Here is a 193,049-nt window from a genome sequence, read left to right as displayed (position 1 = left end):
CCCGCAATCCCCGGCGGCCCGCCGGGGATTGCGGGACAGCCCTTAGACTGGCTCCATGCGCGATCTTGCGGGGGGATTCGGCTATCTGCTGGCCGGACAGCGATGGGTACTGCGGCACGGACGGTGGCTGGGCTTCGGTCTGCTGCCCGGCCTGGTGTCCCTGGTCCTGTACGCCGGGGTGCTCATCGGCCTCGGATACGGCGCCGACGACCTGACCGAGTGGGCGACCCCCTTCGCCGAGGGCTGGTCCTCGCCGTGGCTCGGGCTCTTCCGCGGCTTCCTCACCGCCCTGGTCTTCTGCCTCGGGCTCTTCCTCGCGGTGATCACCTTCACGGCCGTGACCCTGCTCGTGGGCCAGCCGTTCTACGAGTCGCTCTCGGAACAGGTCGACCGCAGCGAGGGCGGCGAGGTCCCCGAGTCGGGGCTCACGCTCTGGCAAGAGCTCTGGATCTCCGCCCGGGACAGCCTGCGGATCGTCGGCCGGGTACTGCTCTTCGGGATCCTGCTCTTCGGGCTCGGCTTCGTCCCGGTGCTCGGACAGACCGTGGTGCCGGCCCTCGGATTCTGTGTCTCCGGCTTCTTCCTGACCCAGGAGCTCACCTCCGTCGCCCTGATGCGCCGCCGGCTGGAGCTCCCCGAGCAGCTGGCGCTTCTGCGCTCGCGCCGGGCGCTGGCGATCGGCTTCGGAGTGCCGCTGGTGCTGGCCTTCCTGGTGCCGCTCGTCGCCGTTTTCCTCATGCCGGGCGCGGTGGCCGGGGCCACCCTGATGGCCAGGGACCTCGTGGGGGCGGACGAGGAGCAGGAGCACGAGCAGGAGCACGGGCAGGGCGCCGACCGGGCGCAGGAGTCAGCGCCGCAGTAGGGTGATCACCCCGGTCGTGTCCTCCCGGCCGTGGGCCTGCGGGTCGGCCGTCAGCCGCTCCCGCATCAGGTCCAGGTAGGGACTGATCGGCTCGGTGCTGGGCGTCGCGGGGTCCTTCGCGGCCGCGCCGGGACCTGTTTCGCCGAGGAGTTCCCGGGTCGCGCCGACCGCGGGGGGCGGGCTCACGGGCTCCCGTACCCTCCTGCGCCACCCGATAGTATGAGCGGTGGCAAGAGTCAAAGCTGTCCCACACCGTCCTTGAGTCCGCGTCCTTGTCCGGAGCACCGGTCGTTCGGGGCCCGAGCCGGACAGTGGCTTGCTGAGAAACGACCGTCCGCAGGGCCGAGGACCGCCGACCAGCAGTTCCGTCCGCAGGACCGAGGACCGCCGACCAGCAGTAGGGACATTTTTCAGTGACAGTCAGTACCGAGGGGTCGGCGCCCGTGGGCCCGGGCCGCCTCCTTCGCTCCCGCGGCGCGCTGCTGCTGCTGGAAGCGGTCGTCGCCTCCGTCGGCGCACTCGCCCTCCCGCTGCTAACGCTCGGCTTCGAGCTCGACCCGCTGGACCGCATAGCGCAGGTCAGCGGCCTCGCTGCGATCCAGTTCCGGTTCGCGCTGCTCGGCCTGCTGCTGATCGCCGCCGTGGTGCTGGCGATGCGGCTGCGCGGTGGCCGCCACTTCGACCTGGCCACCCGGGTCTCGGCGGCCGGCCTCGCGGGTCTGGCCAGCGGGTTCGTCGCGGCCGGCGCGGTGCTCGCGCTCCACGGCACGCCGTGGCCGATGTTCGGCCTCAACGGCGACAGCGGCCGGATCGTCGAGTGGGCCCACGCGGTGGCCAACGGCCAGCCGTCGGGCTCCCCGGTCTACCCGCCCGCACCCCTCTACACCCTCGGGTACTACGCCGAGTGGTTCCACGGCGGGAACACCGCATACGCCTTCAAGGACCTCCAGATCCTCGGAGCCGCCGCCTTCGGGCCGCTCGTGTACTTCGCCTGGCGGATGCTGCTCAGCCCGCTCCGGGCGCTCGCCTTCGGCGTCGTCCCGGCCTTCGCGCTGATCGACGCGTACAAGCCGTACGCCCAGACGGTCCTTGCCGTGCTCATTCCGGTCCTGGTGGCCATGGTGGTGGCGCTGCGCCGCAGCGGCACCGAGAACTGGCGGCCGCTCCTGCTCAAGGCCGCCGGCTTCGGCGCGTTGCTGGGCGTGCTCTTCCTCACCTACTCGGGCTGGTTCCTGTGGAGCGCGGCCGGCGTGTTGTTCGCCGCCGTCCTGTACTTCCCGTGGAAGACCGGCCGGCTCAAGGGCGCCGCCTTCATGGGCGCCGCCGTGGCGGCCTTCATGGTGGTGGCCGGGCAGTACCTGGTGGTCATGCTGACCGAGGGGCAGACCACCAAGGACTTCAACTTCCGCTTCGACAACTTCACCGACCCGGCGTACTACCTGATGTGGCGCACGGACATGCCGGGCGCGGTCGGCGACTGGCCGCTGCCCGGGGAGTTCGGCGGGGTCGGACTGTTCGCCATCGTGACCTTCGTCTGTCTGGGCGTCGCGATCTGGCTCGGCCTGCGCAAGCCGCTCGTGGTCACCATCGCCGCGATGTTCATATCCGCGTGGATGATGCGGATGTACATCGCCTCGCACATGTACGAGACGCAGACGGTCCAGCTCTACACCCGCACCAACAACCAGCTGCTCTACTGCGGCCTGATCCTGGCCGCGCTCGTGGCCCACCTCGTCTCGGGGCGGCTGGCCGAACGGCGCACCGCGGACACGGGCACGGGCACGGGCGTGGCCGCGGACACGAGTACGGGCACGAATACGGGCACGGACACGGCTCCCACGGGCCGGGGCTTCCCGGGCCGCGAGGGCGCCGTCATCGGAACCCTGTGCGCCCTGCTGCTCCTGCTCGGTACGGTTTCGTCCTCGATGGCCGACCGGTACATGCCGGCCCAGGACGGCACCTACCGGATCCTGCCCTACGTGTCCCACACCATCCGCCAGCAAAACGGCAAATGTCCGAAGTTCGCCCCCGAGCACAAGTGCTCCACGGACGGCGACCAGACGTGGCTGACCTACATCCGATGATCACGAGGACGACATGATCTCCGCATTGACGCGGCTGGCCGACTGGTCGGCCCGGACCCCCAAGAGGCTCTGGGCCGTCAGCTTCGTCCTCTTCTTCACCATCGCGGCCTCCTGGTCCGCCGCCACACCCCTCGGGGCCTCCCCCGACGAGCACGCGCACTTCATCCGGGCGGCGGCCGTCGCCCGGGGGCAGATCAACGGCACCGAGGTGATGGTTCCGCACGTGGTCGGAGGCATCCCGGGCGAGTTCTCCGAGACCGGCGTGCAGCTCCCGGAGTGGTACAAGGAGCTCCCCAAGCACCACGAGTGCTACGCCTGGCACGCGGGCACGCCCGCTTCCTGCGCGCCCGCTCTCGGCGACTCCGGGAAGATCGTCGAGGTCCCCACCGCGGCCGGCCGCTACCACCCGGCGTACTACATGCTGACCGGCTGGCCGAGCCTGCTGGTCGAGGGTCCGAGCGGGCTGTACCTCATGCGCCTGATGTCGGCGCTGTTGTGCTCGGCGCTGCTGGCCGGCGCCGTGGTCACGGCCGCCGAGTGGCGGCGCGGACGCTCGCTCGCCCTGCTCGGCGTCTTCACCGCGGCCACGCCCATGCTCCTTTTCATGGCCGGCATGGTCAACCCCAGCGGCGGTGAGATCGCCGCCGGAATCCTGGTGTGGACGGCGCTGTTGTCGATCCTCATGTCGCCCGATCCGGCGCTGTTGAACCGCAGGCTCGCCAGAGTGGGCATCGGCGGCCTGGTGCTGATCAACATCCGGCCGCTCGGACTGATCTGGTTCGCGGGAGCGGTCTTCTTCGGGCTGCTGCTGGCCCAGCGCGGCGTGCTGCGCTCGGTGCTCCGCCGCAAGGCGATGTGGGTCTGGACGGGGCTGCTCGGCGTGGCCACGGCCGGTGCGCTGGCCTGGGCGTCGACCCACCCCGACAACTCGGTCATCAAGGTTCCCTGGTGGCTCACCACGACGGAAGCGGCCCGCAAGACGTTCGGCTACACCGAGATGTACGTCCACCAGATGCTCGGCTACTTCGGCTGGCTGGACACCCCGGCGCCGGGCTTCACCTGGTACGTCTGGCTCGCCGTGCTCGCGGTGATCACCGGGCTGGGACTGGTGTACGGCCGCAAGCGGGAAGCGGTGGCGCTGCTCGGCATGCTGGTGGCGATCGTGGCGGTGCCGGTGGCCGCGCAGGCTTCGCAGGCGGAGAAGATCGGCATGGTGTGGCAGGGCCGCTACCTGCTGCCCTTCGCCGTGGGTCTGCCGCTGATGGCGGTGCTGATCTGCGCGAGCCGGATGCCGGAGAAGGGCTTCCCCGTACGCAGGCTGGTCGGGTTCGCCGCGGCCGGCCTCGCCCTGGCGAACGCGGCGGCGTTCTTCTGGGTGCTGCGCCGCTTCGCCGTCGGGGTCAAGGGCTCCTGGCTGCCGACCGGGGCGCACTGGGCCCCGCCCGGTGGCTGGGTGCTGTGGACCGGCGTGTACACGCTGGCGGCGCTCGCCCTGGTGGTGCCGGTGCTGATGAGGGACCGCCTGCCCGACGCGCCCGGCCTGGCCGCCGGCCCGCACGGGACCGGCACGGACAGCGGTACCGGCGTGGACGCGGGCACCGGCACCGACAGCGCGACCGGACCGGGCGCGGGGACCGGCACGGACACGGAATCCGGTCCCCGCGCCCGGGTGACACCGGTCCACTGAACCGCGCGGGCCCGCGCCGCCGGAGAGCGTCCACCGGACGCCTCCCTCAGGCGCGGGCCCGAGCCGGGACACCGGCCGGGACGTCCGCCACGGCCACCGACGGCGTGCGGTCGTCGGCCTCGGCCATCAGCGTGCCGCCCGGCGCCCACACGGCCGCGCCGCCGCAACCCGTCCACGGCCCCGCCGGTCCGACGTGGTTGGCGAGGATCACGTACATCCCGTGGTCCCGGGCGATCCCGGGGTGGACCGCGGCGCGCTCGCCGACGCCGTCGCCCGTTCCGTAGAGCGAGCTCGCCAGGTGCACCCGGCAGCCGGCCGCCGCGCCCGCGCCGGGCACGTCCGCGAAGTGGTTGTCGTAGCAGATGCCCAGCGAGAAGCGGATGCCGCCGAGTTCGAACCGGCCCGGGAGCGAGCCCGCCGCGAAGACCTCCTGCTCCTGGCGGAAGAGGTGCCGCTTGGCGTACGTCGTCACGTGGGCGCCCGTCGCGTCGTGCACCAGGGTCGCGATGAGGGGCCGGGGGCCGTCCCCGCGCAGCGCGACGTTGACGGCGGTGGCGATCCCGGCGGACCGGACGGGGTCGAGCCGCGGATCCTCGGGCCCCGTCACCCAGAGTCCGGGGTCGGCGGCGAGCGCGGGCAGTTCGTACCCGGTCAGGGTGAACTCGGGGAACAGCACCAGCTCGGCGCCCTCCTCCCGGGCCCGTGCGGCGAGCACGGCCGCGCGCTCGGCGTTGGCGGGCACGTCGGCGGGGGCGCAGGTCATCTGCGCGGCAGCGATCTTCACGTGCCCAGCATGCCAGCGTGCCCGCGGTGTTCGCGGTCGTAGGCGGCGGCCGAAGCGGGGCCGGGGTCAGGCCGCCGGGCCCTGCAGCAGGGTGAGGAAGGCCCGGAAGGCGGCGGGCATGTCGAGGGATTCCGGGGCGAGCAGCCACTGGTACTGGAGCCCGTCCATCACGGCGGCCAGCAGGGGGGCGGCCTCCTCGGGGCTGAGGCCCGAGGGGAGGCGTTCGCCGAACTCGGCGCGCAGCATCGCGGCCATCTCCCCGCGCACCTGCGCGTACCGCTCGGTGAAGAACTCCCGCGCGGGGTGGCCGTCGGTGACGCTCTCGCCGAGCAGCGCCGAGAAGGTCTGCACGATGCCCGGGCGCATGGCGTTGTAGTCCACCAGCGAGGCCAGCAGGTCCAGGCGCCACGTGCCGGCCGAGGCGCGGCTGCCGCCGCCGGTGTCCCAGCGGTCGCGTTCCTCCAAGACGGCGACCAGCAGCGCCTCCTTGGTCGGGAAGTAGTGGAGCAGCCCCTGCTGGGTCAGGCCCACGCGCTCGGCGACCGTACCCAGCGAAGCGCCGCGGTAGCCGCGTTCCGCGATGACCTCGACGGCCGCGCGCACGATCTCCCCGCGCCGTTCCTCACTTCTCGCCCTGGCCATCACCGCGACGCCCCTTCCGCTCAGCCTGCCAGCAGGACCGTACGGCATCTTGTATCACGAACAGATTACGAACCCTACCGATCTACAGGTAGACGGTCCACGATGGGGCCTGCCGCACCGCGCGGCCGCCCCGCACGGCGGCTCGCGTACCCGCACCCAACGAGGAGGCATGGCCGTGACCGATGCCGATCAGGTCCGCAACGACGTCGTAGAGGCGGCGCTGGGCAAGCTGGATCTCGACACCAAGACCCGGCTGCTGGCCGGCCAGGACATGTGGTCGCTGCCCGCCGTCCCCGAGATCGGCCTGCGTTCCCTGGTCATGTCCGACGGCCCCATCGGGGTGCGCGGCGTGCGCTGGACCGCCGACGACCCCTCCATCGCGCTGCCCTCGCCGACCGCGCTCGCCGCCGCGTGGGACCCCGCGCTCGCCCGCCGGGCCGGTCGCCTCCTCGCCCAGGAGGCCCGCCGCAAGGGCGTCCACGTCCTCCTCGCACCCACCGTCAACCTGCACCGCTCCCCGCTCGGCGGCCGGCACTTCGAGTGCTACTCCGAGGACCCGTTCCTGACCGGCGCGGTCGGCAGCGGCTACGTGAACGGCGTCCAGGACGGCGGGGTCGCCACCACCGTCAAGCACTTCGTCGGCAACGACGCCGAGACCGAGCGGTTCACCGTCGACAGCGTCATCGCCCCGCGCCCGCTGCGCGAGCTGTACCTCGCGCCCTTCGAGGCCATCGTCGCCAACGCCCGCCCCTGGGGCATCATGACGGCCTACAACCGGGTCAACGGCGTGACGATGACCGAGCACACCCACCTCGTGAACGAGGTCCTGCGCGCCGAGTGGGGCTTCGACGGGTACAACGTCTCCGACTGGATGGCCGCCCGCTCCACCACCGGCGACATCCTCGGCGGCCTCGACGTGGCCATGCCCGGCCCCGTCACCGTCTACGGCGCCCCGCTCGCCGACGCCGTCCGCGCCGGCGGGGTCCCGGAGTCCGCCGTCGACGAAGCCGTGCGCAACGTCCTGCGCCTGGCCGCCCGCGTCGGCATCCTGGACGGCGCGCCCGCCGTCGTCGGCGAGGTCCCGGCCCCGATCGACGGCCAGGCACTGGCCCGTGAGATCGCCGCCCGCGGCTTCGTCCTCGTCCGCAACGAGACCGTGTCCGGCGGGACCGTGTCCGACGAAAGGCGGGCCCTGCCGCTCGATGCCTCCGCCGGCCGCACCGTCGCCCTCATCGGCGCCGCCGCCCGCGACGCCCGCGTCCTCGGCGGCGGCTCCGCCACCGTCTTCCCCGAGCGGATCGTCTCCCCGCTGGACGGCCTGACCGCCGCCCTGCCCGAAGGCTCCCTGACCTTCACCGTCGGTGCCGACCCCAGCGACGAACTCACCCCCGCCGACAAGGGCTTCGAGCTCCGCGCGATCTGCCGCGACGCCTCCGGCGCCGTCCTCGGCACGGGCTCGCTGCCGACCGGCCAGGTCCAGTGGATCGGTGACGACCTGCCCGAGGGCGCCGGCTACGGGACGATGGCGAGCATCGAGGTCGTCGGTACGTACGTCCCGCGCGAGAGCGGCGAGCACGCCTTCGGCACCCGCGGGCTCGGCGCCTTCACCCTCGCCGTCGGCGGGGAGGTCCGCTGGGAGGGCGTCCAGGCGATGGGCAACGAGGCGGACCCCTTCGAGGCCTTCTTCGGCGCCCCCAGCGAACGGGCCCGGGTCACCCTCGCCGAGGGCGAGGCCGTCGAGGTCTCGCTGACCTACCAGGTCCCCGACATGACCGCCCTGCCGCTCAAGGCGATCATGTTCTCCCTCCTGCACCTCGGCCCGCGGCGCTCCGCCGACGAGCTCATCGCCGAGGCCGTCGAGGCGGCGCGCTCCGCGGACACCGCCGTGGTGGTCGTCGCCACCACCGAGCGGGTGGAGTCCGAGGGCTTCGACCGCAGGGACCTCGCCCTCCCGGGCCGCCAGGACGACCTGGTCCGGGCCGTCGCCGCCGTCAACCCGAACACCGTGGTGGTCGTCAACGCCGGTTCCCCGGTGGAACTCCCGTGGCGCGAGGAGGTCGCCGCCGTCCTGCTGACCTGGTTCCCCGGGCAGGAGGGCGGGGCCGCGCTGGCCGACGTGCTCCTCGGTGACGCGGAGCCGGGCGGGCGGCTGCCCACCACCTGGCCCGCGGAGCTCGCGGACGCGCCGGTCACCGAGGTCGTCCCGGCCGAGGGGCGCCTCGAGTACCGGGAGGGGCTCTACATCGGCTACCGGGCGTACGAGAAGCACGGCATCGCCCCCGCCTTCCCCTTCGGCCACGGCCTCGGCTACACGGACTGGGTGTACGAGTCCCTGGAGGCCACCCCGTCGGCCGTGACGGTCCGGGTCACCAACACCGGCACCCGGCCGGGCCGCGAGACCGTCCAGGTCTACCTGGCGCCCGTCGCCACCGCGTCCGGCGGCGCGGCGAACGCGACCGTCGAGCGTCCGGCCAGCTGGCTGGCCGGCTTCGCGAGCGTGAGCGCCGGGGCCGGCGAGAGCGTCGACGTGGAGATCGCCCTGCCCGGGCGCGCCTTCGAGGTCTGGGACGAGGACTCCCGCGCCTGGCAGCGGATCGGCGGCGGCTACGAGGTCCGCGCGAGCCGTTCGCACGGCGACACCCGGCTGACGGCGACCCTCGACCTGTAATGGCCGGAAAACACCTGTGCCGCGGTGAATGGAGAGCCGGACCGGGGGCGGGCCCTGACACCCGCCCCCGGTCCCACAGGTTTCACGGCGTCAACGTGGGGGCTCGACGGAGGTCACCTGTCGGTGCGCCAGTTCCGCGAGCCGCGCCTGCCCGTCCCTGCCCGGGTGGAACCAGTCCCAGCGGCTCAACTGCTCCGTCGAGAAGGGGTACTGGAAGACCGCGCCGCCGTCGTAGCGGCACAGCGGGTCCTTCGCGCAGACCTCGCGCAGCACCTCGTTGTACTCGACCACGCGGGCCCGCACCTGCTCGCGCCGGGCGGTCGCCCCGGCGGCCTCGGAGGTGGGCTCGGCGAGCATCGACTGGCAGATGCCGAGCTTCCAGATCCGCCGCACCATCGGGTCGTCCTTGCCCTGCTCCCACAGCCGCAGGAGGTCCGGGACGCTGGAGACGTACACCTGCGAGGCGGGCGAGGCGGCCCGCAGAGCGGCGAGCGCCTCCTCGAATCCGTCACGGAAGGCGGCCGCCGTGGTCATCGACGAAGCCGACGGCCGGCAGGCGTCGTTCGAGCCCACCATCACCGTGACCAGGCCGGGCTTGTGTACGGCCGCCGAAGCCAGCTGCCCCGGCAGGTCGGCCATCCGGGATCCGGTCACCGCGTAGTTCCAGCTGCGGGCGGGCGCCTCGGCCTCCCCGAGCAGCCGGGCGGCCAGCGAGCGGACCTGGGGGTCCCCGCCGGTCGCCCAGGAGACCTCCGGGCAGTCGGCCAGCACCGAACAGGCGTCGAACCCGCGTGTGATGGAGTCGCCGACGGCGGCGACCGAGGTGGGAGCGGTGTTCCACCGGGGCGCGGCCTGCGCCCCCCGCTCGCCCGCCGGCTCGTTCCCGTCCGCCGAACACCCGCCGAGCGCGCCCGCCGCCACGACGAGGGCGGCCATCGCGCCCGCGCCCGGACGCGTCCTGCGCGCTCGGCGGCGCGGAGCGGGGGTGCGCATGCGGGGGATCCCTCCTTCGTTGCCCCGCGTCCTTCGGGGGCGTCCTGCTGAGTGAATGCTCTGTGATGACGGGTCTGGGAGCGACCGTACGTCACACCACGACCCCCGGCGCACGGTAGCTTTTTCCCGTGGCGTTTCGGCCGCAAGTCCCGCAACGCAATGTCAAATAATTTCCGTTACATTACATCACGTCACATACTGTCCGTTTTCTGGAGTTTATTCCCGACCTCGTCCCACACTGGAGGTCCCGGTGACGACACGTGGAGTCCTGTACGTGCATTCCGCACCGCGTGCGCTCTGCCCGCACGTGGAATGGGCTGTTGCGGGGGTGCTCGGGGTGCGGGTGAACCTCGACTGGATCCGTCAGCCCGCCGCCCCGGGCACCTGGAGAGCCGAGTTCTCCTGGCAGGCCGAGGCGGGCACCGCCTCCAAACTCGCCTCCGCCCTGAGAGGCTGGCACCTGCTCCGCTTCGAAGTGACCGCGGAACCCTGCCCGACGGCCGAGGGCGAGCGCTACAGCTCCACCCCGCAGCTCGGCATCTTCCACGCCGTCACCGGCATGCACGGCGACATCCTGATCCCCGAGGACCGGCTGCGCGCCGCCCTCGCCCGGTCCTCGCGCGGCGAGACCGACCTGGAGGCGGAGATCGCCAAACTGCTCGGCAAACCCTGGGACGACGAACTCGAACCCTTCCGCTACGCGGGCGAGGGCGCGCCGGTCCGCTGGCTCCACCAGGTCGTCTGAGCGCGGCGCATGCGAAAGGCCCACCCGGAATCACCCGGGTGGGCCTTTCGCATGTGCATCCGTCAGACGCTGCGGAACGCCAGCGTGACGTTGTGGCCGCCGAAACCGAAGGAGTTGTTGATCGCGGAGATCGAACCGTCGGCCGGGAGCTTGCGGGGCTCGCCGCGCACGATGTCCGCGTCGATGTCGTCGTCCAGCTCGTCGACGTTGATCGTCGGCGGGGCGAAGCGGTGGTACAGCGCCAGCACCGTCGCCACGGTCTCGATGCCGCCCGCACCACCCAGGAGGTGACCGGTCATCGACTTGGTGGCCGAGATGGCGATGTGGTCGAGGTCGTCGCCCAGCACCTTGCGCAGGGCCTTCAGCTCGGCCGTGTCACCCTGCGGGGTGGACGTGGCGTGCGCGTTCAGGTGGACCAGCTCGGCCGGGTCGAGGCCCGTGTTGTCGAGCAGGTTCTGCACGGCGGCCGCGACACCGCGGCCGGTGGGCTCCGGCTGCGCGATGTGGTGGCTGTCCGCGGACAGGCCCTGGCCGAGCACCTCGCAGTAGACCCGGGCGCCACGCGCGGCGGCGTGCTCCGCCGACTCCAGGATCACGACGCCGGCGCCCTCGCCGAGGACGAAGCCGTCGCGGCCCTTGTCGTAGGGGCGCGAGGCCTGCTCGGGGTGCTCGTTGTTCTTGGACATCGCCATCATGTTGGCGAACGCGGCGATGGGCAGCGGGTGGATCGCCGCCTCGGTGCCGCCCGCGACGACCACGTCGGCACGGCCGCTGCGGATCATCTCGACGGCGTAGCCGATGGCCTCGGCGCCGGAGGCGCAGGCGCTGACCGGAGTGTGCACGCCCGCACGGGCGTTGACCTCCAGGCCTACGTTGGCCGAGGGGCCGTTGGGCATGAGCATGGGGACGGTGTGCGGGGAGACCCGGCGCACGCCCTTCTCCTTCAGTACGTCGTACTGGTCGAGCAGGGTGGTCACGCCGCCGATGCCGGAGGCGATGACGGTGCCCAGGCGCTCGGGCGCGATGGCCGCGTCCTCGCCCGCCGGAGCGGTGTAACCGGCGTCGGCCCACGCCTCGCGGGCCGCGATGATCGCGAACTGGGCCGAGCGGTCCAGCTTGCGGGCCAGCGGACGGGGCAGGACCTCGCTCGGGTCCACGGCGGCCGGGGCGGCGATACGAACCGGGAGTTCGGCGAAGCGCTCACCCTCGAGGGGCTTTACGCCGGAACGGCCGGCAAGCAGACCTTCCCAGGTCGAAGCGCTGTCGCCACCCAGCGGAGTGGTTGCGCCGATACCGGTGACGACCACGGTGCGATTGGTCGGGCTCACAGGAATTCTTTCTCCACGTCTCAGGGGGTGCTGAATTGTCACGGCGCCACCGCCAGGTGGCGACAAACGCTCGTCAGGCTCAGGCCTGGTGCTTGAGGATGTAGCTCGCGGCGTCGCCGACGGTCTTGAGACCCTTGACGTCCTCGTCCGGGATCTTCACCTCGAAGCGCTCTTCGGCGGCGACGACGACCTCGACCATGGACAGCGAGTCGACGTCCAGGTCGTCGGTGAAGGACTTCTCGAGCTGGACGTCCTCGGTCGGGATGCCGGCGATCTCGTTGACGATCTCGGCGAGACCTTCGACGATCTCGTCCTGGGTGTAGGCCATGTGGCGCTCCTTCATTGGGTACTGGGGTACTGGGTGGAACAGGGACGGGAAAGGGATCCCGGACCTAAGGGAGGGTAACGACCGTCGCGGCGTAGACGAGTCCCGCCCCGAAGCCGATGACGAGCGCGGTGTCGCCGCTCTTCGCCGCTCCGGTCGCCAGGAGCCGCTCCATAGCGAGCGGGATCGAGGCGGCCGAGGTGTTGCCGGTGGTTTCGACGTCGCGGGCGACCGTGACGTGCTCCGGCAGCTTCAGAGTCTTCACCATCGAGTCGATGATCCGCATGTTTGCCTGGTGCGGGATGAAGACGTCCAGGTCATCGGCGGTGATCCCGGCTGCGTCGAGCGCCTGCTGGGCCACCTTGGCCATCTCGAAGACGGCCCAGCGGAAGACCGCCTGACCCTCCTGCGTGATGGCCGGAAACTTCTCGGCGCTGTCCGTGCTGCGGTACTCGTCCCACGGCACGGTCTGCTTGATGGTCTCCGACTTGTCGCCCTCCGAACCCCACACCGTGGGGCCGATGGCCGGCTCGTCCGAGGGACCGACGACCACGGCGCCCGCTCCGTCGCCGAACAGGAAGGCCGTCGCGCGGTCCTCCAGGTCGGTGAGGTCCGAGAGCCGCTCCACGCCGATGACGAGGACGTACTCCGCGGAACCCTCCACCACCAGGCCCTTGGCCAGGGTCAGACCGTAGCCGAAACCGGCGCAGCCCGCGGAGATGTCGAACGCGGCGGGCTTGCCCGCGCCGACGCGGTGCGCGATCTCCGTCGCGACCGCCGGGGTCTGCTTGAAGTGCGAGACCGTCGAGACGATCACGGCGTCGATCTTCTCCGGGGCGATCCCGGCCGCGGCCAGCGCCTTGCCGGAGGCCTCCACCGACATCGCGGCGACGGTCTCCTGGGGCGACGCCCAGTGCCGCGTCGCGATGCCGGAACGGGAGCGGATCCACTCGTCGGACGAGTCGATCGTCTCGAGGATGACGTCGTTGGGCACCACGCGGACAGGACGGTATCCGCCCACACCGAGGATGCGGGCGTACGGGGAGCCCTTGCCAGGCTTGATCTTCGACATGCTGTGTGGGCTCCTTCTCTCAGGCCGCGTGCTCGGCGACGAGCGCCGCGGCCTTTTCGAGATCGTCCGGGGTCCGCAGGGCCACGCTCGGTACGCCCTTCAGCGCGCGCTTGGCCAGACCCGTCAGGGTGCCACCGGGGGACAGCTCGATGATCCCCGTGACGCCCAGTGCGGCGAACGTCTCCATGCACAGGTCCCAGCGGACCGGATTGGCCACCTGGCCGACCAGCCGGGCGACGACGTCGGCGCCCGTGGTCACGACCTGACCATCCTTGTTCGATACGTACTTCAGCGCCGGATCGGCCGGAGCGAGGGCCGAGGCGGCCTTCTCCAGGCCGGCGACCGCCGGAGCCATGTGGTGCGTGTGGAAGGCGCCCGCGACCTTGAGGGCGACGACCTTCATGGAACCCTCGGGCTTCTCGGCCTCCAGGGCCGCGATCTGCTCCATGGTCCCCGCGGCGACGATCTGGCCCGCGCCGTTGACGTTCGCCGGGGTCAGACCCAGCTTCTCCAGGTGAGCCACGACGATGTCGGGCTCACCGCCGAGGACCGCCGCCATGCCCGTCGCGGTGATCGCCGCGGCCTCGGCCATGCCGAGCCCCCGGGTGCGTACGAAGGACAGCGCGTCCGTGTCGGACAGCACGCCGGCGTAGGCGGCGGCGGTGATCTCGCCGACGCTGTGGCCCGCGACGGCACCGAAGGAGGTGCGTGCGCCCAGCTCGGACGCGGAAAGCAGACCGGCGGCAACCAGCAGGGGCTGCGCCACGGCCGTGTCGCGGATCTCGTCCGCGTCGGCCTTCGTGCCGTAGTGGGCAAGGTCGAGCCCGATGGCGTCCGACCAGCCGGCGACGCGGTCAGCGGCGCCGGGCAGTTCGAGCCAGGGAGTCAGGAAGCCGGGCGTCTGTGCGCCTTGGCCGGGAGCGACGAGTACGAGCACCCTCACACTCTCTCTTGTGTTCGGTCCGCGCCGCCCGTGGGGACAGGGACGAAGAACCTTCGGGGTAATTGTTGATGTCCGACAAAAGTCTAGGACTGCGGATCGCCGTCGGCCAGACGCCCGAGGATCAGGGCGATTCGCAGAGTGAACGCGGAACGGACATCTGAGGGCGACCAGCCGGTGACGTCGGTCACACGTCGCAGCCGGTAGCGCACGGTGTTCGGGTGCACGAACAGCATCCGAGCTGCGCCTTCGAGGCTGCTCGCCTGCTCCAGGTAGACGCTGAGCGTCTCCAGGAGCGCCGAACCGGCCTCCTCCAGCGGTCTGTAGATCTCCTCCACCAGCTGCTCGCGGGCCGAAGGGTCCGAGGCGATCGCGCGTTCGGGCAGGAGATCGTCCGCCAGCACCGGCCGCGGCGCGTCCTGCCAGGCCGTGCAGGCCTTGAGTCCGGCGGCCGCGGCCTGCGCGGACTTCGTGGCGTTCAACAGGTCCGGGACGACCGGGCCGGCCACCACGGGACCCGCCGCGAACGGTCCGATCAAGGACTTCGCGACCTGCATCGGATTGTCGCTGCCGCCCGCGATGACCACGAGCCGGTCGCCGAGCACACCGGTGAGGACCTGCAGCTTGTGGTGGCGGGCCGCGCGCCGGATCGCCTCGACCGTCAGCTCGCTGTCGCCCTCGGGCGCGGTGCCCAGCACCACGCACACGTGGTCCGGCGAGTTCCAGCCGAGCGCCGCCGCCCGGGACAGGGCGCCCTCGTCGGCCTCGCCGGAGAGCACCGCGTTGACGACCAGCGACTCCAGCCGGGCGTCCCACGCACCGCGCGCCTCCGCGGCCTGCGCGTACACCTGCGCGGTCGCGAAGGCGATCTCCCGGGCGTAGACCAGCAGCGCCTCGCGCAGGATCGACTCGTCACCCGGCGCGGCGACCTCGTCGATCGCGGCCTCCATGACCTCGATCGTGGTCCGCACCATCTCGACGGTCTGGCGCAGCGTGATCGCCCGGGTCAGCTCGCGCGGAGCCGTGCCGAAGACGTCGGTGGAGATCGCCTGCGGGGTCTCCGGGTGCCGGAACCACTCGGTGAACGCGGCGATGCCTGCCTGGGCGACCAGGCCGATCCAGGACCGGTTCTCCGGGGGCATCGCCCGGTACCACGGCAGGGTCTCGTCCATGCGCGCGATCGCGTTGGCGGCGAGCCGACCGGAGGACTTCTCGAGCCGCCGCAGGGTCGCGGTATGCGGGTGGGCGGGAGCCGGATGCGCGGAATGGATCGCGGGGGAATGCTCACGTTCGGGTTGGGGCACGGGACAAGACTGCCTTATCGGGAAGAGCGCGCGGCGTCCGGTACCGCGGGCAGCGCCCGGTTCGGGGGCTACCGTGGCCCTCATGATTGATGTACGCCGAGGCGCCGACCGGTACGAGGGCGGGGACCCGCGGGCCGGGATCGCCACCCGGCACGCCTTCTCCTTCGGGCAGCACTACCACCCGGACAACCTGCGCTTCGGCCCGGTCATGGCGTGCAACGAGGAGATCCTCGCCCCCGGCGCGGGCTTCGACGAGCACCCCCACAGCCACACCGAGATCGTGACCTGGGTCGCCGAGGGCGAGCTCACCCATCGCGACGGCACGGGCGCCGCCTCCGTGGTCCGGCCGGGCGACGTACAGCACCTCGGCGCCGCGTCCGGCACCCTCCACATCGAGCGCAATGACGGGCCCGGGCCGCTGCGCTTCGTCCAGATGTGGCTCGCGCCGCTCGACTCGGCCGGGGAGCCCTCGTACTCCCTGGTCAGGGGCATCGCCGACAGCACGCCGTACGCGGTGCCGGCGGCCGGGGCCGTCCTGCACGTACGGCGTCCGGGCGCGGGCGAGCGGGTCGCCGTGCCGGTGGCCGAGCGCGTGTACGTGCACGTCGTCCGGGGAGACCTGCGCCTGGACGGCGAGGAGGGCGAGGAGGTCGGCCCCGGCGATTCGCTGCGGATCACGGGCGAGCCGGACCTGGAGCTCGTCGCAGGGTCCCCGGGCGAGCTGCTGATCTGGGAGCTTCCCTAGGTCGTCTCTTTCGGATCTTGTCGGCCGAGCCGGACACCGCGGGCCCGGCAAGATCCGAAAGGGACGGCCTAGATCCTGCCGAGGTCGGCGAGCACCGCGTCCGTGAACGCGGGCCAGGCCTCCACGGCCCAGGGGCCGAAGGGGCGGTCGGTCAGGGCCACGCACGCGGCGCGCGCGTCCGGGTCGACCCACAGGAAGGTTCCGGCCTGCCCGAAGTGCCCGAAGGTGCGCGGCGAGGAGTTCGAACCCGTCCAGTGCGGGGCCTTCCCGTCGCGGATCTCCAGCCCCAGGCCCCAGTCGTTGGGGGACTGGTGGCCGTAGCCCGGCAGGACGCCCTTGAGGCCCGGGTGGACCACGGCGGTGGCCTCGGCGACGGTGCGCACGTCCAGCAGCCGGGGCTGTTGGAGTTCGGCCGCGAAGCGCACGAGGTCGCCGACCGTGGAGACGCCGTCCTTGGCGGGGGAGCCGTCCAGGCCGCTCGACGCCATGCCCAGCGGCTCGAAGACGGCCTGGTGCAGGTATTCGGCGAAGGGGATTCCGGTGGCCTTGGCGATGTGGTCGCCGAGCACTTCGAAACCGGCGTTCGAGTACAGGCGGCGCTGCCCGGGCGGGGAGGTCACGCGGTGCTCGTCGAAGGCCAGGCCGCTGGTGTGCGCGAGCAGGTGGCGGACGGTGGAGCCCTCGGGGCCGGCCGGCTCGTCCAGCTCGATCGCGCCCTCCTCGTAGGCGACGAGGGCGGCGTAGGCGGCGAGCGGCTTGGTGACGGAGGCCAGGGCGAAGCGGTGGTCCACCGGGCCGTGGGCGCCCAGTACGGTCCCGTCGGCGCGGACGACGGCGGCCGCGGCGGTCGGAACCGGCCAGTTCTCGATGGTCCGCAGACTCTGCATGCTCTCCATGCGGCCGAGCCTACTTGCTTGGAGTGCACTCCAAGGTTTTAGCGTGGGGGCCATGAGCCTGACGCAGACGCAGACGCAGACGCGCTACACGATCAGCGAGGTCGAAGCCCGGACCGGTCTGACCCAGCACACTTTGCGCTGGTACGAGCGGATCGGCCTCATGCCGCACGTGGACCGCTCGCACTCGGGCCAGCGGCGCTTCAGCGACAAGGACCTCGACTGGCTGGCCTTCGTGGGCAAGCTGCGCGCCACCGGCATGTCGGTGGCGGACATGGTCCGCTACGCCGAGCTGGTCCGCGAGGGCGCGCACACGGTCGAACAGCGGCGCGAACTGCTGGAGCGGACGCGCCGCGAGGTACGGGCGCGGATCACGGAGCTGGGCGACGCGCTCGCCGTACTGGACTACAAGATCGACATGTATGCGATGCGCGCCGTCGCGGAACAGGCGGACCGGACATGACGGAGGACACCGTGAGGATCGAGAAGGCGGAACTGGGCAAGGGCGGCCCGCTGGTGGGCGTCCAGGGCCTCGGCTGCATGGGCATGAGCGAGTTCTACGGGGACACGGACGAGGCGGTCGCCCGCCGGACCCTCGACGCGGCGCTGGCCGCCGGGGTCACCCTCTTCGACACCGCCGACGTCTACGGGCGGGGCGCGAACGAGGAGTTCCTCGCCCCGTTCGTGGCCGCGCACCGCGAGGAGATCACCCTCGCCACGAAGTTCGCCATCGAGCGCACCGACGACCCTGTGTACCGGGGGATCCGCAACGACGCGGCGTACGTCCGGCAGGCGGTGGAGCACAGCCTGCGCAGGCTCGGCACAGAGGTGATCGACCTGTACTACATGCACCGGCACGATCCGGCCGTCCCGTTCGCCGAATCGGTGGGCGCGATGGCGGAGTTGGTCCGGGAGGGGAAGGTGCGCCACCTCGGGCTGAGCGAGGTGACCGGAGCCGAGCTGCGCGAGGCGCACGCCGTGCACCCGATCGCGGCGCTCCAGTCCGAGTGGTCGCTCTTCAGCCGGGACGTGGAGCGCAGCGCGGTGGGCGCGGCGGCGGACCTCGGCGTGGCCCTCGTGCCGTACTCCCCGCTCGGTCGCGGCTTCCTGACCGGCGCGTTCACGGACGCGACGACCGAGCTGACGGCCGGCGACTACCGGCAGTACCAGCCCCGCTTCACGGGCGACAACGCGAGGGCGAACGCCTCGCTGCTGGCGCCGGTACGGGAGATCGCGGCGGCGCGGGAGGCCACGCCGGGACAGATCGCGCTGGCGTGGGTGCAGCAGCGGGCGGCGGTGCACGGGCTGACGGTGGTCCCGATCCCCGGCACGCGCAGGCCGGAGCGGCTCGCGGAGAACACGGCGGCGACCCGGATCGTCCTGACGGACGCCGAGCTGGCGCTGCTGGAACCCATCGCGGCCAAGGTCGCGGGCGACCGCTACCCGGACATGTCCTCCACCTCGGCGGCCCGCGAGACCCGCTGACCCGGAAGGCTCCGGGCGCGGCCGGAGCCCCGCGACCCGGAGGGCTACGCCTCCGCGGCGAAGCGGTCGCACAGGGCGGCGTACTCCGCGTCCGTGAGCAGGCCCGCGCCGTGCAGCTCGCTGAGGTGGCGCAGCCGGCCGCTCGGGCGGGGCGCCGGCACGGAGGCGACCGGGGTGCGGCCGCGCAGCGCGGCCAGCACGGAGGCCGCGAACGGCAAGGACTCGTGCACGGGCCCGTAGCCCACGCCGAACACCGCCGAGGAGAGGTCGTGGTCCGGGCGCGGATCGCCCGGGGCGTCACGGACCGACAGGCGCAGGTGGCCCCCGGGACGGTCCGGGGAGTGCCAGGCGACGCCGGTCAGCGTGGCCAGCGGATAGTGCTGGTCTCCCGCCTTCCACTTGGTGCTCGTGGCCCCCGTACGGGACCACTGGAAGGCGACGGCGCCTCCGTCGAAGGCGAGACGGGCGTCGGACGCCTTCAGGGCGAGCGGCGGCTCGGGCGCTCCGACCAGGAAGCGGTCGGCGGGCCCGGCGGGGCCCAGCCGTTCGCGCAGGGCCTGCGCGAAGGCCGCGGCCCGCGCCCGCTCCCGGCCCGGAAGCACCAGCCGGTACGGATCGCACACCTCTCTCAGCTGCCCCGCCGCGGCCTCCATGAGGGGATCCGCGCCCGGCCGCGGGCAGGCGCGCAGCACGACGGTGTCCCGCCGTCCTACGGTCAGACTCAGCTCTGACAACGCTTCGAGGGGGATCCGGCGTTCGCCCAGGGCGTGCCAGAGCCTGGGCGTCCGCATCCCCCGTGCGAAGCGGATGAGCATCGAGTCCGTGGTGCGGTCGAACTCCCAGACGGCATGGTTTCCGGCCAGTACGTCACCCATGCGGCACATCGTAAAGGGACTCACCCCCGTGCGTCCCCCCGCTGTGAGGTCCGATTTCGGGTCGTCCGGGTAGGTCAGGAACCGTCCGGGCGGGATATTCCGCGTCGGCACGTGTCGTCCCCGGTAGCGCACACAGTGGAACCGAACGCACCGGTTCCGATGTCGGCGAAGTTGTCCAACGAGGCGGTCCCTGGCTCGAAATAGCCGGTGTGGCTCTTGGCCCCGGCCGCCGACAGCACGCGCGCGCCGAACCCCGGAGCGACCGGGTCCGCGCCGTGGCCCAGGCCGCCGAACTCCAGGTGCGGCACGTCGGCGATCCAGTCGCCGGAGTCCCGCATCGACCACACCCGCGCCGAAGTGCCCAGCTCCCGGGCACTGTCGGCCCGCATCCCCGGGCTGCCCGCCACCACGATGTCCGTGACCCGGGCGGGCAGCTCGTCCGCGGCGACCCCGCACACCACGGAGCCGTAGCTGTGGCAGAACAGCGCCACGCTGGAACTCCCGGGCAGCGCGGCGGTCAGCGTGCGCAGCCTGGCCGCGCCGTCCACGGCCAGCCGCCCCGTCGCCGCGTCCATGCCGACTCCCGTCGGGGCGGTGTAGCCGGCCCAGGCGATGACGGCCGTCCGGCTCGCCGGCGAGGCCGCGCGCTCGGCCCCGTACAAGGCCTCCGCCATGCCGACGGGGGCGGTCAGCCGCCGCTCGGTGCGCTCGAAGGTGAGCACGTCCGTGTCGACGCCGGGGACGATCACCGAGACCCGCCGGGCCGCGTCGAGATCGCCGAAGACCTCGGCGACGAGACCCCCGCCGGTGGGGTCGAAGGTCAGGATCTGCCGGCCCGCCTCGGAGAGGGACTCGAAGCGGTGGGCGCGCCGCGCGGCCGTGGCACGGTCGGCGGGGGCCAGCGAGACGTCGCTGCGACGGGCCTCCTCGACGCGCGCGGCCTGCTGCAGGGCGATCCGGTTGGCCCGGTAGCGGGTGGTGACGGGAGCGCCGTCGAGGCTGCCGACCACGAGCGGGTGGGCCTCGGCGAGCCGGGCGCGCTGCGCGCCGTCCAGGCTCGCGAAGAAGTGCGCGACCGTCCCCGCGGGGGCGTCGGCCGCGGGCAGCGCCCGGCCGCCGAAGCGCGCCTGGGCCCAGGAGACGAGCGCCGCCCCGCGCGCGGACACCCCGCCCTCGGGCCGGTACACCGACGTCCAGCCGGTGGTCGCGAGCATGAGGAAGACCACCGCCAGCGCGAGCAGGGTGCGCAGGGCGGCCGGGCGCGCGAGAGCGTCGGACGCGGGGGTAAGGACGGGGCCGGGCAGGTTCACTGCGCTCAGCGTAGGAGACCGCCCCCGGCAGTGGCGCGCAGGGTGACCGGAGTCACCGCCGGCCGTGGAGGAGCCGGGCGCGGTCGCGGGCGCGGATCGCGCACGGGCCGCGTACGGGTCGCGTACGGGCTGTGAGGAGGCCGGCGCGCGACCCGGGCCGCCGCCGGTCAGCCGGGAAGGGCGTACCCGCCTCCGGTCAGCCGGGACGGCGCCAGTCCGCGGCCAGCGCCGGTCCGATCTGGTCCAGGTAGCCGACGGTCATCCGCCGGATCGTGTCGACGCTGATGTCCTCGCCCTGCCCCCAGAGCCGGCCGGTGACCCGCATCACTCCCGTGAACGCGGCGACGGCCACCCGGGGCCGCGGATCGGCGTCCACGTCCAGGCCCTCCCGCTCGGCGACCAGCCGGGCGATCCGCTCCTCCAGCTCGGTGGAGCGGCGCAGGTGCACGGCGAGCAGGGCCGGAGTGGACTCGATGAGCCGGTAGCTGCGCATGTACAGGTCGACCGGGACCAGGTCCGAGATGGCCTCCTCGACCGTGTCCCAGGCGGCCAGCACGGCCGCGCGCATCGCCTCCAGGGGACCCTCGCCCGGGGGCCGGGAGCGCAGCGCCGCGACGAAGTGCGATTCGACCAGGTCCTGGACGGCGAAGGCGGCCTCCTCCTTGTTCGCGAAGTACCGGAAGAAGGTGCGCTGGGAGACGTCCACCGCGTCGGTGATCTCGTCGACGGTGGTCTCCTCGTACCCCTGGGCGGTGAAGAGGAGGAGCGCGGCGCGCAGCAGGGCGTCGCGGGTGCGCCGCTTCTTGCGTTCGCGCAGTCCGGCCGTCGGCGCGGACGGCGCGGGCCGCGGGTCGGTCATCACGGCGACGGGGTCCTTTCTGACGCGGAGTGGGCGGTCAGGGTATCCGTCCTCCCCGCCGGGCCGTCACGGCCGGCGCCCGACGACACGTTCGTGTCAGCGACGGCCGCCGCCTCCACCGGCGGTGGAGCGGGCGCGGCCCGCGTCCATGCCGTCCCCGGCGCCGTCCGGCCTCTCCGCGGCCGATCGGGACCGGGCCGCGGAGGCGTCAACTCCGGGGCCGGCGCAGCCCCGCCGGGGGATCCGGCGGGCCTGTCGCCTATCCGGGTGGACCCGTCCCGTGCCCCTTCCGCGGACCCGTCCCCGCAGGTCAGCGTGGTGTCGGCGGAGCTCCGGAACTAGTCCGGGGCCCGTGAGTCCACCAGGAGTTGACCCGTCATGCGTACGTGGAGCACCACTTCTTCCGGGCGCGCCGTCGCCACGGCAGCCGTCCTCGCCGCCACCCTGCTGATCCCGGGCACCGCGGGATCGGCCCACGCGGCGGGCCACGCCCCCGGCCTCGCCCCGGCCCAGGCCCCGGGTCTCGCCCCGGCCCAGGCCCCGGGTCTCGCCCCGGCCCACACCCCGGCCCACACCCCCGCCCACGCCCCCGGCCTCGTCTCCGGGCCGCCGACGCCCGGGGCCTGCGCCACCGGGCAGCTGTGCCTGTGGGCGAAGCCGGAGTTCAAGGGGGCGCGCAAGACCCACGAGCTCAGCACCCTCGACATCAACAGCTGCACCGCGCTGCCGCCCGGCACCACCGCCCAGTCCCTGGTCAACCGCACCGGCCGCCCGGTGACCACCTACCAGTCGGCCGAGTGCGCCGAGACCGGAGAGTTCCAGACGTACCCGGGCGACGGGGTGTGGCTGCCCCAGTCCCCCTACCAGGTCAGGGCATTCAAGGTGTGGGAGCGCTGACGGCGTCCGCCGCCGGAGCCGCCCCGGGCGCCTGGACCGGTACGTCCGCCTCCGTGCCCGGGGCGGCCCCGGCGCCCCGGGCACCTCGGGTCCCGGAGCCGGCCCCTGCCGCGGCCGCGGCTCCGACTCCGGCCTCGCCCGCGCCGAGGCGGGCGACCTCCGCGCGCAGCGCCCGTACCTCCGCCGTCAGTTCGGCGATCGCCGCCGTCTGGGCCCGTTCCACCATGTCGTCCCGCTCGAAACGGGAGATGAACCAGGCCGCGATGTTGGCGGTCACCACACCCAGCAGCGCGATACCCGACAGCATCAGCCCCACCGCCAGCAGCCGGCCGAGCCCGGTGGTGGGGGAGTGGTCCCCGTACCCCACCGTCGTCATGGTGGTCACCGACCACCACAGGGCGTCCCCCAGGTTCTTGATGTTGCCGCCGGGAGCGTCCCGCTCCACGCTCAGCACGGCGAGCGAGCCGAACATCAGCAGTCCGACCACCGCGCCCGCCACGTAGGTGGTCAGCCGGATCTGCGGGGCCATCCGCGCCCTCCGGCCCACCAGCAGCAGCGTGGAGACCACGCGCAGCAGCCGCAGCGGCTGGATCATCGGCAGCAGCACCGCCGCCAGGTCCATCCAGTGGGTCCGTACGAAGGCCTTCCTCGCGGGCGACAGGCCGAGCCGCACCAGGTAGTCGGCTGCGAAAGCCCCCCACACGACCCACTCGGCGTACTTGCAGGCGCGCTGGACGGCCGGACTCGCGTCGGGCAGGGCGATGGGGACGGCGTAGGCGACGGCGAATCCGAGGGCGAGCACCAGCAGAGGCGTCTGCGTCCGGCGCTCCCACCGCGACTGGCGGGAGGTTTGCTTCATGCGGAGCATCGTAAGGAACGGATAAGGCGGGACGGACCCCGGTGGGGCCTCGACCCGCCGCACCGACGAGGGTGGGCCGGGCCGCTCCAGCGGCCCGGCCCACCCTCGTCACCCGTTCGTTCGCCGGAGCGTCAGGCGTCGCCGCCCGCAGCGCCCGGGTCGGCCGCCCTGACGTCCAGCAGCTGGTACCGGTCGATGGCCTGCTTCAGCGCCGAGCGGTCGATCTTGCCTTCCCTGGCCAGCTCGGTCAGCACCGAGAGGACCACGGACTGCGCGTCGATGTGGAAGAACCGCCGGGCCGCACCGCGCGTGTCCGCGAAGCCGAAGCCGTCCGCGCCCAGCGAGGTGTACGCGCCGGGCACCCAGCGCGAGATCTGGTCCGGGACCGCCCGCATCCAGTCGGAGACCGCCACGAACGGACCCTCCGCGCCGGACAGCTTGCGCGTCACGTACGGGACGCGCTGCTCCTCCTCCGGGTGGAGCAGGTTGTGCTCCTCCACCGCGATGGCGTCGCGGCGCAGCTCGTTCCAGGAGGTCGCCGACCAGACGTCCGCCTTGACGTTCCAGTCGGCGGCCAGGATCCGCTGGGCCTCCAGCGCCCACGGCACCGCCACGCCCGAGGCCATGATCTGCGCCCCGACGCTGCCGGCGGTCCCGGTGGAGATCCGGTGGATGCCCTTGAGGATGCCGTCCACGTCGACGTCCGCCGGCTCGGCCGGGTGCTGGATCGGCTCGTTGTAGACGGTCAGGTAGTAGAAGACGTCCTCGGCGTCCGGCCCGTACATCCGCCGCAGGCCGTCCTTGACGATGTGCGCGATCTCGTAGCCGTACGCCGGGTCGTACGCCACACAGCCCGGGTTGGTGGACGCAAGCAGCTGCGAGTGGCCGTCGGCGTGCTGCAGGCCCTCACCCGTCAGGGTGGTCCGGCCGGCGGTCGCGCCGAGGACGAAGCCGCGGGCCAGCTGGTCGGCCATCTGCCAGAACTGGTCACCCGTGCGCTGGAAACCGAACATCGAGTAGAAGACGTAGACGGGGATCAGCGGCTCGCCGTGCGTCGCGTACGCCGAACCGGCCGCGATCAGCGAGGCCGTGCAGCCCGCCTCCGAGATGCCGTCGTGCAGCATCTGGCCGGTCGGCGACTCCTTGTACGCGAGCAGCAGGTCGCGGTCGACCGCCTCGTACTGCTGGCCCAGCGGGTTGTAGATCTTGGCGCTCGGGAAGAACGCGTCCATGCCGAAGGTGCGGTACTCGTCGGGCGCGATCAGCACGAAGCGCCTGCCGATCTCCTTGTCCCGCATGAGGTCCTTCAGGATGCGGACGAAGGCCATGGTGGTGGCGATCGACTGCTGGCCCGAGCCCTTCTTGGCGGCCGCGTACGTCTTGTCGTCCGGCAGCTGCAGCGGCTTGGCGCGCACCACGCGGGTCGGCACGTAGCCGCCGAGCGCGCTGCGGCGGTCGTGCATGTACTGGATCTCGGGGGAGTTGCGGCCCGGGTGGTAGTACGGCGGCGCGCCGCCCTCCAGCTGGGCGTCCGTGATCGGGATGTGCAGGCGGTCGCGGAAGCGCTTGAGGTCGTCGGCCGTCAGCTTCTTCATCTGGTGGGTCGCGTTGCGGCCCTCGAAGTTCGGGCCCAGGGTCCAGCCCTTGACCGTCTGCGCCAGGATCACGGTCGGCTGGCCCTTGTGGGCCTTGGCCGCCGCGTAGGCCGCGTAGACCTTCTTGTGGTCGTGACCGCCGCGGCCCAGGTGCTGGATCTGCTGGTCGGTCATGTTCTCGACCATCGCGCGCAGCCGCTGGTCGCCGCCGAAGAAGTGGTCGCGGATGTACGCGCCGGATTCCGTGGCGTACGTCTGGAACTGCCCGTCGGGGGTCGAGTTCAGCTTGTTGACCAGGATGCCGTCGCGGTCCTGGGCCAGCAGCGGGTCCCAGGAGCGGTCCCAGATCAGCTTGATGACGTTCCAGCCGGCACCGCGGAACTGCGACTCCAGCTCCTGCATGATCTTTCCGTTGCCGCGGACCGGGCCGTCGAGGCGCTGCAGGTTGCAGTTGACGACGAAGGTCAGGTTGTCCAGGCCCTCGCGGGCCGCGATGGACAGCTGGCCGAGCGACTCCGGCTCGTCCATCTCGCCGTCGCCGAGGTACGCCCAAACGTGGGACTTGGAGGTGTCCGCGATCCCGCGCGCCTCCATGTACCGGTTCATCCGGGCCTGGTAGATCGCGCCGAGCGGACCGAGGCCCATCGAGACGGTCGGGAACTCCCAGAAGTCCGGCATCAGCCGCGGGTGCGGGTAGCTGGACAGGCCGTACGGAGCCTTCGACTTCTCCTGCCGGAACGCGTCGAGCTGCTGCTCGGAGAGCCGGTCCAGGAGGTAGGCGCGGGCGTAGATGCCGGGCGAGGCGTGGCCCTGGAAGAAGATCTGGTCGCCGCCGTCGCCCTCGTCCTTGCCCCGGAAGAAGTGGTTGAAGCCCACGTCGTAGAGGGAGGCGGAGGAGGCGAAGGTGGCGATGTGGCCGCCGACGCCGATACCGGGGCGCTGGGCGCGCGAGACCATGACGGCCGCGTTCCACCGGGTGGCGTTGAGGACCTTGCGCTCGATCTCCTCGTTGCCGGGGAAGAAGGGCTCGTCCTTGGTGGCGATGGTGTTGACGTAGTCCGTGGAGCGCATCTCGGGCACGGCCACGCGCTTCTCGCGGGCCCGCTCGATCAGCCGCAGCATCAGGTAGCGGGCGCGCTCGCGGCCCCGCTCGTCGACGGCGGCGTCCAGCGAGTCGAGCCACTCCTGCGTCTCTTCCGGATCGAAGTCCGGGACCTGACTCGGCAGGCCACCAATGATGATCGGATTGCGATCGGATGCGGAAGCCACGCTGTTCCTTCGCTGTCGGGGGAGTCGTGCCTTGGGGTTCGCCGCCTCCCATGGTCTTACGCTCGGCGGAAATCGTCATCTCTACCGCTCGGTAATCCCTTGAGTCGGCGGGATTGTGGTGGCTGTGGCGACGACACCGACCAAACCGCAACCTTACGCCCGTGTCGATCTACGATTCGCAAGCCCGTTCGTCCCTCAAACAGGTAGGAAAGTCCCGAGGCGGTGCCGAATGGGGTGGAATGGTGTGGGATGAATCACCAGAGGTACATACGGAGGGGCTGAAAGTTGCGGCGAGACGGCCGCAATCGTCACCGTTTCGACGGTCTCGGCGGCCGGGTACTTGCGCGATCCGCCGCGCCCGTGTGGACTACGCCCAATGCTGCGCGTACGCGCGCCGCCGAAGAACATTCACCGAACATGAGCAGGAGGCACCCCGTGAGCGCGACCGCGGACCACGCGGAGAACCTGGCCGCCCGGCTGGGTTTCCAGTCCGAACAGGTGGTCCAGGAGATCGGCTACGACGACGACGTCGATCAGGAATTCCGTGATGCCGTAGAGGGTCACGTCACCGAACTCGTCGATGAGGACTACGACGATGTCGCAGACGCGGTTCTGCTCTGGTTCCGGGAGGACGACGGCGACCTGACGGATGCCCTGGTCGACGCGACCGAGCTGGTCGAGGACGGCGCACTGATCCTGCTGGTGACTCCCAAGACCGGCAAGGACGGCTTCGTCGAGGCCAGCGACATCAGCGAGGCCGCCGAGACCGCCGGCCTCTCCCTGGCCAAGGGGCTCCCCGTCGGCAAGGAGTGGACCGCCACCAAGCTGGCGACTCCGAAGACGGCCAAGTCCAAGCGCTGAACCGCGCCCCGCAGCCAAGCGGACGCACGCACCCCGCCTGCCGGAATCCTCCCGGCCGGCGGGGTGCGTGCGTTCGGCGGCGGCCGCCGCCACCGCCGAACGCGGCATCGACCGCGCCGGCAGCGGCGCGCCGCCGCCCGGCTGGGGCCGCACGATCGGCGGACCAATAAGCTGCAATCACCCGAACAGCCCAACGCGGGGCTGCGGGACCGAAGGGATGCGACAGATGGCGATCGAGGTCGGCAGCAAGGCCCCGGACTTCGAGCTCAAGGACAACCACGGCGCGACCGTGCGGCTGTCCGACTTCCGCGGGGAGAAGGCCGTGGTGCTGCTCTTCTACCCGTTCGCCTTCACCGGCGTCTGCACCGGCGAGCTGTGCGAGCTGCGCGACCAGCTCCCGCGCTTCCAGAACGCCGACGTGCAGCTCCTCGCGGTCTCCAACGACTCCGTGCCCACCCTGCGCGTCTTCGGCGAGCAGGAGGGGCTGGACTACCCGCTCCTGTCGGACTTCTGGCCGCACGGCGAGACCTCCCGCGCCTACGAGGTCTTCGACGAGGACAAGGGCTGCGCCGTCCGCGGCACCTTCGTCATCGACAAGGACGGGATCGTGCGCTGGAGCGTCGTCAACGGACTGCCCGACGCGCGTGACCTGAACGAGTACATCAAGGCCCTCGACAGCCTCTGAGGGCCTCCGGGCCCGTCCGGCAGGCTCGCGGGCCCTTCCTCTCGAATAAGCCCGTACACGCGGGAACCCGTCACTAGGATCGAATCGTTGATCCTGTGAGAAAACGTACGACGGGGGCCCCGCCCCACACCAAACCTTATGGAGGACCCGTGGGAGTCAGCCTCAGCAAGGGCGGCAACGTCTCGCTGACCAAGGCCGCGCCGAACCTGACGGCCGTCATCGTCGGTCTGGGCTGGGACGCTCGTACCACCACCGGTGTCGACTTCGACCTCGACGCCAGCGCGATCCTGACCAACGACCAGGGCAAGGTCGCCAGCGACGCGAACTTCGTGTTCTTCAACAACCTGAAGAGCCCCGACGGTTCGGTCGAGCACACCGGCGACAACACCACCGGTGAGGGCGAAGGCGACGACGAGGCGATCAAGGTCAACCTCGCCGGCGTCCCCGCCGATGTGGCCAAGATCGTCTTCCCGGTCTCGATCTACGAGGCCGAGGGCCGCCAGCAGAGCTTCGGCCAGGTCCGCAACGCGTACATCCGCGTCGTGAACCAGGCCGACAACACCGAGCTCGCCCGCTACGACCTCTCCGAGGACGCCTCGACCGAGACCGCGATGGTCTTCGGCGAGCTGTACCGCAACGGCGCGGAGTGGAAGTTCCGTGCCATCGGCCAGGGCTACGCCTCGGGCCTGCGCGGCATCGCGCAGGACTTCGGCGTCAACGTCTGAGCCTCCGGGTCGGCCTGATCGTCCACAGCAAGCAGCCCCATCACCTGTCCGGCGCCGTGCACCGTGTGTACGGCGCCGGTCCGGCTTTACCGCCGGTCCGGCTTCACGGCCGGCCCCCGGCTCTACGACCGCACCGCCGCACCGCCGCACGTCACGCCGTCACACCGTTGTCCGGGGAGGACCACACCATGGGCGTCACACTCGCCAAGGGGGGCAATGTCTCCCTCTCCAAGGCCGCACCGAACCTCACCCGGGTCCTGATCGGCCTCGGATGGGACGCGCGCTCGACCACCGGGGCCGACTTCGACCTCGACGCCAGCGCGCTGCTGTGCAACAGCGGCCGGGTGCTCGGAGACGCTTACTTCGTCTTCTACAACAACCTGAAGAGCCCCGAGGGCTCCGTCGAACACACGGGGGACAACCTCACCGGTGAGGGTGAGGGCGACGACGAGTCGATCATCATCGACCTCACCAAGGTCCCGGAGTCGGTGGACAAGATCGTCTTCCCGGTCTCCATCCACGAGGCGGACGCCCGCCGGCAGAGCTTCGGCCAGGTGAGCAACGCGTTCATCCGCGTGGTGAACCAGGCGGACGGCCAGGAACTGGCGCGCTACGACCTCTCCGAAGACGCTTCCAGCGAGACCGCGATGATCTTCGGCGAGGTCTACCGGTACGGGGGCGAATGGAAGTTCCGGGCCGTGGGGCAGGGGTACGCGTCGGGGCTGCGGGGCATCGCTCTAGACTTCGGGGTCAACGTTTCGTAAAGCCGTACAACACGATGGGGTGCCAGTGGTTCTCAAAACCTTCGGCTGGTCGTTCGCAGTCACTGCGCTCGGTCTGGTCGCAGCGGTGTTCTACGGGGGGTGGCAGGCTTTCGGGATCGTCGCGATCCTGTCGGTCCTTGAGATCTCGCTGTCCTTCGACAACGCGGTGGTCAATGCCGGGATCCTGAAGAAGATGAACGCCTTCTGGCAGAAGATCTTCCTCACGGTCGGCGTGCTCATCGCGGTCTTCGGCATGCGACTGGTCTTCCCCGTCTTGATCGTCGCGATCAGCGCCAAGATCGGGCCCATCGAGGCCGTCGACCTGGCCATGACCGACAAGGACATGTACGAGCAGCTCGTCACGGACGCTCACCCGTCCATCGCCGCCTTCGGCGGCATGTTCCTCCTCATGATCTTCCTCGACTTCATCTTCGAGGACCGTGACATCAAGTGGCTCGCCTGGCTCGAGCGTCCGCTCGCCAAGCTCGGCAAGATCGACATGCTGTCCGCGTGCGTCGCGCTGATCGTCCTGGTCGTCACCTCGATGACCTTCGCCGCCAACGCCCACCAGCACGGCGGCGTTCACGTGGACAAGGCACAGACCGTCCTGGTCTCCGGTGTCCTCGGCCTGATCACCTACATGATCGTCGGCGGTCTCTCCGGCTACTTCGAGAACAAGCTCGAAGAGGAGGAAGAGGCCGAGCACGAGGCGGAGGAAGCGGCCAAGAAGAGCGGCAAGCCCGTCTCGGCGGTCGCCATGGCCGGCAAGGCCGCCTTCTTCATGTTCCTCTACCTCGAGGTCCTCGACGCCTCCTTCTCCTTCGACGGGGTCATCGGCGCGTTCGCGATCACCAACGACATCGTGCTCATGGCCCTCGGCCTCGGCATCGGTGCCATGTACGTCCGGTCGCTCACCGTCTACCTGGTCCGCCAGGGCACCCTCGACGACTACGTCTACCTGGAGCACGGCGCGCACTACGCCATCGGCGCGCTCGCCGTCCTCCTGCTCGTCACCATCCAGTACGAGATCAACGAGGTCATCACCGGCCTCGTCGGCGTCCTGCTGATCGCCTGGTCGTTCTGGTCGTCGGTGCGCCGCAACAAGCGCCTGGAACTGGAGGGTTCCACCGCCGAGGCATGATCGCGGCGGTAATGCGGAACGCTCAAGTGCGGGGCGGTCCGGGGGGTCCACGGACCTACCGGGCCGCCCCGCTCGCGTACGCCGGCAGGAATCGGGACCAGGGGAGCAGGGGGGTTGAGGGATGGGATTCTTCGACGGGATCAGGGGCAGCCGAGCGGTGCAGTTCCAGTCGGGCAGCGCCTCGTCGAACGCCATCGAGCTGACGAAACGCCAGCCGACGGTGTCGCTCACCAAACAGGGGGCGGTGCACGGCAATCTGCGCGTCAACCTCTCCTGGCGGATGCGCACCTCGGACATAGGCGGCCGGGCCGCCGGGCAGAGCGGGCAGCTCTTCCGGCATCCGTTCAAGCTGTTCAAGCCCGACATGGTGCAGGCGCACACCCACGGCATGGTCAATGTCGACCTCGACATCGGCTGCCTCTACGAGCTGACCGACGGCACCCGGGGCGTCGTCCAGCCGCTGGGCAACCTGCACGGAGACATCAACAGCCCGCCCTACGTGAAGCTGAGCGGTGACGACCGGTTCGGGGCGCCCTCCGGCGAGACGATCTTCGTGAACCTCGACCACGCCGAGGACATCAAGCGGCTCCTGGTCTTCGTCTACATCTACGACCAGACCCCGGCCTTCGACCGGACGCACGCCCTGGTGACCCTCTACCCGATCACCGGGCCGCGCATCGAGATCCCGCTGGAGGAGCGCCACCCGCAGGCCCGCTCCTGCGCGGTCGTCTCCCTGGAGAACGTCAAGGGCGAGCTGATCGTGCGCCGCGAGGTCAAATTCGTCTACGGGTTCCAGGCGGAGCTGGACCGCCTGTACGGGTGGGGCCTCCAGTGGGGCAGGGGCTACAAGACGAAGGCGTGAGCGCGCGCGGGCCGGGCACGCGCCGGCCCGGCACGCACCGGGCGAGTGCTCACCGCGTGAGCGCTCGTGGCGCGGGCACTCAGCGGCGGATGAACTGCGGCCCTTGCGCGGGCATCCGGAAGGCCGGATCCCCGCCCGGAGCCGGTACCGGGACGGGTGACACCGGCTGCGGGTACCCGTATGCGGGCTCGGCGGCCGGCGGAGCCTGCGTGGGGGGTGCGGGGGCCGCCGGAGCGGCCGCCGCGGCTGCGGCGTCGGGGGCGCTCTCGTCCACGGAGATCCCGTGATCCGTGGCCAGCCCGACCAGCCCGTTGGAGTAGCCCTCGCCCAGTGCGCGGAACTTCCACCCCTCGCCCCGCCGGTACAGCTCGCCGCAGATCAGCGCCGTCTCGGCGCCCGTCTCGGGCCGCACGTCGAAGTAGGCGAGCGGTTCGGAGCCGCCCGTCGCGGTGGCGTCGTAGAGCAGGATCCGCAGGTCGCGGACCCGCTGGAAGGGCACGTCCTCGGCCGAGGCGACGACGAGGATCCGCTCCACGACCGGGGTGACGGCCCGCAGGTCGGCCTGGACGGCGTCGGTGACCCCGTCGCCCAGCTGCTTCTTGCCGAGCCGCCAGACGGCCCCCGAGGGGTGCCGGGGCTGGTTGTAGAAGACGAAGTCCTCGTCCGAGCGCACCCGCCCGTCCGGGCCCACGAGCAGCGCGGAGGCGTCCACGTCCGGCACATCGGTCCCACCGGTCCAGCGGAGCACCGCCCGGACCGCCACGGCGGTCACCGGGATGTTCGAGCCCTTCTGCATCGCGTGCGTCATGACGGTCATCCTGCACTCCCGGGCACGACCGGGACAATGCGGCCCCCCGCAGACCTTGTCCCCACAGCGAGTCCTGGGCATGGTGCAAGAGGGTTACCTCGATTTCATGTGCTTGGGGGACTCGCGAATCTCATTCGTACGTACTATTACCGGCCACGCCAGTTGGGCCGCCGAGGCAGTACGGGGGAAGCACATGCGTCACTTCGGGCACATCTCGCCCACCGTCCGCAAGGACCTCTTCCACCAGGAGCCGGCCGAATTCACCGCCGCCTCCCCCGCACGCACGCTCGCGGCCGCTCTGGGGGCCACGCTCTACAGCCCGGCCACCCGGACCCAGCTCGCCCGCGACATCCGCAAGCAGGCCGGCCGCGGGGTGGTCTCCATGGTCCTCTGCCTGGAGGATTCCATCAGTGACGCCGATGTCGTGGGGGGCGAGGAGAACCTCGTCCGGCAGTTCGCCGCCCTCGACGAGGACCCCGCCGAGGCCCCGCTGCTCTTCATCCGCGTCCGCACGCCCGAACAGATTCCCGATCTCGTGGACCGGCTCGGCGGCACGGCGTCACGGTTGGCCGGATTCGTACTCCCGAAGTTCACCGAGAATCGCGGTATCGCCTTCCTGGAGGCCGTCGCGGAGGCGGAGGCGGCGAGCGGCCGGCCCCGGCTGTACGCCATGCCCGTCCTGGAGACCCCCGAGCTGCTCCACCTGGAGACCCGCGTCGAGGCCCTCGCCGGGATCTCCCGCACGGTCAACAAGTACCGCGAACGGGTGCTCGCGCTGCGGCTCGGCGTGACCGATTTCTGCTCCGCGTACGGACTGCGCCGCACCCCGGACATGACCGCCTACGACGTCCAGATCGTCGCCGGCGTGATCGCCGACGTGGTCAACGTGCTCAGCCGCGCCGACGGCACCGGCTTCACGGTCACCGGCCCGGTGTGGGAGTACTTCCGCAGCCAGCAGCGCCTCTTCAAGCCGCAGCTGCGCCGCAGCCCCTTCCTGGAAGAGGGCGTCGAGGAGCTGCGTACCGCACTGATCGAGCACGACCTGGACGGACTGCTGCGCGAGATCGAGCTCGACCGGGCCAACGGGCTGCTGGGCAAGACCTGCATCCACCCCGCCCACGTGACCCCCGTCCACGCGCTCTCGGTGGTCTCGCACGAAGAGTTCAGCGATGCTCAAGACATCCTGCGCCCCGAGCGCGGAGGCGGCGGAGTGATGCGTTCCGCCTACACGAACAAAATGAACGAGGTGAAGCCCCACCGGGCCTGGGCCGAGCGCACCATGCTGCGCGCCGAGGTCTTCGGTGTGGCGAAGGAGGAGGTCGGCTTCGTCGATCTCCTCACGGCCGGGCTCCAGGTGTGAGCGGGCCGTTGACTGCGAGGAAGGACAAGAAGATCGAAGCGGTGTGGTCGGGAACCTGGGTCGCGGACCGGCTGGGCGTCAGCCTGGAGGAGGGAGCGGGTACCGGGGCCGACGGGCCGAGGCTCGAAGAGCTGCTCGGGCTCGCGCTGCGGCGCAACCCCAAGCGGGCGCACCTGCTCGTCTCGCAGGTGCTGGGCAAACACGTCCCGCAGTCCCCGGCCGTCGTCCACGCCGCCGGGTACGGGCTCGGCGTACGCGTCCTCGGGCTGCTGGGCGAGCGGGACGCGGCCTCGGCGGTGGTCCTCGGATACGCCGAGACCGCGACCGGACTCGGCCACTGCGTCGCCGACGGCCTCGGCAGCGCCCCCTACCTGCACTCCACGCGCCGCCCCGTGCCCGGCCTGGAGCCGGCGGGCGGCTTCGAGGAAGCCCACTCGCACGCCACCTCGCACCTGCTTCTCCCCGAGGACCCGAAGCTGCTGGCGGGCTCCGGCCCCCTGGTCCTGGTCGACGACGAGTTCTCCACCGGCAACACCGTCCTGAACACGATCCGCGACCTGCACGCCCGCCACCCGCGCGGCCACTACGTGGTCGTCGCCCTCGTCGACATGCGCTCGCCCGCCGACCGCGACCGGCTCACCGCCTTCGCCGCCGAGCTGGGAGCCCGAATAGACCTGATCGCCCTCGCCTCGGGCACGGTCTCCCTCCCGGAGGACGTCCTGGCCAGGGGCCAGGCCCTGGTCGAGCAGTACGAGGCGCGGGTCGCTCCCGTCGTCGCCCCCGCCTCCGCGGACGAGGTCCCGGGTGGGGAAAACCACCCCCCGCGGCTTTTGAGCAGCGGGGTCCGGGGCGGAGTCCCGGGAGACGGTCCGCAGGTCACCACGGTGGACCTGGACTGGCCCGCAGGGATACCCGACGGCGGACGCCACGGCTTCACCCCCGCGCACCGCGCGGCGCTCGAGGCGGCGCTGCCCGCCATGGCGGACCGTCTCGCGGCCGCGCTCGGCGCGGCCCCCGCGCGGGTCCTCGTACTCGGCAACGAGGAGCTGATGTACGCCCCGCTGCGCCTCGCGAAGGCCCTGGAGGAGTCCGGGGCGGCGGCCGAAGTCCGCTTCTCCACCACCACCCGCTCGCCGGTGCTCGCCGTCGACGACCCCGGCTACGCGATCCGCACCCGCCTCGTCTTCCCGGCCCACGACGTCCCCGCGGACGGCCCCGGAGACAGGTACGCCTACAACGTCTACGGCACGGCGGGAGACGGCTACGACGCCGTCGTCGCCGTCGTGGACTCCGCCGGCGACACCCCCGAGCTCCGCACCGGCCTCCTCGCGGCCCTCGCCCCGCACACCGGCCGTGTCCTGCTGGCCGTCATCCCGTCGTACGTCCCCGACCCGCAGGAGCCCTCCATGACCGAGCCCCGGCGCGAGCCGCTGCGCGGGCCCGCCTTCTCCTCGTACGCCGCCGAGGACGTCGGCTGGCTGCTCCAGGACTTTTCCGACGTCGAGCTGGAGGCCCCGACCGAAGAACGCGAGGAGGCCATCCAGGCGGGCGGCGCGCACTACGCGGAGTCCCTGCCGGTGGAGTACCAGCCCTCCCCGGAGTACCAGGAGCTCTACCAGAGCGCGCTCACCGCCTCCGCCGCCCGGATGGCCCGCGCGGTCGCCGTGGTCACCGAGACGGTCCTCGCCGAGCGTTCGCCGTCGCCCGTGCTCGTCTCCCTGGCCCGCGCCGGCACCCCGGTGGGCGTCCTGATGCGGCGCTGGGCCCGGGCCCGGCACGGCCTGGACCTGCCGCACTACGCCGTCTCCATCGTGCGCGGCCGCGGCATCGACGCCAACGCGCTGCGCTGGCTGGCCGCCCACCACGATCCGGCCGACATAGTCTTCGTCGACGGATGGACCGGCAAGGGCGCGATCACGCGCGAGCTGCGCGAGGCCCTGGGCGCCTTCGAGGGCTTCAACCCGGAGATCGTGGTGCTCGCGGACCCCGGCTCGTGCGTGGAGACCTACGGAACGCGCGAGGACTTCCTGATCCCGTCGGCCTGTCTCAATTCCACCGTCTCCGGACTCGTCTCGCGTACGGTTCTGAGGTCCGACCTGGTCGGGCCCGCCGACTTCCACGGCGCGAAGTTCTACCGGGAGCTCGCCGGAGCCGACGTCTCCGTCGCCTTCGTCGACACCGTCGCCGCGCACTTCGAGGAGGTGGCCGAGGCCGTGGACGCCGAGGTCAAGGAGCTCCTCGCCGCCGACCGCACGCCGACCTGGGAGGGCTGGGCGGCGGTGGAGCGGATCAGCGAGGAGTACGGCATCCACGACGTGAACCTGGTCAAGCCCGGCGTCGGCGAGACCACGCGCGTGCTGCTGCGCCGGGTGCCGTGGAAGATCCTCGCGCAGCGCGGCGCCGGAGCCGACCTGGACCACGTACGACTCCTCGCGCAGCAGCGCGGGGTGCCGGTGGAGGAGGTCGACGGACTCCCGTACACGTGCGTGGGCCTCATCCACCCCCGCTTCACGCGCGGCGCCACGGGCGCCGACGGAAAGGCTGTGTCCGCCAAGTGACCGTCCTCGTAGCCAGTGACCTCGACCGCACGCTCATCTACTCCGCTGCCGCGCTCGGCCTGACCATGCCCGACCCGGTGGCCCCGCGGCTGCTGTGCGTCGAGGTGCACGAGAGCAAGCCGCTGTCGTACATGACGGAGACGGCGGCGGGGCTGCTGGCGGCACTGTCCGCGGACCCGGGCGTCGTCTTCGTCCCGAGCACCACCCGTACGCGCAAGCAGTACCAGCGCATCCGCTTCCCCGGGCGGCCGGCGGCGTACGCGATCTGCGCCAACGGCGGCCAGCTGCTGGTCGACGGGGTCCCGGACCGTGACTGGCGGCGCCAGGTCGCGGCGCGCCTGGAGCGGGAGTGCGCTCCGTTGGAGGAGGTGCACGGGCACCTGGTGGCGACGGCGGACCCGGCGTGGCTGCGCAAGGCGCGGGTGGCGGAGGACCTGTTCGCCTACCTGGTCGTGGAGCGCGCGCTGGTCCCCACGGAGTGGATCAAATCGCTGTCGGAGTGGGCAGAGGCGCGCGGCTGGACGGTCTCCCTCCAGGGCCGCAAGATCTACGCCGTCCCGCGCCCGCTGACCAAGAGCGCGGCGATGCGCGAGGTGGCCCGGCGCACGGGAGCCACGACCACGCTGGCCGCCGGGGACTCGCTGCTGGACGCCGACCTGCTGCTCGCGGCGGACCGGGGATGGCAGCCCGGCCACGGGGAGCTGGCCGACGCCGGCTGGACCGCGCCGCACGTCACGGCACTGGCGGAGACGGGCGTGCTGGCCGGCGAGGAGATCGTGCGCGCGTTCACCCGCGAGACGTCGGGACTCGGCACACTGGACGCATGACCAAGGGCAACAGCACCAAGATCACGGACGAGCTCTACCGGTACATGCTCGCGCACAACCCCCCGCTGGACGAGGTCCAGCGGGGGCTGGTGGCGACGACCTACGAGGTGTTCCCGAACTCCGCCGGCATGCAGTCGGCGGCGGAACAGGGGCCGCTACTGGCCTTCCTGGTCCGGCTGACCGGCGCCCGGCACATCGTGGAGGTCGGCACCTTCACCGGCTTCTCCTCGCTGTCGATGGCGCAGGCCATGCCGGCGGACGGGCGGCTCATCGCCTGCGACGTCTCCGAGGAGTGGACGGCGTACGCCCGCGAGGCCTGGGCGAAGGCCGGCGTCGCGGACCGCATCGAGCTGCGGATCGCACCCGCGCTCCAGACGCTGCGCGCGATGCCCGCCGAGCCGCACATCGACATGGCGTACGTGGACGCGGACAAGGAGAGCCAGATCGCCTACTGGGAGGAGCTCGTGCCGAGGCTCCGTCCGGGCGGGCTGATCGTCACCGACAACACGCTGTACCACGGCACGGTGCTGGACGAGGCGGCGACGGGCGCGGCGGCGGGCGTCCGCGCCTACAACGAGCACGTCGCGGCGGACACCCGCATGGAGTCCGTGATGCTGGCGATCTCGGACGGCCTGACCCTGTCGCGCAAGCGCTGAGCGCTGGACGGCGGCGCTGGACGCCGAGTGCTGACGGCCGGGCGGCCGGGCCCGGCCCGGCGTTGGGCCCGGCCGGGTGCCGAGGGCTCAGCCGCAGCCGCCGCCTCCGCAGCAGCCTCCGCCGCCCATCGGGGCCGCGGGGGCCGCGCTGGTCCCGCCGACGGCGACCGCCGAGAGCAGCTTGACGGTGTCGGCGTGGCCGGCGGGGCAGTCGGCGGGCGCGGAGGACTCGGCCATCGGCCTGCTGACCTCGAAGGTGTCGTCGCAGGTACGGCAGCGGTATTCGTAACGGGGCATGCGGTACAGGCTACGCAGTGGCCGCCGCCGTCGGGAGTCCCCGTACCGGCCGACGCGGTCCCCGGCTGAAGCCGACCGCCGCCATGGCCGGAGGCCGGCGCTGCTCCAGCCGCACGTCCGGCCCGTCAGCCGCGGCCTCCGGCCGGTGTCCGCTGCTCCCGAGCCGCCTGCTCGGGGTGACGGGCACGCCAGTACGGGTTGTCGTGCGGGAGGGCACTGCCCACGCGTCCGTACATCCCGAACCACATGAGCATCACGCCCACCACGAAGCTGAACAGCACGTTGGGGATGTGGAAGGCCAGGAAGTTCATCTGCGTGTCGAGCAGCGCGAGGTTCACGAACCCGCTCGCGATGAACAGCAGACCCAGCACGATGTTGAGCGTCGAGGCGAACGTGCCCCCGATCACCATCCCGGCGAACAGCAACCCGCCGATACAGATCGACAGGACGCTCAGCGCGCCGTTGGTGTTCAGGGCGAGCACCGTGTCGCCGCCGGTGTCGAAGAACCCGATCCGGTCGATGAGTCCCAGGATCCCGAAGGCGACCAGCAGCAGCCCGGTCAGGCCGGCGCCGACCCTGTAGACCTTGCTGAGCTTCTGATCGGTGGGCAGGTGCTCGTCGAGCCGGGCGTTGACGGGATTCAGGAGGCGTCGCACTATCCCGGAGGAGCCCTGCGGTTCGTGGGTCGGATAGGGCTCGTGGGCTACGTAGGGCGCGTAGTTCTCGTGGGGTTCATGGCACCCGTAGAGGGCGTGCGGCGCGTAGGTCTCCTGCGGCACCGGGGGTGCCTGGCGTACGCGGGGCGCGCGAGACCTGTGGAAAGTGTGGGCAGCCATACCGCCCTCCTCTGCTCCGTTCCGGGCACCTCCAGCATCCGCCGATGCCCCTCCCACGACAACTCCGGCCCGGGCCGTCCTTCACGATCGCGCGGGCGCGCCGCAGGCCGGACGCTTCCGGTGGTCGGTCGGCCCGGGCCTGGACAGCCGCCCGGTCTATGCGGTCCCTTTCGGATCTCGTCGGGCACCGCGGGCCCGGCAAGATCCGAAAGAGACGGCCTAGCCGTGGCCGCGCTCGGTCCGGATGTCCGACACCACCCGTTGCGCGGCCGACCGTACGGCCTCCATCTCCTGGAGGAAGGCCCAGTAGTCGGGGTGGCGGTCCTCCAGCGCGGCGAGCGCCCGGTCCACCCGGGCCACCGCCTCGTCCAGCGGGCGGGCGTGCCGCGCCTCGGGCACCGTACGGCCCTCCATGGCCAGGCGCTGCGCGTCCCGGATGGCGAACCGGGTCCGCTGCACCTCCGCCTTCGGATCCCGCGCCACCGCCTCCAGCCGCGTCAGCCGGTCCTGGGCGGCCGACACCGCCTCGTCGGTCGAGTCCAGGGCGGCCCGTACCGCCTCCACCAGCGCCGTCACGTCGGCCCAGCGCTGCTCGTCGCGTGCCCGGCCGGCCTCCGCGAGCCGGTCCTCCGCCTGCGCGACATCCCGTACCGCCTGCGCGGGCACCTGCTGGAGGTCCTGCCAGCAGGCCGCGCTGAAGCGCCGGCGCAGCTCGCTGAGGACCGGATCCACCCGCTCCGCCCGGTTGCGCAGCGCCTGCGCCCGGGTCCGCAGGCTCACCAGCCGCCGGTCGATCTCCGCGGCCCGCTCCGGGAGCCTCGCCACCTCGGCCCGTACGGCCTCGGCGTCGCGCAGGATCCGGTCGGCGCGCTGCACGGTCTCCTGCACACCGTGCTGCGCGGCGCCCTGGTTCAGCTTGGTCAGCTCCGGCCCCAGCGCCGCGAGCCGTGCCGCCAGGTCGTCGGCCCGCATCCCCTTGCCGCGTACCTCGTCCAGCGCGGTGCTCGCCGCGAGCAGCGCGGCCCTGGCCCGCTCCCGGGCCGGCGCCACCCGGGCCAACTGCGTCTCGGCCCTGTCCAGCAGCGGCTGCAGCCCCTGCGCGAACCGGTCGAGCTCCCCCTTGACCCGGACCAGCTCGTCCTTGGCCCGCGTCAGTTCCTCCCGGGCCCGCGTCGCGGCGGACGCCTCCAGCTCCGCGCGGTCGAGGTCGTGCGCGTCGACGGCCTCGATGTACACATGGCTGACCTGGTCGATCCGCTGACCGAGCGCCACGAACCCCTCGCCCGCCCGGCGCGCCTCCGGCGAGCCGTCCGCGGCCGCGATCGTCTCGATCGAGATCCGCAGATCCCGCTGCGCGGTGTCCAGCTCGTAGAACGCGGCGGCGGCGGCGTCCTTGGCCGCCTGCGCGTCGGCTCGCCGACTCTCGTCCCGCCCGCCGCCGAACCACCGCCGGGGTGCCGTCGTCACAGTCGCTTCTCCCGTACCCCGTCCGCAATGCCCCTGCCCCGGCCCATTCTCCCTCACGGGAACGGGTTTGCGTGGGGGGTACGCCCTCCATGTAGGCTGTCGTCCTGCCTTCGGGCGGCGGGCAGGGCTTGCCCGTGCCCTCGGTCAGACCGCGGGCGAAGCCCCACGGCGCGAGCCGACGGGGAGGAGCCGGGACCAAGGTCCAGGGGTGCGTAGCTCAGGGGTAGAGCGCTGCTCTTACAAAGCAGATGTCGGCGGTTCGAAACCGTCCGCGCCCACCAGCGAAGAGACCCCCCGCCGATCATGGCGGGGGGTCTTTTGCATCCAGATCTGACATCAACGGGAGCGGATTGGGAGCGCCGCCCGCCCCGTGAGCAGCCGGTCCATGTACCCGATGGCCTCGCGCTGGGTGTCCTGCACGACGTGTGCGTAGACGTTCATGGTGACGGCGATCTGTGAGTGTCCGAGGATCTGCGACGCATTGGACAGCCTTCTCCGCGCCGAGGAACTCGGCCCCCGAGATGATCCAAACCCACGTGGCCGCCGGGGCAGTCGTCCGCGACCTGATCCTCGTAGCCGGCCGCGCCGCAACCGACGAACTTCGTGGCCTTGCCGAGCGGACCGACGCACTGGGATGACCCCTCGCGGAGCCTGTTGAGCTACGAACCGAGCCAGGCTCCGCGATGCCGGGCCACGGCATACACAGCCTCGACCTGCTCTGGCGTGAGCTTGCCGGTGAGCGGACCCAGGACAGAGACCTCCCGCTCCCGGTAGATCCGAACGCCGAGCTGAGTCGGGACCCGAGGCAAGTCTTGTGCGCCGACGAAGACGAGGACGGGCTCGACCGGAACGGGGAAGGCGCAGTAGCGCTCAAGCACCCCACGCACATACTTCGCTTCGGCTCGACTCTTGGCCGGGTACGGGCGGGCCGGACCGTGGTCCACCTTGACCACGTCGTCACCGATCCATACGGACTTCCCCCGCAGGTTCTTGGTATTGACCGTGAACACCCCGCCCGGACCGATGAGTAAGTGGTCTATGTCCCCTCCGCGGGACAGCCGGATCGAGTGCAGCACCTTCCATCCGTGCCGGGTGAGACGTCCGAGCTCGGCGCCGGTCTTCCGCTCGCCGGCCAGCCCCCTGGACCACGAGTCCCACCGGGTCTTCCTTCGCAGCAAGCGATTGATCACCCGTTGTACGGGCGTCGGTCCCTGTGCGGCCAACAGGTCCCGCACCTCCGCCCCAGGCCGAGTTCGCGCGAGATCGTTCTCCTTGGTCAACGCAGGTAGCTCCGCCACAACACGCGGCCGAGCCCGGACCTTCCGTGGCGGCGATTGCTTCGTCGGTGGCTTCACAGGAGGCTTGGGTTCCGCAGTCTGCGCAGCGAAGTGAAGCCGAAGCGCGGCCACCGCCCGACCTCGGTGCTCCTCCACGAGGATGGTCACCTTGCCGGTGCGGACATCCGCCCACGCGACGGCAGTCCCGTCCACAAGATTCACGTACCACCGGTCATGACCGGGCTTACGCCACCGGGTAACCCTCAGCTCGCCCATGCCGCCCCCTGAGACCTCGCGCCCCGAATCCCATGGGACCAGCCGAACCGCGACACGACAAGATGACCTGCCACTCGCCCCGACGAACAGCCCGACCATCAAGTGCGGTGAGAGTTTCCCTACTTCATCAAGGGCGCTTCCGCCGCCAAGGCGGCGTCACGCGCCCGTCGCCCCGGGCCTGCGCTCCTGTCTGCGCCCCGCTCCAGCCCGGGACGCCGTCCGCACGCCAATGGCTCAGGACTTGATGGGCTGGATGAGCCCGGCCTGATCGGTGAGCCACCCGTCAAGACGATGCCTCCGGCGGTGGCGCTCTGACTCTGGGATGCGGGGGCCAGTCGTGCGCCCGCGGCTCCATCGTGGTTCGTGGTGGGGGCTGTCATCCCGTCTGCCGTCGCCCCAGGGCAAGCCGTAGCAGACCAGCCGCCGGGGGCCCAGGTCGTTCGTCCAGCAGGGCGCTCCACCTGGGCCCCTGACGACTGCCCCGCTACCACTACGTGTGGGACGACGGCAGACGGGATGACAGCCGGGGCGAGCTATGGCTGGTGCTGTCGGCCCCACCGACCTCCGTCAGAGTTCAGCGCGCGAATTCGTCAACGGCCACGGCGCAAGGCCGCCGCAACGGATGGCAGTTCATGGCGGATCGCGGGTGAGATATCCGTTTTGTAGCCAAACGTTGAGACGTAGCCATCGGCCGTCACTCAGACTCGTGCCGTCCGACACGCAAAAGGCCCACCCAGCCGCGCAGGCTTCCCGGCGAGAGCGGCAGGGTGGGCGTGATACCTCTAGGAGGTTCAGCGATGAGTGTGACCCTCGCTCCATGGGACCTGTCAAACTGGGCAACAAAGCCCTGGGTGATCACTGTCATCGTCATTGTTCTGATCACGTGGGGGCGTGGGGAGGTGGCCCACTCGCTTGCTGAGGCGCTGACTCTCGCGACAGCTCTCCTCGCGTACGAGGTACAGCAGCGGGGCACCGCAAGCACAGCAACCGACCCCGCCCGGTAGACACCCTCAGCGGCCTCGAAGTAGCCGGTATGCCCGTCGCTGGCCGGTCTGGCTAGAGCTACGGATCAGAGCGTGGCCGTGCCCTCCCCGTGCCCGTTCAGTGGGGGGACAGCGGGGAACAGCGGTCGCCAGCGGACAGTGCTCATACGAACGGCCCCTGACCGTTCTTGCTAGTCAGGGGCCGTTCATCTGCGGTGGGTGTGAGATTTGAACCCACGGGATTCGCGCCACGACGGCTTTCAAGGATGCCTGTAAGGTCGTGACGGATTTCAGTGATTCCATGGGGCGAATTTCAAGTAAGGGAAGTGAATCCCTTCGGAGAACGGCTTGTGGCCCGCAATGTTGCCCAAACCCCAGAGTAGTGCAGATATTCCTGTCAATGTGTATACCGCTAGCCAAAAGGCGAGTATGGCAACCCACCAGGCGCATGACGCGATGAGTCCAACGAATGCGAAGATGCAATTGTCGGCCAAGCCATCTAGCGCATCGGGCATCCTCCTCACATCCTTCCTGCGGCACGCAATCGCCCCTCAGGCAGGGGAGCCCATGAGGTGTGACCCTCAACTTCCATCAAATCACTCCGAGAGTCTGACGCCAACTCAGGAGTGAATGCTCATTCAACTATTTCTGGAGTCAATTGACTATCTATGCCTGGAGGTGAAGCCTGGGCGTGCGAGTGAGGGGAGCCAGTGATGTCGGACCCACAGGAGATTTTTAACACTCAGAAGCACGCGCAGGAAGAGGCCGCACGGGCTCAGGAAGCTGCGGACAGGCATGCAGAGGAGATGGCTGAGAAGAAGGCCCGCGCGGATGAGCAGGCGAAGCGGGAGCAGCAGGGCAGGGCCTGGGGAGACAAGTAGGCACGATCGAGGGCGGGCCGCCTCGGATGGGGCAGCGAATGCTGAGTCGCGTACGCGCCGCTGACATCCGTGGCTGACATCAACGCTGCTGAACGCTGACAGCTTCGGGCGGTCGCGCAGATAGTTCGCGGCCTTGGGTTGGTGGGCGTCGGGTGGGGGCTGAGCGAGCTTACAAAGTAGATGACGGCGGTTTGAAACCGTCCGCGCCCACCAGCGAAAAGGCCCCCAACCGATCATGGTTGGGGCCTTTGACGGCTCTAAGTGACGGCAGTGGCCTACTCGGTCGGCCGCCGCCGGCGCAGCAGCCGGTCCATGTGGCCCATGGCCTCCCGCATCCCGCCTGCCGCTGTCCGCCACGTGGGTGTAGACGTTCTTCGTGACGGCGATCTGCGAGTGACCCAGGATCTCCATCACCACTCGAGGTGTCACCCCGGCCGCGAACAGCAGGGTGGCGCACCCGTGCCGAGCGTCGTGCAGCCGGATCCGTGGCAGGCCGACGTCCTGGCTGATGCGCTCGAAGGACCGGCTGATGTTGCGCGGCTCGATCGGCCGGCCGGTGCGCGTGGTGAACACGTAGTCGCTCTCCTCCCATTTTTTGGCCGCGGCCTGCGACGCAGCCTGCCGCATTCGCTGCCAGCGCAGGGGCGCGACGCACATCTGGGGGAGGGGGATGACCCTGCTCCGCCGGTTCTCGGTGGAGTCCGCGTACAGCTTCTTCTGCACCCGCTGGATCGGGTTCCGTACGGTCAGGTCCGGCGGTCGAGGTCGATGTCGGACCAGCGCAGCCCGAGGATCTCGCCCCGGCGCAGCCCCAGGGCGACCGCCAGGACGAAGGCCGCGTACAGCAGGTCGCGCCGACTGGCCTCCAGGAACGTGAGCGTCTCGTCGAGGTTTCACGGCTTCAACTCACGCTGGACGATGCGCGTCGCCGGCACGGGCATCACCACGTTGCGGCTGATCAGCTCCTTCCGGCTCGCCGCCGTGAGCGCGCTGCGCAGCACGCGGTGCGACTCCTTCGCCGTCGCGGCGGAGGCCTGCGCGGTCACGGCAGCCACCATCCGCCGCACGTCCGGTAAGCCGAGGGTCTCCAGACGCTTGGAGCCCAGATGCGGTAGGAGGTACAGCCGGACGTGCGTCTCGTGGTCTCGTACTTGGCTTACGTCGCCTTCCTCCGGTCGTGCTTGACGAACGTCTCCAACCAGAACGGCAGCCACTCGGAGAGCATGGCCGAGCGTGTGGGCGTCGGGATGCCCTGCCGGTCGCGGAGGACCAGCTCCTGACGCTTGGTGTCGCACTTTTCCCACGTCTTGCCGTACACGGTCTTCCGGCGGCGGGTGCCGTCGGTTTGGGGGACGTAGGTGCGCGCCTCGTATCGACCGTCGCTGCGCTGCCAGATGCTGCCCGCGCCGTTCGGGTTCCTCATGCGCGCCATCAGGCTGCTTCCTCCAACTTGGCTTCCAGACAGGCGCGAATGCTGTCTGCGGGGATCCTGCGCGAGCGGCCCTCGGTGAAGCTCGGGAGGGCACGGGAGCGGATCAGGTTGTAGACGGTGGAGCGGCTTTGCCGCGGGGCGGCCATGACCTCGGGAACCGTCAGGGCCTGGTGTGTGGTGGGCGGGGGTGAACTCACTGCGGGCTCCGTGGCAGTGGTGGGCCAAATCGCTCTGGATCCGCAACACCGCACATCCCCTGCTGAGCGGGTTGTACTGCTTGAGTAGTCGCCTCTGCGACCTGCGGCCCATACGTGGACGGCTGTGGCAGAACAGCACCGTCGCGGGCCTCTAGATCCCTCAGGCAGTCGTATGATCGTCATTCCTAGCAGATGTTGTTTTCCCGATCCGGTGTTTCGATCTCGTCATCCAGCCCAGGATCTGGGGCCAACAGCTCCGCCTTCTTGATCGCGCCAAGGCCTCGAGACCAATACTGGTTGGTAAAATCCTTGAAGGTTAGAGTGAAATTGGAGCCATCATCGTCGAAGATGATCTCCACGGGTACGTTAATGCTCTCTTTGGTGCAAGAGTCGAGAAGATGGAACCGATAATTCTTCTTGATTTTTGAGCTTTCCGACACGGTTTCGTGGATGCTCAGTGTGACGTCATCTACCGATTCCTTTTCGCGATTCAACACCCTCAGTGTGACCCACGTTTTCCCCTCGGTGTCCGTCCAATTGCCGGATTTCGACCAGTCGACGCCGGCGGGCGTAGATTCCCTGGCGGCAATTTCCTCCTGCCTCTGGGAGATTGCGTTCTGTTTCTCGGCGATCCTGTTCTGCTCCTTCGCAAAATCATTCTGGGTCTTAGTGAGAGCACTCTGTTCTTGCCATGTCGTGATGGATAGGATCAGTGCCCCTACAGCGACAGCGGAAGCCGTCATCTGTGCGGCGATTGACAGCTTGGAGCCGCGCTCACGCCTTTCCTCTGAATTGGACTGCGAGGTATTAGCGTCCTCATTCTCCATTGCTGCCTCCCTGGGCATTGAAGCTCTGGTCCAGGGTGGCTCAGGCCCAACTCGGATGCTCGCCAGCAGCGACCGAACGGGTGCGGGTCGCACTGCAGGTGCGGCCTACTTGTGGACCGAGCGCCCAGCCTGCGCCAATGAGCCGTCGACCACCCTCCGGGGTTGTGTGCTGCATGGCCGATCACGGGCAAATAGGTGGTGCCTGACGGCATCCGCTGACGGCAACGGCTCAGGACGCCTGCCACGAGTCCCCGACAGGCTTGGAAAGCGTGGGGACTACCCTCACGAGTTCGCATCTCGTGTCCTCCGCCGCTGCTGACCAGCCGAAACGAGGGTGCCGACCACTTAGGCAAGGCGCGGCAGGGGGCCGCAATGCGCGTACAGGGCCCGCGCCCGGCGGCGCGCTACGTGCAGTGGGCTGAGAAGCTGCATCCGCGAGATCAGTCAGAGGGGGCAACACATGACGCCGCAGGGATCCATCACCGTAGAGCACATGGACGGTTCAGCCGCAGCACAGGCTGAGGACGCGTTCAGGCTGATCTATGCCGACGTGTTCGCGGAACCGCCGTACAACGAGACCGCGGACGACGTCGCAGCCGCTTTCCGGCGCTTTCGCTCCCAGACCCGTAAGCGCACCTTCCGTGCCGCCCTAGCCCGTACCGAGGACGGGCAGCCGGTCGGCATGGCATACGGGTTCGCAGTCGAGCCTGACACAGGGTGGTGGGACGAACTGACCGAGCCCGTTTCCGACGACATGCGGCGCGAGGACGGGCACCGCACGTTCGGCCTCATGGAACTTGCCGTACGCGGACCCTGGCGTGGGCAGGGGCTCGCGCGGCGTCTGCACGAGACCCTGCTCGATGTCATCGAGGCCGAACGGGTGCTGCTGAACGTCCACCCGGACAGCAAGGCAGCGTTGGCCGCCTACCAGGCGTGGGGCTACCGCAAGATCAGCGAGGCGCGCCCGTGGCAGGGCCCCGACCTCTACGACGTCATGCTGCTCGACCTGCGCACATGACGACTGATGCACACCGCCCCTCATGCTCGACTCGCTCCGTGGTGGCCGACCGAGTGCCCCATGAGCTCCCAGCGCGTTCCTGTACGCCCTTCCTGCTCCTTGGCGGCTCCGGCACCGTGCAAGGAGCGCTCACGTCGGGTGGGCGACAGCCGTGGCCGACAGCGACAGCGACAGCGGGGGCGGGGGCTGCTGCGGGGGACGTGGCGCCGGTGCTCGTTCTGCTTCCGGCCGCGGGACTCGGGGGTTCGCTGATCGGCTGGTGGTCGTAGACCTGTCAAGGGCGCGGACGAGGGGTCCCGAGGGTCGGTCGAGCGGGATAGTGGAGGTATGTGCCGATCCATTAAGACGCTGCGTCCGCCCGCCATTCCGGAGAAGGCGACCGAGGAGGAGATCCGGGCCGCCGCCTTGCAGTACGTGCGGAAGGTGTCCGGCTTCAGGGCGCCCGCCGCGCACAATCAGGAGGTCTTCTCCGCCGCCGTCGACGCGATCGCAGAGGCGACGCGCGACCTGCTGGACGGGCTCCAGGTCAGGGGTGCGGCCGTGGCCGGCCAGTCCGCTGGTTAGGCGGCAGCCGGTCCCGGCGGCAGCCGGTCGGTGTGTTGGCGGGGGCCGTCCGCGGCCCCCCGACGACAGCGCCACCCGCACCGCCGCGCGCGTGACCCGGTAGTACGCGGCGCGGCGACCGGGTCACGTGTTCACGTTCTCAGGGCTGTCCGTGCGGGCTGGTTCGGGGCAGCCGTGTGCGGGGGCGGGTGCCGGGCGGGAGTGGGAAGCCTTGTACGGGGCCCTCGGCCACTCCCGTGGCCCTCTGGGGGCGGGCCTTACGAGGCACGCCCCGTGCGGCGGCGGAGGAACCAGGCGCCGGCACCGAGCGCGCTCGCGACGAGGCCGCCGCCGATGGCGATCTGGCCGGGGCTCATGGAATCGATGCTGCCGCCCAGGCCGCCGCGTGCGGCGCCCGGGGTGATGTTCAGGGCGACGGTGACGCGCTCTCCGCCGGGGCCGCCGCACTCGAAGGTGACCGGGTGCGATCCGGCGCTGATGTTGTTCGAGACGGTGGCCGCGCCGAAGAGGTTGGTGGCCTGCGCGTTGCCCGGCGTCAGCCATACGTCGCCGAAGGCGCGCGAGGTGGCCTTGCCGGTCCGGGTGCCGCAGCCGGAGACGTTGAGGCTCACCCGGCCGCCCGGGGCGACGTTGGTCGGGGAGACGCTGCCGGAGGGCTGGGCCTGGGCGAGGGTCGGTGGAATCGCGGCGGCGATGGCCACGGCCGTGGCGGCGACGGCCAGCAGGCGGGGGATGCGAGGGCGGGGGCGGTGGGAGGTGGCGGGCATGGAGAGGACTCCTCGGGCTCCGGGACTGCGCGGCGCGGATTCGGGTGCGCACCGTGCTCTGGACGCTAGGAGCCCGGCGCTGACGCGGCGATCGCTGCCGGGTGAACGGGTGAGCCACTGCTCCGCCCGGGGGAGGCCAAGAGGGCAAGCCGGTGAGTGGGAGGCCGGTGAGTGGGAGGCCGAGGAAGAGCGAGTCCGGGGCAGGGCGAGTCCGGGGCAGGGCGAGTCCGGGGAGGAGGAGCCGGGAGGAGGAGCGAGGAGGCGAGGCCGGGCAGGGGGAGCTGGGCAGGGGGAGGCTCGGAGGGCGGAGCCCGCGGGAGGAGACCGACGAGGAGGGGCCGGTAGGGGGCCGCCTGGGGGAGGTCGGGCAAGAGGAGCCGGGAGGGCGTCCCGGCAGGGGGAGGCCAGGCGAAAGGAGTCGGGAGGGCATGCCGGCAGGGGGAGGCGAGGCCGGGCAGGGGGAGGCTCGGAGGGCGGAGCCCGCGGGAGGAGACCGACGAGGAGGGGCCGGTAGGGGGCCGCCTGGGGGAGGCCAGGCAGGAGGACCTGGGGAAGGCCAGGCGGGAGGAGCCGGGAGGGCATCCCGGCAGGGGGAGGCCAGGCGAAGGAGTCGGGAGGGTATGTCGGCAGGGGGAGGCGTGGCGGGGAGGAGCCGGGAGGGGGAGGCCAGGCGGGGAGGAGTCGGGAGGGCATGTCGGCAGGGGGAGGCGAGGCGGGAGGAGCCGGGAGGGTGAGGCCAGGTGGAGGGGCCGGGAGGGTGAGGCCAGGTGGGAGGAGCCGGGAGGGGCGGCGGGGTGGGGTGGGTTAGGTCGCCGGGGTGGGGGTCGGGGTGGGGCGGCGGACGACGAAGGCGGCCAGTGAGCCGGCTGCGAAGAGGGCGACCACGGAGACGGCGGTGCCGAGCCAGGTGGCGCCGAGCCACTGGGTGCCGAAGTAGCCGAGGGCAACGCTGTACCCGGCCCATGCCATGGCGGCCACGACCGACCAGGGCAGGAACTCCTTGATCTTGCGGTGGGTCTTTCCTGCGCCCAGGGAGACCACCGAACGGCCCGCCGGGGCGAAGCGGGCGACCACGACCAGCGCGCCGCCGCCACGAACGAGCGCGGTGCCGAGGCGTTCGTGCGCACGGGTGAGCCGGCGGGAGCGGGCGATCGCCCGGTCGAGGCGGGCCCCGCCGCGCCGGGCCAGCCGGTACGCGGCCATGTCGCCGAGCACGGAGGCGGTGACGGCGGTCACCAGCAGCGCCAGGATGTCCGGCACCTCCGCGGGTACGGTCACCGGTCCCGTCGCTCCGGCGGCTGCCGCCGCGGCCGCCGCTGCGGTGACCACCAGGACCCCGCTCGGCAGTACCGGCAGGAAGACGTCGAGCAGGATGGACAGCGCCACCAAGGCGTAGATCCATGGGCTCGAAGTCAGAGAGCCCAGACTCTCAAGCAAAGCGGGACTCCCCGGTCCGGTCGACGTGCTTCGGCGTGAAGCGCCGCAACGTCGCGGGGGAGCGGCAGGGGCGGCTGACAGCGGAACAGCGTACGCCGGGTGTTCATGGACCGGACGCCCGGGGGGCGGTCGGGCGCAATGGCGTGTCCGGGGCGTGTGGCGGTGCCGTCCTCCTTCAGTCCGTGGGTTCCCCGGCGCCCTGTCCCGGGGGTGTCAGGTCTCGGTCCAGGACCGTCACCAGCCGGGGGCCCTTGCGGGCCTGGTCCAGGCGGAGCCGCGCGGAACGGCCCGACAGCGCGAGGGTCATCAGCTGGTTGCCGAACCACGGGCCGCCCGTGCGCCGCCAGCTCAGTGGGGGCCGGCCCGTCCGGCCGTGCCGGGAGAAGCCCCGGCCCAGCCACCGGCCCCACCGCGACCAGCCGAGCCGGAAACCCCACTTCACCGCGGTGTGGATGGAGTTGTGCACCGGCGAGCACGTCAGCTGGAACACCCGTGCCGTGCTGGGTATTCGGGGCTCCGCCACATAGGCGTGGTGCACGTCCCCCGACAGCACGCACACCGTCGCCGGCGCTCGGGGTCCCGTCCCCACCTCTTCGATCAGGTCGCTGAGCGCCGCGAACGAGGCCGGGAAGGCCGCCCAGTGCTCCAGATCGCTGCGCCGCCGCAGGTTCTCCCCGATCCTGGCCCACCGGGGGCCCCGCTCTCCGCGGCACAGCGCGCTGTTCCACACCTCCGCGTCGTGGACGAGCGGCGGCATCAGCCAGGGCAGCGAGGACCCTATGAGCAGGTGGTCGTAACCGCCGTGCCCCGCGAGGGCGTTGTCGCGGAGCCACTGCTGCTCCGCCGGGTCGAGCATGGCCCGCCCGTCCTCCTGGAGGACCCGGGCGGCCCGGGTGTCCACCATCAGTAGCCGGGTCCGGCCGAAGTCACGGCGGTAGCTCCAGCGGACCGTGGCCGGGTCGGCGTCCGCCGAGGCCGCGAAGGCCCGTAGGGCGTCGGTGCCGTCGGGGCTTTCGCGGACCGCCGCATACAGCGCGTCGGCCGCGAGCTCGGCCGGGGAGAGGTTGCCGAGGTGCTGGTACACCCAGTACGACATCAGCCCGCTGAGCACCCGTTCCCTCCACCACGGGGTGGCGCGCATCTCGGCCAGCCACGCCTCGCTGGTGTTCCAGTCGTCGATGACGTCGTGGTCGTCGAATATGTGCAGGCTCGGGACGGTGGACAGGAGCCAGCGGATCTCCGGGTCGAGCCAGGACTCGTAGTAGAGCCGGGTGTACTCCTCGAAGTCCGCTACCTGGGCGCCCGGGGCCTCGCTCAGGTCCCGTCGGGCCGCCAGCCAGGCGCGGGTGGCCCGGGACAGGTGGTCCGCGTACACCTGGTCGCCGAGGAGGAGCAGGACATCGGGGCGCACCGCGTCCGGGTCGACGGCCAGTTGCGCGGCGAGGGTGTCGAGGGCGTCGGGGCCGTGCGGTCCGCGCCGGTCGGCCGGCGGGGCGGCCTGGCGGCAGGAGCCGAAGGTGAGGCGGAGGGTGGGGTGGTGTGCCTTCGCGGTGGGCGTGGTGATGGCGCTCGGGGGAAAAGGGCTGTCGGGCAACGGCCAGACACGCACACCGTCGAGCAGTACCTCATACGCCGTGCTGGAGTTCGGGGTCAGGCCGGTGACGGGGACCAGGGCGTAGTGGTGGCCGGCGACCTGGAAGGTGCGGACGCTGCCCCCGGCGCCGTCGGCGCAGCGCACCTCGGCGGTGCACGGGCGGTCCGCCTCGATCCATATCGTGGCGGAGTCGCCCGTGTCCCAGTCGACGTAACGCAGCAGTGGTCCCAGACGCATTGCGGTCATGCAACTCCCCCTCCTTCGTCCTGTCTTGCCCCTGTGATCACGTTACGACGGGGAGGGCGGGCTCCACCTCCCCCTGGCGGGGGAAAGATCCTTGGCCAGGGGTGGGTGGGAAGAGGAGGGGGAGAAGGGGGCGACGGTCAGCAGGCGTTGAGGATGTTGAGCAGGGCCGTCTTCTCCGTGGAGTCCATGCTCAGGCTCCAGTACTGCTTCACTCCGACCCACATGCGCGCGTACGTGCAGCGGTAGGCCGTGCGCGGCGGCAGCCACTTGCCGGGGTCGAGGTCGCCCTTGGCCTGGTTGACGTTGTCGGTGACCGCGATGAGCTGGGGGCGGGTCAGGTCGTTGGCGAACTGCTGGCGCTTGCTGGTGGTCCAGGAGTTGGCGCCGGAGCGCCAGGCCTCGGCGAGCGGGACGACGTGGTCGATGTCGAGGTCGGAGGCGGCGGTCCAGGTGGCGCCGTCGTACTCCGAGTACCAGCTGCCGCTGACGGCCGCGCAGGCGGAATCCTGGACGACGCCCGAGCCGTCGCGCTTGAGGACGGTCTCTCGCGTGTTGCAGGTGCCGGAGACGGTGCTCCAGTGGGGGAAGAGGTCGCGGCTGTATCCGCTGGTCGAGCCCTCGGTCTTCGGGGTGACCGTAGCCAGGTAGGAGCGGGCGGCCGCGGCGCTGATCGGGGCGGGAGGGGCGGCCGCGGCGGTGGGGGCGGTCAGGAGGGTGGTGAGGGCGGCAGCTGCCAGTGCTGAGGCGAGCATGCCAATTCGACGCGCGTAGATGGAGGACATGGAAAGACTCCTCGGTGGGGGTGGAGTGCTGGGGCGTCGCCATGGTGGCCGCGCCGGGTTACGAGGGGATGGGGCCCAGGTGACAGTGTGGCGACATGAGCATGCCATGGCGAGGCCTGTAACCGTCCCGGGTGGGGCGGTAGTTGGGATTCCGGATGGGATCTGACCGGAGTCGGGCCCAAAGTCCCCTTTCGGCCGGCCGGACGGACGCGTCGCGGGCGCGTGGGGAGCGGGGAGGGGGAGGGGAGTAGCTCCTGGCCGGACCCTGCGCCTCCTGCCGGGTCAGGCCAATCGGCGCCCGGAGGCAGGCCACGCGCAGCGTGCGTGCAGGATCGGCGGGCGAGGCCATCGGCGTCGTCCTCGGAGCCGAGCTCCCGACGAGACGGCCCTGGCCGGCCTGATGCTCGGCGCCCCGCTACGGGGCGTCGTGAGTCTTCGTCGGCGTCGCCACGGAATCGGCCGGGGAGGCCTTCGGCGTCGCCTTCGGATGTGAGAGTCCGACGAGACGGCCCAGACAGGCCCGGTGCTCGGCGCCCGGTACCTCGCCTCGTGAGTCTTCGTCGGTGTCGCCGCCGCCTTCGCCGTGCGCGTGGCACTCGCCGGCGCGGGATGCCGGGAGGCTCACGCTGCTTCCCAACCGGCTGGTGCGAACCGTCGGTGGCGTGCTGATCCTGGCGGGCGCGGCGACGCTGCTCCGAGGTGGGGGCCGGGGGAAAGGGCAAGTCGTCTGTCGGCCGGTCCTTCTGCAAGGCGTTGGGGTCGTGGGTGGCTGATCATCGAGACCGCGGCGGCGGTCTTGGCGGCGCCGGGCGTGTTCTCGCTCCGCGGGGCGGTCAGGGGTGAGTCCGTCCGTGCGGGCGGCCGGCCGTTCGCGCGTCCACCGTCCCCGGCTCCCCGCCCGCCCTTCGCCGGCGCCCCGCCCCTTTGCGCGGTCGCCTGCCGAAGGCGGGCGGGCGCGTGAACGGGGGCGATGTCAGAGGCGTCTGGGAGGCTTCGGGGATGGAGCTGACGCTGCAAGTGACCATCGACTGTGCGGATCCGCGGGTGATGGTGTCGTTCTGGGCTCGGGCGCTGGGGTACGTGCCGGAACCCGCGCCCGGCGGGCATGCCAGCTGGCGGGAGTACTGGGCTGACATGGGGGTGCCCGCGGAGGAGCTGCCCGAGGGGGCGGGAGAGAGCCCGGAGTCGATCGTGGATCCGGCGGGTCGGGGGCCCAGGGTGTGGTTCCAGCAGGTTCCGGAGCCCAAGACCGGCAAGAATCGGTTGCACTTCGACCTGAAGGTCGGCGGCGGGCGCGATGTCGCGGTCGACGTGCGGACCGGGCGGGTCGACGAGAAGGTCGGGCAGCTCACCGGAGCGGGCGCGACCGTGGTGCGCGTCATGGACGAGCCGGAGGGCTTCTACGCCGTCGTGCTGCAGGATCCCGAGGGCAACGAGTTCTGCGTCGTATGAGTCAGGCGTTCCGGAGCGTGAGGATGATGGAGCCGTCGGGGGAGGCGGTCACGCCGACGGCCGTCAGGTCCGGGACGTGGGCCGTGGGTGCGTGGGCGGCGGCGCGGGGGCCGACGCCGATGACGCGCATGCCCGCGGCCCGGCCCGCGGCGATACCGGCCGCCGAATCCTCGAAGACGACGCAGTCGGCCGGGTCCACTCCGAGCGCCGCGGCGCCCAGTAGGAAGCCCTCGGGGTGGGGCTTGCTGTCCTGGACGGACTCGGCGGTCACCCGCACCTCGGGCATGGGCAGGGCCGCGGCGGTCATCCGGGCCGTGGCCAGGCCCGTGTCCGCGGACGTGACCAGGGCGTGCGGGAGGTCGCTGATCGAGGCCATGAACTCCGGGGCGCCGCCGACCGGGACCACGCCGTCGGTGTCGGCGGTCTCACGGGCGAGCATCACCGTGTTCTCGGCGTAGTTCTCCTCCATCGGGCGGTCCGGGAGGAGGATCGCCATCGTGGCGTAGCCCTGGCGGCCGTGCACCACCTTGAGGGCCTCCTGCGGGTCCAGGCCGTGGGAGACGGCCCAGTCGCGCCAGCAGCGTTCGACCACCGCGTCGGAGTTGACGATGGTGCCGTCCATGTCCAGGAGCAGGGCCTTGGCGGTCAGGACGGCGGGGGCGGTGGTGCTGGCCGGCATCGGCGGGCTCCAAACGGGGCGGGAAAAGAGAACAAGTGGTTCCGTCCACCGGTCAGGGAGAGAGGACGGAACCACTTTGTTCCTGAAGGATACAAAGCCGTGTGGGCTCCGCGCCACCATCGGGGATGTGTTCTATCCCTCCAATGCGCGACGGGTCGCCGGACCGTAGACGCCCCAGTCGTCGCCCTCGATGTCGTTCTGCCACTGGAACGTCGACACCGAGTTCTCCGTGCGGGAGCCGTACTTGCCGTCGAACTTGCCCGAGTACAGGCCCCGCGCGGCCAGCAGGCGCTGGAGCTTCTCCACCTCGGGGCCCGAGTTCCCGTACCGGAGGGTCGACCCCGGCGCCTGGGGGGTGGGGGCAGGGCTCGACGGGGGGCTGGGGGGGGGGGAGGGCGCCGGGGCCGACGAGCGGCTCGGGCTGGGGGAAGCCGACGCGGACGGGGAAGGGGACGCGGATCGGGAGGGGCTCGGGGAGCGGGAGGCCGAGGGGCTCGGCTTGGGGGCCGCGGAGGACTGCGAGGGGGCCGCCTGGGTCAGGCTGATGACCGGGGACGAGCTTTTCACGTCGAGGAGGACCGTCTCGGGCTCGCCGGACCCGGCGAAGGCCGTCACGGCCAGGGCTGCCGCGCCGAAGGCGACCACCGAGGAGGCGGCTACCAGCAGGGGGCGTATGCGACGGCGCAGGGCTGCGGGTGCCTGTGCGGGTGCCTCGTAGGCCGGTACGGGACGCAGCTGCATCGTTTCGTCAGCCCAGGAAGCCACGGGCGTGCCGTACGCCGGCGTGTGCGCCCCGGACGGCGGTGGCGGGGCGGAAGCGGAGTCGGATTCGGAGCTGGGGCCGGAGCTCCAGCCGGAGGCCGGGCCGGATTCGGAGGCCGGGCCGGATTCGGAGCTGGGGCCGGAGCTGGAGGCTGAGCTCCAGTCGGGGCCGGGGCCGGGGCCGTGGACGGGGCTCGGTGGGGCGGGAGCCCGGCCGGGGTGGGGCGGCGGTGGGGCGGAAGGTCGGCCGGGGGCGGGGCTCGGTGGGGTGGCGGCCTGGCCGGGGTCGGGCAGGGTCACGTACGGGCGGACGCGCAGGGGCTCGAACCCCGACGCACAGCCGCAGGCGTCACCCACGGCGCCGCATTCTGTACAGCGCTCAGCGCTCACTTGTAACCCCATCCCTGGACACTGCCTGCGATTATGCAGACCCGCGCAAGCGCCCCCAACCGCCCGAGAGGCCATAACGGGACACACCGCTCAGGATGGAGGTGTCGATCAGGCCCGAGGAGGAGCCGATGGTTGAGGACGTGGCCACGGAGACCGACCCGCGGAAATCCGGTACGGGTGCGGAACACACCTCTCGCGAGGTGCTCGTCTCCATCGGGGCTCTGCTGCTGGGTCTGCTCATCGCCGCGCTCGACCAGACGATCGTGTCGACGGCGCTGCCGACGATCGTCAGCGATCTCGGGGGGATGGCGCACCTGTCGTGGGTCGTCACCGCCTACATGCTCGCTTCGACGGCCGCCACGCCGCTGTGGGGCAAGCTCGGGGACCAGTACGGGCGCAAGAAGCTCTTCCAGTACGCCATCGTGCTCTTCCTGATCGGGTCCGCACTGTGCGGGCTCGCGCAGGACATGCCGCAGCTCATCGGCTTCCGCGCGCTGCAGGGCCTCGGCGGCGGCGGCCTGATCGTGCTGTCGATGGCGATCGTCGGAGACATCGTCCCGCCGCGCGAACGCGGCAAGTACCAGGGCCTCTTCGGCGCGGTCTTCGGAGCGACCAGCGTGCTGGGTCCGCTGCTCGGCGGACTGTTCGTGGACCAGCTGTCGTGGCGCTGGGTCTTCTACATCAACCTCCCCATCGGGCTCGTCGCGCTCATCGTCATCGCCGCGAACCTGCACATCCCGGTGCGCTCCGACAGGCACACCATCGACTACCTCGGCACCTTCCTCATCGCCTCCGTCGCGACGTGCCTGGTGCTCGTGGCCTCCCTCGGCGGGACCTGGGGCTGGAACTCCTTCGCGATCATCGGGCTGGCCGTGCTGGGCGCTGTGCTGCTGATCGCCTTCATCGTCATCGAGCGGCGGGCCGTGGAGCCCGTGCTCCCGCTCAGCCTGTTCCGGATCCGCACCTTCACCCTCTGCTCACTGATCAGCTTCGTCGTGGGCTTCGCGATGTTCGGCGCCATGGTCTACCTGCCGACCTTCCTCCAAGTGGTCCAAGGGGTCTCGCCGACCATGTCGGGCGTCCACATGCTGCCGATGGTGCTCGGCATGCTGATCACCTCCACCGGCTCCGGCCAGATCGTCAGCCGCACCGGCCGCTGGAAGGTGTTCCCGATCGCGGGCACGGCCGTGACGGCGGTCGGGCTGCTGCTCCTGCACCAGATGGAGCGCACCAGCTCCACCTGGGAGATGAGCGTCTACTTCTTCGTCTTCGGTGCCGGCCTCGGACTGGTCATGCAGGTGCTCGTGCTGGTGGTGCAGAACGCGGTCAGTTACGCCGACCTCGGAGTCGCCACCTCCGGTGCCACCTTCTTCCGCTCCATCGGCGCCTCCTTCGGCGTCGCCATCTTCGGCACGGTCTTCACCAACAGGCTCGACGGCGAGCTGTCCGCCGCGCTGGTCGGAGTACCGCTGCCGCCCGGGGTGGACGCCGCCCGTCTGGAGGCGGACCCGCGCGCCATCGGGGCCCTTCCCGCCGACCTGCGGCCGACCGTGCTGGACGCCTACGCGACGTCCATCACGGACGTCTTCCTCTACGCCGTACCCGTGGTGCTGGTGGCCTTCGTCGTGTCCTGGTTCCTGAAGGAGGACAAGCTGCGCGGCTCCGTGACCACGCCGGACGTCAGCGAGACCCTCGCCTCCAATCCCGTCCACCGCTCCTCCCACGAGGAGGTCGCCCGCGCCCTGACGGCACTCGGCACCCTCCAGGGCCGCAAGCACGTCTACGAGAAGATCACCGCGAAGGCCGGCTACGACCTGCTCCCCGCCTCCAGCTGGATGCTGCTGCGGATCAACAAATACGGCTCCGCCGAGCCGGCCGTGCTCGCCGATCGGACCATCGTGCCGCTGAAGGTCATCACGGAGGCGGCCCGCCAGATCGAAGGGCGCGGGCTGGCCGTCCGCGACGGGCTGGCGCTCGTCCTGACGGACAAGGGCCGCGCCTGCGCGAGGAAACTGACCGACGCGCGGGCGCAGTCGCTCGCCGAACTCCTCGGCGACTGGTGGAGCCCCGACCGGCCGACGGAGCTGTCCGAGCTGGTCGCGGAGATCAACGCGGAGCTCTGCGGATCCGACTCCGAGGAGCCCTACGATTCCCTGTCGCGCCGGGACCACGCCGCCGTGTGACCTCTCGAGCCAGCCTCAGACCAGCCTCAGACCAGCCTCAGACCGGCCTCAGACCAGCCGCTTCTCGAACCAGTGCTCGGCGTACGGGCCGGCACTGTAGGCGGGTATCTCGGCGTAGCCGTGACGCGCGTACAAGGCGCGGGCCTCCACCAGGTCCGACCGGGTGTCCAGGCGGACGCGCTCCGCGCCCAGCTCGCGGCCGGTCTCCTCCAGGACCCGCAGCAGGGCCGCCCCGCCGCCCGTGCCGCGGGCGCGCGGGTCCACATAGACCCTGGTGAGCTCGGCGGTGGCGGGGTCCAGGAGGCGTATGCCCCCGCACGCCAAGGGCGCGCCGTCGAGCCTGCCGACGACGAAACGGCCCGTCGGCCAGACGAGCTCGTCGTCCGGGAAGTCCAGCAGGCCCTGGTCGATCTCGGCTTCGGAGACGGACCGCTCCCAGTACCGGCCGGCGACCTCCGCGTAGTACGCGCGGCGCAGGAGCGTGGCGTCCGGGGTGGTGAACGCCTCGGCGGTGATCTTCCAGGTGGCGGTGGCGGTGGCCGTGGCGGTGGCCGTGGCCGTGGCGGTGGGTGTAGGCGTGGGTGTGATCGGAGCTGCGGCTGTGGCTGTGGTGGTGTACGTCTCGTCGCTCGTCATGGCGTCATTGTCGAGCGGGAGGCAGCCGCCCCGCGCTGGAATATCCACAGGTACGGGCCGATGATATGAAAAGGACAAACCGTACACATGAAGGGCGAACCGTCATGTCGGAGCATCCTGACTGTGCCCTGGTCCGCCGCGGCTACGCGGCCTTCGGCAAGGGCGACTTGGAGGCCGTGGGCGCGCTGATGACGGCCGACGTCATCCACCACGTGCCGGGCAACCACCCGCTCTCCGGGCACCACAAGGGCCGGGAAGCCGTCCTCGACCACTACCGAAAGCTCGGTGAGGAGACGAAGGGCACCTTCCAGGTCGACCTGGAAAGCGTGCTGGTCGACGGCCGGGGTCACGTCATCAGCGTCCACCTGGCCCGCGGCGACCGGGGCGATCGCGGCATCGAGGTCCGCCAGGGCCTCTTCTTCACCCTCGTCGGCGGCAAGATCAGCGACATCGACGAATGCACCGCCGACATCGACGAGGAAAACGCGTTCTGGGGCGGGGCCGGTCGAACCGAGCCCGGTTGAGCCGAGCGGCAGCAGCCCAGTCGGCAGCACTCCAGCCGACTGCAGCCCAGTCGGCTGCCGACAGCCGGCAGCCGACCGGAAAGGCGAGAACGGGACAGGACCAGAGGTCCGGGGCACACGGCCCCGGACCTCCCGCCGTCCTACGCCTGCTTCGGCGCGGCCTGCTGCACGACCTCGAACGACCACACCGACGAGCCCGTGGCCGCGGGCTTCGGCCGCTCCCCGCCGCCCGCCGGACCGCCCGCGCCGCCCGCCGCCCCGCCACCCTGGTGGGCCGCCTTCATGGGCCCTTCCATCCAGGCCTGGAAGTCCGCCTCGGAACGCCACCGCGTGTACACCAGGTACTGGTCGGTGCCCTCGACGGGCCGCAGCAGCTCGAACCACTCGAACCCGTCCGAGCCCTCCACGGAGCCCGCCCGGGAGGCGAACCGCTGCTCCAGAACCTCGCGCTGTTCGGCCGGTACGGTGAGTGCGTTGATCTTCACGATGCTCATGCCCGACATCCTAGGTATCGCGCGGGGGATATCGTCGTCCGGGTAAATGAAGCGCGCGGTATGAAACGCGGTATGAAACGCGGCAGCCAGGCGAAGTCAGGGTTGCGGTCAACAGGGCGGGAGGCCGGCGAGGCGTGGCTAACGCGGCGGAGCACAGTGGTGCGAACGGACATGCCGGGGTCATAGGCGATAGCGGCGGCAGGCTCGGGGCGGCACGCCTCATGCTGTGGGCGCTGGCAGGGTTGCTCGCCGTGAGGCAGGCCGCGGTCGTGCTGCGCGTGCCACCGGGCGAGTGGCTCAGTGATTTCCATCTCCCCGGCAGCCTGCCGGGCTCGCTCTACGACAACGGGCAGTTCACCGGGACCCCCTTCGCGGGGCTGGTCCTCAAGCCGCTGCTCGGCCTCGCCGCGCCGTCGCTGGAGGTGGCCTGGATCTGCGTGACCCTGCTGTTCGTGGCCGCCGTCGGGCTCGTCGCCGCGCGCGGCCTGCCCGACCCCGTGCCGCGGCGCACCGCGCTGCTCGCCGCGCCCGTGCTGGTGGCGCTGATGATGGTCTCGCTGCCCGTCCGCGAGGCCGCCTCGCCCGGCCAGACCGCCGTGCTGCCGGTGCTGCTGGTGCTGCTGGCCGTGTTCCGGGTCCCCGCGGAGCGGCCTTCCGGGTTCCTGCTCGGCGTCGCCGCCGCGCTCCAGCCGGCCCTGCTGCTCTTCGCCCCGCTGTTGTGGCTGACCGGGCGCAAGCCCGCGGCGCGTGCCGCCGCCGTGACCTTCGCCGGTGCCACCGCCCTCTCGTGGGCGTCCCTGCCGCGCGATTCGTGGACCTTCTGGATCGAGCACCTGGCCGGCACCGGCCTCGGCGGCGCCCCCGACGGACTCGCCAACCAGTCCGTGCACGGTGCGCTGCTGCGCCTGGGCCTCTCCGGCCCCGGCGAGATCGTGCTCTACCTGGCCCTCGCGGCGGGGATCGCCTGGATCGGCCTGCGCCGCGCCGCGCGCTACGCCCGCGACGGACAGCTGCTGCTCGCCGTCGCCATCACCGGCTGCGTGGCCGTCGCCGTGTCCCCGGCCGGCTGGCGCCACCAGCTGCTGTGGGTGCTGCTCGCGGTCGCCGGCAAGGTCGGCAAGCGGGCCGCGGACCGGCCGGTGTGGCCGGTGGCCGTGGTCCTGGCCATGACCCTGCCGAGCTCCGTCCTGCTGCCCAATCTGGCCGCGCTGGCCCCCGTACGGGACAACGTACTGCTGCTCGCGGCCCTCGCGGCGGGCTGCGCGGTACCGTTCCTGCCGCGCTCCTCCCCGCACTGGCGCGAGCCGGTTCCGACGGCCTACGGGCGGCCCGCGCCCGCGCGCTGGGCCCGGGTGCCGCTGCTGCCGTTCTGGCGGCGGGTCCTGTCGCGTCCCAATCTGCTGCTGGAACTGCTGCTGATACGGGTCGGCTACTCGCTCTACTCGCACATCCGGGCCGCCGCGCCCACCAGCCGCACCCTCGCCGAGGGCAACGGCAGCCAGATCCACGGCTTGGAGAAGGCGCTCGGCATCGACATCGAGCACGCCGTGAACCACGCGGTCGTGAAGGCGCCCTGGCTGGAGGCGTTCTTCAACTTCTACTACACCTCCTTCCACTTCGTGGTCCCGCTGACGATCCTGGCGGTCCTGTACTGGCGCCGCCCCAAGGACTACCGCTGGGCCCGCGCCTCCCTGGGCCTGGCCACGGTCCTCGCGCTCATAGGTTTCTGGCTGTACCCGCTCGCGCCGCCGCGCCTGATGCCCGGGATGGGGTACGTCGACACCGTCCACGGGGTGCAGGACCTGGCCAATCCGAGCTACGGGGCCATGACCGCGATCTCCAACCAGTACGCGGCGATGCCCTCGCTGCACTTCGGCTGGTCCCTGTGGTGCGGGATCGTGATCGTCATGCTGGCGCCGAAGGGCTGGCAGAAGCTGCTGGGGGCCCTGCACCCGACGATCACGGTGTGCGCGATCGTCGCGACCGCCAACCACTGGGTGCTCGACGCGGTCGGCGGCGCGGTCGTCGTCAGCGCCGGCTTCGGACTCGTCTACGTGCTCTCGGGTCCCCGGGGCGCCGCCCTGCCGGCCGGGGTACTGCCCAGGCCCCGGCAGCCCGAGCGGGTCGGCGCGGGGTCCGCGGAGCGGACGCGGGCCTGACGGTCCCGAATGCGACGAAGGGGTGACGGGGCGGTGTTGCAACCCGCCCCGGACCCCCGTCGGGCAATGCCGCGGCTGCGGCCCGGCTCGGGGTTATTCGTCCGGGAGGTTGGCCACGACGAGGGCTATCGCCGCCGACGCCGTGTCGGTCTCGCCGAGCACGGTGGTCTGGCGGGGGCCGCGCACGCGGAAGCGGCCGTCGGGCAGCGGCTCGACGGCCGGCGCGGTCACGGCGAAGGGATGCCCGGCGGAGGCGCTGAACCACAGCGTGAAGTGGCTGGTGTACGGGTACAGCCGGCGCAGCCGGGGTTCCGTGCCGGCGGCCTCGATGAGCGCCAGGACGCCCTGGCTCATGGGCTCGGACCCGCTCTGCTCGACCATCCGCCGCCACGTCGTCGGCAGCCGCTGCCAGCGTCTGGCGCTGGGGTCCTCAAGGTTCATCCGGGCAGTCTGGGGTCCGGGCGGCCGCCAAGGCAATGATCTCGAAGGTGGCGACACGGTAACGACTGGCGGCGGGGCCGGGGGCGGGGCCGGGGGCGGGGCAGAGCGGCCGAGGGACGGCAGGGGCCGGGCGTGGGAGGTGGGGGCCCCTGCCGTCCTGGATCACGGGTCAGCCGTGGCTGACCCGCAGTTCCTTGATGCCGTTCAGCCAGGCGGCGCGCAGCCGGCGCGGGGCGTCGCCCGCCAGGCGCAGGTCGGGCAGGGCGTCGGCCAGGGCGTTGAAGATCAGGTCGATCTCCATGATGGCCAGGGACTTGCCGAGGCAGAAGTGCGGGCCGCCGCCGCCGAAGCCCAGGTGCGGGTTCGGGTCGCGGGTGATGTCGAAGGCGTCCGGGTTCTCGAAGACCTCGGGGTCGTGGTTGGCGGAGGAGTAGAACAGCCCCACCCGGTCGCCCGCCTTGATCTTCTGGCCGCCCAGTTCGGTGTCCTGGGTGGCGGTGCGCTGGAAGGACACCACGGGCGTGGCCCAGCGCACGATCTCCTCGGCCGCGGTCGAGGGCCGGGTCGCCTTGTACAGCTCCCACTGCTCGGGGTGGGTGAGGAAGGCGTGCATGCCGTGGCTGATGGCGTTGCGGGTGGTCTCGTTGCCGGCGACCGCCAGCAGCAGGACGAAGAAGCCGAACTCGTCGGAGCCCAGGTTGCCCTGGCCCTCGGCCGCCACCAGCTGCGTGACGATGTCCTTGGCCGGGCACTCCTTGCGTGCCGTGGACAGGTTCATCGCGTAGCCGATGAGTTCCATCGCCGCGTTGCCGCCCACCTCGGCGGTGATCGCGTACTCCGGGTCGTCGTACGCGATCATCTTGTTCGACCAGTCGAAGATCCGGGACCGGTCCTCCTGCGGTACGCCGATCAGCTCGGCGATGGCCTGCAGCGGGAGCTCGCACGCCACTTGCGTGACGAAGTCGAAGCTGCCGTCGCCGGCCGCCGCGACGGCTTCCGCGACGATCTTCCCGGCGCGGTCGCGCAGGGCGTCCTCCAGCCCGCGGATGGCACGCGGGGTGAAGCCCCGCTGCACGATCTGGCGTACGCGGGTGTGTTCCGGCGGGTCCATGTTCAGCATGATCAGTCGCTGGGCATCTATCGCATCACGCTGGATGTGCTCGTTGAACCGGATGATCGCCGTGTTCGTCGTGGAGGAGAACAACTCCGGGTGCGTGGAGACGTACTTGACGTCCGCGTGCCGGGTGACGGCCCAGTAGCCCTCGTCGTCGAAGCCGGTGACACCCCGCTGCTGCGGGCACCACCACACGGGCGCGGTCTGCCGCAACTGCGCGAACTCGGGGTAGGGGACCCGGTCTTGGAGCAGATCCGGGTCGGTGGCGTCGAAGCCTTCGGGCAGCACGGGGCAGGTCATCGGGCGACTCCAAAGTCTGACGGCCCATCAGAAGTTGGCTTGAAGGTAGTAACGAGTTCTAGAAGTGACAAGGGGCTCCGCGTCAACTGTTGCGTGTGGAATCCGTGTAAGCCACGTGCAAGACCCTTGCGTACCGGGTGTTCTGGTCATAAGACTGCTGGGAGAACTAGAACGCGTACTAGTTCGGGTGGGGCGCCGGGACGGCCCGCCCGCCAGCTGAGGCGCGCTGTGCGCTACGCAGGAGCAGGAGAGGACGAGCTCATGGCCGCGGAACCCGTCATCGTCGAAGCCGTACGCACCCCCATCGGCAAGCGCGGGGGCGCGCTCGCCAATCTTCACCCCGCCTACCTTCTCGGCGAGACCTACCGCGAGCTCCTCGCCCGTACGGGCATCCAGCCCGACTGCGTCGAGCAGATCGTCGGAGGCACCGTCACCCACGCCGGCGAGCAGTCGATGAACCCCGCCCGCAACGCCTGGCTGGCCATGGGCCTCCCGTACGAGACCGCCGCGACCACCGTGGACTGTCAGTGCGGCAGCTCCCAGCAGGCCAACCACATGGTCGCCAACATGATCTCCGGCGGTGTCATGGACATCGGCATCGCCTGCGGCGTCGAGGCCATGAGCCGGGTCCCGCTCGGCTCCGGCTCCAAGCACGGCCCGGGCAAGCCCTTCCCGGACGAGTGGAACGTCGACCTCCCGAACCAGTTCGAGGCCGCCGAGCGCATCGCCCGCCACCGGGGGCTGACCCGCGAGGACGTGGACCGCCTGGGCGTGCTGTCCCAGCAGCGGGCCGCCGCGGCGTGGGCCGAGGAGCGGTTCAAGCGCGAGACCTTCGCCGTGCAGGTGCCCACCACCGAGGCGGAACAGGCCGCAGGCCAGGGCATGTGGCGCCTCGTCGACCGGGACGAGGGCCTGCGCGACACCTCCATGGAGGCACTCGCCCGGCTCAAGCCGGTCATGCCGACCGCCGTGCACACCGCCGGGAACTCCTCGCAGATATCCGACGGCGCCGCCGCCGTGATGTGGGCCTCGCGCAAGATGGCCCGAGCCCTCAAGCTGCGGCCGCGCGCCCGGATCGTCGCCCAGACGCTGGTCGGCTCCGACCCGCACTTCCACCTGGACGGACCGATCGACGCGACCCGTGCGGTGCTGGGGAAGGCCGGCATGTCGTTGAAGGACATCGACCTCGTGGAGATCAACGAGGCCTTCGCCTCCGTCGTCCTCAGCTGGGCCCAGGTCTTCGACCAGGACCTGGAGAAGGTCAACGTCAACGGCGGCGGCATCGCGCTCGGCCACCCCGTCGGTGCGACCGGAGCCCGGCTGATCACCACCGCCCTGCACGAACTGGAGCGGCGCGACAAGGAGTTCGCCCTGATCACCATGTGCGCCGGGGGCGCGCTGGCGACGGGCACCATCATCCAGCGGCTGTAGCACTGCTGCGCCGCCCTCGGTCCCTGTGGGATGGGATAGCCGAAGGCCCCGGTGGCCGGACCTGGGGAGGTCGGCCGCCGGGGCCTTCGCATGCGCACGTACCGGGCCCTAACGGGGGTACTCGCTGGTCTGCTGCCCGCTGGTGGCTTAGTACCAGTGGTTGTTCTGCCAGAAGTTCCAGGCGCCCACGGGGCTGCCGTAACGCTCGTTCATGTAGTCCAGGCCCCACTTGATCTGGGTGGCCGGGTTGGTCTTCCAGTCCGAGCCGGCCGAGGACATCTTCGAGGCCGGCAGGGCCTGGACCAGGCCGTACGCGCCGGAGGAGGCGTTCGTGGCGGTGTAGTCCCAGCCGCTCTCGTGCGACACGATGTTGTTGAACGCCGCGAACTGCGCCGGGTCCTTGATCATCTGCTGGGCGATCGCCTTGGCGCTCGTCGGGGCGGCCTGCGCGGGAACCGCGGCCAGCATGGAACCGGCGACACCCAGGGCGACGACGGTGCCCGCGAGGGTCTTCTTGGAAGCGGCGATGCGGCGGATGACTGCGTTGGACACGGATTGACCTTCCGAAGGGGGCAGGGGCGGTCGCGGCATGCCGAAGACATGCGTGAGCCACTCACGCGGTGGAGAGGGGTTCGTCGGCGGAAGCGGGAGACCGGGGGTGAACCCGGGGGATCTCCGTCCGCCCTGCGACTCATCCAGTTCTACGGGGGTTCGGAGCCCCTGGCAAAGGCCCCTGCTACTAGTGGCCCTCGAAGCCGGGGTGCAACGGCCCCCCGTCGGCCGGATCGGCGTCCGCGCAGGTGGGAGGAGCTCCGAGGAGGTCGATAAGGGGCGGTTCAGGGCTACTATCCTGATTCGTATGTGACCTGGGTCCTGTGGGGCGGGTCACCGGCTCAGGGCCCGGATCTCACCCTCCGTGTGTGCTCGCATACCTTTCGGGGGAAGGTTTACGGTCCGATCCGGCCCCCGGATCGAAGGAAACGGGCGCGTCGAAGGCAGCTTTCCGTGTCGCCCGCCGCAGCGCCTTCAGCAGGGTCGTGCCGAGCGTGAGTGTCAGTACGACGGTCAGTGCGGCCCGGCCCAGGTCCCAGCCCAGCGACGTCGCCAGGCAGTACGCGAGGAAGCGGGCCAGATTCGCGGCCACCGGGTCCCCCGGGTGGAACGAGATGCCCTGGCCCATGCCCTGCAGGATCACCCAGCCCTGCAGGTTCATGACCGTGCCGTACGCGAACGAGCCGAGGAACCCGTACAGCGCGAGCATCGCCAGCTCGGCCCGCCCCCGGATCCGCACCGGCCCCGGCAGCAGCCCCGCGCCCAGCGAGAACCAGCCCATCGCCAGCATCTGGAAGGGCATCCACGGCCCGACCCCGCCCGTGAGCAGGGCCGACGCGAACATCGTGACCGCGCCGAGGACGAAACCGAAGCCGGGGCCGAGCACCCGGCCGCTCAGCACCATCAGGAAGAACATGGGCTCCAGGCCGGCCGTACCCGCGCCGAGCGGGCGCAGCGCGGCACCGACCGCGGCCAGTACGCCGAGCATGGCGACGGCCTTGGCGTCCATGCCGTCGTCGGCGATGGTCGCGACGACCACGGCGACGAGCAGGGGCAGCAGGGCGGCGAAGAGCCAGGGGGCGTCCTGGGAGTGGGCGAAGCCGGACTGCCGGTCGGCGAGGAGGGGCCAGCCGAAGGCGGCGATGCCGATGAGGGTGACGAGGAGGAGGGCCGCGGCGGCGCGGGGGCCGATGCGGATGGGGCGGGTCGCCTTGCGGCGGGTGGCCTTGTGGGTGGGGGTCTCGGGGGTGGTGGCCTCGGGGGTGGTGGTTTCGGGGTGAGGGACCTCGGGGTGGCGGGTCTCGGGGTGGCGGGCCGGGGTGCTCATGCGGTCGCCCGCGCTGTCAGGGCCGCGGCGACCTGCGAGACCGTGAGCCAGTGGCCCGGGGCCAGGACCTTGGCGACCTGGGGTGCGAAGGCGGGGGAGGAGACGACGACCTCGGCGGTCGGGCCGTCCGCGACGACCTCGCCGCCGGCCAGGATCACCACGCGGTGGGCGAGCTCGGCGGCGAGCTCCACGTCGTGGGTGGCCAGGACGATGGCGTGGCCGTCCGCGGCGAGTGCGCGCAGGATCTCCACGAGGCGGGCCTTGGCGGCGTAGTCCAGACCGCGGGTCGGCTCGTCGAGGAGGAGCAGGGCCGGACGGCCGGTCAGCACCAGCGCGAGGGCGAGGGCCAGGCGCTGGCCCTCGGACAGGTCGCGCGGGTGGGTGTCGTCCGGGACGTCGGGCAGGAGCTCGCTGACGAGGGCGCGGCAGGTGCCGGGGGCCGCCTGGGCGTCGTGGTCGGCGGCTGCGCACTCGGCGGCGACGGTGTCGGCGTAGAGGAGATCGCGGGGTTCCTGGGGCACGAGGCCGACGCGGGTCACCATCTCGCGGGGCGGTGTGCGGTGGGGGGTGCGGCCGCTGACCGTCACCTGGCCGGTGGTGGGTTCGAGGGTGCCGATGAGGGTGGCGAGGAGGGTGGACTTGCCTGCGCCGTTGCGGCCCATGAGGGCGATGGTCTCGCCGGGCGAGACCGTGAGGGTGATGTCGCGGAGGACTTCTGCGCGGGCGCGGCGGAGGGAGAGGCCGGTGATCTGCGCCACGGGGGCCGTGGCCGCCTCGGGCGGCCTCGCCTTGGCCGCCGCCGTGGCTCCCGTGTCCGGGGTGCGGCGTCGGAGCAGGCGGGCGAGGGGGCCGGTGCCGGTGCGCGGGCCCTGCGGGCGGCTGTCCCCTACCCGCCCTTCCCCCGTTCCCCAGGGCTGCGCCCCGGACCCGCCTCGGGGCTGCGGCCCGGGCCCGGCGTGGGGCTGCGCCCCGGACCCGGCGGGGACTGAGGGCTGCGCCCCGGGCGTCGGGTGCCGCGCCCCGGACGCGGCGGGGGCCCCGGACCCGCCTCGGGGCTGCGCCCCGGGCCCGGCGGGGGCTGCTGACCCGTGGGGCTGCGCCCCGGGCCCGGCGTGGGGCTGCGCCCCGGACCCGGCGGGGACTGAGGGCTGCGCCCCGGGCGTCGGGTGCTGCGCCCCGGACGCGGCGGGGGCCCCGGACCCGCCTCGGGGCTGCGCCCCGGGCCCGCCTCGGGGCTGCGGCCCGGGCCCGGTGGGGGGGTGTTTGGGGAGGTGGGTGCGGAGGGGGGGTGCGTGGCGGCGGGCTTCGCGGACGGACAGGGGGAGGGGGGTCCAGCCGGCCAGGCGGCCCAGGGCTACGACCGGGGGGTGGACGGGGGAGACGGCCATGATCGAGGAGGGGGAGCCGAGGACGGGGGGCTCGCCCGGGGAGGGGATGAGGAGGACCTGGTCGGCGTACTGGACCACCCGCTCCAGGCGGTGCTCGGCCATCAGGACCGTGGTGCCGAGGTCGTGGACCAGGCGTTGCAGGACGGCCAGGACCTCCTCCGCCGCGGCCGGATCCAGCGCGGACGTCGGCTCGTCCAGGACGAGGACCCGGGGGTGGGGGGTCAGCACCGAGCCGATCGCCACTCGCTGCTGCTGGCCGCCAGACAGCGTGGAGAGCGGGCGGTCGCGCAGTTCGTTCAGGCCGAGGAGGTCCAAGGTCTCCTCGACGCGTCGCCGCATGACGGCCGGGGGCAGGCCGAGGGACTCCATGCCGTAGGCGAGCTCGTCCTCGACGACGTCTGTCACGAAGTGGGCGCGCGGATCCTGGCCGACCGTGCCGACGACGTCCGCGAGTTCGCGCGGCCGGTGCGTACGGGTGTCGCGGCCGGCGACCGTGACCCGGCCCCGCAGCCGCCCTCCCGTGAAGTGCGGGACGAGGCCCGACACCGCGCCGAGGAGGGTCGACTTGCCCACGCCCGACGGGCCGACCAGGAGCGTCAGCTCGCCCTCCGCGAGGGTGAAGTCCGCGTGCGCGAGGGACGGCGCGGACGCACCCTCGTACGTCACCGACACCTCTTCGAAACGGATCACTGCGACGCCTCCTTCGGCTGGGGTGGGACGGGTGCCACGAAGGCCGGGAGCAGGCCGATCAGGATCGCCGCGGCGGGCCACAGGGGCAGACCGGGGGAGACGAGGGGGACCACGCCCGGCCGCATCCCCTCCGGGTCCAGGGACGCGGCCCGGATCAGCAGCACCGCGACCGCCGCGCCCGAACCGGCGACGAGCCAGGCCCGTACTCCCCACCGGTCGGGCCGGTACCTGGTGCGCACCGACCGGCGTCCGCCGAGGCGGAGCCCCGCGAGGGCGAGGACGAGTCCGACGAGGAGGACCGGCAGGCCGTACACGGCGCCTTCGGCCGCGAGCAGCCCGTACGTGCCCGCGCACATGCCGAGGAGCCCGCCGAGCGTGAGGACGTTGGTGGTGTGGCGGACGGCGGGTGCGACCAGCGCGGTGCGGCCGTAGCCGCGCGCGTCCATGGAGGCGGCGACCGCGACGGAGCGTTCCAGCGCGCCCTCCAGGACCGGCAGGCCGATCTGCAGGATCGCCTTGACCCCGCCCGTGGGGCGTCCGCGCAGCCGGCGGGCCGTCCGCAGGCGGACGACGTCCGCGACCATGTTCGGCGCGAACGTCATCGCGACGACCACGGCGACCCCGACCTCGTAGAGGGCGGCGGGCAGGGACTTCAGCAGCCGCGCCGGGTTGGCGAGGGCGTTGGCGGCGCCGACGCAGATCAGGAGCGTGGCCAGCTTCGCGCCGTCGTAGAAGGCGAAGACCAGCTGCTCGGCGGTGACCCGGCCGCCGAGCCGGATGCCCTGTGCCCAGGCGGGCAGCGGGAGCTCGGGGAGGGTGAAGAGGGTGTGCGAGCCGGGGATGGGGGAGCCCAGCAGCATGGAGAAGAGGAGGCGCAGGCCGATGACGAAGAGGCCGAGCTTGACGAAGGCGCCGTAGGACCGGGCCCAGGGGGCGTCGGTGCGGCGCGCCGCGACGACGTATCCGGCGACGCCGACGATCAGTCCGAGGAGGAGCGGATTGGTGGTGCGGGAGGCGGCGGTGGCGAGGCCGAGGGCCCATATCCACCAGGCACCGGCGTGCAGGGCGTTGGCGCGCGTGGACTCGGGAGGCTGCCAGGGCATGGCCCTCCTCTTGTACGTCGCCCCGCGCGGGCGGCCGGTTGCCCGGTCGGGGCCGGGGCCGGCCGGGGCCGAGTCGTCGGGTGCGGCGCCGTGCGGGGTGCGCCCGGCCCGCGGCCGGGCCGGGTTCCCACCCGCACCACCCGTGCGAGTGGACGGTCGGGCGCGGGTGGCCCCGGTGGGGCCCCACCCGCCGTCGCCGTCCGACCCGCCGTTTCCGGCGCACGCCGGGCCGTCGACCGGAGACGTGCCCCCGGGCACAGGCCTGCCGTCCTCGGCCCCCGCCGTGCCCTCGCCCGGGGTCATCGGGAGCGGCGGCGGCGGGATTGCCAGAGGGCGGCCGCGGCCAGGGCGGCCACCGCGGCGATGCCCGCGAGGAGGCCCGCCGACGGGGTGCCGTCGGACGCGTGGGGCTCGCCGGACGTGTCCGGGGCGGCGTCCGCGAGCGGCTCGCCGCAGCCCTGCTTCGGGTATCCCGAGACGGCGCACAGCAGTGCGGCGCTGTTGTAGCGCAGCGGCTTCGCGACCTCGGCGAGCGCCTCGGCCGCCGTGGCGTCCGGGCCGACCTGGGCGCACGCCGTGCGCGGAGCGTCCTGCGGCGGGGCGTCGCCCGCCGGGGCGTCCGCGGGGGTGCCGAAGTCGACGACCACGGCGATCCGCTTCCTGCCCTCCACCGGCGAGGTGGCGGAGCAGACCGCGGTGAAGTCGGGGGCGGTGCGCGGCGGGGCGGCCTGGTCGGCCGCGTCCTTGCTCACCACGAAGTGGAAGCCCTGCACGGAGCCGTCCGCCGGGCGCAGCGAGGAGGGACCCTGGGTGGCGTACTTCCACTGGCCGCCCGAGGCGTCCCAGAACGACCAGTAGCGGTACGTCGAGGCGAACGCGGGGGAAGCGGCCGACAGGGTGGAGGCCAGGGCGAGGCCGAGGCCGAGGACCAGCGGCGTCAGACGGCGGCGGCCGCGCATCAGATCTGGTTCTTCTTCCGGCGGCCGCTCAGCACGATGCCGATGCCCGCGCCGGCCGCCACGCCCGCGCCGATCATCCACCAGACGTTCTTGTCGGCCGCGTCGTCGGAGTCCTTCTCCTTCTGGGAGGACCCGGTCTCCCGCGGCGCGGGGCCCGTCGCGTTCAGCGCCGCCACCAGGTCCGTGCCGCCGAAGGACTTCGGGTCGGTGCCGGTCGCGTGCGCGGCCAGGATCAGGGTGCCGAGGCCGGCCGGGCTGTCCTTGGCCCAGTCGGCCGAGTGGGACTTCAGCCACTCCAGCGCGCCCGCCGCCGACTGCTTGTGTCCGGCCGCGGCCAGGGCGATCACCGCGTCGGCGGTGTTGCCGATGTCGGGGGTCGGCTGGTCGGCGCCCGGGGTGAGGGCGGTCAGGTGGCCGCCCTCGCGCAGGGCCTGCGCCAGGTATCCGGCCGCGCCCTGGGCCGCTGCCGCCGGGTCGCCGGCGGTCGCCGGGCAGACCAGTGCGGCCGCGGGGGTGTCCGTGGAGGCGGCGGGCACGAGCGGGCCCGTGGCCAGGCCGGCCAGGACGGCCGCGGCCGTCGCGTCGGCGTTCGCGGGCAGCTTGCCGTCGGCCGTGGGCTGGTAGGCGAAGGCGCCCCGGTCGGCGGCCGGCTCGGCGGAGCAGCCCAGCTGGAAGGCCAGCAGGCCCTCGTACGCGGATTTGCCCGCCTTCGACTTGACCTCGGCAGGCTTCTCGCCGGCCACCGCGAGGGCGCTGATCACCACGGCGGTGGAGCTGGCCTCGCTGGGGGAGCCCGGGACGTAGGCCCAGCCGCCGTCCTCGTTCTGGACGGACTTCAGCCAGTCCGTGCCCTTCTTGACCGCCGCGTCGTGGCCGCCGAGGGTCTTCAGGGCCTGCACGGCCACGGCGGTGGCGTTCGTGTCGAGCATCGTCTTCGCGTCGCACGCGGCGTCCGCGTCCGCTCGGAAGGAGGCGAAGGAGCCGTCGGCGCACTGCTGGCCGACGAGCCAGTCGACGGCCTGGCCGGCGGGCTCGAGACCGGCGGTGTGCTGGGCGAGGAGGGCGAACGACTGTCGCCACACCCCGTCGTAGGTGGGGTCGTTCTTACCGAAGAGGCCGGAGGGGGCGGCGGGCGCCGGCGACGGCGAGGCGACGTCGGCGAAGGCTGCGGGAGCGGCACCCACGCAGAGCACGGCGGAGGCGGCGAGCGCGGCGGCGCTGCGGCGGACGTTCATGGCGGGCGGGTGCCTCTCGTGCTGGGGACCCGGAGGCAGGCAGCACAGCGCGGGCTGGCACCGGGCTCCGGCTCCGTTTACCTCGACGGTGCCGGCCGCCGGAGGGCCCGGCGGCACGAGCCGCGCACCTTCGTACGGGGCATCCCGGCTCCCCGCCCCGGCGGTGCCGAGGAGGGTCACGGTTGCGGGTCAGCGCCGGATTCGCACCGGCTTCCCCCCGTACGGAAGTGTGGACGACGCCCGTACTCTACCGGCCCGTAACCGGCGTGCGGGGTGGCGCTGCCCACCCGAGCCCCTTACAGGGCGCGGTACGAGACGGGGTCGCTGCCCGCTACGGCCTCCGCGCGGCCCTGCTTCACGAGTCGCCGCAGGTGGGCTTCCGCTTCGGAGACGGCGATGTTGCGGGAGCCGTACGGGATCTGCTCCCAGGGCCTGTTCCACTCCATCCGCTCGGCCAGCCCCCACGGGGTCAGCGGTTCGGCGAGCAGCTCCCACAGCCCGGTCAGCCGCTCCTCGTGGTGGTCCAGGAGCTCCCGTACGCGGCCCGGGGCGTCGGTGAAGGCGTGCTGGTGGGCGGGGAGCACCTCGGCGGGCCGGAGGCGGCCGATGCGTTCGAGGGAGTCGAGGTAGTCGCCGAGGGGGTCGGTGACGAGCTCTGAGGACGGGTCCTCGTAGAGGCCGATGTGCGGGGAGATCCCGGGCAGCAGGTGGTCCCCGGAGAAGAGGCGGCCGTTGCCGGGAAGGTCCGCCGGGTGCTTCTCCTCCAGGTGCAGGCAGACGTGGCCCGGGGTGTGGCCGGGGGTCCAGATGGCCCGGAGCTTGCGGCCGGCCAGCGGCAGCAGCTCGCCGGGGACGATCTCCCGGTCGGGGACGGCGGCGTTCAGGCCGGGCAGGGTGCGCATGCGGCCGCTCGCGCGGGCGGCGCGCAGCGGGGCGATGTGGTCCTCCGGGGCTCCGGCGGTGGCCAGCTTCTCGCTCATGTAGTCGAACCAGACGCCGGGTTCGGAGGAGCGGGTCCGGACGACGACCTCGGTGTCGGCGGCGTGCATGGCGATCCAGGCGCCGGAGGCGTCGCGGACCTGGCCGGACAGGCCGTGGTGGTCGGGGTGGTGGTGGGTGATGACCACCCCGTGGACATCGGCGACGGCGACGGAGAGGGCTCCGAGGCCGGCGACGAGGGTGTCCCAGGACGCGGGGTCGTCCCAGCCGGTGTCGATGAGGACCGGGCCGCGGTCGGTGTCGAGGACGTGGACGAGGGTGTGGCCGAGCGGGTTGTCGGGGATGGGCACCTTGACGGCCCACACGCCTCCGCCGTGGTCGGTGACGTCGGGCGCGCCCTGTGCCGTGCCGCCCTGTGACGTGCCCTGTGCCGTGTCCTCTGCCATGAAGGGCTCCACTCTCACGAGAACGTGTTGCAGTAGTCGCCCAAGTCGACCATCTCCGAGGCTTTCTGACTAGTCGTTGGATCTTCGCAGTGTCCGACGAGGCGGTTCGGTCAGGGCCGTGGACTCCTAGAACTAGAACTGGTATCAGTTCTGGAACGCCAAGCCGCAGGAGGCATCAGCCATGACCGAGCTCGTGGAACACGGACAACTGCTCATCGGCGGGGAGTGGACCGATCCGCTGGGCTCCGAGACGATCGAAGTCGTCTCGCCGCACACCGAGCAGGTCATCGGCAGCGTCCCGCACGCCTCGAAGGCGGACGTCGACCGGGCCGTGGCGGTGGCCCGCAAGGCCTTCGACGAAGGCCCGTGGCCGCGCACCTCGCTGGAGGAGCGGATCGCCGTCGTCACCCGCATCAAGGACGCCATAGCCGTCCGCCACGAGGAGATCGCCGCCTCGATCAGCTCCCAGAACGGGTCCCCGTACTCCTGGAGCATCCTCGCCCAGGCGCTCGGCCCGATGATGGTCTACGACGCCGCGATCACCGTCGCACGCTCCTACCCCTACGAGGAGTACCGCCAGGGCGCCCTCGGCAGCATCCTCGTCCGGCGCGAGGCGGTCGGCGTCGTCGCCGCCGTCATCCCCTGGAACGTCCCGCAGTTCGTCGCCGCCGCCAAGCTGGCGCCCGCGCTGCTGACCGGGTGCACCGTCATCCTCAAGCCCTCCCCGGAGGCGGTGCTCGACTCCTACATCCTCGCCGACATCGCCCGCGAGGCCGGACTGCCCGAAGGCGTGCTGTCGATCCTGCCCGCCGACCGCGAGGTCAGCGAGTACCTGGTCGGCCACCCGGGCGTCGACAAGGTCGCCTTCACCGGCTCCGTCGGGGCCGGGCGGCGCGTCATGGAGGTCGCCTCGCGCAACCTCACCCGCGTCACCCTCGAACTCGGTGGCAAGTCGGCCGCCGTCGTCCTCCCGGACGCGGACCTCGACACCGCCATCGCGGGCATCGTTCCGGCGGCCTGGATGAACAACGGCCAGGCGTGCATCGCCCAGACCCGCGTCCTCGCGCCGCGCAGCCGCTACGCGGAGATCGCCGAGGCGCTCGCAGCGGCGGCCGGGGCGCTGGTCGTCGGCGACCCGATGGACCCCGCGACGCAGCTCGGCCCGCTGGTCGCCAGGCGGCAGCAGCAGCGCTCCCTCGACTTCATCCGGATCGGCCAGGAGGAGGGCGCCAAGGTCCTCGCCGGCGGCGGCCGTCCGGCCGGCATGGACCAGGGCTGGTACGTGGAGCCGACCCTCTTCGGAGACGTCGACAACTCGATGCGGATCGCCCGCGAGGAGATCTTCGGCCCGGTCGTCTGCCTGATCCCGTACGGGGACGAGGCGGAGGCGGTGCGGATCGCCAACGACTCGGAGTTCGGGCTGAGCGGCAGCGTCTGGACCGGGGACGTCGAGCGCGGCGTCGACTTCGCGCGGCAGGTGCGCACCGGCACCTTCAACGTGAACACCTTCAGCCTGGACATGCTCGGCCCGTTCGGCGGCTACAAGAACAGCGGTGTCGGGCGGGAGTTCGGCCCGGAGGGGCTGAGCGAGTACCTGGAGCACAAGATGATCCACCTCCCGGCCGGGTACGTACCGCCTGCGGCCGGTGCGTGATGGGTGACCGGTGGCACGTCGAAGTGGACCGGGGGGTCTGCATCGGCTCGGGCATGTGCGTGAACCACGCTCCGGAGGGTTTCGCCCTCGACTCGGCGCGCCAGTCCCACCCGCGCGCGGTGGAGACGGACGCGAACGAGCCGGTGCTCACGGCGGCGGAGGGCTGCCCCGTCGAAGCCATCATGATCACCATGCTGGGCAGCGGCGAGGCGGTGTTCCCGCCGGAGGAGTGAGCGGTGGCCCGGGGCGGGCCGGGGCACGGGCCCGGGTCGGCTCCCGGGCCCGGCCGTCGCGGGCGCGGCGCTCCGTGTGAGACTCCTGCGACGACTGCCCGGCGCACGTGGCCGGGCAGCATCACGAGGGTGGGGAACGGCATGCGCGGGGTCCGCTGGACGAGGGTCGGGGCGGTGCTCGGGGCGCTGCTGGTGACGGGGTGCGAGAAGGAGGCCCCCGCGGGCTCCCCGGCCGCTTCGGCTTCGGCATCGGCGGGGGCGGGTTCGGCGACCGGTTCCGCCGCGCCCGCCGGTGCCTTCGGCAGGGAGCAGGTCGCCGCGGACGTCGCCGCCGCCACGGCCGCGGCCGGGATGGGCCGCCCCGGTACGGCGGTCACCGCGGCCCCGTCCCCGACGGACCCGGGCACGGCGAAGGGCGACCTCCGGGCGGCGATGCTGGCCTGCGCGGTCCCCTGGCAGACGATGGAGCCACTGCCCGACCCGGTGAAGGCGTACGAGGCCACGATCACGACGCTGGAACAGCGCGGCTGGAAGCGCGGCGACCGCCACCAGCAGGACATGCTCACCCATACGTCCCTGACCAAGCAGGGCTGGACCGTGCTCGCCCGCCGCTACGACTTCTCCGCCGGGAAGGGCTCCCCGATGGGCATGCCCGACATGCTGTCCTTCATGGCCACGGACCAGGCGTGCGAGGGCCGCTTCACGGACGCGGAGATGGAAGAGGCCTTCCGGGACGAGGATCCGCAGGGTTAGCGAGAACCCGTGAACGCCCGTGAACGCCGGGCGGGATCGAGAAGGCTCGGCAGCGGAGACGGTGCCGGGCCGCGCGGCGGCGGCGTGGGCGACGGCGGGATCAGGCCTTTTTCGGCGGGGCCGGGGCCGCCGCGTCCGGCGCCGTGAGGTCGATCAGGCGGCAGACCATCTCGATGTCGATCTTCACCTGGGCGATCGACGCCCGGCCCGACAGCCAGGTGATCAGCGCCGAGTGCCAGGTGTGCTCGATGACCCGGACCGCCGAGAGCTGCTCAGCGGTCGGCGGGGCGTCCAGACCCATCGCGTCCAGGATGATCGCCGTCGTCAGCCGCGACACGGTGTCCACCTCGGGGCTCACGCTGCGGTCCGCGAAGGTCAGCGCGCGCACCATCGCGTCCGCCAGGTGCGGCTCCCGCTGCAGGGCGCGGAAGGCGCGCATCAGGGTCTCGGCGACCCGGGCCGCCGGCTCGTCCCCGGCGGGCGGGCGCTTGCGCAGCGTCGTGTGCATGTGCTGGAGCTGGTCCTGCATGGTGGCGACGAGCAGGTGCACCTTGGAGGGGAAGTAGCGGTAGAGGGTCCCCAGCGCGACGCTGGAGGACTCCGCGACCTCCCGCATCTGGACCGCGTCGAAACCGCCCCTGCTGGCCAGCTGGGCGCTGGCGTGCAGGATCCGCCTGCGGCGCGCCTCCTGGCGCTCCGTCAGGGGCGGGGACGCCGGTGTGGTGACGGCTGGGGTCACGGCCTTCGCTTCCGCTGTCATCTGTCCCGTTCCAAGGCGTTCCATGCTGTTGCGGGTGGGGTGGTGCGGGGGCTGGTTCGCGCCCAGCATGGCAGGCGCCCGAGCCGTGGCGTGAATCACCTGCCACCCCTCTTACGGTGTGGTTTCCGGCCGGTAGATTCAATGGTCTTCAACGGATCAAGTCTGAAACTTGTTCTACATTATCCGAGCGGTTACGCTCCGGCGAAAGTGCAGGGAGAAGGGGGCCGAGAGTGACTGCTGAGGCCATGGTGACGAGCCCTTTCACGGGTTCCCCCGCCGACGGCAGCCGCCCGTTGCGGATCGCGCTCCTCACCTATAAGGGGAACCCGTTCTGTGGCGGCCAGGGCGTCTACGTCCGGCACCTCTCGCGCGAGCTCGTGAAGCTGGGCCACTCCGTCGAGGTGATCGGCGCGCAGCCCTACCCCGTCCTCGACACGGGCGCCAGCCTCACCGAGCTCCCGAGCCTGGACCTCTACCGCAGCCCCGACCCGTTCCGCACCCCCAAGCTCCACGAGTACCGGGACTGGATCGACGCCGTCGAGGTCGCCACCATGTGGACCGGCGGCTTTCCCGAGCCGCTGACCTTCTCGCTGCGCGCCCGGCGCCACCTGGCCGCCCGCGCCGGCGAGTTCGACGTGGTCCACGACAACCAGACCCTCGGCTACGGACTGTTGGGCGACGTGGGCGCTCCGCTGGTCACCACCATCCACCACCCCATCACCGTCGACCGCGAGCTGGACCTGGCCGCCGCCAAGGACCGCAAGAAGCGCGCGTCCGTCCGGCGCTGGTACGCCTTCACGCGCATGCAGGGCCGGGTCGCCCGCCGCCTGCCCTCCGTACTCACCGTCTCCGGCTCCTCCAAGCAGGAGATCGCCGACCACCTCGGCGTCCAGGGCGAGCGCATCCACGTCGTCCACATCGGCGCCGACACCGACCTGTGGTCGCCCGACGCCTCCGTCGCCGAGGTACCCGGGCGGATCGTGACGACGTCGAGCGCCGACGTCCCGCTCAAGGGGCTCGTCCATCTCGTCGAGGCGCTCGCGAAGCTCCGTACCGAGCAGCCCGACGCCCACCTCGTCGTCGTCGGCAAGCGCGCCGAGAAGGGACCCGTCGCCCGCGCGATCGAGACGTACGGGCTCCACGACGCCGTCCGCTTCGTCAAGGGAATCACCGACGCCGAACTCGTCGACCTGGTGCGCAGTGCGCAGGTCGCCTGCGTTCCCTCCCTCTACGAGGGCTTCTCGCTCCCCGCCGCCGAGTCCATGGCCACCGGCACCCCGCTCGTGGCCACCACCGGCGGAGCCATCCCCGAGGTCGCCGGCCCCGACGGCGAAACCTGCCTCGCGGTGCCGCCCGGCGACGCGGGCGCGCTGGCCTCGGCCCTCGCCCGGCTGCTGGGCGACGCCGAGCTGCGCGCCAGGCTGGGCGCCGCCGGCCGCGAACGGGTCCTGGCCCGCTTCACCTGGGCCAAGGCCGCCGAGGGCACCGTCGTGCACTACCGCGCCGCCATCGAGCAGGCCGCCAGGAACGCGGCGGGTTCGAAGGCCGCGCCCGCCTCCCGTAGCCGCGGTACCCGGTGACCTTCACCTTCCGTCCGATGCAGTCCCCCTCTCACCCCCGCGACCGCGAAGGCAGGACCCCGTGCTGACCGTCGATTTCTCCCGGTTCCCGCTCGCCGCAGGCGACCGCGTACTCGATCTGGGCTGCGGCGCAGGCCGGCACGCCTTCGAGTGCTACCGGCGAGGCGCCCAGGTGGTCGCCCTCGACCGCAACGGCGAGGAGATCCGCGAAGTCGCCAAGTGGTTCGCCGCGATGAAGGAGGCCGGTGAGGCCCCGGTCGGCGCCACCGCCACCGCGATGGAGGGCGACGCCCTCGCGCTGCCCTTCCCCGACGAGTCCTTCGACGTCGTCATCATCTCCGAGGTGATGGAGCACATCCCCGACGACAAGGGCGTCCTCGCCGAGATGGTCCGCGTCCTGAAGCCCGGCGGGCGCATCGCCATCACCGTGCCGCGCTACGGTCCCGAGAAGATCTGCTGGGCGCTCTCCGATGCCTACCACGAGGTCGAGGGCGGCCACATCCGCATCTACAAGGGTGAAGAGCTGCTCGGCAAGATGGAGGCCGCCGGCCTCAAGCCGTACGGCACGCACCACGCGCACGGCCTGCACTCGCCGTACTGGTGGCTCAAGTGCGCCTTCGGCGTCGACAACGACAAGGCGCTGCCCGTCAAGGCGTACCACAAGCTCCTGGTCTGGGACATCATGAAGAAGCCCGCGCTCACCCGCCTCGCGGAGCAGGCCCTGAACCCGGTCATAGGCAAGAGCTTCGTCGCCTACGCGACCAAGCCGCACCTGCCCGTGGGCGCGGCCGCGGGCGCCGAGAAGTGAGCTCGCCCGGGCGCACCGCACCCGAGCACCTGGTCCTGGACGGCGTACTGACCGCCGATCAGGCAGCCGCCACCGTCGCGGGGATCCTCGCCGCGCAGCGCGCCGACGGGGCGATCCCGTGGTTCCGCGGCCACCACCTCGACCCGTGGGACCACACCGAGGCCGCCATGGCGCTCGACGCGGCGGGCGAACACGAGGCCGCGGAGCGGGCGTACGACTGGCTGGTGCGCCACCAGAACGAGGACGGCTCCTGGTTCGCCGCCTACGCGGACCGCGAGGACGGGGTCGACACCCGTCGGCCGCAGGACGCGAGCCGGGAGACCAACTTCGTCGCGTACCTCGCCGTCGGCGCCTGGCACCACCACCTGTCCACCGGGGACGACGCCTTCCTCGACCGCATGTGGCCGGCCGTGTACGCGGCCGTGGAGTTCGTCCTCGGGCTCCAGCAGCCCGGCGGTGAGATCGGCTGGAAGCGGGAAGCGACCGGCGAGCCGGTGCGCGACGCGCTGCTGACCGGGTCCTCCTCCATCCACCAGGCCCTGCGCTGCGCCCTGGCCATCGCCGACCACCGGGGCGAGCCGCAGCCGGACTGGGAGCTGGCCGCGGGCGCGCTGGGCCACGCGATACGGCGCCACCCGGAGCGGTTCCTCGACAAGTCGCACTACTCCATGGACTGGTACTACCCCGTCCTGGGCGGGGCGCTGACCGGCGCGGAGGCGAAGGCGCGGCTCGAGGAGCGCTGGGAGGAGTTCGTCGTCCCGGACCTCGGCGTGCGGTGCGTGCTGCCGAACCCGTGGGTGACGGGCGGGGAGTCCTGCGAACTGGCGCTGGCGCTCTGGGCGACGGGGGAGTCGGACCGGGCGCTGGAGATCCTGCGCTCGATCGGGCACCTGCGGGCGGACAACGGCATGTACTGGACCGGGTACGTCTTCAAGGACCGGGCCGTGTGGCCCGTCGAGCAGACCACCTGGACGGCGGGCTCGCTGCTCCTCGCGGTGGCCGCGCTGGGCGGGGACGAGGCCACGGGCGTCGTCTTCGGCGGACTCACCCTGCCGGCGGGCCTGGAGCCGGACTGCTGTTCCTGAACGCCGCTCGTCCCCCGGCGCGCCGGGGGACGAGTCGCGGCCGCAGGCAGAACTAGGCCGTCTCTTTCGGATCTTGCCGGGCCCGCGACGCCTGGTACCGCACCTGGCCGCGTTGTCGGGGCGCCCCAGTACGTCCAGTACGCGGCACGCCCCTCCGCCTTGCCGTGCACGGCACCAGGCGCCGCGGGCTCGGCCGACAAGATCCGAAAGAGACGACCTAGCGGCGGTACAGGCGGCCCGCCACGGCGTGGCCGATGACGAGGTAGGCGACGGCCGCGATGCCGTAGCCGACGACCACCTGGACCCATGCGCGGGTGAAGGTGAACAGGTCGTAGGACCAGCCGGCCAGCCAGCTCGCCGCGTCGTGGATGAAGTCCACCAGGGCGTTGCCCTGGTTGGCATCCAGCAGGTACAGCAGGATCCACAGGGCGATCACGAAGGCCATGACGTCCGCCACGACCGCAACGGCGCGGCCTGCCTGACTACTTCCCCGGGTGTGTACTCGCGTGTGTGTGGGCATGGTGCGCGTCTTGCCGCCCCAGGGCCGGGTAAACCCGAACGGGCCCCACCGGTGGCGCGGCCGGGCGACCCGGGTCAGGCTGCGGGGGACCCCTGAGTCCCCGGAGGCAACCCGTGTCCCTACCCACCCGAACCGTTCGATTCCGTCGCTCCCTCACGGCGGTCCTGCTGTCCTGCGCGCTGCTGGCCGGTGCCACCGCCTGCGGCTCGGGCGGCAACGACACCGCGATCAGCCAGAGCGACGAGGTCACGGTGGCGATGGCCGCGTTCGCCGAGGCCGACGCGGCGGCTTCGGCCGAGGACGCGGAGGCGGCCGCCGCCACGCCGTCGGCCAGCAGCACGGCGGAGAAGCAGAAGTTCGCCAAGACGCGCTTCGTCGCCAACGCCGGGCTCGCGGCCGGCGCCACGTACCAGTGGATCATCAAGCCGTACCGTGCGGGCAAGTTCAAGAAGGGCGCCAAGGGCCGCACGTTCGCGCTCATCAAGGCGGGCCTCGCGGGGGCCTTCGCCTACAACCGGCTCAAGGCCGCCTCGGAGAACGCCAAGGGCGACCCGCTGCTGTCGAAGGCCATGGTCCCGCTGACGGCGGGCATCGAATCGCTCAAGGGCCTCGGCTCCAAGCTGCGCAAGGGCGACGCCGGCGACGCCGACATCAGTTCCTTCGAGGACGTCATCAAGGGCGTCAAGGACGCCGGACAGAGCGCGGGCGCCCCGGTCACCGACAAGGTTCCGAGCGCGGGCGAGCTGACCGGCTGAGCGCTCCGCGCAGCGGGCTGACCGGCCCTGCGGGCGCGGCGCCCGCCCACGGAAACGGGCCGGACCGGATCGCTCCGGTCCGGCCTGTTTCAATGGGCGGGTGATCGAGTACGTGTTTCTCGCCGGTGTCGCCGCCGGAACGGGCTGGCTGATGCGCCGCAGGCACCGGCAGCGGCTGGCCGGCGGGCCCGTGCCCGGGATCCCCTGCATGGCGCGCGAGCCCGCCGGAGCCGGGCGATGGCGCAGCGGCCGGGTGTACGCGGAGCAGGGCGCCGCCCGCTGGGTGCCCGGCCGGGGCGAGCCCGTGGTCCTGACCGGCGGACGGGCCACCGGCGTGCGGGTGCCGTCGGTGAAGGAGGGCATCTCCATCAACCCGGGCTCGCGGATCGTGACGTGTGCTTACGGGGGCGGCAGCATCGAGATCGCCGTGATGCCGCTGGACGTCCGCGAACTGCTCGCCGCCCTGCCGCAGGAGGAGCCGGGCCCCGGGTCACCCGCGGACGGGGCTTAGGAGTTCAGTTCCGCCAGTACCCGCAGGGTGTGCGGGTCCGGGGCGGTCACGAGCAGGTCGGTGACCGGGCCCTTGCGCCACAGTTCGAGGCGCTCCGCGATCCGCTCCCGGGGGCCGACCAGCGAGATCTCGTCGGCGAAGGCGTCCGGGACGGCCATGACCGCCTCCTCCTTGCGCCCGGCGAGGAACAGCTCCTGGATCCGGTGCGCTTCCTCCTCGTAGCCCATCCGGCCCATGAGGTCGGCGTGGAAGTTGCGGGCCGCGTGCCCCATGCCGCCGATGTAGAAGCCGAGCATCGCCTTGACCGGGAGCAGTCCTTCGGTGACGTCGTCGCAGACCTTGGCCCGCGCCATCGGGGCGATCATGAACCCCTCGGGGAGGTCGGCCAGCGAGGCCCGGTAGACGTCGGTGCGGGTCGGCGACCAGTACAGGGGGAGCCAGCCGTCCGCGATGCGGGTGGTCTGGGCGATGTTCTTGGGGCCTTCCGCGCCGAGCAGGATCGGCAGGTCCGCGCGCAGCGGGTGGGTGATGGGCTTGAGGGGCTTGCCGATGCCGGTGGCGTCGGAGCCCCGGTACGGGTGGCTGTGGAAGCGGCCGTCCAGGGCGACGGGGGCTTCACGGCGCAGCACTTGGCGGATGACGTCCACGTACTCGCGGGTCGCGGTGAGGGGGCTGGAGGGGAAGGGGCGCCCGTACCAGCCCTCGACGACCTGGGGGCCGGACAGGCCGAGGCCGAGCATCATCCGGCCGCCGGAGAGGTGGTCCAGGGTCAGGGCCTGCATGGCGGTGGCGGTGGGGGTGCGGGCGGCCATCTGTGCGATGGCGGTGCCCAGGCGGATGCGGGAGGTGTGCGCGGCGATCCAGGTGAGCGGGGTGAAGGCGTCGGAGCCCCAGGCCTCGGCCGTCCACACCGAGTCGTAGCCGAGGTTCTCGGCCTCGGCGGCGAGGTCGAGGTGGTCCGGGTTGGGGCCGCGGCCCCAGTAGCCGAGTGCGAGTCCGAGGCGCATGTACGGTCCCCTCCGCGATGCCGGGCGCGATCCCGGGTCAGCCATATCTGACGATGCGTCAGGTGACTGTAGGGCAACGGCCCCCCGCCCGGAAGGGCGGGGGGCCGCTGTGGCGTTGCGCCGGTCGCGCGCGCGGGTCAGCCGCGCTGGATGCCCGAGGTGTCGTTCAGGACGCCGCGACGGCCGTCCTGGGTCTGGGCGACAAGCGTGGCCGCACCGCGCTGCTCCACGGCCAGGTACCAGGTGCCCGGCGCGAGCTCCGCGATCGGGTTGGGGCTGCCGTCCTCCGCGAAGAGGGGGCGGGCCACCGGCACCGCGAACCAGAAGGGGGTGAAGTCCGCGGCCGAGACCGGCGCGGAGTCCTGCGGGCCGGGGGTCGCGGAAGCCTCCGGGGAGCCGCCGTAGGGCGGGACCGGCTGCGCGGAGGCCCCGTACGGCTGGGGCTCCTGGCCGCCCGGGTACCCGTAGCCGGCGCCCGGCTGGGGGGTGCCGCCGTACGGCGGGACGGCCGCGGCCGCGGGCTTCGGGTCCGGCACCAGCCGGCCGGCGAGCGCCGGGATCTTGTCGCCGAAGAGGGTCACGCCGGCCAGCGCCAGGGTCGCGAGGAAGGCGATGACCGCGCCCGCGCCCAGGTCGATGCCGCGCGGGCAGGTGATCAGGGCCCACAGCGCGGACCAGGCGGCCGAGACGGAGAGCACGGTGCCCCAGGCCTGGAACGGCAGGCCCAGGAGCAGGCGGCCCGCGGGCTGGAGCCGGGCGGCGACCAGCAGGCCGACCGCGATGAAGGCGAGCAGGAAGATGCTGGGCAGCGCCAGGTGGTACGAGTCGGTGTCCCACACGCTCGGGGTGGAGACGCCGGTGGCGGAGTAGAAATCGAGGAACGAGGCGATGAACAGCAGCACCGCTGCTCCGATCACCACGCCGTCGCCTCGAGTGAGGGAGCGGATGTTCACGTCTTAGGTGTCCTTCTCGGTCTCGTCGTCTCGTGGTGCCGTGGTCGCACGCCATGACGGAGTGGGCGGGCGGCACCATGGTACGGAGGTCCACCGCGACCGAGAGGGTCGGGGCTGCGGGCCGCCCCGGAAGACGGCCCCCGAGGGACTACCCGCCGAGGAAGCCGACGATACCGTCCGCGATGCCCTGGGCCGCCTTCTGCCGCCACTCCGGACTCGACAGCTGCGCCGCGTCCTTGGCATCACGCATGTTGCCGCATTCGACGAACACCTTGGGACGGGTCGAGAGGTTCAGTCCGCCGAGGTCGTCGCGCACCACCAATCCGGTTCCGCTGCCGAGGTAGTTGGCGGGCGCCGAACCGGTGGTGCGCGCGAAGTTTCCGGCGATCCGCTCGCCGAGCATCCGGGAGGGCTCGACGATCTGCGAGGTGTCCGCCGCCTTGGCCTTGACCTTGGCCGGGAGGATGACGTGGAAGCCGCGGTTGCCGGCCGAGACGCCGTCGGCGTGGACGGAGACGACGGCCTCGGCGCGGGCCTCGTTGCCGATGCGGGCGCGCTCGTCGATGCAGGGGCCGAAGGGCCGCTCGGCGCCGGCCTCGTGGGTGAGGAGCACCTTGAGGCCCTTGGCCTCCAGGACGGTGCGCAGGCGCCGGGAGACGTCCATGGTGAACTCGGCTTCCATGTAGCCGGCGTTGGTGGTGGTGCCGGTGGTGTCGCACTCCTTGCGGTTGGTGCCGATGTCCACCTGGCGGTTGATCTCGGTCGTGTGCTTGAAGTTGCCGGTGTTGTGGCCGGGGTCGATGACCACGACGCGGCCGGCGAGGGACTTGCCCGCGGCCGTGTCCGTGCCGGTGCTCGCTGACGGGCTCGCGGACGGGTTCGCGCCCGGGGACGCGCCGGCGGAGCCGCTCGCGGAAGCGCCGGGGCCCGCGACCGCGCCCGGCGTCTGCGAGACGAGCGGCATCACGATCCGGGGCGGGCGCGAGTCGTCCGTCGCGCCGGCGCCGAGCACTTCGGTGAGCACCCACCCCGCGAGACAGGCCGGTGCGAGCGCGGCGGCCGCGACGACCAGGGTGGACCGGCGGACGTACCAGGGCCGGTCCGGGCTGACCGAGGAGGCGGACTCTGGGGGCGGGGAGCTGTCGTCGTAGCGCACTCGGCGATGCTAGACCGGGTGTCGGGCGGACGTACGGACCCTGGGCCATCCGGGGGCGCGGTGCGCTTATATGCCGAGCTCGACCCGACGCACCGCGTCGCGGCCGGCTCCGGCCGGACCGGACGCCCCGCACCGGGCGTCCGGGTCAGACGCCCTCGGCGACCCGGCGCAGGACGCGCAAGGAGTCCGTCACCGAGACCTCCTCGAAGGCGCCGGAGGCCAGGGCGCGCAGGTAGATGCGGTACGGGGCCTGGCCGCCGTCGGCCGGGTCGGGGAACACGTCGTGGATCACGAGCGTGCCGCCGACGGCGACGTGCGGGGCCCAGCCCTCGTAGTCGCCCGTGGCGTGCTCGTCGGTGTGCCCGCCGTCGATGAAGACGAGGCCGAGCTTCCCGCCCCAGGCGGCGGCTACCTGCGGGGAGCGGCCGACGATCGCGATGACGTGGTCCTCCAAACCGGCCCGGTGCAGGGTGCGGCGGAAGGTGGGCAGGGTGTCCATCAAGCCGATCTCCGGGTCCACGACCGTCGGGTCGTGGTACTCCCAGCCGGGCTGCTGCTCCTCGCTGCCGCGGTGGTGGTCGACGGTCAGCGCGCCGACCCCGGCCTCGCGGGCGGCGTCGGCGAGCAGGATGGTGGAGCGGCCGCAATAGGTGCCGACCTCCAGCAGCGGCAGTCCGAGCCGTCCCGCGTCGGCGGCCGCCGCGTACAGGGCGAGGCCCTCCCCGACGGGCATGAACCCCTTGGCGGCCTCGAAGGCGGCGAGGGTCTCCGGCTTGGGGGTGGCGGCCATGGTTCCTCCGGCGGTGAGCTGGTCTGCGGCGGCCCATGGTGCCCTACCGCCGGGTAGCGGTCCATGCCGGGGGCCCCGGTGATCACCGGGGGTGCCCGCGCCCGTCGGGCGGGCACCCCTCGGGCGTCAGTGGTCGAAGTGGGCGCCGAAGGCGAGCCCTCCCGTCGGGGTCAGGCCGACCTCGGCGGGGCGCCGTCGAATGGTCGTACGTGGGGCGGCCGGACGGACGGGAGGATCCGGGGCTCCGCCCCGCGCCGGCCTCCCGCCTCAGGTGCCGCCGGGACCGGGGGCGTCGCACTCGAACCACACGGTTTTGCCGGTGGAGTTCGGGTCCGCGCCCCAGCGGTCGGCCAGCGCCTCCACCAGGAGCATGCCGCGCCCGCCCTCGGCGGGCTCCCCTCGGTCCCCGCCGCTCCCGCGGGCGACCCGCGAGAGCGCGGGGCAGGGGTCCGACACCTCGACGCGCAGCCCCTGCGGCTGCCGCAGGATGAGCACGACGCAGTCCCGTCCCGGGACGTGCCGCACGACGTTGACGACGAGCTCGGTGAGCGCCAGCTCGGCGCCGTCGGCCAGCACGGCCAGGTCCCAGCGCACCAGGAACATCCGCAGGATGCGGCGCATGTGACGCGCGGAGTGGTCACCGACGGTGAAGCCCATGCGGTAGCTGCCGTCAACGCCGCCGGTCACGGGCTCAGTTGCGAGATTCATGTCACCAGACTGGAGCGGCGTGGTTACGCTCGGCTATGGACCGAAACGAACGCCGCACGGTGTGCACTTGGGGGTGACCGCTCCATGGTCAACATCCGCGATCTCGATCCCAGCGCGTCCCCGCTGGACTACTACGGCTCGGAGCTGCGCCGCCTGAGGGAGGAGGCGCAGCTGAAACAGGGGCAGCTGGGCAGCATCGTCTTCTGTGCGGCCTCACTGATCGGCCAGATCGAGACGGCGAGGAAGGTCCCGACGCGGGACTTCTCGGAACGGGTCGACGCGGCGCTCGGCACCGGCGGGGTGTTCTCGCGGCTGGTGGGCTTGGTGCTGCGGAGCCAACTGCCGACGTGGTTCCAGGCGTACGCGGAGATGGAGGCCCGGGCGGAGTACATCTCCACGTACCAGTGCCAGCTGGTGTACGGCCTCCTTCAGACGGAGGCCTACGCGCGGGCGGTGCTGGGGGTGCGGAACGCGGAGCGCCTCGATGCGAGGGTGGCCGCCCGTATGGAGCGGCAGCGGATCCTTGAGCGCGAACACCCTCCGCTGATGTGGGTGGTGCTGAGCGAGGCCGTCCTGCACCAGGAGGTCGGCGGTCGCGAGGTCATGCGAGACCAACTCGCGCACCTGTTGGAGCTGCGGGGCCGCGAGTGGGTGCGGGTGCAGATCCTGCCCTTCGAGGCGGGGGCGCACGCCGGGCTGATGGGTTCGTTCACCCTCTTGCGCTTCGACGGCGACCCCGACCTCGTCTACACCGAGGACTTCGTCCAGGGGCACATGACGGCCAATCCGCAGGCCCTCAGGGAGGGTTCGCTCCGTTACGATCACTTGCAGGCCGCTGCGCTCTCTGTGGAGAAATCGGCGGGACTGATCGCCCGCGTAATGGAGGAACGCTATGGACAGCATCCAAACCCTGTCGGGCGCGCGGTGGCGTAAGTCCTCGTACAGCGGCGACACCGGCGGCGAGTGCGTCGAGTGCGCCCCGCTCGGCACGGTCGCCTGGCGCAAGGCTTCGTACAGCGGTGACACCGGCGGCGACTGCGTAGAGGTCGCCGCCCAGCCCTGCCGGATCGCCGTCCGGGACTCCAAGGTGCCCGACGGCCCCGCCTTCACCGTTGCCCCCGCCGCCTTCGCGGAGTTCGTCCGCAGCCTCTGACGACGTGCCGTCCGTCCTGTCGCCGCGTGATGGGGGAAGCCGTGGGGGCGAGTGCGAGCGCGGGCGCGAGCGGTGCCGGGCGGTCCGAACGGTCCGCGGCCCCGTGACCGGGTGGCGGAAGGCCTGGACGGCCGTCGTCGCCGTGTTCGCGTTCTGTGCCCTGACCTACGGGCTCGTGGCGCTCGGGTACCGGTCTCCCGATGATCCGTACGTGTCGGCGGTCGGTGTACGGATCACCGACGGCGGGGGATCACCGTCAAGGTGCCCGTGTGCAGGCGGGAGGCGGTCGAGTCCGTTCGGGTGAAGGACCACCCCGCGGCAAGACGCTGTGGAGGGCGAGCGGTCCGCTCACTCCCGAGGCGCTGCGCGGGGAGGTCACCCTCCGGCGCCCGGAGGACTTCCGGGAGGCGGGCGCAGGGGAGCGGCCGGCCGTGCTGCCGCGGCTGCTGGAGGTCTGGGTCACCACCGATACCCGCGACGGTGGCGGGGTGCCTTTCAGGCCCGACGAGGTCGCCGCGGCCGAGCTGCCCGACGGGGCGTACTGGACCAGGGACGGGCCCAGGACGGCCGCCCAGATCGACGACCAGCGCCTCTGCGACCGCTGACCCCGTACGCGTGCCGCAGGTTCTCCCGAAGTGAGAACGCGTTTCAGTTCTGACCTTCCGTCAGAATGGAACGTGTTCTACTCTGCCGCGCATGGGCATCGGAATCACACAGGAACAGCGGGAGTTGGCCGAGGCCGTGCGGGGCTGGGTCGCTCGGGCCGTGCCGCCCGAGGAAGTGCGCAAACTCCTCGACACCCCGCCGCAGACCGGCTCGCGCCCGGCCTACTGGGACGCTCTCGCGGCCTCCGGACTGCTGGAGCCGCACCTGGACGGCGGGACCCTGCTCGACCTCGCCGTCGCCGTGGAGGAGGCCGCCCGGGCCGCGCTGCCCGGGGCGTACCTGCCGAGCGCGCTGGCCTCCGTACTCCTGGACCGGGCCGGCGCCGAGCCGCTCGGCGGGCGGGTCGGGGCCGTCGCGCTCGGGCCCGGGGACCTGACCGCCGTGGCCGTGGAGGGCGGCTACCTGCTCGACGGGAACGCGCCGCCGGTGCTCGGCGCGGGCGAGGCCGACCTCGTGCTGCTCGCCGCCGAGACCGCGCACGGCACCCGCTGGTTCGCCGTCGACGCCGTCGCACTGGACGTCCGCACCCACGACAGCGCCGACCCGACCCGCCCCACCGCCGAGGTCCAGGCCCGCGGCGTCACCGCCGGGCCCGACCGGCTGCTGGAGCTCGACGCCGCGCTCGTACGGGACCTCGCGTGCGTGCTGTTCGCCGCCGACGCCTGCGGCACCGCCGCCTGGGCGCTGCACACCGCAGCCGAGTACGCCAAGGTGCGCGAGCAGTTCGGCCGGCCCATCGGCCGGTTCCAGGGGATCAAGCACCTGTGCGCCGACATGCTGGTGCGCCTGGAACAGGCCCGGGCCCTGGCCTGGGACGCCGCCCAGGCCACGCAGGAGCCGGCCGACGTGCGCTCGCTGGTGGCCGCGCTGGCCGCCGGCACCGCGCTGGACGCCGCGTACTCCTGCGCCAAGGACTGCATCCAGGTGCTCGGCGGCATCGGCTTCACCTGGGAGCACGACGCGCACATCTACCTGCGCAGGGCGCTCGTCGCGCGCCAGCTCCTCGGACCCGGCGACGGACACCGGGTCCGGGCGGTGCGGCTCGCCGCAGCGGGAGCCCGGCGCGAACTGCGCCTCGAACTGCCCGCGCAGGCCGAGGCCCACCGCGCGAAGGCCCGTACAGCCATCGAGGACGCGCGCGGCCTCGACCCCGCCACCGCCCGCCGGGTACTGGCACCCACCGGGTACGCGGCCCCGTACCTGCCCGCCCCCTACGGGCTCGGCGCCGGGCCCGTCGAACAGCTCGTCGTGCAGCAGGAGCTGAGGGCCGCCGGCGTCAAGGTCGCCGACCTCGGCATCGCCACCTGGGTGGTGCCCTCGCTGCTGGCCTACGGGACGCCCGAGCAGCAGGAGCGCTTCCTGCTGCCGACGCTGCGCGGGGACGTCACCTGGTGCCAGCTCTTCTCCGAGCCGGGCGCGGGCTCCGACCTCGCCTCGCTGCGGACCAAGGCGGAGCGGGCCGCGTCCGGGGACGGGACCTGGATCGTCAACGGGCAGAAGGTGTGGACGAGTTCCGCGCACAGCGCCGACTACGGCATCCTCCTCGCGCGGACCGATCCGGACGCCCCCAAGCACAAGGGCCTCGGCTACTTCATCGTGGACATGAAGACCCCCGGGATCGACATCCGGCCGCTGAAGGAGATCACCGGCGAGGCCCTCTTCAACGAGGTCTACTTCGACGACGTCCCGCTTCCGCCGGACGCCCTCGTCGGGGCGGCCGACGGCGGATGGAAGGTCGCCCGCAACACGCTCGGCAACGAACGCGTCCACATGGCCGACCAGATGTCCTTCGACACGGGGCTGGAGGCACTGCTCGCGAACTGCGCCGAACTCGAAGGCGGATACCGCGTCCGGATCGGGGCCCTGGCCGCCGAAGCCCACGCGCTGGCCTGCATCGGGCTGCGCACCACGCTCCAGCAGGTCTCCGGGCTGGAGCCGGGCGCGGGAGCGTCCGTACGCAAGCTCGTACAGACCCCGCACCAGCAGCGGACCGCCGAGCTCGCGCTCGAACTGCTCGGCCCGGCGGGCGCGGTGAGCGAGGGAGCGGGCAAGCGGGCCGTGCACGGGATGCTCATGTCCCGCTGCCTGACCATCGCCGGAGGCACCACGCAGGTCCAGCTCAACGTCGTGGCCGAGCGCATCCTCGGCCTTCCCAGGGACTGACCGAAGCAGACCGAAGCAGATCGAAGCAGACCGGAGCGGACCGGCGCAGACCGAAGCACTCGGTCGGAGCGTCGAGTCGAAGCACTGAAGGGGCTTACTCCTGATGAAGTCGTACATCGTGGGCGTCGGCATGACGAAGTTCGAGAAGCCGGAATCCCGGGACTGGCAGTACTGGGACATGGCGAAGGAAGCCGGAACGGCGGCGCTGGCGGACGCGGGCGTGGCTTACGACCTGGTCGAGCAGGTGCCGGTGGGCTACTGCTTCCAGGCCTCCACGGCAGGCCAGCGGGCGGCGTACGAGATCGGCCTGAGCGGGGTCCCCGTCTACAACGTCAACAACAACTGCGCCACCGGATCGACGGCGCTGATGATGGCGCGCCAGTTCGTCGAGGGCGGGATCAACGACTGCGTGCTCGCGCTCGGCTTCGAGAAGATGAAGAAGGGCGCGCTGGGCGGCGGCGCCGACGGGGGAGACTTCAAGACCTCCCCGGTCGCCCGGCACTACGGGGTCATGGCGGCCGGGCACGGCTTCGAGATGTCGCCGCCGACCGCGCAGATCTTCGGGAACGCGGCGCGGGAGCACATGAAGCTCTACGGGACGACGGCCGCGCAGCTGGCGGCGGTAGGGGCGAAGAACCACCGGCACTCCGCGAACAACCCGAACGCGCAGTTCCAGGACGTGTACACGGTCGAGGAGATCCTGGCCGCGAAGACGATCCACGAACCGCTGACCAAGCTCCAGTGCTCGCCGACGTCGGACGGGGCCGCCGCGGCGGTCGTCGTGTCGGAACGGTTCGTGGAGCGGCACGGGCTCGGGGACCGGGCGGTGGAGATCGTCGCGCAGTCGATGACGACGGACACCGAGGCCTCCTTCTCGTCCGGCTCCTGCATCGACGTGGTCGGCAAGCCGATGACGGCCGCGGCCGGGCGCCAGGTCTTCGAAGCCTCCGGCCTCGGGATCGAGGACGTCGACGTGATCGAGCTGCACGACTGCTTCTCGATCAACGAGCTGCTGACGTACGAGGCGCTGGGCATGTGCGAGGACGGGGCGTCCGGGGAGCTGGTGTCGTCGGGCGCGACGACGTACGGCGGGCGGTGGGTCGTGAACCCGTCCGGTGGGCTGATCTCGAAGGGCCACCCCCTCGGCGCGACCGGCTTGGCCCAAGCGGCGGAACTGGTCTGGCAACTCCGCGGGCAGGCCGGTGCGCGGCAGGTCGCGGGAGCCAGGGTCGCGCTGGCCCACAACATCGGCCTGGGCGGCGCGGCGGTCGTCACCCTGCTCCGCCGCTAGGTCGTCTCTTTCGGATCTTGTCGGCCCGGCAAGGTCGAAAGAGACGGCCTAGTGCTGCGCCCCCGCTCTCGAACGCCGGCGGGGCCGGAGGCTACGACAGCGCCGGGTCGACCACCGTCTCTCCCCGGGAGGCCCGGCGGATGGAGTCCGCCAGGTCTTCGACCGGGCCGTCCCGCAGGACCAGGCCCGCCCCGCCGGCGGCGAGCACCGCATCCGCGAGGCCCGGGTGCGCCGAACCCGTCAGCACCAGGACCCGGCACTCCGGATCCTCCCCGAGGAGGGCGGCGACGGAGTCGACCGACTCCGTCAGGGCCACCGCCGGGCGGGCGATCGCCGAAGCCACCACCTCGATGTCCGGCTGGAGGCCGAGGAGTACGGCCAACGCCGGGTTGGGCGGAGTCAGGAGCACCCGCAGGGACCTGGCATAACGCTGGGAAACGGGCATCTCGTCCACCCGTGAAAGGGTAGGGCCGAGGCCTGTCGCATACGCGCAACACGCACCGGTGAAACCTCATCTGACGTCCAGTCAGGAGTCTTCCCAACTGCTGGGACGTGCGTTATACATTCCTTCACCGGCAACCTAGAACGCGTTCTAGAGCGCCGGTCCCGCATACGACCTCGGTGCGGCCGACGGTGCGGACGGTCGCGCCGAGGTCTTCCAAAGACATAGGAGCAGCATCCTCATGCCGATCGATGCCGCCAAGGCCCTCGCCGCCGAACCCCGCACGGGGGACATCGCCTGGGACCACAAGGACATCCAGCTCTACCACCTCGGACTCGGCGCCGGGACGTCCCCGACCAACGCCGGGGCCGCCACCGACCCCGACGAGCTGCGCTACACCCTGGAGTCCAAGCTCCACGTGCTCCCCAGCTTCGCGACCGTCGCCGGCGCCGGCATGGCGATGATGGGCGGCCTCGCCGCCCCCGGCATCGACGTCAACCTCGCCGCCGTCCTGCACGGCGGCCAGTCCATCGAGCTGCACCGGCCCATCCCCGTCAAGGGCCGGGCCACTTCCTCGGCCAAGGTCGCCGCCGTCTACGACAAGGGCAAGGCGGCGGTGATCGTCCTGCGCACGGAGGTCGCGGACGCGGAGGGGCCGCTGTGGACCTCCGACGCGCAGATCTTCGTCCGCGGAGAGGGCGGCTTCGGCGGCGACCGCGGGCCCTCCGTCAGGACGGAGCAGCCCGAGCGGGCGCCCGACCGCATCGAGGAGCGCAAGATCCGCGAGGAGCAGGCACTGCTGTACCGCCTCTCCGGGGACTGGAACCCGCTGCACGCGGACCCCGAGTTCGCCAAGCTGGCCGGCTTCGACCAGCCGATCCTGCACGGCCTGTGCTCCTACGGGATGACCCTGAAGGCGGTGGTCGACACCGTCCTCGACGGGGACGTGTCCCGCGTCCGCGCCTACCGCACGCGCTTCGCCGGGATCGTCTTCCCCGGCGAGACCCTGCGCATCCGGATGTGGCAGGAGCCCGGCCGCGTCCTCGTCTCGGTGAGCGCCGTCGACCGGGACGACGCCCCGGTCCTCGCCGACACCGTCGTCGAACACGGCTAGGCCGCCCGACAGCACTAGCCGCCGAACGCGCGTAACCCGACAGACCCACACAAGGAGCCGCACCGTGCGCGCAGCACTCCAGAGCGAGATAGGCCAGGACAAGCTCGAGGTCGTCGACGACATGGAGGCCGTCGGTTTCGGCCCCGGCAAGGTCAAGATCCGCGTCAAGGCCACCGGCCTGTGCCACTCCGACCTCTCCGCCATGAGCGGCGTCCTGCCGCAGCCCGCCCCCTTCATCCCGGGCCACGAGGGCTCCGGCGTGATCACGGACGTGGGCGACGGCGTCACCAGCCACAAGATCGGCGACCGGGTGCTGGTCTGCTGGCTGCCGCCGTGCGGCCACTGCCCCTCCTGCCGGCGGGGCCAGGGCCACCTGTGCCTGGAGGCCTTCGGCAACGTCGCCACCCCCAACTTCCAGCGGGGCGACCACAGCATCTTCGGCTTCGCCGGCACCGGCACCTTCGCCGAGGAGATGGTGGTCCCGGCGGGCTGCGCCGTACCGATCCCCGACGACGTGCCCTTCGACATCGCCGCCCTGATCGGCTGCGGCGTGACCACCGGCCTCGGCGCGGCCATCAACACCGCCAAGGTGGAGGCCGGATCCTCGGTCGCCGTCATCGGCTGCGGCGGCGTCGGCATCTCCGTCATCCAGGGCGCCAAGGTGCAGGGTGCGGCCCAGATCATCGCCGTCGACCCGGTCGCCTCCCGGCGCGAGGCCGCCCTGCGCTTCGGCGCCACCGAGGCCGTCTCCCCGGAGGCCTTCGGCGATGCCAGGAGCCGGATCACCGCGGGCGAGGGCTTCGACTACGTCTTCGAGGTCGTCGGCAAGTCCTCGACCACGCAGACCGCGTACGAGATGACCCGCCGCGGCGGCTCCGTCGTCGTGGTCGGCGCGGGCGCGCTCGACGACAACTACTCGATCAACATGTTCTCCCTCTTCTTCGACGAGAAGAAGATCCTGCCGTCCATGTACGGCGGCGGGGACGTGCTCCGCTCCTACGAGCGCACCATCGCGCTGTGGAGGGCCGGCCGCGTGGACCTGGCGAGCCTGATCACGCACCGCGTGCAGCTCGCCGAGATCAACGACGCCCTCGACCAGATGCGCACGGGTGTCGCCCTGCGCACCTGCATCGAGCTCTGAACCGCGCGGGCCGGCCGCGCCGGCCGCTCCGACAGCTCTGACCTGCTCCGATCCGTTCTGAGGGGAACCGCACGGATGTCACTGCCACTTGAGGGACTCTCCGCCATCGTCACCGGGGCCGGCCGCGGCCTCGGCCGGTCCGAGGCGCTCGAACTCGCCCGGCTCGGCGCGAGCGTGGTCGTCAACGACTTCGGCCAACCGGGCCGCGACGGCTCCGGGGAAGCCTCGGCCGCCCCGGCGGAAGAGGTCGCCGCGGAGATCCGCGCGGCGGGCGGACAGGCGGTGGCGCACCTCGGCGACGTGGCCGACTTCGAGCAGGCGCGCGAGCTGGTCGAGCTGGCGGTGAACAGCTTCGGCAAGCTCGACATCCTGGTCAACAACGCGGGCATCCTGCGCGACCGGATGGTCTTCTCGATGTCGGAGGCGGAGTGGGACTCGGTCATCCGGGTCCACCTCAAGGGCCACTTCAACACCACCCACTTCGCCTCCGTGCATTGGCGCGAGCGCTCCAAGGCGGCGGGCGGCCCCGTGTACGGCCGCATCGTCAACACCTCCTCCGAGGCCTTCCTCGGCGGCTCGGCCGGCCAGCCCAACTACGCGGCGGCCAAGGGCGGCATCGTCGGCCTGACCACCTCGACCGCCCTGGCGCTCGCCAAGTACGGGGTCACGGCCAACGCCATCTGCCCGCGCGCCCGTACCCGCATGACGGAGGACGTCTTCGCGGGCTTCCAGGTCCCGGAGGAGGGCAAGCTCGACGCCCTCGCCCCCGAGCACGTCTCCCCGCTGGTCGGCTACCTGGCCTCCCCGGCCTCGGCGAAGGCCAACGGGCAGCTGTTCGTCGTCCACGGCGGCATCGTGGTGGTGATGGAACGCCCGAAGGTGGCGGCGAAGTTCGACACCACCAAGGAATCGTTCTCCTACGAGGAGCTCGACGGACTCCTCACCCCGCACTACGACTCCCGCCCGGCGAACGAGACCTTCGCCGCCACGGAAGTCCTCGGCCTCAAGCACGACGGCTGACCGCCGCCGCGCCCGGACCGTCACGCGCGCCGGGCCCGGGGGTTCCTCACCCCGGGCCCGGCGCCGTTCAAGGGGGACTCACCCCAGCGGGGCCTGCTGCAGGGGGACCGGACGGGCCGCCCGGGGCGGGCACGGGTCCAGGCGGACCGGCGGCGGCGGGGAGACCGGCAGGGTCATGCCGAGGATCCCGCACGGCACGTCGGGGGTCGCGTACGGCAGGCGCAGGCGGCCCTGCGAGCTCCACAGCCCCGTCCCGCCGAGCCAGCCGGCCGGGGCGCCGACGCGGAATACGTGCCGGTCGGCGGGACGCCACAGGGCGAGCCCGGCCACGCTCCCGCCGTAGCCGTCGCCGGCCTCCTCCACCCGCAGGGCGACCCCGCAGGTCTCCGGCATCAGCGCCTGCCCCGGCTGCACCGCGAACGGCGTCGCCGCGGCCCCGACCGCCCGCAGGCACTCCGGGAAGCGCACCGGGCGGGAGCTGCCCAGGACCCCCCAGCCGAGCCGCGGTTCACCCGGCGCGTCGGAGCGGATCAGCAGCAGGCCGCTGTCGGGATCGGCCAGCAGCAGCCGGTCGTCGCTGGCCTCGGCGATCTGGAGCAGCGGGGAGACCTCGCCGTCCCGTTGCAGATCCACGGCCACGGCCTTGGTCACCGGCCCCCGCGGGCCGTCCAGCTCGCGGTCCAACGCCAGCAGCCGGCCCGTCCGGTCCAGCCAGACCCCGCCCGAGCAGCGTCCCGGGATCCGGGCGACCCGCTCCGGCCCGAAGGGGGTCCCGGCCACCTGCCACACCGTGGTCGCGGTGGCACCCACGGCCAGGGCGTAGGCCCCGTGCCCGTCGGGGCTCGGCGGCAGCAGGGTGATCCGTACGCCCTCCCCCGACCCGGGCTCGTCCTGCGGCGAGATCGCGCCGAGCTCCAGTTCCCCGGTCCGCGGCCCGGAGCCCGGGACGCCGCCGCCCGTCGGGTACAGCAGCGCGAAGGCGTGCCGCTCCGCGACCCGCCGGTGGATCAGCACCCGCCCGTCGGCCAGCGGCAGCACCTCGCTGTCGGCCTCCTCGGGCTGGGAGAGCGGTAGCGGCACCGCGTACGGCTCGGGCCCGGTCAGCGTCCAGCGCTCCGGATACCGGGCTTCGCCGTCCCCGGCCAGCCGGGCGGCATAGGACCCGTCCGCGGCGATGGTGAACGGGGCCGTCGTCGTCTCGATCGCACAGATGGTCACCTGTGGTCACCTCCGGGAGGAACGTAGTGATCGAGCTTCCCGCCGGACACCGCGACCACCTCCCCTTCACACATACGGGTGGCGGGGCCGTCATTCGTCTGTGGGACAGGCGGGGCTTGTGCTGTGCGATATCAGGGTGTTTGGGGTGAGGTGTAAATCAGGGGCACCCCGCGCCCGTTACCGACGAACCGTTTCAGCTCCGGGTCCCCGACGGCCTGCGCGGCCCGCCCCCGAGGTGGCCGACCGGGACGTCGCGGCCGGGCGCGCGCTCCCGCCCCGGATCCGCCGGGCTCGAAGCGTTGGGCCGGTCGATACGGACGGTAGCCTTGACCCGTGCCCCGTCTCTCTGAAGTCATCGCCGCGCTGGACGCTCTCTGGCCCCCCTCGCGGGCCGAGCAGTGGGATGCCGTCGGCACCGTCTGCGGAGACCCCGACGCCGAGGTCTCCCGGGTCCTCTTCGCCGTCGACCCCGTCCAGGAGATCGTCGACGAGGCGGTGAAGCTGGGTGCCGACCTGGTCGTCACCCACCACCCCCTCTACCTGCGCGGCACCACCACCGTCGAGGCGGGCACCTTCAAGGGCCGCGTCGTGCACACGCTGATCAAGAACGACATCGCGCTGCACGTCGCCCACACCAACGCCGACACCGCCGACCCGGGCGTCTCCGACGCCCTCGCCGGCGCGCTCGACCTGCGCGTCACGGGCCCGCTCGTGCCCGACCCGACCGATCCCACGGGCCGCCGCGGCCTCGGCCGGATCTGCGAGCTCGACCACCCCGAGACGCTGCGCGAGTTCGCCGCCCGGGCCGCCGCGCGCCTGCCGCGGACCGCGCAGGGCATCCGCGTGGCCGGCGACCCCGATGCGAGGATCCGCACCGTCGCCGTCAGCGGCGGCTCCGGCGACAGCCTCTTCGCGCAGGTCCGCGCCGCCGGCGTCGACGCCTACCTCACCGCCGACCTGCGCCACCACCCGGTCTCCGAGGCCCGCGAGCAGAGCCCGCTCGCCCTCGTCGACGCCGCCCACTGGGCCACCGAGTGGCCCTGGTGCGAGCAGGCCGCGGCCCAGCTCGACGCCGTCTCCGAGCGCCACGGCTGGGGTCTGCGCACCCACGTCTCGCGCACGGTCACCGACCCGTGGACGGCGCACGCGCCGTCCGTCACACCCCCTTCTAGTACCTCTGGAGCCCCCAACTGAACGCCGAGCCCGCCGACCAGATCCGACTTCTCGACGTCCAGGCCCTGGACGTGCGGCTGTCTCAGCTCGCCCACAAGCGCAAGTCGCTGCCCGAGCACGCCGAGGTCGACTCCCTGACCAAGGACCTCACCCAGCAGCGCGACTTCCTCGTCGCCGCCCAGACGCAGGCGAGCGACGCCGCCCGCGAGCAGACCAAGGCCGAGCAGGACGTGGACCAGGTGCGCCAGCGCGCGGCCCGCGACCAGGCGCGCCTGGACTCGGGCGTCGGCATCTCCGCACGCGACCTGGCCAACCTGCAGAGCGAGGTCGTCTCCCTCGCCAAGCGGCAGGGCGACCTGGAGGACGTCGTCCTCGAGGTCATGGAGCGCCTGGAGGGCGCGCAGGAGCGCGTCACCGAGCTGACCGACCGGGTCGCCGCCCTGGAGGCCAAGCTGATCGACGCCACCGCGCGCCGTGACGCCGCCACCGGCGAGATCGACGCCGAGGTCGCCGGCATCGAGAAGGACCGCGAGGTCATCGTCACCGCCATGCCGGCCGCGCTGATCGCCCTGTACGAGAAGATCCGCGTGAAGCAGGGCGGCGTCGGCGCCGCCCGCCTGTCCCAGCGCCGCTGCGAGGGCTGCCGCCTGGAGCTCGACCTCGCCGAGGTCAACGAGATCAAGGCCGCCGCCCGCGACCAGATCGTCCGTCACGAGAGCTGCGGCCGCATCCTGGTCCGTACGGCCGACTCGGGCATCTGATGCCGCGGTTCGTCGTGGAAGCCGACGGCGGCTCCCGGGGCAACCCGGGGCCCGCCGGCTACGGCTCCGTCGTCCTCGACCCGGTGACGGGCGAGACACTGGCCGAGCGCGCCGAGTACATCGGTGTCGCGACGAACAACGTGGCCGAGTACAAGGGCCTCATCGCCGGCCTGCGGGCCGCCCGCGAACTGGACCCGGACGCGGTGGTCCTCGTACGCATGGACTCCAAGCTCGTCGTCGAGCAGATGTCGGGCCGCTGGAAGATCAAGCACCCGGACATGAAGCCGCTCGCGGCGCTGGCGGCGACCATCCTGCCGCGCGCGCAGGTGACGTACGAGTGGATCCCGCGCGAGCGGAACAAGCACGCGGACCGGCTCGCGAACGAGGCGATGGACGCGGGCAAGCGAGGCGCCCAGTGGGAGCCCTCGCACTCCTCGGCCGCCCTGGACGCCTCGGCGGCGCGCACCACGGCGACCCCGCCGGGCCCTCCGGGGGACGCGGTGAAGGGGGCTGCGGCGGTACGCGCCGCCCTCGCCTCCGGCAGTGGTACGCGGGCCCGCGCGGCCGTGGCCGCCGCCGCCCCCGCCGCACCGGCCGGGGCCGACACCCTCTTCGCGGACCCGGCGGACCCGGCGGACCCGGCTGGGCCGGACACGGCTGGTACGGCCGTGCCCGCCGCCCTTGCACCGGCCGGCCCCGCGGCCGTCCCGGCCCCGGCCGCACCCACCGTCGGCTGGGGCCCCGACATGGGCACCCCGGCGACCTTCGTGCTGCTGCGCCACGGAGAGACCGCGCTCACGCCGCAGAAGCGCTTCTCCGGCAGCGGCGGCAGCGACCCGGAACTGTCCCCGGCCGGCCGCCGCCAGGCCGCCGCCGTCGCGGAGTCGCTGGCCGCGCGCGGCACCGTCCAGACGGTGATCAGCTCCCCGCTGCTGCGCTGCCGGGAGACCGCGCAAGCCGTCGCCGACCGGCTCGGGCTCACCGTCACCGTCGAGGAGGGGCTGCGCGAGGTCGACTTCGGCGCGTGGGAGGGGATGACCTTCGGCGAGGTGCGCGAGCGCTACCCCGACGACCTGCAGGCGTGGCTGGACTCCCCGAAGGCCGCCCCCACGGGCGGCGGCGAGAGCTTCGCATCGGCCACCCGCCGCGTCGCCGCGACCCGAGACCGGCTGCTGGCCGCGCACGCGGGCCGCACGGTGCTCCTGGTCTCGCACGTGACGCCGGTCAAGATCCTGGTCCGGCTCGCGCTGGGCGCACCGCCGGAGGCGCTGTTCCGCATGGAGCTCTCGGCGGCCTCCCTGTCGGCGGTGGCCTACTACGCGGACGGCAACGCCTCGGTCCGCCTCCTGAACGACACGTCCCACCTGCGCTAGCCAGGAGGCTACGGTCGGCCGCCCTGCGGGCACGGACATGAAAGAACCGCCCGGCCCCGGGGAAGCCCCGGGGCCGGGCGGTCGTGGCGCAGACCGACGCGAGCTGTACGCCGGGTTCTGTCGCCCGACGACCTCGCGGTCGCCGGGGAGACGGCCATCCATCTAGGACCGGCGTTGCCACCGGCCTCGTGCGGTCTACCCGCGAACTCGGGCGAGCAGCCCTCGGACGTTCGCGCAGGGCCGTCCGGAGACGACCCCTCTTGACCTTGCTCCGGGTGGGGTTTACCTAGCCGCCTGAGTCACCTCAGGCGCTGGTGGTCTCTTACACCACCGTTTCACCCTTACCGGGGGCCGAAGCCCCAGGCGGTCTGTTTTCTGTGGCACTGTCCCGCGGGTCACCCCGGGTGGCCGTTAGCCACCACCCTGCTCTGTGGAGCCCGGACGTTCCTCGGCGGGATCCGGGGATCCCGACGCGGCCGTCCGCTTGCGTCGTTCTGCGGTGACCATGCTACCGCCGCCCGCCCGGTGCCTGCGCCGAGGCGTGCACCGCTTCCACGCGGCCGAGCCGCGCGGCCGGTCGCGGCCCAACGGGTGACACCCCTCTTGCGCCCCCACCGCCGGATCAGGCCGGAGCGAAGAGCACCTTCGCCGTCCCCGGGGCCGCCTCCATCAGCCGGACCGTGATCCGGTCGCCGAGCGGCAGGCTCCCCCCGGGCGCGGCCTCGACGCGGCCGACCACCGCCGGGTCCGCCAGGTGGACCGTGCCGACCAGCGGCTCCCGCTCCTTGACGTCGATGACCGTCGCCTCGAAGGTTTCCCCGACGTGGTCCTCGAGCAGCGCGGCCTCCACCAGGTCCACGGCCTCCCGCTCGGCCGAGTTGGCCAGCCGGGTGCCGTCCGCCATCTCCGTCGCCAGAGCGTCCAGCGCGTCCAGCGTCCACTGCGGGGGTTCGGCCCCCGCGGCCGCCGCCACGCACAACTCGCCCGTGTACCGGTCGACGAGCCGGCGCAGCGGGGCGGTGCAGTGTGCGTAAGGGGCCGCGACCGCCGCGTGCAGGAGCGGATCGGGGGCCGCGCCGCCGGTGAAGACCGTGTAGCCGGCGCCCCGCAGCAGGGACGTGCAGTCCTGGAGGAACGCCGCGTGCGCGGGGATGTGCGGATCGAGGGAGCGCACGAGCTCCGCGTACGGGACGTGGTGCGGCCACTCGATGCGCAGGGCCTTCGCAGCCCGGCGCAGCCGCCCGACCGCCCCGTCGGGGGCGCTGGGCAGGGTGCGCAGGATGCCGGTTCCGGCGGAGAGCATCAGTTCGGCCGCGGCCATGCCCGTCATGAGGGAGATCTGCGCGTTCCAGCCGTCGGCCGGGCGCGGGGCCCGGTAGGCCAGGCTGTACGAGCCCCCGTGCTCGATGATCTCCTGCTCGGGCACGTTCAGCGAGATCCCGCCGCGCTCCACCTCCAGCGCCTCGCGCAGCCGGCCGATGACCTCGAGCAGGGCCAGCGGCTCCTCGGCGGTGCCGGTGTCGATGGCCTTCTGGGCGCCGCCGTAGTCGAGTTTGGCCCGGCTGCGCACGAGCGCCCGGCGGACCTCGGTGTGCTCCACCCGCCCCTCCGCGTCCAGGTCGAGGCGCCACAGCAGGGCCGGGCAGGTCTGGTCCGGCAGCAGGCTGGCCGCGCCCTCCGAGAGCACGGCCGGGTGCAGCGGGACCTTCTCGTCGGGGAAGTAGAGGGTGGTGACCCGCCGGTGGGCCTCGGCGTCCAACGCGCCGCCGGGGGTGACGAAGGCGGCGACGTCGGCGATGGCGTAGTGCACCCGGTATCCGCCGGAGGCACGCCTCGCCAGATGCATGGCCTGGTCCAGGTCGCGCGAGGCCGGCGGATCGATGGTGAACAGGGGAATGCCGGTGGCGTCGAAGTCCGGCAGGAGCGGATGCGTGACCGCCCGCTGCGCTTCGGCGAGCACGGGCGCCGGGAACTCCCGGGCCACCCCAAGCTTCGTCCGCAGTTCACGCAGAGCGGCCCGCAGAGCAGCCCCGTCTGCGCCGGTCATGAGCATGTGACGGCGTGGCATGAGCCGAGCCTATGGCCGACGGGCCCGGGCGGCACGGCGAGCCGTCTACCCTGGGCGGGGGCCGCACCCCCGCCGCTGTGCCATGCCCGTCCGAAGGAGAACCACCGTGCTCGTGCTGCTGCCGCCGTCCGAAGGAAAGGCCGCCGGCGGCTCCGGCGCACCGCTGAAGCCGGAGTCGCTGTCGCTGCCGGGGCTGGGTGCGGCGCGGGCGGCGGTGCTGGAGGAGCTCGTCGAGCTGTGCGGGGGCGACGAGCTGAAGGCGCGGGACGTCCTGGGCCTGAGCGAGGGCCTGCGGGGCGAGGTCGCCAAGAACGCGGAGCTGCTGTCGGCGGTCGCCCGCCCGGCCGGGGAGATCTACACGGGTGTCCTCTACGACGCGCTCGGCCTGTCGACCCTGCCCCCGGCGGCGGTGTCCCTCGCCTCCGAATCCCTGCTGGTCTTCTCCGGGTTGTGGGGAGCGGTCCGGATCACCGACCGCATCCCCTCCTACCGGTGCTCGATGGGCGTGAAGCTGCCGGGGCTGGGTGCGCTGGGCGCGTTCTGGCGCGAGCCGATGGCGCGGGTCATGCCGGAGGCGGCGGGGGAGGGCCTGGTCCTGGACCTGCGCTCCTCGGCGTACGGCTCCGCGTGGAAGCCGAAGGGCGAGGTCGCGGGACGTACGGCCACGGTGCGGGTGCTGCATTCGCAGAGGGTGGACGGGGTGGAGAAGCGGTCGGTGGTGAGCCACTTCAACAAGGCGACCAAGGGCCGCCTGGTCCGCGACCTGCTGGTGGCGGGCGCGGTCCCCGCCTCTCCGTCGGACCTGGTCACGACCTTGCGGGAGCTGGGCTTCACGGTGGAGGCCGAGGCCCCCGCGAAGCCGGGCAAGCCGTGGTCCCTCGACGTGGTCGTGACCCGGATCCACTGACGCCGTCCGTCCGGCGGGGGCTGGAAGACCCAGCCCCGGCCGGCGTTCGGGGAGCGTACTCGGCCGACGAGATCCAAAGGGACGGCTCAGCGGCCCAGCGGCCAGGCCACCGAGGCGGGGACGTGCTCCGAGGCGCCCGCGTACGTCGCGCACGCGTCCGTCAGGGTCTCCAGCAGCGTGAGCGGGTCGGGGAGGCCGTGCTCCAGCCCCCGCAGCCAGGTCACCGCCAGATCCCCCGGCAGGGCCGCCGGGGGGACGAGGACGTAGCTGCCGCGGCAGTGCCACCGCAGGCCCGGGTGTTCGTCCATCGTCTCGGGGTGGCAGTCCAGTTCGCAGGGCCACCACTCGTCCTCGTCCTCGGGCGTCCCGCGGGTCGCCGTGAAGAAGAGCATCCGGGCCTGGTCCCCCGTCCCGCCCGACTCCGCGACCGGCCCGACCTCGATCCCGGCGGCCAGCAGGCGTTCCAGCGCGCTGCGGCCGGCCTCGAGCGGGACGTCCAGTACGTCGTGGACCATGCCCGTCGCGGTGATGAAGTTGGCCGCGGGCTGGTTGCGTGCCCAGCGCTCGATCTGCGCGCGGTCGGTGGTCGACTGGGTCTGCCAGGCGAAGGAGAGGGGGTGTCGTGCGGGCGTCGGACAGCCGACCCGGTCGCACGAACACCGGTAGCCCGCGGGATGTGCGGCGGGGGACAAGGGCAGACCGGCCGCGGCCGCGGCCAGCAGCAGGGCCTCGCGTTCTCGTCCGGGGTCCTCGGCGTCGGGTTTCGGCTTGCGGCGCAGCCACTGCGAAATCCTGCTCTGCTCGCCGCGTTTGACGCGGCCAGACTCAGACCCCATCTATCCCCTATCCTCACCGTTGCCCCGGCAGACCCTCACATGGTCCCACCATCCTGGGCGCCGGGTGACCGCACCCCCGAACCGGGGGCCCTCAAAACCGCAGAATTCGGCCATGTGTTCTCGGCCATAAAGCGGCCATGGCCTCTCCCGCCCCGGCCGCCGGCCCCCTCCCTCGCCCGTCCGGGCCGCCGCGGGCCGTGCTCACGTCCCCGCGCCGACCCCGCCCAGCACCGAGTCCACCAGCGCGTCCGCATACGCGTGCGTGAGCGGCGCCGTGCGCAGCAGCCACCGGTACGTCAGCGGTCCGACCAGCATCTCCACGATCAGCCGCAGGTCCGCGTCCGGTGCGAGCTGCCCGGCCTCACGGGCCGCCCGCAACCGCTCCTCGTACAGCGCGATCTGGGGCTCCAGCAGCTGTTCGGTGAAACGGGCGCCCAGCTCCGGGTCGGTGGCGCCGGCCGCCGTCAGGGCGCGCGCGGGCGCCGCGTACCTCTCGTCCGTGAACTCGTCCACCGTCGCCCGCAGTACGGACTTCAGGTCGGCGGCCAGGTCCCCGGTTTCGGGGAAGCGGGTCCCGTCCGAGTCGGAATCGGAGCCGGCGTCACCGGCCAGCGCGAGCGAGGCGTCCAGCAGCACCGCCGCTTTGGAGGGCCACCAGCGGTAGATCGTCTGCTTTCCGACCCCGGCGCGGGCCGCGATGGCCTCGATGGTCAGCTTGTTGTAGCCGACCTCCCCGACCAGAGCGAGCGCGGCGTCGAGGATGGCCCGCCGGGAGCGGTCGCTGCGGCGCGCCGCATCGGGAGGCCGGGGGGAGGTGCTGGGCTTCGGACTGGCGCTCATTTCGGCAATTTATCAACCCGGCACCCCGCGTCTTTCAGCCGTTCCGAAAACCACCCGATCAGTCCACTGCGCCGTTTCCTCCGAGGAGGGACGATTCTCTCCTCATCACCGTGAGGAGCCCGCGTTGCGTAGAGACGCCACACCCCGGCGCTACCTGATGTGCCCGCCCACGCACTTCAAGGTCACGTACTCCATCAACCCGTGGATGGATCCCGCGAAACCCGTGGACCTGCCGCTGGCCCAGGCCCAGTGGGAGGACCTGCGGGACCGCTACGTGGCCCTCGGCCACACCGTCGAGACCCTCGTCCCCGACAGCGCGCTGCCCGACATGGTCTTCGCGGCGAACGGCGCCCTCGTCGTGGACGGCCGGGTGATGGGCGCGCGGTTCGCCCATCCGGAACGGGCCGCGGAGGCCGAGATCCATCGGGACTGGTTCCGGAACAACGGCTTCCAGGACGTCCACGACCCGTCCCACGTCAACGAGGGCGAAGGCGACTTCGCCGTCACCGCCACCTACATCCTGGCCGGCCGGGGCTTCCGCTCCAGCCCGCTCTCGCACGACGAGGCCCAGGAGTTCTTCGGCCGGCCGGTCATCGGCCTGGACCTGGTGGACCCGCTCTTCTACCACCTGGACACCGCGCTGTGCGTGCTCGACGGCGACGAGATCATGTACTACCCGCCCGCCTTCTCCGAGGGCAGCCGGGCGGTGCTGCGCCGGCTCTTCCCGGACGCGCTGATCGCGGGGCCGCGGGACGCGGAGGCGCTCGGGCTCAACGCCGTGTCCGACGGCCGCCACGTCCTGCTCCCGCAGGCCGCCACCGGACTCCTCGAACCCCTGCGGGCGCGGGGGTTCGAGCCGGTCCCGATGGATCTGGGGGAGCTGCTCAAGGGCGGCGGCAGCGTGAAGTGCTGCACGCAGGAGCTGCGGGCCTAGGCCCCGCCGGGCCCCGCCGGGACCCGGGACCCCGGCTCAGGCCTCCCGCGGCGGCGGCCACTCCCGGCCCCAGTCGGTGTCCCGCGCCGCCTTGTACAGGTCACCGTGGCGCTTGGTCACGTTGACCCGGGTCAGGCCCTCGCTCTCCGGGCCGCACAGCTCCAGCAGGACGAGCCCCTTCCGGATCTGCGGCCTCCGCGTGATCCGGGAGGCGGCCGGTTCCACCGGGAAGCGGGTCGCGGCCACATAGCTGAACTTCTCGTCCTCGTACGCGAGGGAGCCGCCCTTGACCTGCCGGTGCAGGGAGGAGCGGCTGACCCGCGCCGAGAAGTGGCACCAGTCCTGCCCGACCTCGATCGGGCAGGTCCCGTCGTGCGGGCACGGCGCCGCGACCCGCAGGCCGGCCTCGATCAGCTGCTCGCGGGCCTCGCGGACGCGCAGGTAGCCCTCCGGTGTGCCCGGCTCGATCAGGACCACGGCCCGGCCGGCCCGCGCCGCCTCGGCGACGACCGCCCGGCGGGCCTCCGGGGTCAGTTCGCCCAGCACGTACGACACCGTCACGAGGTCGGCGTCGGGGATCGTCATCCCGGTGCCGATGACCGCCCGGCGCCACTCGGCGGCCCGCAGCGCGGGCGAGGCGGAAGCCGCCGCCAACTCCTTGCCGAGGACCAGGGCCGGGTCCGCCCAGTCCAGCACCGTGGTCCCGCGCGGCCCGTCCCAGGTGGCGTCCACCGCCCACGTCGCGGCCCCGGTCCCGCCGCCGACGTCCACGTGCGTGCCCGGGGACCACTGCGGCGCCGCCTCGGCGAGGCCTTCCAGGGCGACCCGTACGGCCTCGAAGGTGGCGGGCATCCGGTAGGCCGCGTACGCCGCCACGTCCGAGCGGTCCCGCAGCACGGGAACGTCGGTCGGGGTCTGCCCGCGGTAGTTGGAGATCAGCCGTTCCACCGCGGCCGCGGCCTGCTTCTGCGGGAGCCCGTCGAGCAGCCCGCCGAGGGCGGCGCGCAGGGTCGCGGCGGTGGTGGGGACGGAGGCGGGGACGGAGGAGGCGTTCACCCACGAAGTTTACGGCGCCCCGCGCGCCCGCCCGCCGCTACGGTCCGAACGGTGCGGACGGCCCGCCCGCGCCTTGCGCTGACGACGGCCCGCTCACGCCGCCTGCGCCTCCGGCTTGCGCCAGGGCCGGCACAGCGCCACGAAGCAGCCGACCGCCAGCAGCGAGCACGTCAGCTGCACCAGTGCCATCGGCACCGCCGTGTCCTCGCCGGCGATCCCGACCAGCGGCGAGGCGACCGCCCCGACCAGGAAGGACGAGGTACCCAGCAGCGCGGAGGCGGAGCCGGCCGCGTGCGGGGCGCGCATCAGGGCCAGCGCGTTGGTGTTCGGCAGCACCAGGCCCATCGCTGACATCAGGACGAAGAGCCCCGCGCAGACCGGCAGGAGCCCGACCTCGCCGAACGCCCCGGCCGACATGAGCAGCAGGGCCACCGAGGCGGCCGTGATGACCGCGAGCCCGGCCGCCAGGACCTTGTCCATGCTGACCCGGCCGATCAGCAGCTTGCCGTTGACCTGGCCCACCGCGATCAGGCCGACGGAGTTGACGCCGAACAGCAGGCTGAAGGTCTGCGGCGAAGCACCGTAGATCTCCTGCACGACGAAGGGCGAGGCGGATATGTAGGAGAAGAGCACCGCGAAGGAGAAGCCGCCGGCCAGGGTGTAGCCCGTGAAGACCCGGTCGGCGAAGAGCCCGCGCATGGTCGCCAGCGCGGCGCCGACCCCGCCGGTCTGGCGGCGTTCGGGCGGCAGCGTCTCGTCGAGCTTGCGCCAGACCGTGAAGGTCAGGACGGCGCCGATGACGGTCAGGACGACGAAGACTCCGCGCCAGTCGGCGAAGCGCAGCACTTGGCCGCCGATGAGCGGGGCGATCACCGGGGCCACACCGGATATGAGCATCAGGGTGGAGAAGAACCGGGCCATCTCGACCCCGTCGTACAGGTCCCGTACGACGGCTCGCGCGATGACGATCGCGGCCGCGCCGGCCAGGCCCTGGAGCAGCCGGAAGCCGATCAGTAGCTCGGCGGTCGGGGCGAAGGCGCAGGTGGCGGTGGCGAGGACGTAGACGACCATGCCGATGAGGAGCGGTGTGCGCCGGCCCCACTTGTCGCTCATCGGGCCGATGACCAGCTGGCCGAGCGCCATGCCGGCGAGGCAGGCGGTGAGGGTGAGTTGGACGGTGGCGGCCGAACTGTTCAGGGCGGTGGTCACCGCCGGCAGGGCCGGCAGGTACATGTCCATGGACAGCGGGGGGAGCGCGGTGAGTCCGCCGAGGACGAAGGTGACGAGCAGCCCGGTCCTGCGGGCGGCCGTCAGGGGAGCGGTGCTGGTGGGGGAGGGGTTCGTGGGCGACGAGTCCTTCGAGGGCGCTGTCGCGGGGCCGCTCTCCGGCATACGGAACTCCAGTCTGTTCGTCTTCTCTTCGCACCCCTGCCGGCCCATGTTCTCAGCAATCGGAACGTCCCGGGGCTGATAGCACATGTGACGTAGCCTGCGGCTCCATGAACGCACGTGTGCAGAAGACCGCCGTAGTGACGGGGGCCGGTTCCGGGATCGGCCGCTCCGTGGCACTCGCCCTCGCCGCCGCCGGATGGTCGGTGGCCGTGGCCGGACGCCGCGTCGAACCGCTGGAGGACACCGCGCGGGCGGCCCGCGCCGCGGGGAACGACGCCGACGTGCTGTGCGTGCGCGCGGACGTGAGCGATCCGGAGGACGTGGCCGCCCTGTTCCGTACCGTCCAGGAGCACTTCGGGCGGCTCGACCTGCTCTTCAACAACGCGGGCACCTTCGGCCCGGCCGGCGTCGCCCTGGAGGACATCACCTACGAGGCCTGGCGCTCGGTGGTCGACGTCAACCTCACCGGGGCGTTCCTCTGCGCGCAGGCCGCCTTCCGGGTGATGAAGGCCCAGGACCCGCAAGGCGGCCGCATCATCAACAACGGATCCATCTCGGCGCACGTGCCGCGCCCGAACTCCATCGCCTACACCGCGACCAAGCACGCCATGACCGGCCTGACGAAGTCCCTGTCGCTGGACGGCCGTCCCTACCGCATCGCCTGCGGCCAGATCGACATCGGCAACGCGGCCACCGAGATGACCGAGCGGATGCAGACCGGGATCCTGCAGGCCAACGGGCAGCTGGCGGTGGAGCCCGTGATGGACGCCGCGGACGTGGCGCGCACCGTGCTGCACATGGCGGAGCTGCCCCTGGGGGCGAACGTCCAGTTCGCGACGGTGATGGCCACCGCGATGCCGTACATCGGCCGCGGCTGATCCCGCCCCGGCCCCGCCGCCCGGGAATGCCGGACCAGCAGCGGAGGTTGAGGTGATCATGACTGACGTGCTGCGCTACACCGCCTTCTCCGACGACCCGGCCGGCGGCAACCCCGCCGGCGTCGTGCTCGACGCGGCCGGCCTCGACGAGGCCGCCATGCTGGAGATCGCCGCCGGACTGGGCTACAGCGAGACGGCCTTCCTCACCGCCCCGCCCGAGGACCTGGGCGGCGAACGGGGCCGGGCCTTCACCGTGCGCTACTTCAGCCCGAAGGCGGAGGTCCCCTTCTGCGGGCACGCCACCGTGGCCACCGCCGTGGCGCTGGGCGAGCGGATCGGCCCGGGCGAGCTGCTCTTCGCGACCCGGGCGGGCACGGTCCCGGTGTCGGTGACCGCAGACGGGACGGGCGGCCTGCGGGCCGTCCTGACCAGCGTCGAGCCGCGCACCGAGGACGTGGATCCGGCCGACCTCGCCGAGGCCCTGGCCGCGCTGGACTGGCGGGCCGCCGACCTGGACCCGCGGTTCCCGGTGCGGATCGCCTACGCCGGCGCCCGCCACCTGGTGCTCGGCGCGGCCACCCGGGCGCGGCTCGCGGACCTCGCGTACGACTTCGAGCGGCTGGAGGCACTGATGCGGCGCCTCGACCTCACCACCGTGCAGCTCGTGTACCGGGCGGGCCCGGCGCAGTTCCACGTACGGGACCCCTTCCCCGTCGGCGGCGTCTTCGAGGACCCGGCGACCGGCGCCGCCGCGGCCGCCTTCGGGGCGTACGCGCGCGAGGCCGGCCTGGTCCCGGCCGACGCCGTCCTCACCCTCCACCAGGGCGAGGACATGGGCCGCCCCGGCCTGCTGACGGTGGAACTGCGCCCGGGCGACCGCCGGGTCCGGGTGGGCGGCGCGGGCACGCGGATCCCGTAGCGGCGGCCCGGCGTACGACGAAGCCGGTACGACGAAGGCCGCGCGGACGGGGCCGCGCGGCCGTCACTCGGGGAACCGGTCCGTCAGGAGCTGCTCGGCTCCCGCTTCGGCTCCGCCGGGGTCCGCTTGACCGGCGACGGGGCCAGGAACAGCGCGAGCACCGGGACCAGGTACAGCGCCCACACCACGACCTGGAGCACGGTCGGGTCCGGCTGGAAGTTGAAGGTGCCCTTCAGCAGGGTCCCGTACCAGCTGTCCGGAGGGATCGTTTCGCTGATGTCGAAGGCCTTGGTGCCCAGACCCGGCACGAAGTCCGCCTCCTGCAGGTCGTGCACGCCGTAGGCGAGCACGCCCGCGGCGACCACGACGAGCATGGCGCCGGTCCACGTGAAGAACTTCGACAGGTTGATCTTCAGCGCGCCGCGGTAGAACAGCCAGCCCAGCAGCACCGACGACCCGATGCCGAGCAGTACGCCGATCAGCGGCCCCGCGCCGTCACCGGCCGCGTGCACCGAGCGCCACACGAACAGCGAGGTCTCCAGGCCCTCCCGGCCGACCGCCAGGAACGCCGTCGCCACCAGGGCGCCGGTGCCCATCGCGAGCGCGGCGTCGAGCTTGCCCTGGAGTTCCGCCTTCAGGTGCCGCGCGGTGCGCTTCATCCAGAAGACCATCCAGGTGACCAGGCCGACCGCGACGATCGACAGGGAGCCGCCGATGGCCTCCTGCGCCTTGAAGGTCAGTTCCTGCGTGCCGAATTCGAGACCCGCGCCGAAGGCCAGCGACAGGGCGGCGGCCAGGCCGACGCCCAGCCACAGCGGCCCCAGCTTGTCCTTGTTGCCCGTCTTCACCAGGTAGGCGATGAGGATGCAGACGACGAGGCTGGCTTCCAGCCCCTCGCGCAGGCCGATCAGATAGTTGCTGAACACTGAGGTTCTCCCCGTCCCTTACGCGAACAGCGTCCGGCCCCACCAGTCGTCCTTGTCGCGGACGCCCGGCGGGACGGCGAAGACGGCCGAACCCACGTGCTGGATGTATTCGTTGAGGACGTCGGACTTCGCCAGCTTGCGCTGGATCGGCACGAAGCCCTTGCGCACGTCGCGCTGGTAGGCGAGGAAGAACAGGCCCGCGTCGAGCCGGCCCAGTCCGTCCGTGCCGTCGGTGAAGGAGTAGCCGCGGCGCAGGATCGTCGCGCCGTCGTTGCTGTCCGGATGGGCGAGGCGGACGTGCGCCTCCGGCTTCATCGCCTTCAGGAACGGCTCGTCGCGCTCCTTGGACTTGCCGACGGGAGCACCCTCGCCCTTGTCGCGGCCGAAGATGTCCTCCTGCTCCCCCAGAGGGGTGCGGTCCCAGGTCTCGATGTTCATCCGGATCCGGCGGGCCACCAGGTACGAGCCACCGGTCAGCCAGTCGCTGCCGTCGCCCGCGCCGACCCACACGTGCTTCTCCAGGGCCGCGGTGTCGGTGCCCGAGATGTTCCGGGTGCCGTCCTTGAAGCCCATCATGTTGCGCGGGGTCTGCGCGTCGGGCGTGGTCGAGGAGGTCTTGCCGAAGCCCAGCTGCGACCAGCGCACCGCCGTCTTGCCGAAGCCGATGCGGGCGAGCTGACGGATGGCGTGCACCGCGACCTGCGGGTCGTCGGCGCACGCCTGGACGCACAGGTCGCCGCCCGAGCGGGCCGGGTCGAGGTTGTCGCCGGGGAAGAGCTCCAGGTCCACCAGGGCGTCGGGGCGCTTGCCCTCCAGCCCGAAGCGGCCCTTGGCGAACAGGCCGGGACCGAAACCGATGGTCAGGGTGAGGCGGGAGGCCTTCAGGCCCAGCGCCTCGCCCGTGTCGTCCGGCGGGGCCTCGGGAAGGCCGCCGAAGCCGCCGTCGCCGACCGGCAGGCCGGCCGTCATCAGCCGGGCCGCCTCGGTCCACTCCTTGAGGAGCGCGATGAGCTCGGCGCGGTCCTTCGTCTTCACGTCGAAGGCCGCGAAGTGCAGGCGGTCCTGTACGGCGCTGGCGATCCCGGCCTGGTGCTCGCCGTGGAACGGCACGGCGGCCCCGGCGGAGGCCGCCGAGACCATGTCCGTCGCCGAGGTGAGGGCCATGGCGGTGCCGCCGGCCGCGGCGGCGCCGAGCGCGAGGCCCGCGCCGCCCCAGCCGAGGACGGCACGGCGCGAGGGCGCGCCCTTGACCTGCTCCTGCTCCTGCGCGGAGTCGGGAGCCGGCCCCGGCTCCCGACCCTGCGCGGGTTCCTGTGCGGACACCGGCTCGCTCATCTCAGGTTCTCCCGCCTGCTCTGCCGTTTCCGGAACTACTTCGCGACCGCGGCGGCCAGCTTCGAGAGCGGCTCGGCCAGCGCGTTGACGCCGTCGGAGAGCTCCTTGCGCTCGGCCTCGCCGACCTTGTCGTACGCGGTGTACTCGTACGCGGCCTTGTTCGGGCGGTACTTCTCCAGCAGGTTGTTCAGCGCCGCGAACTGCTTGTCCAGCTCCGCGGAGAGCGCGGGGTCGTTCTTCACGGCGACCGGCTTGAGCAGCTCGTAGGCCTTCTCGGCGCCCTCGACGTTGGCCTTGAAGTCGACCAGGTCGGTGTGGCTGTAGCGCTCCTCCTCGCCCGTCACCTTGCCGGTGGCGACCTCGTCGAGGAGCTCCTTGGCGCCGTTCGCCATCGACGTGGGGGTGATCTCCGCCTGGCCGACCTTCTTCTGCCAGTCGGTGAGGTCGGTGATCAGGGTCTCGGCGAGCTTCTTGTCCGCGTCGTCGATCTTGTTGTCGGCGAAGAGGGACTTCTCCAGCTTGTGCCAGCCGGTCCACTCCTGGCCGGCCTCAAGGCCGTCCTCGCGGACGTCGACCTTCGGGTCGATGTCACCGAAGGACTCGGCGACCGGCTCGGTGCGCTCCCAGCCGATGCGCGAGGGGGCGTAGGCCTTCTTCGCGGCCTCGACGTCGCCGGCCTTGACCGCGTCCGCGAAGGCCTGGGCCTTCGGGAGGGTCTCGTCGGCCTGCTCCTGGACGTACTTGCGGTACGCGGCGACCGCGGCGTCGGCCTCGGGGCTGCGCTTCTCGGCGGTGCCCGTGCCGGTGGCCTTGACCTGCTGGCGGATGCCGTCGCCCTTCATGCCGGGCTTGCAGGCGATCTCGTAGTCGCCCGCCTTGAGCTCGGCGGTGATGGTGGCCTTGGTGCCGGGGCCGATGTTCTCGCGCTCGGTGACGATGCGGTCGTCGGGGAAGAGGACGTAGAGCTCGGTGACCTTGGAGCCCTTGTTCTCGACCTCGATCTGCACCTTGCCCGCGGGGAACTCCTTCGTGGAGACCTCGCAGGCGCTGTCGGAGGCCTTCACGCGGATCGTGCCGTCGCCCGACGCGTCGCTCTTCTCGGAGCAGCCGGTGACCGCGGTGAGGGCGGCCACGACGGCAGCCGCGGTGACGACGGTGAGGCGGGCGGGACGCATAGGGGGCTCCTGGCAGTCTGGCGTTCGACAGACGACCGCCCCGATCAGTGGGTACGGCCGGTGAGGCGGACCTAACTTAACCGAGGCTTACCTGACCTATACCCGCGTGTCCAGTGATTCAGCCCACACCTGCGGCTACCGGACACGGTGCCGTCACGGACGCCCCAGGCCCAGCCCATGGCCGGGTCAAGCGGAGGTCAAGCCCCCTCGGGGCTGCCCCGTGCGGTGGAACGGTCACCTGCGGGTGCGCCGCCCGGGTTCCCACCGCGTCGGGGGCCGGTCGGCGGCGCCGAGCCGTGCTTCAATTTCCCGCGTGAACGATCTCGACGTCCTCAGGGTCTTCTGCGCGGGTGACGGCAGCCACGGCAACCTGCTCGGCGTCGTCCGCGACGGCCGGACCTGCCCCGACGACGCGTCCCGGCAGGCGCTGGCCGCGGAGCTCGGCTACAGCGAGACGGTGTTCGTCGACGACCCCGAGCGGGGGGTCGTCGACATCCGAACCCCCGGCACCCGCATGTCCTTCGCCGGGCACCCGCTGGTCGGAGTCGCCTGGCTGCTCGACATCGAGGAGCTCCAGCCCCCGGCCGGCGCCGTATGGGCGCGCGACGACGGGGAGTTCACCTGGATCACCGCCCGCCCCGAATGGGTCGAGGGCAAGCGCACCGAGCAGTACGCCGACGCCGCCGAGGTCGAGGCGCTGCCCTCCCCGCCTCCGGGCGAGGGCTGGCTGTACGCGTGGGCGTGGGAGGACGAGGCCGCGGGCCGGATCAGGGCCCGAGGCTTCCCGCGCCGCCCCGACGGGGCGATCGCTGAGGACGAGGCCACCGGGTCCGCGGCCGTCCTGCTGACGGCCGAGCTGAACCGCGCCCTGAACATCACCCAGGGCGCGGGCTCCCAGATCCTCACGGCCCCCGGCCCGGACGGCACGGTGGAGGTCGGCGGCCGGGTCCGCTTCGCCCCGGACACCGACTGACGCCCCGCCCGCGGCCGGCCCGCCGCAGGCGCTACGCGCTCAGGGGGAACTGCTCGCCCAGCTCCCGGAACACCGCCCCGTTGAAGGCGAAGGCGCGCTTGCACTCGTCGATGATGCGCTGCTTCTCCAGGTCGTCCGCGGCGATCGCGTCCAGCAGCTCGCGGTAGGTCCGTTTGAAGGCCGCCGGGTTGGAGATGTCCGCGAAGACGTAGAAGCGGACGCCGTCGCCCTTGCGCTCGAAGCCCCAGGTCCGCTCCGCCTTGTCGCGGATGATCTGGCCGCCGGAGAGGTCGCCCAGGTAGCGGGTGTAGTGGTGGGCGACGTACCCGCCGGGCCAGTTCGCGGCGCACTCGGCCACGCGCGCCGCGTAGGCCTCGGTGGCCGGCAGTGCGACCAGTGTCTCGCGCCAGGCGGCTCCCCGCAGGTGGGCGAGGTCCCGCTCGATCTCGGTCAGGCGCATGAGCTCGGGCTGGATGAACGGCCCGGCCACCGCGTCGTCCCCGAGCGCCTCGGCCGCGTCCTCCAGGGCCCGGTACACGAACCACAGCTGCTCGGTGTAGCGCGTGTACGCGTCCACTCCGAGCCGGCCGCCGAGCAGGTCGCTCATGAAGGTCGAGGTCTCCGCCTCGGTGTGCTGCTCGTGCGAGGCGACACGGATGACGGTGGAGAAGGCGTTCAAGGCGGACCTCCGAGGAATCGGAAGAAAAGGGGAAAGCAGGGGTGGCGGCCGTGCCGCCACACCCGATCCTCCTACTTAGGCATACCTAAGTCAATGTGTTCCCGACGCCTTGTCGGTAAAAACCTCGGAAGGGTGTTCCACCCGGATCAGGGCAGTGTCAGGATCTCCGCCCCGGTGTCCGTGACCACCAGTGTGTGCTCGAACTGCGCGGTGCGCTTGCGGTCCTTGGTGACGACCGTCCAGCCGTCCTCCCACATGTCGTACTCGTGGGTGCCCAGGGTCAGCATCGGCTCGATGGTGAAGGTCATCCCGGGCTCGATGACGGTGGTGGCGTGCGGGCTGTCGTAGTGCGGGACGATCAGGCCGGAGTGGAAGGAGGAGTTGATCCCGTGCCCGGTGAAGTCCCGGACCACGCCGTAGCCGAAGCGCTTCGCGTACGACTCGATGACGCGCCCGATGATGTTGATCTGGCGGCCCGGCCTGACGGCCTTGATGGCCCGGTTCAGGGCCTCGCGGGTGCGCTCGACGAGCAGCCGGGACTCCTCGTCCACGTCGCCGCACAGGTACGTGGCGTTGTTGTCCCCGTGCACCCCGCCGATGTAGGCGGTCACGTCGAGGTTCACGATGTCGCCGTCCCGCAGCACGGTCGAGTCGGGGATCCCGTGGCAGATGACCTCGTTGAGCGAGGAGCACAGGGACTTCGGGAAGCCGCGGTAGCCCAGCGTGGACGGGTAGGCGCCGTGATCGCACATGTATTCGTGGGCGACCCGGTCCAGCTCGTCGGTGGTCACCCCCGGTTTGATCAGCTTGGCGGCCTCTTCCATCGCCTGGGCGGCGATCCGGCCGGCGATGCGCATGGCCTCGATCGTCTCGGGCGTCTGCACCTCCGGTCCGGTGTACGGAGTGGGCGCGGGCTTGCCCACGTACTCGGGCCGGCGGATGTTTCCGGGAACGGAACGGACGGGAGTGAGCTCGCCTGGTACGAGCAGCGACTGGCCAGACATACGAGCGAGTGTATCGACCGGGTATGGGGCAGCATGGCGACAGAGAGAGGAGCCTGACGATGGCCCTGTTCAAGAAGCGCCAGGTGGGCAAACCGGGCGAGTGGTACTACTGCCTGGTCCACAAGAAGGTCGAGGAAGGCCCCGAGTGCCCGGCGAAGGACCGCTTCGGCCCTTACGCGACGCCGGAGGAGGCGAACCACGCCATGGAGACCGCGCAGGAGCGCAACCTCGAATGGCAGAACGACCCGAAGTGGAACGACAAGACGCGCGAGGAAGAGGAAGGCGAAGCCACCCCCTAGGCCGCGCCCGCCCGGCCTTCAGGAGCGGCCCGGTCTACCAGCGGCTCGGCGGCGGCGCGGTCAGTTGGTCGGCCAGCCTCGCCAGCCGGTCCCGGAAGCGCCGCGGCCCGCGCTGCACCGGCAGGCTGTTCTCCCCGGCCGCCGCGCTGACCAGGTGCTGGACCGTGTCCAGATCCAGTTCGGCGGCGCCCTCCGGCACGGACAGCACCTCGTGCGCGAGCGTCCCGAGGTCCGGATCCCCGCCGTCCAGGGACAGTACGGTCGCCCCCGCGCGCCGGGCGCCGTGGACGCGCTCCAACAGCCCTTCGCCGGGTTGCTCCGGAGCCACCACCAGCAGGGTGTGCCCGCGCCGGGCCGCCTCCAGCCGGCTCAGGCCGACCGAGAGGTGCGGGGCGTCGCCCGGCAGCACGTGGTGGCGTACGAGCGTGGGCGCCAGCTCCGGCAGCCCCGACCAGGCGGCCTCGTCGACCAGGTGGGCGGCCAGGTGCCAGGGCTCGTACCCCTCGGTCCCGATCAGCAGCAGGTTCCCGCCGGCCGGTACCACCGAGCGCCGCAGCGTCCCGGCGAACCGGCGTGCGGCACCGGGCCACTGCGTACCGGCGAGCACCTCGCGCAGCAGCGCGACCCTCACGGCGTCCATACCGGCATCCTGCCGCATGGAAGGGACATACGGGAGCCGTTCCGCCCATCCCCACCACTCTCCGGCCCGTCTCACCCCGTGCGCGCATTCGACTCTGCCGGTCCCGGCGTTACCCTCGCCCCCATGACCTCCACAGACAGCACGCAGCAGCCCCCCGCGAAGGCTCCCGCCAAGGACCCGTGGGACCTCCCCGACGTCTCCGGCCTCGTCGTGGGCGTCCTCGGCGGCACCGGCGACCAGGGCCGCGGCCTCGCCTACCGGCTCGCCCGGGCCGGCCAGAAGGTGATCATCGGCTCCCGCGCCGCCGACCGCGCGCAGAGCGCCGCCGCCGAGCTGGGCCTCGGAGTGGAGGGCGCGGACAACGCCGAGTGCGCGCGCCGCAGCGACATCGTGATCATCGCGGTGCCGTGGGAGGGCCACGCCAAGACCCTGGAATCACTGCGCGAGGACCTCGCGGGCAAGCTCGTGGTGGACTGCGTCAACCCGCTCGGCTTCGACAAGCAGGGCGCCTACGCCCTCCAGGTCGAAGAGGGCAGCGCCGCCCAGCAGGCCGCCGCCCTCCTCCCGGACTCCCGCGTCACCGCAGCCTTCCACCACCTCTCGGCGGTCCTGCTCCAGGACGAGTCGATCGACGAGATCGACACCGACGTGATGGTCCTCGGCGAAGTCCGGGCGGACACGGACGTCGTCCAGGCCCTGGCCGCCCGCATCCCGGGCATGCGCGGAGTGTTCGCAGGCCGCCTGCGCAACGCCCACCAGGTCGAATCCCTGGTGGCCAACCTGATCTCCACGAACCGCCGCTACAAGGCCCACGCGGGCCTGCGCCTCACGGACGTCTGACCGCCCGCACCGCCCGGCCGCGCCCTCCGGGGACGGCCGGGCGGTCCCGCTCAGCCGCGGCGGCCCGTACGCCCCTCGACCGGAGCCAGGTGGGCCACCACCCCCCGGTAGAAGCGGTCCACGGCTTCGTCCACGCTGCGGATGAAGCCCGACTCGGTGTTGCCGCGCGTGCTGCCCATGCCCTTGAGCAGGGACAGTCGGAAGCCGAGGACCGCGGCGCCGTCGGCCGGCAGCAGGTCGCCCGGCTCGGGCCGCAGCCGCTCCAGCGTGCCGCGCGGTCCGTTCCCCGCCTCGACGAGGCTCTCCACGTGCAGATCGGCCGGAGCCTCCGCGAGCGCCTTCAGCAGCCGCTTCACCGCCGCGAGCGGGTACGCGGCCTCGGGCGCCGGAACGTCGACGGACGTGCGGATCTTGGAGGTCCTCAGGTCGGCGCTCACCGCGATGACACTGCTGGTCCCGTCGACGCGCAGCTCCGCGGCCAGCTTTCCGCCCGCGCACAGCTCCTGCGCCGCCGCGATCCGGCGGGCGTGGGGATCGCTGCCCCGCCGGGCCCGCTGTACGGGCAGCGCCTTCTGGCCGAGTTCCCCGCCCAGGCGCAGGCAGACCTGGCGAATGAGCCGCTCCCAGCTCTCCACGACCTCCACGATCCGGACGTCGCCGTGGCCGAGGGTCTCGTCCTCGACTCCCTTGCGCACGGCGACCCAGGCGGCGCCCATGTTCTGGAACCCGTGGCAGCCCGACTGCTCGTGCTGCAGGTACTCCAGGAGTTCCTGCAAGAGCCAGGCGTGCGCGGCGTTGCCCACTCCCTCGTGCCGGATCAGCATCTGCGCCTGGTGGGCGACTTCGGCCCAGGACAGGTGCCAGAGGCTGACCTTGTGCTTGCGCCGGCCGTCGACCTTGACGTCCACCATGGGGCGGCCTTCGAGGGCCACGTCGTTGGAAAGGGTGATCACGGCCTCGTAGCCGCGGCGCGCGGCGATGTCCATGTACTGCTGGATCTGTTCGGCCCTGAGGGGGCTGCCGTTCGTCTTCGTCTCCACGAGCGCCGTCCACAACTTGCCGGCGCGCTCCACCCTGATCACGCCGTCCGGGCGCCGCGGGGCGTCCCCGTGGGGGAGCGAAACCTCCGTGAAGGTCTGCATCCGGCCCGCGGGCGCACCGAATCCGGCGGTGAGGCGGCGGCCGAACTCCGGTACTTGCGCCATGACCGACAGCAGCACCGAAGTGGCGCGCACCTCCCGCTCCTTGTCGCTCTTGAGCGAGGGGACGGGGAACAGGCGGGCCTGGCTCCAGGACTCGTTCTCGGCGAGCGACTTCTTGGCCACCTTGGGCAGGGTGACCTTCTTCCTGGTGGTGCGAGGACCACTGCCCCGGCGCTGGGCCGGTACGGCGGCCACCGGCTCCGCCGCGGGGGCGGCCGGGGCGGGCGCGGGGCCGGGCACGGCCGCGGAGGGACCGGCCGGGGTGTCCGCCGCGCCCGCGGCCTCCGCCGCCCCGGTCTCCTCCACGCCCTCCGTCTCCTCCAGCACCGGAATGCCGAAGTCGGTCGCCAGGCCCGCCAGGCCGGTTTCGTAGCCCTGGCCGACCGCGCGGAACTTCCACTCCTCGCCCCGGCGGTACAGCTCACCGAAGATGAAGGCCGTCTCCACGCTCGCGTCGTCGATGGAGTAGCCGATCAGCGGCTCGCCCGAGCGGTCCGCGATCGTCATCCGAAGGTCGTCGAGGTCTCCGAAGCGGGCACCGCCGTAGCGGCTGGCCGCCACCACGATCCTCGCGATCTCCTCGGGGACCGCGGTCAGGTCGACGCTGATGCGGTCCTCGTCGCCGTTCTCGGTGGGGGTTTTGCCCAGCAGCTGCACGCTGCCGTCGGCCGCGGCCGGGTTGTTGTAGAAGCAGAAGTCGTTCTCGTCGCGGATCTTGTCGTTCCCGTCGAGCAGCACCACGGAGACGTCGGCGTCGCCGGCCCCGGAGGCGCTGGCCCAGCTCAAGCTCAGGACGACCGCGCCGGCGTCCTCGCTGAGGGCGGTCAGGCTGACGTTCGCGCCCTTTGGAATTTCCTGCATGTCTTCCCCCCAGTCGCCCGGCGTCGTCCGTGGCGGACCGAGGTGGCCGGACTGTCGTTCCGTGGGGTTTTCGCACCGGATGAGCGGTGCGCCCCGGCGAACCGTAACCGCGGAAGGGGGGAAGGATCATGAGAAGCCGGAAATCTGCCCGGCCGCGATCGGGTGGGGGATGGGGGACACTGGGAGGGCTTGTACCGCTTCAGTGCCTCCGAGGAGCTCCAGACATGCCCCGCCTTGCCGTGTTCGCCATCGTCCTCTGCGTCCTCGCCGCCGCCGCGGCCGTCGTCGCCTTCGTGGAGGGCAGCCTGCTCGGGATCGTGTGGGTGCTGATGGCGGGCATCACGTCGAACATGGCCTGGTTCTACGTCCGCAAGGCCAAGGCCGACAAGGCGCGCGACGCGGCCTAGAGACGGCCTTGTGCCTCAGTTCCCGGTGGGGACCGTGCAGAAGCCGCTCGTGTCCTGCCAGAAGCGGTAGAGGTCGCGGCCGCAGAAGGTTTCCAGGTCGCTCACACCGAGCGCGGACAGCAGGCCGTCCACCACGCCGAAGAAGTACGCGTTGACCTCGGGGATCCACAGCAGCGCGAAGACGGCCAGCAGGCCGAACGGCGCCAGCGGTGCCACCTCGCGGCGGACCCGGTGGGAGAGCCAGGGCTCTATGACGCCGTAGCCGTCGAGGCCAGGGACCGGCAGGAAGTTCAAGATCGCCGCCGAGACCTGGAGCAGGGCGAGGAAGGCGAGCGCGAAGCGGAACGGCAGCGGGACCCCCTCCAGGGCGTCCAGCCAGAACGGGGCCGTGCAGATGACCGCGAAGGCGACGTTCGTCAGCGGGCCGGCCGCCGAGATCAGGCTGTGGCGCCAACGTCCTTCGATGCGGGCGCGGTCGATGTACACCGCGCCGCCCGGGAGACCCAGACCGCCCATGATCACGAAGAGCACCGGCAGGACGATGCTGAGCAGCGCGTGCGAGTACTTGAGCGGATTGAGCGTCAGGTAACCCTTGGCGCCGACGCTGAGGTCGCCGCTGTGCAGGGCGGTACGCGCGTGCGCGTACTCGTGCAGGCACAGGGAGACGATCCACGCCGCCGTGACGAAGAGGAAGACGGCCAGCCCGGCGCTGGCCGAGTAGCCCGTCCACACGGCCCACCCCGTCACCGCCATGACGGCGAAGACGCCGATGAAGACGGGACTGATCTGCCGCTCGCCGCGGGGGTGGCTTCGACTGCCCTGGTGACCCATACGGTGAACCTATCCCGGGGCAGGCGCCGGGCCGGGGCCGGGGCCGGGGACAATGGACCGGTGCGCTACGCGATTCTCGGCACCACCCAGGCCATCCGTGACGACGGGAGCAACGTCCCCGTCGGCGGGCCGCGCCTGCGCGCGCTCCTGACCGCGCTCGCCCTGCGCCCCGGGCGGGCGGTGCCGGCGGCGTCGCTCATCGACGAGGTCTGGGACGGGGATCCGCCGGCCGATGCCCCCGCCGCTCTCCAGGCGCTGGTGGGACGGCTGCGGCGGGCGCTGGGGCACGCGGCGGTGGAGTCGGGCGAGGGCGGCTACGTGCTCGCCGCCGCCCGGGACGACATCGACCTGTACCGCTTCGAGCGGCTCACGCGGGCGGCCGCGGCGGCCGCAGCCCCGGCCGAGGCCGCCGCCCTCTACGACGAGGCCCTCGCCCTGTGGCAGGGCGACCCGCTGAGCTCCCTGCCCGGCGCGGAGCCTCAGGCCGCCCGCTGCGAAGCGCAACGGAGGGACGCGCGCCGGGGCCGCCTGGAGGCGGCCCTCGCGTTGGGCGAGGCGGAACGGGTCCTGCCGGAGCTGTCCGCGCTGTGCGCCGGGCTGCCGCTGGACGAGCCGTTGCAGGCCCTGCGGATCCGCGCCCTGCGCGACGCGGGCCGGCCGGCGCAGGCGCTGGCCGCTTACGACGAGGTCCGCCGCGACCTGGCCGACCGCCTGGGCACCACCCCGGGCCCTGCCCTGCGCGCCCTCCACGCCGCCCTCCTGACCCCGGTCGACCAGGCCGCGCAGCCCCAGTCCCCGCCCTCCCGGACCTCCCGGCCCGCCCCGGCCGTCCGCTCCCACGGCGACGACAACGGCGACGACAACGGCGACGACAACGGCGACGGCGCCCGCCCCGGCCGGGAAGCGCGGAGCGCCGGTGTCGTGGCCGCGCCGGCGCCCGTACCGCACCCGCAGGGCAACCTGCGAGCGCGGCTGACGACCTTCGTCGGGCGGGAGGACGACATCCGCGTCATCGGAGCCGACCTCGCGCGGGCCCGCCTCGTCACGCTGCTCGGGCCCGGCGGCGCCGGCAAGACGCGGCTGTCGCAGGAGGCCGCCGAGGCGCATGCCGGGGACGGCTGGCCCGACGGCGTGTGGCTCGTCGAGCTGGCACCCGTGGACGACCCCGAGGACGTCCCCGAGGCGGCCCTCGCGGCTCTCGGAGCCCGGGAGACCAAGCTGCGCGGAGCCTCCGCCGAGGAGATGCGCGCGCTCACCGACCGGGGCGGCGACAACCCCCTCGACCGGCTCGCGGAGCACTGCGCACGGCGCCGCATGCTGCTGATCCTCGACAACTGCGAGCACGTCATCGGGGCGGCCGCCGACCTCGCCGACCGCCTCCTCACGCACTGCCCCGGCGTGCGCGTCCTGGCCACCAGCCGCGAGCCACTCGGCGTGCCCGGCGAGACGCTGCGCCCGGTGGAACCCCTGCCCGACCCCGTCGCGCTGCGGCTGCTCGACGACCGCGGCTCCGCGGCCCGCGCCGGGTTCACCGTCGAGGACGATCCGGCCGCCGCCGCCGAGATCTGCCGACGCCTGGACGGGATGCCGCTCGCCATCGAACTGGCCGCCGCCCGGCTGCGGCTGCTGACCCCGCGCCAGATCGCCGACCGCCTCGACGACCGGTTCCGGCTGCTGACCAGCGGGAGCCGTACCGTCCTGCCCCGCCAGCAGACCCTGCGCGCCGTCGTCGACTGGTCCTGGGACCTGCTCGACGAGCCCGAACGGGCCGTCCTGCGCCGCCTGTCCGTCTTCGCCGGCGGCTGCGACCTCGACGCCGCCGAGGCCGTCTGCGCGGAGGGCGAGGCCACCGCCGACGTCGCCGACGTCCTCGGCTCCCTCGTCGACAAGTCCCTCGTCGTCGCCGCCCCCGGCGCGGACGGCAACGGCATGCGCTACCGGCTCCTGGAGACCGTCGCCGAGTACGCCGCCGAGCGGCTCACGCAGGCCGGCGGCGACCGTGCCGCCACCGAGCGCCGCCACCTCACCCACTACCGGGAGTTCGTCCGCACCATCGAGCCGCTGCTACGGGGCCACGGCCAGCGCGCCGCCGCCGACCGGATCGCCACCGAGTACGAGAACCTCCGTACCGCCCTGCGCCGCGCGGTCGCCGCCCAGGACGTCGGCGAGGTGCTCTGTCTCGTCCACTCGCTGTGCTGGTACTGGCAGATGCACGACCTGCGCACCGAGTTCCGCCACTGGTCCGGAGCCGCCGCGGATCTCGGCCCCGACCCCTTCGTCCCGCCCCTCGCCCCCGCGGCGCCGGTCTACGAGCGGATCGTCGACACGCCCCCGCCCTACGAGGGCGAGCTGCTCGCCGAGGCCTGGCGCGGCGTGCAGATGATGTGCCTGGCCTCCAGTGACCAGACCAGCGAGAACTGGTCGAGCCCCGAGGTCCGCGCCAAGGTCGACGCCATGGTCGCCGTCTACCGCCCGGGGCTGCCGCAGACCTGCCGGGCCCCCGGCTTCCTGTGGATCTACGCCGTCATGATCGCCGGTGACCCCGCCCTGCTCCGGCGCGTCGTCGAGGGGACCGTGGCCACCGCCCGCGCGCTCGGCTACCGCTGGGAGCTCGCCTCCGCCCTCCAGCTGCGCGCCAACATCCTGGCCAACCGCGCCGACTGGGCCGGCGACGCCTCGCGCGACGCCGAGGAGAGCCTGGCCGTCTTCCGCTCGCTCGGGGACGACTGGGGCTGCGCCGAAGCGCTCTCCGCCCGCGCCGAGTCCCTGGAGAAGCGCGGCGAGTACGCCCTGGCCACCCAGGACTTCCGCGCCGCCATCGAACACGCCCGGAGGCTCGGCGCCGAGGCCCAGGTCACGGTGTTGCAGGTGCGGATGGCGGGGACGCTCACCGAGGACGGGCACATCGAGCGGGCCGAGGAGATCCTCACCGGCCTGCTCCCCGGCATCCAGCAGTTCGGCAACGAGGCCATGCCCGCCGCCCGCATGTTCCTCGCGGGCATCTACGGCCGCACCGGCCGCATCCCGGAGGCCCGCGCCGAACTCCAGTCGCTGCGAAACGAGTTCGCGTTCGGCGCGTACGCCATCTTCGACGGGTTCCTGCTCGGCACGATGGCCTGGCTCGACAACCAGGAGGGCAAGTACGAGGACGCCCTCGCCCTGGTCCGCCGGGCCATGGAGAGCGCCCGGGACCCGCTCGCCGCGATGGTCGCGCCGCAGCTCCCGGCCGTGTACCTGCTGACCGCGGCCGTCTCCCACGTCGAACTCGGCGGACCGCGCCGGGAGTACGACGCCGCACGGCTGATCGGCGCCTACCGCGCCCAGCTGCCGCCCGCCCACTTCCCGGTCACCACCGAGCGCGCGGACGCCGGGCGGGCCGAGCGCCTGGCCCGCGCCGCGCTCGGCGACAGCGCCTACGAGGCGGCGTACGCCGAAGGCGGCGGCCTCACCCTGGAGGAGGCCACCGCCCTCGTCTGATCCGGTCCCTGTTCACGGCCCGTCCGGGACGCGATCCGAACGGACCGCCCGGGTCAGGTCTTCTGGCGGAACTTGCGGACGGCGAGCGGCATCGTGATCGCCGTGATCGCCACCGACCAGCCGAGGGTCATCCACACGGAGTGGGCGACCGGACCGCCGTTGATCAGTCCGCGGGCCGCGTCGGCCAGGTTGGACAGCGGGTTGTAGTCGGTGAAGCTCTGGAGCCAGCCCGGCATCGTGGAGGGCGGGGCGAAGATCGAGCTGCCGAACTGCAGCGGCATCAGGACGAGCATCGCCATGCCCTGGACGGCCTGCGCGGTCTTCATCGTCAGACCGAGCAGGATGAAGATCCACATCAGCGAGGCGCCGAAGACCGCCGACAGCCCGATGGCGAGGAACAGGTCCAGCACCGAAGTCTTGATCGACAGGCCGAGGATGAAGCCCACGGTCAGCAGGATCGCGATCGCGACCAGCATGCGGCCGATCTCGACCACGATCTTCGCGAGGAGCACGGACGACCGGGCGATGGGCATGGACCGGAAGCGGTCCATCACGCCCTTCTTGAAGTCGTCGTTGACCCCGGTGCCCACCGCCATGGCGATGTTCATGCCCATCATGGCCATCAGGCCGGGCACGACGTAGTTGACGTACTCCGCCTGGTTGCCCTTGCCGGAGATCGCGCCGCCGAAGACGAACACGAACAGCAGCGTGAAGATGACCGGCATGAACAGCACGTCGAACATCGATTCGGGGTCCTGCTTGATCTGCAGGGTGTTGCGGCGCACCAGGGCGCCGATGTGCCGCAGATTGGCCCGCAGGCCGATCCGGCCCTCGCCGACCGGGCCCCGGGCGCCCTGAGGGGCGGCCGCGGGGGCAGGGGGCTTCGTCGTGGTTACGGTGCTCATGCCGCGACCTCCTCGGTCTGCTCGGTGGGGATGGCATCGGACGGTTCGGCCTCGGACGAGGAGGGCTTCTGGCCGGTGATGGACAGGAACACCTCGTCGAGGCTGGGCAGGTAGGTGCCGAGGTCGGCGATCGGGTACCCGCGGGCGGCCAGCAGGCCGACCACGGCGGTCAGCTGCTCGTCGCTCAGGATCGGGACCAGCAGCACGCCCTCGTCCGGAACGGCCTGCGAACCGGCCACCCCGTCCAGCCCGGCCTCCGCGATCGAGCGGGCCATGCCCGGCAGGTCGGAGGGGGAGGCGGGGCGGATCCTCAGCGTGCGGCCACCGACCCGGGCCTTCAGGTCGTCGACCTTGCCCTTGGCGATGACCTTGCCCCGGTCGATGATCGTCAGCTCGCTGGCGAGCTGCTCGGCCTCTTCCATGTACTGGGTGGTGAGCAGGACCGTGGCGCCCTCGGCGACCATCCGCTGCACCTCGTCCCACACCTCGTTGCGGGTGCGGGGGTCCAGGCCGGTCGTCGGCTCGTCCAAGTAGAGGACGGCCGGGCGGCCGATCATGGAGGCGGCCAGGTCGAGCCTGCGCCGCATGCCGCCGGAGTAGTGCATGGCGGCCTTCTTCGCGGCCTCCGTGAGGGAGAACCGCTCCAGCAGCTCGTCGGCGCGGGACCGGGCGTCCTTGCGGGACAGGTCCAGCAGGCGGCCGATCATGTAGAGGTTCTCCCAGCCGGAGAGCTTCTCGTCGACCGACGCGTACTGGCCGGTGAGGCCTATGGTGCGGCGCAGCTGCCGGGGCTGGCGGACCACGTCGTACCCGGCGACGGTGGCGGTGCCCGCGTCCGGGATCTCCAGGGTGGACAGGCAGCGCACCAGGGTGGTCTTGCCGGCTCCGTTGGGGCCGAGGACCCCGAGGACGGTGCCCTCGCGGACATCGAGGTCCACACCGTCGAGGGCCTTGGTGTCGCCGTAGTGCTTGACCAGCCCCCGCACCGTCACGGCGTGCGAGCCGTTCGGCGGATTGTCGTCGTTTCGCGTCATGCCCTCATGGGACCACCCGCCACTGACAAAGCACCGACATCCGACCGACCGCCGGCCGACGGCCCGCCGACGGTCGTGTCGGCGGGCCGTCGGCGGGTGCTCCGGGCAGGGCCCAGGCGGGCCGTCCGCCCGTCGCTGCGGTCAGTGGAAGGAGTGCTCGGCCTGCGGGAACGTTCCGCCGACCACGTCCTCGGCGAAGGCCTTCGCCGCGTCGCCCATCGTCCGGCGCATGTCCGCGTACTGCTTGACGAAGCGCGGCAGCTTCCCGCTCGTCAGCCCCATCATGTCCGTCCACACCAGCACCTGCGCGTCGCACTCCGAGCCCGCGCCGATGCCGACCGTCGGAATGTGCAGGGACCGGGTGACCTCGGCGGCCAGCTCGGCCGGGACGAGCTCCAGCACCACCGCGAAGGCGCCCGCGTCCTGCGCCGCCTTCGCGTCGCGCAGCAGCTGGTGCGCGGCCTCGTCACTGCGCCCCTGCACCCGGTAGCCCATGGCGTTCACGGACTGCGGGGTCAGACCCAGGTGGGACATGACCGGGATGCCGGACTGCACGATCAGCTCGGTCTGGGCCAGCGAGCGCTCGCCGCCCTCCAGCTTCACCGCGCCCACCCCGGCCTCCTTGACCAGCCGGGTCGCACTGCGCAGCGCCTGCACGGCGCCTTCCTGGTAGGAGCCGAAGGGCAGGTCGCCGACGATCAGGGCGCGGCTGGTGCCCCGTACGACGGCCGCCGACAGCAGGGTCATCTCGTCCATGGTCACCGGGACGGTGGTCTCGTAGCCGAGGTGACAGTTGCCCATCGAGTCGCCGACGAGCATGACCGGGATGCCGGCCTCGTCGAAGACGGACGCGGTCATCGCGTCGTAAGCGGTGAGCATGGGCCACTTCTCGCCGCGTTCCTTGGCGAGGGTGAGGTCGCGGACGGTGATGCGCCGGGTGCCCTTGCCTCCGTACAGCGTGGGGGAGGCGGCTTCACGGGCAGGCGAAACGGCATGCGTCATTGCAACTGCTCCTTGATGTTCATCTCGAGGCGCCCTCACGGCGTCCCCGGACTCACCACCATGGTGGCACTCCTCCGGCCCGGGCGGGAAGTGGCTCGAGGACCGGTTCCCCCCGCCGTTCATCACACTTCCGGCCCAGCGTCGACCCGCCCGGCCCAATGTGCGCGTTTCGTGACAAGCGGAACCCGGACCGCTCGGCCGTTCGTCCTCCCGGACGTACGGCCGACACAATCGGCACGGAACGCTCCGCATATCGCCTAGGGTCAAGAGGCGGGGACGGAGCGCGAGCACGGCAGCGAGGGCAGTGGCATGGCACAGGCGTACATGACGGAGACGGGAAACGGCGGCTCGGAGCCCGAGCCCTCCCGGTCCGGTCTCCGACGCCGGCTGGCCGATCTGAAGGCAGACCGCGGCGTCTGGCGCCGCGGGATCGTGCTCGCCGCGCTCGCGGTGCTGATCTCGCTCGTCATGATCTTCCACGCCTCCCTGCCCAACGACATCGGCAACCTCGGCAGCCTCATCGAGACCTTCCTGCCCTGGCTGGGCCTGGCCGTCCCGGTCCTGTTCGCCGCGGCCCTGCTGCGCAGGTCGGCGACCGCCCTGATCGCGATACTGCTGACCGCCGCGGTCTGGGTGAACCTCTTCGGCGGCCTGGTCACGGACAAGTCCCACGGCGGCGGCAACCTCACCGTCGCCACCCACAACGTCGACGCCGACAACACCGACCCGGCGGGCACCGCCGCGTCCGTCGCCACGTCCGGGGCCGACGTCCTGGCCCTGACCGAGCTCAAGGGCAGCGCCGTACCCGTCTACGAGAAGGCCCTCAAGGGCACGTACAAGTACCACTCGGTCGAAGGGACCGTCGGCGTCTGGAGCAAGTACCCGCTCACCTCCAGCGCGCCCGTCGACATCAAGATGGGCTGGACCCGGGCCATGCGCGCCACCGTCAAGACCCCCCACGGCGACGTCGCCGCCTTCGTCGCCCACCTTCCGTCGGTCCGCGTCAAACTCAACGCCGGCTTCACCGCCAACCAGCGCGACAACAGCGCCGACGCCCTCGGCGCCGCGCTCGCCGCCGAGCCGCTGGGCAAGGTCGTCCTCCTCGGCGACCTCAACGGCACCGTCAACGACCGGGCCCTGTCCGAGGTCACCTCGCAGCTGCGCTCCACCCAGGGAGCGTCCGGCGACGGCTTCGGCTTCAGCTGGCCCGCGCAGTTCCCCATGGCCCGCATCGACCAGATCCTGGTCCGCGGCGTCACCCCCGAGGCCTCCTGGACCCTGCCCCGCACGGGCAGCGACCACCTCCCCATCGCGGCCCGGGTCACGGTCGAGTAGGACCGCCCGCCGCCCGCCCGTACGAACGCCGGTGCCCCGGCCGCTTCCAGGAGCGGCCGGGGCACCGGCGTACGAACCGGTCGAGCTACGCGTGCTCGCGCCAGCCGTTCGTGATGGGCAGTCGGCGGTCCTTGCCGAAGCCCTTCGCCGAGATCTTCGTGCCCGGCGGGTACTGCCGGCGCTTGTACTCCGCCGTGTCCACCATCCGCAGCGTCTTCGCGACGAGCTCGCGGTCGTAGCCGGCCGCGACGATCGACTCCAAGCCCTGGTCGCGGTCCACGTACAGCGCCAGGATCCCGTCCAGCACCGGATAGTCCGGCAGCGAGTCCGTGTCCACCTGCCCCGGGCGCAGTTCGGCGCTCGGCGGCTTCACGATGGAGTTCTCCGGGATCGGCGGGGTCTCGCCGCGCTCGGCCGCCGCCCGGTTGCGGTACTCGGCGAGCCGGAAGATGTCGCTCTTGTAGACGTCCTTGATCGGGCCGTACGCGCCCACCGAGTCCCCGTACAGGGTGGAGTAGCCGACGGCCAGCTCCGACTTGTTGCCCGGGGCCAGCACGATGTGGCCCTCCTCGTTGGAGACGGCCATCAGCATCGTGCCGCGCAGCCGCGACTGGAGGTTCTCCTCGGCGAGCCCGGTCAGGCCCAGCGAGCCCATGTACGCGTCGAACATCGGCTCGATCGGCACGGTCCGGAAGTTCAGACCGGTCCGCTCGGCCAGGTCGGACGCGTCGCCCTTGGAGTGGTCCGAGGAGTACTTGGACGGCATCGAGATGCCGTACACGTTCTGCGCGCCGATCGCGTCGCAGGCGATGGCCGCGACGAGCGCGGAGTCGATGCCGCCGGAGAGCCCGATCAGGACCGAGCGGAAACCGTTCTTCCGGACGTAAGCGCGCAGGCCCACGACCAGCGCGTCGTAGATCTCCTCGTCGTCCTCCAGGCGCTCCGCGTAGCCGCCGGTGACGACCGCCTCGTACGGCTCGACCGGCTCCTCGGAGAGGATCACCCGGTCGATGCGCAGACCGTCGTCGACGACTCCCTCGACGGGCGTGGCCGAGGCGGCCGGCAGGTCGAGGTCGACCAGTACGCAGCCCTCGGAGAACTGCGGGGCGCGCGCGATGACCTCCCCGTCGGCCCCGACGACGATCGAGTCGCCGTCGAAGACCAGCTCGTCCTGGCCGCCGATCATGGCCAGGTAGGCGAGGGTGCAGCCGGCCTCCTGGGCGCGCTTCTGCACCAGTTCGAGGCGCAGGTCGTCCTTGTTGCGCTCGTACGGGGACGCGTTGATCGAGATCAGCAGTCCGGCCCCGGCGGAGCGGGTGGCGGGGACGCGGCCGCCTTCCTGCCAGAGGTCCTCGCAGATGGCCAGGGCCACGTCCACGCCGCGCACCCGGATGACGGGCTGCGTGTCGCCCGGCACGAAGTACCGGAACTCGTCGAAGACGCCGTAGTTGGGCAGGTGGTGCTTGGCGAAGCGCAGGACGACCTTCCCGCCGTGCAGCACGGCGGCCGCGTTCTCCGGGGACCCCGCCGGGCGGCCGAGCCGGGGCGCGGCCTTCTCCGTACGGTCGAGGTAGCCGACGACGACCGGCAGGTCGCCGAAGCCCTCGGCCGCCAGCCGCTGCGCGAGGTCGCGCAGCGCGGCACGGGAGGCCTCGACGAAGGAACCGCGCAGGGCGAGGTCCTCGACGGGGTACCCGGTCAGCACCATCTCGGGGAACGCCACCAGGTGGGCGCCCTGTTCGGCGGAGTGCCGGGTCCAGTGGACGACCGAGTCGGCGTTCGCGGCGATGTTGCCGACGTGCGAGTCGATCTGATTCAGAGCGAGGCGAAGTTGAGGCACGGGCCCAGTGTAATCGTCTTTCTGACGCGATGTCCTGGGAGCCCGCGATTCAGCCGATCGGACCGCTGTACTTCACCGAGGGGAGCCGGCCGCCGGGGGTGATGTCGGCGGTGAGGTTCGCCGTGCCCTTGGGGACCTCGTAGGCGATGACCCCCGTCGCCGTGGCGCCGGGCAGGATGTCGCCCCTGACCATCTTGGGCATCTCCCCGTCGAAGACGAGCTTGCCGGCCAGGCCCTGCTCGTCACGGAGGTTGGGCACCGAGTAGATGATGTTGAGCGTCTCGGTCGAGTTGTTGGTGATGGTGAGGGTCACCTCGACCGCGTTGCCCACCTTGATGTACTCGCTGTCGGTCACGTACTTCTTCGGCGCCGACACCTTCACCTCGACGCCGCTCGGGTACTTGAACGTTTCGCCGAACGGCAGCGCGCTGGTCATGCCGGGCACCTGGGACGGGGACGGCGAGGCCTTCGGCGTCGGCAGCGCAGGGGTGCTGGGCAGGGCCAGGTCGTCCTCGTAGTAGTCGCCGTAGCGGCGCTCTTCGGCGACCGTCCTGTCGATCTTGTCGATGACGGTCGAGGTGATGAACCAGCCGCCGACCGAGGCGCCGACGCCGAGGAGGCTCAGGGCCGTGCCGACGGTGGCCATCGCGGCGCGCGGGGCGCCCTTGCGGGAGCGGACGACGGCCGCGATCCCCAGACCCAGGCCGGTCAGGGCGAGGAGGGCGCCCGCCCAGAAGAAGAAGGGGATGAGGCTGACGAAGATGCCGAACAGGCCGAGGAGCAGCGCGGCGACGGCCATGCCGTTGCTCGCGGGCGGGGGAGGCGGGAAGCCGGCCGGGTGCGGCGCCTGGAAACCGCCGCCGGGCGCGCCCCAGGGATTGCCCGGCTGGGGGGCGCCGGGGGCGCCGTGGCCGTACGGGGCTCCGTACGGGGCTCCGTACGGGGGCGCCGGGGGAGCGGCGGCGGCCGGCGCGGGACCGACCGGGGCGAAGGCGCCGGGGGCCGGGGCGACGGGCGGCGCCGAGTGCTGCGCGGCGGCGGCGGGGACCTCCGCGGGGCTCTCGGCCGGGACCTCTGCGGGGGCCTCTGCCGGCGGGGCGGCCGGCGTGGCGGCGGGAGCGGCGGCGACGACCTCTGCCGGGACCTCTGCGGGGACTTCTGCCGAGCGGGCGGCCGGGACTTCTGCGGGGACTTCTGCCGAGCGGGCGGCCGGGACTTCTGCGGGGACTTCTGCCGAGCGGGCGGCCGGGACCTCTGCCGCGACTTCTGCCTCTGCCCCGGCCTCCGCCGCGGGCTCCGTCGCGGGCTTCTCGAGCGACAGGGGCCGCGAGGGCGCGGGTATGGAAGCTTCGGGTTCGGGGGTGCCCTCGGGCTCCGTCGGCGGACCGGACGGGGTGATGGGCGGGTTCGGCGGGGTGCTCATACCGGCGGGAAGTCCTTCAGGTCGCAATCGGCGCGTGACGATCACCAGCCTGTCATGCCCGGCGGCCTCCCCGCCGGGCATTTCGGACCCGGGCTGCCCGGGCTCGGAGCGCGCCGTCCGGCCCGATCTCCGGCCCGATCTCCGGCCCGGTCCCCGGGCCGGCCCGGCGCGCGGGCCGCGCCCCCGAGCGGCGCGGCACGGCGCGGGCCGGCGGGTCCGGCTCCTAGGGTCGGCTGGGTGGGCGCGCGCCGAGTGCGGCGCCTCGGACGAGCCGAGCCCGGCCGGGGCAACGCGGTGGCCGGCGGTCGCGTCCTCCAAGGCGGGGGACCGGTCCGGACGGCCCGGCGTGCGCAGGGCGGCGACGCCCGGCAACAGTGCGACGGGCAGCGGCGGCCGGGACCGGCCGGGGCCGCCGGACAGCTCGTCGCTCGGTACGCGGGGCGGGGCGCGTCATGGGCGGAACCCTACCCGGGGTGGGTATCCGAACGGAGAACCGTGCTCGCCGTGTTTAGGATTAGTCACACTATGTCCATAAAAGGTCCATCACGTGAGTCAGCCCGGTCGGGTCAACCAAGCCACGGTCGAGCAAGCCGGTCGGGTCGGCCAGGTCCGCCGGGTCGGCAGGGCGGGCCGGGCCGGTCAGGTCAGCTCGTGAACGGTCCGCCGGGTTCGCCCGCCCCGCCTCCGGCCGGCGCGCGACCCGTCGCCGTCCTCATCGGGCTCGGCGCCGCCGCGTACACCGCGTGGGTCCTCGAAGTCGTCCTGTCCACGGGTCTCAACCCCATCGAGACCTACGTCAGCGAGCTCGCCGCCCAGGACCAGCCGCTCGGAGGCCTGTTCCGGGCCACGGACTTCACGGCCGGGTTCCTCGTCTTCCTCGGCGGACTCCTCGCCCTGACGCGCCTCGTCCGGCATCGGGAATCCCGCCGCTTCTGGTCCGTCGCCGGCTGGGCCGGGGTCACCCTCTTCGGCGCGGCCACCGCGGCCGACGCCTGGCTGCCGCTGAGCTGCGCGCCGACCGTGGACCCCGAATGCGCGGCCCGGGAGACCGCCGGACTGGTCCCCGCCACCCATCAGGCCCACGCCGTCAGCAGCAGTCTGGCCATGACCGGAGCCCTCGTGGGGATCGTGGCCCTCACGCTCGCCGCCCGCCGCTACGGACGCCTCGCCCCGCTCGCCCGCTTCGGCCCCGCGCTCGTCGCGTGCGAACTGCTCGCCACCGCCTGGACCCTGTCCTCCATCGCGATGTTCACCGCAGGACACGGCACGTGGGCCCTCGGCGCCGGGCAGCGGCTGCAGGTGCTGTTCGTGGCCCTGTGGCTGGGGCTGCTCGCGTACTCCGTCCACCGGGAGCGCCGAACGTGACCGCGTCCCCGGCCGCTCCCGGCCGGTTCCTGCGCGTCCCGGCCGTCGACGGGGTCCCGCTGCACGTGGTCGTCGAGGGCGCCGGGCCCCCGGTCGTGCTCAGCGCCGGGCTCGCCATGGCCTGGTTCGACTGGGACTCCGTCGCCGAGCTGCTCGTCGCCGCCGGCCGCACCGTCATCCGCTTCGACCGGCCGGGGCACGGGCTCAGCGCCCCCGCCTCGCGGCCGCCGAGCGCCGCGGGGGAGGCCCACCGCATCGCCGGACTGCTGGACGAGCTGGGCCTGGGCGGCGCGCGCGCCACCGTCGCCGGGCACTCCATCGCCGGGTTCCACGCGGAGGCCTTCGCCCGGCTCCACCCCGGGCGGACCGCCGCCGTCGTGCTGGTCGACAGCAGCGTGGAGGAACACCCCCGCACGCTCCTGCCCGCCGACGTGCGCACCGCCGCCGCCCGCGCGCTCGGCCGGGCCGTTACCGCCGCCGGACTGCCCGCCGCGCTGGGACCGTGGGCCCGGCGGGCCACCGTACGGGCTTCCCGCACGGGCGGTACGGACCCGGCCGCGCGGGACCTCGTACGCCGCTGCTACCGCACCGGCCGGGTCTGGCGCGGAGCCCTCCTGGAGAACTCCCGCTACCCGGACGCGGCCGCCGAGGTACTGGCGCTGCGCGCGGAGCACCCGCTGACGGCGCCCGCCACGGTCCTGGTCGGCCACGACGGCAATCCCGGCCGGCGGTCCCTGCACTGGCTGGCCCGTCAGGCGGAGCTGGCCGACCGGCTCGGCGCCCGCTTCGTCGTCGCGGAGCCGGCCGGGCACCTGGTCATGCACGACCGCCCGCACCAGGTGGCGCGGGCGGTCCTGCACGCGGCGGAGCCGGACGCCTAGGCCGCCCCGCGGCGGACCGGGCGCCCGGCCTCGCCCACGCGGCGGACCGGGCGCCCGGCCCGGTGGGGTACCGGGGTCCTAGCCCCTCGCGTAGACCTTCTCCGCCCAGCCCGCTATCTGCTGCTCGGAGAGGTGCTTGGCCAGATCGGCCTCGCTGATCATGCCGACCATCCGCTTGTCCTGGATGACGGGGAGCCGGCGGATCTGGTGGCTCTGCATCTCCTCCAGCACCTCGGAGACGTCCGCGCCCGCGTCGATCCAGCGCGGGGTGCCCTGGGCCATCTCGCCCGCGGTCGTCTTGGCCGGGTCGTGCCCCTTGGCCACGCAGCCGATCACGATGTCGCGGTCGGTCAGGATGCCGCAGAGGCGTTCGTTGTCATCACTGATGGGCAGCGCGCCCACGTTGAGGCGGCTCATCAGCTGAGCCGCCCGGTCCAGGGTCTCGGTGGCGGGGATCCACTGGGCCCCGGGGTGCATGATCTCTCCGGCGGTGGTCATCGCGTCAACCTCCTGAGCGCCGTAGCGGCCGGGCGCGGACGCGCCCGCCTCGGCTTCCCCATCGTCATTCACCCGTTCGGACCACGCGACTCCACGGGGGCGACAGGGGGCCGTACGGGTGACCCCGGCAGGCGGCCGGGAGCCCCCGGCAGGCCGTACGGGCGCCCGCGCGGCTACCCGTACGGCCCACGCGTACGCCCCCACCCGCAGGGCCCCCGTACGGCCGTGCCCGTCGTCACCGCGCGGGCTCGGCCCCGCGCTGCGCCAGCATGTCGGCCATCAAGGTGAGCTCCGACTGCTGCGCCGCCACCATGCCCTGGGCCAGCGCCCGCTCGGCCGGGGTCTCACACCGGGTGGCGCACCCCTGGGCCATGGCGACACCGCCCTGGTGGTGCTCGGTCATCAGCCGGAGGTAGAGCACCTCGGCGTCCCGGCCCTCGGCGGAGCCCAGCCGGAGCAGCTCCTCCTTGGTGGCCATCCCGGGCATGAGGGCGCCGGGCTTGGTGACGACGCCGCCCATCTCGTGGCCGTCCGCCTCGTGACCGTCCGTGCCGCCGCCGCCGTTCGTGCCGTGGCCGTCCCCGGCGTGTCCGCCGGTCTCCATCCAGGACATCGGCGGCTCGTCGGCCACCACCTTCGGCAGCCCCCACAGGTCCAGCCAGCCCAGCATCATGCCGCGCTGGTTGGCCTGGGTGTTGGCGATGTCGTAGGCGAGGCCGCGGACCGCCTCGTCCTTCGTGCGGTCGCGCACGATGAAGGACATCTCCACCGCCTGCTGGTGGTGCACGGACATGTCCCGTGCGAAGCCCGCGTCGGCGGAGTAGAGGCCCGGAGCACGGGGAGACGTGGCGGAATCGGCTCCTCCCGCGGTGGCGACCGTGGCCCCCACCGCGAAGAGCAGCGCCAGGCCGACCGCCGTGCCCGCGGCCCAGTACGTCCGGGACGGGCGGGTCACTTGTCGGCCAGCCCGTTCGTGCAGGCCGCGCCCGGCTCGGGGGTCTGCGGGCCCTGCACGTACTTGGTGAAGAACTGCGCCACCCGGGGGTCGTCGGCCTTCTCCACGGTCAGCTGCTTGCCCCACGCGCTGAGCATGATCGTGCCGGTCTGCTCCTTGTCCGGGCTCATCAGCGTGTACGGGGTCTTGGCGACCGTCCCGGCGAGCGTGTCGACGTCGGCCTTGTCGGCCTTCTCGTTGTACGTCACCCACACGGCGCCGTGCTCCAGCGAGTGCACCGCGTTGACCTCGGGCAGCGGGTTCTTGTAGACGTCGCCGTTGCAGTTCATCCAGCGGGGGCTGTGGTCGCCGCCGACGGGCGGGTTCATCTCGTACTTCACCGGGGTGTCGACGTGCTTGCGGCCCAGCTTCGCCGCGTCCCAGGTCTGCTCGCCGTCGACCGGCGCCTTCGCGGCCGCCACCTTGGCGTCCTTCTTGTTCTGCTGGTCGATCATCACCCACGCGCCGAAGCCGACCAGCCCGGCGACGACGGCGGCGGAGGCGGTGATCGCGATGGCCTTGTTGCGCCGGTCGCGGATCTGGTCGGCGCGGCGCATCTCGGCTATGCGCGACTGGCGGGAGTTGTTGTCGGACTTCCTGCTGGCCATGTGCCCTGAATCCTTCTGCTGAGGGGGGTGGAGGAGATACACGCGTGCCGGAGCCGGATCGGTCAGGTCCGCAGCACCTGGAGGGCGTACAGGTCGGGGCCGCGCGCGAGCGCTCCGGGCGCCCGGGACGGGCCCGCACAGGCGGGGGGCCCGCCGGGCCAGGGCGCGCCGGAGGCGGCCACCAGGGCGGCGGGCGGCGGCACGGGCAGGACGCCGGGGGTCCGGTGCGAGAGCGGGGAACAGCCCGGCAGGTCGTGCGGCGACACGCAGACGACGTGCTCCGCGCCCGGGGCATGGGCGGCCGGATGGCCGGCCGCGTGGTCCGTACCGGGCCGCGCGCACAGGAACACCGCGCCGGCCAGCACCCCGAAGGCCATCAGGAGGACGGCGCGCCGGAGCAGCGGACGTCCTCGACGTCCCCGCTCCGCGTGCTTCCGGCCCCCCATGGGCGCCGATGGTAATGCTCATGACGGGTCCGAGGTCAGTGCGGGGGTGCCGCCGGCTTTCCGGGGTGCGTAATCTGGCGGAAACCACCGCTGGCGATACTGGGCCGGCCCGACTGTGCCCCCGGTCCCCGGGAGAGTGGTGCACAGGCCGCCTGAACTGCGAGGATGAAGGTATGGACAAGCAGCAGGAATTCGTCCTCCGGACGCTCGAGGAGCGGGACATCCGCTTCGTGCGCCTGTGGTTCACCGACGTACTGGGCTTCCTCAAGTCCGTCGCGGTCGCGCCGGCGGAGCTGGAACAGGCCTTTGACGAAGGCATCGGATTCGACGGCTCGGCGATCGAGGGGTTCGCGCGGGTCTACGAATCCGACATGATCGCCAAGCCGGACCCGAGCACCTTCCAAATACTGCCGTGGCGCGCGGAGGCCCCCGGGACCGCCCGGATGTTCTGCGACATCCTGATGCCCGACGGCTCCCCCTCGTACGCGGACCCCCGGTACGTCCTCAAGCGCATCCTGAACAAGACCTCGGACCTGGGCTTCACCTTCTACACCCACCCCGAGATCGAGTTCTTCCTGCTGAAGGACAAGCCGCTCGACGGCACCCGGCCCACCCCGGCCGACAACTCGGGCTACTTCGACCACACCCCGCAGAACGTCGGCATGGACTTCCGCCGCCAGGCCATCACGATGCTCGAATCCATGGGCATCTCGGTCGAGTTCAGCCACCACGAGGGTGCCCCGGGCCAGCAGGAGATCGACCTCCGCTACGCCGACGCCCTCTCGACGGCCGACAACATCATGACCTTCCGCCTGGTCATGAAGCAGGTAGCCCTCGAACAGGGCGTCCAGGCCACCTTCATGCCGAAGCCCTTCTCGGAGTACCCCGGTTCGGGCATGCACACCCACCTCTCCCTCTTCGAGGGCGACCGCAACGCCTTCTACGAGTCGGGCGCCGAGTACCAGCTCTCGAAGGTCGGCCGCTCCTTCATCGCCGGCCTGCTCAAGCACGCGGCGGAGACGGCCGCGGTCACCAACCAGTGGGTCAACTCCTACAAGCGCATCTGGGGCGGCTCCTCCCGCAGCGCCGGCGCGGGCGGCGAGGCCCCCTCGTACATCTGCTGGGGCCACAACAACCGCTCGGCCCTGATCCGCGTCCCGATGTACAAGCCCGGCAAGACCGGCTCCTCGCGCGTCGAGGTCCGCTCGATCGACTCCGGCGCCAACCCGTACCTGACGTACGCCGTCCTCCTGGCCGCAGGCCTGAAGGGCATCGAGGAGGGCTACGAACTCCCGGCGGGCGCCGACGACGACGTCTGGGCCCTCTCCGACGCCGAACGCCGCGCGATGGGCATCGAGCCGCTCCCGCAGAACCTCGGCGAGGCCATCTCCCTGATGGAGCGCAGCGAACTGGTCGCGGAAACCCTCGGCGAGCACGTCTTCGACTTCTTCCTGCGCAACAAGAAGCAGGAGTGGGAGGAGTACCGCTCGGAGGTCACCGCTTTCGAACTCCGCAAGATGATGCCGGTGCTGTAGTCGCAGGTCAGCGGGCGATACTCCGGTCACACGGCATCCCGGGCCGGCGGCACTCAGCCGCCGGCTCGGACCCGTTTCACTCCTCCTGGGCCGCCTGTGGGCCGTCAGTCGCCGGATCGGTCGCCCGGTAGACGTCATCGACGGCCCGCAGGGTGCGCTCGTGGCTGCTCGGCATCAGGTGCGTGTAGACCCGGAGCGTGAAGCCGGGGTCGCTGTGGCCGAGGTACGTGCTCAGGGCCTTGATGTTCTCCCCGGAGTCCAGCAGGACGGACGCGTAGAAGTGCCGCAGCGCGTGCATCCCGTGCTCGCGCGCGGCCTGGTGGCGCTCGCCCGGCCGCGGCTGCGGAATGACGCCGGCCTGCACGAGGGCGAACTTCCACACCCGCGTGTTGAAGTCGGTGCGCCGCACTGCACCCCCGCCCGGGAGGGAGAACAGCAGCCGCTTGGTGACGAGCGGCCCATCCGGCTTCAGCCAGGGGAGCGTCACGTCCACCGGAGGGACTCCTCGCGGTGCTCCCGCAGCACCTGCCCGATACGGCGGGGGAGCGGCACATCCCGTTCCTTCTCCCGCTTGGGCGGACCGAAGACGAGGTACCCGTTCGCCACCTTCACCTGATTGGCCACCCGTGGCCATTCGCCGCGGAAGTCGTCCGGGTCGTCCGCCAGCCCGAAGATCTCACCCTGCCGGAGCCCCAGGCGCCGCCGGCGTCGGCCATCGCCCGGTACCGCTTCGGCAGCGCGGCACGAATGGCGAAGAGCCGCTCGGGCGTCCACGGCCTGACCCGCGGAGGGACCGGAGCGGGCGCCCGGACCGTACGGGCCTTGCACGGGTTCTTCGCCAGCAACTCGTCATCCACAGCGGCGGCGAGCACGGCGGACACGCTCGCGAAGATTACGCGCCGGTACGAGGAGACTGCCCACGGCGACTCCCACCGAAGCTTGCGATGCGAACGCCGAGCACTCGGGAGTCAGCCGTTCAAGCAACCACCGCTGCACCACTCGTGCACCACATGGCGCGGGTGACCGCAGTACACCACGGTCACCCGCGAGCGACTAGCACAGCGGAAGACTCGGTGAATCTGCAGGTCAGCCTTGGGTTGCGCTTGGCGAGTCGGGGATTCCCAAGCTCATAGCCTCGCAAGTCCCGCCCGCCGGGCCGTCGGAAGGCGGCCGCCATGCCATCTCAACACCTTGTGGTCGTTTCCTCACGGCTGATGGTGATGCAGTTGACTTGCCATGCGTCCGACGCTGACGGTGATCGGATGCATGGCCGACAGGTGGGTGCAATCGGTTTCGAGCGCGGTGAGGCGCTCTAGTGCGTCGCCGTCTCGCCCGGCCTCCATCAGAAACTGAACCACCCACCTGCGTCGGTCCAACACGGCGAGGTCCCCTGGTCCCAGTGTGCTGATGCTTTTTTGTACGGCGGTTTCGAGGAGAGCTAGGCCCTCGTCGTGGGCTCCAGACGCAAATGTGCTGCTTGCGAGTCCAAATTCCAGACCCAGGACGACGCGATGATTGTCCCCCAGTATTGAGACTGCCCTGCCTGTAAGTCGTTCGTAAAGAATGCGGGCTTCGGAATGGCGGCCACAGTGCAATGTGAAAGACGCGACCATGCTTTCCGCCATCAGGGTCTCCTCATGGTCAGCGCCGAACTCTTGTCGAAGAGCCCGCATTCGCTGCTTGGCCACGGCCAAACCTTCCTCTGCGGACCGTATGGGCTCGTCCAATTCCCATAAAATTACCTCGGCTTGGCCGATACCTGCTTCTGCCGCACGTCGCAGTGCTGGGAGGGCGAGCGGGAAATTGCCAGACAGATAGACGTTGCAGGCAATCGTGTAGGCCTCATGGGGCGATGCAAGGTCCATTACTGCAACCCAGACCGGTTCTGGTATGGCGTCATGCGCAGGAAGGTCGATCAAATAGTCGAAAGCCAGGAGTCCGTGTTCGATGTTGCCGAGTAACAGACTGTTCGCACCCGCTGGGACTGTAGGGGTCAGAGCCCAGGTCAGCGCCTCTGGGAACGACTCGGGACGCAATTCCGTCCCACCGCGACGAACAAGGTAGCCCTCGTGAAGCTGCTGGAGAACTTCCGCGGGCAGAGGGCCGTGGTAGCCAGCGCGGCGGGCATCGACAGCCGCTGCAACCAGTGCCGCTCCGCGAGGGTGGTGTCCTGGGACCCACGCATGCTGCCAGCCTTCGACCAGTTCCGGGCCAGCCGCTAACAGTTCGGCCACCCCGAAGCGTTGATCGCCGGCCAATGCGCGGACGAGTCGGGGGTCGGTCGTCAGTGCACGAGCGCGTTCGCGCTCGGTGTCTGTCCATCGCCTCTCGACGTGGACCACTTGAGCTTGTCTCAATACGGCCCGGCCTTGACGCCAAATTTCATGGGCCGGCCCGGAAGCCTCGATCTCCGCACGATCACGGTAGCGGTCGTACTCGTGACTGCGCATGGTGGCCAGAACCAGCACCTGCCGGCCCGAGATCAGCAGGCGGTGCAGCGTGGACGTGGTCAGCCCTCCTGGCCCCAGGAAGCGTTCCAAGTCATCCAGCCACACCACACTGCCGTTTGTGGCTTCCCAGTCGTCCAACAGCACGGCAATGGCTTCGCGTGTTGAGGGAGCTACAAAACGGTGATCAGGATGCAGCAGCCGAATCGCCTCGAAAGCAGCTCGCGTCTTACCCGCAGTGGACTCGCCGACCAGCAGTACGAAGCCCCCACGGCGCAGGGCAGCGTGCAGGTGCGGCTCCATGTCGCGAGTGACATACGCCGGAACCCGATCGAGCCTGCCCTCCCGCTCAGTGGTCTCGGCCGGGTGCACTCCCACCGCGATGGGGTCCCGTAGATCCCGCACCAGGGGAAAGCGCCCTTCAAGTGAGGCAATCTGCAAGGCATCAGGCCGACGACGAGCCGCCTCAGCCTGCCGCTGCCACTCCGATTGAGCGCCTAGTGCAACAACACTCGCTACGGCCGCGACCGCAGCCCCCAGCACTCCTGCCGATGCCTCTGACCCCCAGAGAGCAGCGAGCAGTCCGATCACCGCGCTGATGACCACTACGGCTACCAACCGCACCCACGGTCGGTACTGACTCCCCGTAACCCCCACCGTTCCCCCTACCTCCGACGGCCAGGAACTCCCCGGGGAAGCCTTCCCTGAGTAAACGGGACCGAACCGGTAGGTGTAAGGCCACACTGGTTTATTCAACGCGCGGTGATGTACGAATGCCCGCGACAGAGCGGAGGTCTGCTTGCCGTGGGAGCAGGCCGCAAGGAAGGGCACGGAAGGTCACGTCATGGGGACGTTGCGTCGATCTGTAAATCTGCCAGTCCCGCCCGGCGGGGCCGTCTGTGGGCCGTTGAAGGGTGGCCCACAGCGACCAACAACGACCAATGAAGACCGTCCGATCACAGGTCAGAGCTGCGTCATCTCGATCGCACGAGGTCGGTCCGGGCCGATGTAACTTCCTGCGCAACCAGAAGCAGGAGTGGGAGGAGTACCGGAGCGAGGTCACGGCTTTCGAACTCCGCAAGGTGATGCCGGTGCTGTAACACCAGGTCAGCAGCGCTGTCAGAATTTTCTGACACTCCGGGCCGACGGTCACCGACCGTCGGCCCGGAGTCGTCTCACTCGCCCTGGGGTACGTGCCGAGAACGGCGTCGGCGTCGTCGAGGTCGACGACCGTGAGGTTCGCGCACCGGGGTGGAAGGCGACGGCTCCGGCCTGCTGCCGGGCACGGGCCCGTGCCGGGAGGTGAGCACGATCGGGTCGGCGATGGCGGCGGCCCAGCCATGGCACAGGGCCGGACACCGGCAGGACCCGGCCGCTTTCCCGTGCGGTCAGTCGCCGCATGGTGGCCGGACCACCTAGGCTGCAGAGCCGGTCTACTACCAGCTTCGAACAGCTCGCGACCTGCTCGCCTGCGATGGTGTGACCTTCGATACCCCTGCCTACCAGCAGGTCATACTGCCGTTCTTCGCGGCTTTGGACTCGCTGCAAAGGCTGATGCGGGATGACCTGCAGCCTCCGGCCGGTCGTCGCGTATGAGGTGCTGTCGGTACTAGCGGTTGTCGCCGCGTGTGTCTCGCAGAGGGGCCCCCTGGTCCGAAGCTCTGGGCTCGTCGACCCGCTCGGGATGGCGCCGGCTGTCTCCTCCGCTGGAAGCCCTCCCCGTGCTTGTACGGTAAGGGCGGTGCTACCGGAGCGAGGCCACCGCCTTCGAACTCCGCAAGATGATGCCGGTGCCGTCACACCGACTCCGGGCACGCCCTCCGGGCCGGCGGTCCACGACCGTCGGCCCGGAGCGTCCCGGGAGGAACAGAGCATGGTCGTCCACACCACGGACCCTCTGCGTGCCGGAGCTTTAGGCCCGCCCGGGCGCGTCTGGTACGCGTCCTACGGCTCCAACATGCACATGGACCGGCTGGCCGCCTACATCGCCGGCGGGAAGCCGCCCGGGGCGACGCGGACGTATCCCGGTTGCCGGACCACCGGGCGCCGGAGCGGTCGATCGCCGTCGAGCTCGACGGGGACCTCTACTTCGCCACCGAGTCCCCCGTGTGGACGGGCGGCAGGGCCTTCTACGATCCGACGACGCCCGGCCGCATGCGGGCGCGCGCCCACCTCGTGACCGTGGGCCAGGTGTCGGACATCGCCGCGCAGGAGATGTACGAGGCGCCGGGGACGGACCTGGACCTGACCACGGTCTTGAGCCTGGGGCGCGACGAGTTGGGGCCGGGGCGGTACGAGACGCTGATCTGCCCGGGGACCATCGAGGGAATCCCCCTGCTGACGTTCACCGCCCCGTGGGCCCTCGAGGACGTCGAGCCGCTCATGCCCTCCGCCGCGTACCTGCGCTACCTGGCCGGCGGCCTGCTGGAATCGGGACCCTGGGAAGAGCCGGACATCGCCGACTACCTGTCCTCGCGCCCCGGCGCGGCCGGGAACTGGACTCCGGCACACGTCCTGGAGCTCCTCACGGGCACCACCACCAGCAGCTAGTGCGGTTACGGGCGGGGGACCGCCTTGTGCCAGATCAGGCGGGTGGGGTTGGGGAGGGTCGTCGTGACGTGGAGTTCGGCGTCCAGGCCCAGGACTGCCGTGGTCGTGGCGCCGCCCTGCTCCTGGGTGCCCGCCGGGGCGCCCGCGTAGAGCATCTGGGACTCCGTCCACGCGGGCGGGCCGCCGAGGCCCGTCGTGCTGATGGTGCCCGAGTCGGCGCGGCCCGAAAGGAGGCGGCCCGCGACGCCGACCGCGCCGTAGCCGGCCCGGCCGCCGGCCTCCGCGATGCTGGAGACGGTGGGCTTGACGGCTCCGGCGCCCGCTGTGACCAGGGCGGTGCGCACGACGCCCGAGTCGGGGCGCCGGAAGTACAGGCGCACGCCCGCGGCCTCCGGGGCCGCGGTGAGGGGCACGGTGGTGGCGGGCAGGCCGGTCGGGAAGGGCCCGGCCAGGGGGGCGCCCGCGGTGGGCTGGATCCAGGCCAGCACGGACCCGGTGGTGGCGACGTAGATGTGGCGCCGCCCGGCGGCGTCGGTGGCGGTGACCGGGTCGCTCTGCAGGTCGGTGCCGCCCAGCTGCTGCCAGGCGGCGAAGGAGCCCGACGGCTGCTGGACGCGGGCGAGCAGGGTGCGGCGGGAATCGCGGACGTACACGGTCAGCCGGCCGTCCTGGTCGGCGGCCGCAGAGGGCGCGCTGATCGCGGAGGTACCGGCCTCGTCGGTGGATTCGGGGGTTCCGAGCGAGATCCACGGCCCGAACGGGCCGCCGGGCACGGCCTGGGCGGCGTAGACGATCTCGCGGTGGTAGTCCTGCGGGCGCTCACCGAAGACGGTCCGGGTGGCGAGTACGGCCACGCGCCCGTCGGGGAAGCGGGCGGTGGTCGCGCCCGGGTCTATGCCGGTGCCCGGCAGCAGGTCCGGTCCCTGCCAGGCGGCGGCGGCCCCGGTGCCGGGGCCGCGGCTCCAGACGGCCATCTGGCCGTCGAGGGCGGCGAAGGCGTACAGCCGGCCGGGCGTGCCCTGCGCCAGCCAGGAGGAGTTGTCGGCGCGTGCGTAGCGCAGCGACTGGGCCCAGTTGTGGCCGGTGGGGTTGCCCGCGACCTTGCGGTCGCCGCAGCCGGAGGGGGAGGCGCAGTGGTTCTGCTTGTCGTGCCACGCGTAGGTCTTGAGGAAGCCGATCTTCGTCTCGGCCGTCTGCGGGTCCAGCGTGTGCGGCAGGGTGCCGTTGTGGTACCCGAGGTAGCTCTGGACGGTGAAGTGGGGCCGCTGTCCGGCCGGGACGCGCGCGGCGTAGGCGGCCGCGCCGGCCTGCGCGAACCGCGCCCCGTACATGTGGTCCTGGTGGTCGGTGTACCGGCCGGTGTCGGCGTAGCGGCCCGGCGTCGGGTCCTGCATCCGTATCGTCGTCGGCTTGTACCGCTCCAGGATCCCGGCTATCGCCGCTATCACCTGGTCCTTGGTGTACGTGTGCGACTGCTTGACCGGGGTGCCCACGGCGAGCTGGGGGGCGAGCGCCGGTATCCGGCCGTTCCACAGGCCGCGCAGGCTGTCCGCCGTGTCCGCTATGGGGGCGCGGGCCTCGCGCATCTGCAGCCAGACCAGATTGACGTGCGGTTTCGCCACGAGGACGTCCAGTTCGGCCTGTCCGCCGCCGACGGTGGGTATGACCGTGCGCTGCCACGGGCTCGTGCGGTCGCCGGTGGCCATCTGGGCGTAGGCGGAGCGTATGCCGTTCTGCCGGGCCTCCGAGTAGTGGCCGTGGTCGGCGGGCTGCTCGGCGTCATTGATGTCGCCGCCGTGGCCCTCGTTGCGGCCGTCGGCCTCGCCGGAGGTGAGGTACAGGGTGGTGAGCGGGGTGCCGGTCAGCAGGGAGCGGCTGAGGTCGGGGTTCATGAAGAACAGGTCGTCGTCGGGGTGGGCGGCGATCTGGACGACCGATCCGGCGGTGGTGCTCACCGGACGGGCGGCCGCCGGGTCCGTTCCCGCCGAGGCCTCGGCGGCCGTCTGCTGGCCGGAGGCTACGGCGAGCGCGCCGGTGACCCCGAGGGTGAGCATCGGGAGCACGGTCGCGAGGAGGAAGCGTCGGCGGGAAACGGGCATGGGATTACGCCTTGGGTGTCGTGCGGCAGGAGGAACCACTGAGCAGCCGGTCGATCGATGTCGGTCAGTCAGTGAGAGGCGATTCCGGGCAAGTTGGTTCATCGGCTTCGTTGATGACTTCGGATTTCCCCAAGTGACCGGTTGGGATTGTGCCTTGTTCGATCCTCGTATGCGGATGTGATCGGTATTCGGACTACAAGTGGAGCTTGTCCCTCCGGGCCGCACCCCAAAAGCCGCCCCGGCGGAGGGTGTTGACAACGGCTCGATCCCGTCGGCGACCGCGCCCGGACGGAGGCCGGCGGCGACAGCTCGCAGGTCCCGCCCCGCCGCCGGCGTCCTGCCCGAGCCCGCGCTCTGCTCCCCGCCCGCGTCCGGGCCCAGCCGCCCCCCCCCCGACGCCCGCCCGGCCGGGTCGCCGGCCCCGGGCCCCTCCCCACGGGTCGCCGCCGCCGGGGGCTCCTCCCGGCCGGACGGCGCGGAGGCGTGCCCCACTTCCCCGGGACCGCTTAGGCTCTTCCCGGGCGATCACGGACTCCAGGACGACCCAGACGATCAGGACGGCCGGCCAGACGGCCAGGTGGCCAGCCGGCCGGGCCACCAGGCGACCAGGCCACCAGGAGTTCGCGAACCGCCCGGCCAGGGCACCGGCAGGCGACGTACGCGGGAGGCGGCGGGATGACAGTCCCGGGACGCAGGAGCAGTACCTTCAGCCGGCTGCTGCGCAGCGGCTTCACCGACCCCTCCGCCGCGGCCCGGCTCCTCGACACCGAGGCGCTGGCCGCCGTACGCACCGATCCGGTGCTCCTCGACGCGCTCGGAGCCACCGCCGACCCCGACCTCGCACTCCTCGGGCTGGTCCGCCTCGCCGAGGCGCAGTCGGCCGACGAGCTGCCCGTACTGCTCGACACCCTCGTCAGCGCCAAACCCCTGCGCGACCGCCTCCTCGGCGTACTCGGCGCCTCCGAGGCCCTCGGTGACCACCTCGCCCGCCACCCCCAGGACTGGCGGGCCCTGGTCACCTACGAGGCCGCCGACCTGCATCCGGGGCTCCCCGAGTTCGAACTCGGCCTCGCCGGCGCCCACGACCCCGTGGCCCTGCGCGTCGCCTACCGCCGCTGCCTGCTCTCCATCGCCGCCCGCGACGTCTGCGGCACCACCGACGTCGCCCAAGCGGCCGCCGAGCTCGCCGACCTCGCCACCGCGACCCTCCGCGCGGCCCTGCGCATCGCGAGCGCCGCCGCCCCCGACGACGCGGCCGCCTGCCGGCTCGCCGTCATCGCGATGGGAAAGTGCGGCGGCCACGAACTGAACTACGTCTCCGACGTCGACGTCATCTTCGTCGGGGACGCCCCCGCCGGAGCCGACGAGGGCAAGGCGATCCAGGCCGCCACCCGCCTGGCTTCCCACCTCATGCGGATCTGCTCCGAAACCACCGTCGAAGGCACGATCTGGCCCGTCGACGCCAACCTCCGCCCCGAGGGAAGAAACGGTCCACTCGTCCGCACCCTCGCCTCCCACCTGGCCTACTACCAGCGCTGGGCCAAGACCTGGGAGTTCCAGGCCCTGCTCAAGGCCCGCGCCGTCGCCGGGGACGAGACGCTCGGCGCCGAGTACGTCCAGGCCATAACCCCCCTCGTCTGGCAGGCCGCCGAGCGCGAGAACTTCGTCACCGACGTCCAGAAGATGCGCCGCCGCGTCGTCGACAACATTCCCGCCGCCCAAGTCGACCGCGAACTCAAGCTCGGCCCCGGCGGCCTGCGCGACGTCGAGTTCGCCGTCCAGCTCCTCCAGCTCGTCCACGGCCGCTCCGACGCCACCCTGCGCTCCTCCAGCACCCTCGACGCGCTCCACGCCCTCGCCGCCGGCGGCTACGTCGGGCGCGCCGACACCGCCCAGCTGAACGACGCCTACCGCTTCCTGCGCGCGATGGAACACCGCATCCAGCTCTACCGGCTGCGCCGCACCCACCTCGTCCCCGAGGACGAGAACGACCTGCGGCGCTTGGGCCGCTCCATGGGCCTGCGCACCGAACCGGTCGCCGAGCTCAACAAGGCCTGGCGCCGGCACGCCTCCGTCGTCCGCCGCCTGCACGAGAAGCTCTTCTACCGGCCGCTCCTCGACGCCGTCGCCCAACTCGCCCCCGGCGAGACCCGGCTCTCCCCCCGCGCCGCCGGCCAGCGCCTCGAAGCCCTCGGGTACGCCGACCCGGCCGCGGCCCTGCGCCACCTGGAGGCCCTGGCCTCCGGCGTCACCCGCAAGGCCGCCATCCAGCGCACCCTGCTGCCCGTGCTCCTCGGCTGGTTCGCCGACTCCGCCGACCCGGACGCCGGCCTGCTCAACTTCCGCAAGGTCTCCGACGCCCTCGGCAAGACCCCGTGGTACCTGCGCCTCCTGCGCGACGAGGGCGCCGCCGCCGAGAACCTCGCCCGTGTCCTGTCCGCCGGCCGCCTCGCCCCCGACCTGCTCATGCGCGCTCCCGAGGCCGTCGCCCTGCTCGGGGACGCCGAAGGCCTCGCCCCCCGCAGCCACGAGGCCCTGGAACAGGAGGTACTCGCCGCCGTCGGCCGCGCCGGAAACCCGGAAGCGGCCGTCGCCGCAGCCCGCGGAGTGCGCCGCCGCGAGCTCTTCCGCACCACGGCCGCCGACATCATCGGCTCCTACGGCACGGAGGACAACCCGGCCGAGGAGGATCACGGAGCCCTGGTCGACCGGGTCGGCGACGCCGTCTCCGACCTCACCGCCGCCACGATCGCCGGAGCCCTGCGCGCCGCCGTCCACGCCCACTGGGGCGACACCCTGCCCACCCGGTTCGCGATCATCGGAGTCGGCCGCTTCGGCGGCCACGAGCTCGGCTACGGCTCCGACGCCGATGTCCTGTTCGTCCACGAACCCCGTGAGGGTGTCGGCGAACAGGAGGCCGCGAAGGCCGCCCAGAACGTCATCGTCGAGATGCGCCGGCTGCTCCAGCTGCCCACCGCCGACCCGCCGCTGCTCATCGACGCCGACCTGCGCCCCGAAGGCCGCTCCGGCCCGCTGGTCCGCACCCTCCCCTCGTACGCCGCCTACTACCGCCGCTGGTCCCTGACCTGGGAGTCCCAGGCCCTGCTGCGGGCCGAACCGGTCGCGGGCGACGCCGAGCTCGGCGCCCGCTTCATCGACCTCATCGACCCGCTGCGCTACCCCGTGGAAGGCCTCGGCGAGGACGCCGCCCGCGAGATCCGCCGGCTGAAGGCCCGGATGGAGTCCGAACGCCTGCCCCGGGGAGCCGACCCGACCCTGCACACCAAGCTGGGCCGCGGCGGCCTCAGCGACGTCGAGTGGACCGTCCAGCTGATCCAGATGCGGCACGCCTGGGCCGAGCCGGGCCTGCGCACGACCCGGACCCGCCCGGCACTGGCCGCCGCGCAGGCCGCCGGACTGATCCCGACCGAGGAGGCTCAGATCCTGGACGAGGCCTGGGTACTGGCCACCCGTGTCCGCAACGCCGTGATGCTGGTCCGGGGACGGGCCGGCGACACCTTCCCCTCCGACGCCCGCGAACTGGCGGCCGTCGGCCGCTACCTCGGCTATCCGGAGGGCCGGGTCGGCGAGATGCTGGACGACTACCGGCGCATCACGCGCCGCGCCCGGGCGGTCGTGGACGAGCTGTTCTACGGGGCGTAGGCGCGAAGCCGTCCAGGCGCGAAGGCGCGAAGGCGCGAAGGCGCGCAGGCGCGCAGGTCGTAGCGCGTACGACCCCGCCGCCGACCCCTGTACGGCGGCGGGGTCCTACGCGCCCCTCTCGGAGAGGCTCTAGGGGATGAGCTCGTCGTAGGACGTGTCCTGGTCGGAGTCGTAGACCTGCTTGCCCTGGGCGTCGTAGCCCTTGATCCGCGGGGCCTTGGTGACGGTCCGCTCCAGGACGCCGGTGGCGGCGAACCAGCCGCGGTCCACGGCGGCTTCGACGGTCGCGGCGCCGTAGCCGACGGTGACCCTGGCCACGCCCGGGTCGACGGTGCCGATGCTGCCCCAGCGGTAGGGCAGCTTCCAAGGGCCCTCGGAGCTCAGCCGCTGCAGGTAGAGCTTGCCGCCGTTGATGTCGGGGGCGACGGACCCGTGCTCGGGGTTCGAGTCCCCGCCGACGGAGGTGTTGACGCCGACCGCCCGGCCGTCCTTGACCGTGCAGATGAGCCGGGTCGGCGACGGAGCGTCCTTGACGGCGACGATGAAGCGGCCGTCACCCGGGGAGTTGTCGTTTCCGGTACTGCGGTGCGCGAGCAGGATCCGGTAGTCGGCGGCCTTGCCCAGGTCCGTGCGCCGCAACCCCGACGAGCCGGCGTGCTCCCGGTCGTAGGCGAGGCACAGCTCGAGCCCGGTGGCCGCGTCCTGGAGGGTGATCCCGTCGGCGAGCTGCCCCGGAGTCCCGGGAGCGGACGGCCCGGCGGGCGGCACGGGGGACGGCGGCATCACGCTCGGCGCCGGGCCGCCGCCCGCCGCGGACACCCGGTCCGCGGGCCCGTCCCCGTTGCCGGTGAAGGCGAGGGCCGTGGCCGGCACCACGGCCAGCGCGACCAGGGCGGCCCCCGCCACCGCCAGCCTGCGCCGCCGCTCCGCGCGGCCCTGCCGGACGATCGCCGGATACGGCGCGACGGCGGGATGCACGGCCTCCGCGCCCCGGGCCATCCATTCCCGCAGGCCGAGCTCGAAGTCTTCGCCCCGCACCTCGTCCTGTCCGTCGGCCTGCCCGTTCACAGGACCGCCCCCTCGTTGCTCGTCGCGATCCGGCCCAGTCCGGGCCAGGCGCGCAGTTTCACCAGCGCCTTGGAGGCCTGGCTCTTGACGGTGCCCGGGGAGCACCCCAGGACGTCGGCGGTCTCGGCCTCGGAGAGGTCCTCCCAGTACCGCATCACCACCACTGCCCGCTGACGGGGCGGCAGTTGGGCCAACGCCTCCATCAGCACGCTGCGCTCGTCGGCCCACGCCACGGCGTTGTCGCCCGCCGACCTGTCCGGCACGCTGGCCGTCAGGCGCTCCGCGACCCGGCGTTTGCGGAACCGGTCGCTGTTGCACGTGACCAGCATGCGGCGGACGTAGGCCTCGGGACTGTCCATGCGCGCCACGCGCCGCCACGACCGGTACGCCTTCGCGAGCGCGGTCTGGGTCACGTCCTCCGCGTCGTGCGGATCGCCGGTCAACAGGTACGCGGTGCGCACCAGATGAGTCCAGCGCGCGGCCACGAACGACTGGAACTGAGCTTCTTCCTCGGCCTGCATCGGCACCCCCTCCGCCTCCTTGACCACGGCTCGGCCGCATTCGGTTGCCCGGCGGCGGAAGGAATCTCAGGTGGTTTTCGCACCGGTGCAGGAGGACAGCGGCTCCGGCCGGCGGGTGGGGCCCGGCGCGAGCCGCGCCCGGTCACACGCCGATGCGTACCAGCGCGAGGGTGATGTTGTCGGGGCCTCCGGCCTCGATGGCCGCCTTCCACAGTTCGAAGGCGGCCTTGCCGTCGTCGTACACCCGCAGCAGACCGCTGATGACGTCGTCGGGCACGGGGTCGGTCAGCCCGTCGCTGCACACCAGGTAACGGTCGCCCGTGGTCAGCGCGAGGTCCGCCACGTGGGGAGTGATCGGGCTGTGCCCCCGGCTGCCGCCGAGCGTCTGCGTGACGGCCGAGGTGGTGCGACGGCCCGGCGCCGGCGGCGGGCTGTCGTCCACGCTGACCTGGCGCAGCCCGTCCCCGGTCACGTGGAACACCTTGCTGTCGCCGACGTTGAACGAGAGCAGCGACCGGGTCCGTACGAGGGCGCCGGCGACGGTGGTCCCCATGGCGGCCAGCTCCGGACGGCCGTCAGCGGCCGAGTACACCGCGCGATTGCAGAAGTGCAGAGCGTCCTCGACGGCCTGCGTCCCGTCGAGGGAGGGGCCGAGCAGGGCGAGCTCGCGGACGACCAGCTCGCTGGCGACCTCGCCGGCCGGCTGCCCGCCGAGCCCGTCGGCGACCGCGACGAGGAGGGGTCTGCCGAGGGGGAACAGCAGCGTCTGGGGGCTCAGGGTCGTGGTCCCGCACAGGGTCCACGGCCCGACGACGAGGCTGTCCTCATTGTGATCGCGGACCAGCCCGACATGACTCAGGGCGGTCACGGCTATGTACGCCACCACGACGTCCCGCCTTTCCGCAACGGCAGACGCGTTCCCTCACCACCATTGTCGGCCGGTTGGTTCCGCCCCGCCCCGCCGGGAGCTCCGGGGGCGGTTCAGCGACGGAAGCGGCTCAGCGACGTGCGCGGCTCAGCGACGGAAGCGGTTCAGCGACGGAAGCGGTTCAGTGCCGGAATGCCCAGCACGGCCGCCGTCACGGGGTGGCGGCCCGTTTCCTCGGGCCGGCGCGGCAGCCTGTGCGGGAGGGACCCGTACCAGGAGCGGGAGACGGCGAAACCGAAGGCCAGGCAGAGCATGCCGCCCACGGCGTCGAGCCAGAAGTGGTTCGCGGTGGCCACGATCACGATGAGGGTCGCCGTCGGGTAGAGCAGGCCCAGGATCCGGGCCCAGGGGGCGGAGGCGACCGCGAAGATCGTCAGCCCGCACCAGAGCGACCACCCTATGTGCATGGAGGGCATGGCCGCGTACTGGTTCGACATGTGCTTGAGGTTGCCCGAGGCCATGGAGCCCCAGGTGTGGTGCACCAGCACGGTGTCCACGAAGTTCTGCCCGTTCATCAGCCGCGGGGGCGCGAGCGGGTAGAAGTAGTAGCCGACCAGGGCCACGCCCGTGGTGGCGAAGAGGACGAGCCGCGTGGCCGCGTAGCGCCCCGGATGAAAACGGTAGATCCACACCAGGACGCCGATGGTCATGACGAAGTGGAGCGTGGCGTAGTAGTAGTTCATGCCCACGATCAGCCACGTCACCGAATTCACGGCGTGGTTGATCGACTCTTCCACGGCGATGCCGAGGGTCTTCTCCGTCCGCCAGATCCAGTCGGCGTTCGCGAGGGCGGCCGCCTTCTGTTCGGGCACGGCGTTGCGGATCAGCGAGTACGTCCAGTAGCTGACGGCGATCAGCAGGACCTCGAACCAGATCCGGGGCCGCCGCGGTGCACGTAGCCGGGAGAGCAGGGCACGCTCGGACTGCTCCGGGCGGTCCAGGCTCTCGGTCACGGTGGGTGACGAGACGTCCGTCCGGGTATCCAGTGTCTTCACGCTCGCTTCACCCATAGGGAGAGAGTCTGCCAGATGCGTACTCGCCTTCGATCATCCCTTGGGACGGTCTTGGCCGCAGCCCCTCCGCCTCGCGGACGACTCGATCCCTTGCGCCCCCGAGGGTTGCGGGACCGTGGGCACACGAGGACCGCAGGGGCTCGTGGAAGGCTTCAAGAACGCGCGGGACTCCTGCCCTGCTGCGGCCCGGACGCGGTCGAACCGCGGACCACCAGCTCGGGCAGGAAGACGAACTCGCTGTGCGGCGCCGGGGTGCCGCCGATCTCCTCCAGAAGGGTCCGCACCGCGGCCTGGCCCATGGCCAGCACCGGCTGGCGGATCGTGGTCAGCGGCGGATCCGTGAACGCTATGAGCGGGGAGTCGTCGAAGCCCACGACCGAGACGTCCTGGGGGACCTTGAGACCCTGCTGCCGCGCGGCCCGGATCGCACCGAGCGCCATCATGTCGCTCGCGCACACCACCGCCGTGCAGCCCCTCGAGATGAGCGCCGCCGCGGCGGCCTGGCCGCCCTCCAGCGTGTAGAGGGAGTGCTGGATGAGCTCCTCGATCTCGTCCTCGCCCAGTCCGAGCCGCTCCTTCATGCCGAGCCGGAAGCCCTCGATCTTGCGGAGCACCGGAACGAACCGCTTCGGTCCGACCGCCAGCCCGATCCGGGTGTGCCCGAGCGCGGTCAGGTGGGTCACCGCGAGCTGCATGGCGGCCCGGTCGTCGGGGGAGACGAAGGGGGCCCGCACCTTGTCTGAGAAGCCGTTGATGAGGACGTACGGAACGCCCTGCCCGCGCAGTTGGTCGTAGCGGCCCATGTCGGCCGTGGTGTCCGCGTGGAGCCCGGAGACGAAGATGATGCCCGAGACCCCCCGGTCGACGAGCATCTCGGTCAGTTCGTCCTCGGTGGACCCGCCGGGCGTCTGCGTGGCCAGCACCGGCGTGTACCCCTGCCGGGTCAGGGCCTGGCCGATGACCTGGGCGAGCGCCGGGAAGATGGGGTTGTCCAGCTCGGGGGTTATGAGGCCGACGAGGCCCGCGCTGCGCTGGCGCAGTCGTACGGGGCGCTCGTAGCCGAGCACGTCGAGAGCGGCCAGCACGGATTCACGGGTGCCTGCGGCCACACCGGGCTTGCCGTTGAGCACGCGGCTGACTGTGGCTTCGCTGACCCCCGCCTGGGCTGCGATGTCGGCTAGCCGTGCGGTCACGGGATTGGACTGTACCGGTCGCACGCTACAAAGCCCACCAGGTGCACGAATCCGGGGGAAGACGGACGGTTCGGCCGTCCGTCTCCACCGGGGAGCTGGAGAGAACGGGTCGTCCCGGAGAGGGGAGTTCGAGCACGGTGGGCCGTGTGTTGAGGGTGCAGGCGAAGCCGGGGCGGGTGAAGAGGAGCGCGCCCTCGGGCGCGGACAGCCACGTCAGCGGCCCGGCGTCGGGGGAGCCGAGGCCGGGCAGCGCGCGGCGCAGTTCCAGTGCGGCGCGGTAGAGCTCCAGGGTGGAGTGCGGGTCGCCGGTCTGCGCGGCCACGCTCAGACCCGCCCACTCGGCCGGCTGCGGAAGCCAGCTGCCCCCCGCCCCGAAACCGTACGGAGCCTCCCCGCCCGACCACGGGATCGGAACCCGGCAGCCGTCACGCAGCCCGTCCTGACCCTCACCCCGCGCGAACGCCGGATCCTGACGGACGGAGTCCGGAAGATCGACGACCTCCGGCAGACCCAGCTCCTCACCCTGATAGACGTACGCCGACCCCGGCAGCGCCAGCATCAGCAACGCCGCCGCCCTCGCCCGCGCCAGACCCCGCGCCCCACCCCCGTACCGCGTCACATGCCGCACCACATCGTGGTTCGACAACACCCACGTCGTCGGAGCACCGACCGAGGAGGTGGCGGCCAGGGACTCGTCGATGACCTTCCGCATGGCCGCCGGGTCCCACGGGCAGTTCAGGAAGCGGAAATTGAAGGCCTGGTGCAGCTCGTCGGGGCGGACGTACAGGGCGAGCCGCTCCGAGGTGGGCGCCCAGGCCTCCGCGACCCCGATGCGCGGGCCCTCGTAGGAGTCGAGGAGCCGGCGCCAGGCTCGGAGGATCTCGTGGACCCCGTCCTGGTCGAAGAAGGGGAGCGGCTCGGTGCCGATCAGGGTGGCCTGCGCGCCGTGCCCGATGTCGGGCAGCCCGGGGGCCTTGACCATGCCGTGGGCCACGTCGACACGGAAGCCGTCGACGCCGAGGTCGAGCCAGAACCGCAGGACGGAGGTGAACTCCTCCACCACCTCCGGGTGCTCCCAGTTCAGGTCGGGCTGCTCGGGGGCGAAGAGGTGCAGGTACCACTCTCCGTCGGGTGCCCGGGTCCAGGCCGGGCCCCCGAAGACCGACTCCCAGTCATTGGGGGGCTGGGCTCCGCCGGGGCCGCGACCCGGGCGGAAGTGGTAGAGGTCCCGGGCCCCGGGGCTGCCGGCCAGGGCCTCACGGAACCAGGGGTGCTGCTCGGAGGTGTGGTTCGGCACCACGTCCACGATGACGCGCAGGCCCAGCGCGTGGGCGGCGCGGACGAGGGCGTCGGCGTCGGAGAGGTCCCCGAAGAGCGGATCGACGGCCCGGTAGTCGGCGACGTCGTAGCCGCCGTCCGCCTGCGGGGAGACGTAGAAGGGGGTGAGCCACACCGCGTCGACCCCGAGCCGGGCCAGGTGGGGCAGGCGCTCGCGGACCCCGCGCAGGTCTCCGACGCCGTCGCCGTCGCTGTCGCCGAAGGAGCGCACGTACACCTGGTAGATGACTGCATCGCGCCACCAGCCGTCACTTGCGGTGGCATTGCTGGAAGCGCTTGCAAGCCGGGAGGCGGTCAGCTCGTGGGTCATATCGGGTCAACGCGAGTGCGCGCCCCATGGTTGCGGGCCCCGGCGGTCGAAGAAGAGTCGAACTAACAGCAAGCTGCGGCAACCGTACGGACACACGGATGTAACGATCAGCTTCTCTTGCAGAAATTTGCCGCAAGCTCTTTCGGACGGCTTTCAGGCTTGTTACGTTCTCGGCAACTCAGGACCGCGAGGCGCGGCCGGGATCATCGAAGGAGTTCATATGCGGCGTGGCATAGCGGCCACCGCGCTGGTCGCGACTCTGGCGCTCGCGGCGACGGCTTGCGGCGGTGACGGCAAGAACGACAGCGGCGACACCAAGGCCGGCGGAGAGCTCTCCGGCACGGTCACCTGGTGGGACACCTCGAACGACGCCGAGAAGGCGTCCTTCCAGAAGATCGCCGAGGCGTTCACCGCCAAGCACCCCAAGGTCACCGTCAAGTACGTCAACGTTCCGTACGGCGACGCGCAGAACAAGGTCAAGAACGCCTTCAGCAGTGGCTCCGAGGCCCCCGACGTCATCCGCGCCGACGTGGGCTGGGTGGCCGACTTCGCCTCCCTCGGCTACCTCGCCGAGGTCCCGGCCGACACGGCCAAGAAGGTCGACGCCGAGTTCCTGCCCCAGGCCGCGGCCAGCGGCAAGTACGAGGGCAAGACCTACGGCGTCCCGCAGGTCATCGACACGATGGGCCTCTTCTACAACAAGAAGATGCTCGCCGACGCCGGCGTCCAGCCCCCCAAGACGCTGGAAGAGCTGAAGACCGCCGCCGCCGCCATCAAGGCCAAGACCGGCAAGGCCGGCCTCTACCTGCGCGGCGACGACTCGTACTGGTTCCTCCCGCTCATCTACGGAGAGGGCGGCGACCTCGTCGACGCGAAGACCAAGACGGTCACCGTCGACAACGCCGCGGGCGTCAAGGCCTTCAAGGCCGCCCGCGACCTGGTCACCTCGGGCGCGGCGATCACCAACGCCACCGACGGCTGGACCAACATGCAGACGGCCTTCAAGTCGGGCGAGGCCGCCATGATGATCAACGGTCCCTGGGCCGTGGCCGACAGCTACGCGGGCGACCAGTTCAAGGACAAGGCCAACCTCGGCATCGCCGCCGTCCCGGCCGGCTCCGTCAAGGCGGGCGCCCCGCAGGGCGGCCACGACCTCGCCGTCTACGCGGGCTCCAAGAACATCACCGCCGCGCAGGCCTTCGTCGACTACATGACCTCGCAGGAGGTGCAGGTCCAGTCCGCCAAGGAGCTGAGCCTGCTCCCGACCCGGACCGCCGCTTACGAGCAGCCCGAGGTCAAGGCCAGCGAGATGGTCCAGTTCTTCAAGCCGGCCGTCGACAAGGCCGTCGAGCGCGCCTGGATCCCCGAGAACGGCTCCCTCTTCGAGCCGCTCAAGGTCGAATACACCAAGGCCATCACCGGGGCGACGAGCCCGGAAGACGCGGCCAAGGCGGCCGGCGTCGAATTCCGCAAGATCCTCAAGGGCTGGAAGTAACGAAACATGGCTGCTCACACCAGCCAGTCGGTGGCGAAGGCCGCGGGCAGCGAGGTCGGTCCTGACGCCGACCCCGCCGCCCGCGGCCGGAGCCGCAGGACTGACCGCGGGAACCGCCCCGGCCTGAGGCGCGCGCTGGCCACCCACTGGTACGCATGGGCCATGGTCACCCCGGTGGTGCTCGTCCTCGGCGTGATCATCGGCTGGCCGCTCGTCCGCGGCGTCTACCTGTCGCTGACCGACGCCACCGAGCGCAACGTCGCCCGGACCATCGGCGCCAACCACATCGAGGCGACGTACCAGTTCGTCGGACTCGACAACTACGCCACCGTCCTCGCCGACCCGGTGTTCCTGCAGCGGCTGGTGTGGACGGTGCTGTGGACCGTCGCCTGCGTGTCGATCACCTTCGCGCTCGGCCTCGCCCTCGCCACCATGCTCAACCGCGAGTTCAAGGGACGCGCCGCCTACCGGATGGCACTCATCCTGCCCTGGGCCGTCCCCGGATTCGTCTCCGTCTTCGCCTGGCGGTTCCTCTTCAACCGCGACAACGGCATCCTCAACAAGCTCCTCGAAGGCGGCGGCATCACCGCCGTCCCGTGGCTCGACGACCCGACCTGGGCCAAGCTCTCGGTCATCGCCGTCAACGTCTGGCTCGGCGTCCCCTTCATGATGGTCGCCCTGCTCGGCGGAATGCAGTCCATCCCCGGCGAGCTCTACGAGGCCGCCGAGATGGACGGGGCCGGCCCCATGCAGCGCTTCCGCCACATCACCCTGCCCGGCCTGCGGGCGGTCAGCATGACGGTGATCCTGCTCTCCACCATCTGGACCTTCAACATGTTCCCGGTGATCTTCCTGCTCACCCGGGGCGGACCGGGCGACTCCACCGAGATCCTGGTGACCCAGGCCTTCCGCGAGGCGTTCGTGACGAGCCCGCGCGACTTCGCCGGCTCGGCGACCTGGGGCGTACTGATCCTCCTGCTGCTCATGATCTTCGCGCTGGTCTACCGGCGCTCGCTGCGCAAGCAGGGAGAGGTGTGGTGACCGTGACGACCTCGCCCAAGACCGCCGTCCGCCCCCGCGGACAGCGCTCCCCGCTCGCCTCCGCCGGCCTGCACGCCACCCTGATCGGCGCGTCCGTCATCGCCGTCTTCCCGGTGCTGTGGGTCCTGCTGACCTCGATCAAGCCCGCGAAGCACGCCATCTCCACGGACTTCGTGAAGGAACCGACCTTCGACAACTACCGCTACCTGGTGGAGTCGACGTCCTTCCTCACCTGGTTCGGCAACTCCGTCCTGGTGGCCGGCATCACCACCGTCCTCGGGGTGTTCATCGCCGCCACCACCGGATACGCCGTGAGCCGCTTCAAGTTCCCCGGAATGAAGCCGCTGATGTGGACCCTGCTCATCACGCAGATGTTCCCCATGGCCATCCTGATCGTCCCCCTCTACAACCTCATGGGACAGCTGGGACTGCTGAACCAGTCGCTCGGCCTGATCATCACCTACCTCACCATCGCCGTGCCGTTCTGCGCGTGGATGATGAAGGGCTTCTTCGACACCATCCCGGTGGAGATCGACGAATCCGGCCGCGTCGACGGGCTCAACCCCTTCGGCACCTTCTGGCGCCTCATCCTCCCGCTGGCCAAGCCCGGCCTCGCCGTCACCGGCTTCTACGCCTTCATCACCGCCTGGGGCGAAGTCGCCTACGCCTCCGCCTTCATGGTCGGGGACGAGCACCTCACCCTGGCCGGAGGCCTGCAGACCTTCGTCACGCAGTACACCTCCAACTGGGGTGCGATGAGCGCGGCTTCCGTCCTCATCGCCATCCCCGCGGCGTTCTTCTTCCTCTTCGCCCAGCGTCACCTCGTCGCCGGGATGACGGCAGGCGCGACCAAGGGCTGACCACCCCGCGCCCCGCCCCTCGTACCGCCCGGCCCGACCTCTTCAAGGACGACATGACCCAGCACCTCGCCGACGCACTCCCCACCTCCACCGGCACCCTGCCCGGCTGGTGGAGAGAAGCGGTGATCTACCAGGTCTATCCGCGCAGCTTCGCCGACTCCAATGGGGACGGCATGGGGGACCTCGAAGGCATCCGGAGCCGGCTGCCCTACCTGAAGGAACTCGGCGTAGACGCCGTGTGGCTCAGCCCCTTCTACGCCTCCCCGCAGGCCGACGCCGGCTACGACGTCGCCGACTACCGGGCCATCGACCCGATGTTCGGCACCCTGCACGACGCCGACGCCGTGATCCGCGAAGCCCACGCGCTGGACCTGCGGATCATCGTGGACCTCGTCCCCAACCACTGCTCCGACCAGCACGAATGGTTCAAGCAGGCGCTGCGCGAGGGCCCCGGCTCCCCGCTGCGCGAACGCTTCCACTTCCGGGCCGGATCCGGCGAGGACGGCACCGAGCCGCCCAACGACTGGGAGTCGATCTTCGGTGGGCCGGCCTGGACCCGGGTCGCCGACGGAGAGTGGTACCTGCACCTCTTCGCCCCCGAGCAGCCCGACTTCAACTGGGAACACCCCGCCGTCCAGGACGAGTTCCGCTCGATCCTGCGGTTCTGGCTCGACCTCGGCGTCGACGGCTTCCGCATCGACGTGGCCCACGGCCTCGTCAAGGCCCCCGGACTGCCCGACCTCGGCCGCGGCGGACAGCTCAAACTGCTCGGCAACCAGGTGCTGCCCTTCTTCGACCAGGACGGCGTCCACGAGATCTACCGCTCCTGGCGCACCGTCCTCGACGAGTACGCGGGCGACCGCATCGGCGTCGCCGAGGCGTGGACGCCGAGCGCGGACCGCACGGCCATGTACCTGCGCCACGACGAGCTGCACCAGGCCTTCAACTTCCACTACCTGAACACCGGATGGGACGCACAGGCGCTGCGCGCCACCATCGACGACTCGCTGGACGCGATGCGCCCGGTCGGTGCTCCGACGACGTGGGTGTTGTCGAACCACGATGTGGTGCGGCATGTGACGCGGTACGGGGGTGGGGCGCGGGGTCTGGCGCGGGCGAGGGCGGCGGCGTTGCTGATGCTGGCGCTGCCGGGGTCGGCGTACGTCTATCAGGGTGAGGAGCTGGGTCTGCCGGAGGTCGTCGATCTTCCGGACTCCGTCCGTCAGGATCCGGCGTTCGCGCGGGGTGAGGGTCAGGACGGGTTGCGTGACGGCTGCCGGGTTCCGATCCCGTGGTCGGGTGGTGAGGCTCCGTACGGTTTCGGGGCGGGGGGCAGCTGGCTGCCGCAGCCGGCCGAGTGGGCGGGTCTGAGCGTGGCCGCGCAGACCGGCGACCCGCACTCCACCCTGGAGCTCTACCGCGCCGCACTGCGGATCCGCCGTGAGCACCCCGAACTGGGCGCAGGCGACTCCGTGGAGTGGCTGGAGGCACCCGAGGGCGTTCTGGCCTTCCGCCGGGGCGACTTCACGTGCACGGTCAACACGACGGACGAGCCGGTACGCATACCCGCGCCGGGCACCGTCCTGCTGGCGAGCGGCGACCTCGCCGACCCGGACGTACTGGGACCCGACACGGCGGTGTGGTGGCGGGGGTGACTTCGCCGCTCCGGCTGGCGGACATCGCCGCGCAGGCCGAGGTCAGCGAGGCGACGGTCAGCCGCGTCGTCAACGGCAAGTCGGGCGTGGCGGCCGGCACCCGGCACAGGGTGCTGGCCGCCATGGACCTGCTGGGCTACGAACGCCCGGTGAGGCTCCGCCGGCGCAGCAACGGCCTCGTCGGCCTGCTGATCCCGGAGCTCACCAACCCCATCTTCCCGGCGTTCGCCCAGGTCATAGAGCAGGCGCTGGCGGGGCACGGCTACACGCCGGTGCTCTGTACGCAGACCCCCGGCGGGGCCACCGAGGACGAACTGGTGGAACAGCTGGAGGAGCGCGGGGTCACGGGCATCGTGTTCCTGTCGGGCCTGCACGCGGACTCCTCCGCCGACCCGTCCCGCTACCAGCGGCTCGCGGCCCGGGGCGTCCCCTTCGTCATGATCAACGGGTTCAACGAACAGGTCCAGGCACCGTTCATCTCCCCGGACGACCGCGCGGCGGCGGACATGGCCGTGCGCCACCTGGAGGACCTGGGCCACCGCAGGATCGGCCTCGCCATCGGACCGACGCGCTACGTCCCGTCGGCCCGCAAGGAGGCGGGCTTCAAGGCCGCGCTTCCCGCGGCCGCGGCCGAAGGGCTGATCCAGCGCACCCTGTTCACGGTGGAGGGCGGCCACGCGGCGGGCGGAGCCCTGCTGGACCGCGGCTGCACGGGCATCGTGTGCGGCAGCGACCCCATGGCCCTGGGCGTCATACGGGCGGCGCGCGAACGGGGGCTGCGCGTCCCGGAGGACGTCTCGGTCGTCGGCTTCGACGACTCTCCGCTGATCGCCTTCACGGACCCGCCGCTGACCACCATCCGCCAGCCGGTCCGCGCGATGGCGACGGCGGCCGTCGGAGCCCTCCTCGAAGCGGTGGCGGGGACCCCGGTCCAGCGCACGGAGTACGTCTTCCAGCCGGAGCTGGTGGTCAGGGGCTCGACGGGGCAGGGCCCGGGGCACTGAGCGGGCGGCCGAGGGGGCTGCGGGTGGGCTGTGCTGCGGGTGGGGCGGTGGCTTCGGCAGTCCCTGGGGGCGTCCCGGAGTGTCCTCACGGAGGGGACCGTCCTCGCGGACGGACGGGACGTCTCGAGGACGGAGGGGACCGTCCTGACGAACCGAGTGGACCGTCCTGACGAACCGAGTGGACCGTCCGCACGAACCGAGGGGCGTTCGCACGGGCGGGGGATCGGCGCTCGACCACCTCGGGCGCCCTCCGGGCCGTGGGCGGCTTGTGTCCAGCCCAAGACGGTCGTCGGACGCTGAGCCGAGAGCGACTGTGTAGCGATCCGGTGCGCCTCGACGTCCCCGGCCCCCACCCCCGCCGCCCCACGCGCGAAACAATTCTGCAATCTCTTGCGCAAACTCTTGCAGCACCCCCGCGTGGCACCTACGGTCGCTCCAATCCCCAACTCGGCCGCGACCGGTCTCCCCACCCCCCCTCGGTCCCGTGCCTCTCCGCCAGGAGGAACGCCGTATGTTCACCCCCGCACGCGCTGCCAGAGCCGCCGCCGCGCTGCTTTCCGTATCCGCCGTGTCCGCCCTCGCCGTCATCGGAGGCCCCGCACCGCGGGCCTCGGCCGCCGCGCCCGGGGGGAAGGACGTCACCGCCGTGCTCTTCGAGTGGCGGTTCGACTCCGTGGGCAAGGCCTGTGGCGACAGCCTCGGGCCCGCAGGGTATGGATTCGTCCAGGTTTCGCCCCCGCAGGAGCACATCCAAGGGTCCCAGTGGTGGACCTCGTACCAGCCCGTCAGCTACCGGATAGCCGGGCGGCTCGGTGACCGTGCGGCCTTCAAGGCGATGGTCGACGCCTGCCACGCCGCCGGCGTGAAGGTCGTCGCAGACTCCGTCATCAACCACATGGCCGCCTCCGACGGCACCGGGACCGGGGGCACTTCGTACACGAAGTACAACTACCCGGGGCTGTACTCCGGGTCCGACATGGACGACTGCCGGGCGACGATCTCCAACTACACCGACCGTGCCAACGTCCAGAACTGCGAGCTGGTCCAGCTCGCCGACCTCGACACCGGCGAGGACTACGTGCGGGGCAAGATCGCGGGCTACCTCAACGACCTGCTGTCCCTCGGCGTCGACGGCTTCCGGATCGACGCCGCCAAGCACATGCCCGCCGCCGACCTCGCCAACATCAAGTCCCGGCTGGCGAACCCGAACGCCTACTGGAAGCAGGAAGCGATCCACGGCGCGGGGGAGGCCGTCGCGCCGACCGAGTACCTCGGCACCGGCGACGTGCAGGAGTTCCGCTACGCCCGCGACCTCAAGCGGGTCTTCCAGAGCGAGAACCTGGCCTACCTGAAGAACTTCGGGGAGGCCTGGGGACACATGCCCTCCGGCCAGGCCGGCGTCTTCGTCGACAACCACGACACCGAGCGCGGCGGCGACACCCTCAGCTACAAGGACGGTTCGGCCTACACCCTCGCCAGCGTGTTCATGCTCGCCTGGCCCTACGGTTCCCCGGACGTGCACTCCGGCTACGAGTGGACCGACCGCGACGCCGGGCCGCCCAACGGCGGGACCGTGAACGCCTGCTACTCCGAGGGGTGGAAGTGCCAGCACTCCTGGCGCGAGATCTCCTCGATGGTGGGCTTCCGCAACGCGGCGCGCGGGCAGGCCGTCACCGGCTGGTGGGACAACGGGGGTGACCAGATCGCCTTCGGGCGCGGTTCCAAGGCGTACGTGGCGATCAACCACGAGGGCACGGCGCTGACCCGGACGTTCCAGACCTCCCTCGCGGCCGGTGACTACTGCGACGTGCAGAGCGGCCGCGCGGTCACCGTGGATTCCGCCGGGCGGTTCACCGCCACCCTCGGCGCGGGTACGGCCGTCGCCCTGCACGTCGGTGCCCGCACCTGCGCCGGTACGGGTACGCCCGTGCCCGTTCCCGCCGCCGGGGCCTCCTTCGCCGTCAACGCCACGACCGTCCCCGGCCAGAACATCTACGTCACCGGTGACCGCGCCGAGCTCGGCAGCTGGAACGCCGCAGGCGCCCTCAAGCTCGACCCGGCCGCCTACCCCGTCTGGAAGCTGGACGTCCCGCTCCCGCCCGGCACGGTCTTCGCCTACAAGTACGTCCGCAAGGACGCCGCCGGGAACGTCACCTGGGAGAGCGGGACCAACCGCTCCGCGACCGTCCCCGCGAGCGGCAAGGTCACGCTGAACGACACCTGGCGCAACTGACCCGCCCGTCCTGCCCGTCCCGCACCCGAGGAGAATCCCCTTGATACGCACCGCCGCGGGAGTGCTCGCCGCCGTCCTGGCCGTGACGCTCCTGCCAGCCCTCCCCGCCGCCGCGGCGGTCGCCGCCAAGGCGCCGCCGGCGCCGCCCTCGGACGCCAAGCTGGCCGCCGAGCCCGCGCGGCACGATCTGACCCGGGAGCAGTTCTACTTCGTGCTCCCGGACCGGTTCGCGAACGGTGATCCGCGCAACGACCGGGGCGGCCTGACCGGTTCCCGGCTGGAGACCGGTCTGGACCCGACGGACAAGGGCTTCTACCAGGGCGGCGACCTGAAGGGGCTGACCGACCGGCTCGACTACATCAAGGGGCTCGGCACCACGGCCATCTGGATGGCGCCGATCTTCAAGAACCAGCCGGTGCAGGGGACGGGCAAGGACGCGTCGGCCGGCTACCACGGCTACTGGATCACCGACTTCACCCAGGTGGACCCGCACTTCGGGACCAATGCCGACCTGGAGCGGCTGATCGACAAGGCGCACGGGAAGGGGATGAAGGTCTTCTTCGACGTCATCACCAACCACACCGCCGACGTCGTCGACTACCGGGAGGCGTCCTACGAGTACCTCTCCAAGGGCGCCTTCCCCTACCTGACCAAGGACGGCGTGCCCTTCGACGCCGCCGCGTTCGACGCGGGAGCGGCCGCCGGCGGCGGGAAGAAGTTCCCGGCCGTGGACACCGACTCCTTCCCGCGGACCCCCTTCGTCCCGGACGCGAAGAAGAACCTCAAGTCGCCGGCCTGGCTCAACGACCCGGCGATGTACCACAACCGGGGCGACTCCACCTTCGCCGGCGAATCGTCCGACCAGGGCGACTTCTTCGGTCTCGACGACTTGTGGACCGAGCGTCCCGAGGTCGTGGAGGGGATGGAGAAGATCTACGAGAAGTGGGTCAAGGACTTCGACATCGACGGCTTCCGGATCGACACGGTCAAGCACGTCAACACCGGTTTCTGGTCCCAGTGGGCGACCGCCCTGGACGAGTACGCGGCCCGGCGCGGCCGCGAGGACTTCTTCATGTTCGGCGAGGTGTACTCGGCCGACACCGCCGTCACCTCCCCGTACGTGACGCGGGGCCGCCTCGACGCCACGCTCGACTTCCCGCTGCAGGAGGCGATCCGCTCCTACGCCTCCCAGGGTGCGGGAGCCCAGCGGCTGGCCTCCGTCTTCGCCGACGACTACCGGTACACGACGGACAAGGCGAACGCGTACGAGCAGGTCTCCTTCCTCGGCAACCACGACATGGGCCGCTTCGGGACCTTCCTGAAGCAGGACCGGCCGGGGGCGGGGGAGCAGGAGCTGCTGGGCCGCTACCGGCTGGCGAACGAGCTGATGTTCTTCTCGCGGGGCAATCCGGTGATCTACTCCGGTGACGAGCAGGGCTTCACCGGCGCGGGCGGCGACAAGGACGCTCGCCAGCCGCTCTTCGCCTCGCAGGCCGCCGACTACCTGGACGACGACCAGCTCGGCACGGCGCGCACCCACGCGAGCGATGCTTACGAACCGGGTCACCCGCTCTACCAGCAGATCAGTGCTCTCTCCAAGCTGACGAAGGACCACCCGGCCCTGCGGGACGGCGTTCAGAGCGAGCGCTTCTCCGACGGTTCGGCCTACGCCTTCGCCCGCACCGACGCCCGCACGCGCACCGAGTACCTGGTCGCCGCCAACAACGGCCCCGAGCCCCGCACCATCGAACTCGACGCCCCGGCCGGCGCCCAGTACCGCACCCTGTACGCAGGAGCGGCCTCCGCCGCCGGGCTCCTGCGCGCCTCCGCCGCCGGCAAGCTCAGCGTCACCGTCCCCGCGCTCGGCTCGGTGGTCCTCCAGGCCGCCGCCCCGCTCGCCGCGCCCTCGGTGAAGCCCGCCCTCACCCTCAAGGCACCGGCTCCCGGCGCCACCGGCACCGTCGAGCTCAGCGCCGACGTCACCGGCGGCGGCCTGAACCGGGTCGTCTTCGCCGCGCAGACCGGCAACGGCAAGTGGCAGGTCCTCGGCTCCGCCGACCACGCCCCGTACAAGGTCACCCAGCACATCGACACCGCCGTCCCGGCCGGCACCGCCCTGCGCTACAAGGCCGTCGTCGTCGACGCCAAGGGCCGCACCGCGAGCGCCCTCGCCGGCTCCACCGCCGGACAGGCACCGCCCACCGGGATCCCCACCGCCACCCAGCGCGACTACGCCGTCGTCCACTACAACCGCCCCGACGGCGACTACACCGACTGGCGCCTCTACGCCTGGGGTGACCTCGCCGACGGAGAGGCGACCCCCTGGCCCGAAGGCCACGCCTTCACCGGCCGCGACGCCTACGGCGCCTTCGCGTACGTGAGGCTGAAGCCCGGTGCGAGCAGCGTCAACTACCTCGTCATCGACAAGAACGGCACCAAGGACGTAGCCGCCGACCGCGCCATGGACGTGACGAAGACCGGCGAGATCTGGCTGGAGCAGGGCAAGGAGCCCGCCCGCACCGACCGCCCCGCCTACCCGCCGCAGGACACCACGAAGGCCGTCCTGCACTACCAGCGCCCCGACGGCGCCTACGACGGCTGGGGCCTGCACGTCTGGACCGGCGCGGCGAGCCCGACCGAGTGGTCCAAGCCGCTGCTCCCCACCCGCACCGACTCCTACGGCGCGGTGTACGAGGTCCCGCTCGCGGCCGGGGCGACCAGCCTCAGCTACATCCTCCACAAGGGCGACGAGAAGGACCTGCCCAGCGACCAGTCCCTCGACCTGAAGGCAGCCGGCCACGAGGTGTGGATGCTGGGCGGCAAGGACGAGTACCTCCTGCCGCAGCCCGCCGGATCGGCCGCCGCCCTGGACCTCACCAAGGCCCAGGCCGTCTGGATCGACCGCGACACCCTCGCCTGGAACGCCCCGCCCGCCGCCGCGTCCCTCCAGCTCCTGGCCTCCCGCGACGGCAAGGTCAAGGCCGAGAACGGCACCCTGACCGGCACCGAGGACGCGGCCTGGCTCCGGCTGGCCAAGACCGAGCTCACCGCCGCGCAGAAGCAGGAGTTCCCGCACCTGGCCTCCTACGCCGCCTTCACCGTCGACCCGCGCGACCGCGACCGGGTCCGGGACGCCCTGCGCGGCCAGCTCGTGGCGAGCGCCCGTACGGCCGGTGGCGCCGTCCTGGCCGCCACCGGTGTCCAGCTCGCGGGCGTCCTCGACGACCTGTACGCGAACGACGCCCCCCTCGGACCCGTCTTCAAGGACGGCCGCCCCACCCTCTCCGTCTGGGCCCCCACCGCCCGGGAGGTCGCCCTCGAACTCGACGGGGGCGGTGACGGCGGCCGCACCGTCGCCATGCGCCGCGACGACGCCACCGGCGTCTGGTCGGTGCGCGGCGACCGGAACTGGACGGGCAAGCGCTACCGCTTCGCCGTCACCGTGTGGGCCCCGGCCGCCGGGCAGGTCGTCCGGAACCTGGTCACCGACCCGTACTCCACGGCCCTGACCACGGACTCCACGCACAGCCTGGCCGTGGACCTGGCCGACCCGAAGCTGGCCCCGCCCGGCTGGCGCGACCTGAAGAAGCCCGCGCCCGTCCCCTTCACCTCCGCGCAGATCCAGGAGCTGCACATCCGCGACTTCTCGGTCGCGGACCGCACCGCCGCCCACCCCGGCCAGTACCTGGCCTTCACGGACACCGGCTCGGCGGGCATGCGCCACCTGCGCGACCTCGCCGCCTCCGGAACCTCCTACGTGCACCTCCTGCCCGCCTTCGACATCGGCACCATCCCCGAGAAGGCCGCGGACCGCACCGAGCCCGCCTGTGACCTGAAGGTCTACGCCCCGGACTCGCAGGAGCAGCAGGCCTGCGTGGCGGCCGCGGCCGCGAAGGACTCGTACAACTGGGGCTACGACCCGCTGCACTACACGGTCCCCGAGGGCTCGTACGCGAGCGACCCGAACGGCACGGCCCGCACGGTGGAGTTCCGCCGGATGGTGCAGTCCCTGAACGGCGCGGGCCTGCGCACGGTCATGGACGTGGTCTACAACCACACGGTGGCGTCCGGCCAGTCGGACAAGTCGGTCCTCGACCGCATCGTCCCCGGCTACTACCAGCGGCTCATGGCCGACGGCTCCGTCGCGACGTCCACCTGCTGCGCCAACACCGCCCCCGAGAACGCCATGATGGGCCGGCTCGTCGTGGACTCCGTGGTCGCCTGGGCCAAGCAGTACAAGGTCGACGGCTTCCGCTTCGACCTCATGGGCCACCACCCGAAGGCCAACATCCTGGCGGTGCGCGCCGCCCTCGACGCGCTGACCGTCGCCAAGGACGGCGTGGACGGGAAGAAGATAGTCCTCTACGGGGAAGGCTGGAACTTCGGCGAGGTCGCGGACGACGCACGCTTCGTCCAGGCCACGCAGCGGAACATGGCCGGCACCGGCATCGCCACCTTCTCCGACCGGGCCCGCGACGCGGTACGCGGCGGCGGCCCCTTCGACGAGGACCCGCGCGTACAGGGCTTCGCGTCCGGCCTGTTCACGGCGCCCAACGCCTCCCCGGCGAACGGCACTTCCGAGCAGCAGCGCACCAGGCTGCTGCACGACCAGGACCTGATCAAGGTCGGACTGACCGGCAACCTCGCCTCCTACGCCTTCACGGACTCCACCGGACGCCAGACCAAGGGCTCCGAGGTCGACTACAACGGCTCCCCTGCCGGGTACGCGGCCGCACCGGGCGACGCGCTGGCCTACGTCGACGCGCACGACAACGAAACCCTCTTCGACGCCCTGAAGTACAAGCTCCCGGCGGGCACTTCGGCCACGGACCAGGCCCGGGCGCAGGTCCTGGCGATGTCCGTCGCCGCCCTCTCCCAGGGCCCGTCGCTCTCCCAGGCGGGCACCGACCTGCTCCGCTCCAAGTCCCTGGACCGCAACTCCTTCGACAGCGGCGACTGGTTCAACGCCGTCCACTGGGACTGCCGCGACGGCAACGGCTTCGGGATCGGCCTGCCGCCGGCCGCCGACAACCGCTCGAAGTGGCCCTACGCACAACCGCTGTTGGCGGCGGGAGCGGCCCCCGGCTGCGCGGAGATCACCGGAGCCTCGGCCGCCTACCGCGACCTGCTGAAGATCCGTACGACGGAACCGGCCTTCGCCCTCACGACGTCCGAGGCGGTCCAGTCGAAGCTGGCCTTCCCCCTCTCGGGAACCGCGGAGACCCCGGGCGTGATCACGATGACCCTGGGCGACCTGGTGGTCGTCTTCAACGCCACCCCCGCCGCCCAGGCCCAGCACGTCCCCGCCCTCGCGGGCACGGGCTACGCCCTGCACCCCGTCCAGGCCGCGGGCTCCGACGCGGTGGCCCGGCGGGCGGCGTACGACACGGCGAAGGGAGAGTTCACGGTCCCGGCCCGCACGGTCGCCGTCTTCAAGCGGGGCTGAGCCGGGGGTGGACCGTGAGGGGGACGCGGCTCAGACGAGCGTGAGCTGATCGAGCCGCTTCTCCAGCAGGATCACCCCGTAGACCCTTCCGTCCTTCCCCACCTTGTCGGGGAGCTCCCCGGTCACCCGGTAGCCCGCGCCCAAGTAGTACGCGAGCAGCCGGGGATTGGTGGAGACGCAGTCCAGCCGCGCCCGTTCGCGGCCGGTCCTGGCGATACGCCGCTCGGCATGTTCGAGCAGCCGCCGGCCGGCCCCGGCGGGCGCGGCTTCACGTTCGACCATCAGCCGGTGCACGTAGCCGGCGACGGGCGGCTGGATGCCCCAGGCGTCCTCGTCGGACCACCACAGCTCATAGGCCCCGACGACCCGCCCGTCGCCGTCCCCGGCGAGCCACACCTCGCCGTCGCCCATCCGCGCGCGGAAGTGGTCGGCATCCTTGTCGCCGGGCTTCCACTGGTCGATCCCACCGGCCCGCATCCACCGGGCAGCCTGGTCGTACAGGGCCACCAGGGTGCCGGCGTCCTTCTCCTCGGCCGGCCGGAACAAGATCCCGTCGTCAATCATCACGCGAGCATTATGACCACCCGGATGATCAACGCGGGCCGGGCACCCCGGCCGGTACGAGCGACACCAGCCGGCCCACCAACTCCCCGAACGGCCCGTCGGCGGGCTCGTCCGCGAGGATCCGTACGAGGATGCCCGCCATCTCCGCGTCGTACGCGGCGCTGACGGCCGCCAGCGCCGCGAAGTCGTGCACGAGCTGCAACTCCAGCTCGGAGCGCGGGATCTTGCGGCCGTCGAGCCAGATCAGCGCCGTCGACTCGGCGAGCGACACCCAGGACCGCACGACGAGCGCGAGGCGCGCGGGCGGCTCGTCGATGCCGAGGTGCGAGAGGATCTGCTCGTACGCCGCCTGCCGCACCTCGTCGATCATCGCGTTCGCCCGGCTGCTGCCCACGGCCGGCCCGCCCCGCATCAGCGCCGAGAACCCGGGCCCGTGGTCGTCGACGAAGGCGAAGAACCGCCCCATCACCCGCAGCAGCCGCGCCCCGAGCGGACCCTCCTGCGGCTCCACGAACCGCAGCGCCAGCTCGTCGGCGGCCCGGCGCAACGCGGCCTCGTACAGGCTCAGCTTGCCCGGAAAGTAGTGGTAGACGAGCGGCCGCGATATCCCCGCCGCCGCCGCGATCTCGTCGATGGACACCTCGTCGGGCGACCGGTGGCTGAACAGCTCCAGCGCCACCCCGATCAGCTGCTGCCGCCGCTCCTCGACACCCATCCTGCGCCGCACCCCGGTTGTCATGCGGCCCACCCTACTGCGCGCCCCCGCGCCTGTTACCCGCCGACCGGACCGTGCAGCTCCGCAGTTGTCTCCCGATCGGGCTACTGCCCCTCCCGCCCGCGGCGTTAACCCCTGTGGCCAGCGGTTCTAGCGCCCGTTTAGCCCCGCCGAGTGCACTCCGGATGTCTGCCGCAGGGGTGCGGCCGGATTCGCTTCACGCCGGATCGGGGATCCGGTGTCACTTGGGGAAGTTGAAACATGTCTTCAAACAGAGGCCGCCTTTGGCGTGCCGTGGCCACGGTGCTCGGTGGCGTGCTCGTGGTGAGTGCCGTTCCTTCGTTCACTTCGGTTGCCGAGGCGGCCGCGCCGCCCGTCACCGAGAGCGATCAGGCGCTCAAAGACGCGAAGAAGTCCGGAAAGCCCGTCGAGGTGATGGGCGAGCGCACCGATTCGTCGACGACGTTCGCCAATCCGGACGGCAAGTCCTTCCGCCTGGACACCTCGGCCGTACCGGTCCGGGTGAAGGCGAAGGACGGGTCGGGATGGGTCGCGCCGGACGCCACCCTGGAAGTCCGTGCGGACGGCACGGTGGGTCCGAAGGCGGCCGTCGCGGGGGTGAGCTTCTCCGGTGGCGGCGACCAGTCGAAGCTGGTGACCATCGAGCGCGACGGGCGTTCCATGACGTTGGGCTGGCAGGGCGGCGCTCTGCCGAAGCCGGTGCTCGACGGGAACAGCGCCGTGTATCCGGAGGTGCTGCCGGGTGTGGACCTGCGGATGACGGCCACGCTGAAGGGCTACCGCGAGGTCCTGGTGGTCAAGACGCCGGAGGCGGCGAAGAACCCGAAGCTGCAGCGCGTCGAGTTCGACCTCACGGCGAAGGACGTCCAGCTCAACGCCGCGAACGACGGCGGCCTGTCCGCCACGGACGCGAACGGCGTGCCGGTCTTCAAGGCGCCTCCGGCGCTGATGTGGGACTCGAAGGGCGTGTCGGCTCCGTCGGCACTGTCCGCGAAGGAGAAGGTCGCCGCGGCGAAGAGCGAGGGCGGCACCCTGCCGAAGCCTCCGGTGGGCGGGGAGCCGGCTGCCCGGCCCGCGGACGGGCCGCCGCCCGGCTCCCAGGCCAGGAACATGCCCGTGCACGTCGACAAGGACTCGCTGGCCGTCGTACCGGACGCGGCCCTGCTCCAGCAGAGCGACCCGGCGGCGTTCCCCCTCTACATCGACCCGTCCGTCGCCCTGGACGACGGCACGGAGCACACGGCCCTGCGCAATGACGGCGTCAAGTTCTGGGACTGGGACAACGACAGTGACGGCCAGGGCAAGGGCATGGGCAAGTGCGGTTCCTGGAACGGCTACTACTGCGGTCCGGGGTACGTGCAGCGCCTGTACTTCGAGTTCTCCCCGAACAACCTGCGCGGCAAGGAGGTCCTGACCGCCCGCTTCCGCGTCACCGAGCCGTGGGCCTTCCAGTGCGACCTCCGCAACGTGTGGCTGGTCCGCATGGACGGCGAGATCTCCTCGGGGACGACGTGGGGCAACAAGCCCAACTACGCCGACCTCATGGGTGACCGCTGGCTGTCCGCGGGCCGCGGCTCCGCCTGCGACCCCAACTCGCCCGTCGCACCCGTCGAGTTCTCGGACAACCTTCCCGACGAGCCGGACGAGAACCTCACCCCGACCGTCCGCGACTTCGCAGACGGCAGGTACAACCGGCTGACCCTGGAGCTGAGGGCCGAGGACGAGTCGGACACGGCCTCGTGGAAGCGTTTCCGTAACGACGCCGTCCTGTCCGTCGACTACATCGGCAAGCCCAACACCCCCATCTACGTCGGCCTGGTCACGGGCACGGGGGAGATCTGCACGAACGACTCGACGAAGCCGTCGATCGTCTCCGACCCGACGCCGGCCATGACCGCGATCACCGAGACCGTATGGGGCGGCGAGTCCGGCTCCCAGCTGCGCATCCTCATGCAGACCGAGAAGAAGGAGACCAACGGCACCTGGACCCCGGTCAAGGCCAACGCGGGCGACGCCGACTACGTCAGTCGGCCCTCCTCGGGATTCGTGGGGGACAACGTCAAGGTCACCAGTGACCCGCCCGCGACGCTGACGGACGGCACCCAGTACCGGTTCCGGACCTGGACCCGGTCGTACGCGGACGGCCAGGAACGGACCAGCGCTCCCAGCGCCGACTGCTACTTCAAGGTCGACTCCAGTGCCCCCAAGGCCCCGGCGGTCACCTTCGGAGCTCCGTACAGCCAGTGCACCAGCACCGCCTGCGCGGCGGCCGGCAAGCCCGGCCAGGCGGGTCAGTTCACCTTCGCACCGGCGAGCGGCGACACCGTCACGGCCTACCAGTACAAGCTGTCCACGGACACCGTGTGGACCGAGATCGCCGGCTCGAACCCGACCGTCTCGATCACTCCGCCGGTGTCGGGGACGATGAAGCTGAGCGTGAAGGCCAAGGACTCCGTGGGCCGCTTGGGCGCGACGAAGATCGTCGACTTCGTGGTCAAGGAGGGCCCCGACCCGATCGGCTACTGGACCTTCGACGAGGCCTCCGGCCAGGCCGTCGACACGTCGACCGCCGACCCGGCGCTCAGGAACAACATGTACCTCGCCGCCGGGGCCCAGCGCCCCCAGGCCGGCCGAAGGGGCTGGGTGCAGACGCCCACCCCGCACGAGGACCGCGCGCTCCAGCTGACGAACGCCCAGTACGCGAACAGCGCCAAGCCGGTGTTCGACACCCGTTCCTCCTTCACCGTGGCCGGCTGGGTCCGCCTGGACCGCACGGACGGCACCTTCTCGATGCTGGCCCAGGGCGGCACGAACTTCAGCGGTGTCGCCATCACCGCCGCCGCCGGCCAGCCGTGGTCGATGCAGATGGCCACGAACGACACGGCGGGCGGCACCGGCGCGATCAGCCGGCTCAACGGCCTGAACCCGGCGCAGGCCGGGGTGTGGACCCACGTCGCCGCCACGTACAACGAGTCCACGGACGTCGCGAAGCTGTACGTCAACGGGCGGCTCCAGGGCCAGATGACCGTCACCAACCCCATCGCCGCCACCGGACTCATGGCAATCGGCGCCGCCAAGCAGTCCGCTGTCTGGTCGGAGCAGCTCCCGGGCCGGATCGACGAGGTCAAGGTCTGGCAGGACGAGAAGAGCGCCGACGAGGTCAAGCAGGACTCCTCGCTCTTCGACCCGGCGAACGGCAAGCCCCACGTCGACCTGGCCGGAGCCTGGGACCTCACCACGGCCGGCCCCGCCTACGCCGACACGTCCGGCAGCGGCCGCGCCCTGACCGCGACCGCCGGTACGCCCGTCACGGGCGGCGCCCTGGTCCTGAACGGCTCCACCCAGGCGGCCACCGTCGCGGGTCCGGTCGTCGACGACACGGGTTCGTTCACGGTGACGGCGGAGGCCAAGCTCGACAACGCAGCCCTGCTCGGCAAGCCGAACGGCTACAAGGCCCAGGTCATCGGCCAGCGCACCGCCACCGGTTCCTCCTGGAGCCTGTGGTTCGAGAAGACCGGTGTCAGGACCGAGCCGGACGAGCTCGACCCCACCAAGATGGTCAGCTTCGTCGAGGGCACCTGGCACTTCGGCCGCCTGACGGCCGACGGCACCGGTACCTCGGTGGTCAGCGACAGCCTGGCCGCGCTCAACGCGGGCGTCCAGGTGACCGGTGTCCACAACGCCCAGGACGGCACCATCACCCTCTACGTGGGCGCGGCCGGCCAGGCCCAGCCCAAGGCCTACACGGCCACCGTCGGCAGCGGCGAGCTCGCCGTCGGCAAGGGCTTCACCAACAGCGCCTGGGGCAACTTCCTGCCCGGCCAGATCAAGGGCATGCGCCTGTGGTCCGGCGCGATGAAGGACGCCCAGCAGGTCACGGACACCGTCTTCGGCTCCGGTAGCTGACCCTCCGACTCCACCACCGACTTGCCGTGGCCGCCCGCACAGCGGCGGCCACGGCTTCACCCGTACCCAAAACCCCCATCCACATGGAGCATTCGTGTCCATCCGACCACCAGGCGGAGCAATCCGCCACCGGCTGCCGCTGGCAGCCGCACTAGCCCTGGCACTCGCGGTGCCGGGGGTCATCACTTCGATAGCGGAGGCCGCGGATCTTCCGGGTGCCCCGAAGATCGCGAAGCACAAGGACGCCAAGGTCCGCGCGGTCAACGCCCAGGGCGCCAAGGCCGCCCGGGAGCTGGTCGCGAAGAACCAGGCGGAGAACAAGGTCCAGGCGGACCGGGCCCGAGCCGAGGCGAAGGCCGACTGGCCGAAGGCAGCGACCCTGGAGGGTTCGGCCGCGCGGTCGGGCTCGCGCCCGCTGGTCGACGTACGGTCCACGGCGCGGGTCAAGAGCCCGCTGCTCGATCCGTCCGTGCCCAAGGGGCCGGCGGCGCCCGCCGCGGAGGCTCCGGACGGCGGGAAGTCGACCGTCAAGGTTCTCGACCAGAAGGCGGCCGAGAAGGCCGGGATCACCGGCGTGCTCTTCTCGGCCACCGCTCCCACCAACGGGCCGGCGCAGCTGACCGTCGACTACGGGTCCTTCGCCTCGGCGGTCGGTGGCAGCTGGTCCACCCGCTTGGGGCTGGTCAGCCTGCCCGCCTGTGCGCTGACGACGCCCGAGAAGGCGGAGTGCCGCAAGACCACTCCGCTGCCCTCGGCCAACAGCATCAAGAACCGCACGGTGACGGCCGACGTCGCCTCCCTCCCCGCCGGAACCTCGAACGCGGCCAAGACCAAGGGCCCGGCGCAGGCTCCGGCGGTCTTCGCGGTGATGGCCACGGAAACCGCTTCCCCCCAAGGCGGCGGAGACTTCGCGGCGACCCCGCTGTCGGCTTCCTCCAGCTGGGAGTCCGGCTCCTCCGGCGGTGCGTTCACCTGGTCGTATCCGGTGGCGGTCCCGCCCGCCGCGGCCGGGCCCTCGCCTTCGCTGTCGTTCTCGTACAGCACCGGTGCCATCGACGGCCGGACGGCGAACTCGAACAACCAGGGTTCGCAGGTCGGCGAGGGCTTCGACCTGACGTCCTCGTACATCGAGCGCAAGTACGGCTCGTGTGACGACGACGGCCAGACCGACAAGAACGACCTGTGCTGGAAGTACGAGAACGCCTCCCTGGTCCTGAACGGCAAGTCCAGCGAGCTCGTCAAGGACGACACCAGCGGCAAGTGGCGCCTGAAGGACGACGACGCCTCCCAGGTGACCTGGGGGACGGGCGCGGACAACGGCGACAGCGACGGCGAGTACTGGAAGGTGGTCACCGGTGACGGCACCACCTACACCTTCGGCCTGAACAAGCTGCCCGGCGCCGGCTCCGAGCGCACCAACTCCACCTGGTCCGCGCCGGTCTTCGGCGACGACGCCGGCGAGCCGGGTTACACCAAGGCTTCCACCTTCTCCGGCCGCTACGAGACCCAGGCCTGGCGCTGGAACCTGGACCTGGTCCAGGACGTCCACGGCAACGCCGCCAGCTACTGGTACGCGGCGGAGACCAACAACTACGCGAAGAACGGCGACAAGACCAAGCTGCTGCCCTATACCCGCGGCGGCACCCTCTCCGAGGTCCGCTACGGCCAGCGCGCGGACACGCTGTTCACCGGCACGCCCTCCCACAAGGTCGTCTTCGACTACAAGGAGCGCTGCTTCGCGGCGAACTGCACCAACCTGACGAAGGACACCTCGGACAACTGGCCCGACGTCCCCTTCGACCAGATCTGCTCCGCGAGCGAAACCGACTGCAAGGCGGAAGGGCCCGCCTTCTTCACGCGCAAGCGGATGACGGCGATCAACACCTATGCGTGGTCCACGGCCCTGGAGCCCGACAACTACGCGCTCGTGGACACCTTCGACCTGGCCCAGGAGTACCTGGACCCGGGCGACCTCGGTGACACCAGCGACCAGGCCATGGTCTTGAAGTCCATCAAGCGCACGGGCAAGAACGGCGGTACGGCCGAGGTCCCGCCGGTGGACTTCACCTACCACATGAAGCCGAACCGGGTGGACGTGGACGGCGACAACATCGTCCCGCTCAACCGCCCGCGCATCAACACGATCACCTCGGAGACGGGCGCGATCACCACGGTCACGCTCTCCAACCCCGAGTGCGTACGCGGCTCCAAGATGCCGGTGGCCGAGGACGACAACTCGCTGTCCTGCTACCCGGTGTACTGGCCGATCAACGGCGGTGACCCCAAGCTCGACTGGTTCCACAAGTACAACGTCGCCGCGGTCACCATTGCCGACCCGGCGGGCCAGAACGACCTGGTGGAGTACGCGTACGAGTACGCGAAGCCGGCCTGGCACTACAACGACGACCCGCTGACCCCCGAGGACCAGCGGACCTGGTCCAACTGGCGGGGCTACGGCAAGGTGACCGCGTACAGCGGTGCCACCGACAAGACCCGCTCGAAGTCCGTGAAGGTCTTCATGCAGGGCATGCGCGGCGACAAGCGCAAGGACACGACCGCCACCCGCACCACCACGGTCGCGGCCGTCCCCGTGCCGGGCCTGACGATCGCCGACATCAACGACGACGACCAGTACGCGGGCTTCCTGCGCCAGGAGGTCACCTACGACGGGGCCACCGCTCTCGCCGTCTCGGTGACCGACCCGTGGAGCAAGGAGACCGCCAGCCAGCAGAAGTCGTACGCCAACACCAAGGCGCACTACGTCCGCACGGGCACCACGTACGACCACACCTTCCTCACGGCCTCCAACACCTGGCGGTCCACGCGCACCGACAGCACCTACGACGACTACGGCCTGCAGACGCAGTCCTCTTCGTCCGGTGACACGGCCAAGACGGGTGACGAGACGTGCACCCGCACCTGGTACGCCCGCAACGACGCCAAGGGCCTCACCGGCCTGCCCTCCCGCAGCCGCACGGTCGCGGCCGAGTGCTCTCTCACCGACGACAAACTGACCCTGCCCGCCAACTCGGCCACCCGCGGCGACGTCCTGTCCGACACGGCCACCGTGTACGACGACACCGCCGCGACCGCCTGGACGGCGAACCAGACCCCGACCCTGGGCCTGCCCACCTGGACCGGCCGCGCCCAGGCCTACCCGGCGGCGGCCGGTACCGCCGACCGCAACCCGGCCGGCATCACCGGCTGGCAGACCACCGGCAAGACGACCTACGACACGGCGGCGGCCAAGCTCGGGCGTCCGCTGAGCGTCACCGACGCGGCCGGGAACACGACCACGACCAGCTACGCGCCCGCCGCGGCCGGCCCGCTGGAAGTCACCGTGAAGACCGCACCGAAGCTGGCCTCGAACGGCCAGCAGCACAAGACGTACGCCTACATGGACCTGCGCGGCTCGCTCGTGCGCTCCATCGACGCCAACATGGCCTCGACCTTCAACACCTACGACGCCCTCGGCCGCGTGACCGCCACCTGGCTGCCCAACCGGGGCCAGTCCCAGACCCCGAACGTCAAGTACGGCTACCTCCTGGAACGCGGCAAGCAGCCGTGGACCTCGGTGGGCGCCCTCGTGCCCGACGGGAGCTACAAGACGGTCTACACGATCGCCGACGCGCTGCTGCGCCCGCTCCAGACGCAGACTCCGTCGCCGAACGGCGGCCGCGTCCTGACCGACACCCGCTACGACTCCCGGGGCCTGGCCTACGAGTCCTACGCCGACATCTGGGACAAGGACAAGGCGCCCGAGGGTACGTACGCGCGCGCCGAGTACGGCAGCACCCCCAAGCAGACCCAGACCGTCTTCGACGGCCTCGGCCGCGCCACGACCAGCAGCCTGCTGGTGTACGGGGTGCAGAAGCAGACCACCACCACCAGCCACACCGGTGACTCGACGGCCACGACGGCCCTCCAGGGCGGCACGGCCAGCCGTACGATCACGAACGCGCTCGGGCAGACGACGCAGGTCCGCACCTACAGCGGGACCACGCCGAACGACCCCGAGTACGGGGGCACCGCGCCGGGTACGCCGTACACCAGCGTGAGCCGGACCTACACGGTCGACGGCAAGCAGACGACGATCACCGGCCCCGACAACGCCAAGTGGTCGTACGTCTACGACCTCTTCGGCCGGGGCGTGACCACCACTGACCCCGACAAGGGCAAGGGCACCACGACGTACACCGTTCTGGACCAGGTCGCGACCTCCAAGGACGCGCGGAACACGGTCCTGGAGTACGGGTACGACGAGCTGGGCCGCAAGACCGGTCTGTGGAAGTCCCCGAAGTCCGACGCCAACCTGCTCGCGACGTGGACCTACGACAGCGTCCGCAAGGGCGCTCCCGCGGCCTCCACCCGCTACGAGGGCGGTCTGACCGGCAAGGCGTACACCAAGTCCGTCACCGCCTACGACGTCCTGGGCCGTCCCACGACGACCCGGCTGACCCTGCCCTCCGACGACCCGCTCGTCACCTCGGGCGCCATCGCGGCCACCACCGACCAGACGATGACCTACCGGCTCGACGGAACCCCGAACACGGTCGCATCACCCGCGGCCGCCGGTCTGCCCGCCGAGACCCTCCAGGTGGGCTACGACAACTTCGGTCTTCCGAAGGCGCTCACCGGCGCCACCGACTACGTCCAGAACATGGCGTACTCGCCGCTCGGTGAGATCGAGCAGCTGACCCTGGCCCGTTCCGCGGCCGCCGGTGTCCGCAAGACGTTCATCGGCAACACCTACGAGGACGGCACCCGCCGCCTGCTGAAGTCCACGGTCAACGACCAGACCCACAACGGCATGATCCAGGAGCTGACCTACAACTACGACCAGGCCGGCAACGTCCTGTCGATCTTCGACTCGGCCCCGCTCAGCGGCTTCACCAAGGCCGACAACCAGTGCTTCGCCTACGACGCCCAGCGCCGCATGACCGAGGCCTGGACCCCGAAGACCGCGGACTGCAACCCGACCGGGCGCACCGCCGCCAACCTCGACGGCGCGGCCCCCTACTGGAACAGCTACACCTACACCGCGTCCGGGCAGCGGGCCACGGAGAAGACCAACACCGGCACCCCGCAGACCCGTACGTACTGCTACGACCCGGCCCGCCCCCACGCGCTGGCGGCCACCACCACCGGCGGCACCTGCACCGGTGTCACCCCGCAGTACACGTACGACGCGACGGGCAACACGACCAAGCGCGCGGAAACCCCCGGCAGCGCCACGTCGCAGACCCTGGCCTGGGGCGCGGAGGGCAAGCTCACCAAGACCACGGAAGGGGCCACGGCCACCGACTACGTCTACGACGCGGAGGGCGAGCTCCTGATCCGCCGCGACCCGGCGGGTGAGACGGTCCTCTACGCCGGCTCCAACGAGGTACACCTCAAGGGCGCCACGAAGTGGGCCACTCGCTCCTACAGCATCTCGGGCGTCAAGGTCGCGGTCCTGAGCAACGAATCCGGCACCGCCAAGCTGGCGTTCGTGGCGGGCGACGCCCACGGCACGTCCTCCCTCGCGGTCTCCGCCGACGACACCCAGACGGTGTCCAAGCGCTACACGACCCCGTTCGGCTCCGCACGCGGACCGGCGGCGGCGAGCTGGCCGGACGACAAGAGGTTCCTGGACAAGCCGGAGGACAAGAACACGAGCCTGACCCACATCGGCGCACGCGAGTACGACGCGGCCCTCGGCCAGTTCCTCAGCGTCGACCCCGTGTTGAGCCTCGACCAGCCGCATTCCCTCAACGGCTACAGCTACGCGAACAACAGCCCGGTCACCTTCAGCGACCCGACCGGTCTCGAAAGCTGCGGCGACGCCGGCTACTGCGGTGGCGGCGGCGGGACCAACGGTGAGTACCTCCACAAGCCGCCGAATCCCCCCAGCGGTGGTGGCGGTGGCGGTGGTGGCGGCGGTGGCGGCGGCGGTGGCGGCGGAGGCGGCGGCGGCGGTCGCGGTGGCGGCGGTGGGTTCAACCCGCTGAAGCCCAAGGGCCTCGCCGGCAGCAACGTGATCGCCCCGGTCTACGACCCGGTCTTCACCCCGCTCTACGAGAAGATCAAGCAGCAGGAGGCAGAGGCGGCGGCCGAGACGCATCGGCTCCATTCTCAGATGTGCCAGGCCGACCCGATCCTGCTGGCGTGCACGCAACCCGTCGCGAGCACGCTGGCCCCTGAAGTCTCGGTCAAGCAGGTCGCGGTCCTGTGGGTGGCGGGCCTCGGCCCCACCGAACTGACCTTCGGCGACGGCTCCACCCTGGCCATGCAACTGGCCTCGACGGATCTGGCGCAGTCGGCCCGCGCCAAGGCCCTGGCCGTGTCCAACGGAAGTGTCAGGGGCACGTTCGACAATCTGGCCCACTACTCGATCTCTGACCTTGAGGGGATGGACTTCGCAGGTCAGGTGGGCCACGACATGTGGAGCTTGGGCACCGGCCTGGACGATCCGAACTCCATGAAGGTCCTGCTGGGCTCGTTCAAGATCACGGGACGCGTCCTGGCCAAGGAGAAGGGGGAGGGAATCCAGATGGAGTTCAGCGTCGAGGAGGATACGAACCTCTCGTCCTTCGCGCACATCGCCACGGGATACAACAACGGTAGGGAAGAATTCGTCGAGCAGTTCGACAAGGGCGGCCTCCCTGTTGTTCCCTTCATCGGAGGCCAGGCACGGGAGAGGATCCTGACCGTGAAGTGGCGAGAGACGCTGAGGTACTGATGAAGGACACCGGAACGGCCGGGCCCCGGCGCATCGCGGTGCGCACGCTCCTGTTGACCCTGGCGCTGATCACGACCGTGTCGGGATGCGGGCTCTCCGGCGGAGGGCCGTCGCTGAAGGACGCCGCCGACGTCCAGCGCGTCGAAATGGTCGGCGGCTGGAAGGACGGGTCCACCGGCGGAGTCACGCTGAAGGAGGACGGCACCTTCGCGGCCGAGAGCCTGCGCGCGGACGCCGAGCCGGGCGCCGGGGTCACCTCGCCCGAGAAGGGGCTCGTCGCGGGCAGCGGCGAGTGGGAGCTCACCAACATCGGGGCCGAATCCAGGGTCGACCTCTACTTCACCGGCGGCGGAACGGTCGGCATGGACGTCAAGGACCAGGACGGCCTGAAGGTCCTGTCCACGTGGATCGGCGACGGACGGCACGCCGTCTTGAAAAAGGAGGACACCGCCCCCACCCCGTAGGGCGACAGCGGAAGGCCCCGGAGACTTCGGTCTCCGGGGCCTTCCCGCGTTCAGATGTCCCTGTCCGGGCTCCTACAGGTCCAGGACCAGCCGCTGCGACGCCGCGCGCGACACGCACAGGAGCATCGAGTCCTCGCGTTCTCCGTCCGTGAGCAGGGTGTCGCGGTGCTCGATCTCCCCCGAGACGACCCGGTGCCGGCAGGTTCCGCAGAAGCCCTGCTCACACGAGTACGGGGTGTCGGGCAGCTCCCGGCGCACCGCGGCCAGGGTCGATTCCGTCGCCGCGACCTCGACGACCCGGCCCGAGCGCCGGAGTTCCACCGTGAAGGGCTTCGCGTCGCCCGTCCCGGCCTCCGGGGAGAACCGCTCCAGGTGGACCGGGACGCCCTCCGGGGCCGCCGCCCGGACCGCCGCCATCAGCGGCGCCGGGCCGCAGCAGTAGATCAGCGTGCCCGGGGGGCACGCGGCGAGCGGGGCCAGGTCGGGGAGGCCCGTCTCGTCCTCGGGGAGGAACGTGACCCGGTCCCCGTAGGCCGCGAGGTCCGCCAGGAACGGCATCGAGGCGCGCGAGCGGCCGCCGTACAGCAGGGTCCAGTCCGAGCCCGCCGCCGTGGCCGCCCGCAGCATCGGGAGGATCGGCGTGATGCCGATGCCGCCCGCGACGAAGGCGTAGGACGGGGACGGCTGGAGGGGGAAGCGGTTGCGCGGCGGGCGGACGGCGAGCTCCGCGCCCTCCACCAGCCGGGCGTGCGCCTCGCGCGAGCCGCCGCGGCCGTCCTCGACGAGCCGGACCGCGATCGTGTAGCGGCCCTCCTCGGCCGGATCGCCGCACAGGGAGTACTGGCGGACGAGGCCGGAGGGGAGCATCACGTCCACGTGCGCGCCCGGGGTCCACGCGGGGAGCTCCGGGGACTCCAGCACCAGGGACAGCACGCCGTGCGCCGGCTCCGTGCGGGAGGCGATCAGCGTGGGGATCCACCGGCGCGGGGAGTAGCCCGACACCGGGGTCTCCAGCGCGGGCAGGGGCCACAGGGGTGATCCGCCGTCGATGCGCCTGCCGATCGCCCGCTTCGCCAGCCACGCCGTGCCCGCCAGCGCCGCCACCGTCACCGCAGTGGTCCGCCTCATGCCCGGGCACCTCCGTTGGCGCCGGGGGAGGAGGCCAGGTAGGCGACGGCCTGCGCCGTCGAGCCCTCCTGCGAGGGGTGGTACGTGCGCGAGAGGTACGTGGGGATCGACTTCAGCATCGCGCCCGTCGAAGGCAGGGTGCCCTTGCGTCCCGCCTGGTAGAACTGGCCGAACGACGCCGTGGAGCCGGGCCGCTCGGGATCGTGCTCCATGAAGTAGCGCGATCCGCGCTGCCACAGGAAGACCAGCGCCGTGAAGGCGGTCGCCCACGTCCTGGCCCGGCGGCGGTAGTTGCCGTCCAGGTGCATGAAGAGGTCGAAGGCCACCGAGCGGTGCTCGACCTCCTCCGCGCCGTGCCAGCGCAGCAGGTCCAGCATCATCGGATCGGCGCCCCGCCGGTCCAGCTCGTCCGCGTTGAGGATCCAGTTGCCGAGGAACGCCGTGTAGTGCTCGATCGCCGCGATCATCGCCACCCGTTCCATCAGCCACCACTTGCGCGCCCTGCCCGGCGGCAGCGTCCGGTCGCCGAGCAGCTTCTCGAAGAGCCAGTCGACCTGCGCGGTGTAGGGCGTCGGATCCAGGCCCAGCCGCTTGAGGTGGGGGAGTACGTCGTCGTGCGCCGTGGCGTGCATGGCCTCCTGGCCGATGAACCCGACGACGTCCGCCCGCAGCGCCTCGTCCGTGATGTAGGGGAGCACCTGCTTGTAGACGTGCACGAACCAGCGCTCGCCCGCCGGGAGCAGGAGGTGCAGCACGTTGATCGTGTGGTTGGCGAAGGGGTCGCCGGGCAGCCAGTGGAGCGGGGTGTCCTCCCAGGAGAAGGACACGTTCCGGGCCTTGAGGCCCGCCGTGAGGCCTATGTGTTCCGTGTGTTCCGACGCCACGAGGGCGGGCGCGGGCGGCGTATTAGACATGGCGTCAATGTACTGATGGGTACTGGGGAGGGAAACCCCTCTGCCGCCACTTCCTGGCGCCGTCCGTCACCACCGCGCCCGGCCGGGGCTACCGCAGTACGCCCGCCTTCGAACCGTCCGTGAGCTTGCCCGACAGTTCCACCTGCGCTCCCGCCGGAGCCTTCACCGCCAGCCGGTTGCCGACCGCCACCCCGCTCACCTGGCCGCCGCCCACCGTCAGCGAGGTGAACTGCGCGCTGCCCGCCGCCAGCACGTACCACTGACCGGCCTTCGACTTCCACAGCACCCCGGCCAGCACCCGCGGTTCCCGCGGCCCGCACGCCGGCGTGCCCTCCGCCTTCGCCGCCTGAGCTGCCAGCGGCGCCCCGGGGGCCAGGAACTGCGCCTGCACCCGGTCCGCCGTGCCCTGCCAGGTCTCCGCGCGCGTGCACAGCCAGGTCGCCGTACCGTCGCCCTCGGGCAGCGGCTGCTTCGCGTACGTCCACGCGTTGACCGTCCGCACCCCGTGCGAGCGCACCGACGGCAGCAGGCAGGCGATCCGCGACCACTCGGCGAGCTCCGCGCCCTCCGTCACGTTCCGCTCGGTGCCCGGCGCGCCCGACGTCAGCCGCGCCGGGGTCAGCTCGCCCAGGTCGGTGATCAGCCGGGTCGTCCCGTCACCGGCCAGGGCCAGCGCGTTCCAGCTCGCGCAGGTGCCGTCCGGGGCGGGGCTCGGCACCGGCGGGGTCATCCCGTCCGGCGTCAGCTTCAGCTGCGCCGGAGCCCCGCCGGGCTTCAGCAGGTCCCGCACGACCGCGCCCGTCACCCACGGAGCAGCCAGATAGCGGACGTTGCCGTCGACGCGGCTGAGCACCAGGGCCGTCGCCGTGTCCGCGGACGCGCCGTCGGTCCGGGCGAAGTCGAGCGCCGCGACGTCGGTGCCGGAGCGCGGTTCGGCGTACCGCACCACGCGCAGGCCGTCGTGGAGCAGGACCACGACGGCCTGGTCGACGGCCCCCGCGAACAGCAGCTGCGGCGGCCCCATCGGCGGCCCGGACGGGGTGCCGGGGGTGGCCGAGACGACCACCGAGCGGCCCGGCCGGGCCCAGACGGCCAGCGCCCGCCGCAACAGGGCGGTGTCGTCGGTCCGGTCCCCGCGCGCGGGCCAGGCGGAGTAGTCGCTGCGCGAGGACGTACGCCAGAGGGCGGGCGCGGCCCGGACCAGCTGCCCGGGGTCCAGGGCCTGCTCCGCCGCCGCGTTCTTCGCGTACGGCGGGGCGGCCGCCCCGTCGGCCCCCCAGCCGCCGCCGGGCAGTGCGAGCAGCGCCCCGCACACGGCGAGGGCGGCCGCGCCGGCGAGCGCGGCCCGCGTCAGCCGGCGCCGGCGCAGCAGGTCGGTGGGCCGCGCCTGGAGCACGCACGGGTCGAACTCGGGGGAGGCGAAGAGCTCGTCCGTCGAGGGGTCCCCGGATTCCGCGACGGCGGCGGCCGGATTGACCACTCCGGCCTCGGTCAGCACGCGCAGCACCTCGGCCTCGGACAGCCCCTCCAGTGCCCGCAGTACGCAGGCGGCCCGGCCCGGACCGTCGAGGGTGGCCAGCCACTGGTCGAGCGCCAGCTCCTCGGCGCCGCCGGAGCGCGGGAACAGTCGCAGCCCCCACACCTGGGGCAGCAGCGGCGGCAGTTGGGCCCGCCGGGGCAGCGCGCGGAAGGTCAGCGGGATCCCGGCCTCCAGGGCGGAGCGCAGGACCCGCAGGCGTACGTACGCGTAACCGGACTCGGGGCCCGCCCCGCCGCGCTGGCCCGGGACCCCGCCCAGGGCCCCGGCCGCCGCCTCGCGCCGGCCGCGCGGCAGGGCGCGCTGGGCCAGCGAGTGGGCGGTGAGGACCCGCCGGTTGCGGCCGAGGGCGGGCGGCAGCACCAGGTAGGCCAGCCGCACCAGCCGCGGATAGTGCTCGACGATGGCGGCCTCGGCCTGCTCGACATCGGGCGGGAGGGGGCGGGTGGCGGTATCCGGCGCAGTCACGTTCAGCAGAACGAGCGAATGGTCGGATGGTCACCCGCCCCCAGTGCACACGTTCGGGTCAACTGTCGTCCCTCCGAGCGCCGTTCGGGTGCTCGGGCGTTCGGACGCCGGGGCGGTGGCGCGTGCGCCGGATCAGGCGACGAGCCGGGCCCGCAGCGCCTCGACCGTCCCGTCGGGGACGCCGAGGCCCTCGCGCACGTACTTCTCCATCGAGCCGTAGCGGGTGTTCACCTCGTCCAGCGCGGCCTCCAGGTACGAGGGGAAGACGCCGATCAGTGCCAGCGCGAGTTCCGGGTCGCCGCCGGCCGCCGTGAAGCCCTCGATCATCGACGCGAAGGCGATCCGCACCGCGGGGTTCACCGACAAGTACTCGCTCATCAGCGTCTCGTCGCTCGCGCCCAGCAGCGACAGGATCACGGTGGCTCCCCAGCCCGTACGGTCCTTGCCCGCCGTGCAGTGGAAGAGGAGCGGACCCGCCCCGGGGTCGGCGAGCTCGGTCAGCAGCAGCCGGTACGAGGCCTGGGCGGAGCCGGAGCTCACCAGCGAGCGGTAGACGCTGGCGAACAGGGCCTGCGCCTTGCCGTTGCCCAGGTGCTCCTCGGCCACCACGGGGTCGGACAGCATGTCCTTGAGCTGCGCCGCGGGTATCTTCCCGGGCCCCTCGCCACTGCCGCTGTCCGCGTTCACCTTGTCGGCCAGGACGTCGGCCACGAGCAGCCGGGCGCCGGCCGGCACCCGGTCGGGGTGCAGGCCGCGCTCGGCGTCGGTCCGGAAGTCCACCACCGTGCGGAACCCGAGCGCGGCCACCGCGCGGTCGACGTCGAGGTCGAGCCGGTCGAGCTGACCGGAGCGGAAGACCAGGCCGGAGCGGACGGTGCGGCCGCCGGAGAGCGGGGTGCCGCCGAGGTCCCGGAGGTTGGCGACGGTCGTGGCGGAGGTGGCGGTCATCGTGGCGGCTCCAACGGTGGCGGTGGCGTGTGGCGGTGGCGTGTGGCGGCGGCATCGGAAAAGCGAATGATCGAAGAACCGAATGGCCGGAGGACAAGTGGGCAGGGGTCGACAGGGGCTAGGTGACGCGTGTCATCCCTATGATTTTCCGAGATTTCGCCCCGGAAAGGTAATCGGCGGCCAGTGAGACCCCCAGCCCCAGGCCCATCGCGACCAGGTGCCCGGCGTCCGTGAAGGTCCGCTCCCGCCGCAGCACGGGCCGGACGGCGAGGGCCAGGAGCCCCACCCGGGCGGCAGTGCGCACCGGCCCGCGCGGGAGCACGGAGGTGAGGGCGCCGAGGACCGTGTTGAACCCGTAGCTGGCGCCGACGTCCACCGCCCGCCGGGTCCGCGCGTCGGCCGTTCGGCGCAGGGCCCCGTACACCAGCAGGGTCGCCGCGGCGTGCCCGAACAGGAAGGACGCGGCCGTCCACCAGGCCCCGTACGCGTACTCCGCGTACCCGAGGACGGCCGTCAGCAGCAGGGCGTACGGCAGCGGCATCGGCTCCTCGACGAGGAAGGCGCTGACCGGCAGGGTCTCCCAGCGGCCGGCGTCGAGGTTGTCGGCGTTGGTCGAACACCTGCGCAGCAGCCGGTCCCGCGCCGCCGGGTCCAGCCGTTCCAGGGCGTAGGCCCCCAGCTGCACCCCGCCCGTGTACACCGCGCTCAACGGCACTGTCAACGGCAGTGGTTTCATCCGGACATGATCGACCACGGGGCGGCGTTGAGCGAGGCCGGGCCCCGTGGCAGCATGCCCAGGTCATGTCACACAGCCCCGCGCCCATGCGCGCCACGCGGGCCGCGGTATTCGCGGCGGTGGCCGTCGCACTGGGTGCGGCGGGGCATTCGTACATGTCAGGCACGGACATTCCCCTCCTGGGGCTTCTGTCCGCTTTCGGGCTGACCGGAGGGCTCGCCTGGCTCGGCGCCGGAAGGCGGCGCGGACCGCTCTCCATCACCACGGCGGTGCTCGGCGTACAGGCGGCCCTGCACCTGGTCTTCTCGGCCTCCGCCGACAGCCACCACATGACGGGTACGGACCTGGGGGCGGACGCCGCCCACGGGGCCCGACCCGCGTCGCCGTCCCCGGCGGGTACCGTGGGCATGGCCGATATGGCCGACATGGCGGACATGGCCGCGACGGCCGGCACGGACGCCCTGGGCGCGATGGCGGGCATGGGCGGCATGGCGGGCACGGGCGGGATGGGCGGCATGGCCGCCGGCCACGCCCACGACAGCCTCGGCATGATCGCCGCGCACGTCCTCGCCGGACTGTTCTGCGCGCTCTGGCTGGCCCGGGGCGAGGCCGCCGCCTTCCGGCTCGCCGCCGCTCTCGCGGCCGGGGCGCTGCTCGCCGGCCGGCCGCTCTCCCGCGTCCTCGCCCTGCTGTGGACCCGTGCGGCCCCCGCGGCGCCGGCGCCCGTGACACCCCCCGCCGCGCATGAGCGGCCGCGCACCCTGCGCGGGGCCGTGCACGCGCACACCGCCGAGCGGCGCGGTCCGCCTGCGCGCGAACGGATCCGTATCACGGCCCCCGGCCGTCCCGCCCGCGCCTGACCGAACGGCGCACCTCCTCGGCGGAGGGCGAGACCTGGGGCCGGTCACCCATGTCTTCGCCAACCCCTAGGACACCCATGTCTCTCGACGACGTCCGGGAAATCCGCTCGGCGGACCCCGGAGCACCCGAAGCCGCAACCGAGAAGGCCCCCGCCGCCGGCGGCGCCTGGGCCGCCGTGCGGCCGCTGCTCCTGCGCCTGCACTTCTACGCCGGGGTCCTGATAGCCCCGCTGCTGTTCGTCGCCGCCACCACCGGGCTGCTCTACGCCGGCTCCTGGCAGGCCGAGAAGGTCCTCTACTCCGACGAGCTGACGGTCGACCGCGTCGGCGCGAGCGCGCTGCCGCTCAGCGCCCAGGTGGACGCGGCCAAGAACGCCGCGCCCCAGGGCGAGGTGTCGTCCGTGTGGCCCGCGCCCGAGGCGGCCGACACCACCCGGGTGATCATGGAGAGCCCGGGACTCGCCGAGGGCGAGACCCTCACGGTGTTCGTCGATCCGTATACGGCCGAGGTCCGCGGGAAGCTCACCACGGTCGGCGACGCGCTGCCGCTGAGGGCCTGGCTGAGCGAATTCCACTCCAGCCTCCAGCTGGGGGAGTTCGGGCGGCATTACAGCGAGCTCGCCGCGAGCTGGCTGTGGGTGGTCGTACTCGGCGGGCTCGCGCTGTGGATCGGCCGCCGGCGCACCCGCAGAGCAGCGCTCGTCCTGCCCGACCGCAAGGCGTCCGGCCGGCGGGGAACCCTGTCCTGGCACGGCTCCGTCGGCGTCTGGATCGCCATCGGCCTCGTCGGCCTCTCCGCCACCGGCCTGACCTGGTCCAGGTACGCCGGCGAGAACATCGGGGAGCTCAAGGACGGCCTCGGCGGGGCCACCCCGGCCGTCTCCGCCAAGGTCGGCGGCGCCCCCGCCGCCGACGCGGGCGGTGAGCACGCCGGCCACGGCGCGGCCGACGGCGCGCAGGCGGCGCCCCCCACCCCGGCCGATGCGATCGGCATCGACGGCGCCGTGGCGGCGGCGCGAGCCGCCGGGGTCACCGACCAGCTGCGGATCACCCTGCCCGCCAAGGGCAAGGGCTACGTGGTCAAGGAGCAGGACAAGCAGGTGCCCGTACACCTGGACGCGGTCGCCGTCGACCCCGCCGACGGCCGGGTCATGGACGAACTCCGCTTCGCGGACCACCCGCTGCTCGCCCAGCTGACCCGCTACGGCATCGACCTGCACATGGGCCTGACCTTCGGGCTCGCCAACCAGCTGGCGCTGGCCGCGCTGGCGGTCCTGGTGATGTTCATGGTCGTCTGGGGGTACCGCATGTGGTGGCTGCGCCGCCCGACGAAGGACCGGGGGCTGTCCGTGGGACGGCCCCAGCCGCGCGGGGCGTGGCGCAAGCTCCCGGTGACGGTGCTCCTGCCGCTGGCCGCGACGACGGCCGTCGTCGGCTGGTTCCTGCCGCTGCTCGGGATCAGCCTGCTGGTGTTCCTGGCGGCGGACCTGGTGCTGGGCTTCGCCGCGTCGCGCCGCTCCGGGGGCTCTGGCGTGGTGTAGGAGCCGCGCCGGTCCGGCCGAGCCCGGTTCCTGGAGGGCAGTGGGCCCGTACTCCCCCTCGTGAGTACGGGCCCACCGTCATGTCACCACGTGTGCCGGTCCGTCATAAGTGAGCTCAGGGGGCGTACTTGTACCCGACCCGGCGCACGGTCTGGATGGCGCCGCGGTGGGAGGCGCCCAGCTTGCGGCGCAGCCGTGCGACGTGGACGTCGACGGTGCGGCCGTCGCCCACGTGCCCGTAGCCCCAGACCGTGGTCACCAGCTGGTCCCGGCTGTGCACCCGGTGGGGATGGGCGACCAGGTGGGCCAGCAGCTCGAACTCCAGGTACGTCAGGTCCAGGACCTGGCCGTCCACCTCGGCGGTGCGCCGGGCCGGGTCGATGCGGACCAGGGCGTCACCGGTGGCGGCCTCGGCCTCGGGGGCCGGGGTGGTGGGAACGGACTGCGGGGCGAAGGCGACCGGCGGCTGCTGGTCGGCCGGTACGAGCACCAAATAGCCGACCATCGGGGGTCGGCCGGGCAGGGCGGGCACGGTGTGCGCAGGAGCGGGCAGCCAGGTGGCGCCGGGCGGGAGGAAGTCCACGACACGGGCCACCTCGTCGCGCTCCACGGCCCGCAGGCGGTGGCGCGGACTGGGCGGGAAGGCCGGGTAGGCCAGGGGGGCGGTCGCAGCGGAGGGGGCGGGAGCGAAGGAACGGGTGTTCGCCATGAGTGGTCAGCTCTTTCACGCGGAGTGGTCGGCAGGAGACGTGCGTAGGGGCGTCGTCTTGTGTCGTACCGCGCAGACCGAAGGCCTCGGGGAAAGGTCGGTCGGGAGGTCCCGGAGGCTTTAGAGGGCCGGCGCGTTCTTCGCGCGGCAACACACCCGGTCGAAATCGTGGTCCTGACGGGACGGCCAGAACGGCTCGAGGTCGCTGCGACCTGTCGAGGTGTGCGAGTGGCTGGCCATGGCCCCATTCAAGCAGATCCGTGGACGCCCGGGCAGACCCCGTCTCAGTCCATGGATCGGAATCTCATATTCCGTGATCATGTCGTGAATGGACCCGGAGAATCGCGACAAACCGTCAGCCGGCCGCGCCCTTCCGCCGGTCCGGATCGGCCGCGCGTATCGCATGGTGGTCGGATCCGTCCCAAAGCCGCCCCGCGCCCCGACCGTCGGCCGGGGCGCGGGGGAACACAACGACGCCCGCCGGGCCACGAGGGTCGGCGGGCGTCGGGTCGTGCGGGGGAGCGGACCGGCTAGACCAGGCCGTCCTTCTCCAGGCGGGTGCAGCAGGTGTCCGTGATCAGACGGGTCACCACGTACGGGTCCACGTTCGCGTTCGGACGGCGGTCCTCGATGTAACCCTTGCCGTCCTTCTCCACCTGCCACGGGATGCGGACGGAAGCGCCGCGGTCCGAGACCCCGTAGCTGAACTCGTTCCACGGAGCCGTCTCGTGCAGACCCGTCAGACGCTCGTCGATGCCCGCGCCGTAGTTCTTGACGTGGTCCAGCGGCTTGCTGCCCTCACCCAGCGACTCGCACGCGGAGATGATCGCGCGGTAGTCCTCGCGCATCGCCTTCGTGGAGAAGTTGGTGTGCGCGCCCGCGCCGTTCCAGTCGCCCTTGACGGGCTTCGGGTTCAGCGTCGCGGAGACGTTGAAGTCCTCGGCCGTGCGGTAGAGCAGCCAGCGCGCGATCCACAGCTGGTCGGAGACCTCCAGCGGGCCGACCGGGCCGACCTGGAACTCCCACTGGCCGGGCATGACCTCGGCGTTGATGCCGGAGATCGCCAGGCCGGCGGCGAGGCAGTGGTCCAGGTGCTTCTCGACGATCTCGCGGCCGAAGATCTCGTCCGAGCCGACGCCGCAGTAGTAGCCGCCCTGCGCGGCCGGGAAGCCGTTGACCGGGAAGCCGAGCGGCCGGGTGCCGTCGAAGAAGGTGTACTCCTGCTCGATGCCGAAGATGGGGGCCTGCGCCCCGAACTTCTCCGCGATCGGACGCAGCAGTGCGCGCGTGTTCGACTCGTGCGGGGTCATGTCGATGTTCAGGACCTCGCACAGGACGAGGACGTTGTCGCCGCCACGGATCGGGTCCGGGCAGGAGAACACCGGCTGGAGCACGCGGTCGGAGGCGTGGCCCTCGGCCTGGTTCGTGCTCGATCCGTCGAAGCCCCAGATCGGCAGCGCGTCGCCGTCCGCCAGGATCCTCGTCTTGGAGCGCAGCTTCGCCGTCGGCTCGGTTCCGTCGATCCAGATGTACTCAGCCTTGTAGCTCACGGGCCCCATCCTTCGGTGCGTCGCTCCGGCGCAGACTCTGCGGGTGCTGCGGTCACGTGCTGCGCAATCGTTCTGCGGTGTAGACCGCAGCGTGCCCCCTCGCGATTTCTCTTCCGTTGCCCGTGTGTGAACCCCGTGTTACCGAGGTTTACGCCGCAGGTGGGCACGGCTGTGCGGGTCGGCGTCCGGACGCCCGTCCGAGTGGGGCAGACTGGGCAGGTGAGCATTTCGTACGATTTCAAGTCCGCCGGAGATGCCGCCGAAGAGGCCGCTCCCGAGCCCCGCCCCCGCGTCGGACTGCTGGGGACCGGCCCCTGGGCCCACCGCACCCACGCACCCGCGCTCGCCGCGCACCCCGGCTCCGAATTCGCCGGAGTCTGGGGCCGACGGCCCGAAGCCGCGGCCGAGCTCGCCCGCGACTACGGCGTGAAGGTGTACGAAGACCCCGACGCGCTGTTCGCCGACTGTGACGTCGTGGCCTTCTCCCTGCCGCCCGACGTCCAAGCCCCCCTCGCCGTGCGCGCGGCCGCCGCCGGATGCCACCTGCTGCTCGACAAGCCCGTCGCCACGACCCCGGCCGACGCCCGCGCCGTCGCCGACGCCGTCGTCGCCCACCAGGTCGCCTCCGTCGTCTTCCTCACCCTGCGCTTCGCCGAACCGACCGCCGGCTGGGTCTCCGAGCAGGCGGAGCGCACGGGCTGGTTCACCGCCGCCGCG

162 protein-coding genes, 1 tRNA gene, 1 other RNA gene, 3 pseudogenes and 1 riboswitch (1 of these 168 only partly in view) are annotated in these 193,049 nt (G+C 71.9%); of the genes and pseudogenes, 75 read left to right on the top strand and 92 right to left on the bottom strand.

Annotated elements, in window-relative coordinates; translation table 11 throughout:
* Positions 1 to 55: 55 nt before the first annotated feature.
* Positions 56 to 862, top strand: coding sequence for an EI24 domain-containing protein (locus ACFWBY_RS21345; protein ID WP_385343328.1), 807 nt, complete (start codon positions 56 to 58; stop codon positions 860 to 862).
* On the opposite strand, the gene ACFWBY_RS21340 is transcribed toward ACFWBY_RS21345, so the two are convergent.
* Positions 848 to 1,048 carry a hypothetical protein gene (locus ACFWBY_RS21340; RefSeq protein WP_385343331.1) on the bottom strand — a complete coding sequence of 67 codons (201 nt, stop codon included), beginning with the start codon at positions 1,046 to 1,048 and terminating at the stop codon, positions 848 to 850. The two genes, ACFWBY_RS21345 and ACFWBY_RS21340, sit on opposite strands and share 15 nt — an antisense overlap.
* A gap of 227 nt (positions 1,049 to 1,275) precedes the next feature.
* Between ACFWBY_RS21340 and ACFWBY_RS21335 the strand changes: the two genes are divergently transcribed.
* Positions 1,276 to 2,946 (top strand): hypothetical protein, encoded by a 1,671-nt coding sequence (locus tag ACFWBY_RS21335; RefSeq protein WP_385343333.1) that lies wholly within the window; start codon positions 1,276 to 1,278, stop codon positions 2,944 to 2,946.
* Positions 2,947 to 2,959: 13 nt separating this feature from the next.
* Positions 2,960 to 4,633: a DUF2142 domain-containing protein gene (locus ACFWBY_RS21330; RefSeq protein ID WP_385343336.1), complete on the top strand. Its 1,674-nt coding sequence runs from the start codon at positions 2,960 to 2,962 to the stop codon at positions 4,631 to 4,633.
* Between the two features lie 46 nt (positions 4,634 to 4,679).
* Here the strand turns inward: ACFWBY_RS21330 and ACFWBY_RS21325 are convergent, their stop codons facing one another.
* Together ACFWBY_RS21325 and ACFWBY_RS21320 are read right to left on the bottom strand one after the other, a co-directional pair.
* Entirely contained in the window at positions 4,680 to 5,417 is a 738-nt protein-coding gene (locus ACFWBY_RS21325; RefSeq protein ID WP_385343339.1) for a carbon-nitrogen hydrolase family protein, read from the bottom strand.
* Between the two features lie 66 nt (positions 5,418 to 5,483).
* Positions 5,484 to 6,059, bottom strand: a complete 576-nt coding sequence (locus ACFWBY_RS21320; protein WP_385343342.1) for a TetR/AcrR family transcriptional regulator — start codon at positions 6,057 to 6,059, stop codon at positions 5,484 to 5,486.
* Between the two features lie 169 nt (positions 6,060 to 6,228).
* Between ACFWBY_RS21320 and ACFWBY_RS21315 the strand changes: the two genes are divergently transcribed.
* Positions 6,229 to 8,727, top strand: a complete 2,499-nt coding sequence (locus ACFWBY_RS21315) for a beta-glucosidase (protein ID WP_385343344.1) — start codon at positions 6,229 to 6,231, stop codon at positions 8,725 to 8,727.
* A gap of 90 nt (positions 8,728 to 8,817) precedes the next feature.
* Here ACFWBY_RS21315 and ACFWBY_RS21310 read toward each other — a convergent pair whose 3' ends face one another.
* Positions 8,818 to 9,720 (bottom strand): GDSL-type esterase/lipase family protein, encoded by a 903-nt coding sequence (locus tag ACFWBY_RS21310; RefSeq protein WP_385343347.1) that lies wholly within the window; start codon positions 9,718 to 9,720, stop codon positions 8,818 to 8,820.
* Positions 9,721 to 9,970: 250 nt separating this feature from the next.
* Between ACFWBY_RS21310 and ACFWBY_RS21305 the strand changes: the two genes are divergently transcribed.
* Entirely contained in the window at positions 9,971 to 10,465 is a 495-nt protein-coding gene (locus ACFWBY_RS21305; protein ID WP_385343350.1) for a DUF3145 domain-containing protein, read from the top strand.
* A 62-nt stretch (positions 10,466 to 10,527) separates the two neighbouring features.
* Here ACFWBY_RS21305 and fabF read toward each other — a convergent pair whose 3' ends face one another.
* The 5 genes from fabF to ACFWBY_RS21280 form a co-directional block, all read right to left on the bottom strand.
* Positions 10,528 to 11,793: a beta-ketoacyl-ACP synthase II gene (fabF, locus tag ACFWBY_RS21300; RefSeq protein WP_385343353.1), complete on the bottom strand. Its 1,266-nt coding sequence runs from the start codon at positions 11,791 to 11,793 to the stop codon at positions 10,528 to 10,530.
* Between the two features lie 79 nt (positions 11,794 to 11,872).
* Complete coding sequence (locus tag ACFWBY_RS21295) at positions 11,873 to 12,121, bottom strand: acyl carrier protein (protein ID WP_214957148.1); 249 nt, start codon at positions 12,119 to 12,121, stop codon at positions 11,873 to 11,875.
* Positions 12,122 to 12,185: 64 nt separating this feature from the next.
* Positions 12,186 to 13,190: a ketoacyl-ACP synthase III gene (locus ACFWBY_RS21290; RefSeq protein ID WP_385343356.1), complete on the bottom strand. Its 1,005-nt coding sequence runs from the start codon at positions 13,188 to 13,190 to the stop codon at positions 12,186 to 12,188.
* A 19-nt stretch (positions 13,191 to 13,209) separates the two neighbouring features.
* Positions 13,210 to 14,127: an ACP S-malonyltransferase gene (locus ACFWBY_RS21285; protein WP_385343359.1), complete on the bottom strand. Its 918-nt coding sequence runs from the start codon at positions 14,125 to 14,127 to the stop codon at positions 13,210 to 13,212.
* A gap of 89 nt (positions 14,128 to 14,216) precedes the next feature.
* Positions 14,217 to 15,434: a PucR family transcriptional regulator gene (locus ACFWBY_RS21280; RefSeq protein WP_385343362.1), complete on the bottom strand. Its 1,218-nt coding sequence runs from the start codon at positions 15,432 to 15,434 to the stop codon at positions 14,217 to 14,219.
* Between the two features lie 82 nt (positions 15,435 to 15,516).
* On the opposite strand from ACFWBY_RS21280, the gene ACFWBY_RS21275 reads away from it, so the two are divergent.
* Complete coding sequence (locus ACFWBY_RS21275) at positions 15,517 to 16,179, top strand: pirin family protein (RefSeq protein ID WP_385343365.1); 663 nt, start codon at positions 15,517 to 15,519, stop codon at positions 16,177 to 16,179.
* Between the two features lie 68 nt (positions 16,180 to 16,247).
* On the opposite strand, the gene ACFWBY_RS21270 is transcribed toward ACFWBY_RS21275, so the two are convergent.
* A complete protein-coding gene (locus tag ACFWBY_RS21270; protein ID WP_385343385.1) occupies positions 16,248 to 17,066 on the bottom strand; it encodes a serine hydrolase domain-containing protein in 819 nt (272 codons plus the stop codon).
* Positions 17,067 to 17,127: 61 nt separating this feature from the next.
* Between ACFWBY_RS21270 and ACFWBY_RS21265 the strand changes: the two genes are divergently transcribed.
* Complete coding sequence (locus ACFWBY_RS21265) at positions 17,128 to 17,535, top strand: MerR family transcriptional regulator (RefSeq protein WP_385343368.1); 408 nt, start codon at positions 17,128 to 17,130, stop codon at positions 17,533 to 17,535.
* Entirely contained in the window at positions 17,532 to 18,557 is a 1,026-nt protein-coding gene (locus ACFWBY_RS21260) for an aldo/keto reductase (protein WP_385343371.1), read from the top strand. The genes ACFWBY_RS21265 and ACFWBY_RS21260 overlap by 4 nt, the downstream gene beginning before the upstream one ends.
* Before the next feature lie 44 nt (positions 18,558 to 18,601).
* Here ACFWBY_RS21260 and ACFWBY_RS21255 read toward each other — a convergent pair whose 3' ends face one another.
* From ACFWBY_RS21255 to ACFWBY_RS21245, 3 genes are all read right to left on the bottom strand, one after another.
* Positions 18,602 to 19,432 carry a DUF4429 domain-containing protein gene (locus ACFWBY_RS21255; protein ID WP_385343374.1) on the bottom strand — a complete coding sequence of 277 codons (831 nt, stop codon included), beginning with the start codon at positions 19,430 to 19,432 and terminating at the stop codon, positions 18,602 to 18,604.
* A 74-nt stretch (positions 19,433 to 19,506) separates the two neighbouring features.
* Complete coding sequence (locus tag ACFWBY_RS21250; RefSeq protein ID WP_385343388.1) at positions 19,507 to 20,646, bottom strand: alpha/beta hydrolase; 1,140 nt, start codon at positions 20,644 to 20,646, stop codon at positions 19,507 to 19,509.
* A 292-nt stretch (positions 20,647 to 20,938) separates the two neighbouring features.
* Positions 20,939 to 21,601 (bottom strand): TetR family transcriptional regulator, encoded by a 663-nt coding sequence (locus ACFWBY_RS21245; RefSeq protein WP_385343377.1) that lies wholly within the window; start codon positions 21,599 to 21,601, stop codon positions 20,939 to 20,941.
* A gap of 378 nt (positions 21,602 to 21,979) precedes the next feature.
* Here ACFWBY_RS21245 and ACFWBY_RS21240 point away from each other — a divergent pair, with 378 nt between their 5' ends.
* Entirely contained in the window at positions 21,980 to 22,498 is a 519-nt protein-coding gene (locus tag ACFWBY_RS21240; protein ID WP_385343380.1) for a peptidase inhibitor family I36 protein, read from the top strand.
* Here the strand turns inward: ACFWBY_RS21240 and ACFWBY_RS21235 are convergent.
* Both ACFWBY_RS21235 and aceE read right to left on the bottom strand, forming a co-directional pair.
* Positions 22,479 to 23,357, bottom strand: a complete 879-nt coding sequence (locus ACFWBY_RS21235) for a potassium channel family protein (protein ID WP_385409685.1) — start codon at positions 23,355 to 23,357, stop codon at positions 22,479 to 22,481. The genes ACFWBY_RS21240 and ACFWBY_RS21235 overlap by 20 nt on opposite strands.
* Positions 23,358 to 23,488: 131 nt before the next feature.
* The gene (aceE, locus tag ACFWBY_RS21230) at positions 23,489 to 26,221 is read right to left on the bottom strand and encodes a pyruvate dehydrogenase (acetyl-transferring), homodimeric type (protein WP_385345168.1); all 2,733 of its coding nucleotides are present in this window, start codon (positions 26,219 to 26,221) and stop codon (positions 23,489 to 23,491) included.
* 435 nt (positions 26,222 to 26,656) lie between these two features.
* Between aceE and ACFWBY_RS21225 the strand changes: the two genes are divergently transcribed.
* The 6 genes from ACFWBY_RS21225 to ACFWBY_RS21200 all read left to right on the top strand — a co-directional run bounded on the left by ACFWBY_RS21225 (position 26,657) and on the right by ACFWBY_RS21200 (position 31,259).
* A complete protein-coding gene (locus tag ACFWBY_RS21225) occupies positions 26,657 to 27,082 on the top strand; it encodes a DUF3052 domain-containing protein (RefSeq protein WP_214957128.1) in 426 nt (141 codons plus the stop codon).
* Positions 27,083 to 27,308: 226 nt separating this feature from the next.
* Positions 27,309 to 27,767 (top strand): peroxiredoxin, encoded by a 459-nt coding sequence (locus ACFWBY_RS21220; RefSeq protein WP_385341604.1) that lies wholly within the window; start codon positions 27,309 to 27,311, stop codon positions 27,765 to 27,767.
* Positions 27,768 to 27,916: 149 nt separating this feature from the next.
* Positions 27,917 to 28,492: a TerD family protein gene (locus tag ACFWBY_RS21215; protein ID WP_384215838.1), complete on the top strand. Its 576-nt coding sequence runs from the start codon at positions 27,917 to 27,919 to the stop codon at positions 28,490 to 28,492.
* A 188-nt stretch (positions 28,493 to 28,680) separates the two neighbouring features.
* The gene (locus ACFWBY_RS21210; RefSeq protein ID WP_385341607.1) at positions 28,681 to 29,256 is read left to right on the top strand and encodes a TerD family protein; all 576 of its coding nucleotides are present in this window, start codon (positions 28,681 to 28,683) and stop codon (positions 29,254 to 29,256) included.
* A gap of 25 nt (positions 29,257 to 29,281) precedes the next feature.
* Complete coding sequence (locus ACFWBY_RS21205) at positions 29,282 to 30,397, top strand: DUF475 domain-containing protein (protein ID WP_385341667.1); 1,116 nt, start codon at positions 29,282 to 29,284, stop codon at positions 30,395 to 30,397.
* A 121-nt stretch (positions 30,398 to 30,518) separates the two neighbouring features.
* Positions 30,519 to 31,259, top strand: a complete 741-nt coding sequence (locus ACFWBY_RS21200; RefSeq protein WP_385341610.1) for a Tellurium resistance — start codon at positions 30,519 to 30,521, stop codon at positions 31,257 to 31,259.
* Positions 31,260 to 31,338: 79 nt separating this feature from the next.
* Here ACFWBY_RS21200 and ACFWBY_RS21195 read toward each other — a convergent pair whose 3' ends face one another.
* The gene (locus tag ACFWBY_RS21195; protein ID WP_385341670.1) at positions 31,339 to 32,067 is read right to left on the bottom strand and encodes a TerD family protein; all 729 of its coding nucleotides are present in this window, start codon (positions 32,065 to 32,067) and stop codon (positions 31,339 to 31,341) included.
* A gap of 193 nt (positions 32,068 to 32,260) precedes the next feature.
* On the opposite strand from ACFWBY_RS21195, the gene ACFWBY_RS21190 reads away from it, so the two are divergent.
* Genes ACFWBY_RS21190 through ACFWBY_RS21175 form a run of 4 tightly spaced genes read left to right on the top strand, consistent with a single transcriptional unit; the run spans position 32,261 to position 37,468 of the window.
* Positions 32,261 to 33,427: an HpcH/HpaI aldolase/citrate lyase family protein gene (locus ACFWBY_RS21190; RefSeq protein ID WP_385341613.1), complete on the top strand. Its 1,167-nt coding sequence runs from the start codon at positions 32,261 to 32,263 to the stop codon at positions 33,425 to 33,427.
* Between the two features lie 32 nt (positions 33,428 to 33,459).
* Positions 33,460 to 35,985 (top strand): phosphoribosyltransferase, encoded by a 2,526-nt coding sequence (locus tag ACFWBY_RS21185; RefSeq protein ID WP_385341672.1) that lies wholly within the window; start codon positions 33,460 to 33,462, stop codon positions 35,983 to 35,985.
* Complete coding sequence (locus ACFWBY_RS21180; protein ID WP_385341615.1) at positions 35,982 to 36,812, top strand: HAD family hydrolase; 831 nt, start codon at positions 35,982 to 35,984, stop codon at positions 36,810 to 36,812. Before ACFWBY_RS21185 ends, ACFWBY_RS21180 begins: the two co-directional genes overlap by 4 nt.
* Positions 36,809 to 37,468, top strand: coding sequence for an O-methyltransferase (locus ACFWBY_RS21175; protein WP_385341617.1), 660 nt, complete (start codon positions 36,809 to 36,811; stop codon positions 37,466 to 37,468). The genes ACFWBY_RS21180 and ACFWBY_RS21175 overlap by 4 nt, the downstream gene beginning before the upstream one ends.
* Before the next feature lie 87 nt (positions 37,469 to 37,555).
* On the opposite strand, the gene ACFWBY_RS21170 is transcribed toward ACFWBY_RS21175, so the two are convergent.
* From ACFWBY_RS21170 to ACFWBY_RS21160, 3 genes are all read right to left on the bottom strand, one after another.
* Complete coding sequence (locus ACFWBY_RS21170) at positions 37,556 to 37,765, bottom strand: zinc ribbon domain-containing protein (protein WP_214957112.1); 210 nt, start codon at positions 37,763 to 37,765, stop codon at positions 37,556 to 37,558.
* Between the two features lie 125 nt (positions 37,766 to 37,890).
* Positions 37,891 to 38,601 (bottom strand): DUF4383 domain-containing protein, encoded by a 711-nt coding sequence (locus ACFWBY_RS21165; RefSeq protein ID WP_385341619.1) that lies wholly within the window; start codon positions 38,599 to 38,601, stop codon positions 37,891 to 37,893.
* Positions 38,602 to 38,820: 219 nt separating this feature from the next.
* Positions 38,821 to 40,068 carry a hypothetical protein gene (locus tag ACFWBY_RS21160; protein WP_385341621.1) on the bottom strand — a complete coding sequence of 416 codons (1,248 nt, stop codon included), beginning with the start codon at positions 40,066 to 40,068 and terminating at the stop codon, positions 38,821 to 38,823.
* A 206-nt stretch (positions 40,069 to 40,274) separates the two neighbouring features.
* On the opposite strand from ACFWBY_RS21160, the gene ACFWBY_RS21155 reads away from it, so the two are divergent.
* Positions 40,275 to 40,349, top strand: a tRNA-Val gene (locus ACFWBY_RS21155).
* 55 nt (positions 40,350 to 40,404) lie between these two features.
* Here the strand turns inward: ACFWBY_RS21155 and ACFWBY_RS21150 are convergent.
* The 5 genes and pseudogenes from ACFWBY_RS21150 to ACFWBY_RS21130 all read right to left on the bottom strand — a co-directional run.
* Positions 40,405 to 40,542: pseudogene (locus tag ACFWBY_RS21150) on the bottom strand (oxidoreductase); the annotation flags it as partial.
* A gap of 185 nt (positions 40,543 to 40,727) precedes the next feature.
* A complete protein-coding gene (locus ACFWBY_RS21145) occupies positions 40,728 to 41,348 on the bottom strand; it encodes a nuclease-related domain-containing protein (RefSeq protein WP_385341623.1) in 621 nt (206 codons plus the stop codon).
* 2,412 nt (positions 41,349 to 43,760) lie between these two features.
* A pseudogene (locus tag ACFWBY_RS21140) lies at positions 43,761 to 44,917 on the bottom strand (tyrosine-type recombinase/integrase).
* Complete coding sequence (locus ACFWBY_RS21135; RefSeq protein WP_385341626.1) at positions 44,917 to 45,114, bottom strand: helix-turn-helix domain-containing protein; 198 nt, start codon at positions 45,112 to 45,114, stop codon at positions 44,917 to 44,919. The pseudogene ACFWBY_RS21140 and the gene ACFWBY_RS21135 overlap by 1 nt, the downstream one beginning before the upstream one ends.
* A gap of 185 nt (positions 45,115 to 45,299) precedes the next feature.
* Positions 45,300 to 45,941, bottom strand: coding sequence for a hypothetical protein (locus ACFWBY_RS21130; protein WP_385341628.1), 642 nt, complete (start codon positions 45,939 to 45,941; stop codon positions 45,300 to 45,302).
* Between the two features lie 460 nt (positions 45,942 to 46,401).
* Here ACFWBY_RS21130 and ACFWBY_RS21125 point away from each other — a divergent pair, with 460 nt between their 5' ends.
* A complete protein-coding gene (locus ACFWBY_RS21125) occupies positions 46,402 to 46,959 on the top strand; it encodes a GNAT family N-acetyltransferase (RefSeq protein ID WP_385341631.1) in 558 nt (185 codons plus the stop codon).
* Between the two features lie 327 nt (positions 46,960 to 47,286).
* Complete coding sequence (locus ACFWBY_RS21120) at positions 47,287 to 47,523, top strand: DUF2277 domain-containing protein (RefSeq protein ID WP_385341633.1); 237 nt, start codon at positions 47,287 to 47,289, stop codon at positions 47,521 to 47,523.
* 257 nt (positions 47,524 to 47,780) lie between these two features.
* On the opposite strand, the gene ACFWBY_RS21115 is transcribed toward ACFWBY_RS21120, so the two are convergent.
* The 4 genes from ACFWBY_RS21115 to ACFWBY_RS21100 form a co-directional block, all read right to left on the bottom strand.
* The gene (locus tag ACFWBY_RS21115; RefSeq protein ID WP_385341636.1) at positions 47,781 to 48,290 is read right to left on the bottom strand and encodes a hypothetical protein; all 510 of its coding nucleotides are present in this window, start codon (positions 48,288 to 48,290) and stop codon (positions 47,781 to 47,783) included.
* An 804-nt stretch (positions 48,291 to 49,094) separates the two neighbouring features.
* Positions 49,095 to 49,727 carry a DedA family protein gene (locus tag ACFWBY_RS21110; protein ID WP_385341638.1) on the bottom strand — a complete coding sequence of 211 codons (633 nt, stop codon included), beginning with the start codon at positions 49,725 to 49,727 and terminating at the stop codon, positions 49,095 to 49,097.
* A 175-nt stretch (positions 49,728 to 49,902) separates the two neighbouring features.
* The gene (locus tag ACFWBY_RS21105) at positions 49,903 to 51,567 is read right to left on the bottom strand and encodes an alkaline phosphatase D family protein (RefSeq protein ID WP_385341640.1); all 1,665 of its coding nucleotides are present in this window, start codon (positions 51,565 to 51,567) and stop codon (positions 49,903 to 49,905) included.
* Positions 51,568 to 51,704: 137 nt separating this feature from the next.
* Positions 51,705 to 52,349, bottom strand: coding sequence for an HNH endonuclease family protein (locus ACFWBY_RS21100; RefSeq protein ID WP_385341642.1), 645 nt, complete (start codon positions 52,347 to 52,349; stop codon positions 51,705 to 51,707).
* 999 nt (positions 52,350 to 53,348) lie between these two features.
* Here ACFWBY_RS21100 and ACFWBY_RS21095 point away from each other — a divergent pair.
* On the top strand, positions 53,349 to 53,801 hold the full coding sequence (locus tag ACFWBY_RS21095) for a VOC family protein (protein WP_385341645.1): 453 nt from the start codon (positions 53,349 to 53,351) through the stop codon (positions 53,799 to 53,801).
* Between the two features lies 1 nt (position 53,802).
* On the opposite strand, the gene ACFWBY_RS21090 is transcribed toward ACFWBY_RS21095, so the two are convergent.
* Together ACFWBY_RS21090 and ACFWBY_RS21085 are read right to left on the bottom strand one after the other, a co-directional pair.
* Positions 53,803 to 54,480: an HAD-IA family hydrolase gene (locus ACFWBY_RS21090; RefSeq protein ID WP_385341647.1), complete on the bottom strand. Its 678-nt coding sequence runs from the start codon at positions 54,478 to 54,480 to the stop codon at positions 53,803 to 53,805.
* 132 nt (positions 54,481 to 54,612) lie between these two features.
* Positions 54,613 to 55,245, bottom strand: coding sequence for a peptidoglycan-binding protein (locus tag ACFWBY_RS21085; protein ID WP_385409684.1), 633 nt, complete (start codon positions 55,243 to 55,245; stop codon positions 54,613 to 54,615).
* Positions 55,246 to 55,760: 515 nt separating this feature from the next.
* Here ACFWBY_RS21085 and ACFWBY_RS21080 point away from each other — a divergent pair.
* On the top strand, positions 55,761 to 57,815 hold the full coding sequence (locus tag ACFWBY_RS21080; protein WP_385341652.1) for a DHA2 family efflux MFS transporter permease subunit: 2,055 nt from the start codon (positions 55,761 to 55,763) through the stop codon (positions 57,813 to 57,815).
* A 48-nt stretch (positions 57,816 to 57,863) separates the two neighbouring features.
* Here ACFWBY_RS21080 and ACFWBY_RS21075 read toward each other — a convergent pair whose 3' ends face one another.
* A complete protein-coding gene (locus ACFWBY_RS21075) occupies positions 57,864 to 58,451 on the bottom strand; it encodes a GNAT family N-acetyltransferase (RefSeq protein ID WP_385341655.1) in 588 nt (195 codons plus the stop codon).
* A 104-nt stretch (positions 58,452 to 58,555) separates the two neighbouring features.
* Here ACFWBY_RS21075 and ACFWBY_RS21070 point away from each other — a divergent pair, with 104 nt between their 5' ends.
* A complete protein-coding gene (locus ACFWBY_RS21070; protein WP_385341658.1) occupies positions 58,556 to 58,975 on the top strand; it encodes a nuclear transport factor 2 family protein in 420 nt (139 codons plus the stop codon).
* A 140-nt stretch (positions 58,976 to 59,115) separates the two neighbouring features.
* Here the strand turns inward: ACFWBY_RS21070 and ACFWBY_RS21065 are convergent, their stop codons facing one another.
* Positions 59,116 to 59,469, bottom strand: coding sequence for an antibiotic biosynthesis monooxygenase family protein (locus tag ACFWBY_RS21065; RefSeq protein WP_385341660.1), 354 nt, complete (start codon positions 59,467 to 59,469; stop codon positions 59,116 to 59,118).
* Between the two features lie 221 nt (positions 59,470 to 59,690).
* Between ACFWBY_RS21065 and ACFWBY_RS21060 the strand changes: the two genes are divergently transcribed.
* Positions 59,691 to 61,628: a bifunctional glycosyltransferase 87/phosphatase PAP2 family protein gene (locus ACFWBY_RS21060; protein WP_385341673.1), complete on the top strand. Its 1,938-nt coding sequence runs from the start codon at positions 59,691 to 59,693 to the stop codon at positions 61,626 to 61,628.
* A gap of 93 nt (positions 61,629 to 61,721) precedes the next feature.
* On the opposite strand, the gene ACFWBY_RS21055 is transcribed toward ACFWBY_RS21060, so the two are convergent.
* Together ACFWBY_RS21055 and ACFWBY_RS21050 are read right to left on the bottom strand one after the other, a co-directional pair.
* The gene (locus ACFWBY_RS21055) at positions 61,722 to 62,069 is read right to left on the bottom strand and encodes a DUF6193 family natural product biosynthesis protein (RefSeq protein ID WP_385341662.1); all 348 of its coding nucleotides are present in this window, start codon (positions 62,067 to 62,069) and stop codon (positions 61,722 to 61,724) included.
* Between the two features lie 169 nt (positions 62,070 to 62,238).
* Positions 62,239 to 63,483 (bottom strand): cytochrome P450, encoded by a 1,245-nt coding sequence (locus ACFWBY_RS21050; RefSeq protein WP_385341664.1) that lies wholly within the window; start codon positions 63,481 to 63,483, stop codon positions 62,239 to 62,241.
* Between the two features lie 261 nt (positions 63,484 to 63,744).
* On the opposite strand from ACFWBY_RS21050, the gene ACFWBY_RS21045 reads away from it, so the two are divergent.
* On the top strand, positions 63,745 to 64,914 hold the full coding sequence (locus ACFWBY_RS21045; RefSeq protein ID WP_328298416.1) for a steroid 3-ketoacyl-CoA thiolase: 1,170 nt from the start codon (positions 63,745 to 63,747) through the stop codon (positions 64,912 to 64,914).
* 147 nt (positions 64,915 to 65,061) lie between these two features.
* On the opposite strand, the gene ACFWBY_RS21040 is transcribed toward ACFWBY_RS21045, so the two are convergent.
* The 7 genes from ACFWBY_RS21040 to ACFWBY_RS21010 all read right to left on the bottom strand — a co-directional run bounded on the left by ACFWBY_RS21040 (position 65,062) and on the right by ACFWBY_RS21010 (position 73,553).
* Positions 65,062 to 65,466: a transglycosylase SLT domain-containing protein gene (locus tag ACFWBY_RS21040; protein WP_385409683.1), complete on the bottom strand. Its 405-nt coding sequence runs from the start codon at positions 65,464 to 65,466 to the stop codon at positions 65,062 to 65,064.
* A gap of 355 nt (positions 65,467 to 65,821) precedes the next feature.
* Positions 65,822 to 66,793, bottom strand: coding sequence for an ECF transporter S component (locus tag ACFWBY_RS21035; protein ID WP_385339213.1), 972 nt, complete (start codon positions 66,791 to 66,793; stop codon positions 65,822 to 65,824).
* Positions 66,790 to 68,871: an ATP-binding cassette domain-containing protein gene (locus ACFWBY_RS21030; protein ID WP_385409682.1), complete on the bottom strand. Its 2,082-nt coding sequence runs from the start codon at positions 68,869 to 68,871 to the stop codon at positions 66,790 to 66,792. Before ACFWBY_RS21030 ends, ACFWBY_RS21035 begins: the two co-directional genes overlap by 4 nt.
* Positions 68,868 to 69,974: an energy-coupling factor transporter transmembrane component T gene (locus tag ACFWBY_RS21025; protein ID WP_385339219.1), complete on the bottom strand. Its 1,107-nt coding sequence runs from the start codon at positions 69,972 to 69,974 to the stop codon at positions 68,868 to 68,870. Before ACFWBY_RS21025 ends, ACFWBY_RS21030 begins: the two co-directional genes overlap by 4 nt.
* A 299-nt stretch (positions 69,975 to 70,273) precedes the next feature.
* Entirely contained in the window at positions 70,274 to 70,933 is a 660-nt protein-coding gene (locus ACFWBY_RS21020; RefSeq protein WP_385339222.1) for an SCO2322 family protein, read from the bottom strand.
* On the bottom strand, positions 70,933 to 72,168 hold the full coding sequence (locus ACFWBY_RS21015) for a prenyltransferase/squalene oxidase repeat-containing protein (RefSeq protein WP_385339225.1): 1,236 nt from the start codon (positions 72,166 to 72,168) through the stop codon (positions 70,933 to 70,935). The genes ACFWBY_RS21020 and ACFWBY_RS21015 overlap by 1 nt, the downstream gene beginning before the upstream one ends.
* Positions 72,169 to 72,305: 137 nt before the next feature.
* A riboswitch (cobalamin riboswitch) is annotated at positions 72,306 to 72,385 on the bottom strand.
* A 79-nt stretch (positions 72,386 to 72,464) separates the two neighbouring features.
* Entirely contained in the window at positions 72,465 to 73,553 is a 1,089-nt protein-coding gene (locus tag ACFWBY_RS21010) for an MBL fold metallo-hydrolase (RefSeq protein ID WP_385339228.1), read from the bottom strand.
* Positions 73,554 to 73,734: 181 nt separating this feature from the next.
* On the opposite strand from ACFWBY_RS21010, the gene ACFWBY_RS21005 reads away from it, so the two are divergent.
* The 3 genes from ACFWBY_RS21005 (at position 73,735) to ACFWBY_RS20995 (ending at position 76,193) form a co-directional block, all read left to right on the top strand.
* Positions 73,735 to 75,207: an aldehyde dehydrogenase gene (locus ACFWBY_RS21005; RefSeq protein WP_385339231.1), complete on the top strand. Its 1,473-nt coding sequence runs from the start codon at positions 73,735 to 73,737 to the stop codon at positions 75,205 to 75,207.
* Positions 75,207 to 75,440, top strand: coding sequence for a ferredoxin (locus ACFWBY_RS21000; RefSeq protein WP_385339234.1), 234 nt, complete (start codon positions 75,207 to 75,209; stop codon positions 75,438 to 75,440). Before ACFWBY_RS21005 ends, ACFWBY_RS21000 begins: the two co-directional genes overlap by 1 nt.
* Positions 75,441 to 75,569: 129 nt before the next feature.
* Positions 75,570 to 76,193: a hypothetical protein gene (locus tag ACFWBY_RS20995; protein ID WP_385339236.1), complete on the top strand. Its 624-nt coding sequence runs from the start codon at positions 75,570 to 75,572 to the stop codon at positions 76,191 to 76,193.
* Positions 76,194 to 76,293: 100 nt separating this feature from the next.
* Here the strand turns inward: ACFWBY_RS20995 and ACFWBY_RS20990 are convergent, their stop codons facing one another.
* The gene (locus tag ACFWBY_RS20990; RefSeq protein ID WP_385339239.1) at positions 76,294 to 76,953 is read right to left on the bottom strand and encodes a TetR family transcriptional regulator; all 660 of its coding nucleotides are present in this window, start codon (positions 76,951 to 76,953) and stop codon (positions 76,294 to 76,296) included.
* A 230-nt stretch (positions 76,954 to 77,183) separates the two neighbouring features.
* On the opposite strand from ACFWBY_RS20990, the gene ACFWBY_RS20985 reads away from it, so the two are divergent.
* The 3 genes from ACFWBY_RS20985 to ACFWBY_RS20975 all read left to right on the top strand — a co-directional run bounded on the left by ACFWBY_RS20985 (position 77,184) and on the right by ACFWBY_RS20975 (position 80,426).
* Positions 77,184 to 78,533 carry a glycosyltransferase family 4 protein gene (locus tag ACFWBY_RS20985; protein WP_385339242.1) on the top strand — a complete coding sequence of 450 codons (1,350 nt, stop codon included), beginning with the start codon at positions 77,184 to 77,186 and terminating at the stop codon, positions 78,531 to 78,533.
* A gap of 61 nt (positions 78,534 to 78,594) precedes the next feature.
* Entirely contained in the window at positions 78,595 to 79,341 is a 747-nt protein-coding gene (locus ACFWBY_RS20980; protein ID WP_385339245.1) for a class I SAM-dependent methyltransferase, read from the top strand.
* Entirely contained in the window at positions 79,338 to 80,426 is a 1,089-nt protein-coding gene (locus tag ACFWBY_RS20975) for a prenyltransferase (protein ID WP_385339248.1), read from the top strand. Before ACFWBY_RS20980 ends, ACFWBY_RS20975 begins: the two co-directional genes overlap by 4 nt.
* 217 nt (positions 80,427 to 80,643) lie before the next feature.
* Here ACFWBY_RS20975 and ACFWBY_RS20970 read toward each other — a convergent pair whose 3' ends face one another.
* Entirely contained in the window at positions 80,644 to 80,946 is a 303-nt protein-coding gene (locus tag ACFWBY_RS20970; protein WP_385339250.1) for a hypothetical protein, read from the bottom strand.
* A gap of 113 nt (positions 80,947 to 81,059) precedes the next feature.
* Between ACFWBY_RS20970 and ACFWBY_RS20965 the strand changes: the two genes are divergently transcribed.
* Both ACFWBY_RS20965 and ACFWBY_RS20960 read left to right on the top strand, forming a co-directional pair.
* Complete coding sequence (locus ACFWBY_RS20965) at positions 81,060 to 81,701, top strand: hypothetical protein (RefSeq protein WP_385339253.1); 642 nt, start codon at positions 81,060 to 81,062, stop codon at positions 81,699 to 81,701.
* Between the two features lie 100 nt (positions 81,702 to 81,801).
* Positions 81,802 to 82,212, top strand: a complete 411-nt coding sequence (locus tag ACFWBY_RS20960) for a hypothetical protein (RefSeq protein ID WP_385339256.1) — start codon at positions 81,802 to 81,804, stop codon at positions 82,210 to 82,212.
* Here ACFWBY_RS20960 and ACFWBY_RS20955 read toward each other — a convergent pair.
* The 5 genes from ACFWBY_RS20955 to ACFWBY_RS20935 all read right to left on the bottom strand — a co-directional run bounded on the left by ACFWBY_RS20955 (position 82,209) and on the right by ACFWBY_RS20935 (position 86,826).
* Positions 82,209 to 83,219, bottom strand: a complete 1,011-nt coding sequence (locus ACFWBY_RS20955) for an LLM class F420-dependent oxidoreductase (RefSeq protein WP_385339259.1) — start codon at positions 83,217 to 83,219, stop codon at positions 82,209 to 82,211. The two genes, ACFWBY_RS20960 and ACFWBY_RS20955, sit on opposite strands and share 4 nt — an antisense overlap.
* A 137-nt stretch (positions 83,220 to 83,356) precedes the next feature.
* Positions 83,357 to 84,172, bottom strand: a complete 816-nt coding sequence (locus ACFWBY_RS20950) for a hypothetical protein (RefSeq protein ID WP_385339262.1) — start codon at positions 84,170 to 84,172, stop codon at positions 83,357 to 83,359.
* A gap of 148 nt (positions 84,173 to 84,320) precedes the next feature.
* Positions 84,321 to 85,328 carry an N-acetylmuramoyl-L-alanine amidase gene (locus tag ACFWBY_RS20945; protein ID WP_385339265.1) on the bottom strand — a complete coding sequence of 336 codons (1,008 nt, stop codon included), beginning with the start codon at positions 85,326 to 85,328 and terminating at the stop codon, positions 84,321 to 84,323.
* 145 nt (positions 85,329 to 85,473) lie between these two features.
* On the bottom strand, positions 85,474 to 86,118 hold the full coding sequence (locus ACFWBY_RS20940; RefSeq protein ID WP_385339268.1) for a class I SAM-dependent methyltransferase: 645 nt from the start codon (positions 86,116 to 86,118) through the stop codon (positions 85,474 to 85,476).
* Positions 86,119 to 86,385: 267 nt separating this feature from the next.
* The gene (locus ACFWBY_RS20935) at positions 86,386 to 86,826 is read right to left on the bottom strand and encodes an ATP-binding protein (protein ID WP_385339270.1); all 441 of its coding nucleotides are present in this window, start codon (positions 86,824 to 86,826) and stop codon (positions 86,386 to 86,388) included.
* An 84-nt stretch (positions 86,827 to 86,910) separates the two neighbouring features.
* Here ACFWBY_RS20935 and ACFWBY_RS20930 point away from each other — a divergent pair, with 84 nt between their 5' ends.
* The 5 genes from ACFWBY_RS20930 to ACFWBY_RS20910 all read left to right on the top strand — a co-directional run bounded on the left by ACFWBY_RS20930 (position 86,911) and on the right by ACFWBY_RS20910 (position 92,099).
* Positions 86,911 to 87,759, top strand: coding sequence for a Scr1 family TA system antitoxin-like transcriptional regulator (locus ACFWBY_RS20930; RefSeq protein ID WP_385339273.1), 849 nt, complete (start codon positions 86,911 to 86,913; stop codon positions 87,757 to 87,759).
* The gene (locus tag ACFWBY_RS20925) at positions 87,719 to 87,979 is read left to right on the top strand and encodes a DUF397 domain-containing protein (protein ID WP_385339276.1); all 261 of its coding nucleotides are present in this window, start codon (positions 87,719 to 87,721) and stop codon (positions 87,977 to 87,979) included. Before ACFWBY_RS20930 ends, ACFWBY_RS20925 begins: the two co-directional genes overlap by 41 nt.
* Before the next feature lie 269 nt (positions 87,980 to 88,248).
* The gene (locus ACFWBY_RS20920) at positions 88,249 to 88,584 is read left to right on the top strand and encodes a hypothetical protein (protein WP_385339279.1); all 336 of its coding nucleotides are present in this window, start codon (positions 88,249 to 88,251) and stop codon (positions 88,582 to 88,584) included.
* A gap of 91 nt (positions 88,585 to 88,675) precedes the next feature.
* The gene (locus tag ACFWBY_RS20915) at positions 88,676 to 90,808 is read left to right on the top strand and encodes an acyl-CoA dehydrogenase (protein ID WP_385339282.1); all 2,133 of its coding nucleotides are present in this window, start codon (positions 88,676 to 88,678) and stop codon (positions 90,806 to 90,808) included.
* Between the two features lie 103 nt (positions 90,809 to 90,911).
* Positions 90,912 to 92,099 (top strand): lipid-transfer protein, encoded by a 1,188-nt coding sequence (locus ACFWBY_RS20910; protein WP_385339285.1) that lies wholly within the window; start codon positions 90,912 to 90,914, stop codon positions 92,097 to 92,099.
* Between the two features lie 91 nt (positions 92,100 to 92,190).
* Here the strand turns inward: ACFWBY_RS20910 and ACFWBY_RS20905 are convergent, their stop codons facing one another.
* Positions 92,191 to 92,544: a DNA-binding response regulator gene (locus ACFWBY_RS20905; RefSeq protein ID WP_385339365.1), complete on the bottom strand. Its 354-nt coding sequence runs from the start codon at positions 92,542 to 92,544 to the stop codon at positions 92,191 to 92,193.
* A 238-nt stretch (positions 92,545 to 92,782) separates the two neighbouring features.
* Here ACFWBY_RS20905 and ACFWBY_RS20900 point away from each other — a divergent pair, with 238 nt between their 5' ends.
* From ACFWBY_RS20900 to ACFWBY_RS20890, 3 genes are all read left to right on the top strand, one after another.
* Positions 92,783 to 93,655 carry a MaoC/PaaZ C-terminal domain-containing protein gene (locus ACFWBY_RS20900; protein WP_385339288.1) on the top strand — a complete coding sequence of 291 codons (873 nt, stop codon included), beginning with the start codon at positions 92,783 to 92,785 and terminating at the stop codon, positions 93,653 to 93,655.
* A 64-nt stretch (positions 93,656 to 93,719) separates the two neighbouring features.
* A complete protein-coding gene (locus ACFWBY_RS20895) occupies positions 93,720 to 94,796 on the top strand; it encodes a Zn-dependent alcohol dehydrogenase (RefSeq protein ID WP_385339291.1) in 1,077 nt (358 codons plus the stop codon).
* A gap of 75 nt (positions 94,797 to 94,871) precedes the next feature.
* On the top strand, positions 94,872 to 95,816 hold the full coding sequence (locus ACFWBY_RS20890) for a 3-oxoacyl-ACP reductase (protein WP_385339294.1): 945 nt from the start codon (positions 94,872 to 94,874) through the stop codon (positions 95,814 to 95,816).
* A gap of 78 nt (positions 95,817 to 95,894) precedes the next feature.
* Here the strand turns inward: ACFWBY_RS20890 and ACFWBY_RS20885 are convergent, their stop codons facing one another.
* Positions 95,895 to 97,034 (bottom strand): hypothetical protein, encoded by a 1,140-nt coding sequence (locus ACFWBY_RS20885; RefSeq protein ID WP_385339297.1) that lies wholly within the window; start codon positions 97,032 to 97,034, stop codon positions 95,895 to 95,897.
* 333 nt (positions 97,035 to 97,367) lie between these two features.
* On the opposite strand from ACFWBY_RS20885, the gene ACFWBY_RS20880 reads away from it, so the two are divergent.
* From ACFWBY_RS20880 to ACFWBY_RS20870, 3 genes are read left to right on the top strand one after another with little or no spacing between them, the layout of a single operon-like run.
* A complete protein-coding gene (locus ACFWBY_RS20880; protein WP_385339300.1) occupies positions 97,368 to 98,228 on the top strand; it encodes a Nif3-like dinuclear metal center hexameric protein in 861 nt (286 codons plus the stop codon).
* Positions 98,225 to 98,968, top strand: a complete 744-nt coding sequence (locus ACFWBY_RS20875) for a zinc ribbon domain-containing protein (protein ID WP_385339368.1) — start codon at positions 98,225 to 98,227, stop codon at positions 98,966 to 98,968. The genes ACFWBY_RS20880 and ACFWBY_RS20875 overlap by 4 nt, the downstream gene beginning before the upstream one ends.
* Entirely contained in the window at positions 98,968 to 100,341 is a 1,374-nt protein-coding gene (locus tag ACFWBY_RS20870) for a bifunctional RNase H/acid phosphatase (RefSeq protein WP_385339303.1), read from the top strand. The genes ACFWBY_RS20875 and ACFWBY_RS20870 overlap by 1 nt, the downstream gene beginning before the upstream one ends.
* A 90-nt stretch (positions 100,342 to 100,431) precedes the next feature.
* On the opposite strand, the gene rnpB is transcribed toward ACFWBY_RS20870, so the two are convergent.
* Positions 100,432 to 100,833: RNase P RNA component class A (gene rnpB / locus ACFWBY_RS20865), an RNA gene on the bottom strand.
* Positions 100,834 to 100,963: 130 nt separating this feature from the next.
* On the bottom strand, positions 100,964 to 102,409 hold the full coding sequence (locus ACFWBY_RS20860; protein WP_385339306.1) for an RNB domain-containing ribonuclease: 1,446 nt from the start codon (positions 102,407 to 102,409) through the stop codon (positions 100,964 to 100,966).
* A gap of 106 nt (positions 102,410 to 102,515) precedes the next feature.
* On the opposite strand from ACFWBY_RS20860, the gene yaaA reads away from it, so the two are divergent.
* Positions 102,516 to 103,316 carry a peroxide stress protein YaaA gene (yaaA, locus tag ACFWBY_RS20855; RefSeq protein WP_385339309.1) on the top strand — a complete coding sequence of 267 codons (801 nt, stop codon included), beginning with the start codon at positions 102,516 to 102,518 and terminating at the stop codon, positions 103,314 to 103,316.
* Positions 103,317 to 103,402: 86 nt separating this feature from the next.
* On the opposite strand, the gene ACFWBY_RS20850 is transcribed toward yaaA, so the two are convergent.
* Both ACFWBY_RS20850 and ACFWBY_RS20845 read right to left on the bottom strand, forming a co-directional pair.
* Positions 103,403 to 104,152 carry a bifunctional DNA primase/polymerase gene (locus ACFWBY_RS20850; protein WP_385339313.1) on the bottom strand — a complete coding sequence of 250 codons (750 nt, stop codon included), beginning with the start codon at positions 104,150 to 104,152 and terminating at the stop codon, positions 103,403 to 103,405.
* Between the two features lie 201 nt (positions 104,153 to 104,353).
* Positions 104,354 to 104,992, bottom strand: coding sequence for a TetR/AcrR family transcriptional regulator (locus ACFWBY_RS20845; RefSeq protein WP_385339316.1), 639 nt, complete (start codon positions 104,990 to 104,992; stop codon positions 104,354 to 104,356).
* A gap of 124 nt (positions 104,993 to 105,116) precedes the next feature.
* Between ACFWBY_RS20845 and ddaH the strand changes: the two genes are divergently transcribed.
* A complete protein-coding gene (gene ddaH / locus ACFWBY_RS20840) occupies positions 105,117 to 105,926 on the top strand; it encodes a dimethylargininase (RefSeq protein WP_385409681.1) in 810 nt (269 codons plus the stop codon).
* Positions 105,927 to 105,962: 36 nt separating this feature from the next.
* Here the strand turns inward: ddaH and ACFWBY_RS20835 are convergent, their stop codons facing one another.
* The gene (locus ACFWBY_RS20835; RefSeq protein ID WP_385339318.1) at positions 105,963 to 106,982 is read right to left on the bottom strand and encodes a small ribosomal subunit Rsm22 family protein; all 1,020 of its coding nucleotides are present in this window, start codon (positions 106,980 to 106,982) and stop codon (positions 105,963 to 105,965) included.
* 93 nt (positions 106,983 to 107,075) lie between these two features.
* Entirely contained in the window at positions 107,076 to 108,374 is a 1,299-nt protein-coding gene (locus ACFWBY_RS20830) for a Bcr/CflA family multidrug efflux MFS transporter (protein WP_385339321.1), read from the bottom strand.
* Between the two features lie 107 nt (positions 108,375 to 108,481).
* On the opposite strand from ACFWBY_RS20830, the gene ACFWBY_RS20825 reads away from it, so the two are divergent.
* Both ACFWBY_RS20825 and ACFWBY_RS20820 read left to right on the top strand, forming a co-directional pair.
* Entirely contained in the window at positions 108,482 to 109,252 is a 771-nt protein-coding gene (locus tag ACFWBY_RS20825; protein WP_385339324.1) for an SDR family oxidoreductase, read from the top strand.
* A 58-nt stretch (positions 109,253 to 109,310) separates the two neighbouring features.
* Positions 109,311 to 110,171: a PhzF family phenazine biosynthesis protein gene (locus ACFWBY_RS20820; RefSeq protein WP_385339326.1), complete on the top strand. Its 861-nt coding sequence runs from the start codon at positions 109,311 to 109,313 to the stop codon at positions 110,169 to 110,171.
* 83 nt (positions 110,172 to 110,254) lie between these two features.
* Here the strand turns inward: ACFWBY_RS20820 and efeU are convergent, their stop codons facing one another.
* From efeU to efeO, 3 genes are read right to left on the bottom strand one after another with little or no spacing between them, the layout of a single operon-like run.
* Entirely contained in the window at positions 110,255 to 111,097 is an 843-nt protein-coding gene (gene efeU / locus ACFWBY_RS20815) for an iron uptake transporter permease EfeU (RefSeq protein WP_385339328.1), read from the bottom strand.
* An 18-nt stretch (positions 111,098 to 111,115) separates the two neighbouring features.
* Positions 111,116 to 112,432, bottom strand: a complete 1,317-nt coding sequence (gene efeB / locus ACFWBY_RS20810) for an iron uptake transporter deferrochelatase/peroxidase subunit (RefSeq protein ID WP_385339331.1) — start codon at positions 112,430 to 112,432, stop codon at positions 111,116 to 111,118.
* A gap of 35 nt (positions 112,433 to 112,467) precedes the next feature.
* On the bottom strand, positions 112,468 to 113,607 hold the full coding sequence (gene efeO, locus ACFWBY_RS20805; RefSeq protein ID WP_385339334.1) for an iron uptake system protein EfeO: 1,140 nt from the start codon (positions 113,605 to 113,607) through the stop codon (positions 112,468 to 112,470).
* 304 nt (positions 113,608 to 113,911) lie between these two features.
* Here efeO and ACFWBY_RS20800 point away from each other — a divergent pair, with 304 nt between their 5' ends.
* Complete coding sequence (locus ACFWBY_RS20800; RefSeq protein WP_385339371.1) at positions 113,912 to 114,580, top strand: PhzF family phenazine biosynthesis protein; 669 nt, start codon at positions 113,912 to 113,914, stop codon at positions 114,578 to 114,580.
* Between the two features lie 31 nt (positions 114,581 to 114,611).
* Here the strand turns inward: ACFWBY_RS20800 and ACFWBY_RS20795 are convergent, their stop codons facing one another.
* Both ACFWBY_RS20795 and map read right to left on the bottom strand, forming a co-directional pair.
* Positions 114,612 to 115,259 (bottom strand): heme oxygenase (biliverdin-producing), encoded by a 648-nt coding sequence (locus tag ACFWBY_RS20795; RefSeq protein ID WP_385339337.1) that lies wholly within the window; start codon positions 115,257 to 115,259, stop codon positions 114,612 to 114,614.
* A gap of 146 nt (positions 115,260 to 115,405) precedes the next feature.
* Positions 115,406 to 116,263: a type I methionyl aminopeptidase gene (gene map, locus ACFWBY_RS20790; RefSeq protein ID WP_385339339.1), complete on the bottom strand. Its 858-nt coding sequence runs from the start codon at positions 116,261 to 116,263 to the stop codon at positions 115,406 to 115,408.
* Between the two features lie 59 nt (positions 116,264 to 116,322).
* Here map and ACFWBY_RS20785 point away from each other — a divergent pair, with 59 nt between their 5' ends.
* Positions 116,323 to 116,562 (top strand): hypothetical protein, encoded by a 240-nt coding sequence (locus tag ACFWBY_RS20785; protein WP_385339342.1) that lies wholly within the window; start codon positions 116,323 to 116,325, stop codon positions 116,560 to 116,562.
* A gap of 34 nt (positions 116,563 to 116,596) precedes the next feature.
* Here ACFWBY_RS20785 and ACFWBY_RS20780 read toward each other — a convergent pair whose 3' ends face one another.
* Complete coding sequence (locus tag ACFWBY_RS20780; protein ID WP_385339343.1) at positions 116,597 to 117,202, bottom strand: hypothetical protein; 606 nt, start codon at positions 117,200 to 117,202, stop codon at positions 116,597 to 116,599.
* 123 nt (positions 117,203 to 117,325) lie between these two features.
* Here ACFWBY_RS20780 and npdG point away from each other — a divergent pair, with 123 nt between their 5' ends.
* A complete protein-coding gene (gene npdG / locus ACFWBY_RS20775) occupies positions 117,326 to 118,042 on the top strand; it encodes an NADPH-dependent F420 reductase (RefSeq protein ID WP_385339345.1) in 717 nt (238 codons plus the stop codon).
* A 50-nt stretch (positions 118,043 to 118,092) separates the two neighbouring features.
* Here npdG and ACFWBY_RS20770 read toward each other — a convergent pair whose 3' ends face one another.
* Positions 118,093 to 120,105 carry a TerD family protein gene (locus ACFWBY_RS20770; protein ID WP_385339348.1) on the bottom strand — a complete coding sequence of 671 codons (2,013 nt, stop codon included), beginning with the start codon at positions 120,103 to 120,105 and terminating at the stop codon, positions 118,093 to 118,095.
* A gap of 224 nt (positions 120,106 to 120,329) precedes the next feature.
* On the opposite strand from ACFWBY_RS20770, the gene ACFWBY_RS20765 reads away from it, so the two are divergent.
* The gene (locus tag ACFWBY_RS20765) at positions 120,330 to 120,512 is read left to right on the top strand and encodes a hypothetical protein (RefSeq protein WP_385339351.1); all 183 of its coding nucleotides are present in this window, start codon (positions 120,330 to 120,332) and stop codon (positions 120,510 to 120,512) included.
* 15 nt (positions 120,513 to 120,527) lie between these two features.
* Here the strand turns inward: ACFWBY_RS20765 and ACFWBY_RS20760 are convergent, their stop codons facing one another.
* The gene (locus ACFWBY_RS20760) at positions 120,528 to 121,343 is read right to left on the bottom strand and encodes a site-2 protease family protein (RefSeq protein ID WP_385339354.1); all 816 of its coding nucleotides are present in this window, start codon (positions 121,341 to 121,343) and stop codon (positions 120,528 to 120,530) included.
* 60 nt (positions 121,344 to 121,403) lie between these two features.
* Between ACFWBY_RS20760 and ACFWBY_RS20755 the strand changes: the two genes are divergently transcribed.
* Positions 121,404 to 124,820, top strand: coding sequence for a BTAD domain-containing putative transcriptional regulator (locus tag ACFWBY_RS20755; RefSeq protein WP_385339356.1), 3,417 nt, complete (start codon positions 121,404 to 121,406; stop codon positions 124,818 to 124,820).
* Positions 124,821 to 124,873: 53 nt separating this feature from the next.
* On the opposite strand, the gene ACFWBY_RS20750 is transcribed toward ACFWBY_RS20755, so the two are convergent.
* The 3 genes from ACFWBY_RS20750 to panB form a co-directional block, all read right to left on the bottom strand.
* On the bottom strand, positions 124,874 to 125,725 hold the full coding sequence (locus ACFWBY_RS20750) for an ABC transporter permease (protein WP_385339359.1): 852 nt from the start codon (positions 125,723 to 125,725) through the stop codon (positions 124,874 to 124,876).
* Positions 125,722 to 126,759: an ATP-binding cassette domain-containing protein gene (locus ACFWBY_RS20745; protein ID WP_385409680.1), complete on the bottom strand. Its 1,038-nt coding sequence runs from the start codon at positions 126,757 to 126,759 to the stop codon at positions 125,722 to 125,724. The genes ACFWBY_RS20750 and ACFWBY_RS20745 overlap by 4 nt, the downstream gene beginning before the upstream one ends.
* 141 nt (positions 126,760 to 126,900) lie before the next feature.
* Positions 126,901 to 127,761: a 3-methyl-2-oxobutanoate hydroxymethyltransferase gene (gene panB / locus ACFWBY_RS20740; RefSeq protein WP_385340391.1), complete on the bottom strand. Its 861-nt coding sequence runs from the start codon at positions 127,759 to 127,761 to the stop codon at positions 126,901 to 126,903.
* Between the two features lie 309 nt (positions 127,762 to 128,070).
* Between panB and ACFWBY_RS20735 the strand changes: the two genes are divergently transcribed.
* Complete coding sequence (locus tag ACFWBY_RS20735) at positions 128,071 to 129,096, top strand: endonuclease/exonuclease/phosphatase family protein (protein WP_385340389.1); 1,026 nt, start codon at positions 128,071 to 128,073, stop codon at positions 129,094 to 129,096.
* Between the two features lie 85 nt (positions 129,097 to 129,181).
* Here ACFWBY_RS20735 and ACFWBY_RS20730 read toward each other — a convergent pair whose 3' ends face one another.
* Together ACFWBY_RS20730 and ACFWBY_RS20725 are read right to left on the bottom strand one after the other, a co-directional pair.
* Positions 129,182 to 130,936, bottom strand: a complete 1,755-nt coding sequence (locus ACFWBY_RS20730) for an NAD+ synthase (RefSeq protein WP_385340387.1) — start codon at positions 130,934 to 130,936, stop codon at positions 129,182 to 129,184.
* A 49-nt stretch (positions 130,937 to 130,985) separates the two neighbouring features.
* On the bottom strand, positions 130,986 to 132,359 hold the full coding sequence (locus ACFWBY_RS20725) for a DUF4352 domain-containing protein (RefSeq protein ID WP_385340385.1): 1,374 nt from the start codon (positions 132,357 to 132,359) through the stop codon (positions 130,986 to 130,988).
* 651 nt (positions 132,360 to 133,010) lie between these two features.
* On the opposite strand from ACFWBY_RS20725, the gene ACFWBY_RS20720 reads away from it, so the two are divergent.
* Positions 133,011 to 133,724, top strand: coding sequence for a DUF998 domain-containing protein (locus ACFWBY_RS20720; protein ID WP_385340383.1), 714 nt, complete (start codon positions 133,011 to 133,013; stop codon positions 133,722 to 133,724).
* Positions 133,721 to 134,605 (top strand): alpha/beta fold hydrolase, encoded by an 885-nt coding sequence (locus ACFWBY_RS20715; protein ID WP_385340382.1) that lies wholly within the window; start codon positions 133,721 to 133,723, stop codon positions 134,603 to 134,605. The genes ACFWBY_RS20720 and ACFWBY_RS20715 overlap by 4 nt, the downstream gene beginning before the upstream one ends.
* A 78-nt stretch (positions 134,606 to 134,683) precedes the next feature.
* Here ACFWBY_RS20715 and ACFWBY_RS20710 read toward each other — a convergent pair whose 3' ends face one another.
* The 4 genes from ACFWBY_RS20710 to ACFWBY_RS20695 form a co-directional block, all read right to left on the bottom strand.
* Positions 134,684 to 135,103, bottom strand: coding sequence for a CBS domain-containing protein (locus ACFWBY_RS20710; protein WP_385340380.1), 420 nt, complete (start codon positions 135,101 to 135,103; stop codon positions 134,684 to 134,686).
* A gap of 235 nt (positions 135,104 to 135,338) precedes the next feature.
* Positions 135,339 to 136,058, bottom strand: coding sequence for a DUF305 domain-containing protein (locus ACFWBY_RS20705; protein ID WP_385340378.1), 720 nt, complete (start codon positions 136,056 to 136,058; stop codon positions 135,339 to 135,341).
* Positions 136,055 to 136,705 (bottom strand): DUF3105 domain-containing protein, encoded by a 651-nt coding sequence (locus tag ACFWBY_RS20700; RefSeq protein WP_385340376.1) that lies wholly within the window; start codon positions 136,703 to 136,705, stop codon positions 136,055 to 136,057. The genes ACFWBY_RS20705 and ACFWBY_RS20700 overlap by 4 nt, the downstream gene beginning before the upstream one ends.
* Positions 136,706 to 136,767: 62 nt before the next feature.
* Positions 136,768 to 137,151 (bottom strand): hypothetical protein, encoded by a 384-nt coding sequence (locus ACFWBY_RS20695; RefSeq protein ID WP_385340374.1) that lies wholly within the window; start codon positions 137,149 to 137,151, stop codon positions 136,768 to 136,770.
* Positions 137,152 to 137,324: 173 nt separating this feature from the next.
* Between ACFWBY_RS20695 and glnA the strand changes: the two genes are divergently transcribed.
* The gene (glnA, locus tag ACFWBY_RS20690; protein WP_356514039.1) at positions 137,325 to 138,686 is read left to right on the top strand and encodes a type I glutamate--ammonia ligase; all 1,362 of its coding nucleotides are present in this window, start codon (positions 137,325 to 137,327) and stop codon (positions 138,684 to 138,686) included.
* A gap of 76 nt (positions 138,687 to 138,762) precedes the next feature.
* On the opposite strand, the gene ACFWBY_RS20685 is transcribed toward glnA, so the two are convergent.
* The 3 genes from ACFWBY_RS20685 to ACFWBY_RS20675 all read right to left on the bottom strand — a co-directional run bounded on the left by ACFWBY_RS20685 (position 138,763) and on the right by ACFWBY_RS20675 (position 141,436).
* On the bottom strand, positions 138,763 to 139,179 hold the full coding sequence (locus ACFWBY_RS20685) for a tyrosine-type recombinase/integrase (RefSeq protein WP_385340372.1): 417 nt from the start codon (positions 139,177 to 139,179) through the stop codon (positions 138,763 to 138,765).
* Positions 139,170 to 139,310, bottom strand: coding sequence for a hypothetical protein (locus ACFWBY_RS20680; protein WP_385340370.1), 141 nt, complete (start codon positions 139,308 to 139,310; stop codon positions 139,170 to 139,172). The genes ACFWBY_RS20685 and ACFWBY_RS20680 overlap by 10 nt, the downstream gene beginning before the upstream one ends.
* Before the next feature lie 581 nt (positions 139,311 to 139,891).
* Positions 139,892 to 141,436, bottom strand: a complete 1,545-nt coding sequence (locus ACFWBY_RS20675; RefSeq protein WP_385340368.1) for a hypothetical protein — start codon at positions 141,434 to 141,436, stop codon at positions 139,892 to 139,894.
* A 710-nt stretch (positions 141,437 to 142,146) separates the two neighbouring features.
* Here ACFWBY_RS20675 and ACFWBY_RS20670 point away from each other — a divergent pair.
* Together ACFWBY_RS20670 and ACFWBY_RS20665 are read left to right on the top strand one after the other, a co-directional pair.
* Positions 142,147 to 142,233: pseudogene (locus ACFWBY_RS20670) on the top strand (glutamine synthetase); the annotation flags it as partial.
* A 928-nt stretch (positions 142,234 to 143,161) separates the two neighbouring features.
* Positions 143,162 to 143,683, top strand: coding sequence for a histone deacetylase (locus tag ACFWBY_RS20665; RefSeq protein ID WP_385340367.1), 522 nt, complete (start codon positions 143,162 to 143,164; stop codon positions 143,681 to 143,683).
* Between the two features lie 5 nt (positions 143,684 to 143,688).
* On the opposite strand, the gene ACFWBY_RS20660 is transcribed toward ACFWBY_RS20665, so the two are convergent.
* Positions 143,689 to 145,782: a PIG-L family deacetylase gene (locus ACFWBY_RS20660; protein WP_385340366.1), complete on the bottom strand. Its 2,094-nt coding sequence runs from the start codon at positions 145,780 to 145,782 to the stop codon at positions 143,689 to 143,691.
* A gap of 675 nt (positions 145,783 to 146,457) precedes the next feature.
* On the opposite strand from ACFWBY_RS20660, the gene ACFWBY_RS20655 reads away from it, so the two are divergent.
* On the top strand, positions 146,458 to 149,445 hold the full coding sequence (locus tag ACFWBY_RS20655; RefSeq protein WP_385340364.1) for a bifunctional [glutamine synthetase] adenylyltransferase/[glutamine synthetase]-adenylyl-L-tyrosine phosphorylase: 2,988 nt from the start codon (positions 146,458 to 146,460) through the stop codon (positions 149,443 to 149,445).
* Positions 149,446 to 149,574: 129 nt separating this feature from the next.
* Here the strand turns inward: ACFWBY_RS20655 and ACFWBY_RS20650 are convergent, their stop codons facing one another.
* The 6 genes from ACFWBY_RS20650 to ACFWBY_RS20625 form a co-directional block, all read right to left on the bottom strand.
* Positions 149,575 to 150,513 (bottom strand): hypothetical protein, encoded by a 939-nt coding sequence (locus ACFWBY_RS20650; RefSeq protein WP_385340362.1) that lies wholly within the window; start codon positions 150,511 to 150,513, stop codon positions 149,575 to 149,577.
* Positions 150,510 to 151,034 carry a SigE family RNA polymerase sigma factor gene (locus ACFWBY_RS20645; protein ID WP_385340397.1) on the bottom strand — a complete coding sequence of 175 codons (525 nt, stop codon included), beginning with the start codon at positions 151,032 to 151,034 and terminating at the stop codon, positions 150,510 to 150,512. The genes ACFWBY_RS20650 and ACFWBY_RS20645 overlap by 4 nt, the downstream gene beginning before the upstream one ends.
* A 142-nt stretch (positions 151,035 to 151,176) precedes the next feature.
* A complete protein-coding gene (locus ACFWBY_RS20640) occupies positions 151,177 to 151,917 on the bottom strand; it encodes a PP2C family protein-serine/threonine phosphatase (protein ID WP_385340395.1) in 741 nt (246 codons plus the stop codon).
* A gap of 149 nt (positions 151,918 to 152,066) precedes the next feature.
* On the bottom strand, positions 152,067 to 152,972 hold the full coding sequence (locus ACFWBY_RS20635; RefSeq protein WP_385340360.1) for a phosphatase PAP2 family protein: 906 nt from the start codon (positions 152,970 to 152,972) through the stop codon (positions 152,067 to 152,069).
* A 155-nt stretch (positions 152,973 to 153,127) separates the two neighbouring features.
* Entirely contained in the window at positions 153,128 to 154,168 is a 1,041-nt protein-coding gene (locus tag ACFWBY_RS20630; RefSeq protein ID WP_385340358.1) for a LacI family DNA-binding transcriptional regulator, read from the bottom strand.
* A gap of 25 nt (positions 154,169 to 154,193) precedes the next feature.
* The gene (locus ACFWBY_RS20625; protein ID WP_385340356.1) at positions 154,194 to 155,816 is read right to left on the bottom strand and encodes a glycoside hydrolase family 13 protein; all 1,623 of its coding nucleotides are present in this window, start codon (positions 155,814 to 155,816) and stop codon (positions 154,194 to 154,196) included.
* 220 nt (positions 155,817 to 156,036) lie between these two features.
* Here ACFWBY_RS20625 and ACFWBY_RS20620 point away from each other — a divergent pair, with 220 nt between their 5' ends.
* The 7 genes from ACFWBY_RS20620 (at position 156,037) to pulA (ending at position 169,550) form a co-directional block, all read left to right on the top strand.
* The gene (locus tag ACFWBY_RS20620; RefSeq protein WP_214952306.1) at positions 156,037 to 157,311 is read left to right on the top strand and encodes an extracellular solute-binding protein; all 1,275 of its coding nucleotides are present in this window, start codon (positions 156,037 to 156,039) and stop codon (positions 157,309 to 157,311) included.
* A 6-nt stretch (positions 157,312 to 157,317) separates the two neighbouring features.
* Entirely contained in the window at positions 157,318 to 158,352 is a 1,035-nt protein-coding gene (locus ACFWBY_RS20615; protein WP_385340354.1) for a carbohydrate ABC transporter permease, read from the top strand.
* Positions 158,349 to 159,212 carry a sugar ABC transporter permease gene (locus ACFWBY_RS20610; RefSeq protein ID WP_385340352.1) on the top strand — a complete coding sequence of 288 codons (864 nt, stop codon included), beginning with the start codon at positions 158,349 to 158,351 and terminating at the stop codon, positions 159,210 to 159,212. The genes ACFWBY_RS20615 and ACFWBY_RS20610 overlap by 4 nt, the downstream gene beginning before the upstream one ends.
* Positions 159,213 to 159,265: 53 nt before the next feature.
* Positions 159,266 to 160,867 carry a glycoside hydrolase family 13 protein gene (locus tag ACFWBY_RS20605; protein ID WP_385340350.1) on the top strand — a complete coding sequence of 534 codons (1,602 nt, stop codon included), beginning with the start codon at positions 159,266 to 159,268 and terminating at the stop codon, positions 160,865 to 160,867.
* A complete protein-coding gene (locus ACFWBY_RS20600) occupies positions 160,852 to 161,871 on the top strand; it encodes a LacI family DNA-binding transcriptional regulator (protein WP_385340349.1) in 1,020 nt (339 codons plus the stop codon). The genes ACFWBY_RS20605 and ACFWBY_RS20600 overlap by 16 nt, the downstream gene beginning before the upstream one ends.
* Positions 161,872 to 162,382: 511 nt before the next feature.
* Positions 162,383 to 164,104, top strand: coding sequence for a carbohydrate-binding module family 20 domain-containing protein (locus tag ACFWBY_RS20595; RefSeq protein ID WP_385340347.1), 1,722 nt, complete (start codon positions 162,383 to 162,385; stop codon positions 164,102 to 164,104).
* A gap of 40 nt (positions 164,105 to 164,144) precedes the next feature.
* Positions 164,145 to 169,550, top strand: coding sequence for a pullulanase-type alpha-1,6-glucosidase (pulA, locus tag ACFWBY_RS20590; protein ID WP_385340346.1), 5,406 nt, complete (start codon positions 164,145 to 164,147; stop codon positions 169,548 to 169,550).
* Positions 169,551 to 169,580: 30 nt separating this feature from the next.
* Here the strand turns inward: pulA and ACFWBY_RS20585 are convergent, their stop codons facing one another.
* Positions 169,581 to 170,114: a GNAT family N-acetyltransferase gene (locus ACFWBY_RS20585; RefSeq protein WP_385340393.1), complete on the bottom strand. Its 534-nt coding sequence runs from the start codon at positions 170,112 to 170,114 to the stop codon at positions 169,581 to 169,583.
* Between the two features lie 28 nt (positions 170,115 to 170,142).
* Positions 170,143 to 170,853: a TetR/AcrR family transcriptional regulator gene (locus tag ACFWBY_RS20580; protein WP_385340344.1), complete on the bottom strand. Its 711-nt coding sequence runs from the start codon at positions 170,851 to 170,853 to the stop codon at positions 170,143 to 170,145.
* Between the two features lie 237 nt (positions 170,854 to 171,090).
* On the opposite strand from ACFWBY_RS20580, the gene ACFWBY_RS20575 reads away from it, so the two are divergent.
* The 3 genes from ACFWBY_RS20575 (at position 171,091) to ACFWBY_RS20565 (ending at position 181,941) form a co-directional block, all read left to right on the top strand.
* Positions 171,091 to 174,756, top strand: coding sequence for a LamG domain-containing protein (locus tag ACFWBY_RS20575; RefSeq protein WP_385340342.1), 3,666 nt, complete (start codon positions 171,091 to 171,093; stop codon positions 174,754 to 174,756).
* Between the two features lie 94 nt (positions 174,757 to 174,850).
* Positions 174,851 to 181,477, top strand: a complete 6,627-nt coding sequence (locus ACFWBY_RS20570) for an RHS repeat-associated core domain-containing protein (RefSeq protein ID WP_385342352.1) — start codon at positions 174,851 to 174,853, stop codon at positions 181,475 to 181,477.
* Positions 181,453 to 181,941 carry a hypothetical protein gene (locus ACFWBY_RS20565; protein WP_385342354.1) on the top strand — a complete coding sequence of 163 codons (489 nt, stop codon included), beginning with the start codon at positions 181,453 to 181,455 and terminating at the stop codon, positions 181,939 to 181,941. The genes ACFWBY_RS20570 and ACFWBY_RS20565 overlap by 25 nt, the downstream gene beginning before the upstream one ends.
* Positions 181,942 to 182,013: 72 nt before the next feature.
* Here the strand turns inward: ACFWBY_RS20565 and ACFWBY_RS20560 are convergent, their stop codons facing one another.
* The 5 genes from ACFWBY_RS20560 to ACFWBY_RS20540 form a co-directional block, all read right to left on the bottom strand.
* Positions 182,014 to 183,069, bottom strand: coding sequence for a PDR/VanB family oxidoreductase (locus tag ACFWBY_RS20560; RefSeq protein ID WP_385342356.1), 1,056 nt, complete (start codon positions 183,067 to 183,069; stop codon positions 182,014 to 182,016).
* The gene (locus ACFWBY_RS20555; protein WP_385342358.1) at positions 183,066 to 183,983 is read right to left on the bottom strand and encodes a metal-dependent hydrolase; all 918 of its coding nucleotides are present in this window, start codon (positions 183,981 to 183,983) and stop codon (positions 183,066 to 183,068) included. Before ACFWBY_RS20555 ends, ACFWBY_RS20560 begins: the two co-directional genes overlap by 4 nt.
* An 88-nt stretch (positions 183,984 to 184,071) precedes the next feature.
* The gene (locus tag ACFWBY_RS20550; protein ID WP_385342360.1) at positions 184,072 to 185,988 is read right to left on the bottom strand and encodes a hypothetical protein; all 1,917 of its coding nucleotides are present in this window, start codon (positions 185,986 to 185,988) and stop codon (positions 184,072 to 184,074) included.
* Between the two features lie 132 nt (positions 185,989 to 186,120).
* Positions 186,121 to 186,936 (bottom strand): tyrosine-protein phosphatase, encoded by an 816-nt coding sequence (locus ACFWBY_RS20545; RefSeq protein ID WP_385342362.1) that lies wholly within the window; start codon positions 186,934 to 186,936, stop codon positions 186,121 to 186,123.
* A gap of 118 nt (positions 186,937 to 187,054) precedes the next feature.
* On the bottom strand, positions 187,055 to 187,672 hold the full coding sequence (locus ACFWBY_RS20540; RefSeq protein WP_385342364.1) for a rhomboid-like protein: 618 nt from the start codon (positions 187,670 to 187,672) through the stop codon (positions 187,055 to 187,057).
* Positions 187,673 to 187,737: 65 nt separating this feature from the next.
* Here ACFWBY_RS20540 and ACFWBY_RS20535 point away from each other — a divergent pair, with 65 nt between their 5' ends.
* Positions 187,738 to 188,532, top strand: coding sequence for a hypothetical protein (locus tag ACFWBY_RS20535; RefSeq protein WP_385342366.1), 795 nt, complete (start codon positions 187,738 to 187,740; stop codon positions 188,530 to 188,532).
* Between the two features lie 77 nt (positions 188,533 to 188,609).
* On the top strand, positions 188,610 to 190,073 hold the full coding sequence (locus ACFWBY_RS20530; protein ID WP_385342368.1) for a PepSY-associated TM helix domain-containing protein: 1,464 nt from the start codon (positions 188,610 to 188,612) through the stop codon (positions 190,071 to 190,073).
* Positions 190,074 to 190,188: 115 nt separating this feature from the next.
* Here the strand turns inward: ACFWBY_RS20530 and ACFWBY_RS20525 are convergent, their stop codons facing one another.
* Both ACFWBY_RS20525 and glnII read right to left on the bottom strand, forming a co-directional pair.
* Positions 190,189 to 190,782: a winged helix-turn-helix domain-containing protein gene (locus ACFWBY_RS20525; RefSeq protein ID WP_385342370.1), complete on the bottom strand. Its 594-nt coding sequence runs from the start codon at positions 190,780 to 190,782 to the stop codon at positions 190,189 to 190,191.
* Positions 190,783 to 191,312: 530 nt separating this feature from the next.
* Positions 191,313 to 192,332 carry a glutamine synthetase gene (gene glnII / locus ACFWBY_RS20520; protein WP_385342372.1) on the bottom strand — a complete coding sequence of 340 codons (1,020 nt, stop codon included), beginning with the start codon at positions 192,330 to 192,332 and terminating at the stop codon, positions 191,313 to 191,315.
* Positions 192,333 to 192,557: 225 nt separating this feature from the next.
* On the opposite strand from glnII, the gene ACFWBY_RS20515 reads away from it, so the two are divergent.
* A protein-coding gene (locus ACFWBY_RS20515) for a Gfo/Idh/MocA family protein (RefSeq protein ID WP_385342393.1) crosses the window boundary here: on the top strand, positions 192,558 to 193,049 show its 5' portion. 450 nt of this gene lie beyond the right edge of the window; only the first 492 of its 942 coding nucleotides appear in the window; its start codon is at positions 192,558 to 192,560; its stop codon lies beyond the right edge, outside the window.

It is taken from the genome of Streptomyces sp. NPDC060049, assembly GCF_042736715.1.
In the GTDB taxonomy this organism is placed as follows: domain Bacteria; phylum Actinomycetota; class Actinomycetes; order Streptomycetales; family Streptomycetaceae; genus Streptomyces.
Note: the sequence above shows the minus strand (reverse complement) of the source record. Positions and strands in the feature narration are given on the sequence as shown.

Coding starts and splice junctions, on each gene's coding strand:
- ACFWBY_RS21345 (WP_385343328.1), top strand. CDS start 56: ATGCGCGATCTTGCGGGGGGATTCGGCTATCTGCTGGCCGGACAGCGA.
- ACFWBY_RS21330 (WP_385343336.1), top strand. CDS start 2,960: ATGATCTCCGCATTGACGCGGCTGGCCGACTGGTCGGCCCGGACCCCC.
- ACFWBY_RS21320 (WP_385343342.1), bottom strand. CDS start 6,059: ATGGCCAGGGCGAGAAGTGAGGAACGGCGCGGGGAGATCGTGCGCGCG.
- ACFWBY_RS21315 (WP_385343344.1), top strand. CDS start 6,229: ATGGCCGTGACCGATGCCGATCAGGTCCGCAACGACGTCGTAGAGGCG.
- ACFWBY_RS21310 (WP_385343347.1), bottom strand. CDS start 9,720: ATGCGCACCCCCGCTCCGCGCCGCCGAGCGCGCAGGACGCGTCCGGGC.
- ACFWBY_RS21295 (WP_214957148.1), bottom strand. CDS start 12,121: ATGGCCTACACCCAGGACGAGATCGTCGAAGGTCTCGCCGAGATCGTC.
- ACFWBY_RS21290 (WP_385343356.1), bottom strand. CDS start 13,190: ATGTCGAAGATCAAGCCTGGCAAGGGCTCCCCGTACGCCCGCATCCTC.
- ACFWBY_RS21275 (WP_385343365.1), top strand. CDS start 15,517: ATGATTGATGTACGCCGAGGCGCCGACCGGTACGAGGGCGGGGACCCG.
- ACFWBY_RS21270 (WP_385343385.1), bottom strand. CDS start 17,066: ATGCAGAGTCTGCGGACCATCGAGAACTGGCCGGTTCCGACCGCCGCG.
- ACFWBY_RS21265 (WP_385343368.1), top strand. CDS start 17,128: ATGAGCCTGACGCAGACGCAGACGCAGACGCGCTACACGATCAGCGAG.
- ACFWBY_RS21260 (WP_385343371.1), top strand. CDS start 17,532: ATGACGGAGGACACCGTGAGGATCGAGAAGGCGGAACTGGGCAAGGGC.
- ACFWBY_RS21255 (WP_385343374.1), bottom strand. CDS start 19,432: ATGGGTGACGTACTGGCCGGAAACCATGCCGTCTGGGAGTTCGACCGC.
- ACFWBY_RS21250 (WP_385343388.1), bottom strand. CDS start 20,646: ATGCTCGCGACCACCGGCTGGACGTCGGTGTACCGGCCCGAGGGCGGG.
- ACFWBY_RS21245 (WP_385343377.1), bottom strand. CDS start 21,601: ATGACCGACCCGCGGCCCGCGCCGTCCGCGCCGACGGCCGGACTGCGC.
- ACFWBY_RS21240 (WP_385343380.1), top strand. CDS start 21,980: ATGCGTACGTGGAGCACCACTTCTTCCGGGCGCGCCGTCGCCACGGCA.
- ACFWBY_RS21235 (WP_385409685.1), bottom strand. CDS start 23,357: ATGAAGCAAACCTCCCGCCAGTCGCGGTGGGAGCGCCGGACGCAGACG.
- ACFWBY_RS21220 (WP_385341604.1), top strand. CDS start 27,309: ATGGCGATCGAGGTCGGCAGCAAGGCCCCGGACTTCGAGCTCAAGGAC.
- ACFWBY_RS21210 (WP_385341607.1), top strand. CDS start 28,681: ATGGGCGTCACACTCGCCAAGGGGGGCAATGTCTCCCTCTCCAAGGCC.
- ACFWBY_RS21200 (WP_385341610.1), top strand. CDS start 30,519: ATGGGATTCTTCGACGGGATCAGGGGCAGCCGAGCGGTGCAGTTCCAG.
- ACFWBY_RS21195 (WP_385341670.1), bottom strand. CDS start 32,067: ATGACGCACGCGATGCAGAAGGGCTCGAACATCCCGGTGACCGCCGTG.
- ACFWBY_RS21190 (WP_385341613.1), top strand. CDS start 32,261: ATGCGTCACTTCGGGCACATCTCGCCCACCGTCCGCAAGGACCTCTTC.
- ACFWBY_RS21175 (WP_385341617.1), top strand. CDS start 36,809: ATGACCAAGGGCAACAGCACCAAGATCACGGACGAGCTCTACCGGTAC.
- ACFWBY_RS21170 (WP_214957112.1), bottom strand. CDS start 37,765: ATGCCCCGTTACGAATACCGCTGCCGTACCTGCGACGACACCTTCGAG.
- ACFWBY_RS21165 (WP_385341619.1), bottom strand. CDS start 38,601: ATGGCTGCCCACACTTTCCACAGGTCTCGCGCGCCCCGCGTACGCCAG.
- ACFWBY_RS21130 (WP_385341628.1), bottom strand. CDS start 45,941: ATGGAGAATGAGGACGCTAATACCTCGCAGTCCAATTCAGAGGAAAGG.
- ACFWBY_RS21125 (WP_385341631.1), top strand. CDS start 46,402: ATGACGCCGCAGGGATCCATCACCGTAGAGCACATGGACGGTTCAGCC.
- ACFWBY_RS21120 (WP_385341633.1), top strand. CDS start 47,287: ATGTGCCGATCCATTAAGACGCTGCGTCCGCCCGCCATTCCGGAGAAG.
- ACFWBY_RS21115 (WP_385341636.1), bottom strand. CDS start 48,290: ATGCCCGCCACCTCCCACCGCCCCCGCCCTCGCATCCCCCGCCTGCTG.
- ACFWBY_RS21105 (WP_385341640.1), bottom strand. CDS start 51,567: ATGACCGCAATGCGTCTGGGACCACTGCTGCGTTACGTCGACTGGGAC.
- ACFWBY_RS21100 (WP_385341642.1), bottom strand. CDS start 52,349: ATGTCCTCCATCTACGCGCGTCGAATTGGCATGCTCGCCTCAGCACTG.
- ACFWBY_RS21095 (WP_385341645.1), top strand. CDS start 53,349: ATGGAGCTGACGCTGCAAGTGACCATCGACTGTGCGGATCCGCGGGTG.
- ACFWBY_RS21090 (WP_385341647.1), bottom strand. CDS start 54,480: ATGCCGGCCAGCACCACCGCCCCCGCCGTCCTGACCGCCAAGGCCCTG.
- ACFWBY_RS21080 (WP_385341652.1), top strand. CDS start 55,761: ATGGTTGAGGACGTGGCCACGGAGACCGACCCGCGGAAATCCGGTACG.
- ACFWBY_RS21075 (WP_385341655.1), bottom strand. CDS start 58,451: ATGACGAGCGACGAGACGTACACCACCACAGCCACAGCCGCAGCTCCG.
- ACFWBY_RS21070 (WP_385341658.1), top strand. CDS start 58,556: ATGTCGGAGCATCCTGACTGTGCCCTGGTCCGCCGCGGCTACGCGGCC.
- ACFWBY_RS21065 (WP_385341660.1), bottom strand. CDS start 59,469: ATGAGCATCGTGAAGATCAACGCACTCACCGTACCGGCCGAACAGCGC.
- ACFWBY_RS21060 (WP_385341673.1), top strand. CDS start 59,691: ATGCTGTGGGCGCTGGCAGGGTTGCTCGCCGTGAGGCAGGCCGCGGTC.
- ACFWBY_RS21055 (WP_385341662.1), bottom strand. CDS start 62,069: ATGAACCTTGAGGACCCCAGCGCCAGACGCTGGCAGCGGCTGCCGACG.
- ACFWBY_RS21050 (WP_385341664.1), bottom strand. CDS start 63,483: ATGACCTGCCCCGTGCTGCCCGAAGGCTTCGACGCCACCGACCCGGAT.
- ACFWBY_RS21045 (WP_328298416.1), top strand. CDS start 63,745: ATGGCCGCGGAACCCGTCATCGTCGAAGCCGTACGCACCCCCATCGGC.
- ACFWBY_RS21035 (WP_385339213.1), bottom strand. CDS start 66,793: ATGAGCACCCCGGCCCGCCACCCCGAGACCCGCCACCCCGAGGTCCCT.
- ACFWBY_RS21025 (WP_385339219.1), bottom strand. CDS start 69,974: ATGCCCTGGCAGCCTCCCGAGTCCACGCGCGCCAACGCCCTGCACGCC.
- ACFWBY_RS21020 (WP_385339222.1), bottom strand. CDS start 70,933: ATGCGCGGCCGCCGCCGTCTGACGCCGCTGGTCCTCGGCCTCGGCCTC.
- ACFWBY_RS21015 (WP_385339225.1), bottom strand. CDS start 72,168: ATGAACGTCCGCCGCAGCGCCGCCGCGCTCGCCGCCTCCGCCGTGCTC.
- ACFWBY_RS21010 (WP_385339228.1), bottom strand. CDS start 73,553: ATGGCAGAGGACACGGCACAGGGCACGTCACAGGGCGGCACGGCACAG.
- ACFWBY_RS21005 (WP_385339231.1), top strand. CDS start 73,735: ATGACCGAGCTCGTGGAACACGGACAACTGCTCATCGGCGGGGAGTGG.
- ACFWBY_RS21000 (WP_385339234.1), top strand. CDS start 75,207: ATGGGTGACCGGTGGCACGTCGAAGTGGACCGGGGGGTCTGCATCGGC.
- ACFWBY_RS20990 (WP_385339239.1), bottom strand. CDS start 76,953: ATGACAGCGGAAGCGAAGGCCGTGACCCCAGCCGTCACCACACCGGCG.
- ACFWBY_RS20970 (WP_385339250.1), bottom strand. CDS start 80,946: ATGCCCACACACACGCGAGTACACACCCGGGGAAGTAGTCAGGCAGGC.
- ACFWBY_RS20955 (WP_385339259.1), bottom strand. CDS start 83,219: ATGCGCCTCGGACTCGCACTCGGCTACTGGGGCCGCGGCCCCAACCCG.
- ACFWBY_RS20940 (WP_385339268.1), bottom strand. CDS start 86,118: ATGGCCGCCACCCCCAAGCCGGAGACCCTCGCCGCCTTCGAGGCCGCC.
- ACFWBY_RS20935 (WP_385339270.1), bottom strand. CDS start 86,826: ATGAATCTCGCAACTGAGCCCGTGACCGGCGGCGTTGACGGCAGCTAC.
- ACFWBY_RS20930 (WP_385339273.1), top strand. CDS start 86,911: ATGGTCAACATCCGCGATCTCGATCCCAGCGCGTCCCCGCTGGACTAC.
- ACFWBY_RS20925 (WP_385339276.1), top strand. CDS start 87,719: ATGGACAGCATCCAAACCCTGTCGGGCGCGCGGTGGCGTAAGTCCTCG.
- ACFWBY_RS20915 (WP_385339282.1), top strand. CDS start 88,676: ATGGGCATCGGAATCACACAGGAACAGCGGGAGTTGGCCGAGGCCGTG.
- ACFWBY_RS20910 (WP_385339285.1), top strand. CDS start 90,912: ATGAAGTCGTACATCGTGGGCGTCGGCATGACGAAGTTCGAGAAGCCG.
- ACFWBY_RS20905 (WP_385339365.1), bottom strand. CDS start 92,544: ATGCCCGTTTCCCAGCGTTATGCCAGGTCCCTGCGGGTGCTCCTGACT.
- ACFWBY_RS20900 (WP_385339288.1), top strand. CDS start 92,783: ATGCCGATCGATGCCGCCAAGGCCCTCGCCGCCGAACCCCGCACGGGG.
- ACFWBY_RS20890 (WP_385339294.1), top strand. CDS start 94,872: ATGTCACTGCCACTTGAGGGACTCTCCGCCATCGTCACCGGGGCCGGC.
- ACFWBY_RS20870 (WP_385339303.1), top strand. CDS start 98,968: ATGCCGCGGTTCGTCGTGGAAGCCGACGGCGGCTCCCGGGGCAACCCG.
- ACFWBY_RS20860 (WP_385339306.1), bottom strand. CDS start 102,409: ATGCCACGCCGTCACATGCTCATGACCGGCGCAGACGGGGCTGCTCTG.
- ACFWBY_RS20850 (WP_385339313.1), bottom strand. CDS start 104,152: ATGGGGTCTGAGTCTGGCCGCGTCAAACGCGGCGAGCAGAGCAGGATT.
- ACFWBY_RS20845 (WP_385339316.1), bottom strand. CDS start 104,992: ATGAGCGCCAGTCCGAAGCCCAGCACCTCCCCCCGGCCTCCCGATGCG.
- ACFWBY_RS20830 (WP_385339321.1), bottom strand. CDS start 108,374: ATGCCGGAGAGCGGCCCCGCGACAGCGCCCTCGAAGGACTCGTCGCCC.
- ACFWBY_RS20825 (WP_385339324.1), top strand. CDS start 108,482: ATGAACGCACGTGTGCAGAAGACCGCCGTAGTGACGGGGGCCGGTTCC.
- ACFWBY_RS20820 (WP_385339326.1), top strand. CDS start 109,311: ATGACTGACGTGCTGCGCTACACCGCCTTCTCCGACGACCCGGCCGGC.
- efeB (WP_385339331.1), bottom strand. CDS start 112,432: ATGAGCGAGCCGGTGTCCGCACAGGAACCCGCGCAGGGTCGGGAGCCG.
- efeO (WP_385339334.1), bottom strand. CDS start 113,607: ATGCGTCCCGCCCGCCTCACCGTCGTCACCGCGGCTGCCGTCGTGGCC.
- map (WP_385339339.1), bottom strand. CDS start 116,263: ATGTCTGGCCAGTCGCTGCTCGTACCAGGCGAGCTCACTCCCGTCCGT.
- ACFWBY_RS20785 (WP_385339342.1), top strand. CDS start 116,323: ATGGCCCTGTTCAAGAAGCGCCAGGTGGGCAAACCGGGCGAGTGGTAC.
- ACFWBY_RS20780 (WP_385339343.1), bottom strand. CDS start 117,202: ATGGACGCCGTGAGGGTCGCGCTGCTGCGCGAGGTGCTCGCCGGTACG.
- npdG (WP_385339345.1), top strand. CDS start 117,326: ATGACCTCCACAGACAGCACGCAGCAGCCCCCCGCGAAGGCTCCCGCC.
- ACFWBY_RS20770 (WP_385339348.1), bottom strand. CDS start 120,105: ATGCAGGAAATTCCAAAGGGCGCGAACGTCAGCCTGACCGCCCTCAGC.
- ACFWBY_RS20765 (WP_385339351.1), top strand. CDS start 120,330: ATGCCCCGCCTTGCCGTGTTCGCCATCGTCCTCTGCGTCCTCGCCGCC.
- ACFWBY_RS20760 (WP_385339354.1), bottom strand. CDS start 121,343: ATGGGTCACCAGGGCAGTCGAAGCCACCCCCGCGGCGAGCGGCAGATC.
- ACFWBY_RS20750 (WP_385339359.1), bottom strand. CDS start 125,725: ATGAGCACCGTAACCACGACGAAGCCCCCTGCCCCCGCGGCCGCCCCT.
- ACFWBY_RS20745 (WP_385409680.1), bottom strand. CDS start 126,759: ATGACGCGAAACGACGACAATCCGCCGAACGGCTCGCACGCCGTGACG.
- panB (WP_385340391.1), bottom strand. CDS start 127,761: ATGACGCATGCCGTTTCGCCTGCCCGTGAAGCCGCCTCCCCCACGCTG.
- ACFWBY_RS20735 (WP_385340389.1), top strand. CDS start 128,071: ATGGCACAGGCGTACATGACGGAGACGGGAAACGGCGGCTCGGAGCCC.
- ACFWBY_RS20725 (WP_385340385.1), bottom strand. CDS start 132,359: ATGAGCACCCCGCCGAACCCGCCCATCACCCCGTCCGGTCCGCCGACG.
- ACFWBY_RS20710 (WP_385340380.1), bottom strand. CDS start 135,103: ATGACCACCGCCGGAGAGATCATGCACCCCGGGGCCCAGTGGATCCCC.
- ACFWBY_RS20700 (WP_385340376.1), bottom strand. CDS start 136,705: ATGGCCAGCAGGAAGTCCGACAACAACTCCCGCCAGTCGCGCATAGCC.
- ACFWBY_RS20695 (WP_385340374.1), bottom strand. CDS start 137,151: ATGGGGGGCCGGAAGCACGCGGAGCGGGGACGTCGAGGACGTCCGCTG.
- glnA (WP_356514039.1), top strand. CDS start 137,325: ATGGACAAGCAGCAGGAATTCGTCCTCCGGACGCTCGAGGAGCGGGAC.
- ACFWBY_RS20675 (WP_385340368.1), bottom strand. CDS start 141,436: ATGGAGCCGCACCTGCACGCTGCCCTGCGCCGTGGGGGCTTCGTACTG.
- ACFWBY_RS20660 (WP_385340366.1), bottom strand. CDS start 145,782: ATGCCCGTTTCCCGCCGACGCTTCCTCCTCGCGACCGTGCTCCCGATG.
- ACFWBY_RS20655 (WP_385340364.1), top strand. CDS start 146,458: ATGACAGTCCCGGGACGCAGGAGCAGTACCTTCAGCCGGCTGCTGCGC.
- ACFWBY_RS20645 (WP_385340397.1), bottom strand. CDS start 151,034: ATGCAGGCCGAGGAAGAAGCTCAGTTCCAGTCGTTCGTGGCCGCGCGC.
- ACFWBY_RS20635 (WP_385340360.1), bottom strand. CDS start 152,972: ATGGGTGAAGCGAGCGTGAAGACACTGGATACCCGGACGGACGTCTCG.
- ACFWBY_RS20625 (WP_385340356.1), bottom strand. CDS start 155,816: ATGACCCACGAGCTGACCGCCTCCCGGCTTGCAAGCGCTTCCAGCAAT.
- ACFWBY_RS20620 (WP_214952306.1), top strand. CDS start 156,037: ATGCGGCGTGGCATAGCGGCCACCGCGCTGGTCGCGACTCTGGCGCTC.
- ACFWBY_RS20615 (WP_385340354.1), top strand. CDS start 157,318: ATGGCTGCTCACACCAGCCAGTCGGTGGCGAAGGCCGCGGGCAGCGAG.
- ACFWBY_RS20605 (WP_385340350.1), top strand. CDS start 159,266: ATGACCCAGCACCTCGCCGACGCACTCCCCACCTCCACCGGCACCCTG.
- ACFWBY_RS20595 (WP_385340347.1), top strand. CDS start 162,383: ATGTTCACCCCCGCACGCGCTGCCAGAGCCGCCGCCGCGCTGCTTTCC.
- ACFWBY_RS20585 (WP_385340393.1), bottom strand. CDS start 170,114: ATGATTGACGACGGGATCTTGTTCCGGCCGGCCGAGGAGAAGGACGCC.
- ACFWBY_RS20580 (WP_385340344.1), bottom strand. CDS start 170,853: ATGACAACCGGGGTGCGGCGCAGGATGGGTGTCGAGGAGCGGCGGCAG.
- ACFWBY_RS20575 (WP_385340342.1), top strand. CDS start 171,091: ATGTCTTCAAACAGAGGCCGCCTTTGGCGTGCCGTGGCCACGGTGCTC.
- ACFWBY_RS20560 (WP_385342356.1), bottom strand. CDS start 183,069: ATGAGGCGGACCACTGCGGTGACGGTGGCGGCGCTGGCGGGCACGGCG.
- ACFWBY_RS20555 (WP_385342358.1), bottom strand. CDS start 183,983: ATGTCTAATACGCCGCCCGCGCCCGCCCTCGTGGCGTCGGAACACACG.
- ACFWBY_RS20545 (WP_385342362.1), bottom strand. CDS start 186,936: ATGACCGCCACCTCCGCCACGACCGTCGCCAACCTCCGGGACCTCGGC.
- ACFWBY_RS20540 (WP_385342364.1), bottom strand. CDS start 187,672: ATGAAACCACTGCCGTTGACAGTGCCGTTGAGCGCGGTGTACACGGGC.
- ACFWBY_RS20535 (WP_385342366.1), top strand. CDS start 187,738: ATGTCACACAGCCCCGCGCCCATGCGCGCCACGCGGGCCGCGGTATTC.
- ACFWBY_RS20530 (WP_385342368.1), top strand. CDS start 188,610: ATGTCTCTCGACGACGTCCGGGAAATCCGCTCGGCGGACCCCGGAGCA.
- ACFWBY_RS20525 (WP_385342370.1), bottom strand. CDS start 190,782: ATGGCGAACACCCGTTCCTTCGCTCCCGCCCCCTCCGCTGCGACCGCC.